Below are 230,686 nucleotides of genomic sequence, written 5' to 3'. Positions count from 1 at the left end.
CCGCTCAGCGACATGCGCGCCAGCGCCGAATACCGGATGGAAACGGCTCGCGCTCTGCTCGCCAAGGCGCTGATGGAGGCAAGCGGCACCGATCCGGCGCAGATCAGGGTTCTCAACACGCGGGAGGGATCGCATGACCGCGCCGCTTGATCCACGAACCGCAGAACCGCAAACCAGGTTTGTTCGCAAGGACTTGCCGCATGACAGCGCGGCAAAGCATGTCGCAGGCACTGCGACTTACATAGACGATGTCGTCGAGCCGGTCGGAACCCTCCATATTGCGCCCGGCTGGGCCCGCAAGTCTGTTCGCGGAAAGATTTTGCGGCTCGATCTGAATGCCGTGAAGGCCTATCCAGGCGTGGTCGAGGTTCTGACCGCAGAGAGTATCAGGGGCACGAACGACTGTTCGTCGGCCTTCGGCGATGACCCGGTGCTCGCAAGTGATGAGGTCTTGTTCTACGGCCAGGTGATTTTTGCTGTCGTGGCCGAGACACGAGATGCGGCACGCAAAGCCGCCCAACAGGCCGTCATTGAAGTTGAGCCGATCACCCCGATCATCACGGCCGAAGACGCCGTCGCCGCTGATATCACGGTGCTGCCCGACTATCAGTTCCGGAGAGGCTCTCCGGAAACCGGTATGACAGCCGCCGAACGACGGCTGTCCGGCGTGATGCACATCGGTGGCCAGGAGCATTTTTATCTCGAAGGGCAGATCGCCATGGCCGTGCCGCAGGAAGACGGCGGCATGTTTGTCTATTCATCTACCCAGCATCCAACCGAAATCCAGCATACGGTTGCGAAGGTGCTCGGTGTTCCGGACGCACTTGTCACGGCCGAAGTCCGGCGGATGGGCGGCGGCTTTGGCGGCAAGGAATCCCAGGCCAATCAGTGGGCGAGCCTGGCTGCTCTGGCCGCTCAGGTAACCTGTAAGCCTTGCAAGATGCGGCTGGACCGGGATGACGACATGATCATGACCGGCAAACGGCATGATTTCCGTGTTGAATGGGAAATCGGGCATGACAGTGCCGGCCGGATCCGGGCCGTCGAAATCAACTTCTTGGGCCGCTGTGGCTATTCGGCAGATCTTTCGCTTGGCATCAATGACCGGACCATGTTCCACGCCGATTCCAGCTATTTTTATCCGGATGCGGCAATCCGCAGCCGTCGCCTGAAGACCGACACGTGTTCGAACACTGCGTTTCGCGGATTTGGCGGCCCGCAGGGCATGCTGGCGGCTGAGCGGATGATTGACGCCATTGCGATTTCACTGGGAATGGACCCTCTGGAGGTTCGCAAGCTGAATTTCTACGACGGCGAGCGAAACCTGACGCCCTACGGCATGCCGGTCGAAGAATTCGAGACCTTGCATGAGCTGATCCAGCAACTGGAGGCAAGCTCAGACTACTGGGCGCGGCGCGATGCAGTTCGCGCGTTCAATGCGGAAAATGCGGTGCTGAAAAAAGGGCTGGCGCTGACACCGGTCAAGTTCGGCATATCATTCACTCTTAAACATCTGAACCAGGCCGGTGCCTTGGTGCATCTTTACACGGACGGTTCCATTCATCTGAACCATGGTGGAACGGAGATGGGGCAGGGGCTTTATCAGAAGGTGGCACAGGTCGTTGCCGACGAGTTTGGCGTCACCATGGACAAGGTGCGTATCACCGCGACAAACACCTCGAAAGTTCCCAATACGGCTCCGACAGCCGCGTCGTCCGGAACGGACCTTAACGCCATGGCAGCCAGGAACGCGGCATCGGAAATCAAATCACGACTGATCGCCTTCTTGTGTGAGCAGCACGGCTGCGGTGCCGAAGCCATTCACTTCGGCGATAATAAGGTTCTTGTGGGCGACAAGTCTTTCAGCCTCGGCGAAATTGCCAAACAGGCGCACATGGCGCGCATTCAGATGTCCCATGCCGGCTTCTATGCAACACCCGGCATCACTTGGGACCGGGAGTCCGCGACCGGCCGGCCGTTCTTCTACTTTGCTTATGGCGGAGCGTGCTCTGAAGTGACCATCGACACGATGACAGGCGAAATGACCGTCGACCGGGTCGATATCCTGCATGATGTCGGTCATTCTCTGAACCCGGCGATTGATCTCGGTCAGATCGAAGGCGGCTTTGTGCAAGGCATGGGCTGGCTGACAACGGAAGAACTGGTGTGGGATGAACATGGCCGCCTGCGGACCCATGCTCCATCTACCTACAAAATCCCAACGGCTTCGGATGTGCCTGAAGACTTCCGGGTAAAGCTATATGAATCAAGAGGAAATCCGGCTGAAACCATCTACCGTTCAAAAGCTGTCGGCGAGCCGCCACTGATGCTCGCAAATTCAGTGTTCTGCGCAATCAACGACGCTGTTGCCAGCCTCAAACCCGGCGTTGTACCCGAACTCAACGCACCGGCAACACCTGAGGCGATCATGTCTGCGGTGCATAAAATCAAGAGAGCACCGGCGGCACGACATGGGGAGCCGGAAACATCATGAGGGTCTGGGGGCACATCGCGAACACGCTGGAAACCGGCAGCGCCTGTGCCCTTGTCACAGTTGCCGCGGTCAAAGGCTCAACGCCGCGGGAACCCGGAGCCAGAATGATTGTCCGGGCGAATGGCGGGTTCTTCGGAACCATTGGGGGAGGAACCCTTGAGTTTGAAGCCATTCGGCTCGCCCGGTCTGCGATCAAAGAGGGGTATTCCGGGCTGAGAATCCGGACCCTGTCGCTCGGGCCGGATCTTGGCCAGTGTTGCGGAGGGCGCGCCGATATTGCCCTAGAGGTCATTCCGGTCAGCGAACTGGAAATCGCGCGGGATCTGGCGGAAGCCGAAGCCTCGGGTGGCCCGGTCGTGACTTTCGGGACTGTGGCCGACGGGCAGCCGGTCGTCCGAAAGCGATGGAATGAAACGCCTGGTGAGCCGTTTGATCTGCGAAACGATGGCGCACTGGTCGAATGCTTCGGCGATGTGAAGCGGCCCCTTTTTCTGTTCGGCGCGGGCCATGTCGGCAAGGCCGCCGTGCTGGCGCTGGCACCGCTTCCGTTCAAGGTCACGTGGATTGATCCGCGCCCGGACATATTTCCTGCGGCAGTTCCGGCCAATGTCACGAAAATCCTGTGCGGCGATCCCGCTCTCGAGTTGGAACGGGCTCCAAGCGGTGCCTTTATTCTAGTCATGACGCACAGCCATGCGCTTGATGAGCAGATCGTGGCAGCCGCGCTTAAAGCGCAGCGTTTTGACTATTGCGGTGTGATCGGAAGTCAGACCAAACGGGCCAGATTCCGCAAAAGACTGCAGGCGCGCGGGCTAAGCGAGGGCGTGATCGCGAACATGGTCTGCCCGGTAGGCCATCCTGATATCAAGTCGAAACACCCGGCGGCCATAGCTGCCGGGATTGCAGCCGACCTCTTGCACAGAAATGAGGCGGCTCATCAACAAAACCGTGCAGTCGAGGGGGTTGCACAGTTTCTAGCACTTGGTCAATAAGGCGGCATCGTTCGGGGGGAACAGAGTGGCAGACGTGTTGATGGCAGAGGCTCCGGAAGACAAAAAAGCGCCTGGCGCGCGACAAGAAACCGGAGATCTTCTCGATGCCCGGGGACTGACAAAACGTTTTGGCGACATTCTCGCCAATGACCGGGTCGATCTTGCGATCCACAAAGGCGAAATCCATGCGCTACTTGGAGAAAACGGCGCCGGAAAATCGACCCTTGTGAAGATGTTTTACGGTTCCCTTGAGCCGGATGGAGGCACGATCCTTTGGCAAGGCAAGGAAGTGCGGATTGACAATCCTGCTGCGGCCCGTGCGCTCGGTATCGGCATGGTATTTCAGCATTTTTCCTTGTTTGAAGCGCTGACAGTCGTTGAAAATATCGCCCTTGCCCTGCCCAATCCGGGCAATATGGCTGAGCTTGCGAAACGCATCGAGGCGGTGTCCAACGACTATGGTCTGCCCTTGAATCCCAAAGACTTTGTCGCAGATCTACCCGTCGGCATCCGCCAGCGGATCGAGATTGTGCGCTGCCTGCTCCAGGAACCCCAACTGATCATAATGGATGAGCCGACATCCGTGCTCACGCCACAAGAAGCAGACCGGTTGTTCTTAACGCTCCAGCGCCTGGCCTCTGAAGGATGCGCCGTGCTGTACATCAGCCACCGCCTCGAAGAAGTGCAAAGGATCTGCCATCACGCAACCATCCTGCGTCACGGACAGGTGGTGCGCGAATGCGACCCGACCAAGGAAACCGCTGGATCGCTCGCTCAGATGATGGTCGGGTCAGAAATACTTGGTGTCGGATCTCACACGAAGGCGCTGTCAGCTGGTGAACCAAGGCTTGGCTTGAAAGGCCTGAGCGCGCCAGCAGGCACGCCGTTTGCGACCGCGCTCAACGACATCAATCTGGATGTACGCGCAGGCGAGGTTGTCGCAATTGCAGGCGTTGCCGGCAATGGGCAGGGCGAGTTGTTTGACGCTCTGTCAGGTGAAATGCGGGTGCAGCCGGGCATGGTGGTTCTGGATGGCGAGGCCGCCGGGGCACGCGCAATCAATTGGCGCCGAAAGAAAAACGCCGCCTTTGTTCCCGAAGAGCGGCTCGGTCATGGCGCTGTGCCCGGGCTGAAATTGTCTCAGAACGTTGTCCTGACGCGCCATGCCACCAAAGACGGACTGATCGAGGCAGGCATGGTGTCGCTTCGCAAGGCGAACGATCTCGAAAAGCGGATCAAGAAGCACTACGACGTGCGCATGTCCCATGATGACCCGGAGGCGCGTTCACTATCCGGAGGAAACCTGCAGAAATTTGTGATGGGACGCGAGCTCGACCGCAAACCCGGGATACTGGTGGTGAATCAGCCAACCTGGGGCGTTGATGCGGGCGCGGCTGCGCTCATCAGGCAAGGCTTGATCGATCTGGCGCGCGAAGGCTCTGCCGTTCTGGTCATCAGCCAGGATCTCGACGAGATCTTCCAGATCTCTGACCGCATTGCCGTGATCTCGCGCGGTTATCTCTCAGCCGCCGAACCGGCTGCCCAGATGACCCGCGAACGTGTCGGCCTCTTGATGGCCGGCGGCGCCGAAACGCAAGGGGAGGCGCATTGATGCGGCTGGAACTCGTCAAACGCAAGGAACGCAGTGCATCCATGGCGGTGATGTCGCCCTTGGTTGCCGTGGGGCTGACGGCGCTGGCAGCGGCAATCATCTTCGCGATCTCCGGTGTGAATCCACTTGTGGGACTGTATGAGTTTTTCATAGATCCGCTCACCGAGCGCTGGTCGCTGGAGGCCACGATCGCCAAAGCAACGCCGCTGATCCTGATCGGCTGCGGATTGGCGGTCTGTTACCTGTCAAACAACTGGAACATCGGGGCAGAAGGCCAGTTTGTCGTTGGGGCCCTGTTCGGATCGGCCTTGCCCGTTCTGTTTCCAAGCTTTGAGAATGCGCTGACCTTGCCACTCATGCTGATTTTCGGTGCTGTTGGCGGTGCTCTGTGGGCGTTGATACCCGCGGTTCTGAAGACGCGGTTCAACACCAATGAAATTCTCACCAGCTTGATGCTGGTTTATGTGGCCAGCCTGCTGCTCGATTACCTCGTGCGTGGACCGTGGCGTGATCCGGACGGATTCAACTTTCCGGAATCGCGGATTTTCTCCGATGCCGCCACATTGCCGGACGTATTTGGCGGACTGATGAGCCTTGCGACGCCAATCACGATTGTCATTGCGATCGTCCTCGCAATTGTCCTGGCAAAGACCTTGAAAGGTTTTGAAATCCGGGTCATGGGCGAAAGCCCGCGTGCAGGCAGCTTTGCCGGTTTTTCCGCCAAGAAACTGACGATCTTCTCCTTTGCCCTTGCTGGTGCGCTGGCAGGTCTTGCCGGAACCATGGAGGTCTCGGCCGCGCTCAATCAGCTTCTGCCGTCGATTTCGCCTGGCTACGGCTTCACGGCAATCATTGTCGCGTTTCTGGGCCGGCTGAATCCGATCGGGATCATTATCGCGGGGTTCGTCTTGGCGCTTTCGTACATTGGTGGCGAAGGCGTCCAGTCCGGACTTGGCGTGTCCAATGAGATTGCCAGCGTGATCCAGGGGCTGTTGTTGTTCTTTGTTTTGGCCTGCGACACGCTCATACTCTATCGGGTCCGGTTGGTTACCCGCAAAGTCTCAGCAACAACCGGAGAACCGTCCCATGTTTGAAGCCATATTGTTGACGGTCATCACCGCTGCCACCCCGCTTTTGATTGCCGCCATCGGCGAGCTGGTGGTTGAACGCTCCGGCGTTTTGAACCTGGGTGTCGAGGGCATGATGATTATGGGCGCGGTCGTCGGATTTGCGGTCGCAAACCAGACCGGATCCGGGGCCTTGGGCGTGGTCGGTGCGATCCTGGCTGGCATGGCAATGTCGGCCCTGTTCGGTTTTCTGGTTCTGTTTCTGGTCGCCAACCAGGTTGCCACCGGATTGGCGCTGACGATTCTCGGAATTGGTCTGTCCGGCATGATCGGAGAAGCCTTCATTGGTGTGCCGGGATTGAAAATACCCGAGCTGTACATCCCGGTTCTGTCCGATATACCCTTCATCGGACCTGTTTTCTTTCAGCAGGATGCGCTTGTCTATCTGAGCTTTGCGCTGGTCGGCCTGGTTGCGTACGGGCTGTTCCGCACCCGGATGGGGCTGGTCCTGCGCGCGGTTGGCGACAACCACGGGTCCGCGCATGCGCTCGGTTTTTCCGTTATCAAGGTCCGGTTTCTGGCCGTCCTTTTCGGCGGCGCCTGTGCAGGGCTGGCCGGCGCCTACATGTCATTGGCATACACGCCGCAGTGGGTGGAAAACATGACAGCCGGGCGGGGCTGGATCGCGCTGGCACTCGTTGTGTTCGCGTCCTGGCTTCCATTCCGGGTGATTATTGGGGCGTATCTGTTCGGGGCGGTGGGGGTGCTGAACCTTCATGCACAGGCGATTGAACTCGATATTCCGTCTCAATTCCTGTCCAGCCTGCCTTACCTGGCGACAATTGTTGTGCTTGTTTTGATTTCTGCAAACCGCAGACTGACACTGGTGAATACGCCGGCCTGCCTTGGCAAGCCGTTTGTACCGGACAGGTGAGGGCTGCCACACATGTCCAGCCCGTCGCATCTGCGATCATGTGCCGGGTTCTTCCTCCAAACCGATCGCCAAATGATAATCCTGAGGGGTATGTCAACATGAAGAAGTTCTTGAAAGCCACGGTTGCTGCCGTTGCCTTCGCTGCTGCCGGATCTGCCGCTCAGGCTGCTGATCTGAAGGCCTGTTTTGTCTATGTCGGGCCGGTTGGCGATTTCGGCTGGACCTATCAGCACGATCAAGGCCGCCTGGCCGTAGAAGAGCATTTCGGCGACCGGGTCGAAACCGCGTATCTTGAAAGCGTGGCGGAAGGCCCGGATGCCGAGCGCGCAATTGAGAGGTTCGCCCGGGAAGGCTGCGGGATTATCTTCACCACATCCTTCGGCTACATGAACCCGACCATCAAGGTGGCAAAGAAATTCCCAGATGTGAAGTTTGAGCACGCGACCGGCTACAAGACCGCCGACAACGTGGCGACATACAATTCAAAGTTTCATCAGGGCCGCTACATCATCGGTCAGATCGCAGCCAAGCAATCCAAGACCGGGACTGCCGGCTACATTGCGTCTTTCCCGATCCCCGAGGTGGTGTCCGGTATCAACGCATTCATGCTTGGGGCTCAGTCCGTCAACCCGGATTTCAAGGTTAAGGTTGTTTGGGTGAACACGTGGTTTGATCCGGGCAAGGAAGCCGACGCCGCGAAAGCGCTGATCGACCAGGGTGCTGACGTCATTAGCCAGCACACCGACTCCACCGCACCGCTTCAGGTCGCTCAGGAACGCGGCGTTCACGGGTTCGGCCAGGCGTCCGACATGATCAACTTTGCGAAGGACGCACAATACACGGCGATCATCGACGATTGGGCGCCCTACTATATTCACCGCGTTGAAGAGGTCCTCAACGGCACCTGGGAAAGCCATTCCTCTTGGGAAGGTCTGGCGGAAGGCCACGTCGTGATGGCGCCCTACACGAACCTGCCGGAAGATGTCGTCGCGATGGCAGAAGCGACGGAACAGAAGATCATTGATGGCTGGGAGCCGTTTACCGGTCCGATCATCAAGCGGGATGGAACCGTTGTCGCGGAAGAGGGCGTGCGGTTGGATGACGGCGCGATCCTCGGGATGAACTGGTACGTTCAAGGCATCGACGACGAACTGGAGCAGTAAGCCGCAAAGGCCTTACGCTTAGCTAAAAGGCGCATCCGGGCGCAAATTCAAACGCCCGGATGCTGCCCCTCATAATCGACATGGACGCGCTGCAATGACCCTTGCATTTGCAATGGATTGGCTGAACTTGCTATTCCGTTGGGCCCACCTGATCGTCGGGATCGCGTGGATTGGCACATCGTTTTATTTTATTGCGCTCGATCTTTCCCTTCGGAAACGGGAAAAGATGAAGAAAGGCGTGTTCGGAACCGCCTGGGAAGTGCATGGCGGCGGGTTCTACCATGTCGAAAAATACACGGTCGCGCCGAAGGAACTGCCGGACGATCTGATCTGGTACAAATGGGAAGCCTATCTGACCTGGGTCACCGGTTTTGCGCTTCTGGTCGTGCAGTACTACTTCAATGCATCAGCTTATCTTATTGATCCCAGTGTGCTTGAGCTGACTGCCGGTGAAGCAATATTGATTTCGGTGGCATCGCTCGTTCTTGGCTGGCTGATCTATGACCGCCTTTGCCGTTCGCCCATCGGCAACAACACGCTGCTTCTTGCAGTCTGTGTTTTCGCTTTGATCATGGCCGCGACGTACATGTTCACCCATGTTTATTCCGGGCGCGGCGCCCTGATCCATGTGGGCGCGTTCATGGGCACCATCATGGCTGTCAATGTGTTCGGCGTGATCATCCCGAACCAGAAGAAAATCGTTGCCAGCCTGATGAAAGGTGAAGCGCCGGATCCCGCATTGGGCGCCATGGGCAAGCAGCGCTCGATCCACAACAACTATCTCACGCTCCCCGTCCTTTTGATGATGGTGTCCAACCACTATCCGATGCTGACCGGGCACCCGCAGTCCTGGCTGTTGGTGGCGCTTGTGCTGGTGATCGGCGGAATGGTGCGACACTTGCTGAACCGCCACGATGCGGGCGACAGCTTTGCCAAATTCTGGTGGACGCTGCCAGGTGCTGCGGCCGGGCTTGTGCTCGCGCTTATCATGACCGCGCCACGTGATTTCATTGGCGGCGACGTGGTCGCCGATGCGACGGCTGTTCAAATCACGCAATTGCATTGCGCTGCCTGCCATGCGCAAAACCCGACTTATGACGGGTTTGAGGAAGCTCCGAAAAACATTCATCTGGAAACGGCTGAGGACCTGCGCCGGTATGCCGATTTGGTCATGGCGCAGGCGGTCCAGTCCGATGCCATGCCGCTTGGCAATGAGTCTGGTATGTCAGACGAAGAAAGGGTGTTGTTGGGAACGTGGCTTGCCCAACAGGACTGATACAAACAGCCGATATCGAGGGAGGGGGCATGCATACGGTTGAGCAGATAAATTGCTTCAAAAAAGACACCTTTCTGCAGGCGTTTGGCGATGTAGCAGAGCATTCTCCCTGGGTGGCCGAACGTGCATTTGCCGCGCTGCCCTATCGCAATCGGGATGCTGTGATCTCGGCATTCGAGGCAGCCATGCAATTTGCGTCCAGGGATGAACAAATTGCGCTGATCCGCGCGCATCCAGACCTTGCCGGCAAGGCGGCGCGGGCCGGTGTGGTCGCCGAAGATTCCAAGAAAGAACAAGCAGGCGCCGGGCTTGATACGCTGACTGACGCCGAATATGCCCGGTTCACCGACCTCAATGACCGGTACCGTGAAAAATTCGGCTTTCCGTTTATCTTTGCGGTCAAAGGCGCGACCAAACACATGATTTTGGCGGCATTCGAGGACCGCATCGAGCATACGCCGGACGCAGAGTTTGCAATGGCCCTGTCGCAAATCTCCCGGATATTCCGGTTCCGCCTGGAAGAGCGGATCGCTTCATAGCCGGGTGCTTAGACGAAGGGCCAAAAAGGACTTCGTGAGTGGGAGGCTTGGTGATACGAAAAGCGCATCAAGCCGGGAGAGAGCATGCTTCACAGACGGACATTTCTCCAGATGGGCGCCCTGTCATCTGCGGCGTCTCTCAGTCTGGCATCTGGTGCCCAAGCACAAGGCGGTACAAGCGGAGCGGGTGCCGGAACGTCTTCAGGAACTGCTTTTTCGCCTGCCGAAAAATCGGGCCTTGCGGTGGCGCTTGGCGGGGGCGCAGCAAAGGCCTTTGCCCATATCCCGGTCTTGGAGGCTTTTGACGAACTGGGAATCAAGCCGGACGAGCTCGCCGGAACATCCATGGGGGCAATCCTGGGCAGCCTCTACGCCGGTGGCATGGCGGCTGTTGAGATCCGTGCATATGTCATCGAGTTGTTTGCCAAACGGCGCCCCCTGTTACGAAGGCTTTTTCTGGACAGTGGGCGGCCAATATCTTCCCTGTTTAACCTGACAAGGCCTGCGATCATTGACCCATTGGTGCTATTCGAAGCGGTGCTGCCGTGCAGCTTCCCGAAGTCTTTTTCCGATCTTCAAATCCCGCTTAAAATCGTTGCGACCAATTTTCACGGCCAGAGCCAGGTTGTTCTGAATGAGGGCCCGTTGCTCCCAGCGGTCGCCGCTTCTTCAGCGCTTCCGGTGCTTTTGACACCGGTAAGGATCAATGGATCCGTTCTGATCGATGGCGGCTTTGTCAATCCGACACCGTTTGATGTTCTGGATCCGGGCTTCAAAACCATCGGGGTCGATGTGACGGGAACTGATTTTGTCGATGACGGCAAGCTGCCCAGCGCACTGGAAACCTGGATCGGATCCTTCAGCATCACCCTGCATTCGCTGGTCACCGAGAAACTCAAACGAAAATCACCGGATTTGCTGATTGAACCGCCGGTCGGGACCTTCAGCACAATGGACTTCTTCAAGATTGAGAACATCCTGACCTCGGTTGACGCCAGCAAAGACCGGTTCAAGCGGCAGATTGCCGAGCTGATGGAGGATCACTAGCCGCTAGAACGCGGGGCCACGTTTCCGGAAAATTTCCTTGAGCTGGTCTGCCCTCTGCTCCGACCAGTCCTGCGGTTCCAAAATGGCGGCCCACGCGTCTATGTAGTCCGGAGCCACGTAGTAATGCCCGAAGTGTGGAACGTTTAGGGAAACCGAAGAATCGAGCGCCAATTGAAGCATGGTGACAATCGGGAACCAGCTCAGCTTGTCTGAAACGTCCGGTGCACGGGGTTGTGCCATCCAGGCAGGCGGGCGAAATGCGCTGTCGAAGGTAAAATTGACAATTGGATCGCTACCGTAGTTCAAAAACACGGCGCGGATCGGACCCCAGTCGGCGTATCCTTCATTCAGGCCGCCATATTGGTTCATGACGCGTACCACCGATCCGTTGCCGTAGGTTGGGCGCCAGGCGGGACTGCCCGGGTTGCGGTTGTCCCGGACAGCAGACCAGTACCGGGAGAAAAACGGTGAGCCAGCCCACATGGCGCCGTCAATCGGATCGCTGAGCATATCCAGAAGCGGCAATGTCGCTTGTGAATTGAACGCACCCTGGCTGAGGCCATGCACATAAAGACGGGGTCGCGTTTCAGGCGGCAACTTGGTCCAGTGATTGTATATCGTCTTAAACAGCAGCCTTGACTGTTCAATGCCGTAGTCCGGATGTGCCAGCAGCGACAAAACGCTGGTCAGGTAGGAATACTGGACTGCAACGGTTGCGACATCGCCACCCAATATGAAATCAAGCGTGTCTTGCGCGCCCGGGTCCATCCAGCCGGTTCCGACCGGCACCATAACGACCAAAGATGAGCGGTCGAAACCGCCGACCCGTATTAATTCGTCAAGCGCCAGATCAGCTCGCTCTTGAGCCGTGTCTGCGGACCTGCGTCCGACATAAACTCTCAGGGCGTCCTGGGCGGGGCCGGGGAAAAACGCTTCGATTTCCGCACATGTTGGCGCAGTGCTGACGAAAGCGCGGCCCCAGCGGCCCATTTCCTCCCACTTGACCAAAGACTGCGGACTGCCGGTTTTCTCCGGGTCGCTCGGTTGTGGGACATCGGGTTCGATGAGAATATCAGCTGCTTCAAAAGAGGCGTCTGCCGCGCGAAATGCCGTGCGGATCAATGCACCGTCGACCAAGGCCCAAAACAGATACAGGACGAGGATGGTGGAAAGAGCATAGCCGATGCGGCGCGGCACAAACCGATCAAGACGCGCACTCAACCAACGCCGTGCAAGACCGAGCAGGCGAAAGATGAGCCAGAGTGCAAGCGTAACACCAGCGCCTATGCCGAGGATTTCGAACGGATAGGAGGTTTCAACCGGGCCAAGCCCAATCGCGGCGCGGGTTGCGTTTTGCCAGTCGGCCGCTTTCGAAAGGGAATAGGCGATAATCGCAACTGCCGCCGCAATTGAACAGACATTCATGACCCGAATGGTTCGTCGCGATCCGCGCGGCAGTTCCAAAAACCGGTAAAAGGCGACGATCCAATTGCCAATTTCATACCCGAGTGCGGCAACAATACCAGCAACAACACCGGACGTTGCCGGGTCACGCGGCATCAAGGTAGGGGTGAGGGATGCCCCGAACGCACTCACTGCGATGATCAGACCGAATGCTGACAAATTGTCAGCAAAGGCTCGCAACAAACGGGAAAAAAATGTCAAGGGAACTGCTCCTAGGTGCAGCTTAAAGGATCAATCGTCTTACTGTCCAACAGAATGTACGGCTGCACAATCGCCTAGTTTCTTGACAGTTTTTCCATCGCGCGCCCGACTTGCGTCTCCTTCGGATCGGCAGACGCCGACAAGCCCGTGACAACCCCGGAATAATCAGTGCCCGCCTTGTTCTGACTGAGTTTCGCCTTGCCGAACAATTGCGCAATCGGAAGCCGGACGCCCACGATCCCGCGCAGCTGGACCTCTACGAACCGGTCTGGTGCATCGGAGACCTTCCAAGGGGAGCTGCGGCCGGTTTCTTGCAAGTCGGTCAGTTTGTTGACCACGTCACGCAGGCGGTCCTGGTCTGTGAAGAATTCTACCGGCCCTCTTGCTTGCACCGTTACATAATTCCAGGTCGGCACCACTTTACCGGTTTCCTGCTTGGTCGGATAAAAGGACGGCGATACGTAGGCATCCGGGCCCATGAAGATCGCAAGCGCGGTACCGTGCACCGCGGTCTTCCATTGGGGATTGGCGCGGGCGATATGCCCGTAAAGCACGCCATGTGGCTCTTCTTCACGGTCGAGATAGAGCGGCAGCGGCGTGGAAAACGGTCCTTGGTCGGTGATTGTGACCAGATTGGCAAAGGGAGCCGCGTCGATTGCGTTGAACACGTCTTCTTGAGGCCCCAGGTCAAAGTGGTCGGGCAAATACATCTGTGGCTCCAAAACCAAACCTAATACCGCCCGGGGAGGCGGTTTTGTGCGCGCCAATTGATCACATCACAGCAGCAAAAAACAGTGATGATGTCGAGTTAGCGCCCGCCGCCGGAACAGGTTATCGCGATATAACCGGATAGCATTTCACCAAGCGGACTGTTCTCTCTTAATTGTCACAACGAGATACGATTGTGTGACGTTGGCTTGTCCAACTTCCAGGGCTCCAGGACGAGCTGTTCTTCGCCGGTGTCTTGACATCGGGGCACTCCAGGCTGGCACCCTGCGGCCATTCCGATCGTTTGCAACTTTAATGAAGAAGGAGACACTCATGTCATCCTGGAACCCGTTTTGGAACCTTTCACAATCTTTCCTGAACCAGGGAATGGCCTCTGTCGGCTATGACGAAGCGGGTCAGCCAAAGAACTGGGATCAACCAGCTCCAAGGACAAACAAGCGGATTTCGGCTGGAAGCCCCGGAATGAAGAGCTTCAAACGCAAATCCGGACCACAACAATCCAGAGCCAGTCAGAACATCGCAAACCGTGGGTCGAGCGGTCCGCAGCGAAACCAACAGAACGTCCCGTACCAGAACGGCGCCGGTCCGTTCAATCAACGTCTTTTCCGGTGGTGCGGTATTCCGGACCAGTACGCTCAGAACATCCAGAATACATACACGGACATGATGATGAACCTTGAGTATCAGGCAAACCAGCTGTCCGAAAATGCGGGCAAGCCGTTCAATCCGAACAGCGGTGCCGATCCGTTCACGCATGCAACCCGCGCGACCTACGATCGTTTTGTCGACGATCTGGAGACCGGTTTGTCGAGCATAGAGAACAATTTGAACACCTTGCACAAAGGCATCCATGTCAGCTCAAATCTCGATACCGCGTTCCACCAGGCACGGGATCAGTTGGTTCAAATGAACCAACTGAACGTGATTTCCGAAAATGATTTTACAGACCTGCTCGATGTCCTGACCGGTGACTACAACTTCCGGAAAGCGCAGGGGAGTGATCTAAGTGCCGACGCGTACCGGTCGTTTATCGACCAAATGATTGACGATCGACTGCGATGAAGAGACCTCCCGCCCATCTTCGAAGCAGATGTGGTCTTGGCGACCTGCACTACGCGTCCTAACCGCATAAAAAAGCCCAAGCTCTTAATTGCTTGGGCTTTTTTATGTAGCAGGGCCACGTGCACAGTAACTCTTGTCTGATGACTGTCAGTTCCGGTTTGTTTTTCTATTGTACGCACACACGCTGATTTTGGATTATATGTTACAAAATTTACCCGAAATATTTTCATATATTCCACTCTGGAGTCAACGGGTCTCAGCTCCTAAGGCAGGTTAGAATTTCAGCGCTCGTAGCATCTGGAATCACACTGTTATTCTGACCGAAAGCCTCAAAGAAAATCCAATCGCCTGTACCGGTTGCAGCAAGGCACACAGTGGCAGGACGGGCGCCGGCCCAGTGATAGAAATAAAGCTCTCCGGCAAGGATTTCGGGCAGGTAGGCACTGACTCCATTGCGCATTTCATGGTCTTCCGAATTGAGCGCGGCCCGGTCGGAGATTGGAAAGAGCGGCGCGGCCGTGGATACCGGTGGCGGCGGAAAGACACGGCTTTTGTACCCAAGGTCCGTGAAACGTGCGAACCACCATTGAAAGGTCTGTGGCACGGCGACTTCGCAAAGCGCTTTGAGAGCGGCTGTCTTTTGGGCGTCCGTCAGGTGCCGGAGGCCCTCGCTCACCATGTAGGTGAACCGTGGGAGCGAAATGCCCTTGTTCAAGAGGTCTTGCTTGTCAAACTGACTGACGAGTGGTGATTGCGAAGTGGCCGTGCTGATGATGTCTGCGCTGAGCGCGAGGAGCTCGGGCCCAGGTTTCATGGGAGAGCCATCGGGATTGTTGTCAAGAACCTTGACGAGCGCTGCGGCTTGATCGCTCGCCAAGCAGGGCGGAAGCAGGTCGAGTACACCCAAAACAGCACTTGAAAAATCCCGGTTAAGCAGCTGGGAAAACAGTTTTTCGCGCGGAACGCTGGCGATGAAATCCGCAAACGCAAATCTATTCTGGGCTTTGGAATGCTGTGTGGTGCGGAATATGTCCAGAGCAAGCGACAATGCGCCAACGCGGCCGAACGCGGCATGCCTGTGAACGTGCCGCCAAAGGCGCGGATGCTGTGCGCAAAGGTCTAGTAGGAGCCATTGCGATCGTCCGAAGGGAGCGATCAGCCGCTTCAACAGAACGGGCAGGGAATTGAGATATTCTGCGAAATAGATGTCCGCCCGATGGCCAGGTTTGAGCTTGTGACCGTCGACCGGTTTAGAGTGGCCAAGGACACTCAGGCTTTCCGCTTTCAAACCGTAGGCCGGACAATCGAGGATTGGCCAATCCGGCAAAATCTCTTCCGGTTTCCGATTGACAAGCGCGGTCCAGCAACCAAAGCGGCGATCCCAGAACCCGTAGAGCACGGCGCCGCCGTCGAAGTTTTCGGTCAAGCCGCGCGCGGTCCATTGATAACTTGCGTAAATGGTCGATGGCGCACCACCGGGCCCCGTATCAAATTGAAGTGCGGTTTGTGCCGGTTCTGTGCCTGTTTGCGCCATGCGCCGCCTCCAGTCCGATGACTTGGAAACGGTATCTTGAGCAGCGTTTTGCGCAATCCGCTAGCCAAACTGAATCGCGTTTTTAAACAATCAACGGAACGGTCTTGTCAGTCTTTACAGCGCTAGATTCTGAAGACGAGCCGAAGTGTGTCGGCCAGATGACGTTGATATGCCAGGGGTGCGAATCGGCTTCAGGATAAGGGCAACACGGCAAAGACTAGTTCCGGATCGGAATTTGCACCTCGTTCCTGCGGAATGGCGGCAAAGTGAAAGGCGCATTGAAATAGGCGAAAACAGGTGATCCGATTGCCTTTAAACCCTCTGTTTTCATGTAGGCCTCCAGTGCTTTTGTATGGCGTTGGAAATTTGAATTGGTCCAGCGCCCGGAAAACGTGATTGCTGCTACTTTTTGACCCGGCACTGAGATGATCGAAATCGCGTCATTGTCGGGTACCGGTGCGGTCTTCTCGGAAAAGGATGACGGCAGATAGAAGGCGACATTCCATGTCCGGGAGCCGGCCGGGACTTGGGCAACCGGTGCGGTCATGGGAATCTTGACGGATTCCCTGGTCTGCCGAACTGGCGCAGTCATTGAGATCTTTTGTTTTTCCGTGTTTTCGCCCGAGATGTAGCCGAACAAGATATTGAACGCTTTGCGCGATGCTGCGCTGCGGCTTCCTGATACCGTTACCTGGGCGGCGGTCACTGGCTCGTATTGACGAATCTCAACGGACCCGTCCTTCTGCAAGACTTTATAGGCTGGCTCTTCCAAATCCGCTGAAGCGGGGTGCGGATAATACAACGATGCTGTTGCTAAAACCCCGCTGAATAAGACAGCTGCCACCGTTCTGCGTATCAAAACTGGTCTCCAAATCGTCTCCCGGTCCTACATAGTGCTGTTCGGAGAACACACCAGAGCGGCAGTTTGCACAGTGCAAGGTGTGGCCAAAATGGGCTGGGTGTTTTATACCCCCTCCCGAAACCTGTAGCTGAGCCAAGCTGCATTAAACAGGCGCCTTGGCAACGGCAAAAGCGCCCAGCGGACAGCGAAACGACGGGCGTTTAACAATCTGCCGGGCCACCCGTGCGAGACGGCCCGACCAATTCCCGTTTTGAAGGTTTGTGTCACAGTATGCTTCAAACACCGTACTACCTGATCGACAAGTCAAAGCTGCTGCGCAACATGGAAAAGATCGCCTATCTGCGCGAGCGGTCCGATGCCAAAGCGCTGCTGGCGCTGAAATGCTTCGCAACCTGGTGCGTTTTCGATTTCATGCGCGACTACATGGACGGGACAACGTCTTCGTCCCTGAACGAAGTCAAACTGGGCAACACCCGCTTTGGCAAAGAAACCCATGCCTACTCTGTGGCATATGCCGATCATGAGATTGATGAAGTTGTGTCCCATGCGGACAAGATCATCTTCAACTCGATCAGCCAGCTGGAGCGTTTCGGCGACAAGGCCGACGGTATTATCCGAGGGCTGCGCCTCAACCCGCAGGTCAGCTCATCGACGTTTGATCTTGCCGATCCGGCAAGACCGTTTTCCCGGCTCGGTGAATGGGATGTGGAAAAGGTTGATCGGGTAATGAACCAGGTTAGCGGGTTCATGATCCACAACAATTGCGAAAACGACGATTTCGATCTGTTTGACCGCATGTTGAACGATATCGAGCATAAGTTCGGACCGCTCTTAAAGCGTGCCGGATGGGTCAGCCTTGGCGGCGGCATTCACTTCACCGGTGAAGACTATCCGATCGATCAATTCGCTGACCGGTTAAAACGGTTTGCGGATGCGTACGGTGTACAAGTCTATCTGGAGCCGGGAGAAGCGGCGATCACCAGATCGACATCACTGGAAACGACGGTTCTGGACACCCTCTATAACGGCAAGCACCTTGCGATAGTCGATTCGTCCATCGAAGCGCACATGCTGGATCTGCTGATTTACCGCGAAACTGCGAAAGTCGAACCGAACAAGGGCCCGCATCGCTACATGATTTGCGGTAAATCTTGCCTCGCAGGGGATATTTTTGGCGAGTTTGATTTTCCAGAGGAATTGAAAATCGGCGATAGGGTCTCTTTCGAGGACGCTGCCGGTTACACCATGGTCAAAAAGAACTGGTTTAACGGCGTGGCCATGCCGGCGATAGCCGTCAAGGAAACCGACGGAACAGTGCAAACGGTGCGCGCATTTACGTATGACGATTTTGAATCCGGCTTGTCGTAAGGCGTGGCCAATCCGGTACATGCTGTCGTCCAAAGTCACTTTTCACGCTCAAAAAGGGTAAAAAGCACAGATGAAAAAAAACGTTCTGATCATCGGCGCCGGAGGTGTCGCACAGGTGGTGGCGCATAAATGCGCGCAGAACAATGATGTTCTCGGCGACATTCATATCGCCTCGCGCACCAAGTTGAAATGCGACCAGATCATTGAAACCGTGCATGCCAAAAAGGCGATGAAACAGGACGGTGTGCTGGAAGCTCATGAGTTGAATGCCCTTGATATTGAGGCCACTGCGGATTTGATCCGCAAGACGAAGTCTGAAATCGTCATCAATGTCGGGACGGCATTTTTGAACATGTCGGTCCTGAGTGCGTGCCTCAACACCGGGGCGGCCTATATCGACACGGCCATCCATGAAGAGCCGGGCAAAATCTGCGAAACGCCGCCGTGGTACGGAAACTACGAGTGGAAGCGCGCGCAAGAGTGCGAAGAAGCCGGCGTCACAGCAATCCTCGGTGCCGGTTTTGATCCGGGCGTCGTCAACGCCTATGCGCGCCTTGCCAAGGATGACTACCTCGACAAGGTGACCGACGTCGACATCGTTGACATTAATGCGGGCAGCCACAAGCAGTATTTTGCCACCAACTTTGATCCGGAGATCAACTTCCGGGAATTCACCGGCACGGTTTATTCCTGGCAGGGTGGAGAGTGGCAATCCAACAAGATGTTTGAAATCGGCAAGGAATACGACCTGCCGGTGGTCGGCAAGCGCATGGCCTATCTGTGCGGCCATGACGAGGTCCATTCGCTTGCGAAAAACATGGACGGCGCCGATGTCCGCTTTTGGATGGGCTTTGGCGAGCATTACATCAACGTATTCACGGTGCTTAAGAATATTGGCCTGTTGTCCGAGCAACCCGTCACGACAGCTGAAGGTCAGGAAGTCGTGCCGCTCAAAGTGGTCAAGGCCTGCTTGCCAGACCCCTCGTCGCTTGCGCCTGAATATGAAGGCAAGACCTGTATCGGCGATTTCGTGAAGGGCACAAAGGACGGCAAGGAAACGGAAGTCTTTATTTACAACGTGGCCGACCATGCCGAAGCCTATGCGGAAGTCGGCAGCCAGGGCATTTCCTACACAGCCGGCGTGCCGCCGGTCGCCGCCGCGATGCTGATTGCAACCGGCGAATGGGACGTCAAGAAGATGGCCAATGTTGAAGAACTGCCGCCGCATCCGTTCCTTGGCATCTTGAACAGGATTGGCCTGCCGACGCGTATCAAAGACGCCAACGGCGACCGGCCGATCGAATTCTAAGGCAGATCGATATTCAGACCCTTGTAAAAAGCGCGCAGCTATTGCGCGCTTTTTTCGTTTGCTGCCCTAGCTCTCAGTCTCACAAGCTGTTTGAGACAAGGCTATCGTGAGGATGAACAAGCAGGTGAACCGGACGCGCCACGGCGTGGCCAATGGGGCGGACAAAGCCGAACCAGTTTTGTCGGATGCCGAGATTAGCGAAATCATCAGCATGGCATGGGACGATGAGGTTGCTTTTGATCATATTGCGATTCAGACAGGTCTGTCAGAACCACAGGTCATTGCCCTTATGCGCCGGAACATGAAACCGTCGAGTTTTCGCCTGTGGCGCAAAAGGGTGTCGGGCCGCAAAGCAAAACATGCTCAAAAGGCGTGAAGACGCGGTCCTGGCGCGTATAAGGGAGGCTTCATGCGCATTCTGGTTTTTCTGGGAACGGTCCGCGATACAACTCCGCCGCGGCCGGCAAGATTGGGCTTAAGGGTGGCGCGCGCCTGCGTCCAGCGCCTTGCAGCCGCCGGGGCGGATCCCGTGCTGATTGATCCGCTTGAAATTGAGTTGCCGCTGCCGTTCAAACCCCAGTTTTCCTACTCCGAAGGCAAGGCTCCTGCGCAGCTGGACAGGCTGGCCGATCAAATAGCCACCGCCGACGGCTATGTGATGGTCAGCCCGGAATACAATCACTCCATGTCGCCGGCGCTTGCGCATCTGCTGAATCACTTCGGCAGTTCTTTGTTCTCTTACCGGCCCAGTGCGATTGCAACTTATTCGGCCGGCCAATGGGGCGGGGCGCGGGCCGCAGTGAATATGAGGACATTCCTGTCTGAACTTGGCTGCCTGCCAGTGTCTGCAATGATCCATGTGCCAAAGGCGCATGAGGTGTTTGCTGAAAGCGGGGCCTACCTTGCCGATGTGGATGCTGAGCGATGGGATGGCTATCTGGGCCGGACAATTTCACAGCTTCTGTGGTGGGCGGCCGCATCGAAGACGGCCCGTGCAACCGGAAACGGCACCCGTCCAGATGCCTTTTTGAAGGATCCGTCGCAGCGCAACGCGCCATGATCTTCCGCGCAGCTGGATGTACGACGGACCCTACGAAATATCGGAAAACGAACGGGAAAATGGCGGAGGGGGTGGGATTCGAACCCACGGAACGCTTGCACGCTCGGCGGTTTTCAAGACCGCTGCAATCGACCACTCTGCCACCCCTCCAGGCCGCAGGGCCTCCGTTTCCTTTTTTCAGAGCATAAAGTCAAGCCCCTCAAACAGGAATTCCATTAAACACATTTGGAAAACGTAGAAGGGGCGGGCCGCCGGTCCGGTGTCGTGGGCAGGGAGTAGACCGGCGGCCAATTTGCTGGAGGTGGGTTCCAGCGACTGCAAGGCGACAGGGCGGTCGCTTGCAACACCAATACGCTAGGACGTCCGGCCGCCTCAGGTTGTGACCTGGATCACAAACGTGCATTTGGTACATATCACGCACTCGTTCTTCCGATTTTAGGCCGGTTCGGTGTGGACGGTTCGCCGGCAATCGATCGCTGGAGCAAACACCTCTCGACGGGTGATTCACTTTAGAGTAAGAAAGTTGCGGTTTAACCAGCTAAGCGGGGCCGAGCGGGGGCTGGCCGTGCTTGTTGTGTTGGGAGCTTGTCTCCCGTCAGGATATGGGTGGCGCTGCCAGCCAATGGTCCATCGTCAATTTGCGCAGTGCGGGGCAGCCGGCGCATGTGAGTTAGGGTAGCGGATGCAAGACTTTGGCGATCAACGCAGGCTTGCGGAAACGTGTTTGAGGGGCAGCATGGGGCAGAACAAATCGGGTTCCGGTCACTTCAAGCAATATTGGGCGCCGTTGCGCACCGGACTTTTGGTTGCTGCTGCCGCTGGCGTCCTGGCAGCGTGTAGCGCAACACCCGAAACACCCAAGGCGAAATTCAGCCCTAAGAAATACGGCGTGAAAGGCAGCCCCAAAGTGGTTGCCGCAGGTCAGCCCGTTCCTAAAGGCGGGGGGCGGTATGTGGTCGGCAAAAAATACAAGATCGCCGGCAAATGGTACTACCCGAAGCATGATCCGAATTACAGAAACGTCGGTTTGGCGTCATGGTATGGGCCGACCTTCCATGGCCGCAAGACTGCCAACGGCGAGGTCTTTGACCGCAACGGCTTGACCGCTGCCCACACCACCATGCCGCTGCCGTCCTATGCGCGCGTGACCAATGTCTCAAACGGCCGGTCGATGATCGTGCGCGTCAATGACCGCGGCCCGTTCCACGGAAATCGGATCATCGATCTTTCCGAGCGCGTTGCGACAATGCTCGGCACGAAAGATCAAGGCATCGGTAAGGTCAAGGTCGAGTATATCGGCAAAGCCCGTCTTGATGGCCAGGACGAAAAATATCTGATGGCATCTTACAGCGGCCCTGACGCAGTCCAGCCGGGAGGAACGTTCCCCGGTACACAGCTCGCCCAGGCGGTGCCTCCACAACTCATATTCGGCGGTGCGCCTGCGCCCGCGCCCCGGCCATACAACTCTCAGCCTGCAATCGCTTATGCAGGGCAGACACAGGTCGCCCAGGCCGCTTTCGATCCCGCGATCGCGTTCGAGGCGTCTCGCGGCACCGTGCAGGTTGCGTCGCTCAACACATTCGCCGGCGGCCTCACCGGCGATGAGGTTGTGACACCGACGTCGGCAACACCTGTCCCGGTTCCGGCATTTTCCGAGCCGCGTCCGGCCCCCGCAGCTGGAACACTTGGGGTCTTGCGGGTCCCGGCCCCGGCCGAACCGCAGTCCTTTGAGGCTGGTAGTGCGGTGTCGTCTTACATGGCCAATGGCCGTGTAGCAGCCGCCCATGATGTGTTCGGAACTGTGTCTGGCGGATCCATTTCGCTGGCGGAGCTTGCAAAGCGCCGTTAGGTTTCTGACTGTAGAGATCCCGTTCGGTCCGGCGGCAACGCAAGCGCCGTGGCCATTGGGGCACTGAGACAGACAGGAAGCTGACAAACCATGGGTGTTTTGAAACGCTTGAGACAGGCCGGTTTGGCTGCGGGTATCGTGTTTCAAGCGGCCGTTTGTGCTGCCACAGCAGATACGCTGTCAACGTCGGCCGACATTGCCATCCTCACCAACCCGCAGAGCGGCACCACCCTTTATGCCAAAGAGGCCGATACGCCCTTTGCACCCGGATCCTTAGCAAAAGTCATGACCGCTGCCGTTGTGTTCGAGGCACTCAACCAAGTTGAGGTGTCCTCTGATCAGAACTGCACCGTAAGCGAACATGCATGGCGAACCGGCGGCGCGCCTTCGCGGGGGGCGACCATGTTCGCGGCGATCAAGTCAGATATCCCGGTAGAGGATCTGTTGCGCGGTTTGCTGATCCATAACGCCAACGATGCCGCAATCATTCTTGGCGAATGCCTATCCGGAACCGAAGCGGGATTCGCGGCGCGCATGACAGCTTTCGGGGAAACGATCGGCATGACTGCAACCCGGTTCATGAACCCGACCGGGTATGAAATGGAGGGTGCGCAAACAACGGCGCGGGACCTTTCAGTGCTTGCAAGCTACATATTGAAATCGCATCCAGATCGATATGCGTTGTTCTCAGAGCCCGAGTTCACCTGGAACAACATCTTTCAGCGCAACAAAAATCCATTGATCGGCGAAATTCGCAACTTGGACGGTCTGGGTGCCGGGCAGAGCGAACAGGACGGGTTTGCCGGCCTTGCCTCCGTCGAACGCAACGGTTTGCGTGTGGTCGCAGTCGTGGCAGGTCTTCCCAGTGTGAATGCCCGCCTCAAGGCGATGCGCGAAGTGATCGAAGGTGCCTGGGACTTTTTTACAATTCAAACCCTTTATCAAAAAGGGGATGTCGTTGCCGAAGCATCTGTGTTTGGTGGCGAGCACGGGACTGTCCCCTTGATCGCAGCACAGAACGTGGATGTATTGCTGCCTCGGGGCGGAACATTGGACTATCGGCTCAGAGTTGTTTACGACGGCCCACTTGAAGCTCCCGTGAGCAAAGGGATGCCGGCCGGTGAATTACGTGTTGTCGGGCAGGACGGGGTCGTTCACACCAGCGCCCTTCAAACCGGAGCCGCTGTTCAACGTGGATCACTCCAGGCACGTGCAATCGACGGTCTGGCAGAGCTTTTGTTCGGATGGTTGTAACACCGTGTGGAAGCTGAGCAGATTTGGGAAGGGAAGGCAGACGCGTGCCAGGGCGTTTCATTACATTTGAAGGCGGAGAGGGCGCCGGGAAGTCGACACAGATCGCCCAGCTGAAAAAACGTCTTGAGGCGTCAGGCCACACTATTGTGGTAACGCGTGAGCCAGGCGGATCTCCGGGGGCGGAAAAGATCCGCGAGATGCTTTTGTCCGGCGCTGTGCAGGATCTGGGACCCCGCGGTGAAGCCATGCTTTTTGCGGCCGCGCGCGCAGACCATGTGGACCATACCATCCGTCCAGCGCTGGAGCGCGGCGACTGGGTTATCTGCGACCGCTATGCCGATTCCACGCGTGTGTATCAAGGGGAGGCCGGTGTTGACCCGAACTACCTTTTAATGCTGGAGGCAGCAGCTGTTGCCGGTGTACGCCCCGAACTGACGATTTTGATAGATATCCCGGTAGAAGTCGGACTGAACAGGGTGCGCAAGCGCTCAAAAGCCGAAGGCGGTGTGCCTCCTGACCGGTTTGAGGGGGAAGCCCTCGGCATTCACCAACGGCGGCGCTCTCTGTTCCTCGATCTTGCCAAGGCGGAGCCGCACAGGGTGTCTGTCATAGATGGCCGGAAACCTCAGGACGAAGTGACCGAAGCCGTCTGGCAGACTGTAAGGACACATTTCCCCGAGGACTTTTCTGAAGTTCAAGCGGAAAACGAGGATTTGGAACAGTTGCAGCCGGAAAATTCTGGAAAGGCACACCACGATGGCGCGTAAGGGAGAGGTTGAACTGATCCCGGAGGTATACGCTCTGGATGGCATACCACTACCGAGGCAACGGGCCAATTTGATCGGCCACGGGGCAACCGAATTCGCGCTCCTCAACGCCTACCGCTCCGACCGCCTGCATCACGCCTGGATCCTGGGTGGGCCGAAAGGCATCGGCAAGGCGACGCTTGCGTTTCGGTTTGCCAAATATGTCATTGCTCATCCGGACCGGTTCGGGTCTGTGGTTGCGGAAGCTTCCGACCTGTCGCTTCCGGCGGACGATCCCGTGTTTCGGCAAGTGCAAGCTGGTGGGCACCCGAACATCCTGCATTTACGGCGTCCATGGGATGACAAGGGCAAGCGCTTTAAGGCGGATTTGCCAGTCGATGAAGTCCGCAAAACAGTCTCTTTTTTCGGGACGACAGCCTCCGCAAGGGCGTGGCGGGTATGTATCGTTGATTCTGCGGATGAGATGAATGCGAACTCGGCGAATGCGCTCCTGAAAATTCTGGAAGAACCGCCCGCTCAATGCCTGTTTCTGGTTCTGTCGCACGCGCCTGGCCGCTTGCTGCCAACCATCCGGTCGAGGTGCCGGCGTCTGGACATGGCACCTTTGCAAACTGACGAACTGGAAATCGGCCTCAATGAACTGGCACCCGGACAAATCGAGGACCGCTCGCATCTTGAAGATCTGACGCATTTTGCCGATGGCAGCCTGCGGTCCGCGCTGACGTTGCTTTCAGGTGACGGCTTGGCCATCACACGCGGGTTTGTTGGCCTGGCGGCGGCTGCGCCTAGCATTGATGTTCCCGCTCTCCATGGGCTCAGCGATTTGGTATCGGCGCGCGGCCAGGAAGATAACTGGCAGAGCTTTCAGCACATCGCGCGCACGTGGGTGCATTCGCAAATGCGCGAGGATACTCGCGTGGCGGCACGTAATCTCCTGTTCTGGACGCAGCTCTGGGACCGGATCAATGCATCCATACGGGAAACAGATGCCCTCAATCTCGACCGCAAACAGGTGGTGCTGGATTTCTTTTTCCAACTGGCAAAACGACCAAGCACGACTGCTTGAGCATGCACGGCACTTGAACTTCTTTTCGTTCATGACTACCGAGTGGACACCAAAACGCTATTTGACCTAAAAACCGACCGCAGCGGAACTCCATGCTTGTAGACAGTCATTGCCATCTTGATTTTCCAGATTTCGACGAGGACCGGGACGCGCTCATTGAGCGCGCACACGCTGCAGGCGTCGATCTCATGGTGTCGATCTGTACGCGGGTGAGGAAGTTTCAAAACGTACTGGCCATAGCAGAGAACTATCCGGAAGTTTTTTGTTCAGTTGGCACGCATCCGCACAACGCGGGTGAGGAGCGGGGTATTACGGCCGACGAAATCGTCAAACTGACAGAACACCCCAAAGTGGTTGCAGTTGGTGAAGCCGGTCTTGATTATTTTTATGACAAAGCCCCGCGCGATGCACAGGCGGAGGGGTTGCGGGTACATTGCGATGTCGCGCGCCAGACCGGCCTGCCGCTTGTAATCCACGCACGTGATGCTGACGCCGACATGGAGGCTATCCTGCGCGACGAAATGAGCAAAGGCAGTTTCCCGGCGCTTCTGCATTGCTTTTCGTCCGGACGCGATCTGGCGATGGCCGGGGTCGAGCTCGGGCTGTATGTGTCCTTTTCCGGTATTTTGACCTTCAAGAGGTCTGAAGAACTTCGAGACATTGCAAGGGAACTGCCCGCCGACCGGCTTCTGGTCGAAACCGATGCACCTTATTTGGCGCCACAGCCCAAACGCGGCAAACGCAACGAGCCGGCCTATACCGCAATGACGGCTCAGGTGCTGGCTGAAACGCGCGGTCTTCCGCTGGATGAAATCGCCACCCAAACAACAGAGAATTTTTTCCGGCTTTTCTCCAAGGTTCCAAGGCCCGCAGCCCGTCCGGCGGACGTGGCATGAGCGCTGTGCTGCGGGTGACGATTCTCGGCTGCGGGTCCTCCGGCGGTGTGCCCCGGATCGGAAATGACTGGGGCGCCTGCGATCCGCAAGAGCCGAGAAACAACAGGAAAAGGTGCTCAGTTCTGGTTGAGCGTGTCCGCGACAACGAGACGACCCGGGTGCTGATCGATACCGGACCGGACCTGAGACAGCAAATGCTGGAAGCCGGGATCGGTCATCTCGACGCCGTACTCTATACGCATGCCCATGCCGATCATTTGCACGGCATCGATGATCTCCGAGTGTTCACCATCCGCAACAGGCGACGGATTCCTGTCTATATGGACACAGCAACCCGCGGGCGGGCGGAAGCGGCGTTCGGCTATTGTTTTGAAACGCCCGCAGGATCGTCTTACCCGCCGATCCTGGAGCCGCATCCCCTTGTCGCAGGTCAGACCGTCGAGATTGACGGGCCGGGCGGGCGGATCACCTTTAAGCCGATCGAAGTCGTACACGGCGATATCATGTCATTGGCCTTCAAATTCGCAGGGATTGCCTACCTGCCCGACGTGTCTCATATCCCGCAACCGGTACTGCCGGAGTTCGAGGGGCTCGACGTGTTCATTCTCGACGCATTGCGGCGCTCTCAGCACCCCAGCCATTTTTCCTTGTCCGACGCACTCAGATGTCTGGAGCGCACGAAGCCCAGCCGTGCCATCTTGACCAATATGCACAACGATTTGGATTACCGGACCTTGTGTTCGGAACTTCATCCGGGTGTTGAACCCGCTTATGACGGCCTGATCATAGAGCGGCCTTCGGACAGCTGACAGGTTCAGACAGCCATGGCCGATTCAATTGAGCGGAAAAAGCGAAAGCTGCCGACGGAAGAGCGGCTCCAACGTGCCGCCTTGCACTATCTGGACCGCTATGTGTCGTCCAGCGCGAACCTTCGCCGCGTTCTGGAACGCAAGGTCATAAAAGCTGCGCGGGATCACGGAACGAGCCCGCAAGACTATATCGGCCTGATCGATACGGTCGTTGAAAAATGCGAGCGGACCGGTCTGATCGACGACACGCGCTATGCGGAAACCAAGCTTGCATCCATGCGCCGCAAGGGGCGCTCGGAGCGCCAAATTAAGCAATATTTATCATCAAAAGGCGTCTCGCCGGAAACTGTCAGTTCTGTGCTGGAGCAGGACGGCACATCGGAGATGGAGGCTGCCATTCGCTATGCGCAGCGCCGGCGCCTTGGCCCTTTTTCGGATCCATCGAAACGGGCGGCCCGTCAGGAAAAAGACATGGCTGCACTGTGCCGGGCAGGCTTTTCCTACGCCATTTCGCGGCGGGTGATCGCCGATCAATCTTGAACGGTCACGGGAGGGTTAGGACCTCGGACCCACAAACAACAACTAATGATTGTGAAACACAGCGATAGCGTGTAACTACCCTTTTCTATCTGTTGAGTTGACCAAGTTAACTCGTGATAACATTCTCACCCTTATAAAAATAGGTCGAGCAATCGTTTTCCCATTTGGAGGTTCTGGGATAAAGGGTGTTGGGCAAAGTTCCACGTACCTGCAAGATCAATCGGATCCTGTCACCGTTGTAGTCTTAACCTCTATGCGGAACGCCTTATGCCGGAGTTAGCGGCAAGGATGCCTGTGCGTCAATAATGCCGAAGACGTTGACTTCGGCCCGGTGAAAGGCGCGTCGGCGCCCCCATTCATCGATGAAGGCGCAGATATTTCTCATCGGCCATTACCCGCTTGGCTGAGGGCATCGGCTTGAGGTCACTTGGCCGCCATCGGCGAACTATGCGCCTAAACAGCTGTACTGCCGAACTTAACTTGCAGAACGGGGCCGCAGTTTTGCCGTGTCGTGTTGAAGGTAACCGTTCAGCCCACCTCCACGGACCAGCGATCAAAGCGGTTTTAGAGGGTGGTACCGCAGATCATAGATTTCTGATGGATCAATCCTGCCGCCGCCCGACTTAAGAACAGGGGCGACGCTACCAATCACCCGCCGTTTATCAACACGAAGCTTGCCGCAGATAGTGTTCGGATTTGGCGGCGACACGGGAAACAGCTCTTCGCTGAGCCAAAAAACTATCTGACATGGCCAAACAGCTGTCCTGGACTCTGAAAATGAATTTATCGTATTTGCATAGCCGGTTTATGGGTCTGTGGCCTTGCAATGCGCCTCCCGGGCAAGCAGTCCAGCCTGAGTGGCCGACGCTTGCCCATTTATCTGCGGTGTTCAACACTTAAGTGCGCATCTTTCCCTTCAAGTTTTAATCTGATTTGGATGATTCTTGGAGATTTTGCGATCTGTCACCGTTAACCACCCAAAAAGACTGGATTTGATGTCTTGTTACAGCCAGTTTGTTCTGGAAATAAACATACTCGGCATGATATTTAAATAATATGAGTGCATAAGCTCACTTAAGTTTTGCCGGGTCAAACCTGTTCCAGGTCGACTTTAATCTCTTCGACTTCAAGAGATGCTTCTTGTCGCCTTGCATATTCTTCGTACTTACTCGAAATGTTTTGAAGAATTTCGCGGCAGGCCTGCATGTCGACGATTCCGATTGGAATGTGGTTTTTTGGGATTTTATCAGCTCTCGAAACTCAGAATGTCGTTCTGATGATCAGTGGGGGATGTCTGCTGGCGGCATCACTCTTGGTGTTAGCTGTTCCGTATCTTTCGTCACTTGCAGGTATGACAAGCGACACTTTGGATGGCGCATATACGCGCGTCTATCCCAAACTATTTACCGTAGACTAGGTGTTTAGGGTTCAGACTCAATCATATCCAGAATGCGACGAGTGTTGCGAGGGCGACAGCGGACAGGAAGTTCCTGGCGAGTTTGTCGTATCGGGTTGCGACGCGCCGGAAGTCCTTGAGACGGTTTAGTAGTGATAGCGGCGCTATCAAATTTACTGTTAAAACATCAGAAGACTGTCTTTTTGCTGCCAGTGGTGGGTTCAACATCCGCCTTTACCCGGTTCCGCTTTCTTCTGCGGCAGGTGGGAACTGGATTGGTCAAAATATCAGCACACCACTTTCGGCTTTTACGGATTTAAATGAGCAGTATAAAGCAATCAACAAGCAGATGAAGGACATGACTGCCTGGTCCCTGAGCAGTAAATCTTGGGACAAAAACTGGAGTGGCAGGACACCATATTCTCCCCGAACAATTGAAACGCGGTATCTGGGGCTTGTGCCAGAACCGCTTGGGGTTTTCGGTACACAGGTGCGCGAAGACAACGAATAAAGCGAGCAGATCGATTTACCGTCTCTGCTTGCGATGTTTTTGCAAGATGGCGCGTTGACTTCAGCGGAAGGGTGCTGTCACGACCTGGCCGATGGTCTATCGCGCAGCCACCGGACCACTGGCATCAGCGCAGAGAAAAAGTTCCATAATATTGATTATGCGAATAATGTATATAGCGCGGCACATTCTATCCCGAACTGCAACAAAGGCGCTAATCGGCTCCAAGATGCTCAGTGAGATGTTCTGGATGGAACTTGCCTAGCGAATTGAGGAAATCACTATTTTGCAGTTCGATATGCTTCTCGACTTTGGCCACGAACTGCTATCAAAGACGGGCGCAGCTATTGGAGGTTTGAGTTGATCACCGGAAAATGCGAATGCGGCAAGGTTGCCTTTGAAGTGGAAGCTGTCCGGGAAACGGTAACGGTTTGCCATTGCAGTCAATGCAGACGGATCAGCGGTCACACCTGGGCATGCACGCATGCACCGACGGATAAATTGCACTTCTCCAATAAGGATGGCCTTGAATGGTATGAGTCTTCGGGCTTTGCCAGAAGAGGATTCTGTAAGTATTGTGGGTCCAGCCTTTTTTACCAGACGAAGGGAGATGGCAATATCGCCATTGCCGCTGGGAGTTTGAACGGGCCGACAGGTCTGACAGTCGGAAAACACATATTCGTCAAAGATAAAGCCGACTACTACGAAATCCATGAAGACGAGCCGCAAATATCTCGCTTCTAAATGCTATCGAAAATCGTACGGTCAAACTCTTTAGCTCGTCGCCATCCGCGCCCTGACAGGCTTTGCACCCCCGACCAGCACGCCTGTGACCCGGGGGCTAACCGCCCCGCTCTGCGGCGGCTTTTAAGCCCTTGTTGCATTTACACTAGAAGTCACAAGCCATTCAGTGGTGCGACACTTCCCGTCCGTCTGACGCTGGTCAATGTCAACGTTGGGATGCAGGACGGGCTTTGACTGCCTGAGCGCTTAAGAAGCCTGCAATGTCTATGATCACCAACCCACGATATCCGCTGAAGCATCGTTAGATGCCCGAAAATCGCTTTGTGATCATCATTGACGCGCACATTGCCCGGGCCCCGCGGAGCCATCATCTCGGCTATTGGACATCCAGCGTGATGGCAAAGTCACCCGGTGCAACACCGGTATGTTCCAGCTGGGATGTGCAGGTGAATTTTCGCGAAACAGGCACCGCTACCTTTCCCGGTTTCCATGGACCGGCAAGTGTTGTTTTAAGCCGGGATACAACATAGCGGCAATGCGCCGTTCCAGATGGCGAACTCACCCGGATTTGGCAGGCAACCGAATTTGGAAAGCTGCTCAAGAGCGTGTTGTCGAAGAACCTGCCGGGGTCAAGGAACGCCGGCCAAGCCTGGGCCCATCGGCCCGCACAATTGCTATGCCCGTCAATCTTAACCCTGTCGCCTGAGCCATTCATCAGCGACATGCGTGCCTGCGGATGCCGCAAGTCTTGCGCCGAAGCATCTGCCATGAAACCAGCCGAACCGATCGCGCACAGAGCCACCAGTGTTGCAGCGTTCCTGGAGCGGGAAACAGCGATTTTTTTCAAGTCAATGATCATCATGACCAGCAATCTGCCACATTTGCCAGAACATGTCCTGCAAACACCAGTCATGACACCCTTGCAAGGCAAACGGAGGCCTATCACCTTGAAATTTCGACATACCTTTTCGGTGATCCTGATCATCATGGGCACCTCGAATGTTCAGGCCGCGCCGCCGGACCTGTTTGACACCATCAACGACCGGCTGGGCTATATGCAGGCGGTGGCTGCGTGGAAGGTCGAAAACCAGCATGCCATAGAAGACCCGGCTCGCGAAAAGATCGTGCTAAAAGCCGCCTCTGAAGCAGCGTCCAAGGCCGGATTTAACACCGATACGGTGGAAGTGTTTTTTGAAGCGCAAATAGAGGCCGCAAAAGCCATTCAGCTGTGCTGGGCAAACAGATGGCATACTGGATCCCCCCGCCCTGAACACGTGCCTGATCTTGTGACAGATGTCAGGCCGGCGCTGATCTCACTCGGCGACAAGATAATTGAACAGCTTTCGTCATTGTCCGTCAGCCCAAAGGATCAGGCAGACTTCAACGCCGCGGTCCGGGTTGATTGCCTGCCTGAAGACAATCGCAATGAGCTGTTTGACGCGCTGATCAATATTTCCGAAACAACCGAGTGACCCGGGCGCATATCCGGGCCTGATACCACATGGGCCGTCAAAACGGCCTGCGCCAAGACCAAGAGCCGTTACATCTCTATTATCGGCGCCACCTCAACCGTGCCCGCATCAAGATGCGGGCAACTTCTGGCAATTGCGACCGCCGCCTCGATTGTGTCAGCCTGAACGATCGAAAAGCCGGACAGCGGGTTGGAGCCGCCATGGTCCTCAACGCCCGCGGCTGAGACGGTTTTGGACATGCCAACAGGATTGCCCGGGTTTACGAACGCGGATTTGTTGGTTTCCATCCAGTCTTGCCAACGCTGCATAACCTCTGCTCCCTCCTGCTCGGTTTCCGGTTTTTTGCCACCGTGATAGGCAAATATGAAGTCCGGCATCTGTTCTCTCCCTGAAGGCCCACCCGGATCGATGTCCCGGATGGGTTAGTGAACTAAATGGTTCAGTATTCATGAAGTCTGCCGATTGTCAACCAAAAGGTTCAGTGTTAAACTCAAGGAATGGAAAATCTGGATGATACCTTTGCGGCACTGGCCCATGGCGCACGGCGAACGATCTTGAAAGAGTTGCGTTCAGGCGAAAAAAGCCTGTCAGAGTTGGCGGGCTCTTTTGACATGTCTCAGACTGCGGTCTCCAAACATGTGCGGATCCTGAACGAGGCAGGACTTGTACGGGTTGAGCAACGCGGCCGGACACGGTTCTGCCAGCTGAATGACGATCCCATGCAGACCGCCCGGCAATGGATCACGGATTACGAAGCGTTCTGGCAAAACCAGTTCGAAAACCTCGCTCGCCATCTGGCAAAGGACGGTCTTTGACCCATGGAAGTCCTGCAAAATGCACCCGGGTCAGAACCGGTCATCGTCGAAGGCTACTTCCCCGCCTCTCCGGCGCGGGTCTTCAATGCGTGGACAGACCCCGACGCGGTCAAGCAGTGGTTTGGCCGCCAGCCCAACAGTCTGTCGGACGCAATAGTCGATTTGAAAGTTGGCGGGCGCTGGTGTTTTCTCAAAGCAGAAGATCACGGCACGAAAATCTTGTTCGAAGGCGAATACAAGGTAATCGAACCGGGGCATAGGCTGGTGTTTTCTTGGTCGCACGTCATTGCGTATGAAAGCGGCAAGCGCGAAGCAACGCCACACTCGCTTGTCGAGGTCGAGTTCCGGAAAAAAGGAAACGGCTGCGTAGTCAAGCTCGTGCACTCAAAAATACGCAGTGACGACGCGCGCAAGGGGGTCGGGTCCGGATGGCTGGCCTCATTCCATGCTTTGCATACGTTGCTTTCGGACACAGACAGATAGCCGCGGCACCGCAGGGAATTAGTCGATTGCACCCGCTTTGCCGCGCATTTTCTTGATCGAGCCGCGCTTTTTCTTGGTTTCAAGCCGCCGTTTTTTGGAAGCAAGCGTGGGCCGGGTCGGTCTGCGCGGCTTCGGACGCTCACAGGCTTTTCGGAGCAATTCCACAAGCCGTTCGAGCGCATCTTCCCGGTTTCTTTCCCGCGTGCGGTGCCTGTCCGCTTGCAACACCACCTCCCCGCCCAGTGTCAACCGGCTGCCGGCAAGCTGCGCTGCCCGGGTTTTTACGCTCTCTGGCAAGGTGGCATTGCCGCGCAGGTCAAACCGCAACTGAACCGCAGTCGATACCTTGTTGACGTTTTGCCCGCCGGGACCGGAGGCGCGGACAAAATCCTCCGTCAGATCATCGGCATCGATGAAGAGTCCATTCTTGATCTGGAGGCGCCCTTTGAGCGCTTTCTCTTCTAAAAGACTCATCCTGGATTCGGTTTCGCCGGCTCAAGCCCGATGCCGCGCAGGACCATCCGAATGATGGTGCTTGTGGCATCTGACCGGAACGCTTTTTTTCCGAGTGTCGATCCGGTCAATGCGGAAATCTGCGATTCGAAGTCCGCATAATGCTGGGTCATGGCCCAAATGGTGAAGATGAGATGTGCTGGATCAACCGGCTCGATTTTGCCGCTGTCGATCCAGTCCTGAATCACTTGCGACTTTTCATCAAAAAGCGGCTTGAGTTCATGCTCAAGAACGGACATGACACGCGGCGCGCCTTGCATGATTTCATTCGCAAATAACCGAGATGCTTCAGGAGCTTCAGCAGAAACCTTCATCTTCTGCATGATGTATTTTGACAGTTCTTCCGCAGGATCACCATTCGCATCGAGCGTGCGCAAGGGAGTCAGCCACTCATCAAGGATATGGGCCAGGACGGCCTGATAAACCGCCGGTTTTGACGAAAAATAATACAGGAGGTTCGATTTCGACATGCCGGCGGCTTTCGAAATCTTCTCAATGGTCGCGCCCTGAAAGCCATATTTTGAAAATTCACTGAGTGCAGCGTCGAGGATCAGCGCCCGGTTCTTTTCTTGAATGCGGCTGAGGTGTGCCGGTTCTTCTACCGCGTCTACTGCGCTCATTCGCTGTTTTGTCCCGTTTTGTTATCCCGGCTGTCGGCGCTCCCGTTGCCGATCGCGCCTCAAATCATAATGGCCTTGCGGATTGAATCAATGGCTGTTCCAAAGCGGTTGTATGTTGGTCAATCCAAAAATGACCAGAAATTCAGCATGCCGATTGAATTCTCATCTTGACCACGCGCCCCACCGTTTCTAACCTCTTTTGACCGTTTGGTCAGATTTTTGCGCAGCAAGTATCTGTGCCAAGCCAAAACAAGCCGGAAAGCCGGCAGGCGGGCCAAACGCCCGCCACTCCAGAGGCAAATGCATCCTCGATCGAAAAAATGGGCTGAAAACAGCCGGGCGATGATGCAACAGTGGGAACAGCGCGGGTGGATTCCTGAAAGCTGAGGCAAGTGTGTGTAAGGCCGGAACCGGCCCTATGTCACGGATCGGCTTTTCCATACCGGGCATGACAAGATCAACAAGCCGGCGCCGGGAACCGGACGCCGCGAGGAGGACGCATGTCGACATCGGCATCAACCGCTCAAGTTTCTACCAACAATCTCGACGCCTTCTGGATGCCGTTCACGGCCAACCGGCAGTTCAAGCAGTCGCCGCGCATGTTTGTTGGGGCCAAGGACATGCACTACACCACGTCGGACGGCCGCCAGGTGCTGGATGGCACGGCAGGGCTCTGGTGCTGCAATGCAGGGCACTGCCGCCCCAAAATCGTCGAAGCGGTGCAAGCCCAGGTCGCCGAAATGGACTATGCGCCTGCATTCCAGATGGGTCATCCGAAGGCGTTTGAGCTGGCGGCCCGCTTGTCGGCCCTGATGCCCTCGCCGCTCGACCATGTCTTCTTCACCGGTTCCGGGTCAGAAAGTGTCGACACGGCGCTTAAAATTGCGCTTGCCTACCAGCGGGCCATCGGTCAGGGCACCCGCACACGGCTGATCGGCCGCGAACGCGGTTATCACGGTGTCGGCTTCGGCGGGATTTCGGTCGGCGGCATCGTCAACAACCGAAAGACATTCGGCACCATGCTGACCGGTGTGGATCACATGCGTCACACCCATGACCCGGCTCGCAACGCGTTTTCGCGCGGCATGCCCGAAAACGGCGCCGAATACGCCGAGGATCTGATCCGCATCATCCAGTTGCACGACCCCTCTACGATTGCTGCAGTTATTGTCGAACCGGTGGCCGGTTCAACCGGTGTTTTGATCCCGCCGAAACACTATCTCGAGCGCTTGCGTGAGATTTGCGACCAGCACGGCATACTGTTGATTTTCGATGAGGTCATTACGGGATTTGGCCGTTTGGGGACACCATTCGCCGTCGATTATTTCGGCGTCACACCGGATCTCGTGACAACCGCCAAGGGGCTGACGAGTGGTGTTATTCCAATGGGCGCAGTGTTCTGCACCAAGGCGATCTACGACGCGTTCATGCATGGACCGGAACATCTGATCGAGTTGTTCCACGGGTATACATATTCTGCTCACCCAATCGCTTGTGCGGCCGCACTCGCCACACTGGATACCTATGAAGAGGAGGGACTGCTCACCCGTGCTGCGGACATCGCCCAGCACTGGGAAGACGGCCTTCATTCTTTGAAAGACTGCCCGAATGTCATCGACATCCGCAATCTCGGGCTGATCGGCGCGGTGGAGCTCGACCCGATTGCCGGCGAGCCGACCAAGCGGGCGTTCTCCGCCTTCCTGAAGGCCTATGACGATGGCATCCTGATCCGCACAACAGGCGACATCATCGCGCTGTCGCCACCGCTGATCATTTCCAAGGACCAGATCGACGAATTGTTCGGCAAGCTCCGCACCGTCCTGATGACCATCGATTGATTGACGGGCAGGCTCCCGTCGCAATCCGGGAGCCTGCACCCAGCGAACACCAAAGACCGCCGAACCAGAGCAAAAAGAACAAGGGGAACACGATCATGCCAGCACCGGGCGAAAACCTGCGCATCAATCCGGACCGCCTGTGGGACAGCCTGATGGAGATGGCCAAGATCGGGCCCGGTGTCGCCGGGGGCAACAACCGCCAGACGCTGACTGACGCCGATGCGGAGGGCCGCAAGCTGTTTCAAAAATGGTGCGAGGACGCAGGGCTCACAATGGCGGTCGACACCATGGGCAACATGTTCATGACCCGGCCCGGTACGGGCCCGGACGCCCTGCCCGTTTACCTTGGTTCCCACCTCGACACCCAGCCGACCGGTGGCAAGTATGATGGCGTTCTCGGGGTGCTTGGCGGGCTCGAAGTGATCCGGACATTGAACGACCTGGGGATCAAGACGAAACATCCGATCGTCGTGACCAACTGGACCAACGAGGAAGGCACGCGCTTTGCCCCCGCCATGCTGGCCTCAGGGGTTTTTGCAGGGGTTCATACGCTCGAGGAAGCCTATGGCAAACAAGACGCCGAAGGGCTGACATTCGGCGATGAACTTCGGCGGATTGGCTGGGTGGGTGACGAGGAAGTCGGCGCCCGCAAGGACAAGATGCACGCGATGTTCGAACTTCATATCGAGCAGGGCCCGATCCTGGAAGCCGAAGGCAAGGATATTGGCGTTGTGACCCATGGCCAGGGTTTGTCCTGGACGCAAGTGACGGTGACAGGCAAAGACAGCCACACAGGCTCAACGCCGATGCCAATGCGCAAGAATGCGGGCCTTGGTATGGCGCGCATTCTCAATCTGGTCGACGAGATTGCCTGGTCCCACAAACCGCACGCCGTTGGCGCCGCCGGCCATATCGACGTTTACCCGAACTCGCGGAATGTGATCCCGGGCAAGGTTGTCTTCACGGTCGATTTCCGGTCGCCCGATATCGCTGTGATCAAGGACATGGAAGACCGGTTGAAGGTCGGCGCCAAGGAGATTTGTGACGAAACGGGCCTCGAGGTTAAGTTTGAAAAGGTTGGCGGCTTTGATCCCGTCACCTTTGACGAGACCTGTGTCGCCGCCGTCCGCAACGCCGCCGAACGGCTCGGCTACTCGCATCAGAATATCATTTCCGGAGCCGGGCACGATGCCTGCTGGATCAACAAGGTCGCGCCGACCGCGATGATCATGTGCCCGTGCGTCAACGGTCTGTCGCACAACGAGGCGGAAGAAATCTCCAAGGACTGGGCGAAAGCCGGGTGTGACGTGCTGTTCCACGCGGTGGTCGAGACGGCGGAGATTGTGGAATAGGAAAATACCGGGCCCTGGACCGGGGCCGGAGCAGGACTGACGGAGATGGGTGCACTTGGACGCAAGCCTGCCCGCCGGCCTGGTCCGGAGCTAGAACCGATGAATTACACAGGCGGCAAGCCGAAACGAGAACGAGGGGATCAACAATGGCAACGACAGTGATCAAGGGCGGCACGATCGTCACCGCCGATTTGACCTACACCTCCGACCTCAAGATCGAGGGTGGCAAGATCATTGAGATCGGCGAAAACCTGTCCGGTGACACCACGCTCGATGCAAGCGGCTGCTATGTCATGCCGGGCGGCATCGACCCGCACACCCACCTCGAAATGCCGTTCATGGGCACCTACTCCTCCGACAATTTCGACAGCGGCACCCGCGCCGCCCTGTCCGGCGGCACGACGATGGTTGTCGACTTCGCCCTGCCCGCGCCTGAGCAATCCCTGCTCGAAGCGCTGCAAATGTGGGACAACAAGTCCACCATGGCGCATTGCGACTACTCCTTCCACATGGCGATCACCTGGTGGGGCGAGCAGGTGTTCAACGAAATGGAGACCGTAGTCCGCGAGCGCGGTATCAACACATTCAAGCACTTCATGGCGTACAAGGGAGCCTTGATGGTGAATGACGACGAAATGTTCGCGTCATTCCAGCGCTGTGCTGAACTCGGTGCCCTGCCCCTGGTTCATGCGGAGAACGGCGATGTTGTCGCGACCTTGCAGCAAAAGCTGCTTGCCGAAGGCAACAATGGACCGGAAGCCCACGCTTATTCCCGTCCGCCGGAAGTGGAAGGCGAAGCCACCAACCGCGCCATCATGATTGCCGATATGGCCGGGGTGCCGGTCTACATCGTCCACACCTCTTCTGAGCAGGCACATGAAGCCATCCGCCGGGCCCGTCAGAACGGTATCCGCGCCTATGGCGAGCCACTGATTCAGCACCTGACGCTTGATGACAGCGAATACTATCATCATGACTGGGATCACTCCGCGCGCCGGGTGATGTCCCCGCCCTTCCGTGACAAGAAGCATCAGGACAGCCTGTGGGCCGGCCTTGCCAGCGGCTCACTGCAAGTGGTTGCAACCGATCACTGCGCGTTTACGACAGATCAAAAGCGCACGGGAATGGGCGACTTTACCAAGATCCCGAACGGCACCGGCGGCCTGGAAGACCGGATGCCGATGCTGTGGACCTATGGCGTCAACACCGGCCGCCTGACCATGAACGAATTTGTGGCCGTGACCTCCACCAACATCGCCAAGATCCTGAATATCTATCCGAAAAAGGGCGCCGTTCTGGTCGGCGCCGATGCGGATCTTGTGGTCTGGGACCCGGCGAAGGAGAAAACGATCTCTGCGGCAAACCAGGAATCAGCCATTGATTACAATGTCTTTGAAGGCAAGCACGTGAAGGGCCTGCCACGCTTTACACTGACCCGCGGACGGGTTGCAGTTGACGATGGCAAGGTGATCCCCGCGCAAGGCCACGGCCAGTTCGTCAAGCGCGAGCCATTCCAGGCAGTCAACAAGGCCCTGTCGACCTGGAAGGAACTCACCGCCCCGCGCAAGGTGGAGCGCACCGGCATCCCGGTCAGCGGCGTTTAAGCATTCGAGAAAAACCGTGCCTGAGCCCGTCCAAAAGACCGTGCCGGAGTTACTCCGGCACCAGAGCCTCCAGTTCCGGCAGCAGGGTGACACTTTCCTGTTCGTTCGGATCCGTGCGGGCAATAACGGCTTTTGCCGGTTTGTCCGAAAGGTTCATTGGAAGGTGCGGAACATTGGCCGGAATGTAGATCAGGTCGCCCGCACGGTTTTCCATGCGATGTTCGAGATGATCACCGTAGTAGGTCACAACGGTGCCTTCCAGCATGTAAATCGCGGTTTCGTGGCTGTCATGCTTGTGGGCCTTGGCCCGGCCACCCGGCGGAATTTCCAGAAGGTGCATGCAAATCGCCTTCGAGCCGACCGTTTCGCTGGCAATGCCCGCAAGATAGTCAAACCCCTGTTTTCCTGCGTATGTGCTGTTCGGCCGGATGACGCGGCATGTGGGGGCGCCGGATCCCGCCTGCTCTTTGTCCGGTGTGAAGGTGTCTGCCATTGAGTAACATTCCTTTTCGAGGGGGCTGTTCGCAGAAACAGCATTACCCGAGACGCAAGCCGCGAAGCGAGAATTTTCATGACCAAAGCCGCCAGCGTAAAGGACGCCGCCATGGCAGATCCGGCCCCGCACTCCCGATCCGGACAAAAAAACACGGTCATCGACATTCAAAACCTGTCGCTGACCTTTGAGACCAATGACGGACCGGTGCATGCCCTGTCCGATATCGACCTAAAGATCGAACAAGGCGATTTTGTCTCCTTCATTGGACCATCCGGCTGCGGGAAAACCACTCTTTTGCGGGTGATCGCCGATCTGGAGCGGCAAACGGCAGGCACGATCACTGTCAATGGGGTAACACCCGAACAAGCTCGGCTAAACCGCGCCTATGGATATGTGTTTCAAGCGGCAGCACTTTATCCGTGGCGCACCATCGCACGTAACATTGCGTTGCCTCTGGAAATCATGGGACTGCCAAAATCCGAGCAGGACCAACGCATCGCCAAAAACATGGACCTGGTAAATCTCACCGGCTTTGAGCAGAAATACCCCTGGCAGCTCTCCGGCGGCATGCAGCAACGCGCCTCGATTGCCCGCGCTCTCGCCGTGGAACCAGACCTTCTTTTGATGGATGAACCATTTGGCGCACTGGATGAAATCGTGCGCGATCATCTCAATGAACAACTTTTGCAGCTTTGGGCAAAAACGAACAAGACTGTCGTTTTCGTCACCCACTCGATCCCGGAGGCGGTGTTCCTGTCGACCAAGATCGTGGTGCTGTGCCCCCGCCCCGGCCGGATCTATGACGTGATCGAAAGCGACCTTCCGCGCGAGCGCACACTGGACCTGCGCGAAACCCCGGAATTTCTGAAAATTGCCCATCGCGTCCGCGAAGGTCTGAAGGCGGGGCATTCCTATGAGGACTGATGCGGTTTCCCGGTACTGTGTCAGCCGTGCATCGCAGGAACAGATGACCGCAGCCGGTAACATCCTGAACGCCTGGATTGACGAGACGGCCTGGATGCCGCGCGTCCACAGCCATCAGTCCGTGATCGATTATTATCAGACCCACGTGTTCAGACACTGTGATGTTTTCGTCGGTGTAGATTCCGAACATTGTGTCATGGGGTTTCTTGCGATCGATACAGATGACTTGATCACCGCCCTTTACCTCGCCCGGGCTGCGCGCGGTCGGGAACTTGGAAGACAGCTTCTGGACCATGTGAAGACAGAGCGTGCCCGCGACCTTTCGCTTTGGACCTTTGAAGCCAACTCAGGCGCACGGGCGTTTTATCACCGTGAGGGATTTCAGGAAGTCCGCCGGACCAAAGGGGATAACGAGGAGCATCTGCCTGACATTTTGTACCGATGGACAGCGGCGGGAAAACCGGCATGACCGACACGGCCCTTTCTCCACAGCGAGCCGGCACCAACCCGTTTGCCGGCCTTATGGCCGGTACGGCAGGTCCGGTGGCCGTCGTTGTGCTGGCGATCATTGCAATCTGGTATATGGCAGCTGTCGCCCTCAACACCCCTTTTCAACGAGATGTTTATCAGCGCGGCAACCAGGCGGATGTGCCCTTTACCCAATTGATCGCCGATACACTCGCGCAAGACCGGCCTGTCCTTCCGGCGCCGCATCAGGTGCTCACTGAAATCTATGAGACGACTTTTGAAAAGAAGATCACGTCCAAACGATCTCTGATCTATCATTCGGGGATCACGCTATCTTCGACCTTGCTCGGTTTTCTCATCGGTACCAGCCTGGGCATCCTCTTGGCCATCGGCATTGTGCACTCCAGGGTCCTCGACAAATCCCTGATGCCCTGGGTGATCTCCTCGCAGACGATCCCCATACTTGCCATTGCCCCGATGATCATCGTGGTTTTGAACGCCGTCGGCATTTCCGGGCTTTTGCCCAAGGCGATGATCTCTACTTATCTGTCATTCTTCCCCGTGACCGTCGGCATGGTGAAAGGCCTGCGGTCTCCTAAAGTCATCCACATGGACCTCATGCACACCTATTCCGCCACCCGGATTCAGGCCTTCTGGAAACTGCGATTGCCCTATGCCGTGCCTTACCTGTTCACCTCCATGAAGATTGGCATGGCCGCTTCGCTGGTTGGCGCTATTGTCGGAGAATTGCCGACGGGGGCTGTGGCGGGCCTTGGAGCGCGTCTGCTGGCCGGGTCTTATTACGGGCAAACCGTTCAAATCTGGTCCGCGTTGCTGATGGCCGCCTTCCTTGCCGGCTCCCTGGTTGCGCTGATCGGCGTCTTTGAAAAAGTCACTTTGAAACGTATGGGGATGGCGCGATGAACACGGCGTTGAAGCCCCCAAATTGGATCAACTCATCCAGCCTGTTGAGCGCCGGCATCGTCATATGTGCCCTCGCCGCGCTGGTGACGCCCGCGTTTGACACCGGAGCTTCGCTTTTTGCCGATCTACCGCTCACTTTGGTGTTGCTGTTGCTGGCAGCTCTGGCTTTGGTGTTTGTCCTCAAAGCAGCACCAGGCGCTGGATTTCTCAATGGTCCGGCACGGGGGACGGCTTTGCTGGATGCGGCGCTCGGGCTTGCCATCCTGTGTGCAGCGGGACTTCTCATTCCCCTCGCTCATCAAAACGTGGGTGAAGCCACTGGCGGATTTTGGGCAGTTGTCGTGGCGTTGTGGCTTAGCGCCTGGCTTTTTGTCGAGCGCATTGCCAGCTTGCAAATGAAAGACCCTTCGCTTGCCCGCGCAGTAAATTTCGCAATTCCGGTCGCATTCGGCGCTACCTTGCTCCTGCTTTGGGAGCTTATCGTCACCGGAGCCGGGGTACCAAAAGTGTTGCTGCCGGCCCCGTCCGAAATCTGGCTGCGGATGACCAACTCGGTGCCGATCCTGTGGGCTGACTTCCAGCAAACCTTTCTCAAAGCCGTGCTGATCGGATACGCTTTGGGCTGCGGATCGGCTTTCATCACCGCTATTGCCATTGACCGGGTCCCGTTTTTGCGCCGGGGACTTCTGCCGGTCGGCAATCTGGTGTCCGCCCTGCCGATCATCGGGGTCGCGCCGATCATGGTGATGTGGTTTGGCTTCGACTGGCCTTCCAAGGCCGCGGTCGTGATTATCATGACGTTTTTTCCGATGCTGGTGAACACCGTATCGGGCCTGGCCGCCTCCGAGGCCATGCAGCGCGACTTGATGCGCACCTACGCCTCGAACTATTGGCAAACCCTCATCAAGCTGCGCTTGCCGATGGCCATGCCGTTCATCTTCAACGCGCTGAAAATCAACTCTACCCTGGCCCTGATCGGTGCCATTGTGGCGGAGTTTTTCGGCACGCCGATCGTCGGCATGGGCTTCCGGATTTCGACGGAAGTCGGGCGCATGAATGTCGACATGGTCTGGGCTGAAATTGCCGTTGCCGCTTTGGCAGGATCGCTATTCTATGGCGCGATTGCGCTGTTGGAACGCGCCGTTACCTTCTGGCACCCGTCAATCCGGGGATAATGCAAACCGACACGGCTGCGGCCCATGCTGAGGCAGCCGTGTCGGCCGATGATGACAACTAGAGCGCCGACTTGACCTTGTCTGCGACTTCGGCACTAACCCACGCGGTCCACACATCTGCGTGGTTCTCCAGGAAGTAATAGGCCCCGTCGCTCGGGTCCGCCTGGTTTTCTTCAATCCAGGCAAGCACGCTGCTGGCCGTCTTGTTGTCCCAGCCACGCTGTTTGATGTAGTCCATCGCGACACCGGCGCTTTTCGCGAATTCGCTCGTCACAAGCGTATAGGCCTCTCCGCGTTCCCAGGCGTTTTTCTGAGGGTCCGAGCAATCGGGAACCGATGTGCAGCGGGTCCATTCTGCCTGGTTGAACGGAACTCCGAAATCGACAAGCGTCATATCATATTTGCCCAAAAGAGCCGTCGGCCCCCAGTAGTATCCAAACCATCCCTCGCCGCGCTCCATCGCCCGGGCGATCGAGCCTTCAAGACCTGCCGAGGACCCGGTGGGCACGATTTCGAAGCCTTTGTCTTCCGCCTGCCAAGCACGAAGTAGATTGGCGCTGATCGGGCCGCAGTCCCATCCCGACGGACAGGTGAAAAATGCGCCCTTAGACGTGTCGTCTGCCCCTTGAAACAAGTCCGGGCGGGCAAGCACGTCGTCCAGTGTTTTGAGATTATGTCTCTCGGCAAGTTCGGCCGGGATCCAGAAACCCTGGGGGCCGCCATCTTTCAGTACTTTTCCGCCGATCACCAAGGTGCCATCGTTTACGGCCTTTTCCAGCGGTTCGCGGATCGAATTTACCCACATTTCCGGCGCAATATCCGGATCGCTTTTCTCTGTCATGGAGGTGAAGGTAGGCACGCTGTCACCGACAGTCAGATCAACATTGCAGCCGTAGCCTTCTTCAAGGATGATCTTGTCGATTTGCGCCATTGTGGCGGCCGATGCCCAGTTCATTTGAGCGATCGAGACGTCTCCGCAGGTTTCGGCAAGTGCCGGTGAGGCCAAAAGCGCAGCTGTCGAGGCCGCACATGCGCAGAACAACGTTTTCATGGGTTCCCCTTTATGACCGGACCGAAATGGGGTGCACCCTATGGATTTAAAGTGGCAAGCGAAAGACGGGTTTCAATTCTTCCACAACGGCATGTTTTCCGTGCGCCCGCAACAAACACCTTACCAGGCGATAGCGCGTCCAAAAGCTTTGAAGTAGAACTCTTGCGCGCCCCTATCCAGGCAATCTTTCGGAGCATTTTATGAAACCAAGTCGCGACGTCTCCCGTCTGATCGAAATCATGGCCGAATTGCGCACACCTGAAACGGGCTGCCCGTGGGATCTGGAACAAACATTCGAGACGATTGCGCCATACACACTGGAGGAAGCTTACGAGGTTGCCGATGCCATTCACAAGCGGGATTATCTGAACCTGCGCGAGGAACTCGGCGATTTGCTGCTTCAGGTGGTTTATCATGCCCGGATGGCGGAGGAAGCTGGCCACTTTGATTTCGGCAATGTGGTCGAGGGCGTCACGAAAAAAATGATCCGGCGCCATCCGCATGTGTTCGGAGACGAGACAGGCGAAAAAGCCGAACTCGTGAAAGGCATATGGGAACGGATCAAGGCCGAGGAGCGGGCCGAAAAGGCAGCCGAGCGCCAGGCTCTCGGAGTGGAGAACGTCCCCCCGGCCTTTCTGGATGATGTGCCAACGGCGTTTCCAGCACTTCAAGAGGCAGACAAGCTGCAGCGGCGCGCCTCGAAAGTCGGTTTCGACTGGAACGACCCGGCGCTTGTCATCTCGAAAATCCGCGAAGAAGCGGGCGAACTGGAAGAGGAGCTGGACGCAGGTGAGCCCGACAAGGATCGCGTTGCTGACGAACTTGGTGACATGATGTTTGCGCTTGCAAACCTCGCCCGCCATTTGGACATCGACCCGGAAGACGCTCTGCGCCGGACCAACCGGAAATTCCGGAACCGTTTCAAGGCCATTGAAGTGGTTGCACGCGAAACCGGCACATCGCTGGAAGACATGCCACTTGAAGATATGGAAGCCGCCTGGCAAGCCGCTAAGAAACGACACGCCTGAAATCCGCCAAAAAAGAGACCCGTGCGGGCCGACCAAACTAAGTTGGCAATGCCCCGTCAGGTACGGCACAAAGCGGATTAATGCAACAACGCCGTTCATACGGTTCCCCCTAAGGAGTCCTCAAGGGCCACGAGCTCCTGACCGCCGGCCATCATGTCCTGTAGCTCTTCAGGCGTGATCTGGCCGCGCTGTGCCGTACCAAGAGTTTTCCCGCGATTAAGAACTGTGAAGCGGTCGCCGACGGCCAAGGCATGGCGGACATTGTGGGTGATGAAGACCACGGCAATATCCTGTTTGCGCACCTTGTCGATGGTAGCAAGCACATTGGCGGTCTGCCGGACACCCAATGCCGATGTGGGCTCGTCGAGGATCAGGACCTTGGCGCCGAAATGCACGGCGCGGGCAATAGCAACCGTCTGGCGTTCCCCGCCAGAGAGCGTTCCCACAGCCTGATCCGGTCCGCGCAGATTGATGCCCATTTTGCGCATTTCTTCCATCGTAACCCGGTTGGCATAGTCATGATCGAAGAGTTTGAGCGGGCCGATCCGGCGCACCGGCTCGTTGCCCATGAAGAAGTTCCGGCTGACCGACATGAGCGGGATCATGGCCAGATCCTGATAGACGGTTGCAATGCCTGCGGAAATCGCATCACGCGGATCCGCGAAATGCATCGGCTTCCCCTCAAACAGGATCTCGCCCTTGGTGGGTTTGTGAACGCCGGACATGGTCTTGATGAAAGTGGATTTACCGGCACCATTATCGCCAAGAAGGCAATGGCATTCACCGGGATAGATGTCGACCGAGACACCGGCCAGTGCGATCACCGAGCCGAAATGCTTCTCGATGCCTTTCATCTGGATGATGGGAGCATGTGTCGAGCTCATCTTATCTCTCCCCGGTGATGATGCGGCGGATATAGGTGTTCAGGATCACCGCGAAAAGCAGGATGACCCCCAGGAACACCCGGAACAGGGAACTTTCGACACCTGCAAAGAACAGCCCCTGCTGGACCACACCGAAGATCAGCGCCCCCAGGGCCGCTCCGATCACCGATCCGTATCCACCGGTCAAAAGCGCGCCGCCGATCACAACGGCGATGATGGCCTCAAACTCCTTCAAGAGCCCCCGGTCGGCCCCGGCCGAACCGAATTCCATGACTTGACGCACGCTCAACGCGTCATCTGGCATAAATCAGGCCGCGAGCTTTCCGGCGACCCCCTGGATCATATTGGCAATCCGTTGAATACGGGCAACCGACAACCGCCCCCGGCGCGACAGGAGCCAGAGATCCAAGTATATGCGCTCATTGAGGTCGGCGATAAAGAGCCTGTCCTGCTGCGGATAAGGCAGTACACCGCTTCTTGGCAGGATTGTATAGCCAATACCGCTGGCAACAGGTTCCAGGATCTGGCTTATCTGATTGATGGTGCTGCGCACTTTCAGCCTGTCGCTTCCCCGAAACGCGCTGGGAAAATTTGCACTGAACAAGACATCTGCATACGCGAACACGTCTGGGTGAGCTATGAGCCCACAGGCATCCAGATCCTGCAGTGAAAAGCCGCGGCATCGGCCATTTTGCGGCAGGACAAGACACAGCTCTTCGCGGCCGAGATAGTGGCAATCAAGCCGTGGATGATCTGGATCATATCCGACAATTCCCAAATCAAACCGCCCGTCGACAACACCATCCAGAACTCGGTGTTGCGGCGCTGCTTCATAACTGATCTCAAGGGCCGGCGCCTCGGCCATCTCCTCAATCAAAGCCGGATAAAGCAATGTCGCAAAGCTACCGGAGCTCGCCACGGCGACACGGCCGGAATCCGCGCGGTCAAACATCAGTGTTTCCCGGAGTCTCGTCTCCTCGTGCTGCCAGGCTTGGCCCAATGCCCGTACCGCCTCACCGGCCGGTGTTAGCGAAAAGCTTTTGCCATGTTGAAATATCAGAGGTTTGCCGACCTCCGCTTCCAACTTGCGAAGGTGTTGCGAAACGCCTGGCTGGGTCATGTGAAGCCTGTTGGCGGTATTGGTGAAATGACCGGTTTCACACAGAACGAGAAAAGTTGTCAGCCAGCGGGAATCAAGCATTATCATGATGCCATGTTATGAAAAAAAGAATCTATCATAATTTTTGGTATATTCTGTAACCGTTTACAGTCCGCTCAACAACGCTTGAGAAAGGACACCCGATGACCACCACTCCCCGAACACTGTCTCATATTGGCCTGTCTGTTCCGGACCTGGAACGCGCAGTACAGTTCTATTCAGAAGTCCTCGGTTTTTATGTGATCATGGCGCCGACGGAAGTCACGGAAGACGGCAGCGCGATAGGCCAGATGTGCACTTATGTTTTCGGTTCGGGTTGGAACAGTCTCCGTATTGCTCACCTTTCAACCGCAGACCGGATCGGTTTCGAGTTGTTCGAATTTGCCGCCAATACGGAACCCGCAAACAATTTCGCTTTCCGCGAGCACGGAACGTTTCATTTCGCAATACAGGACCCGGATGTAGAAGGGCTCCTGGAGAAAATCGTGGCCGCCGGAGGCAAGCAGCGCATGCCGGTTCGTGAATACTTCCCGGGAAAAAAACCTTATCGTATGGTGTATGTCGAAGACCCGTTCGGGATCGTGTTCGAACTCTACAGCCACAGCTACGAGTTGACTTACTCGGCAGGCGCCTACAGCTGAAGACAAAAAAGGCGCCCGGAAAAACCGGGCGCCCACCAGCTATCATGTCCAGCGGCACCAATCCCGCTCAGTCATCCAGAAACCGGGCAAACGTCTCCCGGAATGGCCCGCGCTGTTTGTCCGACACCCGCACTTCGGCAACGATCACCTCATCACCGTCTTCGCGGTCCAGAACCTCGGAAACTTGATAAAGCTGCGCTAGCAGCGCCCCTTCTGTCACAGGCAGACGCACCGTGAAAACATCATCATGCTGCGCCATAAATGCATCGATCCGCGCCGAAAGCTGCTCAACGCCCTCCCCGGTCATGGCGGACAGAGCAACAGGACCTTCGCCCTCCTTCTTTTCAAGGAGTTTTTGCCGGTAGGCCGGATCGAGAGCATCAATCTTGTTCCAGATCTCGATGATCGGCGCGCCATGGCTTCCGCTGACACCAAGATCATTGAGCGTCTTCTTGACGTCCTCGGCCTGGGCATCGGTGTCCGGATGACTGATGTCACGCACATGCAGAATCAGGTCGGCTTCCAGAACCTCTTCCAGAGTTGCCCGGAATGCAGCAACAAGGTGCGTTGGCAGATCGGAGATGAAACCCACAGTATCGGAGAGGATCACCTCACGGCCATACGGCAGCTTGATCCTGCGTAAAGTCGGGTCCAATGTCGCGAACAAAAGGTCCTTGGCAAAAACGTCTGCCTCGGTGAGCCGGTTGAACAGGGTCGACTTCCCGGCATTTGTGTATCCGACAAGTGCCACAACAGGCTGCGGGATTTTCTTGCGTTTTTTCCGGTGTAATTCGCGGGTGCGGCGGACCTGTTCCAGCTGCTTTTGCAGGGCGATGATCCGCTCCTGAATTTGCCGGCGGTCCGCCTCGATTTGCGTCTCACCGGGGCCACCCATGAAGCCCGCACCGCCGCGCTGCCGTTCCAGGTGGGTCCAGGACCGCACCAGACGACTTTTCTGCCACATTAAGTGTGCCAGATCGACCTGCAGCTTGCCTTCCTTTGTCCGCGCGCGATCGCCGAAGATCTCCAGAATAAGACCCGTCCGGTCGATCACTTTGCAGGCGAACCGGCGTTCAAGGTTGCGCTGCTGCACAGGAGACAGGGGATGATCAACAACCACCAGATCAAGATGCTCGGCCGCAACAATGCCGGCGAGCTCGGCAACCTTACCTTCGCCGAACAACGTACCCGGCTTGGGAGCGTTGATTTTCACGACGCCCGAGGAGACGATTTCAAGATTTATGGCAGCGCTCAGCCCGACGGCCTCACCAAGGCGCGCCTCCGGACTTCTTGAAGTGCGCAAGTCGGTTTCGTCTTCGCGGCGGAGTTGAAGGACGGGCTCAATAATCATGGCCCGGTATGGTTGGGGCCGCCGGTCAATGCCTTGATCCACGGCCCCCTTTTGTGTCGAAAAGTCTTCCGAACGAGACTTAGGTTCCAATCAGCTTCCTGCCTTTTCGGTTGTTTCCTCTCCCGGTTCAAACAATTGAACAGGCCCGTTTGGCATGATTGTGGAAATTGCGTGCTTGTAGACCAGCTGGGAGTGTCCGTCCCGGCGCAGCAGCACACAGAAATTGTCGAACCAGGTTACTACGCCCTGAAGCTTCACTCCGTTAATGAGGAAGATCGTGAGCGGTATTTTAGATTTGCGAACATGATTTAAGAAAGTGTCTTGAAGATTTTGCGCGCGCTCAGCCATCAGTCTTTTTGTCCTGTTTTTCCGGACGCGGCCGGGCGTCCGGGTTTTCTCTTTTCACCGTCAGCGGGGCCCTAAACACAAACGCTGCCGCCCCCTCTGCAGCCTGCCCAATGAAACCTTCTCCATAGTGGCTGGCTTGACCAAATGCCCTGTCAAGCCACAACAGCTTTCAAATCAGTAGCAGTATGGAACGCATCACGTAATCTTGTCGCGACGGAACCCGGATGCCCATTCCCCACAACTGTATCATCAATTCTTACAACCGGCATGACAAGCGTTGACGCAGCGGTCACAAATGCTTCCCGTGCCTCGAGGGCCTCTTCGAGACTGAACGGCCGTTCTTCAAAAGAAATACCTTCACGTGCAACAAGATCGAGAACCACTGCGCGTGTGATACCTTTCAAGATGCCACTCTCCGCCGGGCGGGTGACCAAAACCCCATCTTTTGTGACAATCCATGCGTTCGTCGAGCCGCCTTCGGTGACGTTTCCGTCAGTATCGACATACCAGGCCTCTTTGCCGCCGTTTTCCTTGGCGTTCTGCTTTGCCAGCACATTCGGCAAAAGCGCAACGGTCTTGATGTCAACGCGCGGCCAGCGGTTTTCCGGATAGGTGACAACCGCGATGCCTTTCTCCGCTTGAGCAGCCGCGACTGCCGGGCTGGCGGAACGCGCGGTGACAACCACCGACGGCGCAACATCGCTGCCCGGGAAAAAGTGGTCCCGTTTGGCGACCCCGCGCGTGACCTGCACATAGACTATTCCGTTATGCACCATGTTGCGGCGAACCACTTCGGAAACGACAAATTCCATTGCTTGCCGCGACATCGGCCAATCGATCCGCAGCTCGCGCAAAGATCTATCAAGCCGGTCCAGATGCCTCGGCATGTCAACGATCTGTCCGTTCCAAACCTCGCATACCTCGTAAACACCATCGGCAAATTGATAGCCACGGTCTTCCACATGCACCGCGGCGTCTTTGTGGCGAATATATTGGCCGTTCACGTAGGCTACTCTGCTCATGGAACTTTCCTGTACTCGTCGGGTGCTGCGCACTATGCGCTGTTACCCGAACAATAGGACATAGTTGCTGTCCCGACTAGGCCGGGGCAACACCGAAACGTCGATAAGTGTTTGCAACAGGGGACTTAACCGGCAGCAAGCCGAAGACAGAGCTTAGAAAAACTCGAGGCTGACCCGGAACATCTGCTCGACCTGCCGGACGCGGCTCGCAATCGCGAATATTACGATACGGTCTTGCGCCTGGATCTGGATATTGCCATCCGGGGTCAGCACTTTCCCATCCCGGAAAACCGCTCCAACACGGATTCCGGACGGCAGGTCGATGTCCCTCAAGGGCCTGCCAACGAGCGGCGATGTATCCAGGGCTTCCGCTTCGACCACTTCGGCCGCCCCGTTTTGCAGCGAATGAACGCCACGGATACGGCCACGCCGGACATGCTGCAGGATACGGGAAATCGTGACTGCGCGCGGATTGATGAAAGCATCAATCCCCAGAGCATTGGCAAAGGCTGGATAACTTGGATTGTTGAGCAGCGACAGGTTGCGGCGGCAGCCGAGTTTTTTGGCCATGACAGAGGCCAGGATGTTGACCTCATCCTCGTTGGTCAGCGCCACCATTGTGTCGGCGTCGCCCACGTCCGCTTCATTCAATATGGTCTGGTCAAGCGCGCTGCCATGCAGGATGACTGAACGCTTCAGATCGTCGGCAATGGCTATAGCACGCTCACGCGAGGCCTCAATCAGTTTGATTTTGGTCTTGCTCTGGCGGCTTTCGAGCGCCCGAGCGACATAAAGACCGATGTTGCCACCGCCCGCAATCACCACCCGGCTGGCTTCGGGCTCTTCATGGCCGAAAATGCCGAGGGTCCGGCGTACCTGATCCCGCCGTGCAACCACATAGGCCAAATCGCCTTCCATGATGGTGTCGGAACTCTTGGGCACGAAAAGTTTGCCATTTCGGAAGATGCCGACGACCACAGCGCCGAGATCCGGAAACAATTCGGTCAGCTGGCGCAGCGGCGTGTCGACCACCGGACAGTCTTCCTCACACATGATCCCGACAACCACCACCTGATCATCGGCAAAGCGCACCGTTTCGACCGCTCCGGGCAAAGAAAGGCGCCTCAGGACCATTTCGCCAACCTCGATCTCCGGCGAAATGATCACATCGATGGGAAGGTTTTCGCGCGAAAACAGATTCCGGTATTGCCCGGTGAGATAGCTTTGTGCCCGGATGCGCGCGACTTTGGTCGGCACATTGAACAGGGAATGCGCAACCTGACAGGCGACCATGTTGACTTCGTCGTAAAGCGTCACCGCCACGATCATGTCCGCTTCCTTGGCGCCCGCCTGCGCAAGAATGTCCGGATGGGCGCCGTGGCCGACAAAACCGCGCACATCAAGCTGATCGCCGATGGCATTGATCAGCTTGGGTGAAGAATCGATCACCGACACGTCGTTTTGTTCGGCAGCAAGGCGCTCGGCAATCCCGTAGCCAACTTGCCCGGCCCCACATATGACGACTTTCATCGGCCCAACCTCAACTTGCTTTCGCGTTTGTCATCCGCTCGTACACCCATGGCGCGGATTAGGAAAGACCCAGCGACTTGAGCTTGCGGTGCAGGGCAGAGCGCTCCATGCCCACAAATTCCGCGGTTCGGGAGATGTTTCCGTCAAACCGCTTGATTTGAGCCTGAAGATAATCGCGTTCGAAAATCTCGCGGGCTTCGCGCAGGGGCACCGACATCAAATGTTCACCGCCGCCCGTGGTCGGCAGATTGGGCAGCATTGAGCCGATTTCCGCCGGCAAGAGATCAGCGGTGATCACGCTGTCAGGTTCACCGCGGCTGAGGATCAGGAGACGCTCAACATTGTTGCGCAGCTGCCGGACATTTCCGGGCCAGTCATGTGTCTGCAGAACAGCCATGGCATCGTCTCCGATCGGCCGGAGTGGAATACCGGACGCGGATGAAATTTGCTCCATGAAGAAACCAACCAGAGTTGGAATATCCTCGCGGCGCTCTGCAAGGCCCGGGACGTATAGTGGGACCACTCCAAGCCTGTGGTAGAGATCCTGACGGAACAGGCCGGCGGAGATGTGTTCTTCCAGGTTCTTGGCGGTGGAAGACAGGATCCGGATATCGACCTGCACCTTGCTGGCCCCGCCAACGCGGGTGAAGCTCTGATCAACCAGGACCCGTAAAATTTTGCTCTGGGTTTCGGCCGGCATATCGGCCACTTCGTCGAGATACAGCGTGCCGCCATGGGCCTCCTCGAACGCGCCGACTTTCTTCAAGTTGCCACTCTCATCCTCGACACCAAACAGCTCCTCCTCCATTCTGTCTGGCGTGATTGTGGCGGCATTGATGACCACAAACGGGCTCTTGGCGCGCGGTGACAAGGTATGGATCTGACGCGCGGCCAATTCCTTGCCGGCGCCCGAAGGCCCGGTGATCAGGATCCGGCTGTTGGTGCCGGCGATTTTCTGGATCGTGCTGCGCAAATTGTTCGCCGCGCTGGACTCGCCGATCAGCTCGCTGACATCACCGCTGCGCTGTTTCAGATCCCGGATTTCGCGCTTGAGGCTCGAAGCTTCCAGTGCCCGCTCGACGATGTGGATCAGACGGTCGGTCTTGAACGGCTTTTCAATGTAGTCATACGCGCCGCGTTTTATGGCAGAAACCGCTGTCTCAATGTTGCCGTGGCCGGAAATGATCACAACCGGCAGATCCGGATCGGTTTCCTTGATCACGTCGAGTACGGCCAGACCATCCAGCCGGCTTCCCTGGAGCCAGATATCCAAAATCACGAGGGACGGCCGCCGCTCCTTGATCGCCGCGATCGCCGTATCGGAATTGCTTGCCGTGCGTGTGCCGAAGCCCTCGTCATCCAGGATTCCCGCGATCATCTCGCGAATATCGGCTTCGTCATCTACGACCAGAATATCATGCGCCATGAAGTTCTTCTTCTTCGTTCTTGTCTGTGTCAGCTGCGTCTTCTGTTTGCGCAGCCATGGTCAGGCGCACCAAGGTTCCGGTGCCGCCCTCTGCGACCTGGGGAGCATCAAGCAATTCAATGCCGCCGCCATGGTCCTCCAAAATCTTCCGGACGATCGCAAGACCAAGGCCAGTTCCCTTCTCGCGGGTCGTCATATACGGCTCCAACAACCGGCTGCGGTTTTCGGCCGGCAGACCGACCCCGTTGTCGATCACATCAATGAAAATCCGTTCGCCATCCCTATAGAGCATGACTTTGATATGGCCGGGCGGGAAATCGCCTTCCGGACGGCCGGTAATCGCCTCGGTCGCGTTCTTGATGACATTTGTCAGGGCTTGTCCGATCAGCCGCGGATCAAAGACAATGTCCAGCCGGTCCTCCGGCAGTGTTGTTTCGATCTTGATGTTTTCATTTGCGACCGTCTGCATAAACGCCGCTTCACGCACCGAATTGCGCAAGTCTCCGAGCACCTTCTTCGGCTTGCGCATGCGGGCGAAGGATGAGAACTCATCAACCATCTGCCCGATATCCCCCACCTGACGGATGATGGTGTCGATACACTGATCAAACACGGTTCGGTCGTCCTCGACCTGACGGCCATACCGGCGCCGTATCCGCTCGGCTGAAAGCTGGATCGGGGTCAACGGGTTCTTGATCTCATGGGCGATCCGCCGGGCCACATCGGCCCAAGCCGAGTTGCGCTGTGCCGAAACGAGATCTGTGATATCGTCTATGGTAACCACATAGCCGTGCTCCCTGCGGGTCGACTGTTCTGTGGTGATCCGGACATTGACTGTTCTGATCCGGCCTCCGCGGCTGATATCAACCTGGGTCTCCTGAACCCGTTCACTGTCGCGCTCCAGCCAAATGGAAAGCGTTTCCCTGAGTTCCGGAATGACTTCGCCGAGCGGTTTGTGAAGAATTTCAACCTCGTTCACGCCAAGCAGTTCCTGAGCCGACTTGTTCGCCAGCATGATCGACGCTTCGTCGTCGATCCCTATCACACCCGTTGACACTCCGGAAAGCACCGCCTCGTTGAACCGGCGCCGCCGGTCGATCTGCTCATTGGCGGCCAGCAGAGCATCCCGCTGGCCAAGCAGCTGACCGGTCATTTTGTTAAAGGTTGACCCCAGATTGGCGAGATCACCGCCGGACTTTTCGGTCTCGACTTTGACCGCCAGGTTGCCCTTGGACACTTCGTCTGCCGCAGAAATCAGCGTCCGGATCGGCGCAACGAGCCGGTTGGCAAAGCCGAATCCCAACCAGATTGCCGACAACAGAAGAACAAGCGCGACACCGAGATAAACAAGTGCAAAGGCAACCTGGACACCGAACCGGCTGTTCTCAAGATCGGAATACTCGTCTTCGCCGGCTTCGGCCAGGCGCAGGTATTCAACAACCCGCGGGTCCATGGCCCTCGTAGCGTAAAGATAAAAATCGTCATAAGCAGAGAGCTTCATGACGCCGCCGACAAAATTGGAACGCCCGGGCGCAATCAGGATGGGCTCACCGGACACAGCCTTGCGCAAACTGTCAGGCGGCGCGGCTGGAATATTCGCATTTGGATCCAAGATGACACGCGTGACAACAGTCCCGTCACCATTCACGATATAAGCTGCCAAAAGTCCTCTCACCGAGGCTTGCGCAGAAAAGAAGCTGTCGAACCGGCTCGGTTCGAAATCGTAAACGGCGCGCGCCCGGTCAATGTCATTTGCCATGGCAATGATATCGCCCTGCAGAACGCGGGCGTGCTCTTGCAAATATGCCTGAGCGACCGTTAGTGAATTGTCGATGATTTGCCGGGTGCGGTCCTCGAACCAGCGGTCGAGACCACGGTCCAATGTAAAAGTCGCCAGCATCGCCATCAAAATCGCGGGAATGGCAGCAACAACACTGAACAGCGCAACAATTCGGACATGGAGGCGTGCAGCTGCCCTGCCCTTGCGCCGCGCGGTCCACAGTTTTCCGATTTCCCAAGCGATCGAGATCATGAGGCAAAGCGCCAGCAAGCCGTTGACGGTCATGGCTGCAAAGGCGACATCTCGCGTCGGTGCGATGGGTGTCATGCCCATAAGGATCGCAAATGTCACGCCGATCGACACAAGTGCGACGATCATGATCGCCAAACCGACGCGTCTGCCAAGTTTCCCGCTGGAGACCTGAGTAACCCCTCCGGTCTGTACGCTGCTGAGAATCATAAAACCCCGTAAGCCGCAAAATGACCCGGCTGCCGCACAGCTTTGAGCCACAAAACTGCGGCAGGTTTACCACACAATGTTGCGAAATTGCGACATAACCCGATCCAGAGGGGAGCTCTGAGTGCAATTAGATGGGGAAACAACAGCGAACCGAAACCACACGCGCCGAGTTAATGCCTTTAGGGGAGATTTCGCAGCCCACCGGATTTTGGAGGCAGGCGCCCGGTGCAAGCGGGATTTTCAGCAACGCTGTCCACCTGTACGTTTCGGGTCCGGTGGTCAGCTGAAGCAGGTGTCCGGCGCGGGCGCTGTCACAACCGGCCGGACACCACTTCTCTCAGTCGTAGCGCAACTCCGTCGCTTTGCCACGAAACACGGTATAGGCCAGGATCGTGTAGCCAATGATCACCGGCAGCACGAACAACGCGCCCAGCAGAATGATGAACAGGCTTTCGGGCGCGCTGGCGCTTTCGTACAGCGTAAGCTGTTCCGGCACGACATACGGATAGAATGAATAGGCCAAACCGGCGAAAGCCAGGCAAAACAGTATGGCCGTCGCGCTGAAAGGTACCCAGTTCCAGCGGTCTTCCTTGGCGGGCAGGTGCTTGAGCGCAGTCCACAGAATGAACACCAGCAAAGCGGACATCAGCGGCAATGGAGCAAGCAGTATGATCGATGGGAACGAGAACCATTTTTCGAAAATCCGCTCGCTGACAAACGGACTTGCGAGCGAAATCGCGCCAAGGCCAATCATGACGCCCCACAAACGGCGGCGGGCCCAGGAGACTGCTTTCAGCTGAAGTGCACCTTCCGTTTTGATGATCAGCCAGGTGGCTCCGATGAAACCGTATCCTGCGGTCAGACAAATTGCCGTCAAGATGCCAAACCCGACGGTCATGGGCGTTTGCTGCAACCCCATGATGTAAATGCCGAGCATGTATCCTTGAGCCAGCGATGCCGACAGCGAACCGCTGAAAAACGCCAAGTTCCAACGTTCCTTGTGAACGCCGGTTGTCTTGGCACGGAACTCGAATGCGACGCCACGCAAAATGAGACCGATCAGCATCACGGCCACGGGCAAGTAGAGCGCGGTCAGGATCGTGCCATGTGCCGCCGGGAAGGCGACAAGAAGCAATCCGACCGCAAGCACAAGCCAGGTCTCGTTGGCATCCCAGAACGGGCCGATGGCGGCCACCATACGGTCTTTCTCGTCCGCGCTTGCCATCGGGAACAATATCCCGACGCCAAGGTCAAACCCATCCAGGATAACATAAACGAGGATTGACACACCCATCAGCGCGGCAAAGGCAAGCGGCAGCCAGACAGTTGGATCTCCAAACAATTCCATCTCTCTACTCCGCCGGCACGAGGGCGACTTGCGCAGCACCGGAGTGCGGGCGCTCATCCGACTTGGATGATTTGTGCGCGAGGCGGAAAATCACCGTGATGTAGGCAACCAGCAAGACTGCATAGACCACCAGATAGGCGGCAAGGGTTGTGGCGACCATCGGCGCCGGTACATCCGCGACAGCGGCCTCCGTGGTCAGGACCCCTTGGACGAGCCAGGGCTGACGGCCGATCTCCGTTGTGTACCAGCCCGCAAGCGTCGCAATCCAGCCGGAGAATGTCATGGCCACAAGACCGCGCAGGATCCACGGGTTCAGGTTATCGACGCCCTTTGACCGGCGCAAAGCAATCAATGTGCCCCAGCTGGCAAGCAGCATCAAAACGCCTGTTCCGACCATCACGCGGAAGGACCAGAATACCGGGCTGACAGGTGGATGCAGCGCGGTGCCGTCTTCGGCGTAAAAGTCATTAAGACCCGGCACAATGCCATTTGGATCATGCTTCAATATCAGGGATGCCCCGCTAGGTATGCCGATCTCGAAGCGGTTCTCGCGCGCCTCTTCGTCCGGCAGGGCAAACAGCAAGAGCGGCACGTTCGGCCCTGTGTTCCAGTTGCCCTCCATCGCAGCCACCTTCTGTGGCTGGTGCTCAAGCGTGTTGAGACCATGCATGTCGCCCGCATAAATCTGGAGCGGAATGAGGATGGCAGCCATCCAAACGCCCGTCTTAAGAGTGAGGCGCACGCCTTTGGACGTGTCACCGACGAGCCGGCGGTAGGCCGAAACGCCGACGATCAGAAACGCAACCGTCAAACCACTGGCAAGCAGCATGTGGACCAGCCTGTAGGGCATGGACGGGTTGAAAATGATTGCCATCCAGTCGGTTGCATGGACGACGCCGTCGCGCAGCTCAAATCCGGCAGGTGTGTGCATCCAGGAGTTCAGCACAAGAATCCAGAACGCGCTGATGGTCGTCCCGAATGCCACGAGAAACGTTGCAAGCGTGTGGAGCCAGTTTGGAACCTTGCGCGCGCCGAAGAGCATGATGCCGAGGAAGGCCGCCTCCAAGAAAAACGCGGTCAACACTTCGTAGGCCAGCAGTGGTCCGGCCACGTTGCCGACCGTCTCCATGAAGCCCGGCCAGTTGGTGCCGAACTGGAAACTCATTGTGATGCCGCTGACCACGCCTAGTCCAAAGGACAGCGCGAAAATCTTCACCCAGAACTGATAGGCCGCCATCCAGCGGTCATCGCCGGTCGCGTTGAACCGCAGTTTGAAAAACAGCAGCACCCAGCCAAGGGCGATCGTGATGGTTGGAAACAGAATGTGGAACGATATGTTCGCCGCAAACTGGATCCGGCTCAGAAGCAGCTCTTCCATAGCTCACCTCATAAAGAAGAAGATGAACATGGATATGGGGTTTTACCTATGGCCCGCAACGCAAATCGGACAGCATGCGGCGCCATGCCCTGCGGCAGCCGGTCACAGGCGCCAACCTATGCTTTTCAATGGGTTAACAGACAGCTCACCACCGGCAAAAACATCAGAACCTCCCCGCCTCCGCCGCAGCAATCAAATGTTCACTTGGTGCCTCCGCAAGGCCTGCTTCAAACAAGCGGCGAATTTTGCCGACTGCGGCGGAAAGACCGCCTTGCTGGGCATCGTACATCAAGCCACCGCGCCAGCGCGGGTGCCCGTACCCGTGGATCTTGACCAGATCAATATCGGTCGCAGATGCGGCAATGCCCTCATCCAGAATGCGCGCGCCTTCGTTGACCATCGGAAGGAGAACAGCATCGGCCAGCGAGACGCCGTCCGGCAGCTCTGCTCGCCCTTGCTCATTTCGGATTTCTGCGACGATGCCGGCCACGATATTCGACGGCATAGGGTGCCGCGAACCGTCCTGATAGTCATACCAGCCGCCTCCGGTTTTCTGGCCGAGCCGGTTATCCGCCACCAGACGATCAGCGATCGGCGCAAACACCGTTTCACCCCGCGCACGGGCCGCTTTTCTTTGAAAGGCTGCAATATCGAGCCCGCCCAGATCCTGAGCCGCGAATGGCCCCATCGGCAAGCCGTAGTCTTTCAAGGCCGCATCAATTTCGGCAGGACTGACGCCGGTGAGAAGCAGCTTTTCTGCCTGTGCACGCGTCACCTTCAAGATACGATTGCCAATAAATCCGTCGCAGATACCCGAGCGCACAGGCACTTTGCGCAAGCTCTTGGCCAGCGCAAAGCCCGCCGCCAGAGTGTCCGGCGCCGTAGCACGGGTTGGAACGATCTCCAGGAGCTTCATGATGTTGGCAGGGCTGAAGAAGTGAAGCCCGATGCCTCTGTCCGGATTGGGCAGCTGTGCAAAAATGTCCTCGGGGTTAAGATAGGAGGTGTTGGTGGCCAAGATCGCGTCTTTTCGACAGCTCTCCGCCAATCCGGCAAAGACCGCGCGCTTGACATCCAGATCCTCAAACACCGCCTCAACGACCAGATCGGCCTCAGAAAAATCAGCGACATCCGTTGTACCGGAAACACCGGCCATGCGCACAGCAGCCTCGTCGGCGCTTAACCGGCCACGTTTCACAGAGGCCGAAAAAATACTTTCAATCCGGGCCATGCCGGCGGCAAGGGCTTGCGCGTCCCTCTCCTGCAAGACGACGTTGATTCCTGCATCGCGCATTGCAGCGGCGATCCCCGCACCCATTGTACCGCCGCCCACAACACCTGCCGTTTTGACGGGCTTCGGAAAAACACCTTGCAAATCCTCAGGCTTGAGCGCGGCGCGTTCTGCAAAAAAGACGTGCCGAAGAGCCTTTGCCTGATTGGAATTCCGAAGATCCAGAAAAGTCTCGCGTTCATAGGCCACTGCTTCATCGGCAGACGCGGTGGCGGCCTTTCTTAGACAGGCCAATGCCCGAACAGGCGCATGTGCGCCCTTCGCTGATTTTTCGACCTCTTTTTCAATTTTTGTCCAATTAGTTACAAAGCTTTCTTCAATTCTTTTATCAGACACCGCACCTGGCCTTGACGCGCTGAGTGTTCGTTTTGCGAAGGCGATCGCCTGGCTCTGAAAATCGCCGGAGAGGACTTCGTCAATCAGACCGAGCCGGACAGCTTCCGCCGCTTTCACCGGCTTTCCGCCAGTCACCAAGGCGATCGCCGCCTTGATGCCGATAAGCCGTGGCGTGCGCACCGTGCCGCCCGCACCCGGGATGACCCCGAGGGAGACTTCCGGTAGGCCGAGAGATGCCGCCTCATCCGCGACCCGCCACGCACAGCCCATCGCGACTTCAAGACCGCCACCGAGGGCGGTGCCGTGAATTGCCGCAATCCAAGGCTTTTTCGCGCGTTCAATACGGCCAACCACATCAGGTAAATGCGGTTCGACCGGCGCCTTGTCGAACTCGGTGACATCGCCACCGGCAATAAAGGTCCGGCCAGCACATCGCAGCAGAACAAGCGAAACAGCATCATCCGCATCAAGCCGCTCAACCGCTTCCCAAAGTCCCTTGCGCACTGCTTGGGACAGAGCGTTTACGGGTGGATTATCAACCGTAATAATCGCTATTTTATCATTTATTTCAATATTTATAGGCATTTTTTTAAACCAAAATCTTAATGACCGAGATACGCTTCCCGGATCCGGGGATCTGCAATCAACTCCTTGGCAGACCCGGAAATGGTTACCCGTCCCGTTTCCATGACATATCCGCGGTCGGCGATCGAGAGCGCGCCGAATGCATTTTGTTCCACCAGCAGAACGGTCACATCGAGAGCCTTCAGGCCCTTCACGACGTCGAAAATTTGTGCGACCAGGATCGGTGCAAGGCCCATGCTCGGTTCGTCGAGCAAGAGACACGCCGGCCGGCCCATGAGCGCGCGTGCGATCGCCAGCATTTGCTGCTGGCCTCCGGACAGGCCACCCGCGTTCAAATTGCGCTTTTCCTTTAACACCGGAAACATCTGGAACGCCTCCGCCATGTCCTGATCCACACGCGCGTCGGTGAATAGAAAGGCACCAAGCCGCAGATTTTCTTCAACAGACAGGTTTGTGAAAATTTGACGTCCTTCCGGAGACTGGGCGAGCCCGCGCTTGAGCCGTTTGTGCCCCGGAACGTGGGTCATGGTTTCACCGCGAAACGAAATGCTGCCACCGATCACCGGCTGGACGCCCGACAAGCATTTGAGCAAGGTGGTTTTGCCCGCGCCGTTTGCGCCAACAACCGTGACGATCTCGCCGGACGACACACTCAGGTCGATACCGTGCAGAACCTCGATGCGGCCATAGGCTGATTTGAGCGCCTTGATCTCAAGCATGCTCGCTCTCCTGCGCCGCCGCTGTTCCCAAATAGGCCGCAATCACATCCGGATTTCGGCTCACGGTTTCCGGGTCGCCCTCCGCGATTTTTTCACCATGATCCAGCACAACGATATGGTTTGAAATGCGCATCACAAGCTTCATGTCATGCTCGACCAAAAGGATCGCAACTCCGGATTTGGCGACCTCGGCAATCAGCTCATCGATCTCCTCGGTTTCCACCGCATTGCAGCCTGCCGCCGGTTCGTCCAGCAGCAGAATCTTGGGCGACAGGGCCAGCGCGCGGGCGATTTCAAGCCGTTTCAAGGCCCCGTATGAGAGGCTTCCCGCTTCCGCCCCGGCCGCACGCTCAAGCCCGACGCGTGCGAGCAGCACCTCCGCTTTGGCGCGAACAGTGCGGGCGCGTTTTCGCGAGCCCGGCAGAGCAAACAGATCGCTCAAAACGTTGCCGCTTTCTTCCAGATGAAATCCCGCAACGACGTTTTCCAAAACGCTCATGTGCTGAAATATCTGCAGATTCTGGAACGTTCGCGACAATCCCAGACGCGCGAGGAGATGCGGCTCCATGCCGGTGACATCCTGCCCGGCCAATGTCACCCGGCCGGCCTTTGGCAGGTAAATGCCGGAGATCATGTTGAACAATGTTGTTTTGCCGGCCCCATTCGGCCCGATGACCGAGACGATTTCGCCGGGTTCAACCTTGAAACCGACATTATCGACTGCCTTGAGGCCACCGAATTCGATGCCTAGGCCATCCACTTGAAGAAGGCTCATTGCTCCCTCCCCTTGATCAGCTTGGCAAGCGACGGCAACAAGCCATCCCGCAGAAAAATCATCACAAGCATCATCACCAGCCCGAGCACCGCATACTCATATTCTGCAAAAACGGTCAGCACCTGCGGCAGGGTCGTGAGAATGGCGGCTCCAAAAATCGCGCCGAGCACGGACCCGACACCGCCAAGAACCGCCATGGTGACCATCTCGACCGAATGCAGGAAGCCGGCGACCTCCGGGGTGATAAAGCGGTTCTGCAGCGCTAGCAGTGAGCCGGAGACCGAGGCAAACACCGCGGATATGACGAAGGCCTGCAGCTTCAACCGGGCAACATCGACACCGACGGTGCGCGCTGCCACCTCGGATCCGTGTAGCGCCCGCAGTGCCCGCCCGGTCGGGCTGTCATGCAGGTTAAGTGCAAGCCAGGCGCCGATCAAAAGGCATATTCCGGTCAGCACATACCAGAGCTCGGAGCCCTTTACCCGGAATCCCATTTCGCGCAGCAGGCCGCGTATGCCGAGATCTGCCACGCGAATCCCGTCAGGACCGCCCGTGATTTGCGCTTCATTGGTCAACAGCATCGCGACCAGGATGCCGAATCCTAGGCTCGCAACGCCGAGATAGTAGCCCTTCAGTCTCAGGATCGGCCTGCCTACCAAAAAGGCTATGGCGCCAGAGAGAAGCGCGCCGATGATGAGAGCCAATCCCGGATGAACACCAAGATAGACGGGTGCCAGAGCACAGGCATAAGCGCCGATACCCGCAAATCCGGCATGACCAAGGCTTACCTGTCCCGCATATCCGGTCAGGATGACAATCCCGGTCACGGCCAAACCATTGATAAAAATCAGAGACCCGACCCGGAAGTAGTAGGAGGACGGGAAAAAGAACGGCGCAACAATGATAATGACCGCCAGCACAAGCAGCGTCGTGTGTTTGGAACCCAGTTTCATGAGATCACACCCGCTCTGTCGATTTGGCGCCGAACAAGCCCTGTGGCATTGCAAACAGGACCGCAAGGATGACCACAAACGCGGCTGCGTCCTTGTATTGCGAACTGAGATAACCGGCGGTCATCGCTTCGATGACCCCAAGCAAGAGCCCGCCAACCAGGGCGCCCTTTGGGTTCCCCATCCCGCCGAGCATCGCTGCGGCAAAGCCTTTCAGCGCTAACCCGATCCCGACATCGTAGCTTGTCAGAGTGATCGGCGTGACGAGAACACCTGCAAGAGCGCCGATAGCCGCTGACAATCCGAACGACAGCGTCATCACCCACCCGGTATTGATGCCGACAAGCTGTGCGGCCAGACGATTATTCGCTGTTGCCAAGACCGCCTTGCCCGTCAGAGTTTTGGTGAAAAACAGGTAGAGACCAACAAAAACGGTCAGCGCTCCGCCGACGACCCACAGGCTTTGCGGCAAGAGCGTTGCCCCGAAGAACGGGATCGGCGCGTCCCCGGTGAAAGCCGGGAACCGATGGATCTGCTTGTCGAACACGATCTGGGTAACGCCGCGAATTAAGATCGACGCTCCGATCGTGATGATGATCAAAGACACGACCGGTGCACCGCGTGCCGGCTCGATCGCGAGCTTGTTGAGCGCAACCCCCACAAACACCGTAGTCAGTATCGCGACCGCCGCGGCCAGTGGCAGCGGAGCGCCGGCGCCATAGGCAAACACGGTGATCATGCCGCCGAGCATGACGAACTCGCCCTGCGCAAAGTTAACGACGTCCGAGGCGTTGTAGATGATGGTAAAGCCAAGCGCGACCAGCGCGTAGACAGCGCCGACGGTCAGGCCTGACAGAAGAAACTGCATGAGTTCCGGCATGCTTTAAGTGCTCCGGCAAAACGGGAGACAGGCCGGCGGGGACTTTCCCCGCCGTTTCATTTTCCATGAAAACAAGCCCGGCCGATCAGTCGACCAGGGTCCACCCGCCATTGTTGATTTCCAGCATCTTGAACGCTGAAAGATCCAGGCCAAGATGGTCGTCCGCCGAAAAGGTGTAGGTGCCGGTTGTTCCGACGAGGCCGCTGGTTTCCTCGATCGCATCCCGGATGGCTTCCGGGTCAGACGATCCGGCCTTTTCGATGGCGGCAACGAGAATACGGAAAGCATCGTGCGCATAACCGCCAAAGGTCGACACCGGCATCTCGTATTTCTGTTCGAAAGCGGTCTTGTACGCTCTAACTATTTCCGTCTGCGGGTCGTCGGCTGGCAAGATGTCGGCAACCAGAAGCGCGGTGCCCGGCAGGCGGACCCCTTCTGCCGCCTCGTTGCCCGCCAGATCGATAAAACCTTGCGATGCAACACCATGCGACTGGTAAAGCGGCAGATCAATTCCAAGCTGGCTGTAGTTTCGGGTGACAATCGCCGGCCCCTGGCCGAAACCTGGATTGAGGACGGCTTCAATGCCATCGGTGGCCTTGATGTTTGTGAGCTGCGGGGTCATGTCGGCGTCTTTCGGGCCGTAGCTTTCATCGGCAATCACATCGATCCCGTAATCGCTGGCCACTTCCAGGCACTGCTTGCGCATGGACGCTCCAAACCCGCCGGTTCCGGAAATCATGCCGATTTTTGAAATCCCGCGCTTTTGCATGTCTTCGAAGACCTTCTGGCATGCCATGCGGTCGGTATGCGGTGTCTTGAACGTGTAAGGCTCCACTGGATCAATGATCGAAATTGACCCAGCCAGAGAAATGAACGGGATGCCGGCCGCATCGACCTCCGGCATCAACGCAAGCGTTGTCCCGGTGGTCGATCCGCCGATGATGGCAACCACCTCATCATCCTCAATGAGCCGGACAGCGAATGTGCGCGCCTTGTTTGGATCGGCACCGTCGTCATATTGGATCAGCTCGATCATTTCGCCGTTGATCCCGCCTGCGGCGTTGACTTCTTCGACCAGCATTTCGAGTGTTTTTGCCTCGGGGTCGCCCAGAAACGAAGCGGGCCCGGTCATGGCAAGAGTGGACCCAATCTTGATATCGGCAAGCGCCGGGCCTGCCGGACCAGCTGCCATCAAAGCCGCCAATGCGGTGGATGCAAGTACCTTCATTTGTCTCCTCCCAACAGGCCGGCAACCGCCGGAACTGTCACACATGTTCTGTTTTCAATTGGAAGGGCTTTCAGGTTTGGCCTATCGGGTAGCGGTGCGTTACGCGGCCGCCGGACCGAAGTCTGCCTGTGTCGATTTTGCTCGACATTCCGCCCTCCCAGCGAAACCATAGTGTGGCTCTTGTCGTGAGCCATGATTTATTATTGACTGACCGTTCGGTCTATGCAACACAATTTTTACGAAAAATATCGCGGCCTCACGAAACAATCGGTCGCGAAGGGAGGACTGGAATGAGCGATACCGGTGCGGTGCTGACCCATCTTGAGGATGGCGTTCTCACCATTACCCTCAATCGTCCCGACAAACTGAATTCCTTCAACGAGGACATGCACCTCGGTTTCAGGCAGGCGCTGCAGCGCGCTCATGACGAGGCTGCCGTCCGGTGTGTTCTGCTGACCGGAGCCGGACGAGGTTTCAGCGCCGGTCAGGATCTGGGCGACCGCGACCCGCGAAAGGGTGGGCCGGCTCCGGATCTCGGCCACACGCTCGAAACATTTTACAATCCGACTCTGCGCCTGATCCGGGACCTTGCCAAACCGGTCGTTTGCGCGGTCAATGGCGTGGCCGCTGGAGCCGGTGCGAACATCGCCCTGTGCTGCGACATCGTGATCGCGGCGCGATCGGCAAAGTTCATTCAGGCCTTTTCAAAGATTGGATTGATTCCCGATGCTGGAGGCAGCTGGAACCTGACCCGCATTCTCGGAGAGCCGCGCGCCAAGGCGCTGGCCATGACTGCGGAACCGTTGCCGGCGGAAAAGGCGCGCGATTGGGGGCTGATTTGGGACGTCGTTGACGATCATCTGGTCGTGGAAGAAGCCTTCGTTCTGGCCAAGAGATTAGCTTCGGGCCCGACCCGGGGCCTCGGCCTCACCAAGCTTGCAATTCAGGCCGCCAGCGAAAATTCGTTCGACGATCAGCTCGATCTCGAGCGGGATTTTCAGCAAGAGGCTGGACGGACGGAGGACTACGCGGAAGGTGTGACTGCATTTCTCGAAAAGCGGTCCGCGGAATTTCAAGGCCGATGAGCGGCGCAGACCAAAACCAGGCCGTAAAACCCGTCTCGGAAATGAGCGGCCAGGAGCTTGCCGAAGCTTGCGCCAAGGCGATGTGGTCTACCGATCACGCCAGCCAGGCACTCGACATGACGCTCGATTATGTCACCCCGGGCGAGGCCCGCATCTCGATGACGCTCACCAAGACCATGGCAAACGGCCACGGCACCTGCCACGGCGGCTATATTTTCACACTCGCCGACAGCGCCTTTGCTTTTGCCTGCAACACCTACAACCAGATCACAGTCGCGCAGCATTGTTCCGTGACATATCTGGCGCCCGGAAAAATCGGCGACCGCCTAACAGCGACAGCCCGGGAAGTGGCGCGTCAGGGCCGGTCTGGCATCTATGACATCCGCGTCACCAATCAGAACGGCGAACATATCGCCGAGTTTCGCGGACATTCACGCACTACAAAAGGCACGCATCTGCCCGTTTGACGGGCAAGAAGACGTTTTGGGAGGAACGCCATGCTGGATCTGTCACCGCGCCCCGGAGATCTGGACCCGATTGAAACAGCGTCGCGCGATGAGATCGGCGGCCTGCAACTTGAGCGCATGCAATGGTCCCTGAATCATGCTTATAAAAATTCACCGTTCTACAAGAACCGGTTCGATGATCACGGCGTTCATCCGTCGGACCTTAAAACCTTGGCGGATCTGTCGAAATTCCCTTTCACTCACAAGCAAGATCTCCGCGACACCTATCCGTTCGGCATGTTTGCTGTGCCGCGCGAAAAACTGGCGCGCGTTCATGGCTCATCCGGCACAACCGGAAAACCGACCGTTGTCGGCTACACTTTAAAAGACATCGACATCTGGGCGGACCTTGTTGCGCGATCGATAAGGGCATCAGGCGGGCGCCCGGGAGACATGATCCACATCGCCTATGGCTATGGGTTGTTCACTGGCGGTCTCGGCGCGCATTACGGCGCCGAGCGGCTTGGCTGCACCGTGATCCCGGTGTCTGGTGGAATGACCGAACGCCAGGTGACCCTGATCAACGACTTCAAGCCGAAAATCATCATGGTCACACCATCCTACATGCTGTCGATCCTGGATGAATTCCGCCGTCAGGGTATTGACCCGCGAGAAAGCTCTCTCGCCGTCGGGATTTTCGGTGCAGAGCCATGGACCAACTCCATGCGCTCGGAAATCGAACAGGCCTTTGACATGCACGCGGTCGATATCTACGGCCTGTCCGAGGTGCTCGGCCCGGGTGTCGCCAATGAATGCGTTGAAACAAAGGACGGCCTGACGCTCTGGGAGGATCATTTTTATCCGGAGATCATCCATCCCGAAACCGGAGAGGTTTTGCCGGACGGCGAAATGGGCGAACTGGTGTTCACCACTTTGACCAAGGAAGGCTTGCCCATGGTGCGCTACCGCACCCGGGATCTGACCCGGTTGCTGCCGGGAACGGCCCGCTCGATGCGCCGGATTGAAAAAATCACCGGCCGCTCCGACGATATGATCATCCTGCGCGGGGTGAACGTGTTTCCGACCCAGATCGAGGAACAAATCCTGAAATGCGATGGATTGGCACCACATTTCCAAATCGAACTCAACCGGGATGGCCGGATGGACGGGATGATCGTTCATGTGGAGAGTACGGCGGCTGCAGCTGCGGACGGGCCCCGCCAGGCATCGGCTAAAGAACTCGGCCACCACATCAAAAGCGTTGTCGGCATATCGACGAAAATCAATGTCACCGAGCCGGGCGGCGTTGCCCGTTCAGAAGGAAAAGCAAAACGCGTGGTCGACAACCGGCCGAAAGCAGACTAATTGCGCATGAGCGCCCAATATTAATCAAATGATATTCCGTCTCGCGAAAGAGCAGTGCGAATGGCCCGAACACGCGCCGAAGACTTTGAAGACAAGCAGCGTAACATTCTGATCAGCGCTGCCGCGGTATTTGCAGAACAAGGCATGGAGAAAGCCTCCATGTCGGCTATTGCAAGTGAATCTGGTGTCTCCAAGTCTCTGCTTTATCACTATTACCCGAACAAGGACGCCTTGATCTTTGCGATCATCCGCAGCCATCTCGAAGAACTCGACATGGACATCGAGGCAGCTGATGTGACCGGCGCAGAGCCGGAAGTCCGGCTCAAAGGGCTTGTGCGCGCGGTGCTGGAAAACTACCGCGATGCCGACAACCAGCACAAAGTCCAGCTGAACGCCGGACCGATGCTGAGCGAAGAGCAAAAATCAGAAATTCACGCCCTTGAGCGCAAGATCGTGCGCCGGTTTTCCGCCATTCTCGACGAGATCAATCCGAACCTTCAAACCGGTGAAAAGCCGCTTTTAATGCCTGTAACCATGTCACTCTTCGGCATGATGAACTGGGTTTACATGTGGTTTCGGGAGGGAGGTCCTGTTACGCGTCAGGACTATGCGGACGTGGCCACGACACTGATCCTGGAGGGCGTCAAGGCGGTCAAGTCTTGAGACGCTCGCCGCCCCTCTCGCCCACCTGACACCGCCTGACACCGCCTGACACCGGGTCATGCGGCCGCCCGACGGCCGCGTCCCGTTTTTGAAAACCTGAACGGCAGCCTATTCTGCAGCCATGGCCAAAGGCCAGGTCTTCGCAACCATGGTCAAGACATCATATTGCGCAACGATTTCATCATCCTGATTGGTCACAACCGCATCCCAACGTACTTCGCCATAGTCCGCATTGATCCGTTCGTTGATCTCCTTGCAGGTTAGCTGAACCTTCAAGCTGTCTCCCGGGTTAACCGGCGTCAGAAAGCGGAGGTTATCAACGCCATAGTTGGCGAGCACAGGCCCTGGTGCCGGATCAACAAAAAGACCGGCCGCAAAGGACACAATCAGATAGCCATGGGCCACACGGCCTTCAAAAAATGGATTGGCCCGCGCCGACGCTTCGTCCATATGCGCGTAGAAGGTATCCCCGGTGAACTCGGCGAAATGCTCGATGTCTTTCAACGTTATTTCCCGCGCGTTGCTGATCAGCTGATCACCAATTTTGAGTTCGGCCAATGACTTGCGGAACGGATGGACACCGGCGTCCTGGCCCTGTGCACCCGAGATCCAGCGGCCGGTCACCGCAGATAGCAACTCAGGTGCGCCCTGTACGGCCGTGCGCTGCATGTAGTGCTTGACCCCGCGCATGCCGCCCAATTCCTCGCCGCCGCCTGCCCTGCCAGGCCCGCCATGAACCAAATTTGGCAGCGGCGACCCGTGACCGGTCGAGGTCTTTGCGCTGGTGCGGTTTCCGATCAGAACACGGCCGTGATACGGCGCCATTCCCAAGACGATCTCTTCGGCAACACGCCGGTCGTTGGTGAATAGGGAAGCAACCAGCGAGCCCTTGCCGCGCTGCGCCAGATCAACTGCATCCTCAAGCGTGTCATAGGACATGACCGTCGCAACAGGACCGAAGGCCTCGACATCGTGAACCGCCTGTGCCGATTTTGGATTGCTGCAGCTGAGCAGAACCGGATTGAGAAATGCGCCCTTTTCTGCATCGCCAAACCCCACATCGATCCGGTCCGGGTGCCCAGCGACAATCTCCGCGTCTTCACAAAGGTCCGAAATCCGCGCCAAAACCTCGTCACGCTGATCGAGCGAGGCCAGCGGTCCCATCCGGGTTTCCTCTCTGGCAGGATCGCCAAGCACCGTCTTGCCGAGCCGGCTGCGCAAAGCGTCGATCACAGCCTCATGAAAAGCCGAAGGCACGATAACCCGCCGAATAGCGGTACACTTCTGTCCGGCCTTCACCGTCATCTCACGGGCAACTTCCTTCACGAACAGGTCGAATTCCGGTGTGCCCGGGGCCGCATCCGTGCCCAGCACCGACGCGTTCAAACTGTCCGCTTCCATCGTAAACCGGACCGAGTTTTGAACGACCGTTTTGTGCTGTTTCAGCATCTGGCCGGTTGACGCGGATCCGGTGAAGGTCAGGATGTCCTGTTCGGTCAAATGATCGAGCAAGTCACCGGCAGAGCCCGCTAACAGTTGAAGTGCACCGTCGGGAAGGATCCCGGTTTCGAGAATGCGTCGCACCATGAGTTCGGTAAGGTAGGCGGTCTGGCTGGCCGGCTTCACAAGGCACGGCACGCCTGCAATCAGGCTCGGCGCAATCTTTTCCAGCATGCCCCAGCAGGGAAAATTATAGGCATTGATGTGTACCGCAACACCGTGCAAGGGAGACAGAATATGCTGCGCGGAAAAACTATTGTCCCGGGACAGTGGCTCCACATCGCCATCAGTCAGAACCCTTGTGTTGGGAAGCTCGCGCCGGGCCTTTGAGGAATAGGCGAACAGGGTTCCGATCCCACCTTCAATATCGATCCAGCTATCTTTGCGGGTGGCGCCGGTCGCAAAGCTTTCCTGATAGAACTCTTCCTTGAGGTCCATCAGAGCCTGGGCCAGGGCTTTCAACATCAATGCCCGCTCGTGAAACGAATGCTTGCGCAGGTTGGCGCCTCCGACCTGCCGCCCCCACTCAAGTGCTGTGGCAAGATCAAGACCGCTTGCATCAATGAAGGCAACCGGGTCGCCCGTCGATGCATTGAGCAGCGCCTTGCCGTCCTTTGCGCCGCGTTGCCAAACTCCGCTCAGGTAGCTCTCAAGGTGCCGGGGCGCTGAAACATGCGTGTTCATTGGGGTCGTTCCCTTCTTGTATCCTGAGGCACGTTAGGTGATGCCGATTTTCTGCAGTTCCGCGCCCGCCTGCTGTTTCCAGACACCGGCAAGATCTTCGTTGGGCATGTGGCGCAGACCGAATTTCTTCTGGATGTCAAATCGTTTGGAGGCCGCCAGTCCGAAGGTGGCTTCCACCCGTGGCATCCAATAGGCAGCCGATGCCCGGATCTTTTCCGGCTCTCCAGACTGTGTGGCGAGCAACTCCAGGCCCTCGATGCCAAGTTCGGTGTGACGTTTTTCGCGCGGGGCGATGTCGCGGAAAATTTCCGCGAGCGGTGCGAACGAGATGCGGCACAACTCATCCAGCTGGACACCTGTGGCAAGACCCATCAGGACGTTGAAAACAACCGCATCGGTCCAGCCCTCCAAAGGGTAATGGAACACCGACAGGCGCATATCGCCGCCGCGCCGGACCTGTCCGAGGTCTGCATGCCGGTCAAGACGGGCGCTCCAGGGCTGGTGGACAGCGTAGCGCGCGGTGTCGGCGCCGAATTCGCCCATGATCTCCAGGACCCGTTCAGCATGATCGGCTTTTTCGAGAACGATCCGTGCAGCGGCGATCCGCGATTTGATGCCCGGCGCTTCGTTGATCACATCCGCAAATCCGGCAGACCCTGCCAATTCACTGTCCACGAACGAGGCCATCAGCCGCATCAACTCACCCCGGTACCGCGGCGGCGCGTTCAGCGGGGTCGACAGCTTGCCGCCTGCCGCAAGATAGTCTTCCAGCTCCATCGTCTCCGACATGATTGTCCTCCCCGTTGCCGGTGTGCCCGGCCTGTTATTCGTCGTAGGTCACGACCACTTTGTCCGTGAGCGGATAACACTGGCAGCTCAACACGTATCCCTGCCGGACCTCGTAGTCTTCAAGGGCATGATTGACTTGCATGTCGACCTCACCCTCGAGCACTTTCGCCCGGCACGTTGAGCAAACACCGGCTTTGCAGGCGTATGGCGCGTCCAGATTGTTGTCGAGCGCGGCCTCCAGCAGGCTCTGGCCCTGTTTTGGCATGTTAAAACTGCGCGTTGCGCCATCCAGCGTCACGGTGGCTTCGGTGGCGGCGCCTGCCTCGACTGCGTGGCGGCTGACCGCCTTTTGCTTCGCGCGCCCCGGCTGACCGGATGCAAACAGCTCGAACTTGATCTGGCTATCGTCTAGGCCGTGTGCGCGCAGGCTCGCAGCGATCGTCAGCATCATCGGCTCGGGCCCGCAGATGAACGCCGTATCGACGGAGGCCGGGTCGATCCAGGTCTTGAACAGACCTTTCATTTTCGCCTCATCGATCCGGCCGGTGAAAAGGTCGATCTCCTGAGCCTCGGTTTCCAGCACATGCAGCACGGAAAAGCGGCCAAGATAGAGGTTTTTCAGATCCTCCAGTTCTTCGCGGAACATGATCGAGGTGATCTGCCGGTTCGCATAGATCAATGTGAACCGGGACCCGGGCTCGCGGGCCAGAACGGTCTTGATGATCGACAAGAGCGGTGTGATTCCGGAGCCGCCGGCAAAACCCAGATAGTGGCGCTCCGCAGCGGGATCGAGCGGTGTGTGGAACTTGCCCATGGGCGGCATGGCTTCGATCACCGCACCGCGTTTCAGGTCCTCATTGGCCCAGGTGGAAAATGCGCCGCCATCCACCCGCTTGATGCCGACCTTCAGCACCCCTTCGTCTTTACCGGCACAAATCGAATAGGATCGGCGCAGCTCCTCGCCGTCAAAATGCTTGCGAAATGTCAGATATTGGCCCTGCACGAAGTCGAAAGCCTGCCGGTCTTCCTCTCGCGGGCGTAAAGTCACGACGACCGCATCGCGGGTTTCCTTTTGCACATCCGTGACTTCCAAGGGATGGAAACGCGCCATCTCAACTCCTCCGCATCTGTTCGCTCGCCGCTAGATGCACTTGAAATAATCAAACGGTTCCAGGCAGTCCTTGCAGCGATAGGACGCCTTGCATGGGGTGGATCCGAACTGGCTGACACGCTCGGTGTTTGCCGAAGCGCAGCGCGGGCACTCGATCACCAGATTTCCGCCCGGTGTCCCGTTTGCGAGACGGTTTGCCAGGCCCACCGCCCGACCGTCCGCGGCTGTGCCGTCCACGGGCGGCGCGATGCCGTAGGCTTTAAGTTTTTCGCGCCCTTCCCGGCTGATCCAGTCCGTCGTCCAGGCCGGTGACAATTGCCGCTCCAAACGCAAATTCCAGACACCATGTCCGCGCAAGGCGGCCTCGATTTCGAAATTGATCACACTGGTTGCCGGGCATCCGGAGTAGGTCGGTGTCACCGTGATGACCAGGGTGTCGTCCTCCCAGGCAACATTCCGGATGATGCCCAAGTCGGTCAGTGAAATGACCGGTATTTCGGGATCGGGCACTTCACCAAGCCAGGACCAGACTGTTTCGATGGACGGCTGCATGACCTCACCAAGTCGCCCCTGGATAAGCGCGCTGCAAAAACTGCATGTCCGCCAGGATGTACCCCAAATGCTCGGTATGAATGCCGCGCTTGCCGCCCTTGTGAGAGAAACTGCTTTCCGGCGCAGTCAGGGTGGCGGCTTGCAGCACCTCGCCAACGGTATTCGACCAGCTGCCTTGCAGTGTTTCTGCCGCGGGTGCGATCCCGGCTTTTGCCACCTGTTCATCAGCCTCATCGCCAACAAACAATTCGCCGGTGTAAGACCAGTGATCATCCAGCGCAGCCTGCAGCCGCCGGTGGCTCTCCTGTGATCCATCGCCGAGCCGGATGACAAGATCGGCTGAGCGTTCCAGATGGTAGGCGACTTCCTTTTGCGCCTTTTCAGCGATGTCCGCCACCCGGCCGTCGGTCGATTGCCGAAGCGCCTTCAACATATCGAGGTGCCAGGCATCGAACAGAAACTGGCGCATCAAAGTCTGGCCGAAGTCACCGTTTGGCCGCTCGACCAGCAAGACATTTCGGAACGCGCTTGCATCACGCAGGTAAGCCAGATTGTCCGCTGAACGCCCTTTGCCTTCCACTTCCCCGGCCAATCCGAGCCAGAGCTGGGTTTGGCCAATCAGGTCCAGAGCCGTATTGGCAAGAGCGATATCCTCTTCCAGCACGGGGGCATGGCCACACCATTCCGATACCCGGTGTCCGAGGATCAGGGTGTTGTCGCCCATCCGCAGCAGCCATTCAAACAGGGCCGCATTCAAGGTCATTTCAGGAGTTTCAGGCATCACATATGCCCCACATCATCAGGAATGTCGAAGAAAGTCGGGTGGCGATAGACCTTTGAGTTTGACGGCTCGAACAGGGGACCCTTTTCGGAGGGCGCCGACGCCGCAATGTTTTTCGACTCCACCACCCAGATCGATACGCCCTCGTTCCGGCGGGTGTAGACGTCGCGCGCATTCTTGATCGCCATTTCGGCATCAGGCGCATGCAGACTGCCAACATGACGGTGGTTGAGACCGTGCTGGCCCCGGATGAACACTTCCCATAGTGGCCATTCCTTAGACATTTCATCCTCCCTCGGGCGCACGAGCCCTCTAGATTTGGCGCGGCTCTACGGGCCGGTTGCAGGCCGCCTGACGCGAGTAGGCCGCCTCGGGCAAATGGTCCCAACCGAAAGCGTGGTCGCTCGAGCCATGTTGGTTGAGATAAGCGAGGCGCGCCATCGCCTCTGCAATGGCTGGACGATGGCCAGGCTCGACCCACCACATGACGAAGCGCGCACCCTGCAGCCCGCCGAACCATTCATCCCCGCGCTCATAAATCCGTTTGTGCACAGTCTTGAAAACAAAGTGCTCCAGGTCGGTCACGGTTTCCCATACCGACAGATTGCTGATTACCATCGGATCATTCAGAACGGTGGCGCCAGTGGCGTTTCCACTGCCATCTTCGTAGCGCCAGACAAAGCCGGGCGAGCGTTCAGCGGCCGCGTTGACACGATTGAGATTGTTGACGAAATCGGCAACACGCGGATCCATTAGGTCATATTTCAATCGAGAAATGTTCAACTCGGCGAGATGATGACCGTTCATGGCCGTTACTCCGCGGCCTGACGAGCGGCAGCGCGTTTTTCGGCATGCGCCATCAACCCGTCGCGAAACCACGCGCCGTCTTCCCAGGCTTTCACCCGGGCACCAAGCCGCTCCTTGTTGCAAGGACCGTTGCCCTTCAGGACTTCGAAAAACTCGCTCCAGTCCGGCTCGGCAAAGTCATAGCCGCCCTTTTCCTCATTCCAGTTCAACGTGTCGTCGGGGATGCTAAGACCAAGATACTCGGCTTGCGGCACGGTTTGATCGACGAATTTCTGCCGCAGTTCGTCATTCGTGTTGATCTTGATTTTCCAGGCCATCGACTGAGCGGAATGGACCGACTCCTTGTCCGACGGCCCGAACATCATAAGCGAGGGATACCAGAACCGGTTCAGCGCATCCTGCGCCATCGCCTTTTGCTCCGACGTCCCCTGGGCCATCTTCATCATGATGTCGTAGCCCTGGCGCTGGTGAAAACTCTCTTCCTTGCAGATCCGGATCATGGCCCGGCTGTAGGGACCGAATGAGGTGCGCTGAAGAGGCACCTGGTTCATAATCGCAGCGCCATCAACCAGCCAGCCCACGGCCCCTATATCGGCCCAGGTCAGGGTTGGGTAGTTGAAGATGGAGGAGTATTTCATCTGGCCCGAATGGAGCTTCTCCATCAGCTCATCGCGGCTGACACCGAGCGTCTCGGCCGCGCAGTAAAGATAAAGACCGTGGCCAGCCTCGTCCTGAACCTTGGCCAGGAGAATTGCCGTGCGTTCAAGCGTCGGAGCCCGCGTTATCCAGTTTCCCTCAGGAAGCTGGCCGACAATCTCAGAGTGGGCATGCTGACCGATCTGGCGGATCAGCGTCTTGCGATAGCCCTCGGGCATCCATTCTTTCGGTTCGATCTTTTCACCGCGGTCAATGCGGTCCTGAAAGGCACGTTCTTGCGGCGACATCTCTTCGCGCGACTTCATGCCATCCGATTTTACCAATTGCGCATACATGATCCGTCCTCCTGTCGGGTGCCCGGCAGCCCCCTTCTTGTGGCGTCAGAGCCTACCGCCGAACTGACGCGCACCCAATTCTTTCATCTCTTCCTGCCCGCCCTTGCCCGTGGCCGTCATACCCGCTCCAAGACAATCGCAATTCCCTGGCCAACACCAATACACATGGTGCAAAGCGCGTACCGGCCCTTGGTGCGCAGCAGCTGGTACAGTGCCGTTGACACCAGCCGTGCCCCGCTCATGCCCAAGGGATGGCCGAGCGCGATTGCCCCACCGTTCGGATTGACATGCGGCGCATCATCGGCGAGCCCAAGTTCGCGCAAAACCGCCAGAGCCTGTGCAGCGAAGGCCTCGTTCAACTCGATGACATCCATCTGGCCGAGTGTCAGGCCGGCCTTTTCAAGCACCTTGCGCACAGCCGGAACAGGGCCAATACCCATGATCCGTGGCTCGACACCTGCTGCAGCCATGGCAACTACGCGCGCCTTCGGGATCAAAAACTGCCGCTCAGCCTCCTCTCCAGTCGCCAGGAGGAGTGCCGCCGCGCCATCGTTGACGCCGGACGCGTTGCCGGCGGTGACTGTCAGATCCGGCGCGTTGATGCTCCGCAGTTTGGCCAAGTGCTCCGGACGGGTACCCGGCCTCGGATGCTCGTCGCTCGCAACGATGACTGGATCCCCCTTGCGCTGCGGCACCACAACCGGAATGATTTCGTCTTCGAACAAGCTCTTCTCCTGAGCTGCAGCCCACCGCGCCTGACTGCGCGCCGCAAAGGCATCCTGATCTTCGCGGGTTATGTCAAAATCCGCCGCAACATTGTCCGCCGTTTCGGGCATGGAGTGCGTGCCGAAGGCAGCTTTGAGCTTCGGGTTAACGAACCGCCAGCCGATGGTCGTATCGTAAACCGCGTTCGTGCGGGAAAACGCCGTCTCCGCCTTCGGCATCACGAAGGGCGCGCGCGACATGCTCTCCACGCCGCCCGCAATCACCAATTCGCAGTCGCCGGAGCGGATTGCGCGGGCTGCCATCCCGATCGCGTCCATGCCTGAACCGCATAACCGGTTGACGGTCGTGCCGGGAACTGAAATCGGCAATCCAGCGAGCAGCGCAGCCATCCGGCCGACATTGCGGTTGTCTTCGCCCGCCTGATTGGCGCAGCCGTAGATCAGATCATCGACTTTGGACCAATCGACATCCGGATTGCGCTCCATGAGTGCTTCGAGCGGAGCCGCTGCCAGATCATCCGCTCGCACGGATGCAAGCGCGCCGCCATACCGGCCAATCGGTGTCCGCACTGCATCGCAAATGAAAGCGTCCGGCATCGGTTCGTGATCCTCCCAAACAGTCAACATCATTCGCTGACCGGTCGGTCACTTTATAGCGCGAAAAGCATCACAACAAAAGAGATTTTTTGAGTATATTTGTGATGCTTTTTGCCTCTTGCCATTTTGTGCTTCCACCGAACGGGTTTAGGAGCCGGCTAGGACGTGCAGGCTTTTGAGCCGTGCCATTGATTTTTCAGTGCATTCCGGCAAAGCGCCATCGGCTGTTTGGAAACTGGCTCCGATGTATCGATCTGCTGGCGGCGACAACCGGATATACAGTTCGGCGAACAACCGGCGCGCAGCGCGACCAGGCCAATCTGCGCCGGTGGCATCCTCTGGCAAATGAGGATCTTTCAGCAAAATTCCCCGATAGGCATGCACCAGCAGGACGCGCGCAAGGAAGCAGCCTTCGGGGCCAAGGGAGCTGGCGATGCTGTCTTGCGTCAACCAAGGATCAAACAACCGCAAAAAGCCGTCATAGCGCGCACCCAGTTCGTCCAGTGCCCAGAAAGCCCGGGCAAATGCGGCGACGGCTGTGGGATTGCCGGATTGTGCCGATTGAAAGACGGAGGTTCCGGGCAAACCAGCTATGGCAGAAGGACCGATCCACTCCGGCCCGACCCAAAGTCCGGCGGCGACGGGGGTAAATCCGGCGGTCCGAAGACGCTCTTCGTCTTCTGGCTCGGAAACAGTTCGAAAGCACCAGCGCTCCGGCCTCGGGCGCTCGAAAAACAACACATTCGCTGCGCGCAAATATTCCTGCTGCGCCTCTCCTGTTAACCGGTAGTAGCTTTTGCGCCCTTCCCGTTCGCCAATCAGCTGGCCCGCTGCCACAAGGCGCGACACGGCTGTTCTCACATGTGTTTCTGAGATGGAAAACGCGGCGCAGATGGAAATCAAATTCCCCATCCACACGATCCCGCCCCGCGGTTCTATGGCATCACCATAGATGGACACGATCAGACTGGCCGCTTTGGGCCGTATTTCGTGCAACGCGGGTTCGAACAGGTCCGCGGTACGCGCATTCAAGAAATTGGATCCGGCCAAATGCGTCCTCAAACAGCAGCGATAATGTCCGCTGCCGTTTTACGACCTAGCGATCGGCCTGCGCAAGACATGCCACAGCTTCTTTCAGGCCGAGCCCGGAGGCATTGCGAGAATTTGCCCCCCATCCGGAAACGCCTGAACTGGCTTGACCTTGCGCTGTTTGCTTCACCGGATCAGCCGACGGCACTTTCAGCATGTAGCCAATATAACGGGTCGATTCGATTGCATCAAAGCCGAGCCGCTGACGCATTTTCTTGCGCAATTTCGAGATATGGCTCTCGACAACGCACTCATCGACACCGTCATTCATGAGACCGTAAACGGCGTTGAAAATTTGCGTTTTGGTTACCCGGCGGCCCTTGTTCCGGACGAGGTATTCGAGGATGCGGCGCTCTCTACGCGGCAGCTCCATAACTTCGCCGGCGATCACAGGGTCGCGGCCATCAAAGAACACTTGGATCTGACCGATATCCGTCCCTTTTGGGTCCACTGTTTTCCGGCGCCGGTGCGCCCCAACACGGGCGAGGATCTCTTTCACGTGAACCGGCTTTTTCAGAACGTCGTCAATCTCGGCCGCGAAGAGCTCAAGAGTCGTTTCCAGTGTGGCCTTGTCCTCAAGCGCGAAGATCTGGGCATCCTGGCATTTGGTCCTGATCTGGGCCGGGAAGGTTGTGCGCTCGGCACAGGCACCAATCAAGAAGGCTTCGACAGCCTGAAGGTCGCCGTCGGGCGCAATAGAGAGCCAGTCAAGCACTTCTGCCGGATGCAACTCCAAGGACGCATACCCCTCCCGTTCAAACGCTGACGCATATCCGGAAGTTACAATTTCTCGTTCATCGACGATTACAAACACTGTGCCCACTCCGCAAGTAAACGTTACTCACTAAGTAAAAGGCCAGGCCTAATGGGTCAACGGAAGACAGAGTTAACAAAATCTAAATCAGACCTTATAGCCAAGGAATTACAAAGGCATACGGTCGAATACATCTCAAAATTGCACATTTTTAAAACGATAAATAATGAGCAAATTCAATTAAAAATCGCCGCGTTGCGAATTTCTGCGGCTAAACTGAAAGTCTGTGACATTTCCATAACGCCAAACATACCGATTGGAAAAGTTACAATGTCACCATTGACTCATAATTGGGCGAAATTTGGGCTCATCTCGAAGAATTCAGTTAAAGGGAAATTAACCGGACTGAATACCTAACGACCCGGATTGGTAAACAATTTCTTTACTGATTGATTACTAAGCGGACAGTGCGCGGGCCAACTCGGTGAACGGATCGCCCAAATCCGATGTGTCGGCCGCCTGTCGCAGGTTTTCATAGATCTTGGGAACAAGCTGACAGGCTTTATCCGTCATTTCATCGGCGCCAACCTGATACCCGCCCATCATCCGCAGGTCGCGCGTGTCTTCGAAGCGGGAGATCAGCCCCTTCAAACGCATGATCAGTTCTTTTTGATCATCGCTCCAGGCGCGGTTTGCCAGCCGTGAGGTCGATTTCAAGATGTCGACCGGAGGATACCGTCCGCTTTCTGCAATTTCCCGGTTCAGGATGATGTGGCCATCGAGCAGACCGCGCAGCGCGTCTGCCACCGGGTCATTGTGGTCATCACCATCAACGAGCACGGAAAAGATCGCGGTGATGCTGCCTTCGCCGTCCGGACCGGGGCCCGCACGCTCCAAAAGCTGCGCCAGGTCCGAAAATACGCTTGGCGTGTAGCCACGCGCCACGGGCGGCTCACCGGCGGCCATGGCGACATCGCGGGCGGCATGTGCAAACCGTGTTGCCGAATCCAGGATCAACAGGACAGATTCACCCCGGCTGCGGAAATACTCCGCCACGCTCATTGCTGTTTTCGGCGCAAGCCTGCGCATCATCGCACTCTCGTCTCCGGTTGCGGCGACTACAACCGACTTTGAGATGGACTCCCCGAGGATATCGTCAATGAACTCGCGCACTTCCCGCCCGCGTTCGCCCACAAGGCCGACCACGACGGTATCGAATTCCCCAAACCCCGCCAGCATTCCCAGCAGGGTCGACTTGCCGACGCCCGAGCCGGCAAAGATACCAAGACGCTGCCCAACACACATGGGCGTGAACAGATCCATCACACGCACACCCGTGCGGACCGGCGTGTCCACGCGGCTTCGGGCCATCGGATGCGGCGGATCATTCTCGAGCAGAAACGCTTCCGGTCCGGTATTCAGCCGGCCAGCGCTATCAATCGGCCGGCCAAGCGCAGAGATCACCCTGCCCTTCCAGCTCAGATCCGGATGAATTGCAAGTCCGCCCATCAAGTACGCTTCCGCGCCGATGCCGATATCATTCGTGCGCTCAAACGGTTTGACGATCACATCGGTCTCGTCCAGGCGAATGACTTCGCTTTTGCGAGGCTGGTTTCGGCCCTCAAGCACCACAAGGTCGCCCAGGCAAACCATCTGCGACAACCCGGAAACGTGAACCGCGTCAGCAGAGACACGGGTTACCCGGCCGCCAACCTTGATCGGCCCAATTTCCTTTTTGGCCGAACTGAGTGTTACGGCCAGCCGGTCAAGACTGTTCAGCATGTGTTCGGGATACATGGCGTTTCTGAAGGACCTTTAGGACTTCGAGCGGCAGATGATTGGCTCCATGAGCCGCAATCGCATCCAGTTTTTGCTCCGGCGACACCGCGGGCTCGTTTTGCCGGTCCTCTGATCCCGGTGGGTTCTCACCGGTTGGTTTTTCGCGTGGTGAAGGAACCGTGTCCGAAAGCAATTGCATCAAGTCCACCGGAGGTTTGACCGCACCTTCACTGGTCCGTCCGATCTCCGCGCCGAGCACTTCGTTGATTTCGCGCGCAGGCCCGGTGTCGTCCGGCTTGCTGCCCGGCACCGGTATGTCGACAGCTGCTGCGATGGTTGCTTCAGAACTCTCCGGAGCCGGCGCAGGTCCAGAGGGTGTCTCCTCAAGTCCGCCAGGCTGCGCCGCCATTTTGGCAACCGCCGTCTCGCCAACGGAATAACCGAGCATCGCGCCAAGGCCGATCGGCCCGCCGAAAGCCATTCCGTACAAGGCATGGCCCGCATACCGTGCACTATCGGATATCTGATCGTTCGTCACCGCGCGATAGACGTTTGAAACCACCGGAATGTGCTGAAGCGGGTTAATGACATCCAGAAAGTCGCCAAAACCCATGGCAGGATTGGAGCGCTGAACTTCCCGTGGCCGGTCGGCATTCGCCGGATTGCCGACGCTGGTTCGGACGTGGTCCAGGGTTTGCTGCGGCGGTTCAACGGGCGAAACAAGCGTCATGACGTTTTTCCGAGTTCCCGGATAGCCTTTTCCTGGCTTTCCCCGGTGCCATCCATCATCTTTGTAGCGCTCTCGAACGTGCGCGTGATCATGATGAGCTTAGTCATTTCACGGATCGGGTTGATATTTGCGCCTTCAAGATACCCCTGGCGGATACCGTCTGTGGCAAACACCTGCACGGGTTCGGCCGGAAGGTCCGGTACAACGGCCGAATTGTCGAACCGTGTCAGTTTCGCGTCCTGGGGAATTGTAAACAGGCCGATCTGGCCGATCTGGTTGTCATCCCCCTGGAATATCTCACCCGATTGCGTGATCAGCGCGGGGCCTCCCTCCGGATCAAGCGCGATCGGCAAGCCGCCCGCGTCAAGAACCTCATAGCCGTTTACAGTCCGCAGCACCCCGTTTTCATCGAGATCCATGCGCCCGTCACGTGTGTAAGCGATGCCTTCCGGAGCCCGGATCGCAAACCAGCCTTCGCCTTCGACCGCCATATCAAGCGGATTGTCGGTCTTTTGAAGAGCCCCGCCCTGGCGGGAAATAAACACCTCTCCCGGTGTGGCGTAAGACACCCGGTTGTCGCCGGCTTTGGAGACCAGTTCGGCAAAATTGATCTCGTCGGCCCGGTATCCGGTGGTGTTCATATTGGCGAGGTTCTTTGAAACCGTTTCCATCCGGTTTTGAAGTGCGACCTGCGCGGAAAGAGCAACATAAAGTGCGGACTGCATGCGGTTAGCCTCCCAGCTTCAGGTTTTGAATACTGGACAGGAGCCCTTCACCAAGACCGATCACCCCGGTGCCGCCGGCCGCGCCCACAATCAACGACGGCACTTGAGAGGCTCCCGGCGACCCGTTTTGCATGTCATACAAGGCGCTGAACTTTTCCAAGAAGCGCTTCAGGTAGTCCGGGTCCTTGAACTGATCGAAATCAATCCGGTCAGAGATGTACTCAGCCTGTTTGTCGATGTCGGAAAGCCCGAAGGATTGCGGCAGGTTGAGTGCCGTATACACGGTCTGCGCGAGCGCCTTGTCCGCCAGTATTTCATAGGCGTTGGTGATTTCGGAGGCCTTCCGTTCGAAATACAGCGCGAGGCGCACACCTTCATTCTGGCTGCCTTCGCGCTCTTCCAAAGACTGACGCATGAAGCTGTCGACAATACCCTGCTGCGCGCTTGAGAAACTGGTTGCGGCTTCGCCGAAGGCTGCGAAGTTAAACACTTTTACAAACTCGGCATAGCGCTTGTCGTTCAACCGGTTCGCAAAGCTGTCCGAGTTAGAAATGCCCTCTTCCAGTGCCTTGCGGACAAAGGCTTTCGCATAGGTCATTTCCTCAAGACCCATGGCCTTCATGGCATAGCTGTAAATCCGGTCATTGCTCATGAAGTCGTCAATCGACTTAATGTTCCGGATGTTGTCTTGATAATACTGACTTTGCCGCTCGATGGTCGGGTCAGACCCGACGATCTTTAAAGACCGGTCGATATTGTTGGATACCAGCTGATACTGCGACAGCGTGCTTATCATCGGTCTGCTCGCTTTCCTGCCTTCACGTCTGAACGGTACCACCCTGCCAGCGCAGCGCGTTTGTTGACGTCACAATCCATTGCGGAGCTTGCGCCGGGCTGACTGAAATTAACGCTTTCACAGAACAGCTTCGGACAAGTCTCGCGGTCTAGCGTGCCGATAATTCAGTCTCACTCAGTCCATCCAGGAGCTGCTCGGTGACAATCATTATCGGCCTTATAATCACTATCGTTTCGCTGATCGGCGGTTTCGCTGCGTTGGGCGGCAAAGTCTCTGTCCTGTGGCAACCATGGGAGCTCGTCATCATTTTGGGGATCGCGCTCGGCGCCTACATCATCGCAAACCCGATGAAATCGATCATGGATACCGTGCGCGCGCTTGGTGAAATCATGCGCAACGCGATCCCGAAAAAACGCGACTATCTGGATGTTCTGGCGCTGCTTTATGGATTAATGCGTGAGTTGCGCGCCAAGGGCCGTAACGAGGTCGAGCCGCATATTGAAGACCCGCGCAGTTCATCGATCTTTCAAAACTTTCCGAGCGTTCTGAACAACCCGCGCCTGACAACTTTCATCTGCGATTATTTCCGCTTGATCATCGTCGGCAACGCACGGGCCCATGAAATCGAGGCGCTTGTCGATGAAGAGTTGCACACCATTCACCGCGATCAAATGAAGCCATATGGGGCATTGTCGGTCATGGCGGAAGCCTTGCCCGCCATCGGCATCGTGGCCGCAGTGCTTGGGGTGATCAAGGCGATGGGCGCAATTGACCAGTCGCCGCAAATCCTCGGTTCACTGATTGGTGCCGCCCTGGTCGGGACGTTCATCGGGATCTTTAGTTCCTACGCGATCGTCGGTCCGCTGGCGCAAAAAATCAAATCGGTTCGCGAGAAACGTTTGCGGCCATACATCGCCGTCAAACAAACCCTGCTCGCCTTCATGAATGGTGCCGCACCACAAATCGCCCTTGAACATGGCCGGAAAACGATTTCCGAACATGACCGCCCAACCATTGACGAGGTCGAAAGCGAAACCATGAGCCCTGGTGGAGCTGACAACGTACAAGACATTCTTCAAAAAGGAGCGGCATAAGTGATGTTTGAAGCTGTCTCTGCAAATGCAGGCGGTTCGAGCTCCGAACGCGCAATGATCACCGACCGTTTGCTGGATGCTGCCGGCATCTCGGTCGACCGCCTGCCGATGCTGCCGGTGGTCTTCGACCGGATGGCACGTGTGATGGCGGACCAGATGCGTCAAAAGTCAGCCTCCCCGTCATATATTTCAGTCAGTAACGTTGAAAATGACCGGATCGGGGATGTTCTCGACGAATATGAAGCAAACGCTCTTGTTGCAATTCTCTATTCGCCTGAATGGGATGCACGCGTTCTGATCGGCTTTGACCGGGATTTCATTTTTACGCTTGCCGACGTTCTTCTGGGCGCCGACGGCACCGAACCGCCGATTGACGAGGAACGCACCTTTTCGAACATTGAAACCCGCATCGCACGGCTTGTGTTCGAAGTGGCGGCCAAAGCGCTTGAGGAGTCGTTTGAAGCGATAGCGGAAACGACGCTGAAGATTGAGCGTATCGAAAGCCGGATGGACTTCGCCATCGTCGGACGCAGGAACAATCCTGCGGTGGTCGGCCGGTTGCTGCTGCAGGCTATCGGGCGCGGCGGCGAGGTGTTCGTCGTTCTGCCTCATGCGACGCTCAATCCGCTGCGCCAGCGCTTGTCACAAGTTCTTTCAGGCGAAATGTCGAACCGTGACAAACAGTGGACACAGCATTTCCATCACGAAATCCAGCGCACCGAGGTGAAGCTCGAGGCGATCCTGGAAGAACGCGAACTCACACTGGAAGAAATTGCCAATCTGCAAGTGGGACAGGTTATCGAGCTGCAGGCGACAACCCGCACTCCGGTCACTCTGTCCTGCAATCAGCAGCCAATCTTCAATTGTCAGCTGGGTCAGCTCGATGGCTCATACACGCTGCAGATTGAAGACCTCATCCACGAAGAGAAGGATCTTCTCGATGATCTCCGCAATAGTTGATGGTGTCCTTTTACTCGCCCTGATCGTGACGACGATCAAGATCGTCACGATGTACCGGGAACTGAAGCGCCTTGGTGCCTACCACACAGAGTACCAGCGTATATTCGACCAGACCGCACTCGCCCTTGATGGCATTGAAGTGTCCATCCAGGAAATCAACGTGCGCAGTTCGCAGCTGCTCAATGCCCTGGGCACCCGTATGGATGATGCCCGCGAGCTGATTGCTGAAATAGACAGCATCACCCGGGAGGCCAAACGCCAGCAATCGGTTCTGAAGGCCGAATTGAAAGAGCTGTCCCGTGCGACTGCGGAATTTCAGGCGCCGCAAACCTTTCGCAAGAGCAAGGGCTCAGAAGACACGTTGGCTGCAAAAGTCCTGGGCGGCCGGAAATCACGCGCAAATTCTGCTGCAGGTGCACAGACGCAAGCTTCCGTCCAGCTAGATACGCCAGTGTCAAAAAAACCAACTCGCATACACCGCATCGACGACGCTTTTGGAAGCCCGTTCCGGTCGGTCTCTATGAATCAGAAGGATGAGCTGTGATGAATGACACCACTGATGGCATTGTCGATCACGTTGAAGTTGATGCGAACGCAAAGGTGAACCCGGCGACCAGTTCAAATTTTGCAAAGGTCGAATCCGACGGCAGTGCCTCCGGCAAGGACGGTGGGTCGGACCTTCTGGGCGACGACCGCAACCTCGACACAATCCTTGGCATTCCGGTCAATATCCAGGTCGTGCTTGGTTCGGCGACCATGCTGGTGTCCAACCTTCTGAAACTGGGACGGGGCGCGGTCATCCCTCTTAACCACCGGGTTGGCGAGCCAATTGATATCGTGGTCAATGGCCGCGTTATTGCCCGTGGGGAAGTCGTTGTTGTTGAAGACGACAATTCGCGCTTCGGTGTCTCTTTGACAGAGATCATCAGCTCCCAGAATGGTCCGCTTGAAGCGTAGTGAGTGGAACGTAAGGCAATGAGCGCAGCATCCCTCTCCTCAACCACACCAAACCTCCCGGTGAAACCGCTGAAAGGCGTTGAAAAGGTCGCGGCGTTGCTGCTTTGCCTTGGAAAAACGAGTTCCACACGGTTGCTGAAGCACTTCGACCAGGAAGAAATCCGCGCCATTACCGTGACGGCGGCACAACTCGGCACGGTTGCGGCCGAAGAGCTTGACCGGCTTGCGGAAGAGTTCATCGAACAGTTCTCAAACGGGACAAGTTTGTATGGCTCCGCCAACGAAGTCGAAAAAATGCTCGATGGCGTGCTTCCCGAGGATCAGTTGTCCGACATCATGTCTGATGTTCTGGGCAACTCGAACCGCTCCATTTGGGATCGGCTGGCAACAGTATCGGAAACGGTGTTTAGCAACTACTTGATGAATGAACACCCTCAGACCGCCGCATTGATCCTGACGAAAATCAAGCCAAGTGCCGCTGCCAAGGTTCTCGGCCAGATCAATCCGAAAATGCGCAATGCACTGGTTCGGCGCATGTTGTCGATCAAGACGGTGGTTCCGGAGATCATGCGAGAGGTCGAAAAGACCATGCACGAGGATTTCATGCTCAACCTTTCGGGGACACTGGAGGCAGACTCCTATGCACGCATGGCAGACATCTTGAACAAGATGGACCGCGATCACATGGAAGACGCCTTGGACAATCTGAACGAGGTACGTCCGAAAACCGCAGAAATGCTCAAAGGCCTTCTGTTCACGTTCGACGACATCGTCAAGCTCAACGCGCGCACACGGATGGCGATCTTCGATCAGATCCCGACCGATCAGATCGTTTTGTCGCTCAAGGGAACGGACAAGCAGTTCCGGGAAGTTATCTTGTCCTCACTCACGTCGAGAGCGCGGCGCATTGCAGAGCACGAACTCAACGCGGGAGAACCGGCCGCACAGCGCGACGTGCTCCAGGCGCGCAGCAACATTACGAATCTTGCGCTCGAAATGGCCAGCCGCGGCGAGATCGAGCTCAATGCGAAGCAGGATGACGGGGCCTATTATAACTAATGCAACGGATCCGGCCGGCACCGCGTGCCGGCCTGGTTCAGGGGGGCTAGCGCCTGAATGTCGGACGATCAGGATAAAGACTCCAAGACAGAAGAGCCGACCGAGAAAAAGATACAGGACGCCCTTGAGAAGGGAAATATCCCGACCTCCAAGGAAGCACCTGCCCTTGCCTCGTTTGTAGCCACCCTCCTTCTTGGAAGCTTCGTAATGACATCCGGTGTCATCGCGTTAAACTCCAGCTTGATGCATCTGATCGACAATGCGGGAGGGTTCAGACTTGAAAACGGCGCGGATGCACTCATGCTGGCCCATGTCCTGGGCATGGATACCGGTATTTTCCTGGCTCCACTCGTCATCACATTTGCGCTCGCCGGCCTGTCATCGGCCTTTCTGCAGAACCGGCCAAGGCTCGTTGCAGAACGCATCAAACCGGACCTGTCCAAACTCTCGCTCATCAAAGGCTGGAAACGTGTCTTCGGCGCTCAAGGCTGGGTTGAGTTTTTCAAGGCGATTTTCAAGTTTAGCGCTGTCTCGATTGTGGCTTTCATACAGTTTCAATCCAGCGAGACCGAGCTGATCAGCGCCATGTTTGTCGATCCGAGCGCCCTGCCGGAGACCATACTCCAAATCTCGATGAAGCTGGTTGGCGGCGTTTGCGTCATAACGATCCTGCTCGTCGCGGTGGACATTCTCTGGTCGCGCACGCATTGGCGAAACAACCTGCGGATGACCAAGCAAGAGATCAAGGACGAACACAAACAGATCGAAGGCGACCCCATCGTCAAGGCCCGTCAGCGCTCTCTTGCCCGGGACCGGGCCCGCAATCGGATGATGGCAGCTGTCCCTGACGCCACCTTGATCGTTGCCAACCCGACACACTTTGCCGTTGCATTGAAATACGAGTCAGAGAAAACCGCAGCCCCCGTAGTTGTGGCCAAGGGTCAGGATCTGATTGCCCTGAAAATACGGCAGATCGCAGAGGAAAATGACGTACCGGTCATTGAGGACAAGCTCTTGGCACGATCGCTTTATTCTGCGACAGAACTTGACCGCATGATTCCGCCCGAATTTTACCGCGCTGTTGCCGAGATTATCAGTTACGTTTATTCAAGGAATACGGGCAAGGTTGGATAGCGTCTGTGCGTCGAGGATAAAGCGTATGCAGGATCAACCCAAAGAGGATGATCAGTCAGCATCGGAACTGAATGTCGTTGAACAACAACGAAAGAAAGCCCTTGCGCGCGCCTTGAAGGACGTCATCCGCGAACTGAAACTTGTTGATGTCGAGGATCTGATTGCTTACATCCGCACAGATCATCACGCGAATATTTCCGATATCGTCCGCTCATCCGTGGAAATGTTCTTCAAGCAAGACACTTTACGCTACGGAATGGCGGCGAGCGCCGAAGTGGACTGGGACCGGCTTCCAACAATCGCTCTCGATCTGGAATTCTACCATCAGGGCGTCTGGATCTATTTCACGCTGGTCCTGAGCAATCCGGACAATTCGATCAATGTCTCCTATGTGGAGGTCACAAACTCCACCGGTGATCCGGAAGCCGATATGCGTAAGCTGATCGACGCGCTGGAAGATGCCCGCGCGCATCCTCGGTTCTAATACACGCTCTCAGCCGCATACATGCCGACAGACGTCCGTCCGGCCGTTGGCGCCTGCTGTTCGCAAACCCATCCAACCTGCCAGCAACAACCATAGTTTGAATGGTGCGGTGTGCTTCGCTTGATGCGACCGCTGTATCTGAAGCACGTGACCAGACTTCGGCCAGTCACTTCATGACCCTCCCCCGTTTGCTCTGAGACAATAAAAAAATACCGGCACTCCAATCAAGGGAGGCCGGCCAGGTCAGGGAGGCATTTGGAAGTCTTTTGATCGGCGAGCGCCGCTCACGCGCTAATGCGTGATGACCAAGTCTTTCGAGAAGTAATTGAATTCTTCCACCAGGACGTCATGGATGATGTCCTGGCCAAGGCGTGCGTTGACGGTCTCGCGCAACTCGGTCTTCATCGTGTCGAGGTCGTAGCGCTCAAGCCTGCGAAAATCGAGTGATTGGTCGGAATACAGCCGGCGGAACGCCTCATCGACCAAAAATGGATGCGGAGGAACCGATAGACTGCGCAGAGCATCTGCGTCGGCGGTGAAAACCATCTTCACCACCACGTATCCCTGAAGCGCGCCATCTGCAATCATCGGAACGTTGACCGGTTGAACGGTTTCATAATCGAGACCACCAATGATATCGACCTGCTCCGTCAGACTTTGTTCGTTGAGCCAGTTGACCGTTAGATAGCTGGAAGCAAACGTTGCCAGCGGCATCCAGATGCCCAGCATCGCAACCTTAATCATCGACGGGCTCCGGGATCGGCTGCTGATAGGTGCCGTCGGAATCTGCTTCCAAAATCGCCTCGGCAAGCATTTCGGCGATTTCTCCGACTGCATTCAAATGCCGGGACAGCAATGACATGTTGTCGTCTAGAGCAAGCCGGAGCTGATAAAGCAGATCTTCGATGTCAGAATCCAAGGCGTCTGCCGGGATCGCCTGCCGCGCCCGGGTCAGGTCAAGCAGGGCCTGGCTCTTGCGGTACTCGAACGACTGGAGGTTGGTGCTTGGGTTTTCACGCAAAGCAACCGTCTCCGATGTCACGACATCCAGGGCCCTCCGGATTGCGGCGGCCAGCGGCGCTGTCGAATAGCTTGTGAGCGTGTCTTCAGGCACGACCTGCAGGTTGTGTTCGCTCATCATACCTTTGCTCCCATCTGAAGTTTATCGGACAGCAGTCCGGCAATGCCCACGCCGCCGCTCGCAGCGATCTGGTTCGCGACCTGTTCCGCCATCATGGATTTCCAAATCTCACCGGTAGACCCCTCTCCGAAGACTGCCTCGGCGTTTTTCGGAAGCATGGTCTCGACAAACTGGTGCAGGATGACGGCCTCAAACTTTTGTGCCGGGGATTCCGATTGTGTCACGCGCTGGGCCATCGGGGCCCGGTCCATCGCTGCCCCTGGGCGTACACCGCTCAATAGGTCCGAAAACGGAACCTGGCTCGCACCTTCCGGCGCCATTGCAAGCTTTTGCAGTTTTTGTGCGGCCTGTTTCATGGCGGTCGGCTCGGCGGCCTTGACGACATCCATGATCAGGTCGGACGGAGGCGAAATCGCCATGAAAACAACTCCGTTTGGCAGCTTGGGGCTGCGCTTGAAAGGGCGGCCGCGCGTCCAAATGGGCGCCGGCCTCGATCTACAGTAGGAACATCAGCTTGCGGCAGGCTTACGCCTTCCGGCGCAATTGGGTTTCCAGAAGCTCTTCAAGCTGTTTGTCGCTTGACTTCCTCTGCTCTTCGCCGCGAACACGGGAAAGTCGGTTCTCCATCATCTGCAACATCTGCCGCTGACGTGAAAACTCCTCATTGATTTTGTTACGGGCTTCGCGCAATTCGCCGCGCTCATCCAGGATCCGGCGAAGGCGGCTGGCTGCACTTGCAATAAAGCGGTCATGCTGAGCCAGATCACCGTTGGACAGCGCGTCCATAATCCTGCGTTCTTTTTCGGAGAGGTTGTGAGCCTGCGCATCGAGCTTTTGCAAAAGCCAGAATGAAAATAGGTAGATCTGCTTCTGGAGTTTGAGCACACGCTCTATCTGCTGGCTGTTGCGAGCCATGGGATTATCCTTGCTGGAGCCAAACGAAATACCCGTCCAGAAACAGGGCAATTGCTTCGCTTGAAACGAGAAACAACAGATACAGACCACCGGCTATGATGAATGGAAGACCGACAAAATACGCCGGGATCTGCGGGGTTAACTTGTTCACCAGACCGATCGCCAGATTTATGATGACAGTGTAAATGACGAAGGGGCTGACAACGCGCAAAGCCAGCAGAAAGGCTTCTGCCAATTGCTGTGCAAAGCGTTCAAGAGCCGTGAGAGTGTCGATTCCCACACCTGGCGGAATGGTCTGATACGAGTCGGCCAGCCCGCGCAGAACCTCCCAATGCTGGTTGGTGATGAACACCATGGCGGTCGCCGTCAGCGTCAAGAGGTTCGCAACCGGGGGCAACGCCTCGATGTTTTCCACGGCAGCGCCGGGCATGTTCGACAGGCCGATCGCCATCGACACCAGTGTGCCGAGGGTTTCCAAAGCGGCTAGAAAACAACGGCCCAGAAGGCCGATGAGAAGTCCGACAAACGTTTCGGAGACAATCAGCTCAAACACCGTCCCAAGCCGCTGGTCCGGCAACGCCGCCTGCATACCGGGCAGCAATGCCGGCGCTAGAGCCAGTGTAACGCCCAATGCAATAAACAGCCTGATTCTTGTCGGGATACGCGATGTTCCGTAGCCGGGGATGATCATCAAACACCCGCCGATCCTGCAAAACAGCAGAAATACGGAAAGAACGATCGTTGATCCGGTTTCCGCGAGAAACAGGCTGCCAAATGTCACGACACGCTGCCCAAAGCATTGATTTCGGCGCCGCGTGCTATTTCCAGATGCGACAGGATCGGCAGGTTCGGGAACATGCGCTCCACGATCATGCGAACGTAGGGCCGAGCGTCAGGAGCCGCGACGATCGCAAACCTCTTGCCGGCCTTCATGTGCTTCTTGATCGCAGTGGAAACCTCCTGGCCAAACTCCTCGACAAGCTGCGGTTCAATATCGAATTCGATCACGTCGCCCTTGGCATCGCGTTTCAGGCTCTGGTGGAATGCAAGGTCCCAGCGGTTTCCGAGCCGCAGGACATTGAGCGGGCCACCTTCGGAAAGATCACCGCAAATCTGTTGCGCAATGCGCATCCGCACATGTTCTGCAACCTGCTCGGAGCGGCGGACATGCGGAACGATTTCGGCGACGGCCTCAAGGATCAAATGCAGATTGCGGATCGAAACGCGCTCTGACAGAAGCAGCTTGAGAACAGCCTGAAGGCCTGAATAGGAGGTGTGCGCCGGAACGATGTCCTCCAACAGTTTGCGGTATTCCGGTTCCAGGCGGTCAAACAGGTTGCGCATGTCCTTGTAGGACAGAAGCTGCGGCAGATTGTTCCGGATCACTTCGCTCAGGTGGGTGAGAATGACCGTTTCATTTTCCGCCGGAATCAGCCCCTGGCGTTTCAGATCTTCACGATACGCAATAGGCACCCAGAACGCCGGCATGCCGAACGCAGGTTCTTTGGTTTCATCCGCCGGGAAAGGCAGCTTTTCCTCCGAATTCGGAATGACCAGCAACTCACCGACCCGGATCTGATGCATTGCGACAATCGTGCCGTGGATCTTTATTTGATAGGACTTCGGATCGAGAACGAGATTATCGGTCACGCGTATATCGGGCACGACAAAACCGTATTGCTCGGCGAATTTGCGGCGCATTTTCGCAACGCGGCGTGAGAGTTCACCGTGGTTCGCCATCAGTTTTGCGGACAACTGCTTGCCAAGCACAAGCTCGATTTCGGACGTTTTGAGACTCTCTTTGACAGAGTCCTTTTGTTCCGCCTGGGCGATCGCTTTTTGCTGTTCGGCAACGGCGTCCGCCGCCTGCTGCCGCGCTGCGATCCGTTTCGGGATTATGTAGCCAACAAATCCGAGCACACCGGCAAGCAGTGCAAATGGTATAAGCGGAAGACCGGGCATCAGGGCGAAAATGCCCATAAGGATCGCCGCGACAAACAAGGCGCGCGGATAGCCGCCCAGCTGTCCGAGAACCGCCTTGTCCGCAGACCCGCGGGTGCCACCCTTTGACACCAGAAGACCGGCGGCAAGCGAGACGATCAAAGCGGGGATCTGTGACACCAACCCGTCACCGACGGAAAGCTTGGTAAAGATATCCGCAGCATCCGCCGCACTCATGTCGTGCCGCGTAACGCCGATGATGATCCCCCCCAGAATGTTGACGGCCGTAATGATGAGGCCGGCGATCGCATCGCCGCGAACGAATTTTGACGCCCCATCCATGGCGCCGAAAAACGAACTCTCCTCTTCCAGCTCCGCGCGGCGGCGCTGGGCTTCCTTGTCGTCGATCAAGCCCGCGTTCAGATCGGCATCGATTGCCATCTGCTTGCCCGGGATCGCATCGAGGGTAAAACGGGCGCCAACCTCCGCGATACGCGTCGCGCCCTTGGTGATGACGAGGAAGTTCACCGTCACCAGAATCATGAACACGATCAAACCAATCACGAAGTCGCCGCTCATGACGAATTGCGAAAAGCCGTTGATGATATAGCCGGCGGCATTCAACCCTTCATTGCCATCGGCAAGAATAACGCGGGTCGTTGCTATGTTGAGCGACAAACGCAACATCGTCGCGATCAGAAGGATCGTGGGAAACGATGAGAAATCGAGAGGTTTTTGGATCCACAAGGCCACCATCAGGATCAAGACGGACAAGGCGATGGACAAGGCCAGTCCCATGTCGATCAGAAATGGCGGAATGGGCAGAAAGAGGACAGCGAGGATCAGCACGATACCGACCGCAAATCCAATATCGCGGCGGCTTTCGGGGCTTTCTGAGCTGGAAACGGGCGCTAGAACGTCGGTCATGCCTACTCTCAATGAGGACTGCGTTGACCGTAACCTCGCCTGTGAAGCTTGTCTGAAGGTGGATCAGACATCAAAGCGGCAGGAAAACGCCGCGCCGCTTAAAATCCGCTTTCAATCCGGCCATAGATAAGAGCCGTCAACGCCTGCATTTGGCCGCCAATAAACGGACCGCCGACGATAATCATTATCAAAATCGCGACAATCTTCGGGATGAATGTCAGCGTAATTTCCTGAACCTGCGTCAGAGCCTGAAACAGAGCAATCACGATCCCGACCACCATGGCCGGGACAATTGCCGGTGCGGAGGCGATGAGGATCGTCCACATCGCCGAACGCACCAGATCAAGTGCATCAACCTCATTCATGATCAGGTGATCTTCACGCCTGGCCCAAGCAAAATGCCCTTGCCATTGTCAAGTCCGAGCAACGTCCCGTCACTGTAGACCTCCACGGAGGTAACTGTGCCACTCACACCGCTCGGATCGGTGACAGTACGGCCTATGAGATCATCGACCTGACCGAATGCCATATTCGACAGCAGGGTCTCAAGTTTTGCATTGGTTTCGATTGCCTGCTCGACCTGGGAGAAGCTCGCCAACTGGGACAACTGCTCGGACGGATCCATCGGATTAGTCGGATCCTGGTTTTGCATTTGCGCCATCATCAGCGTCAAGAACGCATCATAGTCGACCGTCAGGCTCTCTTTTGCCTTGTCAGCCTTGGAGAGCGCCTGAGGATTGTTCACATTTACTGCTGTTGCTGTAGGAATATCCATCGTTTTAGCTCCTATTGGCCAACCGCGAGGCGCGGCGCTTCCGCTTGTTCGGAAACTGGCTCTTGAGTCTTGGGGCGAAACATGAGGGCGGCCTCAATGGGATACAGACCCCGGATGATCTTCATGGCTTCAAACCACTTTTTGGATTTGGCCAGAGCATCTACCTCGTTCAGATGTTCGAGGATGTGCTGATTGGAGAAGGCGGACCGCACGGACCCCATCACCATGTCGTACATGTCGATCGCCTTGTCGGCGGCAGCCGGATCCATGATCATCGTCTGAAGGATGAAATATAGCTGTCGAAGCGGCGTGGTTGCTTCCTCCGGCTGGAGGACATGCGCCTCCAAGAGGAATATTGCATCATTCATCAGCTCGATGTTGGTTTTGCGTTCGACACGCAGCACCGCACCGTTGATAAACAGCCGCTCTCCCGCTTTCAGTGCTATCTTCATGAGGCTTTCCCGGTCAAACTGTCTCGGATGATTTCGTTGATCTGGATCATGTCATCAAAGCTCTCGATCTCCTCCTGACGAAGGCGCTCGGCTTCCTTAAGCATCCAAATCCCGATTGAAATCAGCTCTGCTCTGGTGTTTTCCGGCAAGGCATTTTCATCATCTGCCAGGTTCTCCATGAAGTACGCCCATAACCTGCGCGTGTAGAACAGCGCATCCACCGCCTCCAAAGACTTAACCCCGTGTTCGCGTGCCGACATTAATTTGGAGATGACGATGTTGAGCGCCTCTGCTTCGTTGAGGCGGTCGTCTGTGCAGATCTCATCCGCAGTTTCGGCATAAGACAGATTATACATGTGCCCTCTCGTGTGGCGTTGGGCGCTTACAGGTAGCGCATGATGCTAAGCTGCTGGATGCGCGAGCTGATCGAATAGGAAATTTCCAACTGCGTGATCGCCGTATTGAGGCGCACCGCCGTCTCTTCCTTGTCGACATTTTCCAGGCTGTTGATGCCTTCGTTCAGAATATTCGTTTGAACGTCCAGGCGTTCACTTGCGAGTTTTACCCGCTCCTGTGAAATCCCGAGACTGCCCTGAATATCAGCCAGGTCACCCACGATTGAGCCCAGTTTTTCAATTGCCTTGTCGACAACGACCTTTTGCGTTTCGTTTGGAAGATCCAGATTTCCCAGGTCGCTCAGCATGACGAAGACGGATGCAACATCACGGAACGCCTGCTCATTGGCGCTGACAGATGTCTCGACTTCTTCTCGGGCGGCAATTCGCGTTTGTGCGGTTTGATCGGTCGCCGTCGACCAATTCGTTTCCCAGTTGGGGCTTGTGAACAGCGCTTCGAAGTTGCCGTTCAGATAGGTATCCATCTGAGCGGGGGTGATCCCCGCAACACCCGGATCTGTCTGGGCAAAGCCGAACTCTGTAAAGAAAGCCCCATCTGCTGCCGTCTTGTTCGGTGAAGCCGGATTTGCATAGTAGTCATTGATCGGCGGGACATCCGAATTGATTCCGCTGAACAGGTAACTCCCACCCAGCTGGGTATTCAGCCGGGCGATCAGCTGCTGAAGACCGGCATCGGCTTCCGCGGCAACGCCCGGCGCGGAATTGCCAGTATCCCGAACCCCTATCAGCGTCGACTGAAGGTCTTCCGCGCTTGTGCGAATGTCATCCATAGCCGCCTGAGCGATATCCAGCCGTGACTTGGCCAGCTCATTGGTATCGATAATTGAGTTGAAAAAACGGAAATCACTGCGCAGCGACACTGCATCGCCGGTCCGTCCGCCAAGATCAAGCCCGACATCGGCCTTGCGGCCGGACGCCAGCTCAAGCTGCAGCTTGTTCAAGGTGCTGGTTTGCGACGTAATTTGATTGCGTGCCGTGTTGGACAGGGTGAATGTTGAAATAAAGGACGTTTTCATAACCTGTTACCTCGCTGCGGCCAGAAGATCGTCGAGCATCTTGTCGACGGCCGTGATGAGTTTTGCGGCCGCGCCATAGGCCCGTTCGATGTCGAGTAGCAGCGTCATCTCTTCATCGATGTTGACGCCGGTGTTGTTGGAAAGAGATTCCGCGGTGCGGGTCACGATGATCGACTGAACCTCCACATCGCTGGTCGTGCTCTTGCGCAAGGATTCCAGCCAGCTGACCGAAGACGCACCGAAACCGGTCAGGCTGTCGGTCGGATCGAGACCGACGGTTCCATCAAAATTCCGCTGGGCATCGATTTCGGTCAGGAACTCATTGAGCCGCCCGTTGAACCCACCCAGATTGGTCGGGTTGTAGTCATATGCCGCCCCGTTGATGCCGCCATTCCGCAAAAGGTCGAGATTGCCGCCCTGATCCGGATCGACTGCCGGATTGACGCTGATCTGAGATGCAATACCCGGAACAAGGGTGCTTGCCGCCGGAACTGCCGGCGAACCGCCATACGAAAACAGGCCGGTCTGGTCGGGACCACCGCCGCCCAGCTGATCCGCCTCGGCAAATGCAGTGATCAGACCGCGGGCAATTTCATCAAGCTGGCTTTGATAGGTCACGGCGAAATCATCCCGCACCTGAGCAAGGCCATGTATCCGGCCGGACTTGAGCGGCATGACCGCTCCGGGTCCGGCAACCGGCACCCCATCGACAAACACCGCCGCTCCGGTCGTTGACGCGTCGAAGGTAGGCGTCGGCGCAAAGCTCACTTCGCGCGCCGTCGTCTCAAACAGTGTGACACCGCCATCGGTATAGACAACAATATCGCCATCAGCGCGATTGAGCGTCTTGATACCCATTTCCTCGGACAACGACAGGAGTACCTTGTCCCGGCTGTCCAAGGCGTCCGTGACGTCCTGGCCGGACTGCGTCCCCTTCACAATGGTGTTGTTGAGCGTTTCCAGCTGGGCAAGGAGCTTGTTCACCTCCTTGACGCTGGCGTCGATATCCCGGTCGGCATCGGCGCGGGTCGACTGGACAAGCGTGCTCGCATCGTTCAGGGCAGCGGCCATATCGTTGGCGGTCCGCAGGAAGTCCGTTGCGAGGATAGTGTCGTTCGGCTTGGACGAGAATGCCTGGATCGATTGTTTCAGGTTTCCAAGTTGCGCGACCGGCGACATTTCAAGCGCTGTATCCCCCACCGTTTCGGCAAGTTTGGTCAATCCGTCGAGCACCGACTGCTGGGACATACCGGTTGCGCTGGACATGCGCAGAGAATTGTAAAGTGCGCTGTCAGTGACCCTGGCGATCCCATCCACACGGAGACCGCCGGATTGCCCGCTGTTGGTAACGATGGTGCTGAGCATCACCGATTTGCGCGAAAAACCGGGCTCCTGGGCGCCCGCAATATTGCGGGACACCGTGGAGGTTTCGGTCTGGCGGGCCGAGAGGGCCGATTGCGCGACCTGAAGGGCGACTGACAGGCTCATTTTCTCATTCTCTTCTTATCGGGCGTGAGCACCGTTAGCGGACAAGGTTCACCAGTTCCTGCAAAAGGTCGGATCCCGCCTTGAACGATTTGGAGTTGGCTGAGTAGGTTCGCTGCGATTCGATCATCGACGTCAGCTCGGACGCGAGATCGACGTTGGAGCCTTCGAGGGCGCCGACCTGGAGATCACCAAGCCCCCCCTGCCCGGGAAAGCCGACACGGACATCGCCGGAGTCCGTCGTCACCTCGAATGTATTACCGGTGGACGGCCGCAGCTTGTCGGGGCTTGCCACGTCAGCGAGCGGAATTTTGTAGATACCGCGTCGGTCGCCGTTTTCGTAAATGGCGTAAAGAGTCCCGTCAGTGTCAAATTCAACCTTTTCGACCGCACTCGGTGCGTTGCCGTTGGTGTTCACTTCCATGACGGTGAAGTCTGCAGCCAGGTATGTCGACCCACTCAGGTCGATATCGAAAGTGGAGCCGTTCGGCACAGCGACGTTGATTGTCGTGGGTGAAGCAGGTGGACCGGCATTAAAATTGCCCGTCGTCTCGTCGAATTGGATGTTGGTCGTCGACAAAGCCGCACCGGTGTATGGAAATCCGCCGCCAGGCGCCGCATTCGCAGCGTCAAAAACTGTGACCTCCCAATCCACCGGGTTGGTTCCCGCTGGTGTTGTTCGTGTGTAGTAAACGTCAAGTTTTACCTCGTTTCCGAGATTGTCGTAGACGATTAGTGAAGTCTTTGCGGAAAACTCAGCGGTAGCGGCATTCGCAGACGGAAGGTTCGCAGGAACAACATCCACAGCGTCATCCGGCAGGTTTGTCCAAAGCAAAGCTTGGTCTGTCGGGACAGCATCCAATTGGTTCTGCGAAATGTTGATGTCTTCCAGTCCACCAAGACCGTTCGCAACAACATTCGGCTGCGCGCCGTTGGCCAGCGAGTACCCCTGCAAACGATAGCCCGCGGTATTCACCAGGAAGCCCTCACCGTTTGGTACAAAGGCGCCTGCACGGGTGAGTGTCGGGGTTCCAGCGGCGTCGGCAACGATGAAGAAGCCGTTTCCGTCGACTGCCAGATCGAGACTGGATGTGGTGAAGCTCAGCGTGCCTTGGTCCGACACCGCGTAGCGCGTTTTTGCTTCGACACCGCCCGAATTGTAGGTGCCATTGCCTTGTGACAAGACCAGCGAGGAGAATTCACTTTCCGCGCGTTTGTAGCCGGTCGTCGAAGAGTTCGCGATATTGTCGGCAACTGTGCCGAGCTTGCTTGCCTGCGCGTTCATGCCGGACACGCCGGTGCGCATTACGCCGAAAAGACCCATGGACTGTCTCCAGTTGCCAGAATTAACTGACGCCATTCAACGGCGTCTATCTTGTGTGAAGCTGTTGCCGGGACTGTTTCCCGAAAGTTTTCAAAATATTGATTTTATTAAATTTTTATTCTTCAAATAAAATTTCGATAATCCGATGTATTAAACTGGTCACCCACAGAATTTCTTGGCATTTCTTGTCCACTGGCCAAATCCGGATGCAACCATGTTCTCAATGACTTTGCATACATACCGCTTTTGAGCCGGATTATTGTTTGGTCCAGCGTGGTAACGGGCCACCGCCATCGTCCAGGACCCATGGCTTGATCTGAGCTGCTTCAAGAATCGGGCCGCATACTGAACGTTGGCCCGTGGTTCGAGCATGTGATCGACGGAACGGAACTCACGGCTGTGGTAGTAGTGGTTGATCTGCATACAGCCGATATCGATCAGCTTTTTGCCCGCCTGCTGTGCGCTGGCAATGTCTTGTAGTGCCGCCCGCGCGCTGGGCGGAAAAACCGAACGGCCTTCGATGTTGAGGGCATACGGATACAATGAGTTCTTGCGTCCGGTCTCAGTCAGCCCAACAGCATAAAGCACACCGAGCGGAACCTCATACTGTTTGGCCGCGGCCATCATTTCGCGCTCACACACATTTTGTGCCGAAGCTGCGGCAGCCATCGAAACGACGACGGCGCCGATTGCGCTACAGATAAATGTTGTCGTCTTGGCGAACATCACTCACCTCTTCACCAAATTCAGAACCGTTTTCCTGTCCCGACATGATTTGACCGAAACGGTCATCACCGCGTTGTCCGCCGGCCTCACCACCACGTTGGCCATTTTGGCCGCCATATGTGCCCTGCCCGTTTCCGAATTGGCTATCACCTTGGCCAGACTGGGTGTTTTGACTGGAACTTGACGTTGGAGACTGGGCCACCGGCCGATCGTCCGCACCCTGAATGGTAATGGCATCAGGCTTGTGCCCGGTTGCGCGCAACATTTGGTCGAGCAATTGCCGATCCTGCTTCAGCAGCTCGACGGTCTGAGGGTTGCTTGCCCGCAAGGATACCTCGACCTGATCGCCAACCATTTTGAGCGAGACTTTGACGGTGCCCAGCTCAATCGGCTGCAACTGTATCTCCAAGGTCTTCAGAACAGGCCCCTCGGACTTGATGGCAAACGGTGACGCGGACGCGCGCATTTCCGTCACTTGTTGTTTCAAGAAGCTCGAGACCGCGTCACCAACCTGTTGGACCGGCGACAAGCGAAGGGTCGGTGCGAAGTGCGTTTCCTGTTTGAGGACCTTGACCGAGCCGATATCAACCTGGACCTTGCCGGACTTTTCCGACTTGGCCGCCGAGCCGTCCCGGACCGTCTCGGGATTGACCGCGAACTTGGAGAAAAGATCGGTCTTTCCATCGCCGCCAGTCTGGCCCTTGGCCGTTTGGCCAGAGGCGGCCTCGCCAGAGCCCGCTTTTGCCGCAGACATCGCTGCAGCAAGCGTTTGGGCAGCCCCGGACTGAGCCTGTGCTTGCCCCTTTGTTTTCTGACCGGCCGCAGCTTCTACCCGAACGGCGGATTGACCGGTTGCAGCCAGCGCTTGAGCGATCCGGTCGATGGCGCTTTCAGCCGAACCACCGGCTTGTTTGGCACCGTGGGCATCACCTGCTTTGACATCGTTTTTGGTGGCCCCACCGTCCAGTTGTTCTGTCAAACCTTCGGTTTTTGACTGGGCTGTTTTGCCTTTCGTCTTTTTTGCAGAGGCATTGTCTTGCTCGCCATCGGTTTTGCCCTCCGAAGCAGTAGACTTTTGCCCAACCGGCTGGTCGGTCTTCCCTTTGGCAAGACCTTTCATGAGATCCAAGAAAGCCGATTCCTGGTCTCCAAGACTCGTATTGATGTCGCCTTTGCTGCCGCCGGCGTTCGGGTTTGCGGAATTACGCAGAGTTTGCATTAAAACCGAATTGTTGATTGTCATTGATTGTTGTCTCCCATCCGGTTCATCAACTTTTCGGAGGATCTCAAGATCGACTCCGCATCTCCCATCACAGGGGTGATCCAGTTCGTGTCCTGGGGATCTTCCATCCGCAGATAGATCTCGAAATCGCCAATCACGTTCCGCGGGGGATCTGGAAAATGCCGGACGTTGTTCACGACGGAAAATATCGCTGCCATGAGCTTCTGCTCGCTCGCAGACAAAAGGTCCTTGTTGATTGACCAAAGAAGGTCCCGGGTCTTTTTAATGTCTTCGATCTCAATCAGCGCACCCGCCCGGTAAAGCTTCAAAAGCTCCGACTCGCGCGTGCCGCCCATCGCAAGCGGCATCGCTTCACGGGTAGCCTTTTCGACAATTCCCAAATTCCCGCTCAACAGGGCCGTTCTTGCAAGTCTGAGGTAGAGACTGCGCTGGGTATCATTGTCGAACTCGGCAATCAGGCTCTCCAGAAGCGCAAATTTTTCCGGGCTTTTTCCAAATCCAAGCGCATCAATTGCCAAGGCAAACCGGCGCCGGAAATCACCGGCATAAACGGAATCCCGAAACCGGCGCAGATACCGGATCGACAGGGACTGGAATTTTTCGACATCGTCCAACGTTCCGGCAACAAAAATCTCGCGCCGCAGCGCGGCTTCCTCCACCAGGGAACCGGGCATCAACAGGCGGGCAACCGCAAGCAACTCGAGAGCCTGTGCCGGGTCTGTTCGCAAAGTAACCGCAGCCTTGATCAGCGCCACGTGCCCACCGAGATTTGGAGCGAGTGTTTTGGGGTCAATATCCTTCAGGCTTTCGGCGACATCCTGCTCGCGCCCTTCAACATAAGCGAGAGCCCCATCCATTAAGCGCGGGTCAATGGCCGGCGCAGGCTCCATTTCCTGAAGCACACGAATGACCTTCGGATGCCCCCCGCTCAAGAGGTGGATAACAGCCGCGCGTGCATTGCGGGGGTCCTGCCAGGTGTCGATCGGCATCAGCAGAAAGTCGTCGTCCATCTTCAAAAGAAGCGCCCGTTGAGCGGCCAGCGCATGGCTATTGCCCTGCGCCACCTGGGACTGAAGCGACTGCAAGGTGCGGACCATTTCATAAGGTTCAGTGCCATTGACCACGCCCTGGGCTGTTACGCTGGGCGCCAGCGCAAACAGAATAAGGGCTGAAACCAGGCTTTTTAGGCCAAGGAGCATGGGCTTGAGCAAATCCATCACACCGCCTCCCGAAGCAGGATTTCGATCCGGCGATTGACGGCATCGTTGGGATCATCGGGGTTCTTGAGTTCACGATCCGCATACCCCTCAACTTTCCCGAACCGCTCCTTGTCGACCCCGCCACGCGTCAGCATGTACAAGGCCATGTGCGCCCGCGCGGTAGATAACCGCCAATTGTCATAGTTCTTGGACCGGAAGGGGCGCGCATCCGTGTGCCCTTTGACGACGATCTGGCCCGGCTTCTCTGCCAGAACGCCGCCAAGGTTTTTCAACAGCGCAACAAGTTCCGGCCGCGGCTCAGCCGATCCGATTGCAAACATTTCAAAATTCTGGTCATCGGTCAGGCTGACGAGGATTCCCTCGTCGGTTCTGGTAACCTCGACCCTGGCTGCCGTTTCCTCGAGCACAGTGCCTTCGGCGTTTTTCAGCTCATCCCGCAACTCGGCAACCGTTTGGGCATCCGTTTGTCCTGCGCCGTCTTCCGGCAAACGGTCAGCCGGCTCTGAAACGGGAGTGCGTTCCATCGGGGCAGCGCTCGGGCCCTGACCGTTTTCGACCTGCGGACGCGGGCCGTCACCGATCTTTGGCGTTTGACCGCTGACTTCAGCAGTCAGTGTCTCCGTCACACTGTCAAAAGTGTCTTGAGTTGCAGCTTCACTCGGCCCGGTCAGAGACGGGCCGGTGTTGCCTGATCCGGTATTTTGCGGACTGAAGACATCGCGGACGCTGTCATAAGGACCTTCGCCGGTTGATCCGGAGGAAGCAGCGGTGTCAATTTCAATATTCCGGGTTTGTTGCAAGGGCTCTGCACGGTCCGCTTCGGCTATGCCCCGATTGGGCACAAACTGCCAGTAAAGCGGATCGAACGGATCCCTGTAGGCTTCACCGCCTTGAGCACCGGCTTCCCGGTCCAAACCGGCGCCGATAGCGCTTTGCCCCGTGCGGTCGGCATCACGCATGACAACTTTCTGAGCAAGCGTATCGAGCACCGCATAGGGGTCGATGAAAATCTGCGTTTCCGAAAAGACTTGGCTGAATTGACCTGACTGGCTATCCGCCGCAGCGGGTGTTTGAACGGCTCCCGATTGGCTTTGCGCATCCATGTCACCTTTCGTGACGGGCTCATCGCCATCGCCAGTGGGAGGCGCCAACTCGCCAGTTTCTTCGCCGCTGCCACCTTCATTGGTCGCACCGCTGATCGCGGGGTCATTGAGCCCCTTTTGGTTGGGTGCGGTCGATGCAAGCTTGACCGGATTGAAATATTGGGCAACCCCGCGCCGGACACTGTCATCCGTGACATTGATCAGCCACATCACGAGGAAAAATGCCATCATTGCGGTCATGAAATCGGCGTAGGCGATCTTCCAGACACCATGAGGCTGGTCGTCGTCTTCCCAAGCATTCTTTCGGCGGACAACAACGATCTCGCCAGCAAGCGGTTCCTGCATGACTACTGGTCCTCCCGCATTTGGCGCAGCTGCGCCATCCATTCGGTAAAACGGGTTTCAATCTGGGTGTCGCAGACTTTGACTTTCAGCTCGGCTGCATCGTTCGGCTTGAAGACCAAACGCTCGCCGACGCCGCCCAACTTGTCTTTAAGCGGATCCAGCAGGATCTCAGGTCCTGAAACCGCAATATTGGTCGCAGTTTCGTTTTCCAGAAGTTTGCGGAGCGTCTTGTCAAAGGCCTCGAGCATTTGGGCGCGGATACCGTCTTCGACAACCTCACCCAGAACCGATGCGGCAGATCGCGACAACCGGTCTTCCAGCGTTTGAAACCCTTGCTCTATTTGCGCTGCCATCTGACCGGCAAGCTCATCCATCAAACAACTGCGCAAAGCGTCCATTTCCGCCTGGTGGGCGCTGCGGACAGTTTCCAGCTCGGCGGCGGCTTTTTCTGCCACCTGGGTGTCTGCTTCGGCAAAACCGCGTTTGTATTCCGCGGCCAGCTGCTCTTCCAGAGATGGCTCGGGTTCGGCCACTTCGCCTTCGACGATTGGAATCAGGTGCTGTTGCTGCTTGTTGAAGTTTTCAAGCTGCGGATGAGAGAGCTTGGGGAGGATGGTCTGTGCGGGGAGCGGCATCAAATGCGCTCCCCTTCATACAGCCATTGGCGCAAGATCGCGGCCGATTGCTCTTCATTGTATTCCAGCAACGATTCGAGTTTGCGGATCGGAGATTCGTTAAACTTGGAGGTCAGCTCCTGGATCATCTCTTCGTGGTTGGCCGCCGTCAGCAGGCTTGGCTGGGCGTAGACGCCTTCCTGTGGTTCTGTTCCATCAGGAAGAAGATCCATGTTGCCCAAGGCGGCATCAGCAGTTTGAACTTGCGGCACCAGAGCCGAGATCGCAGGACGCAGGCCGAACCAGACGACCAGCCCTGCAACCGCCAGAATGGCGAGTGCATTGATGATGTTGCCCGACTGGCGCAGCAGATATTCGGAGATCGTCAGCGGCGGGATCGGCTGCATGTTGCGGCCACCGTCTATAAAGTCGACCACTGACACCTTGACGATATCGCCACGCTGATTGTTCACACCTGCCGAAGATGCGGCCAGTTCGGTGATTTCATTCAGCTGCGTCTCGACCTGAAGGTCGGTCGGCTGCCCGCCAAGGGAATCGTAAAGCCGTGCCCGGTCGATCAGGATCGCAATCGACAGCCGTTCGACGCTGTATCCGTCCTGGGAGGTTTCAATCCGCTTTGACGAAATCTCGTAGTTGACGGTTTCTTCGCGGCGCTGGTTTTCCTCGCTGGACCGTTCACCGCCTTCCGCATTTACATCCTGATCCGGCAGGTTTTGCTCAACTGTCGTTGGCGCTTCCGTGCTGGCATTTTGAGCGTTTTCGCTTTCGCGAATTGTGCGCACCGACCGCTCGATCCGCGAATCCGGATCGAAGATGGTCTCCGCGATCATTTTCCGGTCCGTGTTCAGGTCTGCCGCGACACTGACCTGGAAATTGTCGAGACCGAGATAGGGTGTCAGTGTCTTGCGGATATTTTCCTGGATGCGGTTGCTGACTGCACCTTCCAGCGTCGCAAGCTGGCCCGCCGCTGCTTTCGACGGATCATCGCCTGCCGCCAGGAGCCCGCCGGACGTGTCCAGAACAGTGACCTTGTCCGACATCATACCCGGAACACCGGCCGCAACCAGGTGGCGGATCGCATCTGCGGTTCGCACGTCATCCGGATTGTCGGTCCGGATGACGACGGAGGCAGATGGAGGCTGCTGATCCCGGCGAAATGACCCCTTTTCGGGCAAAACAATGTGAACACGCGCCGCGCGCACTCCTTGCATGAGCTGGATAGTCCGGGCGAGTTCCCCCTCGAGCGCGCGCACTCGGGTCACTTCCTGCATGAACGACGTCAGGCCAAGCGACCCCAGCTCATCGAACAGCTCATATCCGGCATCAGCACCGCGCGGCAGACCGCGCTCGGCCAGCAACATGCGGGCTTTCGAGGTCGCCGCATGGTTGACCAAAACAGCTGTCCCGTCCGAACTCACGTCGAAGGTGATGCCCGCGTCCTGGAGCGCCGCACCGATGCGTGTAACATCGTCCCCGTCGAGCCCGGTGTAGAGCACCGTTTGCTCGGGACGGCTCAGGTAATAGGCTCCAAGGCCAACGGTCAAAATGGTCGCAATTCCAATAAAGGCCAGAGCGATCAGGCGTTTGACCCCAAGCTCCAGCAGATTTGCCCAAATTTTTTCAGCTTGTTCGCGGCCAGGCATAAAACACCCCTTAAAGAGAGCTCAAATCTTCTTCGGCCACTATCGGCACTTCAGCTTGTGCGAGGGTTGCGCATAAAAAAAGCCGCGCTCCCAAAGGAGCGCGGCCCATATCCTCCGAAATTCGGAGAAATTAACGGAACAGCGACAGAATGTTCTGAGAACCCTGGTTCGCGATGGACAGAGCCTGAATGCCAAGCTGCTGCTGGGTCTGAAGTGCCTGCAGGCGTGTGGATTCAGCGTTCATATCCGCATCAACCAGCTGACCGATACCGCGTGAGTAGGAGTCGGACAGTGCGCTGATGAAGTCCATCTGGCTGTCGACACGCTTCTTAGCCGAACCGATCGTGGTTGCAGCGTCGGTAAGCGCAGCGATCTGCTTGTCGATCAGGTTACCCAGACCTTCCAGAACAGCATTGTCGTTTGCCGATTCATCAAGACCCGTGATGTCCAGGTTCAAGATGGTGACAGTGGCACCGGTACCGGCGGCGAGCCGGGAAAGATCGGCTGTACCGGCACCCAGGGCCGTGTTAGCAGCCGTCTGGATTGTTGTACCAGTGCCGGCAGCGCCGTTTTCAGACGAACCTGCAACAAGAAGGTCACGTGTAAACAGGCCGTTCTGACCTGTCGCAGAACCTGCTGTGCTACGTTCGATCAAGACCACATCGGTCAGATCAACAGTGATCTTTTCGATGCGGGTGTTGCCCTGCGAATCACGGGTAAAGGAACCCACGATGTCCGGCTGGATGTCCTGAGCAAGCGTATCACGTGCCAGCCAGTTGTCGCCGGAAGACGTCACAGCCGAGTTGGCGTAAGTCTGCAGCTGAGACTGCAGCTGAGTGATGTCTTCCTGGATCTTGGCACGGTTTGCCGGTGTCTGGCCCTGAGCAGCAAGAACTTTTGTCTTGATTTCGTCAAGGATGTTGACCGACTCGTTCAGCGCGGTGAACGTTGTGTCAAGAGTTGCAGCACCAAGGCCAAGAGAATCCTGGACAGTCGACAGCGCTTTGTTGTCAGACCGCATGGTGGTTGCGATTGACCAGTAAGCAGCGTTGTCAGCCGCATCGTTGATGCGCAGGCCGGTAGAGATCCGGTTCTGAGTGGTTGCCAGGTTTTTGTTGGTCATGGTCAGCGTCTGCAGAGCAGTCATCGCTGAGCTGTTTGTAAGCAAGCTAGACATAGTATGTCCCTTTCAAATCATAGGAGATGTTGAGAGTGGGACATTCCGGAATTGCACCGGGACGGCGGGGCAGCGTCATGCCTTTGAGCTGGTTAGGTGGGGCTCAACCCGTCGTGTAATTTCAACGTAAATATCATAGCTTGTGCGACGCTGACCGCAAGCAAAAAATTTTTTACGAAAGGGACGCATGCTTCATTGAGCGATGAGATCGGGCGCAATTAAATCAGAAAAAAGGCGCAAGCACGTGACTTACGCCTCTGTTTTTTTTGAGAGTTTCGAAACTATACAAACGAGCGGATAAGGCTTCCGACGAGCAAATTCCAACCGTCGATCAGAATGAAGAACAGTGCCTTGAACGGCAGCGAGATCACGGTTGGTGGCAGCATCATCATGCCCATGGACATGACAATCGTCGCCACGATCATGTCGATTACCAGAAATGGCAGAGCAATCAGAAACCCGATTTCAAAGCCGCGCCGCAACTCCGAGATCATGAAAGCCGGGATCAGAACCCTCAACTCGACTTCCTCCGGAGCTGCTGCCGGTTCGTCAGTGACCCGCCCGATCGCCAAATCGTCGAACAGCACCAGATCCTGCTCGCGCACCTGGGACAGCATGAATTCCCGGAAAGGCTCTGTGATGCGCTCATAGGCCTCGGCTTCCGTGATCTCATTGTTGATCAACGGCTGAACACCGTCTTCCCAAGCTTTGTCGAATGTCGGCGCCATCACATAGAACGTCATGAACAGTGCCAGCGAAATCAGGATCAGGTTGCCAGGTGTGGTCTGCAGACCGATGCCGGAGCGCAAAAAGGAAAAGGCTACGGTAAACCGGATAAAGCTGGTGACCATGATCAAGATGCCCGGCGCGACCGACAAGACGGTCAGCAGCGCAATGATCTGGACAATACGCCCCGATGCACTCGCCTCGCCCGCCGGCAACAATTGGGACAGGTCCGGCACCTGGGCGTGCGCTGCCCCGGCAAACAGCACCAGGAACGCGAGACTTAAAATCAGCCGCATTATTGGATCACCAGCGATTCAAGGATAACTTCATGGACCTGACCGTTGGAGCGGACCTTTGCACGCTCGTTCAGGTCCTCGCGCAAATGCTGAAGGCCGACAGCACCTTCCAGATGCGAAATGGTCAAGGTGCGCAGATAGGCCAGCATGTCTTCCTCGATATGTCCGGTCAACACGGCAACATCGTCGGTGAATTCGTCCGAGAGCACGATTGAAGCCTTGACCCGCACCCACGCATCGGTCGGCGCCGCCAGATTTGTAACCAGCGGATCAAGCTTGCGCAGGCGGGCATTGTCCTCGTAGTTCAGCTCAATGGCTGGCTGGTTTCTTGAACGCTCATACTCTGCGGAAAGACTTTCCTTGGTCATTTCGACCGACTGGAACGCCACAAAGGCGCCGGTACCGACCGAAATCAAGGTGAGCAAGAAGAAGCTTGCCCAGAACCCGGAGTTCCCCGAGCTATCGTCCCGGCGCCGGGGTTCCTCATCCGGCGCGACTAGCAACTTGGCCATGGCTCGTCAGATCCCTTAGAACGGCGTAATGATGTCGTAGACCTGCTGACCCCAGCCAGGCTGCTGGACTTCCGTAATCCGGCCGCGTCCGCCATAGGAAATCCTGGCTTCGGCAATTTTGTCGTAGTCGATCCTGTTGTTCGACTGAATGTCACGCGGGCGCACGATGCCGGCGACCTGCAAGATCCGCATCTCGTAGTTCACGCGGACTTCCTGGGATCCGGAAATCACAAGATTTCCATTCGGCAACCGTTCGGTCACGACAGCCGCAACCGACAATTCGATTTCTTCAGACCGGTCGATGGACCCCTGCCCGATTGACGACGATCCGCTGTTGCCGGAAATATCCGCATCGCCGGATGTCGTATCGCCATCGAAACCTGCAGAAAAGTTGCCGCCCAGGCCGACGTTCGAGGATCGGCTGCGGTCGGACGAATTCTCCAGATCTGCGCGGTCATTGATCGCGATCTGAACAGTCAGAACATCGCCCACCTTGCGGGCACGGGGATCTGAAAAGAAGTCGTCGCGGTCGTTGACCCAAAGTGAATTGTAGTCCTTGCGCTCAGACGGACCGAAAGTATTCAGCGGGTAAACTGCCGGCGGCTGCGCCGCAAGGCCATACCCGACAGGTGTCATGGTTGGCGCCCGGCCAACATCCTCGAGTTGCCCGGCGCACCCGGTCAAAAGCAGCGCACACATAAGGCCAGCGGCACGAACCATTTAAAAACTCCGGTCTTTATCGTTATCGTTTGTAAATCCGACCATGGACTGGGTCAGCTGCGCGGCGCGTGCAGGGTCCATTTCGTCAAGAATGCTGCTGGCGTCCCGCGCCTTGAGTTTCAAAAGAACTCCGGTTGCCGTGTCGTCATCGCTGGTCGCAAGCTGGGCCGCAGCGGCTTCCGGCCGCATTCGCGCGATGATCTGGACGACCTGGCCTTCTACTTCTTCCAGAAGTTTCTCGCGGCGTTCGACCCAGACTTCGAATTCTTTCTGCTTGCGGTTCAGCTCTTCGATCCGCGAGCGCAGTTTGGCTTCCAGGGATACCAGCTTCCAGGTCTGCCACTGCAAACGCGCCTCGGCAGCCTTGTCCGCGGTGTTTTCGCAGTAGAGCACGGCATCTTCGCGCGGCTGCGGAATGTCCGGCTTGGGCATCGGCGCTTGCGCATAAGTCGCGCTGGAGGCGGCAACCGCAAGCGCTCCGAAGACGAGAAATCCGCGAAACAGACCGGTTCCCGTTGAAAAGCGTTTCATGGACGACAGTCCCCTTTATCGTTTCCAGCGCCATACTCGGGCACGCTCCTTGTGCGGGGCTGGAAACAAAAAAGGCGCGGTCCGAAAACCGCGCCATACTCTTCTCTACTCCGGCCCACGCCAAGCCCGTTTGCTATTGCACCACCAGCTCGGCTTGCAAAGCGCCTGCGGATTTGATCGCCTGCAAGATCGCGATGATCCCGGTTGGACGCAGTCCGATCCGATTGAGGCCACGCACCAGGGTTGGCAAGTCCGTCCCGCCGACGAAGGCCAATTGGCCGCCGGTCTCCTGCGCATCGACGAAGGTCCGCGGCACAACAACGGTCTCCCCGTTTGGCGAGAACGGCGACGGCTGCGAGACTTCGGGAGCCTCTGTGATCCGGACTGTCAGGTTTCCGTGCGTGATAGCAACGGTCGAAATCTGAACATCCCGGCCGATCACAACCGTTCCCGTGCGTTCGTCGATCACCACCTTCGCGGTTTGATCCGGACGGACACGAAGCGCTTCAACTTCCGCAATAAACCGGGGAAGGCTGACATTCGGCGGCGGCGTCAGCTTGACCGAGCGCAGATCCTGCTCTCGCGCTGTGTAAACTCCATAGCGCTCGCGTGTGTAGCGGTTTATGGCATCTGCCACCCGCACTGCTGTCCTGAAATCCGGGTTGCTCAATTCAAAAACAAGGCTTGGAATATTGGCAAACTCAGCCGGCAGATCCCGTTCGACAAGCGCGCCATTGGCCACCCGCCCCGCTGTCGGGATACCCTGCGACAAGGTCTCGGCAGCGCCCTGCTCCTGAAAACCGGACACGGCGACCGGCCCCTGACCGACCGCATAAATCTGACCGTCCGCGCCCAGCAAAGGGGTTGCAACCAGTGTTCCACCAGCAAGCGACGTGGCATCACCGAGAGAGGCAACGCTGACGTCGATCTTTGATCCCTTGCTGATATATGGCGGAAGTTCCGCAGTCACAACAACTGCGGCAACGTTCCGGGTCCGCAGGCGCGCGCCGCGCACATTGACCCCGAGACTGTCGAGCATGGATTGCAGAGACTGCTCGGTAAACGGCGAGTTGCGAAGACTGTCACCCGACCCCTTCAGACCAATGACCAGTCCATAGCCGACAAGCTGGTTGTCACGCACCCCTTGAAGGGACGCGATGTCCTTGATCCGGACCATGGACTGGGCCGGAAAGACAAGCCCGATGCAAATAAAACAAGCTAAAAGAAAACGCATGGGGTTACTTCCCTGTCCGGATGGTGCCATCCGACTGCACGATGCCGGTGACAACCAGACCGCTGTCAATGTTCCGGACCCGGACCACCTTCCCTGCAGCCCCGTTTTGCATCGCCTCAACCTGCATAACGATCGTCAGCCCCTGTTCCTGGAAGACCAGGCGGGCCGGTTCGCCCCGGCGGACAAGAACCTCGGCCTCAACTGCAGTGGTGGGGATCGGCTTGCCCGGCAGAAGCGTGCGGCGTGCAACCATGCCCTTCAACGCATAGCGGTCTGTCATGACAGCGAATTGCTGCGTGGTCTGACGCGGGAACCGGCGAATGATCACGTTGTCTGTGTTGAGTTCATCGCCCGGATGAATGGTCACCTTCGGGACCGGCAGATCGACGCCGGACTGGCTCGCACCTTGAACCGGTGCGGTAAGCGAGAGGCAGAGCCCAAATGCCAATGCAAGACTGCGAGCAACCATGTCTACCTCTCCTTTAACGCTTAGCGGATACCGTTGGTGACCGTACCGGCCATTTCGTCAGCGGCCTTGATGACTTTCGAGTTCATCTCGTAGCCGCGCTGTGCGGAAATCAGCGCAGTGATTTCCTTTACAGGATCCACATTTGAGGCTTCGGTGTAACCTTGGCGGATAATGCCGAAGCCCGGATCGCCGGCCACGCCGTTGATTGGCACACCGGAGGCTTCGCTCTCGCGGAACAAGTTGCCACCAATCGGCTCAAGCCCGACATCATTGGCGAAGTTGACCAGCGTCAGCTGACCCAGCTCACGTGGAGCAAGTTCGCCATCGACTTGGGCAAATACCTGACCGGATTCATTAATCGCGATGTCGATCGTGTCTTCAGGAAACACGATGGCCGGCTCAACGGCGTACCCGTCGATCGTGACCAAACGGCCATCGGCGTTCTTGTTGAAGGCACCTGCGCGGGTATAAAGGATCTCGTCATCCGGACCGGTGATTTCAAACCAGCCACGGCCATCAAGCGCGACATCCAGCTGGTTGCCCGTGTTGGTCAATGTGCCCTGTGTGTGCAGCTTGCGGATACCCGCCGTCTTTACCCCAAGACCCAGCTGCGCGCCTTCCGGCACCGGATCTTCACCGCCGCGGTTCGGTACTCCCTGCAGACGTTCTGCCTGATAAAGAAGATCGGAAAACTCAGCCTGTGCCCGCTTGAATGCGGTTGTGTTCATGTTGGCAATGTTGTTCGCAATCACTTCCACATTGAGCTGCTGTGCGCTCATGCCGGTTGCGGCGATAGCAAGGGCTTTCATGTTAAACTCTCCAAAAACGGGGACCGTTGAGAAACGGCCGTCAGATCGTCATCCGGCTGATTTCCTGATAGGCGGCAACCACCTTGTCGCGAATGGCAACGGCTGTGCGCACACTGGCCTCAGCGGCCATAACGGCCTCAACCACCTGCTGAACCGAGGCTTGGCCATCAACGCCGGACAAAGCGGCAGCTTCGCCCTGCTTGACCTTGTTGATTGCATCCATGGAGACGTTTGCCATGGCCTCAGAAAAACTCATTTCGCCCGCCGGGGCCGTCTCGGTGACACCAAAGGCGGACATTTCTGATCCTTGAGAAACATAACGTGTCTCGGAGGTGGATCTCATAACACTGTTGGAACTTGCGCTTAGCGCGGAGATTTCATCAATCATGGTCACTCACTCAGCAAACTGATGTGACGCATGACCATTTCGCGGGTCTGCGTCATGACTTTCAAATTGGCCTCGTAAGACCGGTTGGTTTCGCGCATATCCGCCATTTCCATGAGGACATTCACGTTCGGCATTTTGACGTAGCCATTTTCATCCGCAGCCGGGTGGCCGGGCTCGTACTCGACCGTGAACGGAGCCTTGTCGACACCAATATCTTTCACGCGCACCATCTCGGCATTGCGCGCCCGGTCCATCTCGCTTTCAAACGTTATGGTCTTGCGCGAATAGGGATCGGATCCGGCCACCTCGCCAGTCGAACGCGCGTTTGCGAGGTTTTCGGAAACAACACGCATCCGCTCCGCCTGAGCCTGGAGGCCCGACGAGGCGATATGCATGGTTGCGGTCAAGGGATCAGCCATGGATCTACCTCAGTGTTGTCAGGTACATGCGGTGGAAAGACTTTGCGATGCTGGTGTTCAGCGAATGTGTGCGGGCGACTTCGCCTGCTTTCATCAATTCCTGCTCAACACTCACGCTATTGCCCGAATGGGTGATCTGCCAGCTGTCGGCTTTTTCCATTTTGCCCGTCCTGGGCATTTCGGTCGCTGTTCCCATATGGCTGCCGTGGGTCGCGGTCATTGCCAAATGAGACTTGCTTAACACGGACACGAATGGCTCGACATCCTTAGCGGAAAAGCCGGGCGTGTTTGCATTTGCAATATTCTGCGCAATGGCCGTTTGCCTGACCGAAAGCCAGTCGTTGTTTTGGGAAATTAGTTTTGTCAGGAACACTGGTTCCATCGAACGACCTCCAAACGAGCTTGGTTCGCATAAAGGTCTAAAAGCACAACCTTGTCCGAGGCTGTTGAAGGATGACACCGGCATAGGATGCCTGGGTCAGCCCTGGACAAACTCCGGCTGATAAAGACCTCTGCAGATCCTGGTTCGCGTGATTTGGAAACACCGCATGTATATTGATCGCACACGTTATGACGCTGTTCTTTTGAGCGGCTCGCCGCCACTCAGGCCGGGACCGCGCAAACCTCGCCCCTCACAGCGCGCAGCAAGGCTGAAAGGCGTTCTGCCCACGGTCTGTGCACTGTTGCTGCTTTCCGCGGAAAGCGCTCTGGCCCAACCGGTTGATTGCGATGCCTATGCGCGCAGCTATGCCAATTCCTACATTGGAAGCGGAAATCAGGATCTGGATGCCGTGGATGGTGCAATGCGCGGCGCGGTCGCAGGCGGTGCCTGGCGGGGACCGAGCGGCGCACGGCGGGGCGCGCTGGCGGGCGGTGCGCTGGGCGTTCTGGACAGTCTAGGCTCAACACCGGAAGGCTGGAACGCGCTCTACGACATGGCCTTCCGCCTGTGTCAGAATCAGAATTCGGCCATCACGCATCACCCTCAGACGCTTGGTGACCCGACACTTCACGGAGGTCCCGGCGCCTATGGATATGATTATCCGGTGCCATCTCCAGGGCGGCCCAGTGATCTTGGCACCGAACGCGGACCGCTCGACCCGCCGCCGGGGCCGAGCCCCTTAGAGCCACCGGTGACACCGTACAACCAGTGAATTCCAGAGCGCGATCGTCCTTACGCTGCCGCGTCCCGGCCAGCGCCAATTCTTGATCGATGCGGGCCGAACAGGCAGGCAAGCCCCAGTATGACACCGGACACGGCTGCGATCATACCAGCCGCACTGACGGCATTCGCCGACCCGAACCACAGCGGCCCGTACCCGGCAAACACATATCCGAGAATGGCCGAAAGTGTTGCAAAGGCGACGCTCCAGAGGACCTGGACCTCCAGCCTGTTGGTCATCAGCCGGGCCGCCGCCGGCGGACAGATGAACATGGCGATCACAATGATCGAGCCAACCGCATCGAACGCGGCAACCGCTGCAATCGCCGCCGCAATGACCAATCCAAAACTGATCGCATTAATCGGCAAACCGAGTGCCTGCGCGAAACCTTCGTCGAAGGTCGAGATTTTGAGCGGGCGCCAAAAAACCGCGGTCAGTAAGATCATGAGAACGCACACTGCCGCCATTCGCCACAACTCGTCCGGGATTGAAGCAAGTGCGGCTGGATCAAGGAGCGAGTGCCAGCCCTTGGCCTTGAACCAGATGAGGCTTTCAAGATTGCCCATCAGCGCGTGTTCCACGTCAAGATGCACCGTCGAGGTGTCTGTTTGCTCCAAAAGAAGAACCCCGCCGGCAAATAGCGATGTAAACACCACCCCCATTGCGGCCCCTGGCTCGATCCGGCCCAACCGCTTAACCGCTTCGATCAAAACAACTGCGACCACAGCAGCTCCGGCGGCCCCGAGCAGCATCGGCACGGCGGACACGACACCGGTAAACAGGAAAGCAACGACAATGCCCGGCAGAACTACATGGCTGATCGCATCTCCAATCAGGGCCTGACGGCGAAGAACCAGAAAATTGCCCGGAAGCGCGCATGCAATCGAGGCGAAAATGCCGATCAGAAGCGGGGTCAGCGAGAACATGACAAATTCACTACCCATCATGCAGCCCCCTGCCCTTGAACCGAAACAGGGCCGCCAATGATCCTGTCGAACTCGTCAATCTCATCTTGTGTGAACACATCTTCGATCGGCGTCAAACCGTCATAACGGCCGGTCAGGCCCGCATCCTGATGCACTTCGCGTGCAATATCCCAGCGGCGCTCATCCCGTGCGATCTTAGCTGCACGGGCGCGCCCTGCTTCGGTCGCGACGCCATCGGCCCGCAAGAGCCCTTCCTTCCGCAACACGCGCAAGGTCATCGGATCGTGGATCGGTTCACCACGGGACACGGACAACAACCCCTGGCGCCAATGCACGCGTTTTTGAAACCGGTAGTGCCGGATGATCGCGGCGGCGACGCCCCGCGAGGGCGCAAAAAACAGGGAAAACAAAAACAGGCCCGCGCATACCAGCACGATAATCGGACCTGTCGGCATGGCCGGGACCGAGGCAGAAATGGCAGCCCCGACATAGCCGGAAACCGCGCCGATGATGCCCGCCGACCAGATCACCCGGTCGCTGCGTTCGGTCCAAAACCGCGCCGTAACCGCCGGAATGATCAACATGGCGACAATCAGAATGAGACCAACCAGTTTCAGGCCGATGACGGTGACCGCCATCACGAGGCCCATCATAGTCAGATCGATCCGCCGCACATTCATGCCGGACGCTGCAGCATATTCGGCGTCGAACGCCACCATGGTCATAGGCCTGCGCAGCACGTAAGTCGCCAGAACCGCAAGCGTACCGCCAATTGCAATCACAACCGCATCCTGGAACAGCATTCCGGCAGTGGAGCCGAGCAGGAAACTCTCAAGTCCGGCCTGACGGCCTTGTGACATGTTTTGGATGATGGTCAGCAAAACGATGCCCGCGCCGAAAAAGACCGACAGAACCGCTCCGATAGCCGCATCCTCGGCAAGCCGGGTCCGCCGGGCCATCCACTCAACCAGGAGAAGTCCGATCCAGGCAGTGAGCATGGACCCGGCCAGCAAGCCGACAAGATTCCGGCCATCACCACCTAGAAAAACCATGAGCATGAACGCGAGCCCGACACCTGGCAATGTGGCATGCGCCACCGCATCGGAGACAAGTGCGCGTTTGCGCAAAAACAAAAACGTACCGGCAGCGCCGGCGGCAAAGCCAAGAAGTGAAGCCCCGATGCCGACAAGGGCGGCATTGTATCCAGCACCCAAAAACAGTGCCGTAACGATGTTGCTCATACGCCGCTGTCCGCGATGTTCAGTTGATCGATATGTGCCGTTGCCAACCGGCCGCCATAGGTGGCGTGGAGGCTGTCGGCGGTAAACGCATCGGCAACTGGGCCCTCGGCGATTTTCCGAACATTGATCAAGAACACGTGGTCAAAATAGGCCTGAACCGTTGCAAGATCATGATGCACGGCGACCACGGCCTTTCTACGCTCTTTTAGACCCTTCAGAACATTGATGATGGCCCGCTCGGTCGCCGCGTCGACACCCGCAAAGGGCTCGTCCAGAAGATAAAGCTCCGCCTCCTGGGCAAGCGCCCTTGCAAGGAACACACGCTGCTGCTGACCACCAGACAATTGGCCAATCTGCCGCGAGGAAAAGTCTGCCATTCCAACGCGTTCAAGACAGTCGAGTGCGCGCGCGCGGTGCACTCCCTTGATGCGTCCAAGAAGTCCGACGGAGCGGTAAAGACCCATTAACACCACATCAATCACTGTGGTTGGAAAGTCCCAATCGACGCTTGCCCGCTGAGGTACATAGGCAATCTTTTCACGCGCCAATTCAATCGGCTGCCCAAATACCGTGACATCGCCGGACAATCGGGGAATAACACCCAGCGACGCCTTCAGAAGCGTCGATTTTCCGGCGCCGTTCGGGCCGATGATCGCGGTCATCGCCTCCGGCTCAAAGGTCGCATCAACCGAAAAGACAGCGGGTTTTTGGCCGTAAGACACCGTCAGCCCGCGCACCGCAAGCGGCGACCTTTCAATCTTTTGCGCGGTTTCAGCTGGCCTTTTCTGGTCGAAGGCCAACTCCACATTGCCGGAAGGTGTCGCTTTGGGTGTGATCAATTCAACAATCCTTGCATGCCGCGCTCGGGTGCCTGACCGCCGAGCGCCCCCGCCACTGTTGTCGCGTTGTGGTCGATCATCCCGATATACGTGCCCTCATAGGTACCAGGTTCACCCATGGCATCGGAAAACAGTTCTCCGCCGATCTTTACTGTGTGGCCTTTCGCAGCCGCACCTTCGATCACCGCCCTTATGTTCCGGTCGGATACCGAGCTTTCAACGAATACGGCCTTGATGTTGCGCTCGACGAGTTCATCCACCAGAGCAGCAATTCTTTGAAGACCAGCCTCGCTTTCTGTCGAAATCCCCTGGATTCCCATGACCTCAAAGCCGTATGCCGATCCGAAATAGTTGAACGCATCATGTGATGTGAGCAAAACGCGTTCTTCCGCTGGAACCGAGGCCAAGACTTCAGTTGTGTAAGTGGCAAGCCGCGTCAGATCTGCCAAATGCGCCTCGGCATTTTCCCGAAAGACGGATTCACTTTCGGGCTGGGTTTCGATCAGGGCGTCACGAACATTCAGAACAACACGCGACCACAAATTCGGGTTCATCCAGACATGGGGATCATATTTGTCGTCGTAGTCATCGTGGCTGATGAGAAGATTTTTGGGAAGGCTATCGGCGACGGCAACCACGTTACCATCTTCCGATAGACCATCGAAAAACTGTTCCATTTGGGCTTCAAGATAAAGGCCGTGCCACAGAACCAGATCGGCATTTGCCATGGCAACGATGTCCGAACGGGTCTGGCGATAGGCGTGCGGGTCAACGCCAGGGCCCATCAACCCCTTGACCTCTACAAGATCGCCACCCACCTGGCGCGCGGCATCCGCAATCATCCCGGTCGTGGCCACGACATCAAGTTTCTCTGCTGCCCATGCAGAAGCACCGGGAAGCAAAATGGCCAGAGCTGTTGCCATTCCCATCAAACCACGCCGTGTCAGCATTCTTACATCCCTCACCAAATACGCCGGTCATCCGGCAATCTTGCATCTTGGTTATTATTGCTAATGCAAACGACTCGCAACTGTCAACTTTATTGCGACTAATTTGCAATTGCATCAATTGGATGAGAAGCGGAAATCTTCAAGGCTTTCACGACCCGAGGCTTAAAGTTTTGCGAAGCCGAAGTCGCCTATTGCCAACCACTTGTGAAATCACGTGTGATGACCCGATCACCTGATCGGTTGCTGAAAAAAGGCAATGAAACCAAGAGCATTGGAGCCGATCGGCGAACAAAAGACCGAAATTTGTCCGGGCGAGCGACGTGTTCACCGACACCGCAAAAATAGATCCGTACCCGCCAATGAAACAGGCGCGGACAAAACAAACGCCAATGTTTACACGCATACTTTCACACTTTATAAAATTTTCGCTACGTAATTTAACATAGACACCATGAACGAGACGGATGGCGGATGGCTGATTGGTCATTCATTACAGGATTGGCATCGAACGCCGCGCTTTTGTCAGTTGGCGCCGCGATCGTCCTGCTCGTACGCAACACGTATGCTTCAATCCGTGGCGAGGTTTTCCTGGGCCTCTTGTTCGGCGCCCTGTGTATCCTCGTTGTTTATACACCGATCACCTTGTCCCTCGGGGCAACCTTTGACACGAGAGCGGGACCCGCCCTCCTCGCTGGATTTATCGGCGGCCCAATCTCTGCGGCGATTACAGCTGCCATGGGAGGCGCGGCACGGCTTGCCGTTGGAGGCCCAATGGCTGTCGGCGGCGCATTGAGCTTGGTCATCTATGCCATTGTCGGCTACGGATTGCGGCGTCTGCTGGGGCCGGCAGAGCCTAAGCTGACCACGATAACACTCAGCTTAGTGGCTGGTGTGGGCACCCTCTGTACCCTGCCCGCATTTTTTGTTGACGAGGGAATTGCCTTTGGCTTGTCAATTCTCGAGATCGCTTGGTTTATGCTCGTTCTCGGCAACTTCACCGGCGTACTTGTGCTGGGTCTGTTGATCCGTCTGTTTCAACGCCTTTATGAGCGCAACCGCAAAGCCCGCCGGGAAGCCATCATCATGAAGTTGGCGATGCGCGCCGGACAAGCGGGCGTTTGGGAGTATGATCAGGCAAAAAGTTTGGCACGCTTCGATGGGTTTACTGCGGCGATGTACGGCCTGGAAAACGCCGCCAGAAGCTTGACGCTCAGCGAGTGGCAATCATTGCTGGTCGAAGAAGACCGGGAGAAGCTTCACAGCACTCTCAAGAAGGCCTGCTGTTCGACGGCGACCTTTTCGGTTGACGTGAGCTTGAAGCGCGGGGATGGGGAAACAGCGTGGATCTGCATTCAGGGAAGCGGAACCGCGGAAGGCGATCCCTCTGAGTCAACGCTGACCGGTATCCAGCAGGATGTCAGTCAATCGAGACGGCTAGAAGACCACCTGAGGCAGGAGCGCCAGCAAGCAGAAATCCTCGCCAACGAGCTTGAAGCAACCCTTGGCTCGATGAAACACGGCCTTGCCGTGATCGACAAGGACGGCAACCTCATAATCTGGAATGATCAGGCCCGCGAGATTTTTAATCTTCCCGAGGACACGGTCGTCGCCGGAATGCCCTATTCCAATATTCTCGATTGGCATCAAAAGCGCGGTACTTTTCATATTCCGGCGGAAAAGGCCGTCAAAACCATTCGGGATAGACTTGCTTCCGGCAAGATCCTGCGTTCACGCATGCCGCTGCTTGATGGGAGAACTGTTGCCATTACCATCGGGCCGATGCCGGACGGAGGATGGGTCGAGACGCACGAAGACATTACCGACCAGGTCCGCGCCTCAGAACAGATCGAGATCGCAGCAACCACGGATGCCTTGACCGGGCTCAAAAACCGCTCGGTCTTCGAAAAAGTGTTAGCACAAAAAATTGACTCAGAGGCCACCCTTGAGCCCCCCAATGCGCTGTTGCTGGTCGATGTGGATCGGTTCAAAATGATAAATGACACGTTCGGTCATACGGTCGGCGATGAAGTTCTGAGGACGCTTGGCCGGACGCTGAAGCAATGCGCAAGAGACGGCGAAATAGCGTTGCGCCTGGGAGGCGACGAATTTGCGCTGTTGATCAATGCGGCAGATCAGGACGAGCTGAAGCGTCGCGCCAGCGAGGTCGCATTTGCATTTTCGACACCCTGCAAAGTTGGCGACCTGTTCCTCGACATATCAATCAGCATAGGTGCCGCCGTGTTTCCGAATGAATTTTCGACCACGGCCGAAGCCATTTTCCCGGCCGACGGCGCGCTTTATGCGGCCAAAGGCCTGCCGGGCAGCAGCTTCAGGGTCTTTGACGAAGAAATCGAACAGAGTTTCGCGCGGAGAAAGCGAATTGAAAACAAGCTGTTGCGGGCTGATTTGAACACATCCTTTGAACTATACTACCAGCCGATTGTCTTACTCGATACACAGGAGACAAAGGCCTATGAGGCGCTCATCAGATGGCGGTGCCCAAATGGCACCTATGTATCCCCCGCCGAATTCATTCCAATCGCTGAAGACCTGGGCTTGATCGGTGACATTGGTGAGTGGGTTCTGATGACGGCGGTCAGGGAAGCGCAAAGCTGGACCGACGGCGCGCGGATTGCGGTCAATCTGTCTCCGCGTCAAATCGGAACCGGTCATTTCGCCAAATGCGTCCAGAAAGCTCTTGAAACATATGGCTTTGCTCCAGACCGGCTGGAACTGGAATTCACCGAAAGCGTGTTCATGCAGCCGGACACTGCTTGCATTGGTGAACTGGAGGCATTGCGCGAACTCGGTGTCCGGCTGGCACTGGATGATTTCGGAACCGGGTTTTCATCCCTGTCCTATCTGCACAAGTTCAAGTTCGACAAGCTGAAGCTGGACCGGAGCTTTGTAGCCGACGTCACCACAGACCCGGATTGTGCCTCGATCGTCAGCAGTGTGGTCGATCTTGCCCGCAAACTTGACCTGGAACTGGTCGCGGAAGGCATCGAGACCCAGGTCGACCATAACTTCCTGATGGCCATCGGCGTTCCCCTGGGACAAGGCTATCATTTCGCAAAACCAATGCCCCGGGCCGAACTGCCCTATCATTGTGCTCCGTTAAAGCACGCAGCAACCGCATAGGCCGGGGAGCTCTCAGGTCAGAGAGACCAGCATCTCGCAAACCCGTTCCGGGTCGTAGAAGGGCTGCGAGTTGCGCGACACAAGATCCGTTAGAATAGGCTCAACACCCCGGCTTTGTAGGCCGGCACAAATCGCGCCCACGTCTTTGTGCGTGCCTTTGTCCAGCACAACGAAATTCAAAAGATCCTGGACACGTACCTTGTCCCCGGCATCCGCTCTAAGGGTTTTAAGCAGGATATCGGTGCGCTCAACTACCGACAGCCCGGGGGCTTCAGGGTCGGTTCCAAGGCTGGGAATAAAGACCTTTGGCACTGTCCGGTTGGCAATGGCCGAGCCGACCCCTGACGGCAAAAGATTGGCCAAAACGCTTGTATAGAAGCTGCCCGGCGGAAAGCAAATCAGATCCGCACTTCCAACCATCTTCCTGTTGCGTTTGCTGAATTTCGCAGATGCCGGCTTGAGCTCGGCACCTTTTTTGTTCAAGAACAGCCGCTTGATCCGTGACGTCAGCGGTTCATGTTCTTTGCCCGTTATCAAATGCTGACCGATGACCAAAGAGCCATCTTCAAGTTCGGCAGCAAGATGGAGATTGTCATCCACCACCGCCCGGACCGTGCCCCGCACACCGACGAGCTTGGATACCAGAAAGATGATCGGTTCCAGTTCCTGCTGCTGGTTGAGATAGCCGCCCGCAAGGATGAGGTTGCCAATGCTGGCGCCACGTAAATCGAAGCTGTCCGGTTTTGCCGCCCGGAAGACACCCAGCTGGTTCATGATCAGCGTGCGCATGGGCTGTTCGATGGCCTTAACCAGCGCATGCGATCCTTCGACCATGTCGTTCAACTCGCGCTCAAGGTTTTTTTTGCCCACGCTCTTTTTGAACCGGTGTGTGAACAGCTCAAAAATATCCGGATGCCCGAGGACGGTCTCATCCGCCAGGGCCATCAGCCGGCTCCGCAAATCCCCGATGGCCGGCATGTCAAACGCCCGCCGAAGCCCTTGCGAACTGCCGCCTGAATCAAACGGTGTCACAAGATGAACCGAGTTGTAGGTGTAGCGCTTGAGCGCCTGTGAAATCCCGTTCAGAGCTGTTCCGCCACTGAAAAAAAGCAATCTGGGGCCCAGATCCGGCTGGCTCAAACATCTTTCGATCCGCAGGGGATCGGGCAATGAAACGCTTCGGGTAACGCTGATCTCAGACAAAGTTCCATCCGGTATTGGTGTGGCCGGTCATGACCCGATAGACTTAAGAGCTTAACAAAACGGTCTCTCTAAAAAATGCAAGAGTTTGCCCCCGATATCCGCTCCACCCCCCGAGCCTTTATTCTGAAGGCAGACAAACTGCTTGTTCAGGAAAAACGGCACCCGATCAAAGGGCACTACTACACCTTGCCAGGTGGCAAGCAGGACCCCGGCGAAAGCCTCGTGGACGCGCTCCATCGCGAATGTTTGGAAGAGATTGGTGCCCATATCACGATTGACCGGCTGATCCATGTGGCCGAGGTATTCCGATTGAAAACGAATCCGGTGATCCGGGCGCATCAGCTGGATTTTGTCTTTGCCGCAAGCGTCGACGACGGATACACCCCGCAAATGGGTCATCATCCCGATCCCTCTCAAGTGGCGACGCTGTGGCTCTCTACAGACAAGGCGGACATGCTGCGCCCGTCCTATGTCACAAATCTGTTTCGAAGGAGCGTTAGCTCGTACGCTCCGCTCTATCTTGGTTGTTTCGATGAATAGCGTTCCTAAGCCCATCCGCGAGAACCTTCATTTCCTGTGCGCGGAAATCGATGGGCAGTTGTCCCAGCTGGAAACGTTTTTCAAGAACCCGTCCCTATCGGTTGCTCGGAGAATCTACGACCGAGCGGGCTACGCGCACAATCTGAAGACGCGAATCCACGCAGGTTGCCTGCGGCATCTGTCAGCCTCCAAGAAAGGGAACCGGCGCCATCTGACGTTGCGCAGCCTGGAGTTCATCGCAACGGATCTGCAGCGGATCGCAAATCTCAGCCGGCAGTGTTTGCGCCACGCGGAGAATATCGAGATTTTCGAGACGCTCTTTCCGAAGCGCTATCCGCCGATCATCAACATGGTGCGTAAGGGTGTCGCCCACATCGAGCCGGCCGTTCTGGATCACAACACGGACCAGGCGCTTGAAATCGGCCGACTGCGGCAAAACATCGAAAAGGACTACAAGAAGCTGTTTTTGGGCTACACGGCACAAATGAACGGCGCAGATGCCCCTGAAGACCTGGCGCATAGCCTTCTGGTGGCCAGCGAAATCCAGCGGATGGGCGACTCGCTCCAATCCATTAGCGAGGCGCTGATCTCTGCCAACATCGGCCAGGCGGTTAATTTTGAGCGCTATTTTGCACTCCAGGGTCTCATGTCGGACTTGGAAAGCCAGGGCGATTTCAAGGTCGAGACCATCGCGGAAACCCGGTCGGGCAGCGCGATTTCAGCCATCACGGACAAAAAGACCGATGAGGTCACGGCTGTCTTCAAAGACGGCGAGAAACGCAAGGTGAAGGAAGAACGCGAAGGCGTCGAGAGCTGGCACTCCATCTATCCCGGTCTTGCGCCCAAAATCCTTGCTTATCAAAAGCGCGATCAATCCGCGGCGCTCCTGATCGAGCATCTGCCCGGGCTCACCTTCGAGAATATTGTCCTGAACGAGACCGATGAATTGTGCGAAAAAACCCTGTCGGTTCTTGGCAAGACGCTGAAGGATATCTGGCAGCAGACCAGGACGGATCAGCCCGCTGACCTTGGAAGCATGCAGCAGCTGGCCAAGCGGATCGGTGAAGTCTACCGTGTGCACCCTGCCTTCAAGGGGTCACTGGTCGACCTCAACGGGGTGCAGCTGCCGGCGATGAAGGATCTGATCGCAGAAGCGGCTGAACGGGAGAAATCCGTGAAGGCGCCATTTTCCGTCTACATTCATGGCGACTTCAACATCGACAACATCATCTACGACCCGGACGAGAACCGCATTCACTTTATCGACCTGCACAGATCAAAATACATGGACTACGTGCAGGACGTTTCCGTGTTCATGGTGTCGAACTACCGTCTGCAGGTTTTTGAAGCTCCCGTCCGCAGACGGATCATGTCTGTGACTCGCGCATTTTACAAACTGGTGCGCGCCTTTGCGAAAAAGCAGCAGGACACGACGTTCGATTACCGCCTTTGCCTCGGCCTTGCCCGCTCCTTTGAAACATCAACACGGTTCATCCTGGACAAGTCGCACGCCCGGCGCATGCACTTGCGCGCGCGGTACCTGATCGAGCGTGCCCTTGCCTGTCCTGCCGGGGACGAGCATAAATTCAAACTGCCGATCAAGGAGATCTTCGTTGACTAACGTCAAAATCGGTGTGGTCGGGATCCCCGGCAAATGGTCGACGGAGACCTTGTGCGATGCAGTCGAGGCCCGAACCGGCTTCCGCCACGTGATCGACATGGCCGACGTCTCCCTCGATCTTGCCACTGGCGCCCTGTGGCACGGAGACACCGACCTCAGCACGTTCGACGGGCTGATCATCAAGAAAATCAGCCAGGAGTACTGCCCGCATACGCTGGACCGGCTGGAAATGCTGCGCACTGCGGAAGCCCGGGGTGTGCAGATCTTTTCTAATCCGACCGCCATTTTGAGGCTGATTGACCGGCTGAGCTGTACGGTTTCCCTGCGCAACGCCGGTATCCCGATGCCGGACACGATCGTAACCGAAAACCGCGCGGCGGCATTGGAGGCTGTCAGACGGTTTGGCAGCGCCGTTTTCAAACCGCTTTTTTCGACCAAAGCACGCGGCATGTGTGTGCTTGAAGCCTCAAGCCCTGAAGCGGACCTTCAGCGAGAAATCGCATCGTTTTCGGAAGAAAACCCGGTCATGTATATCCAGCAGAAGGCCGATCTTTCGGGCCAGGATCTGGGGATGGTGTTCCTGGGTGGCCGGTATCTTGGCACCTATGCGCGCGTTTCCCAGACAGACACCTGGAACACAACGATCGAAAGCGGCGGCAAATACGCGCCTTTTGAGCCGGACAAAGAACTCATCGCACTTGCAGAAAAGGCGCAGCGACCCTTTGGGCTTGATTTCACCACCGTCGATGTGGCGTTGACACCTGACGGGCCGATCGTGTTTGAAGTTTCTGCATTCGGTGGATTCAAAGGGGCGCTGGAGGGAGCCGGACTTGAAGCTGCCACCCTTTATGCCGACTACGTTTTAGAGAAGGTCACATCATGAGCGCGATAACCGTCCAGGATCTGGTCGATGCCCTCAACCCGGCAAGCCTTTCTGAAACCCCGAACAGATTTACCATCCGCGTCGGTGAATTGACGCTCGACTGCCTGTTCGAAAACGATAGCCTTTGCGCAGAATTGCGGCGGTATTTCGGCCATGTCATCAGTGACTGCGAGAGCGCCGATATGACTGTTCATGTTTTCGGCGAAGCCGTTCTGCCATTCCATGTCGATTACAAGGACTGGGCCCGCGAACCGGGTAAAACTGGCCGCAAGGACGCAATCGCGGATCTTGAAGACGGCCGTATGGTGTTCAAGGTTCGCACGGGCGTTACATTCCTGCAGTCGGCAACCTGGCGCCTTGCATTCGGTCCGACCAGTGCGCATCCCAACCAGGTCATCAACTTCATCAATACGCAGATCCTGAATCATTACCAACGCGTAGGCTGGGTCGGTTGTCATGCCGCCGCCGTGGCCTGCGAAACCCGTACGCTGGCCATTGCCGGGCTTTCCGGCGGCGGGAAATCGACCACAATGCTGCGCCTCATGGATCTCGACGGCGCGAGCTACGTCACCAATGACCGTTTGCTGGTTGGGGCCGATGCCCCCCTCCCGAAGGCTCTCGGCATTCCGAAACTACCGCGCATCAATCCGGGCACGATCGTCACCAATCCCAGACTGAAAGGCATGCTCAGCAGCGAACGGACCGACACTCTGCTGTCCATGCCCCAGGAAGAGCTGTGGCAGCTTGAAGAGAAATACGATCTTTTTGTCGACGAGGTCTATGGCCCGAACCGGATTGCGCATCAAACCGCACTGACAGACTTTTGGGTTTTGAATTGGTCGCGTGAAACTGACGAGCCGACGCAATTCATCGAGGTGAACATCGCGGAACGGCCAGATCTGTTGTCCGCAATCATGAAAAACCCCGGCCCTTTCTATTGCAAACCAGATGGCATTTTCTGGACGGATGACGAGCATGTCGACGCCGCTGGCTATATCGCCGCTCTAAAGGGCGTAAAAATCCAGGAGGTGTCCGGCAAAATCGATTTTGAAGCCGTTTACGCGGCCGGCGCCCGGCTATTGAAGGCGCCAGAGCCCGTATGAGCAGCCGAATCGCGATTCTTATTCGCCACGGCGACTACCATCAACGAATTGACGCACCCAGTGCACTTCAGCCATTTCCGTTGACGGAAAAAGGAGCCGGCCAGGCAAAAAAATGCGCGGAAGAGGTTTTTGCCCTCTTTCGACATCGAAAAATCACCATCAATGCGCGAATTATATGCTCAAAACAACTCAGAGCATACCAAACAGCCACGATTCTCGGCGCTGAATTGAGCAAATTACTTAGCCGGGATATGCAAATTGTGGAAAACGAAGCGCTCGCGGAACGCAGCGTTGGAGCAGTGGCAAACTTGACGACTGGAGAGATCGAGGCCGTCGTTGCAAGTGATCCGCGCTATGAAGCGCTGCCCCGGGACTGGAAGTCGAAAAGTGATTTTCGCTTGCCATTTCAAGGAGCTGAGAGCCTGAATGATGCCGGAGCCCGGGTTGCCAGCCTGATCAACACCACCCTTGATGGGCTACCGGACAGCACGCCACCCGCAGCACAGATCTTTGTCGGGCATGGCGCGAGCATCCGCCATGCGGCGACTGTCATGGGACTTTTGCGAAAGGAAGATATTACCCGGCTCAGCATGTACCACGCGCGGCCGGTTTGTGTGCAACGTGATGCTTCCGGCAGCTGGACTCATGTTTGCGGGGAATGGAAGCCCCGCAAGGTCAACGAAACCCCGGTCGATTGACCCGATCAAGGCAGTTGAAAACATGTTTCCTGATGTTGGGCACCCGCTTTTGCCCCGCCTGAAAGACCACGAGCGCGCCGAATTGGGCGTCCCCCAAAGCTGCATAGCCTGGCCCTTGACCGATCCCCATTCGGGCGGACGCGACGCGGATCAAGCCGACGAGCTGGTAAAGAGTGTTTTATCGACCAACGCGATCGGATCGTGGGACTGGCCGGACCGGCCGGTGGTGTTCGTGTCGGACCTTCATGCCGATGCAGAAGGTTTTCTGCGATCCTTGATCGCTTCAGGCGCCCTCACCCGCGACGGCAAGGGTTTGACTGGACTGGAGCTGACAGCCTTCGGCCGGTCTGCCCTGATCATTATCGGTGGCGACTGCCTGGACAAAGGCCCGAGCAACCTTGATCTCCTCCACGCAATCAAACGGGTCATGGATCTCGGTGCTGAGATCCGGCTGTTGGCGGGCAATCATGATCTTCGTCTGCTGCTGGGGGTCCGGGCCCTGGTGGGCGAACGCACACCGCTGAACGAGCATATGTTCGTGCGCATGGGCAACAAGGTGCTGCCGCTCTTAAGGGAGGTGTTCGACCTTCATGTCGATCCCGACCTTGACCTGAAAACCGCTCCAAAGATTGCAGAGTGCCGAAACCGCATCTTTCCAGGCGCCAAGTGGGAACGGCACTTCCGCGTGGCAGCCGCCGACTACCTTAATGAAGCGGCAATAGAAAAAGAATTGAAACGGCTGCGCAAGAAAGTTCGAAATTTTGAGGAAGCTGCCGAAAACGCCGGCCTGAACATGCGCCAGCTCTATGTCGCAGCGGCCAAATGCCAAAGCCTGTTTCTCGACCCCCATGGGCCCTATGGCTGGTTTTACCGCGAGATGAAGGCCTTGTATCAGGCCGGATCGTTGTTATTCATCCACGCTGGCATGGACGATGCCATGGCCCGGGAACTGGCGGAAACCGGTGCCAAGGGTATCAACCGGCGTTTCGAGCAGCAAAGCCGGGAAAACCCATTTACATTCTATTCCAGCAGCATCGGCAATCTGATGCGTACGAAATACCGTCCTGTCGACAAACCACTGACCGCCCAAGGTGTCCGGCACCTTCACGACAGCGGCGTGAAACTTCTGGTCCATGGCCATGTAAACCGGGCCGAGGGCCAGCGGCTGAAATCCATGCAGGGCCTGCTTCATCTTGAAGGAGACATCACGCTCGACCGGCATTCCCGAAAATCCGAAGGTCTGGACGGCATTGGCACCGGCTGCACAATCATTTATCCATCAGGAGATATTGTCGGGCTCAGCCGGGACTTTCCGCACGCTAAAGTGTTCAATCCGGCGGCTCATGGGGCGAAGGGCATTCTTCAGTCATGATGGAACGCAAGGACCGGTTCCGGCACGAGTCGCTGCAGGACAAAAAATCTATCCAGCAGCTTTTGAACGCAATCTCGAAGGGGATCGCCAAGGGCGAGATCTCGTTTTCCGACGAAGAGGGCGGCATCGTCCTTGAGCCCGACGGTTTGATGAATCTCAAGGTAACCGCGTCCAACGATGACAACCGTTGCCGGATCGATGTCCGCGTCACCTGGACGCCGGAGACCAATGGCAAGAAAGACACTGGAAAGCTCAAGGTGAAAGCGTGATGGCAAAATGCCGGCCAGGACCACGAACCTTCCGTTACCTTCATGTTGCGGCTTTGTTGGTGCCCCTAACGGCATTTCTTCCGGGCGGCGGCTCAGCAACAGCCTGCGAGCAAACCGGAAACTGCCTGACGCGCATGACCGCCGCAACGGTTTATGTGCCTGCATATTCGCAGGTCAATCTTCGCAGTCAGGAGCGGGTTTTGACGGCGGCAACGCTGGTGTTTCACAATGTTGACGACGCCGTTTCCGTAACTTTGACCTCTGTCGACTACTACGATCACACCGGAAAGAAACTGAAAGCGTTTGTCGATGCTCCGGTCACGCTGCAGCCGTTTGCATCCCAATCCTACCTTGTGCCAGTCAACGACCAAACCGGCGGCATCGGCGCAAATTTTGTGCTCACCTGGCAAGCTGAATCTCCCACGATTCCACCCCTTGCCGAAGCGGTGATGATGGGCGGGTCGGGAACACAGGCGTTCAGCTTTGCGTCTCGTGGTCAAATCATAAAGGCTGACATAGTGGATGAAGCGCCAGCCGGGAATTGATCAGCCGACAGCCAGGTGCCGTTTGAATTGGATGCGCAGGAGATCAAGTTTCGGATCGATGTAACGGGTGCAAAACGGCCGGTCAGGGCCTTGAGCATAGTAGTTTTGAAACCGCTCGTCGGACGCCTTGAACGAAACGAACGGCAGCACTTGAGTGATCAGAGCCCCTTCGAAGTCTGGTTGCAGCTTCGCAACGAGAGCCGATGTTTCTTCTTGTTGCCCTTCGTCAAAGGCATAGATCGCACTGCGGTATTTCCCACGCATGCTGTGGGCAGCCGTGCTTGCGTGCGTGCGCAGGTGAACTTCCGCAAGAACCTCTACTGAAATCACATGCGGATCGAAGCTGACGATCACGGCTTCGGAATGTATATCCGCCGGAGGAGCGCTTGCGATAAAGCCTTGCTCGACCGACAGAACCCCTCGCAGCTGCTGGAACACTGCCTCGGTACACCAGTGGCAGCCACCGCCAAAACCAATTCGAACTGTCATGACACTGCCCTTCAATGCCCGCAGCAGATTAAAGCTGCGGGCGGTGGCCGAGTTACGCCGCCTGGCCGTCCCGGCGCGGAAGCTTCCAGTTCGGCCGTGGGAAGTGGCAAGTGTAGCCATTAGGGTATCGTTCCAGATAGTCCTGATGTTCGGGCTCGGCTTCCCAAAAATCACCAACCGGAGATACTTTGGTGACGACTTTGCCGGGCCAGATACCCGACGCTTCCACATCCGCAATCGTATCGAGCGCTATCTGTTTCTGCGTCTCATCGACATAGAAGATCTCGGAACGGTAAGACAGGCCGACATCGTTGCCCTGCCGGTTCAAGGTGGTGGGGTCGTGGATTTGGAAAAAGAACTCCAGAAGGTCGCGATAGCTGGTCTTTTCGGGATCGAAAATGATTTCGATGCCCTCGGCATGGGTGCCATGGTTTCGGTATGTGGCGTTTGCGATGTCTCCACCAGTATACCCGACGCGTGTGCTGATCACGCCCGGCAGCTTGCGGATCAAATCCTGCATGCCCCAAAAGCATCCGCCGGCCAAAACGGCGCGTTGCTGGTTGTGTGTCATACTAAGCCCTCCAATGTTTCGGTCCGGCGAGCCAGTCCCAGGTCAGATGACCGGTTCGCTTCGAACCCCGTCGCCGACAATATAGGTAACATCAGCGCACAAAACATACTCACCGGATGGCAAGTGCGTCACAGCTTCTCACAAGCTGTTGCCCTGCGCGTGACCGGACGGTCGATGCAAACCACACTCGGTGAAGCCAATTCAAGCCGGTGCCGCGTTCAAGAGGCTTATTGCGGCACATCATCCGTCGTCAGAATTGGGGCCGCGTCTAGGTTGCGCGCATCCATCATATCGGCAATTTCAGCGATAGCGGCGATCAGCATGGCTTGTGTTTCCGGGTCGCGCGCGGCGAATTTCTTTTGGAATTCTTCATGCAGCAACCACGGCAGTGCCTGGACTGCTGATTCCCCCTCGCCGGTGAGTCTTGCATGCACAACCCGGCGATCCTCTTTGGAACGATATCGCTCAATCAAGCGTTTGTCCTCCAGCTTGTCGAGGATCGTAACCACCGTTGCGGAACTGAGGTCCGCGTGGTCGGAGAGTGCTTTTGTCGTGACTTCCCCCAAATCAGCGATGCCTTGCAGCACCACAACTTGCGGGATCGTCAATCCGGTCGCGCGCGAAACCTCTCGCGAACGCAAGTCGATAGCCCTGACAATACGGCGGATCGCCTTAAAAATGCGGGCTGCATCGTGACTGTCCATTATTTCAGCTCTGATCATTTGAACTCTAATGATAAGAGGTCTATATAGTGGGCGCAATCATTTTGGAACGAGGAAATTTTCATCTATGTGCGGCATTTGCGGCGAAGTCGTTTTCGGAACCGAACAGGCAGACACGGCACGGGTTGACCGCATGGCACAAGCCATGGCGGCACGCGGCCCGGACGCAATGGGCGTTACCATGCGCGGGCGGGTTGCTTTCGGTCACCGCCGGTTGAAAATCATTGACCTCAGCGACCAAGGCGCGCAGCCGATGCAGGACCCGCAGCTTGGTCTGTCGCTCGTCTTTAATGGCTGCATCTACAATTATCAGGATCTGCGGAAAGAGCTCATAGAAAAGGGCTATTCCTTCTTCTCCACCAGTGACACGGAAGTGATTCTGAAAGCGTGGGCGGAATGGGGCAAAGACTGCTTTTCCCGGTTCCATGGCATGTTCGCTGTCGCGATACACGAACATGACAGCGGGCGTTTGCACCTGGCGCGCGACCGGTTTGGCATCAAGCCGCTCTATTTTAGCGAAACCAACAAGCGTTTGGCGTTTGCCTCGTCCCTGCCTGCACTGCTGGCCGGCGGTCACATCGACACGTCGATCGACAAGGTTGCGCTCAATCACTACATGAGCTGGCACGCGGTCGTGCCCGCGCCGCGGACAATCCTCAACGGCGTGCGCAAGATGCCGGCAGCAACGGTCCGCAGCTTCGAGGCGGATGGAACATCTTCAGACTTCACGTACTGGGCGCCGTCGTTTGAAAAATCGTCAGACGATATCAACCGGTCTGCCGACGAGTGGCGCGATATGGTGCTCGACGGCCTGCGCACCGCTGTCCGCCGACGTATGGTCGCAGACGTCCCGGTCGGTGTTCTATTGTCGGGCGGTGTGGATTCCAGTCTGATTGTCGGTCTGCTGGCCGAGGAAGGCCAAAAGGGCCTGGCAACGTTCTCGATCGGCTTTGAAGAGGCAAACGGGGAAAAAGGCGATGAATTTCAGTATTCGGATCTGATCGCCGACCATTACAGCACCAATCACAACAAGATCTTCATCCCCTCTTCCGAACTGCAGTCGAACCTGCCCGGCGCAATCGGGGCCATGTCGGAGCCGATGGTGTCTTACGACAATATCGGCTTTTATCTACTTTCCCGCGAAGTCTCCAAACACATCAAGGTCGTCCAGTCCGGCCAGGGTGCCGATGAGGTTTTCGCAGGCTATCATTGGTATCCGAAACTGACCGGTTCAAATGCCCCGGCTGCAGACTACGCCAATGCCTTTTTCGACCGTACCGAAGAACAGATGACCGAGGCCATCGCGCCCGAACACCGGTGCGCACGGGACGAAAGCCTCGCGTTCGTTGAAGAGCACTTCAAGCAACTTGGCGCGGAAGACCCGGTCGACAAAGCCCTGCGGCTGGACACCAATGTCATGCTGGTCGACGACCCGGTCAAGCGCGTGGACAACCACTCCATGGCTTGGGGCCTGGAAGCGCGCGTGCCGTTTCTCGATCATGAGCTGGTTGAGCTGGCGGGCCGCATTCCGGCGGAACATAAGCTCGCCCATGATGGCAAGGGCGTCTTGAAAGAAGCAGCGCGTCTTGTTGTCCCAAGCGCCGTGATCGACCGGCCGAAAGGGTATTTCCCCGTGCCCGCCCTGAAATACATTCAAGGCGACTATCTCGATCTGGTCAGAGATACACTGACCAACGAAAAAGCCCGCTCAAGGGGGTTGTTCAACACCTCTTATCTTGAAAAGCTGTTTGCGGACCCGACCAAGTACATCACCAAACTGCGGGGATCGGAACTATGGCAGGTGGCGCTCCTGGAAATGTGGCTTCAGGCTCAGGAGGTCTGATCCATGTCTGACAATCAGGCGCCCAAACGCCAAAAAGCGGTGGGCCACCGGCTCAAGCGCATGCGCGAGCATGGCATGAAGCCGGAGTACCGGGGCGAGGAAAGCGAGAACCAGCGCAATCAGATCGTCAATTGCGGCTGGGGCCGGCTGATCTTCGGCAACACGTTTGCCGCGACGGACAGTCTTGTCGAAGTTCTCCGCGAAGAACAGCCGGACAGGCGCGATATCGCCATCTATGTACGCGATCCGCATGTTGTGGTCGGCATGGCGCCGCAGGAACTGTTTCTCGACCCCTCGCACACCTACCGTTTGAACCTGGCCACCTACCGGCCTGCCCGCAACCGGCGGAAGGGGTTCACAATCAGGCGCCTGTCATCGCGCAGCGACGCCGAGGCGATCAACGCGCTTTACGCAAGCCGCGGCATGGTGCCAATTCCGCTGGAGTTCTTCTGGTCGGAACTGGATCCGCGCATGATCACGGTTCTAGTGGCCGAGGAGGACGAGACAGGTACGATCGTTGGCACAGCGATGGGCATCGATCATGAACGGGCGACAAATGGTGCGGATATGGGATCTTCCCTTTGGTGCCTCTCCGTTTCGGCGCAAGCACGGTTCCCGGGCATTGGCGAAGCGCTCGTGCGCCGTCTGTCGGAAGTGTTCAAGGCAAGAGGCAATCCGCACATGGATCTGTCCGTCATGCACGACAACACCCAGGCGATCGCCCTTTACGAGAAAATCGGCTTCGAGCGGGTACCGTTTTTCACGGTCAAACGCAAAAACATGATCAACGAATCCCTGTTCGCGGGTCCGGCCGTCGAAGAGACCTTGAACCCATATGCGACAATCATCGTCAACGAAGCACGCCGGCGTGGCATCCAGGCCGAGATCATAGACGCCGAGGGTGGCTTTTTCCGCCTCTCCTATGGCGGCAGGTCAGTACGTTGCCGGGAATCCTTGAGTGAATTCACCTCGGCTGTTGCGATGTCGATTTGTGATGACAAGGCAACGACCCAGCGGATCGTCAGCGCGGCAGGCATTTCCGTTCCGGACCAGATAACGGCGGATCAGGGAGATCTGGTTGCATTCCTGGAACAACACGGTTCGGTCGTTGTCAAACCAGCCCGCGGCGAACAAGGCAAGGGAATCGCTATCGGACTGAAGACGGTCGCGGAAATCGAAAATGCGATAGAGGTCGCTAGGAACTACTCAAATGAAGTTTTGATCGAGCAATGCGTGACAGGCCAGGATCTCCGGCTGGTCGTCATCGACTACAAGGTTGTTGCAGCAGCGGTGCGCAGGCCAGCCGAGATTATGGGCAACGGCCGCAGCACCATTAAAGAACTGATCGAAACTCAGTCCCGGCGCCGGTCGTCAGCAACGGGCGGCGAATCAAAAATCCTTATTGATGCGGAGGCGCATCGGTGTCTGAATGAGGCGGGATATGGGCTTGATGCCATACTCGAGGACGGAAAACCGCTCGCCGTTCGACGCACTGCCAACCTTCACACAGGTGGCACCATTCATGACGTCACCGGCGAGACGCATCACACCTTGATAGAAGCTGCCATCCGGGCAGCCAAAGCCATTGGAATACCCGTGACAGGCATAGATTTGATGGTCAAAGACCCCCGCGAACCAGATTATGCCTTCATTGAGGCCAATGAGCGCCCAGGTCTTGCCAATCACGAGCCACAACCGACCGCAGAACGTTTCGTGGACTTCTTGTTCCCGCTGTCCCTGCCCCAGTCTGTCCGCGACACCATGAACCGAGAATACTCATGAGCCTCATGACCATTGATATTCCCTATCTAAGCAAGGTTCTCGAGCAACTGCTCGCGATCCCGAGTCCGACCGGTTATACCGATGAAATTGCGCGGCATGTCTCCAAGGAATTGGACAAGCTCGGTGTCTTTTACGAGGTGACCCGCCGCGGTGCGATCCGCGCGAAGCTCGCTGGCAAAAAGCACAAGCCGGCCCGTGCATTCGTCTCACACCTCGACACGCTTGGCGCTCAGGTCAAGTCGCTGAAAGACAATGGACGTTTGGAACTCGTCCCGATCGGTCACTGGTCCGCGCGTTTCGCTGAAGGGGCCCGCACGACGGTGTTCTCCGAAAGCGGCGCCTACAGCGGCACAATCCTGCCGAACAAGGCCTCGGGCCACACCTACAATGACGGCATCGACGAGCTGCCGGTCGGCTGGGAATATGTGGAGCTGCGCGTTGATGCCTATTCGAAGTCTGTCGAGGACATTCACCGGCTTGGCATCGATATCGGGGACATGGTGGCAATCGATCCGGCCACGGAGTTTTTGGAAAACGGCTTTATCGTTTCCCGCCATCTGGACAACAAGGCTGGTGTTGCCGTCATGCTGGCAGCGCTCAAAGCGATGGTCGAATCAGGCAAAAAGCCCACGGTCGATACGTTTTGGCTGTTCACAATTGCTGAAGAAACCGGGCATGGCGCGACCTCCATCCTAACGCCTGAGATTGCGTCTCTGGTGGCCATCGACAACGGAACATCGGCTCCCGGCCAAAACTCCGAGGAATTTGGCGTGACCATCGCCATGGCCGACCAGACCGGACCGTTTGACTATCACCTGACCCGCAAAATGGTGCAGCTGTGCAAGGACAACGACATAAAGCACCAGAAGGACGTCTTCCGGTACTACCGCTCGGACGCTGCCTCGGCGATTGAAGCCGGTGCAGATGTTCGCACGGCCTTGATTACATTCGGTGTGGATGCCAGCCACGGCTATGAGCGCATTCACATGCACGCCCTGCGCTCGCTGGCCGAACTGTGTACCAGCTACTCGATGAGCCCGGTCGAAATCCAACGCGACGCGCGCGAGTTCGCCGGCCTCAAGGGTTTCACCACACAGCCCACCGAGGACGCGGATCAAGACCTGGCGCCAGACTCCGAAGAACCGCATCCAGAACCGGTTGGCGCCCAGAACTAGCGCGCCGCCACCGCAGCACAGAAGAAGCAAAAACCACCATTACAGAATGTTAATTCAAATTATATTTTGTTTATTTAAGTATATTTTTTCTACAAATTTTATAAATACTCAAATTATCAGATTATGATTTTTTCAAGGCACGATTAAGGCTTGCGTAGCCTTGAAACTGTAATCTTTTGGTAATGTTCGCACCTATTTTTTCTGGAAACGTCTTTCGTGGGGACGGGGTAATTCTCACGGAGCTTTTAAATGAGCGGAACTTTCGACGACTTTCTGTCATCGCTATTGGCGTTTGAGACCGGTTGGGACCGGGCTCGCTATGATGACGGGATCATCGCTGATTGGCAGCTGGATCAATGGGCGGGCGGTCCGGTGGAGACCTTTTATCCGCAATATTCAAGCTGGTCGCAGCTGAGCGATGGCGAATGGGAAACCATGGCCTACCGTTCGACCAACTCACTTGGTTTTGTCGGCTTTCAGTTTGGCGAAGCCCTTCTCATCGACATGGGGTACTATGACGATGACGTTTTCTACGGCAATGGCGCGGCCACCAACACGTGGGACGGGACCTGGACCGGCAAGAACGGCATCAATTCGCTCAGCGAATTCAAGACCAAGGCGGCGCAGGATGTCGCAATTCGCGAAGCCTTTGGGTTCAATCTGAAAGTGCTTGAAGAACAGCTTGGGGCGAATGGCCAGAGCCTGTCCGACTTTATCGGCCAGACAGCAACCTATACCGAAAACGGCCAGCAGGTGTCGGTGACCTTGACCATGACGGGCATCCTTGCGGCGGCGCATCTGCGCGGCGCTTGGGGCACCGCAGATCTGTTAAAAAGCGGGGCGGTCAGCACGGACGAAAACGGCACGTCTATTTTGAAATATGTGCAGCAATTTGGTGGGTTCGAATCTCCATCCGTCGAAGAACTGATCACCTATTATGAAAGCCGGCTGACCGGCGATGAAGGCCTTGGAACGCCCGACACCGGGCCTGATACGGGCCCAGACACAGGGCCAGACACAGGGCCAGACACAGGGCCCGACACCGACCCGAACACCGGTCCTGGGAATGACATGAACGGAAACGGAACCGCAAACGTCACCAAGACAACAGCGGATGTGCCCATAACCTGGAACTGGGGTGCAAACACGGTCATAGACGGTTTCGACGCCGCGTCTGACACGATATTTGTCGACTGGTTCAGGGCGGGTGAAATCTCGGTCACCGAAGTGAACGGGAGCGTTGTCTTCTCCATACCCGGAAACAATCAGACCATAACATTGACCGGGACCTCCTTGAGTGACCTGTCGCCGGCAAACTTCACCATTCAGGACAATGGGACGGCTCAAGAAATCCTGTCACTTGTCGGCAGCGGCAACAGCACACCCGACACGCCGGATATTCCAGACACCCCGGATACTCCAGATACACCCGATACACCTGACACGCCGGATCAACCCGATACACCTGACCAGCCGGACACTCCAGATACCGGCGGAACGCCCGGCACAGACGGGCCGATCGTTGCCGCATATTTCCCCGAATGGGGCATTTATGGCCGTGACTATAACATCGCCGATGTTCCGGCCGAGCAATTGACCCATCTGATCTACGCCTTCACCAAGATCGACGAAAACGGCGAGCTTGCCCTGTTTGACAGCTATGCGGCGACAGACGCTGCCTTTACCGCACAAGAAAGCGTCGACGGTGTTGCCGACACTTGGGACCAGCCCTTGCGCGGCAATTTCAACCAGATAGCAGAGTTGAAAGACGCAAATCCGCACTTGAAAGTCATGATGGCCGTCGGCGGCTGGACCCTGTCCGGCAATTTCTCAACAACGCTTGCAACCGAAGAAGGCCGGGCAAAGCTTGTGGATTCCATGGTGGAATTTCTCAAGGAATACCCGATGTTCGACGGTTTCGATCTCGATTGGGAGTATCCGGGCTCACCGGGGGCGCCTGGCAACGCAGTTGACGTTGAAAACGACGGCAAAAACTATGAGCTCTTTCTTGCGGAACTGCGCCAGGATCTCGACACACTGGGTTCGGAGACCGGCGAGTACTACCAGATATCCGTCGCTTCACCGGCCGGTCACGACAAGATCGCGACCTACAACATATCCGGTGTCGCTGAACAGGTCGATTTCATCAACTTGATGGCCTACGACTTCTACGGAGCCTGGCAGGACACAACCGGACACCAGGCTGGGTTCTACGATGAATCCGGCTCCAACTACGACATCATGACAGCGGTCGATCAATATCTCGACCAGGGCGTACCGGCCGGCAAAATCGTGCTGGGAGCCCCGATGTACACCCGTGCCTGGTCAAACGTGGACGCAAATGGTCCGGCCGATGCACATGGCGTGGTCGCGGGCGGCAAGGCTCCGGGCAGCTTCGAGGCCGGGGTCTACGACTACAAGGATCTTTTGCAGAAACTGGAGGATCCGGCCAGCGGATGGAAGCTCTACTACGACGATGATGCGCAAGCCGCATTCGTCTGGAACCAGGACCAGAAGATATTCAGCTCCATCGAAACACCCCAAACAATCGGTGTGAAGGCGGAATGGGCCCAGGAAAAAGGCCTCGGCGGGATGATGTTCTGGGATCTTTCCAACGATGCGACGGGTGATCCGGAAAGTCTTCTGCAGGCGGCCTATGACATCCTGATATCCGGCAAATCACTTGCCGATGTCGCGAACGCCTCCCAGCTTGAGTTCGAAACAGTCTTTGGCGGTGACGGCCAAGTGTTGTCCGACTTCCAGGCACCGGATGGCTGGACATACCGTCCGCCGGAGGGAAACACCGACAACGGTGGAACCGATAACGGCGGCACCGATAATGGTGGCACCGACAACGGAGGTACCGATAACGGAGGTACCGATAACGGAGGCACCGACAACGGCGGAACCGATAACGGAGGCACCGATAACGGTGGAACCGATAACGGTGGCACCGATAACGGCGGCAGCACCGATGTCAATATCGTGCCGTGGGCGGCTTCAGCAACCTACACCGGCGGTGAATACGTCGCCGTTGACGGCATGGTCTATCTCGCCAACTGGTGGACTCAGACCGACCCGCGTCAAGAAAATGGCGAACCGGGAACCGGTAAACCTTGGACCCTTCAGGGTACGGTTGAAGACTTTGGCGGTATGAACGACGGCGGTTCCGACAATGGTGGCATGGACGGTAACGACGGCATGGACAATGGCCATGGCGGCGACGCCGATCATGACGGCGGAACGGATATGCCTTCCGAAGCCCAGATGATCATGATCACTCCGCAAAGCGCATCACGGGTCATTACCGACTTCGATGTTCAACGCGGGGATATGCTGCATCTCGAAGCCGGCGTCATCGCCGAACGCCTGGAGATCGTGGACACATCAGATGGCCTCACGGTGACCGTGTATACACCGACAGGAGCGATTGCCAGCACCACGGTTCTGACGGGCGTCGAACTGGCAGACTTGTCCATGTCCAATTTCATGGTGGCTGAGGAATCGGCACTCAACGAAGTGGCATCGCTGATCGGTCAGGTGATTGTCACACCAGGACCGGGCACAGGATTCGACGTTGTCTATGACAATGACGGATCTTCTCCGCCGCCAACCTCAGGCACAAGTGCGCTTGGGGGTGTCAACTATGATGCAAGCTTCGGATCCGATGACATTATCGGTTTCAATCCGGCCACGGATCAGATCAATTTCGGCAATGCTTCCGTCCATGGGCTCATTTTGAACATGACTCCGAACGGCGAGCCGGTGATCGACAACCCGTGGGGACCGGACATGCAGATCCTGCAAGGGGTTCAGCTGTCCGACTTGTCGATTGAGAACTTTGGCATTGTCGGAAACGAGCACCTCCGCCAAGACCTCGGCGGCGTCCTGTCCTGGGAAAAAGGCATTGGCCCTAGGGATGCAGACACGGTCTATGTCAGGTCTCACGAATACGGAGCATCGGAGGTGATCGACAACTTCGATCCGGCAACGATGAAGATCAGCTTCCTCTATTTTGGCACCCGTGAAAGACTTTCGGTCGAGGACACGGCCGAAGGTCTGGTGATTAGCTCTCTGCCAAGCGGGCAAAGCTTCACCTTCACCGGTGTGTCGAAAGCGGACTTGATCCCCGCCAACCTCGAATTCCACTTCGACCAGGTTATGGAAGACAATCTCGAAGCACCGTTCGGCATCGACCAGAATGATGTCAGCCTGGTTTCCCGGGCGGACCTTCTGACCCCGGCAGCCCCGGATGGGGCAACCACGGATGGCTGGCAGGTTCGCGAAGGTTCCGGCACTATACCCACACCGGACGAGCCAGGAACGCCTACAGATCCAGGCGACACGAGCGACCCGGTGGTGCCGCCGGTAACCCCTCCCACAGACCCAAGCGACACCATTGCCCTCTCCGATGGCACCGATACCGTCGCCATCACATGGGACTGGGGAAATGTCAGCACCATCACCGGCTTCAATGCTCAAGAGGATCGTTTCGACTTCGGCAGCCTGCCGAAGGGCGATATTCAGATCACCGAAGCTGGCGATGACCTTGTGATCAACGTCCTCAACAACGGCGGGCATGCCTATATTCTTCAAGGTTTGCAGGCCGAAGATCTGTCGCTCGACAACCTTCAGGCACCAAGCTGGAGCGATGCGATCACTGGAGAGGATGGCGTAATCGATCAGCTGATCGGACTGGGCAATACAGATTTGAGCGTGCTCTGACCCGATACTCCCCGAATGTTCGATGCCGCGGGCCCAGCCCGCGGCATTTTTTCGTCTGCAAGCTGGAAATCCGCTTTGCCAACAGGCTAAACGCACCGTTAACTCTTGTAGAACACAATAAGAACAGGTAATGTACGTTCTTGATTTGTACCACTGCCGGACCGCAACGGAGACTGGCCACCATGTTGACACGCAAGCAGTATGAACTGCTGATGTTCATCCACGAAAGGCTCAAGGAAACCGGGGTTCCGCCGTCCTTCGACGAGATGAAGGACGCTTTGGACCTCAGATCGAAGTCCGGCATCCACCGGTTGATCACCGCTCTTGAAGAGCGCGGCTTTATCCGGCGGTTGCCGAATCGGGCCAGGGCGATGGAAGTGGTCAAACTGCCTGATTCAATTGCGCCCGGTCTTGGCGCACCGCGGCCAAGGGGGAGTTTTTCGCCCGAAGTCATCGAAGGCTCCCTGGGCAAGCCCAAACCCGCGCCGGCGCCCGTCGTGGCGGAACCGGCAAGCGCGACGGAAATTCCGGTCATGGGCCGGATCGCCGCAGGCGTACCGATTGAGGCAATCCAGTCCCATTCGCATTCCATCACGGTCCCGGCCGAACTGCTTGGCAAGGGCGAACACTATGCGCTCGAGGTGCGCGGCGATTCGATGATCGAGGCCGGCATCCTCGATGGCGATACGGTGCTAATCCGCAAATCAGACAGCGCAGACAGCGGCGACATCGTGGTTGCGCTCGTCGATGACGAGGAAGCGACACTGAAGAGGCTGCGCAAAAAAGGCGCCTCAATCGCGCTGGAAGCTGCAAACCCGGCCTATGAAACCCGCATTTTCGGCCCCGGGCGGGTTCGGGTCCAGGGCAAGCTGGTGGCACTGTTCCGCCAATACTAGGGCTGTGCCGCATGATTTCTGCAGACCCGTCTTCCGGGAAACCGGTTTCTTGGGGCACCGTTTCCGGATTTCTGGCGGGTTGCGGATGTCGGTTGCGGTTTGAATTCTGCCTGCGCGCGGCCCGTTGTGTCCTGTTCTCTTGGCGGTTCAGCGATGCCAGGGCCGCGGCGGGGCTGACCGGGCTGTTTTGACACGGATGATCACCGGCTTGGGGCCGGCGGCATTTCGTGTTTCTGCACTTTCGCTTGTTTTCGTTTGGAATTGCCCAACCTTGGCTAGGCCGGCAGATGTGCCGGTCAGCCCGTCTGGTCTGGCGGCCGGTTGCCGCGGCGGTTCGAGCCAGATCGACACTGCGCCAAATAATTTGCGCTTTGGACCATCGAGCACCAGGGCCGCTTCGCAATCGGCGGGGGCAACCAGATCTGTCACGATTACATCGGCAAACCTGCAATCCGCCAGCAAGGCGCTTGGAGATGCCGGCAAGGCAATCGCGAGCGGAGCGGCACCAAGGCCAGGACCGCGTTCTGCGGCGAAAGCATGAACAACGCAGCCTTTGTCGTCACACCTGATCTGATCCGCCGCCATCTTGTGATGGGCAAATTCCCTCTCGCCTAAACCAGCTTGCTCGAGCATGGCCTGCGCCCCGAAACTGGACCGTCTCGCGTTCACCTTGAGCACACCATGCCTGTCGTAGGCCGCGAGCAATTTGCCCCGCTCGGAGATTGTGATATCGGGCGGACGGGCTGCGACAAACAGCGCTGCCGCCAAGGCTGCAGGTAACAGGGCCACGCCCTTGAGCGGCCCTTTAAGAAGCAAGCCGCTGAACAGGGCGGCGACAGCAACTCCGGTTGCCATGGCGGAAGGCGGCACCACCTGCCCCTCGCCGCCAAACCCGATTGCGGTCTCGCTCAAAGACGCGGTCCAGGCTGCGATGGCCAGCAAGAGGTCCAGCGCCCACGCCATGAGGGAAAGCGGCAGGCTGGCGAGCCCAAACGGCATGAGTACGAGCGCGAGCACGCCGGCCGGCATGACCAGCAGCGAGAACACCGGCATGCCCAGCATGTTGCCGGCAAGCCCCATGGGTGCGACACGCCCGAAATGATAGGCTCCGATAAAACCTGTCGCCGCTCCGGCCACAAGCGAGGTGATCAGCAGCCCGCCGATCCATGTTCCGGTCTTGGACGCAATGTGGAGCGGGACCCCGCGCCGGGGCTGCCGGTGCACCCGCTTGTCCGGCTTGGCAACCCATCCCTCATAGACCGCCACAAGACAGAGCACAGCGGCAAACGACATTTGAAAACCCGGATAAAACAACCGTTCGGGCCCAAGAACCAGCAACGCAAGCCCTGCCAAGGCGACACTGCGCAGTGTCAGTCCGCGGCGCCCGGTCAATATGCCCAAAAACACGAGGGCAATCATGATGAACGACCTTTGTGTAGCCACAGATGCGCCGGACAAGCCCAAATAAACGATGGCGGCAACGAGAGCAACGCATGCCGCGATACGATGGGTCGGAAGACTGAGAGCTGCCCTTTCACTGAAAGACAAGAGGAACAAGACAGCTGCGAATGCGCCGCCTGCAAACAAGGCCATATGCAGCCCGGATATCGCAAGCACGTGGGCCAGTCCCGCCGCGCGCAGCGCTTCTTCGCCCTCTTCGGAGAGCCCGCTTCTGTCACCGACAAGAAGCGCCACCACAAGCGCTGATGCGTCTCCGGCAGGCAAAAGAGCTCGGATCTGGGCAGCAATCTCCTGTCTGCCGTTATCTATCAAGCGCCTGATTGAAAGAGTGGTTTGGGCCGGATCGAGGATGTCGGGCGGGCCAAAACTGAAACCGGTCGCTCCAAGACCCTGAAAATAGGCCCGAAAGGAGAAGTCATATCCGCCTGGACGTACCGGGCCGGCCGGCGGAAACAACCGGGCACGGAACCGAATGCGGTCGCCCGGGCCCGCCTGTGACGTGTCGGGCACAGACAACCGGATCCGGCGCGGCAAATCCGACCGCCTTGTATTGTCCCAGGACAGTTTGTCGACGATCCACCTCTGCCCGCGCCGGGTGCTCTCCGCCCGGGCCACCGTGCCCGTACCAGAGCCGATCACCGGCTCCGTCAGACGCGGGGCGTCAACCAGCGCGGTCCGCACGGTCATCGCCGTTACCCCGCAGAGTATTGCGCACAAGACCAGCGCCCACGCCGCAAGCGTTCCCCTGCGGTGCTGCTTTACCGTCAGGGCAATCACGGCCCCGGAGAGCGCCACCACCGCCAGTGTATTCGGCTCTTGCGGCAACAAGACATACGCCGTGATGCCCGCAGCGAAAGCCAGGACACACCAAAGAAGCCGGTTCTGCTCCCAAAGCTGGCCCAGATCGGCCAAGATCCGGCGAGTGACACTCTTGAATAGGCCCGCTCTTGGAGCCTGGGCAGCGCCGAAACGGGAGCGCCGCGCCGTCAGAAAAAGTTGCAAAGGCGCTTCGGGCGATCGTATTCCGGATGGGGCAGCGGTCTTCTCAGGCGGCATTTCGGACCGCTGTTTTACCTGGTCTGGCGGTGCCGGGCCGGACGGCCCTTGCCTTTCCACTGCACCTCCCCGTCTTCCCGCCGGCAAGCCGCGCAAAATTCTTTGCGGTGCCATCTATTTTGCCGGGCGCGGGCCTATGGTAAGACCGCGCCGGCTTTGCGGGTTCCCCGCTTCATCATGACAGAGACTTTCAAAAAGAACCATGGCTCAACAAATCGTCACGCGTTTCGCGCCGTCCCCGACCGGCTTTCTTCACATCGGCGGCGCCCGCACCGCATTGTTCAACTGGCTGTTCGCAAAACACGGCGGCGGCAAGATGCTTTTGCGTATCGAGGACACGGACCGCGCCCGATCCACGCAAGAGGCTGTTGACGCCCTGCTGGATGGCCTGAGCTGGCTTGGCCTGGATTGGGACGGCGAACCGGTCTCGCAGTTTTCACGGGTCGGCCGGCATCAGGAAGTCGTTGAGGAGATGATCTCCCGCGGCCAGGCCTATCGCTGCTATTCCTCTCAAGAAGAGCTGGAAGCCATGCGTGAAAAGGCGCGTGCCGAAGGCAAGCCGCCTCGCTACGACGGCACATGGCGGGACCGGGATCCGTCCGAAGCACCGGCCGGGGTTGATCCGGTCATCCGCCTCAAAGCTCCGCAAGATGGCGAAACCGTTGTTGAGGATATGGTCCAGGGCCGGGTCGTGATCCCGAACAAGGATCTGGACGATCTGGTGCTGATGCGCTCTGACGGAACACCGACCTACATGCTGGCTGTTGTGGTCGACGATCACGACATGGGAATCACGCATATCATCCGCGGCGTTGACCATCTGACAAACGCTGCCCGCCAGAGCCTGATTTTCAAGGCGATGGGTTGGGATGTGCCGAACATGGCGCATATTCCGCTGATTCACGGGCCAGATGGGGCAAAACTGTCGAAGCGTCATGGCGCAACCGGGGCAGAGACCTACCGCGCAATGGGCTATCTGCCGCAGGCTATGCGCAACTATCTTGCTCGGCTCGGCTGGAGCCATGGCGACGAGGAAATCATGTCCCTTGACGACATGATCAAGTGGTTTGGCATGGACGCGGTCGGCCAAAGCGCCGCCCGGTTTGACTTCAAGAAACTGGAAAACCTCAATGGCCACTACATGCGTGCGACCGATGACGCGGAATTGATGATCCATTGGAAAACCTATCTTCAGCATGCCGAGGACGGCGACGCGGTGCTGGCCTGGCTTGCCGAAAAGAGCAATGAACAGACCGCGTTGACAGCCCTGCCCGGCTTGAAAGAGCGTGCGAAGACTTTGGTCGAACTTACTGAAAGTGCGAGCTATTTATGGCGTCAGCGCCCGCTGGACTGCGATGAAAAGGCGCAAAAAATTCTGGACAGCGATGCAAAAGCCATCCTGTCGGATGTGCACGGCATCTTGTCCGGTGTTGAAGCCTGGAACGCAGAGCCACTGGAAGAGGCCGTAAAGGCTTACGCTTTGGAAAAGGATCTGAAACTCGGCAAGGTGGCTCAGCCGCTGCGCGCCGCCCTGACCGGCCGCGGTACGTCGCCGGGCATCTATGACGTCCTGGTCGCGCTCGGGCGGACTGAATCGCTCGCGCGCATTCAGGACCAAGCAAACTAGACAAGACGCGGGGGCACGCGCGGGGAAGCCTTTTGACGGCAAACCACGCGTGCCATCACCACCTTGCGCAACGTTGCCAAGGCTTTGACCAAAGCGTTAGACCGGCCTGCTTGCGGCACTGCAATAAATGGGATAGGCAGTTCCCACCATTCCTCCAGCAGCATCTGGCGGGCATCCGGTTTGGCGTTGTTTGGCGCTCAAGCCGGCCTATTCAAGGCTGCTATGAGTGTTAGAAAAAGGGGGTTACCTGAATGGCCGAACACAACGCCAAGCTCAACGTCGACGGCGGCGAGCACGCCTTCAACGTCCTTGACGGAACCATTGGCCCGTCCGTCGTGAACATTGCGTCCCTTTACAAGGACACCGGGATGTTCACCTACGATCCAGGGTTCACATCCACCGCCTCTTGCGAATCTAAAATCACCTATATTGATGGTGACGAGGGCACGCTGCTCTACCGGGGATACCCGATCGATCAGCTGGCAAATCACGGCGACTTCCTGGAAACCTGCTATCTTCTGCTCTACGGTGACCTGCCGACGAAAACCCAGAAAGACGACTTCGTCCATCGTGTCACCTACCACACGATGATCCACGAGCAGATGAACCGCTTTTTTGCCGGCTTTCGCCGCGATGCGCACCCGATGGCCATCATGTGCGGTACAGTCGGCGCATTGTCCGCATTCTATCACGACAGCACCGACATCGCCGACCCGCACCAGCGCATGGTCGCATCTCTGCGCATGATCGCGAAAATGCCAACGATCGCCGCCATGGCCTACAAATACCACGTCGGCCAGCCGTTCGTTTATCCGCGCAACGATCTCGACTATTCCTCGAACTTCCTGCGCATGTGTTTTGCCGTGCCTTGTGAGGAATACAAGGTCAACCCGGTGCTGGCCCGCGCGATGGACCGGATCTTCATCCTGCATGCAGACCACGAACAGAACGCGTCCACATCGACTGTCCGGCTCGCCGGCTCGTCGGGCGCCAATCCGTTTGCCTGCATTGCAGCTGGTATTGCCTGCCTTTGGGGTCCCGCCCATGGCGGTGCAAACGAGGCGGCGCTCAACATGCTGTCGGAAATCGGCAGCGTTGACCGCATTCCGGAATTCATCGCCCGCGCGAAGGACAAGGACGACCCGTTCCGCCTGATGGGCTTCGGACACCGCGTCTACAAAAACTACGACCCGCGCGCCAAGATCATGCAGAAGACCACACATGAAGTTCTCGGCGAACTTGGCATCAAGGATGATCCGCTTCTGGACGTTGCCATGGAGCTGGAGCGCATTGCGCTGAGCGACGAGTATTTCATCGAGAAAAAGCTCTACCCGAACATCGACTTCTACTCCGGCATCACCCTGCGTGCGCTCGGTTTCCCAACCAACATGTTCACTGTGTTGTTTGCGCTGGCCCGCACCGTCGGCTGGATCGCCCAGTGGAAGGAAATGGTGGAAGATCCGTCTCAGCGTATCGGCCGCCCACGCCAGCTCTACACCGGCTCGCCAAAGCGGGACTATATACCAACCGAACAGCGCAGCTAAGTCTCGGATAGTCGACCTAAACAAAAACCCCGGATCTGTGGTCCGGGGTTTTTTGTTGTCCGTTTCCCGTCTTTTGCCGAGCTGGCCGTACGTGCTCGCGTCCAATTGCAAAAGCTTCTCCGGCAATTTATCTCATCGGCTGTGGAAGCTTTTCGGTCCCTACTGGCCGCTGAGTGAGTTCCCTTCTTTGGCTTTTTCTTCGGGCGCACCCGAGGGGCTTAAAAGCGTTCAGGCGTTGTACTCACGCCGTACTCCCGGGAACAATATGATGTCTGCATCACGCTGAGGTTTTCTCTTGGATGCCATGGAAACTCTTGTCCGCACCCGCGTATATTGGCGCGTGGCAGAGGTGAAATCGAGTAAGGTGCCCATAATCTCCTCCATTGGTTCGTTGCACTTATCCGATGTCATGAACATGCAACCAATCGGCAAAACCGGCTGTGATACCTGTCACGTTTCATGCGGTGACGGCCTTGCCATAACGAATGCGTCCGGCTTGACGGCATCTTGCGATTGGGCTGGACGGCCAACTGTGCCACTTGAAAACCAATGGAGCCCACGGAGCCGGCGCTCCCGGCACAGCCCGAGCGCATTGTGTGGTGGATAAAATAGCTAAGGACAATTGACGCCCGCAGTGCATGACACAACCGTCACTTCGGGGCAGTATACAAACCGGATCGGCGTTTTAGGCGATTCAGCCGGATTTTTGGTATCAATGCATATCTGAAATCCCCGGACATGTGTGTCAGTTTGAGTGTGGATAATCCGGATTGGAGACAAGGGATATGACAGCAAAACGGGCCACATGGCAGATGGCAGTTGCCGTCGCGGCGGCGCTCTTGACGGCACCGGCCTCGGCCGCGACCTGTATCACCAGCAAAGGCCAATTCAACGCCTATAAACAGCAGCTGGCGCAACAGGCGACGCGGTCAGGTGTCGGACAACGGGGATTGCAGGCCCTGCAACAGGCAAAGCTTTCCGGCATTACGTGGCGGTTTGAATCAAATCCCGCCTCGCAATCCAGTATGCGTTACCGCAGTCCGGAACAGTTTTTGAAAAGCCGGTTTTCGAGCGTGAATTCATTTGTATCCAATGCCAAACGCCGGCTGCAGCAAAACGCCCGGCTGTTCCAGTCCATTGAGCAGCGCTACGGCGTGCCGGGCTCGATCCTGGTGGCGATCTGGGGTTATGAGACAAGTTGGGGCGGCTACACCGGCAAAACGCCGATCGTCAACGGCGCTGTCACGCTGGCCTCCTATTGCCGCCGGCACCCGCGCTTTGAAGATGATGCGATCGCCGCGCTACAGCTGGTCGACCGGGGGCTGATCAATAACAACAGCCGCGGCGGCCCTTCCGGTGAATTGGGCCACATGCAGTTTCTGGCCGGAAACTGGGTCCGCTTTGCGGTGGACGGCAACGGCGATGGCCGTGCGGATCCAAACAATGCGGCTGACGCCCTTGCAACAGCTGCGAACATGCTGCGCCGCAATGGCTGGCGCGGCGGACGGTCTTTCGCTGACGGGTCTGCGAACTTCCGTGTCTTGTCCACGTGGAACGACAGCGGCAATTATCAGCGCGCCATCGCATATGCAGCCGGCTTGATTGATCAGTAAACGCTGGCCATCGGTTGGACTTCACGTGTAAGAACCAACAAAAAGGGCGCCAGCTGGCGCCCTTTTTACGTCAAACAAGCGACGCTTTAGCCAAGTCTTGCGAGCATGTGCTCGGCAACCCTTTCAGAACTTGCCGGGTTTTGGCCGGTGAAGAGGTTGCCGTCTTCAACCGCAAAAACTCCCCAGTCCTCACCATTCTCGTAAAGGCCACCTTTTTCCTTCAAAGAATCCTCGAGCAGGAACGGCACCACGTCTACAAGCCCAACGGCCGCTTCTTCGGAGTTCGTGAATCCTGCGACTTTCCGGCCCGACACCAGGGCCGCACCGTCTGGTGCCTGTGCATTCAGCAGCACAGCAGGTGCGTGGCAGACTGCGCCAACAGGTTTTCCTGCGCCGAAGAAGGTCTCGATCAAGGCAATCGAGGTTTTGTCATTCGTCAGATCCCACAGCGGGCCGTGGCCGCCCGGATAGAAAATGGCATCGAAGTCATCTGCCTTCACTTCAGACAATTTTACCGTGTTGGCGAGCTTATTCTGAGTATCCGGATCTGCGTCGAACCGGCGCGTCGCCTCGGTCGCGGCGGAGGGGTCTGCGCTTTTCGGATCGATTGGCGGCTGACCACCCTTCGGCGATGCCAGCGTGATGTCTGCCCCAGCGTCTTTGAAAACATAATAGGGCGCAGCGAACTCCTCGACCCAAAAACCGGTCTTTTGGCCGGTATCGCCGAGGTCTTCGTGGCTGGTAAGAACAATCAGGATCTTTTTGCCGGCTGCATTGGCCATTGGTAACTCCTTGGTCGAATTGTCTGCGCTTGAAACGCTGACCTTCATTTAGTTTGGAACAATCTTCCTTCCAACGCGCATATTTCTGACTATAATGTCAAAAAAATTCTGACAATAATTTTGGAACTTATGGACGTCTCCTTTGAGCAGCTCAAAAGCCTGATCGTCTTTGCGACCGTGGTGGAACGTGGCACGTTCAGTGCAGCCGGACGCCAGCTCGGCCTATCGCGTGCCGTGGTGAGCTATCACATCAACAAACTGGAAAAGCTATACGGGCTGCGTCTGTTCAACCGCTCCACCCGAGTTCTGCATCTGACCGAAGCGGGTGAAAAGCTATCCGTGCACTGCCGTGTCATCATGGCCGAAGCCCAAGCGGCCAAACATGCCGTTGAGCGGTTTAAGAGTGAACCGGAGGGTTCACTTCGGCTCTCCTGCCCGGTCAGCATTGGCTTGGAACGGATGGTTCCCATCTTGAGTGCATTTCGGCAGCTGTATCCAAAGATCAGTCTGAACGTCAGTTTCACCGACGCAGTCGCCGACATTCTGCAGGACAGCATTGACCTCGCCATACGTGGCGCGCCCCTGCCCGATTCCGGTTTGCAGGCAACCCGTCTGGCACGCATAAAGACCTGCCTGTGTGCCGCACCAGGCTATCTCAAGGCCCATGGCCGTCCACAAACGGTCGATGAGCTCTTGCAGCATGAGTGGGTGGTCTACGAGCGCGGCCAGCCGCTTGAGCTCCAACTAAAAGACGGCAAAGTCCGCCAGATCGCTCTCAAAGGCAGCGTGACGACCAACAACGCCGCAGCCCGCACCGCTTTTGTGGAAGCAGGCCACGGCCTCGGACGCATCCCGCGGTACGATGCGGATCCGCGGATTCGAGCAGGCAAACTGGAAGAGATTTTGCCGGGTCTTGCTCTGCCAGACATTCAGCTGTTCGGCGTGTTTCCCCCCGGCGCGTCCACGTCAAAAAATCTGCGTCTCTTGATCGATTTTACCAAACAGTCGTTTCAACAATCAGCGTTTCCAGCCGAAGAGGCCTAGAAATGCTGTGTGATACGGCAAGGCTGCACCCCTGGTGAGCATCATCCAGTGCAATTCGGCTTGCCCTGTTGCCTGATACGCCACAATAACAATGTGAATATTTACAATTATATAAAGGTTCGCGACCTAGGATCCCCTCCTGAAAAATGCTGGTTTCGGCTTGGGATGGGGCAATACGTATGTTTAAACTCGCCAATGACATGAAGTTTGGCAAGAAGGTCGGTGGCGGGTTTGCTGCAGTCCTTGCATTGACGGCGGTTGTTGGCGGCGTCGGTGCATTTGCTGTCAGTAATCTGTCCGACCGGATTGAAGTAACAGGGTATTCAACCTCGGCCATTGCCACCCTTCAGGATCTGTCCGAAAAGCGGGAGGACTTTCTGTCACGCGCCGATCAATCAGCAGCAACGGCAACGCTTGACGGGATTGCAGAGCTCACAAACGCCCTCGACCTGCTTGAGGAAAACCTACAGGGTGATCCTGCCGCAAACGCCTCGATCGGAGAAGCCCGGGAGGCGGTCTCCGGTTTCCGCGCTGCTTTTGAACGCATAATATCGCTGAAAGCAGAACAGGGCGAAAAACGCGCCCTGCTCGATGCTGTACTGGGTAACCTGGAACAAACCGCGCGCGCCATATCCCAGGCCGCAGCAGGCGAGCGCGGGAGTTTGAGCGCAAAGGATGCAACGGCGCGAGAAACGCTATTTTCAGCCAATAAAATTGGTCAGGCAGCCGCCGGTTTTCAGGAAGAGGCACTGACCCTGCAGAACCTTTTCAACGCCGCTGCCAACAACGCCGCACAGCTTGCCGCAGTGACGGACCGTGTCACTGCGCTGGTTCCCGCGGCACGCGAGATTGCAGCGACCGAAATGGAAGGGGTTGACCCCGCAAGCATGCGCGCACTTGCGGAACGCACCCAATCTCTCGCTGAAACACTGAACGAGCTGACCACCACCAAAGACTATATCAAGATCTTTGACCTGACCGATGCTACCAAGCTTGGCTTTGCCGAAATCGACAAGCTGACCAAGACCATACGCGCCGACGCGGACAAAGCGGTTGATCGCGTCTACAACGCGGCCGCACAAGCCAGTGCCCAGTTCAAAGAGGTCGACAGCATCTCCGACACGGCAGCCCGCCTCAACACGGAAGCCCTGACCGTCAAGGCCGCCTCCCTCGCCTTCTTGCTCAACCCGGTGGCCGATACAAAATCCGCGGTATTGGATTGTCTTAGCACCATCAAAGACACCGAAGCCGACCTCTTGGCCAAGGCTGCGAATTATCCGGGAATTGCCGAACAAGCCGAGGTAATCAACCGGTCCTTGTCGATCTTCAGCCTGTCTTTCGAAGAATTGGCGGGGGGGCGCATGCGCCTTGCTGACGAAAGCAACCAGCTTCAACGTCTTGCCGCGAATGTCCAGGCGCTGATTTCCCGGATTTCCTCAGATCAGACCCTTGCGGCGCAGACGTCGAGCAGCCAAGCGCTCGGCACCATTGGTGTTTCGGTTCTTCTGGCTATTGCGGCTGGCATCGGGTTGGCCTTTGCCCTCAACTATGTTGTTACCCGTCCAATCATACGCACAACGGAGACCATGTCCCTCCTCGCCAAGGGGGATACCAATGTCATGATCGGTGACACTGAACGCGGCGATGAGATTGGCGACATGAGCCGCACTGTCGAGGTGTTCAAGGCCAACGCAGTTGAACGTGCCCGTCTCGAACAGCAAACCGCTCAGGAAGAGGCTGTTCGCAAGGCGCGGCAGACCAAGATCGAAGACTTGATATCCAGCTTCCGGGCCCGGTCTTCGCAGGTCTTGTCGTCGGTGAGCGAAACCGCGGCGGGCCTCGACGAAACCGCACGGGCACTCACCGAGATTTCCCGAGAAAGCTCCGGATACGCCGCGCATACCGTTGAAGCAACCAACGAAGCCACACAAAATGTGCAAACTGTGGCCAGTGCGGCCGAAGAATTGGCGGCCTCTATCGGGGAGATTTCCCGGCAAGTCAGCCAGACAACACAGGTTGTCGACAAGGCAACCCTCGGAACGCGTTCAACAAACCAGAAAGTGGAAACCCTTGCAGCCTCTGCAACCAAAATTGGCGAAGTTGTGAGCCTGATCCAAGCTATTGCCGAGCAGACAAACCTGTTGGCGTTGAACGCGACAATTGAGGCCGCCCGCGCCGGAGAGGCTGGAAAAGGGTTTGCTGTGGTTGCAGCAGAAGTCAAGGAACTGGCAACCCAGACCTCCAAGGCGACAGAGGAAATCAGCACGCAGATTTCGGAGATCCAGAACGCAACCACCGACACCGCCGACGCGATTTCCGGAATCTCTAAGATCATGGAAGAGGTGAACAGCTATACGTCTGCGATCGCAGCCGCCGTGGAACAACAAGGTGCCGCTACAACCGACATTTCGCAGAACATCCAGCGTGCGGCAGAAGGCACCGGACAGGTCAAAGGCAACATGAGCCAGCTGTCCCGTGCTGTCGGCCAGACCAATCAGTCCGCAGACATGGTGTTGAGCGCCTCTGGCGAACTGACGGAGAAAACCGATCTGTTGAAACGCGAAGTCGAGGACTTTCTCACCGACGTGGCATCGGCATAAACCAAGCAGCCGGTCTGGTGTGCGCTAGGGCCCTTCGCTGACCGGCGGCGCTGTCATGCACTGAATGACGACATCTGCCGCGGCCCGGCTTTGGCTATAGCCATCGGGCAAACGCATGGCTGCATCAAGGCGTGCAAACGCTGCCTGCTGGCGCGCACGTTCCGGACTGTCCTTGAGCAAGTCCACCAGATGGCTGCTCAACGTATCCGGGTCGGCATCATCATCCAAAAACTCGGGGACAGCCTTTTCGCCGAGAACAATATTCGGCAGCACCATGGAATCAACGCTGGAGAATTTGAAGATCGCATTGAGGTCCTTCAAACGCCGGAAAAACCAATCGACCTTATAGGCAATCACCATCGGAACGCCTGCAAGCGCCAGCTCCAGCGATACTGTTCCGGAAGCTGCAAGGGCTGCATGCGCGCGCCGGAACGCTGCTCTTTTTGCCTTCACGCCAAAGACGATTTGCGGTTTGACCGGCCAGTCTGCAATCGCTTCCCGGATCCGGTCTTCCAGATGCGCAACCGCGGGCAATAGAATCTCAAGGTTTTCCTGTTGAGCTGCCGTTTTGGCAACAGCGTCCTTGAAAACAGGCAGCAACCGCGTGATCTCGTTGCCCCGGCTTCCTGGAAGAACCAGAAGGACCGGGCTGCCGTCCCGCAACCTGGACCGTTCTCCAGCCGCCGGGCGCAGTGCATGAACATTTTCGCTCAAAGGATGGCCGACATAGTGGGTACGAGGTCCGCCGAGACGTTCATGGGCCTGCGGCTCAAACGGCAAGAGCGCCAAAAGTTCATCGACATAGGCGCGCATCTTGCGCGCTCGGCCGGGACGCCAGGCCCAGACCGATGGCGAGACGTAACCAACAATCGGAATGTGTGGAGCCCGTTTGCGCACCCGCTTGGCCACATTATGTGTGAAATCGGGGCTGTCGATAATCACAAGGACATCTGGATCGGCAGCGATCACGCCGTCGACTGTTTGGTAAACCCGTTTGACGATCAGCGGCAGTCTGGCAAGAACGGCCGACAAACCCATCACCGATACGTCGGACATGTCGAAAAAGCTCTTGAGCCCGAGAGCCTGGGTCCGCTCGCCGCCAAGTCCGGTAAAGACGGTGTCCGCGCCAAGACGCTCTTTCAGAGACTTCATGAGCTCGGCGCCAAGCTGGTCGCCCGATTCCTCGCCCATCACGAGACACACGCGCGCCGGTCTGCCGCTCGCCACATTCATGGTGTGCTTTTGCCGTGTTGCGCACGCTCGATTCCGAAGAGGAAAATCCCGTTTCGGTCGGCGGCTTCGACGGTTGCCTGATGCTCTGAGATCAACGCACCGCCCGCATCGACCGCAATACCGGCAAGGCCAGCTTCAACGACAAGCTCGACGGTTTTCGGGCCGATCGTCGGCAGATCCACGCGCAGATCCTGGCCAGGCTTTGCCGACTTGACCAAGACCCCGATCTTGCCTTTTTGGCGGATACGGCCGGTCTTGCGCATGTCTGCACAGCGTTGCAGCATCAAGTCGGTGCCTTCCGCGCCTTCCAAGGCGATCACGCGCCCGCCCATGGCAACCGCAGCCTGCCCAATATCGAGCTCACCCAGCCGGTCAGTCGCCTGGAGTGCCAGGTCGAGATCTGCCATCGCAATCTCGTCCGGCTTGATTTTGCCGAGCACGCCCCCTTTGGCCAACAGCTCCGGCGCCACATCGTGAATGCCAACCACTTGAAAGCCCTCCACTTCGAACAGGCCGATCACCTTGGTTAATAGGCTGTCGTCGCCGCCCCTGAGCGCTTTGATGATCCGAGGCAGTCGCTTCAGCGTCCCAATGTCGCCAAGAACGGATGTATAGTCTGGCCGGCCTCTGACACCGCCGATCAAAAGCACTTTTCGGCACCGGCGTTTGGTCAGCAGATTGAATAGGCGGCCGATCTCTCCCCACCCAAGGACCGCATCGGCTTTTTCCGCCATCTCGGCGTCGATTTCACCTTTGATCCCGACAATCAGCGGGGTGTCGCCCCGGCCCGTCAGGACTTCGGCGACCTGCCGAGGCAAGGCACCATTTCCTGCAATCAGGGCGACCTGGTTCTCAGGCTCGGAGCCGCCAAACATGTTCTAATGCCCCGCGTTAATCACTCGCCGCTTCGCGGTGTACAAAAGCGTCGGTCATCTTTCTCCAAGATGAAATCCGTAACCATTTTCACGAGCGGCTGGTCCGCGGCGGTTTCGGCCACCGCTTCGGCGCGAGCCCGCAGTGTTCCGTCCTCCGTGTCGAACAGGTCCCGGTACGCTGCGCGAAGCGCATGGATTTGCTCGCGCGGAAATTCCTTGCGCTTCAGGCCAATGAGGTTGAGACCGGCAAGCCGCGCCCGGTCACCGATTACCGAGCCGAACGGGATCACATCGAATTCGACCCCGGTCATGCCGCCGACAATCGCGCCGGTTCCGATGCGTGTCCACTGGCGCACGGCGCTGAGGCCGCCAAGGATCACATGGTCCGCCAATTCAACGTGGCCGGCCAGCGTCGCGTTGTTGGCGAGGATGGCAAAATTCCCGACTTTGCAGTCATGTCCCACATGGCTGCCCATCATGAACAAGCCGTTATCGCCCACTCGGGTAAGACCGCCGCCACCTGACGTGCCGGGGTTCATGGTAACATGTTCGCGGATCTGGTTGTTCTTGCCGATCAACAGCCGGGTTTCCTCACCGGCATATTTCAGGTCCTGCGGCTTGTGCCCGATGCTTGCGAACGGAAAAATATGTGTCCCGGCACCGACTTCCGTATGCCCGGCCACGACGACGTGCGATTCAAGCACCACATTGTCCGCCAGGCGGACATTCGGACCAACTGTGCTATAAGGTCCGACCCGCACATTTTCGCCGATAGCCGCGCCCGTTTCGACAATTGCTGTCGGATGAATGTCAGTCATATACCCTCACGCGTCGACAAGCATGGCGCTGATTTCAGCTTCGGCAACCTTGGCTCCATCGACCTTGGCAATCGCATCAAACTTCCAGATGTTCGAGCGTTGCTTGATTTTGTTGACGTGGAAATGAACCTGATCGCCCGGTTCCACGGGTTTGCGGAATTTCGCCTTGTCGATGGTCATGAAGTAGACCAGCTGCGGCGGACCATCCGTTTCGCGCGCATCCACGCACAAGGCTCCTGCGGTTTGTGCCATGGCTTCGATCAGCAGAACCCCGGGCATAACCGGGCGGCCGGGAAAGTGACCGGTGAAATGCGGCTCGTTCATCGTCACGTTCTTGATGCCGATACAGCTGTTGTCACCGTCCATTTCTATAATGCGATCAATCAGCAAAAAAGGATAACGATGCGGCAGCAATTCCATAATCCGCATGATGTCCGCGCTCTTCAGCGTCTTTTTTTCTGTCTCTTCCATTCACATGCCCCTTGGCGCAGAACACACGCCGAAAAGTCTTCTTGCTTGCTAGTTCCGTTTACGTGCCGCCGCCGCGTTCTGCAAGCTTTCGTACCGCAGCAACTTCCCGAAACCATTGTTTCACAGGTTTTGCAGGTGTGCCCCCGTAGCGTCCGCCGGCATCCAGATCCGTATTGACCACGCTGACAGCGGCCACTTGCGCCCCCATTCCGATGGTGACATGGCCGCGGACGCCCGTCTGGCCGCCTATGGCGACATAATCTTCCAGTGTGCAACTGCCGGACAGGCCAACCTGTGAGACGATGACACAATGGCGGCCAATGACCACGTTGTGGCCGATTTGAACCTGGTTGTCGATTTTGGTGCCTTCACCGATAATCGTGTCACGGTTCGCGCCGCGGTCCACAGTCGTGTTGGCACCGATTTCAACATCATCTTGAACCACGACCCGACCAATTTGCGGGACCTTGAGGTGCCCGCCCGGCCCCATTGCATAGCCGAAGCCATCCTGGCCAATGCATACACCTGGATGCAGGTATACGCAGTTGCCGAGCAGCGCGAACTGAACCGTTGAATTTGCTCCGATCACACAATCCCGGCCGATCCGGACCCCGGCACCGATAACCGCATTGGCCCGGACAACCGTCCCGGAGCCGATCTCGGCCCCTTTCGAAACAAACGCCCCGGCTTCCACCACGACGCCGTCTTCAAGAAGCGCCCCGTCTTCAACAACCGCCCGCTCCGAGACGCCGGAGCCTGCGCCATAGGCTGGCACAACAGCGTCGGGAAACAGCTGCGCGAGCACCTTCGCCCATGCGCGATACGGCTCTCTGCACACCAGGACAGCGACCCCTTCGGGCACTTTCGCAGCATGCTTTTCAGCGACAAGGCATGCGGCCGCGGCAGTGCCGGACAATTTGTCGAGATAGGCGGTATTGTCAAAGAAGACGAGGCTGCCCGCATCTGCATCTTCCACCGGCGCGACACCCAAAATTTCAATATCCGCACTGCCGCGAACAATGTCCGCCTCTGCCCAGTCTGCAATCTTGGACAGCGAAACGGTATCAGGTGTTTTGAAGAAAATTGGTTCGGACATAAGGAAGGCCATTTGTTGTAGTTTGCGCCCTACCCCTTTGGAGGCATGGCCTCACCGGTTTAACCCATTCGAGGTCAAAACAAAACGGCCGCCGTTATGACGGCGGCCGGTCTGAAAAAGTTTCGAGGAACGGCTTAGAACCGCGTCCCCCCACTCAGGCGGAAGACTTGAGTCTGATCTTCGTCTTCCTTGAGGAGCGGCCACGCGAAATCGGCCCGGATCGGACCGAATGGCGACTGCCAGCGGATGCCTGCGCCAACCGAAGCACGAAGAGCAAAGTCATTGGACTGCACTGTGCTGGTACCGCTGTTGTTCACGAGGTTGACAAGATCGCTGTCCGCATCCCAGACCGAGCCGGCGTCAACAAAAGCGGCACCACTCAGGCCGATTTCATCTGGGATGACTGGGAACGGGAATGTGGTTTCAGCTGTTCCGGCGAAATAGAACGTCCCGCCAAGGGCGTCGCCTGTACGGCTGTCGCGCGGTCCGATGCCTTGGTTCTCAAAGCCGCGAACAAGGTTGCCGCCGACCATGAATTGCTCGGATACCCGAAGACGCTCGTCACCGATCGCAGTGATGTGGCCGCCCTGAAGCGACAGAGACCCGACGATGCCAAGATCCGGAAGGATTTCCTTGTAACCGCGCGCTTGGGCTTCGGTCTTGATGTAGTAGGAGTCCCCGCCAAGCCCTGCGAAATCCTGACCGAAGGATGCGTACACGCCGTCCGTCGGGTTCAGGTTGAAGTTGAGCGTGTTGTAAACAAGCTCGTAGCCGACAAGCGATGTCAGGAAGGTGCCAAGCGAGTCACACACAGCAAGCGAGAGCTCAGCGGTGTTACAGTTCGTCACGCTCGTTGAATTGTTGTTCGGGTCGTCGTTCTCTTCCTGGAAGATGCTGTAGAACAGACGCAGTGTCAGCTCTTCTTCCCGAAGCGGAAGGGTGAACCCGAAACCGCCACCAATTGTATCCTGGTCGAACGAACGGTAGTCGTTCGCATCGCGGACACGGCGATAAGCATCAACATCAAGTGCGACACGGCGGCCGAGGAAAAACGGCTCAACGAAACGGAATTCGTAATTCTGGGTGTCCGTACCACCGCCAACACCCACGCGCACGAACTGGCCGCGGCCGAGGAAGTTGCGCTCGGTGATGGAGATATCACCAATAATACCGTCCGCTGTCGAGTAACCGATACCGAAGGACACTTCACCGGTGGCTTTTTCTTCCACCTGCACGTTCACGACAACACGGTCCGGCGCACTGCCCTGTTGTGTTGTGATCGTGACGCGCTCGAAGAACCCGAGATTGTTCAAGCGGCGCTCCGCTTTATCAACCAGCGTTCTGTTGAAGGCATCGCCTTCCGCCAGATCAAATTCGCGGCGGATAACATATTCGCGGGTCCGGTCATTACCGATCACATTGATCCGCTCGACATAGGCGCGCGGGCCTTCCTCGATGTAGTAGATCAACGAGATGGTGTTGTCGTCGTAGTTGCGGGAGGCACGCGGGCGGATCCTCGCAAATGCATAACCGTCTTCCGCAACGCGCACGGTCAAATCTTCGATTGTCTGCTCAACACGCAGGGAATTGAAGGTCCGGCCAGTCCGTGTACGGACCTGTGATTGCAGCTCGTCCGGATCGATTTCGGCAATCGACGACACCACTTCGACATCACCGAATTCGTACTTCTCACCTTCTTCAACCGTGAAGGTGACGTAGAAGATGTTGTTTTCACGGTCCAAATCAGCGGTTGCCGAGACAATCCGGAAATCAGCATAGCCCTTGCGGTTGTAATACTGGCGCAAAAGTTCCTGGTCAGCCGCAAGCCTGTCCGGGTCGTATGTATCGGTCGACCGGATCCAGCTCAACAACCCGCTTTCACGCGTCCGGATAACGTCACGCAGACGCCGGTCGCTGAAAGAGTTGTTGCCGATGAACGAAATACGCTCAACGCCGGTCTTATCGCCTTCGTTGATTTCAAAGACCAGATCGACACGGTTGTTCGAGCGCTCAATGATCTTCGGCTCGACGGACGCACCAAAGCGTCCGGAGCGGCGATAGGCTTCAAGAATATTTTGAACGTCGGTCTGCACCTTGGCGCGGGTAAGCATCGTCCGCTCTTGCGAACGCACGGCTGTTCCAAGGGCTTCGTCGTTGATCTTTCGATTACCTTCGAAAGACACCCGGTTGATGATCGGATTCTCAGTCACATTGACGATGACCGTGCTGCCTTGCGGCTGAATGCTGACATCAGCGAACAGGCCGGTGGCAAAAAGAGCCTTGACCGATTCATCCACATCGAAGGCGCTGTAATTGCGGCCGCGAGTGATCGTCAGATAGCTGAGAACAGTCTCTTCCTCGATCCGCGTGTTTCCGCGCACCACGATATTCCGGGCGACAGCAGCTTCAGCGAACGTTGAGGAAAAAGGACCGAGGGCCTCTGGCAGGATAGCGCCTGATGAATAGACGGCAGCCGCGAGAAGAGCGGCACGGTTAAGTTTCTGCAATCGCTGCATAAGTGCGCTATGCCTTTTATTGTAAACGTCTCGCCCGAGGGCGCGCTCTCAACGCGAGATTCTCAGGAACCGCCATCGTTTTACAGGCTTTTCCCAAATGCGCAACCGTCTGGAGAACCCAAAACAGATTTAAGTTGAAGGCGTTGCGGGGATGCCACGCCTCCGGTTTATCCACGTCAGATCACAGCCTCGTCAAATGCATGACATCATTCCAAGTCGCAAAAACCATCAAGAGCAGAACAATCGCAATCCCGATCCGGAAACCGATATCCTGTATGTTCTCACTCAGCGGCTTACCGCGCACCGCCTCGGCAAAATAGTAAACCAGATGCCCGCCATCGAGCATGGGAATCGGCATGAGATTCAAGAGCCCGATGCTGACCGACAACACCGCTGCGAGTGACAGCAACGGCAAAATACCCTGGGTCGCAACCTGACCGGACACTTGTGCCACACGGATCGGTCCGCCGATCTGATCGGCGGCTTCCCGCCCGGAAATCACCCCCCAAAGATAGTCAACGGTGCGCTCAGCGATGTAGACGGTCTCTTTTGCCCCCTCACTGATCGCCTCCAGCGGGCCAAAGGTTTGCTGAATGAGGTCGTCGTCCTGGGGGCTGCGGGATATCCCCAGCAATCCGAGACGCTGAACATTGCCGAACCGGTCTGTCAGCTCCCGATATTCCGGGGTCACGGTGATGGTCTGGACCGTGTTGCCCCGCTCAATTTCCAAATCTAGCGGGATTTCCGCGCTCACAGAGACAATACGCTGCATATCGGCAAAGGTTTCGATCGGTTTCCCATCGATTGCCAGAATAAGATCGCCCGATTGAAGACCGGCCTTTTCCGCAGCGCTTCCTGCCTGGATAGTCTCGACAACCGGTGCAATGACTGTGCGCCCGAAAAATCCGAAAATGGCGGCGAAAATGGCGACGGCGAGAATAAAGTTGGCAATTGGGCCAGCCGCAACCACAGCGGCGCGCTGCCATACCGGTTTGGCGACGAAGGCCGTCGCACGCTCTTCTTCAGACATGGCGGCAATGCGATCCCGGTCAGGGACGCTGGCCGCGTTCTCGTCTCCAGCAAATTTAACATAGCCGCCAAGCGGGATAGCCGACAGTTTCCAGCGCGTGCCCTGCCTGTCCGTGAACCCAAAGAGCTCCTTGCCGAACCCAACCGAAAACGCATCGACCTTCACACGGCACCACCGCGCAACTGCAAAATGGCCCAGCTCGTGAAAGAAAACCACGATCGTCAAAACGAAAAGAAACGGCACGATATAGCCGATCAGGAGGTCATAGGCGGAGGAAAGAATTTCCATCAGGTTTCCATTCGGTTTTGCTTTGTTGAGCGGCAACAACAGCCGTGCTCGTATACATCACTGATGATTACGGCAGGTTAATGCCGCAAGGCCAGTCAAGAGTAATCCTGCCGGAGTTATATTGCCCGCAGCAAGCCGTGCAATCCCTCATTTACGACGCGCGCCGCTCCGTCCACTCGACTGCGAGCGCCCGCGCATGTGCATCCACTGCCAGAACATCATCGACGCCCGCGAACCGGACCCCGCCATGCTGCTGAAGAACAGCGTCAACGGTCTCGCCCACCAGCCTTGCAATATCGAGAAACGCAATCCTGCCGGTCAGAAAAGCCTCCACAGCAATTTCGTCGGCCGCGTTCAAAGCCGCCGTTGCAACGCTGCCGTGATCCAGCGCATCCATTGCCAGTTTCAAGGCCGGGAACCGGCCAAGATCCGGCGTTTCGAATGTTAAATTCGCGATTTTTCCAAGATCAAGCCGCTCGACTGGCGCGGACATACGCTCCGGCCATGCCAGACACCGGGCGATAGGCGTCCGCATGTCGGGCGCACCAAGCTGGGCAAGCAGGGATCCATCGGTGTACTGAACCAGCCCATGAACAATCGACTGCGGATGTACAAGTACGCCGAGCTGGTCCCGCCTAATCGGGAATAGATGAAAGGCTTCAATAACTTCAAAGCCTTTGTTCATTAGGGTTGCACTGTCGATCGTAATCCGGCGCCCCATCTCCCAATTCGGATGCTTGAGGGCCTGTGCCGGCGTGACCTGCTCCATCTCGGCAAGACTGAGAGTGCGAAACGGGCCGCCCGACGCGGTCAGAATCACCTTCTCGACTTCGCTGGCATTGTCGGCTTCGAAGACCTGAAAGATGGCATTGTGTTCGCTGTCGACCGGCAGGATGCGTACACCCATGTCTTCCGCAGTCCGCATGAACAGATCGCCGGCTGAAACCAGGCATTCCTTGTTGGCAAGAGCAAGAATCCGGCCGGGTTTTAAGGCGGCCAGTGTCGGCTTTAGTCCGGCCGAGCCGACGATACCGCCGACCACCATATCGACAGGCCTGTCGACGGCTTCGAGGACAGCTGTCTCTCCTGCACCGGTTGCTATCCCTGACCCGCTGAGCGCACTGGACAAGGCCAGCCCACTTGCTTCGTCCGCGCAAACGGCACAGTCCGCATCAACGGCACGCGCCAAGTCGGCCAGCTCAACGGCTTTTGAATGGGCGACAACGGCAACAATAGAGAACCGGTCCGGGTTGCGCCTGATGAGATCAAGAGTGCTTTTCCCGATCGACCCGGTAGCACCAAGGACCGTAATCCGCATCGGCTGATCCGTGCTTCCAGCAGACTTTCCAGGACGGCGTGCAGCCTGGTTTTCTTGATGTGCCGCGTCCATTCTCCCCCCTAATCAGCGCAGCGCCAGTCCGGACATCGGCTCCGCGAAAGTCCCACCAAAGGCCAGGCCAAGTGCTGAGGCGACAATTGCGGCGGCAACGAGCCCGTCCAGCCGGTCCATGACACCGCCGTGCCCTGGAATCAGACCGCTGCTGTCTTTTACATCGAACCGGCGCTTGATCGCAGATTCCATCAGATCGCCGAGCTGGCTGACAATTGACAAGATAGCTGCAAGGCTGGCCCATAGCCACAGCTCTTCCCGTCCGAAAAAAGCGACCAGCGCGACGCCCAACACGATCGAGGCGAGCAATCCGCCAATCGCCCCGGACCACGTCTTGTTGGGCGATACCCTGCGCCATAATTTGGGCCCGCCAAACTTGCGGCCGACGAAATAGGCGCCGATGTCGGTCGCCCAGACCACGATCAGCAAGTAGAACAGGAACATCTGCCCACCGGGCCCGGCACGGGCTCCGAGCAACGCATAGAGCGCGAGACCGCTGTAAAGAATCCCCTCGGCCGCCCACCGGGCGGTCTTGCTGCCCTGGCCCAATACAAATGCGCCGATGGCGCCCATCGGGACCAAAAGCAGCGCTAAACCGGCAAAATCCAGGGAAAAGGCGCCTGCGACCGCAACAAGAACAGCATAACCGGCGAACGCCCGCCTGGACGTATCCTGGGTGCCGGTCACCGCAAACCATTCCTTTAAGAACACCAACATGCCGATCAGCGCGATGACGGAAAAAAGCAGCCCCCCAAACCAGGCAATTGCCAGGATTGCAGGACCCAGGGCGATCGCCGACAGCAACCGGGCTTTCAGATCGGACATTTTGGAAGCGCCAGCCCCTTTCGGTTGGTCTGACGTCATTACAGGGCCTTCGCTGTCAATCCGCCAAACCGCCGGTCACGGCTGTAAAACGCATCGAGAGCCGCGTCGAAATCGGCGGCATCAAAATCCGGCCAATAGGTCGGACAAAAGTAAAACTCTGCATACGCAGCCTGCCACATCAGGAAATTTGACAGGCGCTGTTCCCCGCTCGTGCGGATGATGAGATCTGGATCGGGAATACCGGCGGTATCAAGCCGGTCTTCGATGGCCCGCTCATTCACCTCGTCCGGCGAAATCCGGCCTTCGGCAACCTCTTTTGCCAACCTGCCAACTGCGCGCGTAATCTCGTCGCGCGCACCGTAGTTGAACGCGACGACAAGAGTGAGACCCGTGTTGTTGCGGGTCAGATGTTCCGCATCCACGAGCAGCTTGAGAATGCTGGGCTCGAGATCGTCCCGCTCCCCAATCACCTTAATGCGCACATTGGCATTATGGATCTCGGTCAGATCACGCTGAAGGAAACGGCGCAGCAATCCCATCAAGAACGACACTTCCCCCTCCGGCCGGCGCCAGTTTTCGGAGGAGAAGCTGTAGATGGTCATGTATTTCAAGCCGATCCGAACGGCGTGACGCACCGTCCGACGCAATGCTTCCAGCCCGTGCCGATGGCCTTCAGTCCTCGGAAGGCCCCGAGCCTTGGCCCACCGGCCGTTGCCATCCATGATAAACGCGACGTGCTCCGGCAAGTCGCCACTAACACGGCTGACCTGCGGAGCTTCAACGCTTCGATCTGGAGTGGCGGTCATGAAACGGCCTCACGCACGGGGCAAAACAGGTCCTGAAAATCAGACCTGCGAAATTTCCTGCTCTTTTCTCTCCAGCATGCTGTCAACTTCGGAGATCATCGAATCTGTGAGCTTTTGCACCTCGTCAGAAGCAACCCGGTTGTCGTCTTGGCTGATGTCGCCATCTTTTTCAGCCTTTTTCGCAGAGTCCATTCCGTCGCGGCGCACATGCCGGATCGCGACCTTGGCCTGTTCGGCGTATTTATGCGCTACCTTGATCAGTTCCTGGCGGCGCTCCTGGTTGAGCTCAGGGATCGGCAAGCGAAGCAGCTGGCCGTCAACAACCGGGTTGAGACCGAGGTTAGACTCGCGAATTGCCTTTTCGACAGCCGCCACCATGCCCTTGTCCCATACTTGGATGGCCACCATACGCGGCTCGGGAACGGAAACCGTTCCAACCTGGTTGAGAGGCATTTGCTGGCCGTAGGCATCAACGGAAATTGGATCCAGCATGCTTGCCGAAGCGCGGCCGGTGCGCAGACCGGAAAAATCGGTTTTAAGAACCGACAAAGCCCCTTCCATGCGGCGCTTCAAATCATCCAGATCGACACCTTCTACCGGCATGTTGTCCTCACTTCATTTTTGTTTCTTGATCAATCATCAAAAGCCGGGCGCCAAGATGGCACAGCTGCGCCGAAACACAAGAGGCGCCCGATGCTTATTGGCAAAAGAATCAGCCTTCGACAACGGTATAAGTGCCAGTCTCGTTTAACACGCTGACAAGTGACCCGGGGGTGTGAATGGAAAACACCACGACCGGAATCTGGTTGTCGCGTGCCAACGCAATCGCCGTTGTGTCCATGACCTTGAGATTGCGTTTGATGATGTCTTCATAGGTCAAGGTGTCGTAGCGTTCCGCATCCGGGTTGACCTTCGGGTCCTCGGAGTAAACGCCGTCCACCTGGGTGCCTTTGAGAAAAGCATCGCATTTCATTTCCGCAGCCCGCAGTGCCGCACCGCTGTCAGTGGTGAAAAACGGGTTGCCCGTCCCGCCTGCAAACACGATGACATCGCCATCTTCCATATAACGGTCGGCAACACGTTGCGAGAAGGTCTCACAGATGGATGGCACAGAGACCGCAGACAGAACGCGGGCATTCACCTTCAACCGGCGCAGCGAGTCGGCCAGCGTCAGGGAATTCATAATCGTGGCGAGCATTCCCATGTGGTCGCCGGTTACGCGATTGCCGCCTTTTGCCGCCACCGCAACGCCGCGGAAGATATTGCCGCCGCCAACCACGACACCCACCTGAGCCCCCAAGGCCACCGCATCCGCGATCTCGTTTGCGATCCGCTGCACGATCATCGGATCGATGCCGAAGGACTGGGACCCCATCAGGGCCTCACCGGACAGCTTCAGGAGAATACGTTTCCAGCGGAGTGGCTTGGACATGGCAGCATCCTTTTTCTTATAAATTGTCTTCTAAAAAAAAAGCGCCGGTCAATGCCGGCGCTTTCGAAGCTTACTGCCCGGTGGCGGCGGCCACCTCTGCGGCGAAGTCTTGCTCTTCCTTCTCAATCCCTTCGCCAAGGGCGAAGCGGACAAAGCCGGAAAGTTTGACATCGGTGCCGAGCTCTTTCGCGAGAGCTTCAACAGCCTGTTCGACTGTCTTGTCCGGATCAATGACGAATGCCTGCTTTTCGAGGGTCACTTCCTCGTAAAACTTGCGCAAACGGCCTTCAACCATCTTTTCGATGATGTTTTCAGGCTTGCCGGATTCGCGGGCCTGTTCGACGAAGACGGTCTTCTCACGCTCAACAACAGCCGGATCAAGTTCCGCTGTGTTCAGGGCGAGCGGGCTGGTTGCCGCAACGTGCATGGCGATCTGACGGCCAAGTGCGTTCAGCTTGTCCGCGTCTCCGGAAGATTCCAGCGCAACGAGCACGCCGATCTTGCCGAGACCATCGGAAACTGCACCGTGAATGTAGGTCGCAACAACGCCGGAATTCACAGACAGAACCGCCGTGCGGCGAAGCGTCATGTTTTCGCCGATGGTCGCGATCGCGTCGGTAACCGCGTCGGTCACGCTCTTGCCGTCGATCGTTGCCGCAGACACGGCTTCAATCGAGCCGTCCGTGGTTGCAGCAACTTGTGCGACCTTGGAAACCAGCTCCTGGAAACCTTCGTTGCGGGCAACGAAGTCTGTTTCGGAGTTGAGTTCGATGACCGCCGCCTTCGTGCCTTCAGCAGCGACGCCAACAAGGCCCTCAGCCGCAACGCGGCCAGCCTTTTTAGCTGCCTTTGCCAGGCCTTTGGTACGCAGCCAATCAACAGCCGCTTCCATATCACCGTCTGTTTCTTTCAGAGCGGTTTTGCAGTCCATCATGCCAGCGCCGGATTTCTCGCGGAGCTCTTTTACCATCGCAGCGGTAATGCTCATCGATTGCCTCGTGGATGGGGGGTTTAAGATATGACCCGGTTTAGCCGACAGCTTCCGGTGTCTTTATGACGGGTCTGCAACAAAATGCAGCCCCTGGGGTAAATTCAACAAGTTCCTGACGCAGAACGGGCCTACGCCAGGAACACTATCAAATTAGGCCTGTGCCGCAGCCGCATCGGCTTCGGCAGGTGCCTCAGCAGGTGCGTCCACGAGGACCTCTTCAACCGGAGCTTCTTCAGAAGCACCGACATCCATGCCGGAAGCACCTTGTGCACGGGAAATACCGTCGATCGCAGCGCGCTGGATCAGATCGCAATAAAGCGTCAGAGCGCGGCCGGCGTCGTCGTTGCCCGGGACCGGGTAAGTGATTCCATCCGGGTTGCAGTTCGAATCAAGGATCGCTGCAACCGGGATACCCAGACGGCGGGCTTCCTGAATGGCGATTGCTTCGCGGTTGGTATCGATCACGAACAGAAGGTCCGGGATACCGCCCATGTCCTTGATGCCGCCCAGGTTCCGCTCAAGCTTTTCGCGCTCACGGTCCATGAACAGACGCTCTTTCTTGGTCAGCGCGTTGGCCGCGTCGGAACCAAGAGTTTCTTCGAGCTTGCGCAAACGCTGGATCGACTGGGAGATGGTCTTCCAGTTGGTCAGCATTCCGCCCAGCCAACGGGCGTTAACGAAGTACTGAGCAGAGTTGCGCGCAGCATCGGCGACCGGCTCCTGAGCCTGGCGCTTGGTGCCGACGATCAGAACGCGGCCACCGGCAGCAACTGTGTCGGACACGGCCTTCAGCGCCTGGTGCAGCAGCGGCACGGTCTGCGCGAGATCGATGATGTGAACGTCGTTGCGGACACCGAAGATGTACTGGCCCATGCGCGGGTTCCAGCGGTGCTTCTGGTGGCCGAAGTGCACGCCAGCTTCGAGCAGCTGACGCATGTTAAAGTCGGGCAAAGCCATGGCCCTGTACCTCCTGATTTTCCGGTTTTACCTCCGCAAGGAGTTTTGGACCAAAGGTTGGCGCATGTACCGCCGCACTCCGGTCACCGGATGGACATCCGATAAGCTCGGTATCCGCTCCTTGCGTGTGGAATGCGCGCCTTATAGTTGGGAAGAAATATTATTTCAAGGTCCGGCCTGCGCTTTTCTGCAGCAAAAAACGCGCGGGCGCAGCCGTGAAGGACCCGATACCACAGCCCGCTCCGTGGCCTTGGAAGATCACCCCAAGGCGGAGGGTGAACCTCATTCGCCTTCGATCAAGGCCTTTGCCTTTGCATAGCAAGGCTTGCTGATGCTTGAGGAGCGGGAGTAGAGACAAGCCAAAACCTTGTCCGTGCCAGCTCCGACCCCGCCGCATTGGGCCTTGATGTCATTGCCGCAGGTTTGCTGGAGCGCTGCGGCCTGATCGCTGCCGTGAAGACTGTTCAGGCTGGCGGGAAGCATCTTCTTGAAGGTGCTGCTGCCGGTCACCTTCGCAAGCTCGGGCTTGCAGGTGCCCGAAACCTTGGTGTCATGGGCGAACAGGCACGCCGATACGCGGCCCCGCCCTTCCTTAACACCCTTGCAGAGGGTGTCGATATCGACCTTGCATGCCGTCATGAGCGAGCTGGCCTGCGCATCCTGCCGGGCGTCAAAAGCAAGGCTTGCCGCGAGAACGCTGACACTGACAACAATTCCTGACAAACGGGACATGGTCTGATCTCCCGGGTTCGCGCGACACCAACATTCCACAGGATACGGCACCACCGTTTGAAACGGAAGCGGCAAACGGCTGTCCGGTTCTGAACTCTTCGCGAGCTGTTCGGTCAGGCCATCTGCACGTCAGTTACACCGGGCACAGCCTTGAGAGCACTCGCGATTTCGGGCGACAAGCGGAACCGCCCGGGCAGTTTCACCTCAACCTCGCGCGCACCTTCGTCCAGCAAAACCACAATGGTAACATCACCTTCACCGCGTATCTTCAAGTGGCGTGACAAGCTGGCAATCGGCCGCTCATCACGCAGGAACACACGCATGCTTTTTTGAACCCGGGACAGAACCGTTTCGAGCGGGTCCACCTGTTCGATGCGAATCGAAGGCTCGTCATCGCGCATGTCGGCTCCCACGAGCAGCATGACCGAGCGGCCGGGCTCCAGCACATCGCGGAATTGTTCTAGTTTTTCCTTGAAGAGCAGTCCTTCGAACTGCCCGGTCGCATCGGACAGGCGCACGATGCCCATCCTGTTCCCGGTCTTCGTCTTGCGCTCCTGTTTGGAAATGACAGTCCCTGCCAGCCGTCCGGCGGAGGCTCCCTTTTTCACCGCCTCGGCAAATTTGGACCAGGGCTGAACGCGCATTTTCTCCAAAACACCGTTGTATTGGTCCAGCGGATGGGCCGACAGATAAAAACCGATGGCGGCATGTTCCCGGTTGAGCTTTTCCTCAGCGCTCCAGGGCTGGACGTCAGGAAGCTGCAGGGGCTCCTCGCCGCCGCCACTAAACATGTCATTCTGGCCGATGGCGGCGTTTTCCTGGGTCCGCTGTGCCAGGCCCATAATCCGGTCGAGGCCTTCCAGAACCCGGGCCCGATTGGGCTCCAGCTCGTCAAAAGCCCCTGCCGCAACCAGGTTTTCCAGCGTTCGCTTGTTCAGGAATTTCGGCGAGATCCGGCGGGCAAAATCCCCCAAATCCTTAAACGGCCGATCACCGCGCACTTCAACGATGTGCTCGACCGCCTGCTCCCCGACGCCCTTGATCGCGCCCATGGCATAGAGGATCTTGCCGTCGGCAACATCGAAATGAACCTGACCGTTGTTGATGGACGGCGGCACGATCTCAATGCCCATGCGACGTGCTTCCTGGCGGAAGTCGCCGAGCTTGTCGGTGTTGCCCAGATCAAGCGTCATGGATGCCGCCATGAACTCGACCGGATGGTTCGCCTTCAGCCAGGCCGTGTGATAGGACACCAGAGCGTAGGCGGCGGCGTGGGACTTGTTGAAGCCGTAATTGGCGAATTTGGCCACAAGGTCGAAGATCGTGCCCGCCTGCCCCTTGTTGACGCCCTGCTCGACCGCGCCATCGACAAAACGCGCGCGCTGAACTTCCATTTCGGCGGCGATCTTTTTGCCCATCGCACGGCGCAACAGATCCGCTTCGCCAAGCGAATAGCCGGACAGGACCTGCGCGATCTGCATCACCTGCTCCTGATAGACAATGATGCCATTCGTCTCTTTCAGGATCGGCTCAAGCAACGGATGCAGGAAATTGGGTTCCTGTTCACCATGCTTGACCGCGTTATAGACCGGGATGTTTTCCATCGGCCCGGGCCGGTAGAGTGCAACCAGTGCGATGATGTCCTCAAACCGGTCCGGCTTCATGCCCGCGATCGCCCGGCGCATGCCCTGACTTTCCAGCTGGAACACGCCAAACGTCTCGCCCTTGGCCAGAAGCTTGTAAGTCACTTCATCGTCGATCGGCAGGTTCTCGACATCCACTTCAACGCCGCGCCGGGCGATGAGCGCCACTGCTGTGTCGATGACGGTCAGGGTTTTCAGGCCGAGGAAGTCGAACTTCACCAGACCCGCATCCTCCACCATCTTCATGTTGAACTGCGCAACCGGCATGTCCGACCGCGGGTCGCGGTACAGCGGCACCAGCTGTTCCAGCGGCCGGTCACCAATCACGACGCCCGCCGCATGGGTGGACGCATGCCGGTAAAGCCCTTCCAGCTTTTGCGCCATATTCAGCAGCTTTTCGACGATCTCCTCTTCGCGCGCGGCTTCGCGCAGCCGCGGCTCGTCCTCAATCGCCTGGCCGAGCGTAACCGGATTGGCCGGGTTGGCCGGCACCAATTTGCACAGCCGGTCGACCTGGCCATAGGGCATTTGCAGAACACGGCCGACATCACGCAGCACCGCGCGCGCCTGAAGCGACCCGAATGTGATAATCTGCGCGACCTGCTGACGGCCGTATTTTTCCTGAACATAGCGGATGACCTCCTCGCGCCGTGTCTGGCAGAAATCGATGTCGAAATCAGGCATTGAGACACGTTCGGGGTTCAAGAACCGCTCAAACAGCAATGAGAACCGCATCGGGTCCAGATCGGTGATCGTCAGCGACCAGGCAACCAGTGACCCTGCACCGGATCCGCGGCCGGGGCCGACCGGAATGTCCTGTGCCTTTGCCCATTTGATGAAGTCAGCAACGATCAAAAAGTAACCGGGGAACTTCATCCGTTCGATGATGCCGGTTTCATAGTCCAGCCGGTCCCAATAGTCCTTTTCTTCCAGACCAGGCGCCAGGCCATGTTTGTCGAGCCGGGCCTGCAAGCCTTCTCGCGCCTGGCGCTTGAGTTCGCCTGCCTCGGCCCGCTCGGCTTCCTCCGGATCCGCATCTGCACCGGCAAAACGCGGCAGGATCGGCGCCCGCTTCAGTGGGCGGAACGAGCAGCGCTGCGCAATCTCGAGGGTAGACTCCAGCGCCTCGGGAAGATCGGAGAAAAGCTCGACCATTTCCGCGCGGGACTTGAAATGGTGTTCCGCCGTCAAGCGCCGGCGGTCGTCCTCGATGATCACGCGGCCCTCGGCGATGCAGATCAGCGCATCATGAGCCTCATAGTCTTCGCGTTTGGGGAAAAATGCCTCATTGGTGGCAACAATGGGCAAGCCGAGATCATAGGCAAGGTCGAGCATCGCCGCCTCCGTGCGGCGTTCCTCTTCCATCCCATGGCGCTGAATTTCGACGTAACACCGGCCGGGAAACGCCCTGGCCAGGCGCTCCAGTCTTTCGCGCGCCTTGTGTTTTTGTTGCGACAACAGGGCAAGGCCGACCGGCCCCAGACTGCCGCCGGTCAGGAGAATTATGCCGCCGGCTTTCTCACATAAATAGTCAATGCTGACATGCGGCCGCAAGCCGGTTTCGGTGTCCAGAAACGCCCGGGACGACAATTCCATCAGGTTCTCGTAGCCGGTCTCGTTCATGGCAAGCAGCACCACGTCAGACAGCCCATCTCCCGATCGGCGGCTGTCGACACCGTCATCAAAAGCAATCGAAAGCTGGCAGCCTGTGATCGGCTGAATCCCTGCCGCCCATGCCTTGGCGGAAAACTCCTGCGCGCCGAACAGGTTACCCGTGTCGGCGATGGCAAGGGCCGGCTGATCGTCCTCCTTGGCCAGATCAAGAAGCTTTTTGATCGGCAAAGCGCCTTCCAGGAGCGATAGCGCAGAATGCACACGCAGGTGAACAAAGCCGGGCGCTGTTGTGAAGGCAACGCTGCCTTCGCCCGCATTGAGACTTATCGCTGCCCGGTCGATCGCTGGCGCGTCCATTTGTTGCCCGTCATCGCTGTTTGAGTCGCGGACAAGTCAACCGGTTCAATCCAAGCATGTCGAGAGGAGACGGACGTTTCCCCCAGCTTCAACAGGGTCAAAACGCCCCCGTGATCAAAGCTTGGCTCCAAACACTCTGCCCAGACTGCGGCACGAACCCGGCCGCAGCTCAACAGGCGGCGTCAATTCTATTGAATGTGAAGCAGAACATCGCCCCAAACGGCGATGGTCGCACCAAAGCACACCAGGGAGCCAAGGGCCGCAAAATCCCGTGCAAAATGAAGCATTATCCCCTCCGACGTAGCGTTATCAACATCATGGGAAAATTATGTTTTCTTTTTGTTCTCTTTGCAAGCACTTTTTGTTCCTATCGAAGCGGGATCGCTTCAAACAGTAATCAAGTGCTTGTTTTTATTTTGTTCTCATGAGATCGACAATCGGCAACGGCTGGCCCGGATCCTCGCTGGCGACCTGTTCAAAGGGTCTCACGCGTGGCAACGGCTGTGTGTGCAGCGTCAGCCCTGTGGTTTGAAAGGTGCGATCTTGCCGTCCTGAAGGGTGATGGCCCGGTCCATCCGCGCCGCGAGTTCAAGATTGTGCGTGGCAAAAAGCGTGGCAACGCGGGATGCCCGTACCAGAGCGGAAAGAGCATCAAAGACATAATTCGCGGTCACGGGGTCCAGGTTCCCCGTCGGCTCGTCCAGCAGAAGCACCCGGGGTGCATTGGCAACGGCCCGGGCAACCGCGACCCGCTGCTGCTCACCGCCGGAGAGTTCGGACGGCCGGTGCTTGGCCCTTGCGCCCATGCGCATGTAGTCGAGCAGCTCTTGCGCGCGCTCGGCGGCAACCTTGCGCGCCAGGCCGGCAATCATCTGCGGCATCATGATGTTTTCCAGCGCAGTGAATTCCGGCAAGAGATGGTGAAACTGATAGACAAAGCCTATGTCGTTGCGCCGGATTTCCGTGCGCGCTTCATCGTTCAAATCCGAACAATTGCGCCCGCCGATAAACACATCCCCGCTGTCTGGCTTTTCCAGAAGTCCGGCAATGTGCAAAAGGGTTGATTTCCCGGTGCCGGACGGGGCGACCAACGCGACCATTTCGCCTGCGGCCAGTGTAAAATCGGCACCGTTCAGGATATGGAGCGGTTGATCGCCTTCGCTGAACGTGCGGGTGATCCCGCTTAAAGCAAGGGCGGGCGCCTGGGTAACATCGGCCATTGATTGCTGGTTCATGGCAGAGCCTATTCGTATCTCAAGGCTTCGACGGGATCGAGCCGGGCGGCCCGCCAGGCCGGATAAAGCGTCGCCAGAAGGGACAGCACCAGCGCCATGACAAGCACCATCACGGTTTCGCCGCTGTCGATGTCGGCCGGCAGCTTGGACAGAAAGTACAGCGTGGGGTCAAACAGCTGGGTCGACGTCAGCCACGAAATGAACTGGCGGATGCTTTCAATGTTCAAACACACAACAAGCCCGAGCAAAAAGCCTGCGATGGTGCCGACACAGCCGATGCTCGCACCGGTGATCAGGAAGATACGCATGACCGCTCCGCGGGTTGCGCCCATGGTGCGCAGGATCGCGATATCGCGGCCTTTGTCCTTCACCAGCATGATCAGCCCGGAAATGATGTTGAGTGCGGCCACCAGGACGATCAGCGTCAAGATGATGAACATCACGTTCCGCTCCACTTCAAGGGCGGAAAAGAAGGTTGTGTTGCGCTGCCGCCAATCGGTGATGAAGGCCGGGCGGCCAGCTCCCTCTTCGATGGCTGATTTCATAAGGCCAACCTTGTCCGGATCGACGACATATATCTCGATCCCGGTCGCGCGGCCGTCCATGTTGAAGTAGCCCTGAGCCTCCGTCAGCGGCATGAAGACGAACGTGCTGTCATATTCGCTCATCCCGATCTCGAATATCGCCGAGATCGGATAGGCCTTGACCCGGGGCGTCACCCCCATGGGCGTCACATTGCCGTTCGGGGACACGATGGTGATGCTGTCGCCCACCGTCACGCCGAGTTGCTGCGCCATTCGCGAACCTACGGCAATCCCCTCCCCCTCGTCAAAACCGTCGAGCGTGCCGTTGCGCACATTGCCGGAAATAAGTGGAACGCGGCGCAAATCGCTTTCGTGCACACCGCGCACCAGCGCGCCAAGGCTTCCGGCCGGCCCGGAAACGAGGGCCTGCCCTTCCACAAAGGGAATTGCACTGACCACATCCGGCACCCCCTCCAGCCGGACCGCAACGGCGTCATAATCCGTCAATGCGGTATCGACCGGCTGCACAAGCATGTGACCGTTGATGCCAAGGATCTTTCCCAGCAGCTCTGACCGGAAACCATTCATTACCGCCATAACGATGATCAAGGTGGCCACACCCAGCATGATCCCGGCGAAAGAGAACCCGGCAATCACCGAGATGAAGGTCTCGCGTCGCCGGGAGCGCAGGTAACGTCCCGCGATCATCCATTCAAAAGGGGCAAACGGGCGCGTTGGCGGCCCCCCGGCCTGTTGGTCGTCAGCTTCGACTGTGTTCGACACGTTGATGTCCCATCCGCTTCAAAGCGCCGCCCCCGGAGCGCGAATCCCTCTTGAGAGGATCGGCGAGCCAGCTTACGCCGTCAATGCCGCCACCAGCTTGTTCAAGGTCGCTTCTGGGGACAGCATTTCCTTTTCCCCCGTTGCCCGGTCCTTAACCTCGAACAAACCGTCCTTGAGCCCGCGCGGCCCGCCAACAACCTGGAACGGAAGCCCGATCAGATCCATTGTGGCAAATTTCGCGCCGGCCCGGCCGTCGGTATCATCGTAAAGCACTTCGATACCAGCGGCCTCGAGCTTGGCATAAAGATCCTCACACGCACCATCGGTCAGCGCATCGCCCGCCTTCAGGTTGACCAACCCGACATGGAACGGAGCAACGGATGCCGGCCAGATAATGCCATCGTCGTCATGATGGGCCTCAATCAGGGCACCGAGAAGGCGGGACACGCCAATGCCATAAGATCCCATGTGGACCGGCACTTCGGTGCCTTCGGAGGTTGCCACCTTGGCATTCATTGCATCGGAATATTTCGTACCAAAATAGAAGATGTGGCCAACTTCGATGCCGCGTGCCGAAACCCGGCGGTCTTCGGCAATCGCACCGAACGCGGTCTCATCGTGCATTTCATCGGTTGCCGCATAAGGTGTTGTCCAAGCCTCCACGATCGGAGACAGATCCGCGAAAAAGTCGGTGTCGGCCGCCGGGGTGTCGAGATCGAGCAGTGCCTTGTCCAAAAACACCTCGCTTTCGCCGGTAGAAGCCAGAATGATGAATTCGTGGCTCATGTCGCCGCCAATCGGTCCGGTATCGGCTTTCATCGGGATTGCCTGCAGCCCCATCCGCTCGAACGTGCGCAGATAAGACACAAACATCCGGTTATAGGCATGACGTGCGCTTTCCTTGTCGATATCAAAGGAATAAGCGTCCTTCATCAGGAATTCGCGTCCTCGCATGACACCGAAACGCGGGCGGACTTCATCCCGGAATTTCCATTGGATGTGGTAGAGGTTCAGCGGAAGGTCTTTGTAGGAGCGCACCGACGAGCGGAAGATATCGGTGATCATTTCCTCGTTGGTCGGACCGAAAAGCATGTCGCGCTCATGCCGGTCGGTGATGCGCAGCATTTCTTTGCCGTACGCGTCGTAACGCCCGCTTTCACGCCACAGATCAGCCGGCTGGATCGTCGGCATCAAAAGCTGAACCGCACCGGCACGCGCCTGCTCTTCCTCGACAATGCGCTCGATCTTGCGCAGAACCCGGAGCCCGAGCGGCAACCAGGAATATATGCCAGCCGATTGCTGGCGAACCATTCCGGCGCGCAACATCAACCGGTGGGAAACGATTTCGGCTTCCTTTGGCGTTTCCTTGAGGATCGGCAGAAAATATCGGGACAGGCGCATAAACGGGTCTCTTGTATTCTATCAAGAAAAGGATGGTGCGCAGTCAAAGCGCAAGCCGTTGGGAAACACAAGCCCCTGCCCGGAATGCAGCCGATTTTTCCGGTGTTTTCATAAGGCAGGAAATGCCGGGGTCACATCCGCGAAGGTTAATTCAGCGAGAACCAGCACCGCCAGATAAAGAGGCAAGCACAAAAATTATGCTTAATACGACAAAAAGGTGACAAGCATAGTTTCGTCATATATGTTCCAGCCTCATAAGAACAAGGGGCGGTCGATAACTGATGATTTGACCCCTACAGGCATCGCGGTCTGAGTCTTGGGAGGAAGAACCTGCTTGGCGCACCTTCGGGTCCGCAGCCGACGCTGAAAAGCAAAAACAGCTTAATGCGTAGTGCGGGTGATTAGTCGCGGAACTTTTAAGGCAGAGCTTGGCTCTGCCTTTTTCTTTGTCCCGGCGATGGTTTTCGCAAGAGCAATGCACATCCAACAATCGCACGCATCCGGGTTACCGGCTACGCGCTCATTGGCCGGGCGTCAGCCTTCGGTGCGGTAGGTCTTTGGCCCCGGAATCGGCAGGTCATCAAGAGTCAAACCGGAATTGCGCACACCCAGGTAGCTGGCAAACACAATGCTGGCGACGATCGTCGTGATCACGAAAATCTTCTTGAAATGAGGCTTTTCCGGTGCGCCCGGTTCAGAACCGGGAAGCACCTCCCCAGCCTCCACCTGAGAGCGCTTGAACCCGAATGGCAGGACCGCGAACAACACGATCCACCAAATCATGAAATAGACTGCAATTCCGAATACGACCGACATAGGTGCCTTACGCTTGTTCCAGTTCCGTGAGAGTGCCGAGAAAATCCTTGGGATGCAGAAACAACACCGGCTTGCCATGGGCACCGATCTTAGGCTCTCCGCTGCCCAGCACACGCGCGCCATCGGCCACCAGCTTGTCCCGGGCGGCGAGAATGTCATCGACTTCGTAGCAAACGTGATGGATGCCGCCGGACGGGTTCTTTTCCAGGAATTTCGCGATCGGAGAATCGTCGCCAAGCGGCTCCAGAAGCTCGATCTTTGTGTTTGGCAAATTGATGAAAACCGTGCTTACGCCATGGTCCGGCTGAGCTTCCTTTGCCGATACGTCTGCGCCGAGCGTGTCCCGATACACGGCGGTCGCGGCCTCAATGTCAGAGACTGCGATGGCGACATGGTTCAAACGTCCGATCATTCCTCAAACTCCTCCCGGGTTTTCGGGCAAGCCGTTCATACACGGCTTACCAGCACCTTGCAGAGCGTCTTTTTGCCCCAGACCTCCAGGATCGCTGACCGGCCCGCCCGGCGGGCGGCCTCGGCCATCAGGTCCTTGTCCTTCCGGCGCGCTTTGGGCACGCTGGTCAGCGCACCCTCCACCGCCTCGCGGACAATGTCCTCCATCGGCTCGCCGTCATCGTCGGTGTCGGGCACGCCCATCAGGGCGACTTGCGGCACATCGACCATGTTTCCGGCGCTGTCCAGCGCCAGCGAGATCACCGCGCAGCCCGCAAAGGACAACTTGCGCCGCTCCTTGACCCCGGTGACTTCCGGATCATCCAGGATATTGCCATCCTTGACCCATATCCCGAACGGCGCCTCGTCAATGACACCGGCGGACCCCGCCACCAGGCGGATGACATCGCCGTCGCCGGCGACGACGACTTCCCGCACACCTTGCGCCTTGGCAAACTCTGCATGAGCGGCAAGATGCATGGGTTCGCCGTGAACGGGAACCACGACTTTCGGCTTGATCAGATTGTACAATTGTTCCAGTTCCCCGCGGCGCGGGTGGCCGGACACATGCACCAGCGCATCCCGGTCTGTAACAATATCGACGCCGATCTTCGCCAGATTGTTCATGACATTGATCACGGCCTTTTCGTTGCCCGGAATGGTCCGTGAGGAAAAGATCACCGTGTCGCCCTTGGACAAGCCGATATTGCGGTGATCGCCCGCCGCGATCCGGGCAAGGGCCGCCCGGTCCTCGCCTTGGGAGCCGGTGCACAGCAAAACGGTCTTTTCCCGTGGCAAGTAGCCGTAAGCTTCCTCGTCATGAAACGCGGGAAGACCGTCGAGATAGCCGAGTTCGCTGGCCACCTCGATCACGCGGTGCATGGACCGGCCAACGACAACGACATCCCTCTCGGCAGCCGCTGCGGCAAGCGCTATTGCCCGGATGCGCGCAACGTTCGACGCAAAGGTGGTCACCGCTATCCGGTGCTTGCAAGCCTTCATGACCTTGGTGAGTTCCACGCCGACATCCGACTCGCTCGGGCTGACACCGTCGCGCACCGCATTGGTGCTGTCACACACCAGTGCCATGACACCTTCTTCTCCCAGCTCGCCAAGCCGCTTCATATCGATCGGCAACCCCACGCCCGGGGTCGGGTCGATTTTCCAGTCGCCGGTATGCAGCACCATGCCGGCCCGGGTGCGGATCGCCAAAGCGCAAGGCTCGGGGATCGAGTGCGCCATGGCAACGACTTCTACATCGAACGGGCCAATATCAAGCCTTTGACCTTGCTTGATAATCCTCACCGGCACCTCTTCAACACCCGGCTCGTTTTCAATTTTCGTTTCCAGCATACCGGCGGTGAAGGCGGTCGCATAAACCGGAACCTTCAGGAAAGGCCACAAGTGCATGATCGCGCCATAATGGTCTTCGTGGGCATGCGTTATCACCATGCCGACGATCCGGTCGCGCTCTTCCTCCAAAAACTTGATATCCGGCACCACAAGATCGATTCCAGGAAGGTCCGGGCCGGCAAAAGTCACACCGCAATCCACCATCAGCCACGAGCGGTCGTCTTCCGGTCCGATGCCGTAAAGCGCCAGGTTCATTCCAATTTCACCCACCCCGCCAAGCGGGAGGAATACCAAATCGTTGGCAACTGCCATTAAAACTGCTCCAAAATGTCCAGGAGTCTCGGGCGAGCCCTAGTGCTCAAAGCCCGGAAGGAAGACATCGCCTGCATAGATGGTCTCCTTCCCTCCATTCTCAAGTTCAAGAACGAGATAGCCCCGTTCATCCAAGTCCAAAAAACGGCCAGTCAGCTCCCGCGGCCCCTTGACCGTGATGTGCTGGCCCTTGTGTGCCGCCCGTGCGATCCAATCCCTGCGGATAACCGAAAAGCCGCCCGGTTCCCTCCAGCTGGCAAGACGCTCCTTCAAGGCCTCACACAGGCGGTCAAACAAAAGATCTGCAGAGACGCGATAACCGAGCGCGGCAAGATCCGTGCAGGGATACAGCCCGTCCTGCGGATGAGCAACGCAATTCACGCCGATCCCGAGCACAACCGCAGTCTTGCCGTTGCTCAAATGCTCAGCCTCCAAGAGGATGCCGGACAGCTTTGCCCCATCCACCAGCAGATCATTCGGCCATTTGAGTTTTGCCAGCCCGAACGTTCCGGCAGCCTTGTCGAGCGCGTCCGCAAGTGCGACAGCGGCAACCAGCGGCAGCTCGCCAATTCGCTCACGCGGTTGCGGATCAATCAGAAGCAGACTCGCCGACAGATTGCCTTTGGGCGAAGACCAGCTCCGCCCAAGCCGGCCCCGGCCGGTGGTTTGCCGATCGGCCCGGATCCACAAATTGCCGGGATCCCCTGCCCGCGCCCGCTCGAAAGCAAGCGTGTTTGTTGACCCGGCGCTTTCATGCCTTTCAATGCGAAGACCCGGCGCCTGAGACGCCGGGTTTGTCATGTTTCGATGTGTCATGTCGAAAGAACTGTAAAGTCCGGTCAGAACAACGACCCCGCAGCGGCATTTGCTGCCTGGACGATCGGCCCTGGCATGAATGCAAACAGGATTACGAATGCACCGGACAGACCTAGCACAACCCGAAGCTCCATCGGCATCGGCTCGAACGGCTCGGCGGGTTCATCGAAGAACATGATCTTGATGATCCGCAGGTAATAGTACGCCCCGACAACCGACATCAGGACACCGATGATTGCAAGCGGATAAAGACCTGCTTCAACCGCGGCCGAGAACACGAACCATTTGCCAAAGAACCCAATGAACGGTGGGATACCCGCCAGGGACCACAGCAGCACAGCCAGAAGAATAGCCATCGGAAGGTTGGTCCTGGACAAACCTGCCAGTTCGCTGGTGTCTTCCACCATGCCCTCTGCGCGGCGCATCGACAGAATACACGCGAACACACCCAAGGTCATGGCAAGGTAAGCGGCCATGTAGAAGACGACACCTTCAACACCGGTCTGGGTCCCGGCCGCCAAGCCGACCAAGGCGTATCCCATGTGCCCGATGGAAGAGTAGGCCATCAGGCGTTTGATATTGGTCTGACCAATTGCAGCAAAAGCCCCCAGCGCCATTGATGCGATCGCAACGAAGACCAGCACCTGCTGCCAGTCGCTGGTGACCGGCTGGAAACCATCGATCACAATACGGACCGTCATGCCCATGGCAGCCACTTTCGGCGCGGCGGCAAAAAACGCCGTTACTGGTGTCGGGGCACCTTCATAAACGTCCGGCGTCCACATGTGGAAAGGAACCGCCGAGATCTTGAAGGCAAGGCCAGCCAGGATGAAGACGAGGCCGATCACGAGCCCGAGCGATGCTCCCTCCTGCGCCAGAACGCTGGAAATGCCCTCAAAGCTGATCTGACCGGTAAAGCCGTATGTCAGCGACATGCCGTAGAGAAGCATGCCGGACGACAAAGCACCGAGAACGAAGTATTTCAGGCCCGCCTCGGTGGAACGCACGCTGTCCCGGTTGATTGCCGCAACGACGTAGAGCGACAGGCTCTGCAGCTCAAGGCCCAGATAAAGCGCGATCATGTCATTGGCGGACAGCATGAGCATCATGCCGAGCGTCGCGAGCACGATCAGGACCGGATATTCGAACTTGTCGAAATTCTGCGACTTGGCGTAGGCCCATGACATGGCGATCGCGAAGAACGAACCGATCAGCACCAGCTGCTTCATGAAATAGGCGAACTGATCCAGCACGAAGGCGCCGTCGAACGTCTCGCCCATTTCGGCACCAAACGGCAGCACGAACAGGGCCGTTGCCGCGATCAGGCCCATCGACATGCCGTTCACCAGGAAGCTGATCCGCTGTCCGCCGAACGCTCCGATCATCAAAAGGACCAGCGCACCGGCTGCCAGAAACAATTCTGGCAACACCGGCATGAGATCTGGCAATTGGGTCATTTCTGACATAGCTCTTGTCTCGTCCTTCAGATCGTTAGTTCGCGCCGACAGCAGCTTGCTGGACGGCGCCAGCAGCTTCGATCGCCGCGTGATAATTGTTCAAGAGATTATCGACCGCGCCTTGTGTCACATCCAGGATCGCCATCGGATAGAACCCGAAAAAGATCGTCAGGAATATCATGGGGATCAGGATAACCTTTTCCCGCAGATTGAGATCGAGGATCGACTTCAGGTTTTCCTTGGTGATTTCGCCAAACACCACACGCCGGTAAAGATACAGCGCATAAGCTGCCGACAGGATCACACCGAAGGTCGCAAAGAACGCCACCCATGTGTTGACCTGGAATGCACCCATGAGGGTCAGGATTTCACCGACAAAACCGGACGTTCCCGGCAGGCCAACGTTCGCCATCGTAAAGATCATAAACGCGACCGCGTATTTTGGCATCCTGTTGACCAGTCCGCCATAGGCTGAAATCTCACGGGTATGCATCCGGTCATAGATCACACCGACACACAGGAAGAGCGCGCCGGAGACGATGCCATGCGACAGCATCTGGAAGATACCGCCCTGCACGCCCTGCTCGGTCATCGTGAAGATGCCCATGGTCACATACCCCATATGAGCGACCGATGAGTAGGCGATCAGCTTTTTGATGTCTTCCTGCGCCAATGCGACCAGCGAGGTGTAGATGATTGCCACTACCGACAAAGTGAAGACGAATGGCGCAAACATCTCTGATGCCAGCGGGAACATCGGCAATGAGAACCGCAGGAAACCATAGCCGCCAAGTTTCAGCAGGATACCGGCCAGGATAACCGACCCTGCCGTCGGAGCTTCGACGTGCGCGTCAGGCAGCCAGGTATGCACCGGCCACATCGGCATTTTGACCGCAAAGCTTGCAAAAAACGCCAGCCAGAGCCAGGTCTGCATCGTTGCCGGGAAAGGATGGTCCAACAGAACCGTGATATCGGTCGTGCCTGCTTCCCAATACATCGCCATGATTGCGATCAGCATCAAAACCGACCCGAGCAGCGTGTAAAGGAAAAACTTGTAGGACGCATAAACACGCCGTGCTCCGCCCCAGACACCGATGATCAGGAACATCGGAATAAGGCCGGCCTCGAAGAAGATGTAAAACACCACCAAGTCCAGCGCACAGAATACGCCGATCATCAGCGTTTCCAGCACCAGGAACGCAATCATGTATTCGCGCACGCGGTTCTGGATCGCGTTCCACGACGCCAGAATACAGAACGGCATCAGGAAGGTCGTCAGAATGACGAACAGGATCGAGATGCCATCAACACCCATCTTGTAGGTGATGGTGCCACCGAGCCACTCGCGGTTTTCAACGAACTGAAAACCCGGATTGGAGTAGTCGAATGCAATCCAGATGAACAGTGACAGGAAGAAGGTGAACCCGGTGGTGACAAGAGCCAGCCAGCGGATCTGATTTTTCGCCTTCTCGTCATCCCCGTTTGCAATCAGGATGAACAGCACCCCGACCAGCGGCAGGAAGGTCGTCAGGCTGAGGATTGGCCAATCAATCATCAGTTTGCTCCCCCTGCACCGGTAAACATTGACCAGGTGATCAAGGCAGCGACCCCGACCAGCATGGCGAATGCATAGTGGTAAAGATAACCGGTCTGAAGCTTCACAACCCAGGTGGTCACATTCTGAACCCGTGCAGCAACACCGTTCGGACCAAAGCCGTCAATCACCGTGCCGTCTCCCTTCTTCCAGAGAACGCGGCCGATCCACATGGCCGGGCGAACGAAGAGGAAGTTGTAGAGCTCATCGAAATACCACTTGTTGAGCAGGAACTGATAAAGTCCGGAATGCTGCTCTGCCAGACGCTTCGGCGTCTCGGGAGAGCGGATGTAAAAATACCAGGCGACCACAAGACCGAGGACCATCGCGATAAACGGCGAAACCTTCACCCACTTTGGCACTTCGTGCATCGCATGAAGCACGTGGTTGGTCTCACTGGTGAACAGTGCCCCTTTCCAGAAGGCTTCGTAGGCCGCTTCGTCGTAGAAGAACGAACCGTAGAATACGACACCGGCCAGAACCGCACCGATCGACAGGATGAACAAGGGAACGGTCATCACCAGAGGCGATTCATGAACGTGTTTCATGACATCAACCGGTGCACGCGGTTTGCCATGGAAGGTCATGAACGTCAGGCGCCAGGAATAGAACGACGTCAGCGCCGCAGCGACAACCGTCAGCCAGAAGCCGTAAAGCGCCATCGAATTCGGATGATCACCACCGGCGGCGGCATAGGCCGCTTCAATGACAGCGTCCTTGGACACAAACCCGGCAAACCCGATATGCGTCAGCGGAATGCCCACACCGGTCAGGGCCAGTGTTCCGATCATCATTGTCCAGTAGGTGATCGGAATGTGTTTGCGTAGACCGCCCATTTTGCGCATGTCCTGCTCGTCCGAAACCGCGTGGATGACCGACCCCGCGCAAAGGAACAACAGTGCCTTGAAGAAGGCGTGCGTAAACAGGTGGAACACACCGATCGAATAAGCACCAACGCCGAGCGCTACGAACATGTACCCGAGCTGAGAACAGGTAGAATAGGCAATGACGCGCTTGATGTCGTTTTGAACCAAACCGATAGTCGCGGCGAAAAACGCGGTTGTTGCTCCAAAGAACGTCACCACCACCAGCGCAGTGTGGGAATATTCGAAAATCGGCGACAGGCGCGCGACCATGAACACACCGGCCGTCACCATGGTCGCAGCGTGAATGAGCGCGGAGACCGGGGTCGGGCCTTCCATAGCGTCCGGCAGCCAGGTGTGCAGCAGGAACTGCGCCGACTTACCCATCGCACCCATGAACAGCAAAAGGCAGACCACGGTGATCGCGGTATCGGCCGACAAATGGTAGCCCAGGAAGGTCATGACCTCCCCTTCTTCACCTGCTACAGCGCCGACATTTGCAAAAATCGTCGATAGGTCGATGCTGTTGAACAGGAAGAAAACGCCGAAGATACCGAGCGCAAATCCGAAGTCTCCGACCCGGTTGACGACGAAAGCTTTCATCGCAGCCGCATTCGCGGCCGGCTTCTTGTACCAGAAGCCGATCAGCAGGTAGGACGCCAGGCCAACGCCTTCCCAGCCGAAGAACATCTGCAGCAGGTTGTCGGCGGTCACCAGCGACAGCATCGCGAAGGTAAACAGCGACAGATACGCAAAAAACCGGGGACGGTGCGGATCGTGGTGCATGTAGCCAATCGAATAGACATGCACCAGCGCTGAAACGCTGTTGACCACCACCAGCATGACAACGGTCAATGTGTCGACCCGGATAGACCAGGACACATCAAGCGCGCCCGCCGTGATCCAGCGCATGATTTCGATCTGATACAGCGCGGTTTCGCCATATCCAACAGAGAAGAACGCCACCCAAGACAGAAGCGCTGCGACAATCACCAACCCGCTGGTGATGTATTCCGATGCTTTCGCACCGAGCTGGTTTCCAAACAGACCGACAATCAGAAAGCCGATCAGGGGAAGGAACAGGATAGCCTGATACATGGTGTGTCCCTAGCCCTTCATCATATTCACGTCTTCCACAGCGATGGAACCGCGGTTCCGGTGGAAGACAACGAGGATCGCAAGGCCGATCGCAGCTTCCGCAGCGGCGACAGTCAGCACCAGCATGGTGAAGATCTGTCCCATCAGATCACCGAGGAAGTGTGAGAAGGCGACAAAATTGATGTTGACGGCCAGGAGCAAAAGCTCAACCGACATCAAAATGACAATCACGTTTTTCCTGTTCAGGAAGATCCCGAAGATCCCGATCGTGAACAGGATCGCCGCGACCGACAAATAGTGCGACAGACCGATTTCCATGGGCGCCTCGCCGTGCTCCCCTCGCTTTACCCCAACCGGCAGGCAGCGCGGAGGTTTCGCTGCAAGCCAGATTTTCGAATTGCGCCGCTTCGGACGCTTTTTTAAAGGCCTTTGCCCGTCTCGACTTTGCGGACTTCGATGGCCGTCTCCCGGGTCCGGGCAACCTGAACATTGATGTCCTGGCGTTTGACATTTTCCTTATGGCGCAGTGTCAGGACAATCGCCCCGATCATCGCAACCAGCAGGATCAAGCCCGCGACCTGGAAGAAGAAGATGTATTTCGTGTAGAGAACCTGACCGATCGCCTCGATGTTGGAGACCTGGTCAAGCGGCGGCATTGGCTGCGCCCCCTGTGCGACGATCTCCGGTGCAATCACCCAGGCGCCGAGCGCAAGAAGCAGTTCGACCAGTAGGATCAAACCGACCAGCGCGCCAACCGGCAAATATTGCAAGAACCCCTGGCGAAGCTCGACGAAATCAACGTCGAGCATCATGACAACAAACAGGAACAAAACCGCGACCGCGCCGACATAAACGACGATCAGCAGCATTGCCAGGTATTCCGCTCCCAAAAGAATGAACAATCCGGCCGAGTTCACGAACGCGAGGATCAAAAACAAAACGGAATGAACTGGGTTGCGCGACGCAATGACCATGAAGGCCGATGCGACGGTTATCCCTGCAAAGAGATAGAAGAAGAGCCCGCTCAGGATCATAGGATAAACCTGCCTGTCGTCTGGCCGGAACCGGCCTTTGGAAAGGGCCGCCTCAGCCTGATCGTGAGACGGTCCAAAGTGAAGTTGCGTCCAGCTCCTAACGGTAAGGAGCGTCCATTTCAATGTTGCGCGCGATTTCACGCTCCCACCGGTCGCCATTCGCCAGCAGTTTGTGCTTGTCGTAATACAGCTCTTCGCGCGTCTCGGTGGCGAATTCGAAATTCGGTCCTTCGACGATGGCATCTACTGGGCAAGCTTCCTGACAGAAACCGCAGTATATGCATTTCACCATGTCGATATCGTAGCGGGTCGTCCGGCGCGTGCCGTCATTCCGCCGGGGACCGGCTTCGATGGTGATGGCCTGAGCCGGGCAGATCGCTTCGCATAGTTTGCAGGCAATACACCGCTCTTCGCCGTTTGGATAACGCCGCAGAGCGTGTTCACCGCGGAAGCGCGGACCGACAGGTCCCTTTTCGAACGGGTAATTCACCGTTGGCTTTGGCTTGAAGAAATACCGCATGGCGAGGAAAAACGCCGACACGAACTCCTTCAAAAACAGCGATTTGGCGGCTTGATCAAGTCCCATCGCCCTGTTGCCTTCCTTCTCCGCTCAACCGGTCAGCGTGCTGCCGGCCCAATATCCGATGACCGGAAACCCGACCATCCCCACTGCATAAATCAGCCCCTTCAAGAGGCGTGCATGCCGGGCGGCAAATCCGCCGTCCCCGCCTGCCTGTCTGTTTTTCATCTCCGTCGCCTGCAGCATCCCTTTCAGGATCTTCGCGTCAAGCCAACCGAGATAAAGCCCGACCGCCGCTCCAATCAGACCGACAATCGATATACTCACCCTTTCGGCGCCCAGTCCATGAACTGCAGGACACCGGCAACGATCACGACCATGGCCAGTGACAGCGGCAGGAAGACTTTCCATCCAAGGCGCATCAACTGGTCATAGCGGTACCGCGGCACCATTGCCTTCACCATGGCGAACATGAAGAACACCAGGAAGGACTTCAAAAGGAACCACACCACGCCCGGAACCCAGGTGAACGGTGCGAAATCGAACGGAGGCAGCCACCCGCCCATGAACATGATTGCCATCAGGCCGCACATCAGCGAGATGGCAACATATTCACCGAGCATGAACATCATGTACGGGGTGGAGCCGTATTCCACCATGAAGCCGGCCACAAGCTCAGATTCAGCTTCCGCCAGATCAAACGGTGGACGGTTTGTCTCCGCCAATGCCGAAATGAAGAAGACCACGAACATCGGGAACAGCGGCAGCCAGTACCAATTCAGGATCGACAGCCAAGGCAAACCGATCGCCGTTGCCAGACCCGTTTGCTGGGAATTGACGATTTCCGTAAGGTTCAAAGAGCCGGCACACAGCAGGACCGTGACGATCACAAAGCCGATGGAGACTTCATAGGACACCATCTGCGCCGCTGACCGGAGCGCCGACAGGAACGGGTATTTCGAGTTCGAGGCCCACCCGCCCATGATAATGCCGTAAACCCCCAGAGAAGAGATCGCGAAGATGTAGAGAATTCCGACATTGATATCCGCGATCACCCAGCCATCGGCAACGGGCATCACCGCCCAGGCCGCCAAAGACAAAAGCACTGTGACCAGCGGCGCCAGGAGGAACAGCGTCTTGTTCGACCCGTCTGGAATGACCGGCTCTTTCAAGACGAATTTCAAAAGATCGGCAAAACTTTGCAAAAGTCCCCAGGGACCAACCACGTTCGGGCCGCGGCGGATTTGAACGGCCGCCCAGATCTTGCGGTCCGCGTAAAGGATGTAGGCGACAATCACCAACAGGCAGACCAGCATCAGCACACTCTGGAAAGTGATCCAGAGAAATGGCCAGCCATAGGTTGTCATGAAGTCTGACATTACGGTCCCCTGCCCCTTATTCGGCTGCTTCTGCGGCGCGCGCCTTGGCGAGCGCCGAACACTCGGCCATCGTCGCTGATGCGCGCGCGACCGGATTGGTCATATAAAAATCACGTATCGGATTCGCGAACCCTGCACTTTCCATCTTGCCTGCGCCTTTTGCCAAGGCGGTGACATCGCCGGCGGATCCCGGCTCGATCATGTCGATGGACAGCATATGCGGATGCGCCTCGGCAAGCTCGCTACGCAATTGCGCCAAGGAATCGAACGACAAGGTCTTGCCAAGAACGGCCGACAGGGCCCGCAGGATCGCCCAGTCCTCGCGGGCATCGCCAGGAGGAAATCCCGCACGTTCGCCCAGCTGAACACGGCCTTCGGTATTGACATAAAGGCCTGACTTCTCGGTGTAGGTCGCCCCTGGCAAGATCACATCCGCCCGGTGTGCGGCCCGATCGCCATGGGTACCGATGTAAACCACGAAGGCCGCTCCAAAAGCGTCCATATCCAGTTCATCAGCGCCGAGCAGGAAAACAGCTTCCAGATCGCCCTTTTGCGCCGCATCCTGAATGCCGGCGACACCGAGACCATCCTCGCCGGGCACAAATCCGATGTCGAGACCGCCAACGCGGCTGGCAGCTGTGTGCAGCACCGCAAATCCGTTCCAATCGCCGGAAACCGCGCCAACCTTGTCGGCAAGCTTCGCGGCATTCGCCAGAACCGAAGTCCCGTCGACACGCGCCAAAGCGCCCTGACCAACGATGATCATCGGCCGCTCGGCGGTTTTAAGAACATCAGCGAAGGCATGTTTACCGGCCACGACATCGGCGAGCGTGTCCGGACCTGCGCCCAAGTACTGGGCATCGTAGGTCAGCTCTGCGTTTTCGCCGATCAGGCCCACTTTCACTTTGCCAGTCCGCCACGCCTTGCGAATACGGGCGTTCAGGATTGCAGCCTCGTGGCGTGGATTGGATCCGATGATTAGAACGGCATCCGCATCTTCAATGCCCTCAATTGTCGGATTGAAAATGTAGCTGGCACGCCCTTTGGCAGGATCAAGCGCTGCGCCGTCCTGGCGGCAATCGATGTTGGCAGACCCCAAGCCTTCCATAAGTCGCTTCAGCGCAAACATTTCCTCAACAGTTGCCAGATCTCCGGCAATCGCGCCCATTTTGGCGCCGTCCAGCTTGCTCGTCTTATCAGCGATCATCTGAAACGCTTCAGACCATGATACCGCCTGCAGCTTGCCGTCTTTCTTGGCGTAAGGGCGATCAAGCCGCTGGGTTTTCAATCCATCCCAAATGTAACGGGACTTGTCGGAGAGCCACTCTTCATTAACAGCTTCATTGAGCCGCGGCATGATACGCATCACTTCCTTGCCGCGCGTATCAACCCGGATGGCCGACCCGACCGCATCCATCACGTCGATGCTCTCGGTCTTGGTCAATTCCCAGGGACGCGCATGGAATGCGTATGGCTTGTGCGTCAATGCACCGACCGGGCAAAGGTCAACGGCATTACCTTGCAGTTCAGAAGAAAGAGCCGCTTCCAGATATGTGGTGATTTCAGCGTCTTCACCGCGACCGATCAGGCCCATGTCGGAGACGCCCGCGACTTCGGTGGTGAAGCGCACACACCGGGTGCAGTGGATGCAGCGGGTCATGATTGTCTTGACCAACGGACCGATCTGTTTGTTCTCAACCGCACGCTTGTTTTCGTGGAACCGTGAGCCATCAACGCCATAGGCCATCGCTTGGTCCTGAAGGTCGCACTCGCCGCCCTGATCACAGATCGGGCAATCCAGCGGATGATTGATGAGCAGGAACTCCATCACCCCTTCGCGCGCCTTTTTGACCATCGGGCTTTTGGTTTCGACAACCGGCGGCTCACCATTCGGACCCGGACGCAGGTCTTTGACCGACATGGCGCAAGACGCTGTCGGCTTGGGCGGGCCGCCCTTCACCTCGACCAGACACATGCGGCAATTGCCGGCAATCGACAGACGGTCGTGGTAGCAGAACCGCGGGACTTCCGCGCCAGCCTCTTCACAGGCCTGTAGCAGCGTGTAGTCCGAAGGAACTTCCACTTCTTTGCCGTCAATGATGAGCTTCGTCATCGCGTGCTCTCCAAATTCCCCGCCGCCTTATTCCGCAGCAACCAGCGTTTCAGCCGGTTTACGCGGTTTGGCAATGTAATCGTCGATCCGCTCTTCGATCACAGGGCGGAAGTTTTTGATCAGTCCCTGGATCGGCCAAGCTGCAGCATCGCCGAGCGCACAAATCGTGTGGCCCTCAACCTGCTTGGTCACCTTGAACAGCATGTCGATTTCTTCGCGCGAAGACTGGCCCTTGACCATGCGCTCCATCACACGCCACATCCAACCGGTACCTTCACGGCACGGCGTGCACTGGCCACAGCTTTCGTGCTTGTAGAAGTAGCTGATCCGCGAGATCGCCTTGATGATGTCGGTCGACTTGTCCATGACAATGACAGCGGCCGTCCCAAGAGCGGAGCCCTTTTCCTTCAGCCCGTCAAAGTCCATCGGTGCGTCCTTGATGTTTTCTGCGGTGACGCACGGAACCGAGGACCCGCCAGGGATCACCGCCAGAAGATTGTCCCAGCCACCGCGGATCCCGCCGCAGTGTTTGTCGATCAGCTCCTGGAACGGAACACCGAGCTCTTCTTCGAAAGTTGCCGGCTGGTTCACATGCCCTGACACGCAAAACAGCTTCGAACCGGTGTTGTTCGGGCGCCCAAGCGCAGAGAACCACGCGCCGCCGCGGCGCAGAATCGTTGGCGCCACCGCGATCGATTCAACGTTGTTCACCGTGGTCGGGCAACCATAAAGGCCAACATTCGCCGGAAATGGCGGCTTCAGGCGTGGCTGGCCTTTTTTGCCTTCCAGGCTTTCAAGCAGCGCGGTTTCTTCGCCGCAGATATAAGCGCCCGCGCCATGGTGAACGTAGATGTCGAAATCGTAGCCGTTCTTGTTGTTCTTGCCGATCAGACCCGCGTCATAAGCCTGGTCGATCGCCGCCTGGAGACGTTCGCGCTCGCGGATGAACTCACCGCGTACGTAAATGTAGGCCGCTACCGCATTCATCGCGAAACCGGCAACTAGGCAGCCTTCCACCAAGGTGTGTGGGTCATGGCGCATGATTTCGCGGTCTTTACAGGTGCCCGGTTCGGATTCGTCCGCATTGACGACCAGATATGCCGGACGCCCGTCGGATTCCTTTGGCATGAAGGACCACTTGAGGCCGGTTGGGAAGCCGGCGCCGCCGCGTCCGCGCAGACCCGACGCCTTCATCTCATCGATGATCCAGTCGCGCCCTTTTTCCAGAAGCGCCTTGGTTCCGTCCCAATGGCCGCGGTTTTTAGCGCCTTCAAGACCCCAGTCGTGAAGACCGTAGATATTCGTAAAGATCCGATCCTGATCTTTGAGCATGTCTTCTCCTAACTTTCGTCTTTGCTGGATGCCACATCACCGGCGTCCACGCGTTTGGAGAATTCGGTCTCGCCGCCACCGGCGAGCAACTTTGCCTGGTCAACCCAGCCATCACGTTCAATACGACCCTTGAATTTAAGCCGCTCGTCCACCCAGGCGATCTCCTTTGCGCCCCAGGAAGCAATCTGATCGAAATGGAAGACACCGAGTTCATGCAGGATGCCTTCGAGCTTCGGTCCTACGCCCTTCAGCTTTTTCAGATCGTCCGGTTTTCCACCGCGAGCTTCCTTGAGCAGTTCAGGCTCTTTCTCCTCAACCGCCGACGCTTCGCTTACCTCATCCGGTTTTGCTTTCGAGACCGGAGCCGGTTCGGGCGTTTTTTCAGCCTTTTCGACCTTCTTTTCGATCTTCGGTGACGCAGGCGTTTCGGCAGCCGGTTTCGCTGCAGGCGCGGCTTCGGCTTTCGCCGCCCCACTCTTGGCTGCGAAAGCGCCTTTCACCTTATCGACCGCCTCGTCGGCCGGAGTCGGCACGCCATCAAAATCCTTGCCGCCAGCGTTGATCGCCTTGCCTGCAAAGACATGAGAGGCCTTTTCCGCACCGTCAACAACATGCGGCTCCGGGTCGCCGCCCTTGGTGTTGTCGTTGATTTCGGTCAGGCTTGTCTGACCACCTTCGGCCATTGCAAACCGGCGGCCGTTTTGCGGGCCTGGTGTCACTTCACGGCCCGCTTCGATGTTGTCGAGCAGCGTGTTGAAGCTCTCTTCCGTCAGATCCTCATAAGTGTCTTTGAAGATCTGAACCATCGGGGCGTTCACACAAGCGCCGAGGCATTCAACCTCTTCCCACGAAAACAGTCCGTCTTCGGACAGTTCGTGCATGTGCTTGGCAATCCGGCTTTTGCACACGTTGATCAGGTCGCCAGCGCCGCGCAGCATGCACGGTGTCGTTCCGCACACTTGAATGTGGGCTTTCTTGCCGACCGGCTGCAGTTGGAACATGGTGTAGAAGGTCGCAACTTCCAGAACGCGTATGTGCGGCATATCCAACAGGTCTGCCACGCGCCGGATGGCCGGTTCGCTGACCCAGCCCTCGTTCTGCTCCTGCGCCCGCCACAACAGCGGAATCACGGCAGAGGCCTGCCGCCCGGATGGATACCGGTCGATCAGCTTTTTGGCCCACGCCAGGTTCTCTGGCGTGAACTCGAAGCTTTCAGGTTGTTCCGCGGCAAGTCTGCGAACCGCCATGGTGCATTCCCCGTTTCTCTACCTGACCAGACCGCATCGGTACGGCTGGTCAAAAAGAAGCCTTGGCCGGATTACCGGTCGACTTCACCAAACACAATATCCATCGACCCCAGCACTGCGGAAACGTCCGCGAGCAAATGGCCGTTGCACAAAAAGTCCATAGCCTGGAGGTGCGAATAACCCGGCGCCTTGATTTTGCACCGGTAAGGCTTGTTGGTCCCGTCCGCGACCAGATACACCCCAAACTCACCCTTCGGCGCCTCGACAGCCGCGTAAACTTCGCCGGCAGGCACATGATAGCCTTCCGTATAAAGCTTAAAGTGATGGATCAGCGCCTCCATCGAGCGCTTCATCTCACCGCGTTTCGGCGGAACGATTTTGCCGTCCCTAGACGAAACAGGACCGGTTTCTACCGTCAGCTTTTCCAGGCACTGCTTCATGATGCGGACCGACTGGCGCATCTCTTCCATGCGAATGAGATAGCGGTCATAGCAATCGCCGTTTTTGCCGACCGGGATGTCAAAATCGAGGCCCGCATAACACTCATAGGGCTGGGACTTGCGAAGGTCCCATGCCGCACCGGAGCCACGCACCATGACGCCGGAAAAACCCCAAGCCCACGCATCTTCCAGTTTCACGACACCGATATCGACGTTCCGCTGTTTGAAAATGCGGTTGTCGGTCAAAAGGCCTTCCAGATCATCGCACAGCTTCAAGAACGGATCGCAAAAGTCCCAGATATCGTCCAGAAGATCCCGTGGAAGGTCCTGATGAACGCCGCCCGGCCGGAAATACGCCGCGTGCAATCGCGCACCGCAGGCCCGCTCATAGAAGACCATGAGCTCTTCGCGCGCCTCAAATCCCCAAAGCGGAGGCGTCAGGGCACCCACGTCAAGCGCCTGGGTGGTGATGTTCAATATGTGCGACAGGATCCGGCCGATCTCCGAATAAAGCACCCGGATCAGCTGACCGCGCATGGGCACTTCAATGTCGAGCATCCGCTCGACAGCAAGCGCAAACGCATGCTCCTGGTTCATTGGCGCAACGTAGTCGAGCCGGTCGAAATACGGCACCGCCTGAAGATAGGTCTTGTGCTCGATCAGTTTTTCAGTGCCGCGGTGCAACAGGCCGATATGCGGGTCGACCCGGGTTACCACTTCGCCGTCCAGCTCGAGCACCAGGCGCAAAACGCCGTGGGCAGCCGGGTGCTGCGGACCAAAGTTGATGTTGAAATTGCGAACTTGAGCTTCTGCCATGTCCGGCCGCCTTAATTCGTGTTGGCTTTTTCATCGCCCGGCAGCACGTAATCCGTGCCTTCCCAGGGCGAGAGAAAGTCGAAATTGCGGAATTCCTGATTGAGCTGAACCGGCTCGTAGACAACGCGCTTCTTCTCGTCGTCGTAGCGGACCTCGACGAACCCGGTGAGCGGGAAATCCTTGCGCAGCGGATGCCCATCAAAACCGTAGTCGGTCAGGAGCCGGCGCAGATCCGGATGGCCCGAGAACAAGATGCCGTACATGTCGTAGGCTTCGCGTTCAAACCATTCGGCACCTGGAAAGAGCGGTGTCAGGGAGGCAACCGGTGTGTTCTCATCGGTTGCAAGTTTCACGCGGATGCGCTGATTCTGCATGGGCGACAGGAAATGGTAGACGACATCGAACCGCTTTTCGCGCCCTGGCCAGTCAACACCGCAGATATCGGTCAGGTTGACGAATTTGCAGGAGCTGTTGTCGCGCAAATACCGCACCACATCCAAACCATCGGAGGCGGCCACCGATAAGGTCAGCTCGCCATATTCGATGGTCCAGGACAAAAGGGACTCGCCAAGCCCGAGTTCGATATGCTCAGCCAGTTCCTTGAGTGTCTCGTCCATAGTCTTTTGACCTCACCCCTTTGGGAGCCTCTCAAAGGCCGGCGGGACCGCCGCCGGAACCTCAATTCAGTGTTCAGCGCGAAATCAGCGCTCGATCGTACCCGTCCGGCGGATCTTTTTCTGCAGCATGAGCACGCCGTAAAGCAACGCTTCCGCCGTTGGCGGGCAGCCTGGAACGTAGATGTCTACCGGGACAACACGGTCACAGCCGCGAACGACCGAATAGGAATAGTGATAGTAGCCACCGCCATTGGCGCAGGACCCCATGGAGATGACGTAACGCGGCTCGGGCATCTGGTCATAGACCTTGCGCAAGGCCGGTGCCATCTTGTTGGTCAAGGTACCGGCAACGATCATCACGTCGGACTGGCGCGGGGACGCACGCGGCGCAAAACCGAACCGTTCGGCGTCATAGCGCGGCATCGACATTTGCATCATTTCGACGGCGCAGCAGGCGAGCCCAAAAGTCATCCACATCAAGGAGCCTGTCCGCGCCCACTGGATCAGGTTGTCCGTAGACGTGACGAGAAATCCCTTGTCGGCAAGCTCTTCATTGACATCCAGAAAGAACGGATCGTCGGAGCCGACCGGGTTTCTGGTATTCGGGTCGATCAGGCCTTTCGGCTTGTCGGTGATCAGAGTGCCCGGGGTGTTGGTCAATCCCATTCCAAAGCTCCCTTTTTCCACTCATAGATGAAGCCAATGGTCAGGACGCCCAGGAAGACCATCATTGACCAGAAACCAAACCACCCGAGCTCGCCGAATGTAACCGCCCAGGGAAACAGGAAGGCGACCTCAAGATCGAAAATGATGAACAGGATCGCCACCAGATAAAACCGGACGTCGAACTTCATGCGCGCATCGTCAAACGCGTTGAACCCGCACTCATAGGCGGACAGCTTTTCCGGGTCTGGATTTTTGTAGGCGATGATGAACGGTGAGATGAGCAGGGCCAGGCCGATCACCAGCGAAATGCCGATGAAAACGACGATCGGGGCGTATTCCCGAAGAAGCTCTTCCATGTCTTTCGCGTCCTTGCATATCGTTGGGACCGGGAGGTGGTCCGGGGCCTGAGGAACACAACCATCGTGCGTCGCGCTTGCCTCAGCCCTGCCGGCTGAAAAACCAACATGCGAGCGCACGCTTAGCCCACGTCCACATGCAACGCAAGACCCTTTGCCGGTCAAACCTTTGCCAGAATTGCCCGGAGCAGATCTGTGCCAACGGGTTAGTCCGGCTTTCCCTCTTGTTTTAGCGTGTTCGCGCATTTGTGCACAGGCAGCGGGCCAATTCGCCGCAGCGCAATAGCCATACCAGTATAAAGAGAATCAAACGCTTAACAATCAAATCCGGGAAAAACCGGGCGCATGCCTAGTCCGCAGACGACAAAGCCCGGTCGCCGCCGCCTGATGCAGCCGCGCCGTTTGTCATGTTTCAAATTTGGGGGAGATGTTTCCGTGAGTGGCGCGAGTGACGGGGCTCGAACCCGCGACCTCCGGCGTGACAGGCCGGCACTCTAACCAACTGAGCTACACCCGCACACTTCACGGATAATACGCCGCCTTCACTTTAAGCGTTTTGCTTTCAGGAAGGTGGCGCGAGTGACGGGGCTCGAACCCGCGACCTCCGGCGTGACAGGCCGGCACTCTAACCAACTGAGCTACACCCGCTTCGCGCGGCAACGTTATGTCGTCGCGAAGTGGCGCTGATGTACGGCGGCTGAGACATGAAGTCAAGCGCCCTCGCCTCACTAATATGTCGATTTTGTAAAACACCCGGACAAGCCACCAGTTCCGCTTGGGCAGGAAGTGTCTCCCATGTGGATAAGTCTTTCAAAATCATGCTGAAAATAGCTTACCGTACTACCGGCCCATGCGGAACGGTATGCAGGCACACCCTCCGTGAAATCAATCAGGAGCCGGACCGCCTGAGCGCGGCGGTACAATGGATCTGATGGTGTATTTGAGGGATTTTGGTGGGCGATGAGAGACTCGAACTCCCGACATCTTCGGTGTAAACGAAGCGCTCTACCAACTGAGCTAATCGCCCGCACGCGGTGCGTTGCCGCGTTGAGAGCCGCCTTTTAGGCATAATCGGATCGCTTTGCAAGCCTAATTATGAGAAGTTTTCAACAGCCTGGAAAACAGCCGCAGCTTCACCCTTTGCCGCAGCGAACACTAAGACGGCGCAAGAGCAGTGAAGCCGGAACCGGCAGCTTTCCGGGCTCTGGGTAGTCCGCCGAAATTGGCGGATTTTCATGGGGAGATACCGCAAGTGCGCTCAAGAGACACTTTATTAGCCGTCATCATGCTGATCGCTTTGGTGGGCCTGTTTGTTTTGCTGTTCAATGTCGATATTGGGCTCGACACAAAAACGCTTGGCACCTACGCCTTTGGTACGATCCTGGTATTCGGTATTGTCAATGTGGTGATCGGATTGACGACGAAAAATCGCGATTGACCTCTTCCCGTCGTCAGGTGACGCTCGCGCCGGGCCTGTAAAAAATCCCGCGAACGAAGGTCCACGGGATTTCTTTAGAACCGAATAGAACGGAATTACGCGTTCACAGCGTCTTTCAGGCCTTTACCTGCCTTGAACTTCGGCGTCTTGGAAGCCGGAATCTGGATGGTTTCACCGGTGCGCGGGTTACGGCCCTCAGTGGCAGCGCGCTCTGAAACAGTGAAGTTACCGAAGCCGATGATGCGGACTTCGTCGCCGGATTTGAGGGTTTCCGTCACAGCGTCAAAAGTTGCGTCAACAGCCTCACCAGCCTGCGCCTTGGTCAGGCCGGTCTTTTCTGCAACAGCTGCGATCAGATCGTTCTTATTCATAGCAGATACCTTTCTAAGAAACGGCAGATAGCTGACGATTCTCGTCAGCGCCGTTGCCGGAAAGTCGGGCGAAAAGCGCTTCAACGCAAGCGAAATCTGGCGGAAAACCGCCATTTCTGGCGATTTTCAAAAGAAAAGCCCCGGAAAATCCGGGGCTTTTCGATTCATTTGTGGATGACGGGGATCTTAATGGGCCAAAAGCCCGGTTGATTCGTCTTCCGAAGGGGCCGGTTTTGCCTGAGCATCAGCGGCTTCCTGATCCCACTCAATGGGTTCCGGCAACTTGGTCAAGGCGATTTTGAGGACCTCTTCCATGCTGGAAACCGGGATGATGTCGAGCGAGTTTTTCACCGAATCCGGAATGTCAGCGAGATCCTTCGCATTCTCTTCCGGGATCATCACGGTTTTGATCCCGCCGCGCAGAGCCGCAAGTAGTTTTTCCTTCAAACCACCGATGGGCAGGATCCGGCCACGCAGGGTAATCTCACCCGTCATGGCCACATCCCGGCGCACCGGAATGCCGGTCAGCGTCGAAATCACCGCCGTCGCCATGCCGATGCCCGCAGACGGGCCGTCTTTAGGCGTCGCACCTTCGGGAACGTGGACGTGGATATCCTTCTTGTCGAACAGCGGCGGTTCGATGCCAAAGTCGACGGCCCGCGACCGGACGTAGGACGCCGCCGCGGAGATGGATTCCTTCATCACATCCTTCAGGTTGCCGGTGACGGTCATTTTGCCTTTGCCAGGCATCATGACGCCCTCAATGGTCAACAGCTCCCCACCGACTTCCGTCCACGCAAGACCTGTGACCACGCCGACCTGATCTTCCAGTTCGGCTTCTCCGTACCGGTACCGCGGAACACCAAGATACTCTTCGACGACCTCTTGGGTAACCGTGATGCTTTCCTTGTCGCTCATCAAGATGTCTTTGACAGCCTTCCGGGCAAGGGTTGCCATTTCACGCTCGAGATTCCGGACGCCGGCTTCGCGTGTATAACGTCGCACCACGAACCGGAGCGCGTCATCCTCAATGAAAAACTCGCCCTCGCGCAGACCGTGATCTTTTTCCGCCTTTTTGATCAGATGGCGGCGGCAGATCTCGACCTTTTCTTCCTCGGTATAGCCGGCAATGCGGATGATCTCCATCCGGTCCATGAGCGGCCCAGGAATGTTCAAGGTGTTTGCCGTTGTCACGAACATCACGTCCGAAAGGTCGTATTCAACCTCCAGGTAGTGGTCCATGAAAGACGAGTTCTGCTCCGGATCCAGCACCTCAAGAAGCGCAGAGGACGGGTCGCCACGGAAATCCATGCCCATCTTGTCGATCTCGTCGAGCAGGAACAGCGGATTGGATTTCTTCGCCTTCTTCATCGACTGAATGACCTTGCCGGGCATTGAGCCGATATAGGTGCGCCGGTGGCCGCGGATCTCGGCTTCGTCACGGACGCCGCCGAGCGACATGCGCACGAATTCACGGCCTGTCGCCTTGGCGATAGACTTGCCAAGCGAGGTCTTGCCGACACCCGGGGGGCCAACGAGGCAAAGGATCGGGCCGCGCAACTTGTTGGCCCGACTTTGAACCGCCAGATATTCGACGATCCGTTCCTTGACCTTTTCGAGCCCGTAATGGTCTGTATCCAAAGTCTTTTCAGCGAGGGCGAGGTCGTGTTTAACCTTGCTCTTCTTGTTCCACGGAATGCCGATCAGCCAGTCGAGATAGTTGCGCACAACCGTGGCCTCGGCCGACATCGGGCTCATCTGCTTAAGCTTTTTGATCTCCGCAGCCGCGCGCTCCTTGCCCTCTTTCGACAGCTTGGTTTTCTTGATCTTTTCCTCAAGTTCCGCGATTTCGTCGCGGCCGTCTTCGCTGTCGCCGAGTTCCTTTTGAATGGCCTTCATTTGCTCATTCAAATAGTACTCGCGCTGGGTCTTCTCCATCTGGCGCTTCACACGCGACCGGATGCGCTTTTCCACCTGGAGCACGGAAATCTCGCTCTCCATCATGCCAAGCACGCGCTCGAGGCGCTCGGCGACAGAGACAACACCAAGAATTTCCTGTTTCTCGGGGATCTTGATCGCGAGATGCGAGGCAATCGTATCGGCCAGTTTGGAATAATCGTCGATCTGATTGACCGCGCCCAGGACCTCCGGCGAAACTTTCTTGTTGAGCTTCACATAGTTCTCGAACTCGGCAATCACCGACCGGGCCAGTGCTTCGACCTCGATGTTCTCACCGTCTTTTTCAGGCAGAACCGTTGCGGTCGCTTCGTAGTAGTCGGTGCGGTCCGAATATTCGCCAATCTCCGCGCGCGCGCCACCCTCGACGAGCACCTTCACGGTGTTGTCCGGCAGCTTCAACAATTGCAGCACGGTGGCAAGCGTTCCGACTTTGTAAATCTGATCGGAATCGGGGTCATCATCCGCAGCATTCACCTGGGTTGCCAGGAGGATATGCTTGTCGGTTGTCATGACTTCTTCGAGTGCCCGGATGGACTTCTCCCGGCCGACAAACAGCGGCACGATCATGTGCGGGAAAACGACGATGTCCCGAAGCGGCAATACGGGGTAAACGCCTGAGGTTGCATCCTCAATCGAGCGGTTTTCTGTTTCGCTCATTTTTTTTCCTTTTCTCTGCGTATCTGCGCCCCTGTCAATCGAATGGCGGCGACAAACACTGGAAGAACGGCTGCAAGGTGGGAGGGACTTGCGTCTTAGGCCAAACCGAACCGCCCCGTATCGGGCACGATCAGGAATGCTCAGCCGTCTCGTTCTCTCATTAGGTGGACACCGGCACCCATGGTGTCAAGGCACCGAATGCCGCATTGGTTCATTCATTGTTGACGAATCTAGACAATGTCGACCCAAACCGAACTGTCCCGTGATGCAGGTTGTCAAAAACGCAAAATGCCGCCATTTCTGGCGGCATCTGATCTGCTATTTTTGTCAGGCTCACGCGCTGGTCGCTGAGCTTTCCTCGCGGTCCTCGTAGATGTACAGCGGACGCGCCTCACCTTTCACGACTTCCGGCGAAATCACGACTTCCTTGACACCCTTCAAACCCGGCAGCTCATACATCGTGTCGAGCAGGATCGACTCCAGGATCGACCTCAGGCCACGAGCACCCGTCTTGCGGTCGATTGCTTTTTGGGCGATCGCGCGCAGAGCATCCTCATGGAACGACAGTTCGACCTGCTCCATTTCGAACAACCGCTGATACTGCTTGACCAAAGCGTTTTTCGGCTCGGTCAAGATTGTGATCAATGCGTCTTCGTCGAGATCTTCCAGTGTTGCAATCACCGGCAAACGGCCAACGAATTCCGGAATGAGACCGAATTTCAACAGATCTTCAGGTTCAAGTTCGGAGAAAAGCTCACCGATCCGGCGATCTTCGGGTGCATGCACCTGCGCCTTGAACCCGATCGAGGTCTGCGTTCCACGATCCGAGATGATCTTGTCGAGACCCGCAAACGCGCCGCCACAGATGAACAGCATGTTCGTGGTGTCCACCTGCAGAAACTCTTGCTGCGGGTGTTTGCGACCGCCCTGCGGCGGCACCGAGGCCACGGTGCCTTCCATGATCTTCAAGAGTGCCTGCTGCACACCCTCACCCGATACATCCCGGGTAATCGATGGATTGTCGGCCTTGCGGCTGATCTTGTCGATCTCGTCGATATAGACGATGCCGCGCTGTGCACGCTCGACATTGTAGTCCGCAGACTGCAGCAGCTTCAGAATGATGTTCTCGACATCCTCGCCAACATATCCGGCTTCCGTTAGCGTCGTGGCATCCGCCATTGTAAACGGAACATCCAAAATACGGGCCAGGGTCTGCGCGAGCAGTGTTTTGCCGCAACCGGTCGGCCCGACCAGAAGAATGTTGGATTTCGCAAGTTCCACGTCGTTGTTTTTCGAAGCGTGGTTCAAGCGTTTGTAGTGGTTGTGGACTGCAACCGAAAGCACCTTTTTCGCACTGCCCTGCCCAATGACATAGTCATCGAGCACATCGCGAATTTCCTGAGGTGTCGGGATCCCGTCCCGAGATTTTACCAACGAGGATTTGTTCTCCTCGCGGATGATGTCCATGCACAGCTCGACACATTCATCGCAAATGAAAACAGTCGGGCCGGCGATCAGCTTGCGCACCTCGTGCTGGCTTTTGCCGCAGAAGGAGCAGTAGAGCGTATTCTTAGAATCGCTGCCGCTGGCCTTAGTCATTTATTCAACCCCGCGTTCCTTGGGAGGACATCTCCCCCCTTAACTGTTCAGATCGAGCCAAATTATGGCGGACTGGCCCGATATCGACGCCCGGGAGCGTGTTCAACCTATTCTTACCTGATGTCACCATGCTTCGCCCTTAAAAATCAATATAGGCTTAAGGCAAAGGTGAAAAACAGGCTCTTCCCTGACCGCGAAAGCGCGGTTTGGCAGCTCATTTTTCAAGCCGGCAAACCGCTTTTACCATTATTCCTTGCTTTCGCCACCGAGACTTGCGCGATCTGTGATCACACTGTCGATGATACCGAATTCCTTGGCGGTTTCGGCAGTCATGAAATTGTCGCGCTCAAGCGCTGCCTCAACATCGTCAAGGCTCTGCCCCGTGTGCTTGACATAAATATCGTTCAACCGGCGCTTCATTTTCAAGATTTCTTGAGCATGGAGCATGATGTCTGCTGCCTGGCCACGGAACCCGCCGGACGGCTGGTGGACCATCACCCGCGCATTTGGCAGGGAAAAACGCATGTCTTTCTCACCAGCGGCCAGAAGCAGCGACCCCATGGACGCCGCCTGCCCGATGCAGAGCGTAGATATCGACGGACGGATGAACTGCATCGTATCGTAAATCGCAAGACCCGATGTGACCAGGCCACCCGGTGAATTGATGTAAAGCGCGATTTCCTTGGTCGGGTTGTCGGCTTCCAGGTAGAGAAGCTGCGCGCTGACCAGCGCCGCCATATGGTCTTCGACCGGGCCGGTCAGGAAAATAATACGCTCCTTCAAAAGGCGCGAATAGATATCGAAGGCCCGCTCGCCCCGGTTGGTCTGTTCCACGACCATCGGAACGAGAGTGTTCATGTAGATATCGACAGGATCCTTCATACCTCATCCATGTTCTTTGAGATGATCCCCGGGCCGAAGAGCCCGGAGCAAATACAAGCTGCGCTACCGTTTCAGCGGGTGCTGTCGCGATACCGTAGCCTGACTCGAAAAAAGCGACACCCCTTACATAGGGGATGTCGCCTTGTTCTGGAAGTCATTGCACGCGCGCAATCGTTGCAGGGTTAAACCCGGACTGCGCGCGCGTTTGAATGTGACGGTTCAAAGCCAATCAGGCGTCGTCCTCATCCTCGGCGACCAGCTTCTCAAGCTCTTCTTTGGAAACGGACTTGTCCGTAACCTTTGCAAGCTCCAGCATGTAGTCGACGACTTTTTCCTCGTAGATCGGAGCCCGCAGGGAGGCCAGCGCCTGCTGGTTGTTGCGGTAGAAATCAAAGACCTGCTGCTCCTGGCCCGGGAACTGGCGGATCCGGTCGTGCAGTGCCCGCTGGATCTCTTCATCCGTTACCTGGATGTTGTTCTTCTCGCCGATTTCGGACAGAACCAGACCCAAGCGGACGCGGCGTTCCGCAATCTTGCGGTACTCCTCGCGGGCAGCCTCTTCCGTTGTGTCTTCATCTTCGAAGGTCTTGCCGTTACGCTGCATGTCTTCCTCGACCTGACGCCAAACAACGTCAAACTCGGAATTCAATAGCGCCTCTGGCAGATCAAAGGTGTAATGCTCGTCAAGGGCGTCCAGAAGCTGGCGCTTCACGCGCTGACGGGTCATCGCACCAAACTGGTTCTCGATCTGGCCGCGGATGATTTCCTTCAGCTTGTCTAGGGACTCAAGGCCGAGCGATTTGGCGAACTCGTCATCCACCTGAACGTCTCCAGGCGCTGCGATTTCTTTGACCGTAACGTCAAACTGGGCGGTTTTGCCGGCCAGATGCGCTGCCGGATAGTCTTCCGGGAACGTGACGTCGATGGTCTTTTCATCTCCGGCGTTGACGCCGACCAGCTGCTCCTCGAAGCCCGGAATGAACTGGCCGGACCCAAGAACAAGCTGGCCGTTCTCGTCTGCACCGCCTTCAAACGGCTCACCATCGAGTTTGCCGACATATGCCATTGTGACCCGGTCGCCATCTTCAGCGGCGCCTTCCTTGGTCTCAAATGGCTTGTTGTTTTGCGCGATGTCGTTGACGCGTTCATCAACTTCGTCTTCGGCAATCTCGACAACCGGGCGTTCGATTTCGATTGTGGAGAAATCCGCGATCTCAAATTCCGGCAGGATGTCATAAGCCATCTTGAAGGACAGGTCCGCATCACCTGCGAGGATCTTTTCCGCCTCTTCGTCCGGCAAATCGATGGACGGGGTCAAAGCCGGGCGCTCTGAACGCTCTTCGATGGCTTTTTGTGTCGACTCCTGAATGGTGTTCGACAGAATTTCCGCCATCGCCTGACGGCCATACATCTTTTTCAGGTGTGCGACCGGCACCTTGCCTGGACGAAAGCCCTTGATCTGTGCCTTGGACTTCATGTCGTCCATGTAGGCGTCGAGTTTAGCGGCCAGGTCGCCAGCCGGAATGTCGATTTTCAGCTCTCGCTTGAGGCCCTCGGAAAGGGTTTCGGTAACCTGCATGGTGCTCTTGCTTCGTCCTTAGATGAGGCGCTGACGCTTCATCGTGTTTCGAGTTAAAAGATCTACGCACCTCCTGTCGTACGGCCTGACGGCCAAACGCCGAAGGAGGCGTGCGCGGCTTGTTTTTGCCGGTTCGGAGAATGAAAACCACCAGGCGCTTTCGAGGAACGCCTGCATTTGCCATTGATCCTTGAAGTGATCGCTGCAAGCGCGGGCAAAACCCGCCATATCGCATTCTCCGCCCGCGGCCTAAATCCACCTGCGCGTGAGGATGCGCGATACCGGGTACACCATGGACTGTCAAGTCTTCTGCGGCTTCCAGATCGGTTTGCCGGGAATTCCTGTGCAGGAAGCCTCGCACATCAGACGGTCGTGAATTGGAGCGCCGCACGCAGGTTGTTTCCTTGCAACGGCCGGCAAACTCTGGATACCTCAGGCAAGTTTCATCAAGACGACACCCCCGAGGATCATAAGTGCAGCTGCGACCCGCAGCGGGGTCAACACTTCACCAAACACAAGCGCTCCGACGCAAAAGGCACCGATTGCACCGATCCCCACCCAGACCGGATAGGCCGTGCCGAGCGGCAAGCTGCGCATTGAAACCGCCAATAGGCCAAATGACCCGGCCATTGTGACCAGCATCACCACAGTCGGCACCAACCGGCTAAAGCCGTGCGATTCCTTCATTGCGGTCGCCCATGCGACCTCCAGAATGCCGGCCGCAAGCAAAAAGATCCAAGCCATGACTTGCTCCTTTTGCGGGCCGTCCCGCATCGATTTGATGAGAAGCGCGCAGGCCGTCCTGCGCGCCATTGAGATGGTCGCTCTGACCCGGAATGCAAGGGCCCATGTCTTTTTCAAGCTCAAGGTGCGCGCCCGACTGCCACGCAGGCCATTGGAGCCCGTCCAGGCATTCACGCCCTCCTTTTACTTGAGATTCTCGAAGCCGTTTATGTTCGCGTCCCCGTCACCCTTGAACACGAGCTGATGGTTCTCATCAAATCCGACCGTTGACCCGTAGGCATCTTTTCCCTGGACTGCGATCTCATGAAGTCTATCGCTGTCACCGAACATCTCTGTCTTAAATTTAGAGTAGACGTCCTCATGAAAAGCACTTTGATGCGTGTTTCCATTGTTTTCAGACGCGGGGCTTTTGTAGTCCTTATTGTACCAGAGAAAGTATTCCGGGTTGCCGCCTACATTTTTTTCGGCTGCATCCTTGATTTGTTTAAGTGAAATTCCCTTGGTTTCCTTGACATCATGACCATTCAGAACCGCAAGCTTAGTTGCATCTATGTGCGAGAGCACCACTTTTCCATTTCCGCGCGCCCCGAAGACGAGACAAGTTGAGAAATCGCTTGTTGTCGCGCCCTTCCCTTTGTCAGCAATGATGTAGTCGCCGGTCGGCACGTAGTTTTCTTTCTGTGTTGCTTTTTTATATTCGTGATTAAACGCGCTGTCGTGTCCAAAGCTCAACGCGAACGCATCATCAATTTCCGCTCCGAACAAGTCGGCCATTAAGTCTTCGTCGGTCTTCTTAGTGCTTGTTTTTGCTATAGCATTGTCTTGAGTCGATTGAAGCGAAAGAGCATCATTTTTCGTCGATGGGCTTTTAAAGGAATGGAGCTTTGGCGACGTCTTGATTTTTTTATTTGCCGGTTTTGCGTCGGCCAGCGTCTGTTCCATCGCCATTTGTTCTTTTTTCTTGTCGGTTTTCTCGGCCTTTTGGGATGAGCCGCCACAACAACTGGAAAAGATGGATAAAAATGACATTACCTTTTTCTCCTCGCGAAATATATCGCTAGGGAATTTAGCAACTATACGCTGCGGAAGGTCATGTTATCGCTTTATCACTTGATAAGCAGACCAGTAAACAGATGCCACAAAGCGGGAACATCAAACTCGAGAGCCGGCAGAGTTAAAACGACGCGTAGGAAACAAATAAGCGGGCATGCGCCTGCAACGACGTAACAGCGCCTGGAGGCAGGAGTACAGCCCACTGGATGCAACAGGGAAAACCATGCACCTTCTCGCGCAGCCTTGACGGCCTTTCCAAGGCGCTCCTTGCGGGCCGACAGAGCCGACCTACGTTCTAGCTAAGCAAGCCACGGAAAATACGATGAGATCTACCCGGCAGAGCGATATCAAACTCTATTCACAGCGGCTGACCCATTTCGGGGTCTTTGCCGGTGCAACCGTCTTCCTGATCCCAAGCCTTTTGCCGGAACAGTTCGGCGTACCGATCATGCTGGTCGGCCTGGCGCTGTCGATCCCGGTGGCGGGCGTGCTGATATACAAGCTCATCAGGGCGTATACACGCAGCACCAATGAATGAGCGCAGGTCTATTTATGGCGCAAAATCCTTATCGTCGGATTGTTCAAGTGCACTAAAAGAACGAAGTAAACAGCGTAGCGAAACGTAGCACTTGTTTAAAATGGTGCGGATGGAGGGACTTGAACCCCCACGCCTTGCGGCACCAGAACCTAAATCTGGCGTGTCTACCAATTTCACCACATCCGCGTCCGGGCGGCGGTGCCGCCAGAGCGCGGCCTCTATACCACCCGAATTTTTCCGGTCAAAGGGAAAATGACAACTTTGTTTCGGATTATCCCGCCCGTTCTGCAACCAGGCCTGCAATGACCGGCTGAACAGCAGCAGGCAGATCCTCGGCAATCAACCCTGCCCCGGCTATGGAACCGGCTTCACCATGGCACCATACCCCCATAGCCGCCGCCTCGAATGCCGGAACGGATTGGGCCAAGAAACCTGTGATCAAACCAGCAAGCACATCGCCTGACCCAGCGGTGGCCAGCCACGGCGGGGCATTGCCATTGATGGCCGCACGACCATCGGGGGCTGCAATTACGGTATCCGGTCCTTTCAAAACCACGACGGCACCGCTCGCTTGCGCCGCTTGGCGTGCAGCTGTGAGGCGGTTGTTCACGTTCAAATCGGGAAACAGCCGTTTGAACTCGCCTTCATGCGGTGTCAAAACCACCTTTGCGGGTTTTGGGGTCGCGCCTGCATTTTCGGCCCAGCCTGCGGTATTGCAAGCAGAAATCGCTTGAAAAAGCCGCTGCGTATCCGCCTCAAAGCATGTCAGCGCATCTGCATCCAAAACCGTGGCACGTCCCTGCGCCAAAACCGAGACAACATCCACTGACGTTTTGCTGCCGGTGCCATAGCCCGGCCCGATCAGGCAACCGGACAGCCGGTCATCCGACAAGGCGCGCGCAAGTGCATCCTCGCCCTTGAGAGGCCGAACCATAATGGCCGTTAAATGCGCCGCATAGGTCGACAAGGCACCGGGAGGAACCGCCATGGTCACCAGTCCGCTGCCGGCCCGCAGCGCTGCCATGGCCGACAGCCTGGATGCGCCGGTTGTCTGCAACTGTCCGCCGAAAACCAGCGCATGGCCCCGGCTGTATTTATGCGCCCGCCGCCCCGGAACCGGAAAAACAGCTGCCCACAAGAACGGTTCATTGGCAAATGTCTTGGGATTTATGTCCTTCAGCACGTCATCACGAATGCCAATGTCGACGACCTCCACGATGCCGCAATAGGACCTGCCCGGCTCGAGAAGATGACCAGGTTTGCGCCGGTAAAAGGTCACAGTGCGGACCGCCTCGAACACAGCCCCAAGCGCCGCTCCGGTGGCGCCGTTGAGGCCTGAAGGCAAATCAACGGCCAGAACCGGTGTCTTGCTGGCCCGCAGCATTTTCACCGCTTTCAAAGCCATCCCCTCAAGCGCTCTGTCGAGGCCCGCGCCGAAAAGGGCATCGATGACAAGACCGGCCTTGCCGAGTCCAAGGCTGAGCGATTCTTCGGTCAATTGAGACCAAGGCAACTGCATGTTTTGGAATGCCTGTGCCGCGTCGCCTTTGAGCCGCGCCGGGTCGCAGAGCAGAAGCACGGAGACGTCGAAACCCGCCCCATCAAGCTGCCGCGCAGCAACAAAACCATCGCCGCCATTGTTGCCGGGTCCGCACAGGATGAGAATATGGCCACCATCCGGCACCATTTGTTGCGCAGCAGCGGCAACCTTCCCGCCTGCCCGCTCCATAAGAACAGACCCGGGGGTACCGGCGTAAATCGTCAGTTCGTCTGCCCGGCCCATTTCCTCCGGTGTCAAGAGATACGGGATCCGGTCCATATTGGCTTGCATAACAGTCCTTCACAACAGGGCCAGCTATCTGTGCTGATTGGCAGCCTGCCTGACAAGAGACCACCGCCAGCTAGCGTGTCCAGCCAGGGCTTTTGCATATAATTTCATCAATATGCCTGTTTATTGATCACTTCCGTGGTTTCGCAAAACACTATTTTCGAATTGGAACGGCCCATCTGCCGCTTTTTACGGCGAAAACCGCCTGTTCCTGAAAATTCTCGCCGCCCTGATAAATCTGGCACGGCTCGTGCTTTGCCAACGCGGGCGAGCAGGCGCCAGCTCCGGCGGGCTCGTTCTGGACACTGCGGGTCCAGCCATTGCTACCGACCACCAATTGCGGGAGAGAGACAAAAGGTGATGAAAAAGATCGAAGCGATCATCAAGCCTTTCAAACTGGACGAAGTGAAGGAAGCTCTCCAAGAGGTCGGCCTCCAGGGGATCACTGTAACCGAGGCGAAAGGGTTTGGCCGTCAGAAAGGCCACACCGAACTTTATCGGGGCGCAGAATATGTTGTCGACTTTCTGCCCAAGGTGAAGGTTGAAATCGTGCTGAGCGCCGACCTTGTAGACAAGGCCGTGGAGGCAATCCGCTCCGCTGCCCAAACGGGCCGCATCGGCGACGGCAAAATCTTCGTCTCCAACATTGAAGAAGCAGTGCGCATCCGGACCGGCGAAACCGGAACCGACGCAATCTGATCCTTACCAACGGCCCTTGCCGGCCAATCCATTCAAACCAGCGCTCAGCTCAAAACCACCAGACCGGGCCGGTTCGAACACAACCCAACCTGATCACACGCAATACAAGGGATGATCATCATGACGACAGCTTCAGAGATCCTGAAGGAAATCAAGGAAAAGGACGTCAAGTTCGTAGACCTGCGTTTCACCGATCCGCGCGGTAAAATGCAGCACGTCACGATGGACGTTGCTCTGGTCGATGAAGACATGTTCGCTGAAGGCGTCGCATTTGACGGCTCGTCGATTGCCGGCTGGAAGGCGATCAACGAGTCCGACATGATGCTGATCCTTGACCCGGAATCAGCGCATATCGACCCGTTCTTCGCGCAATCCACCATGGCGGTTTTCTGCGACATTGTGGATCCGATCACCGGCGAAGGCTACAACCGCGACCCGCGCATGACTGCAAAGAAGGCGGAAGCCTACGTCAAGTCCGGCGGCTTCGGCGACACCATCTACTTCGGCCCGGAAGCCGAGTTCTTCATGTTTGACGATGTCCGCTTTTCTGCCGACCCGTACAACACCGGTTTCATTCTTGACAGCACGGAACTGCCGTCGAACATGGGCTCGGAATACGAGACCGGCAACATGGGCCACCGCCCGCGCACCAAAGGCGGCTACTTCCCGGTCCCGCCGATCGACAGCGCGCAGGACATCCGCTCCGAAATGCTGTCCGTCATGGCAGAAATGGGCGTACCGACCGAAAAGCACCACCACGAAGTGGCAGCGGCACAGCATGAGCTTGGCATGAAATTCGACACACTGACCAAGTGTGCCGACAACATGCAGGTTTACAAATATGTCGTGCATCAGGTCGCACATGCCTATGGCAAGTCGGCGACCTTCATGCCGAAGCCAGTTTTCGGCGACAACGGCACCGGCATGCACTGCCACCAGTCCATCTGGAAAGACGGTGAGCCAACCTTTGCCGGCAACCAGTATGCGGACCTCTCCGAAACCTGCCTTTACTACATCGGCGGCATCTTGAAGCACGCAAAAGCTCTGAACGCCTTCACCAACCCGTCGACCAACTCCTACAAGCGCTTGGTCCCGGGCTATGAAGCTCCTGTTCTGCTGGCTTATTCATCGCGGAACCGGTCTGCGTCCTGCCGGATCCCGTTCACGGCATCCCCGAAGGCGAAACGCATCGAAGTCCGTTTCCCGGATCCGACGGCAAACCCGTACCTTTGCTTCTCCGCCCTTCTGATGGCTGGTCTTGACGGCATCAAGAACAAGATCCATCCGGGTGATGCGATGGACAAGAACCTTTACGATCTGCCGGCTGAAGAACTGGCCGAGATCCCGACCGTTTGCGGCAACCTTCGCGAAGCGCTCGAAGCCCTCGATGCAGACCGTGAGTTCCTGAAAGCCGGTGGCGTGTTCGACGACGACCAGATCGACGCTTACATCGAACTTAAAATGGAAGAGGTCGAGCGTTACGAAATGACGCCGCACCCGGTTGAGTTCGACCTGTATTACTCCGTCTGATCCTTCCCAAGGAATTGAGAAATGGAAAACCCCGGTCATTTGGCCGGGGTTTTTTAACGGGTCATAACGCAAAGCGTCTCTCGAAGTGTTGCACCAATTGGCGCAAGGCCGATGAGTCTTTCAGTTTTTTGCAAGCACTCCCCTGACCTGCATGGCCGGTGTTGGAACTGCACTCGCTGTCGAAGTCCCCAAATGCGATGGTGGCAACATGGTCGCGAGCGTCGCCGCGCTATGGCAAGAAGCGGACACTAACCCCTATGAGACCCTATGGGTGCCCCCGGATTGACACCGCAAAGCCCTCAAATCTCTTGTCGGACGCCGTGCGATTTAGAAGCCGGGGCAAGTACCACCCAAGGCATTTTTCCCTGTTTTGAGCCGGACAGACTTCTCAAATATTGGCCCCGTCAGGTGCTGGTTTTTGCACGCTACCAATACAGCCGAAAACACTGTTTACTCCGGAAATCCGCGATCTGTCGTTGAGTTTAGTCAGGTTTTTCATGGTTATTTCATACCCTAACTCCTAAGAGTGTCAGTGCACTCTAGGGAAACCAATCATGCGGCTTCTGGCCACGCTTGCTGTCCTCTTTGTTGGTGTCGCATCAGCCACAGCAAACCCGGTGACGGTCGAAGTCCGCAACCGCCCGCCGGACCTTGTCGTGTCGGACGGCAAAGTCTCCGGGCCAGTCTACCAGCTTATCGAAGCCGTCATGCTCAGAGCCGGCTACCACGCGGAATATGTGGTCGTTCCCTGGAAACGGAGCCTATTGCTCGCCCGAAAAGGCAAGGCAGGTGTTCTGGTCCGGCATTCAATGAATGAAAAGCGCGCTGCGTTTTTGCATTCCATGCCCTACGGCTATGAACGCCGCAAAGTCATGTTTATCCGGAAGAAGGACAGCGCCGCGAATCCTGCATCATTTGAGGAGCTAAAACCTTACCTTATCGGGCAACGGGCAAGCGCCTACTACTATCCCGAATTTAACAACAGCACGAACTTGCAAAAGCTGGAAGCCACCGGTGAACAAACCCTCATTCGGATGCTCCATGCCGGCCGGCTTGATCTCGTGGTCAGCGATGACCAAGCGCTGTTCAGGGAAAACGCAGAAGCCGTGGGACTGCCGTATGATGAACATTTTGAGCCAGCGGCCTACCAAGTGGTGTTCTTGAACGGACGGTTCTTTTCTGTTCCCAAGTCCGGTCACCATGCCAGGTATTTTGCAGATCTTAACTGCGCACTCTATGAGCTAAGAACAAGCGGAAAAGTCGACGAGATCTTTAAAGCGGCCGGCGTGACAGCTCCAATCCAGTCATTTGACGAACCTTCCAGCATCACGCAACAAAACGCCTGCGCCGGGTAGACTTTAGAACACCACGCGGCAGACCTTCACGCGGCAAATGCCCCAGACTTCCGGGGCATTTTTTGCTCGGGCCAGGTTAGTAGCACGTCGGCTTGTATCCAACGATGTTGTAAAGACGCGTGTCGGCATCGAATTTATAGATTGCCCGGGCTGCGCAAGTCTGGTGCGTATTTGATGCGACACCAGGGGCATACACAACAGTTTGCGGGCTGATTGCGCTCGACGCATGCGCCGGTCGCTCAGCCGTCAAAATTGGTGTCACCAGCACCATTGAGACGACAAAACTTGCCACTACTGCGCTCAGAAAAAAACCAGTCTTCCACATGCCAGTCCATCCCCTCACTGATGGTTCCATCCCACCGACGCTTTCGGGTATAGACCGGGAAGGAGCTGCGGATTGTGATCGCGATCACTTGGATGACAATTTGATGACACCTCCCTGGCATTGGAGTTTGAGTTGGCGGACCATGATGCGTCTTGATCGGTCCTGACCTGTGATTTACATCGCCCGCCAGCCGGTATACAGCCACAGCAAAAGACTTTGCCGCATGACCGGCATCAAAACGGACGAGGCTTATGAGCGATTACAAATCCGAGTTTTTGAAGGTTCTTTCGGAACGCGGTTTCATCCATCAGATCTCTGATCCGCAAGGGCTTGATGAGCTTTGCGCAAAAGAAACCGTCACCGCCTATATCGGTTTTGACTGTACCGCTCCGAGCCTGCATGCCGGATCCCTGGTTCCGATCATGATGCTGTACTGGTTCCAGCAAACCGGTCACCGGCCCATCGCACTCATGGGCGGCGGGACAACCCGCGTGGGCGATCCGTCCGGAAAAGACGAAAGCCGGAAGATGCTGACGCCGGAGCTGATTGAAGACAACAAGGCCGGCATCCGCAAGGTGTTTGAAAAACTGCTGACCTTTGGCGACGGGCCTTCCGATGCCATGATGCTCGACAATGCCGAATGGCTGTTGAAACTGAACTATGTCGAGTTTTTGCGCGATATCGGGCGTCATTTTTCAGTGAACCAGATGATACAGCGCGACAGCGTGCGTCTGCGTCTTGAACGCGAACAAAACCTGTCGTTCCTGGAATTCAATTACATGCTGCTCCAGGGTTACGACTATCTGGAACTCTACCGCCGCACCGGCTGCCGGCTGCAAATGGGCGGCTCGGATCAGTGGGGCAATATTCTTTCCGGCACCGACTTGGTCCGCCGGCTCGAAGAGACAACGGCCTTTGCTCTCACCTCGCCGCTTTTGACGACCGCCTCCGGCGCCAAGATGGGGAAGACGGCTGCAGGGGCCGTCTGGCTCAACGAGGAACAACTCTCGGCCTATGACTACTGGCAATACTGGCGCAACACCGAAGACGCCGATGTTGAGCGGTTCTTGAAGCTGTTCACGGTCTTGCCAATGGCAGAGGTCACGCGGCTTGCGGCCCTTGAGTACTCGGAAATCAATGATGCCAAGAAAATTCTGGCCACCGAAGCAACGGCACTGATCCACGGCCGGGAGAAGGCCGAAGCGGCCGCCGAGACGGCTCGTCAGGCTTTTGAGGACGGCCAGTCTGCTGAAGGCCTGCCGACGGTGGAAGTTTCCCGGTCTGACCTCGAAGCCGGGCTCGGCGTGCTCACCGCTTTTGTGACAGCCGGACTATGCGCGTCGAACGGTGACGTCCGCCGCAATATCAAGGGCGGTGCGGTGAAGATCAACGACAGTGGAGAGCAGGACCCATACCGCCAGCTTTCCCCGGCAGACCTTACGGATGACGGCATCATCAAGCTGTCGCTTGGCAAGAAAAAGCATGTCCTGCTCAAGCCGGTGTGAGCAGCATCACCTGTGTTGCATGACAAAACCGGGCGGCATGCCCGGTTTTTTATTGAAACTCGAACATCTTCCGGAAAATGCCGGGTGCAATGGCGGAGATCGGATTGACGGTCAGAACAGGATCCACAAGCGGTCCGGACAGTTTGTAAGTGACCCCCAAAAGCCCCTCCCCGCTGCCTCCGCCGAGCGCAAAGCCAAGCAGTGGGATGTTCGCGAAAAAGTTGTTGAGCGCATAGATCGGCACAAAGGTCCCGGTCAGGTCCATGCGCTGTGTCTTGAGATTCACGGTACCACTCACTGTGCCACCGATGACCGCACCCTGAAGTGCGCCTCGGGTCAGCGTGAGCGTATCGCCGTCGCGCCGGAATTGCATGTCCATCGTGTCGAACGACGCCTGGCCGGACCCGGCCGCCGCTGCATTCGCCACAATACGGCTTCCGTCCCGGCGGTCCGTCAGCCGGACACCGCGGCCGAGTTGACGAATGGCAGGATCTTCGACAATCGACAAGTCGGTGATGTGAAAACTGCCATCCCAAACCTCATCGTCAGACATGGTGACCGCCAACTGGCCGTTGCCACCGCGCATCCGCGCATAAAGGTCAAGGAAACGCAGCAAAGCGCCCGTATCTTCGAATTTCCCATCGACATACCGTCCGCTTCCAGCAGGCTGAACACTGAACGTCAACGGCGCGCGGCCATCGACCGAGGCCGACAATTCCGCCCGCGTCAGGCTTGAACCGCTCAGGCTCAGTGTGCCGGCGAAATCGTCCAGCCTTCCGCCATTAAAACCGGTTACCTTGGAAATGTTGGCAGCGATGGACAGGCCACCGGCAAACCCGCTCGAAGACGAGCCACCTCCCGGCTGGCGCAGCTGGCGGATCAGTCCTCTGGCGTCAAATGTATCTCCGTCCAAGGCAACCTTGTAGCGCCCGTTGGCCGACCGCTGGATACTGAGCGACACGGCATCGCCCTCACGCAGCTGGAACCTTGAAAAAGAGGCGGTCTTGACCTCGCCGTCCAGCGTCAGTGTGATCCCGCCTTCCAGGTTGACACTGTCTGATGTCAGCTGGAAATTCTCGACGCGGCGCTCTTCTTCGTTTTCAACCAGCAAAAAGGCTGCTTCTGCCGGGACGCCTTTCGCCTTTTTCCACCCCAGGGCGTCCAGTTTGAGCGCGGCCGAGGCAAGATTGATCGAGAAGTTTTGCCCAGCCTCCGTCTCGTCGATGGTCATTTTCAGATCGCCCGACACGAAATCCGTCAGATCAATTCCACGTTCTTTCAGTTGGGCAGCAGTCGCATCAACAACCACGCCCTGACGCGCGGCCACGTTGGAATCATTCAGCGGAATGACGAGGTCGATGTCCGCGTTCAAGCCGTTCAAAACGCCATTGCCCGCGATCGACACCTGGCTTGGATCGGCCGTCAGCGTAACGTCAGCGTTCCGGATGGTCTGACCTTTGATCGGCTTTTCGGCAGAGAAATTGTCGGAGACCGCCGTCGCCTTCCAGGAAACATCCTCGACCTGAATGTCTTCCTCAATCGGAAAGCGGGCCGCGATGTTCAGATCAGCCGTGCCGCTGACACCTTCATCTCCAAGCCCGGCCCGGTCCAGCACCCGAAACGGCGCGCTGTTGACCACATCGCCAAGCTGCCGGACCCCACCTTGCAGATCGACATCCAAAACACCGATCTTTCCGGTCCTGAGCGGCAGGTTCAGTATTTCGAAACTGCCGGTCGGGATCCGGATATTGTCGCGCCCGGCCACCTTGATCTCTGCATCTGCTGCCTCGACACGCAAAACCTCATTGGCTACCCGTAAGGTTCCGCTCAAGCTCGAGACATCCGGCACATCGCCGACTGGCGCAATCCGCCCATTTGAAAAGCTCAAGTCCACTGTGACGTCGTCGCCAGACCAGCCCGGGTCCGGATCCGACTGATCGAATGCCGGTGGGCGCACTGCCGCCGTCAGCGAGACTGTGTCGATCCTGCCGTCTTTTATCCGCTCAATAATCCATTTGCGTGCAGGCGGAACCAGCGTGATCGGCCAAACCTGCTTTGCCAGGGCAACCGGGATATCCGTGCCACTGAGCACAAACGCCAAATAGGGACCGTCCCTGGCAATATCGACAGACCCTGCTCCAAACGCTTTGGACTTGCCATTGCTGACCGCCAACCGGTCAATCAGGACACTTCGCGCGCCCGGATCGACCCGCGCAACCAGTTCGGCTTCTTCCAGCAGCATAGGCGGCAGAGGAATGTCAGATGAGCCGAACTGAGCAAAATCCGTCGCAAGCTTCAAATCCCAAAAGCGTTCACCGTTTTCCGGCGGAATGATTTGCCCGCGGAAATAGATTTGCGTGTTGCCGTTAACCGCGTGGGACCGCGTAACCTCGATCGCCCTGGTATCCGCGTTCCATACCAACGACAGCGCAACATCATCGAAAGAGACCGTTGTTCGTCCGAGCTGTACCCAGCCGCTGACAGTGCGTGCGACAATATTGGTGGCTTTGAATTCTCCGTCAGGGGAAAGCCGCGTATCGACCTTGACTTCGAAAGGCTGGCCGAAGCCTTTTCCGGCCCCAGGTGTCACGTCAAGATCCAGCAGCTCTGCAAGGGTGACGGAACTGGCAAGCACGGCTATCCGCCGGTCTGCGTTGGCATCGGGTGCCGTGCGCAAGAGCTCGATTTCCCATGGCCCAACCTTGCCGGCAACACGGGCCGCGGCCCGTAATTCTCCGGTCGGCGCGCGGCGGATTTCCGCATCAATGCCTTCCACTTTCCGGGCGAGCTGACCGGTGAACGAAACACTCCCGTTCTCGATTGTGACATGTTCGAGCTGCCGGCGGGCAAAGCTCTCATCAACAATGTCGCTGACGCGGTTCACCGCCTCCGAAAGTTCGTCCATTTCCGGAATGGTGCCACCACCTTTCAGCCCGATCTGAACTTCCGGACGATCCAGCAGGAGCGAGTTGAAGGACACTTCGCCCGAAAGCAGCGCCGCCACGCTGACAGGAGCTTCAACACGCGGTAAAATGATCTCGACCGGAACGTCTCCGTCCACCTTCAGATGCGCGTCCCGAACAACGACCCGCATACCTTCCGGATCGGTGAAATCAACAGACGCATCAAAGATGGACAGTGTTGCAGGACCCTGGCTGGCCTGCGATGCCATAAAGTGCGCGACAAAGGGCACTTGAACCGGGCCTGTCAGGCAGCGGTAGGTAATGTAGCCGGCGGACAGAAACACACATGACAGAAGCCCGGCAGCGACCCACCTGCGCCAATTGGATTTCGGCTTTCCGGCAGGTCTGTCATTCGCGGGCGCAGATGTCATTTGCGGGCGTTGGCTCTCAAGTCTTGCAGATGCGGCCTGCGGTCCACACATTCCAGCACGCGATAGATCGGATCTCGGCAATGCGCGATTGAACGAGTCGCATCATGACCTATGATACTCACAATCTCAGGCGAAAAGCGATGCCGACCCGGCAGGCCAAGCGCCGCATTAACAACATCAGTGTGACAGAAGGAAGGCACGTATGAGCGATTTGGACGTGGGCAGCCCGGCACCGGATTTCGATCTCGATGGCGACGGTGGAAACCGGATTGCGCTCAGCTCTCTTAAGGGGCAGCCGGTGGTTGTTTACTTCTACCCCAAGGACGACACACCCGGGTGCACAAAGGAAGCGATCGCATTTTCCGGACTTGAAAAAGAGTTTTCCGATCTGGGCGCCACAATCATCGGCATTTCACCAGACACCGCTGAAAAGCACGACAAGTTCAAAGCCAAGCATGATCTGACCGTGCTCCTGGCCGCGGATACGAACACCGAGACGGCACAGGCCTATGGGGTGTGGGTCGAAAAGAACATGTACGGCAAGAAGTATATGGGTGTCGAACGCTCCACGTTCCTTGTCGGCAAGGACGGAAATCTTGCAAAAATTTGGCGCAAGGTGAAAGTGCCGGGCCATGCGGAGGCCGTGCTGGACGCGGTAAAAGCCCTTTAACCGCCAAACACCCGGGACTTATGCCTCAAACTCACACCAAACCTGTTCCGGCAACACTTGTTGCCGGGGCACGCGCGATCGTCTCCGCCAGTCAGACCGATGAGAAAGTCCGGCTGGCATATGCCGTTTCAAAAGCATGGTTCCAAAGGGATCTGGCGCTTGGAACGCCGACACGGGACGGCGCGATGCCGGATCGTCCCGGCCGGCCGGACCAGCCCGTTCTGCTGGCACCGCGTGATATGCCGAAACGCAAGCTCGGCGGCGACGGAAGCAAGATCGCCCTCATCCATTCGCTGGCTCATATTGAGCTGAATGCTGTCGATCTCACCTGGGACCTGATTGGCCGGTTTGCGCACATCAAGCTGCCCCGCTCCTACTATGATGACTGGGTCCGTGTCGGGTTGGAGGAGGCAAAGCATTTTGCCATGCTGGAGGACAGGCTGGCAAAGCTTGGGGCCGCCTATGGCGACATGCCTGCCCATGACGGGTTGTGGCAGGCGGCTCAGGACACCGGACATGATCTCGCGGCTCGGCTTGCCATCATTCCGCTCGTTCTAGAAGCCCGCGGCCTCGACATCACCCCGCCGATGATCGAAAAAGCACGTGCCATCGGCGATGAGGACACCGCCAAGGTACTTGATGTGATCTACCGCGATGAAAAAAACCATGTCGCCTTCGGTGCCAAATGGTTCCGCTACTGGTGCGACAGAATCGGACAGCGGCCGGAATCCTCGTTTCACACGTATGTGCGCAAACACTTCCGTGGCAATTTAAAACCGCCATTCAACGACCGGGCACGGTCCGAAGCCGGATTAACCCCCGGTTTTTACAAGCCTCTTGCGCCCTTGATCGGCTAATCGATTCAATTCAAATAGGATTTATTAACCTTAACCGTTTCTAATCACGGTCAGAGTTTGACCTTGCAGTAAGCGAGTGACGTTCGCGACCATGATGAAGAAACACACCACCCAAGGCCAGTTGGCCGGACAGGCGCCGAAGAATCGGCGCCCCGAGGGTCGCACCGAAACATGGACACTGCCGCGCCATGTGCCGCTCAAACATGCATTCGCTGCGTTAGGGATTGCCGGCGTGTTGGCAGCCGGCGTTATCGCCTCCACCGCCTATTGGGTGTTGCGGGATGACATGCTTGCCTCCGCAGCCAATGACCGCACGCAAATCGAAACGCTCTACCAGGACCGGATTGACCGGCTGCGCGCAGAAATAGAGCGGCTCAACAGCCGGCGGATGGTGGACCGGGAGAGCGTCGAGCAGCAGGTCGCAAACCTGATGCAGCGTCAAAACGATCTCAGCACACGCCATGGCATTGTCGCCGATTTGATGTCGCGGGCAGAACGCAGCGGTATCCGTCTTGCGATCAAAAATCCGGTGCCCACCCAAAAGCCGGCCCTCGCTGCCAATGCGTTTGCCGGCACCAGCGAAGCGGATGCACTTCTTGCAATCGGCGGCGAAAGCGAACCCCTGGACGATCCCTTTGCGGCCCTTGGCCTACGCGGTTCGGCAGGCTCCGCACCCGAGGCTACTGCCAGCACCCCAGCGGCTCAAAAAAAAACTCTGACCGCCAGGCAGCCCTGAAGAGCGTTGAAGACCAGCTCTATACCATGAACCGCGAAAGCACCGCGGTTCTCGATGCACTGGCGGTTGCGGCGGAAAGCAAGATCGAAACCGTTCTCAACGCGACAAAACCGCTGGGCATTTCTCTCGACAAGACCATCGATGCCCCGTTGGTCACCGGTGCGGGTGGTCCGTTTGTATCTATCACGGGCCAGTCCTTTGAAGCACGCGTGTTCCGCGCGGATCGCGCCCTGTCCGCACTTGAAGACCTGAAATATGCAGCGCGCCGCCTGCCAATTACCCGCCCGATGAAAGAGGCTTCCATTTCCAGCCATTTCGGACCGCGGGTTGATCCGTTCTTGAAAAGCCTTGCCATGCACACCGGCATGGATTTCCGGGCGACCTACGGCAGCCGTATTTATTCGGCCGGTCCCGGGACAGTCATCCATGCTGGCTGGAAAGGCGGATATGGAAAGATGGTCGAGATCCGGCACACAAACGGATTCGTCACCCGTTATGCGCATCTAAGCAGGCTTCAGGTGGCGGAAGGCACACACGTACTGTCCGGCGACGTGATCGGCAATGTCGGCTCAACCGGACGGTCAACCGGGCCGCATCTTCATTTTGAGGTCCGTCACCACGGTAAGCCACTTGATCCGGCCGCATTCGTAAAAGCTGGCGCCGAGCTCACACCCATCCTGTCATTTTAGGAAAAGCATGGTTTATCCGGCACAAAAACGGCGCCAAACGGCGCCGTTTTTTTCCTCCAGGCCCTGGCCGGACTATTCGACGTCTTCGACCTCAACCGGGCCGCCACCGAACACGCGCTGGGCCAGAGAGGCTTCCATGAACTTGTCGAGATCACCGTCGAGCACGTCGCCCGGTGATGTGCTCTCAACCCCGGTGCGCAGGTCTTTGACCAGCTGATAAGGCTGCAGAACGTAGGACCGGATCTGATGGCCCCAGCCAATATCGGTCTTGGACGCCGCTTCAGCGTTTGCCGCCTCTTCCCGTTTCTTCAGCTCGGCCTCATAAAGCCGCGCCTTCAGCATCGACCAGGCGGTTGCCCGGTTCTTGTGCTGTGAGCGCTCGGACTGGCACTGCACGACAATGCCGGTCGGCTGGTGGGTAATCCGAACTGCCGAATCGGTGGTGTTCACGTGCTGCCCGCCCGCGCCGGACGCACGGTAGGTGTCGATCCGGCAATCGCTTTCGTTGATGTCGATCTCGATCGAATCATCGATAACGGGATAAACCCAGGCGCTGGAAAAGCTGGTATGACGGCGCGCATTGCTGTCATAGGGTGAAATGCGCACCAGCCGGTGCACGCCGGACTCGGTTTTCAGCCATCCATAGGCATTTTCGCCCTTGATCAACAAGGTCGCCGACTTGATACCGGCCTCTTCACCATCATTGTATTCCAGGACTTCCACCTTGAACCCGCGCTTTTCAGCCCAGCGGCGGTACATCCGCAGCAGCATCGACGCCCAGTCCTGGCTTTCCGTGCCGCCGGCTCCGGAATTAATCTCCAGATAGGTGTCATTTGCATCGGCCTCTCCGGACAGAAGCGACTGCAGCTGAAGCTGGTTGACCCGGTCCTGGAGCCCGCGCAAGGCGTCTTCGGCGTCTTTTACAACACCGTCATCACCTTCCATCTCGCCAAGCTCAATGAGCTCGATATTATCGGCAAGATCCTGCTGCAGGGACTTGAGACCGTTGATTCCGTCGTCAAGCTGCTGACGTTCGCGCATGAGCTTTTGGGCTTGTGCGGGGTCGTTCCACAGCTCTGGATCTTCCGAAGCCGCGTTTAGTTCATCCAGACGGACCAGAGCCTGATCCCAGTCAAAGATGCCTCCTCAGCAGGCTTATGGCCTGCTTGATTTCATCGACGATGGCTTCCATTTCGGCGCGCATCGGATACCTCGCTTGTTTTGGAAAAAGCGCCCGGCACCTGTCACAGGTACCGGGCCCGTTTAATCGGGGGCGGACATTAGTGGCAGAGCCGGAAAAGCTCAAGTCATGCCGTACGCAATCCGGTTGATCAATAAAGACCGCCGGTTCCGGACAGCACCGCCTGGCCCGCTTCAGGCGACACGGTGCGCGGAACGCCCATCTCATCCTGGAACCCGATCACAGAGTAGCTGTCAGGCGGAGCCATGCCCGGCTTGAAGGCCTCCAGAATCGTTCCCGGTGAGCCAGCGGCGGTGCGCAGGCCGGTGTTCTTGTTGATCGGGATCAGCTGAAGACCTTTTGGAACACGGAATTCCACCGGCGGCCGCTCGGCCAGCGCCTTTTTCATGAAGTCGGTGAAGATCGGCGCAGCAACCTGCCCGCCGGTCGCTCCCCGGCCCATGGGACGCGGGTTGTCGTAACCGACAAACACCCCGACCGCGAGGTCCGGCGAGAAACCGACAAACCAGGCGTCCTTTTCATCATTTGTCGTGCCGGTCTTGCCGGCAACCGGACGGCCGACCGCGCGCACGGATGTCGCGGTGCCGCGCTGGACAACACCTTCCATCATCGAAGTGATCTGGTAAGCGGTCATCGGATCGAGCACTTGCTCGCGGTCATCGATCAAGGTCGGTTCTTCCTGCCCCTGCCACGCGTCTTGGGTACAGCCGTCGCAGATCCGGCTGTCATGCTTAAAGATCGTGCGGCCATACCGATCCTGAATCCGGTCGATCAGGGTCGGGCGGATTTTCCGGCCGCCATTTGCAATTGTCGCGAAGGCGGCAGTCATGCGCATCACAGTCGTCTCCCCTGCGCCGAGCGACATGGAGAGAACCGGCAACATATTGTCGTAGATACCGAAACGTTTCGCGTACTCGGCCACCAGCGGCATGCCCATGTCCTGCGCAAGGCGCACGGTCATTACGTTTCGCGAGCGCTCAATCCCGGTGCGCAGCGTCGACGGACCATAAAACTTGCCGCCGTAGTTTTGCGGCCGCCATGTGGCAAGGCCCGGCCCCTGACTGATCTCGACCGGCGCATCCATGATCACCGACGATGGTGTGTAGCCGTTGTCGAGCGCAGCGGCATACAGGAAAGGCTTAAACGAAGACCCGGGCTGACGGTAGGCCTGTGTTGCCCGGTTGAACTCGCTCTGATCAAAACTGAAGCCACCGACCAGGGCCAGAACACGTCCCGTGTAGGGATCCATGGCGACCAGCGCACCAGAGACCTCAGGGATCTGGCGAAGCTCATAGGCACCTGGAGCAACATTGCTCTCCTGCACATAAACGACATCGCCGGGCTTGAGCACATCGGTCACCGCACTCGGCGCACGGCCATTCACCCGTGCCCATTTCATCGTATCGAGGAACAGCGGTCCGGACTTGCGCTCGTCTGACAGCCTGCCATTGACCAGCTTGCCGGGCTGGATGCCAACGGTTGCCTGGTTCTGACCGGCCTCGAGAACAACAGCCAGTTGCCATTCGGGGATATCGCCAAGCGCTTCAATCTTGCCGAGAGGCACGCCCCAATCGGCGCCGGCCTCAATGGTGCCCACCGGCCCGCGCCACTTGCCGCGCTTGCGATCGAAATCGATCAGGCCTTTCATCAAAGATTCGCGCGCAAGTTCCTGCATTTCAGGATCAAGGGTGGAACGCACAGACAAGCCACCCTCGTAAAGGCGCTTTTCGCCAAAGATGTCCGCCACTTCGCGGCGGACTTCCTCGGTGAAGTACTCAGCCGAGTAGATCTTGGTTCCCCGGTCCCGCGGTGTAACTTTCAAAGGTTTGGCCTTGGCTTCCTCACCCTCTTCAAAGCTGACATACCCATTTTCGACCATGCGGTCGATGACCCAGTTCCGGCGGCCCACGGCCCGCTCGGTCTGGCGGAACGGATGATAGTTGTTTGGCGCTTTCGGCAGCGCGGCCAGGTAAGCGGCTTCTTCCAGTGTCAGCTCGTGAACCGACTTATCGAAATACACCAGCGAAGCCGCGGCCACTCCGTAGGCGCCGAGACCCAGGTAAATTTCGTTCAGATAGAGCTCGAGGATCTCGTCCTTGGAATAGGCTTGCTCAATGCGCAGCGACAGGATCGCTTCCTTGATCTTGCGCTCGATGGACACTTCGTTTGTCAGGAGGAAGTTCTTCGCGACCTGCTGTGTGATGGTCGACGCTCCCTCCGGACGGCGCCCTGAGCCGAGATTTTGCACGTAGCGGACCACAGCGCGGGCGATGCCCTCGGGATCGATTCCGATATGGCTGAAGAAATTCTTGTCCTCTGCGGAGATGTAAGCTTCCTTCAGACTGTCAGGTATCGCCTGGATCGGCAGGAACATGCGGCGCTGCGTGGCATATTCGGCCATCAGCTTGCCATCCGCAGCATGGACCCGTGTCATGACCGGGGGTTCGTAGTTTTTCAGCGCGGTGTAATCGGGAAGATCTTCACTCACATGGTCAAGATACATCCACACACCGGCGGCCACCAGGAGCCCGAGCGCCGCCCCAATGCCGAACAGGTAGCCAAAAAACTTCACAAGAAACTTCATAATCCGGGCTCGTCTTTCCCCGACGTTTGACCGCGCCGACTCCTACCACATTCGCAGCGGAAGAGCACTCATCACTGTTTAAAATCCATGCCTGCAACGGGTTGAGGCAATTTCGCGTAGTACCATCACCAATATGGCGATGCTGAGGCAAACTCCAAACCCGCAACTCATTGCCAAGAATGGATCAAAATTCTTGCCGTGCCCCTAATTTCGGACCGGTGCATCGCCCCGTTCCGTCTGATCCTGCGCCAAGCGCGGACGGAAGAAGTTATCGATCGCGTCCACCATGGCGTTGGCCATGCGCTCGCGCCATTCCTCCGAAATCAGCAGTTTCTCGTCATGTTCGTTCGACAGATATCCAAGTTCCACCAGGACGGAAGGCACATCCGCTGCCTTGAGGACCCGGAAGCCGGCAGACCGGTGCGGATTGTTGATCAACCGCACGGCGCTTTTCAACTCGGTGACCAGAGTGCGCGCGAAATAAACCGAGAAATTGCGCGTTTCACGCCGCGCGAGATCAAGCAGGATGTCAGTGACGTCAGTGGGCTCAGCTTCAAGCTCAACACCGGCGATCACGTCCGACATATTCTCGCGTTCCGCCAATTCCTCAGCCAAATCGTCCGATGCCCGGTCCGAGAGCGTGTAGACGGTCGCGCCGCGCACTTGTTTGCGGAAACGGCGGACCGAATCCGCATGAATCGAGATGAACAGATCAGCGGCCAGCCGGTGCCCAATATCCACCCGCTCACTCAGCGAAATGAACGTGTCGGTTTCGCGGGTGAGATGGACCTCGTACCGGCCGGTAGCCTCCAGCTTGCGCTTCAACATGCTGGAAAAATCCAGAACAACGGCCTTTTCAAGCGTTCCACCAATACCGCGCGCACCCGAATCAATACCGCCATGCCCCGGATCGAGTACAATCAAGGGCCTGTCCCCGTCATTGCCCAGCCGGTCTCCCTTCGCGCTCGACACGGTTTGGCCGGACCGGAGCTTTTCCCGCGAGGACGCGGCGAAGGCGACAAATGTCTCACGCGTGCTTTTAACAAGATCAATCACAAACCTTGCCGGCTGATCATCTACGGCGGGAAGAACAAAGGTCTTGTCGATTGCAACGGGTTCCGAAATATCCAGCACGATGCGTGATTTTCCGGTTGCAAACAGGCCATAGCGCCAATCGGTCACGAGCCCCCGACCGTCCCGGCCAGCATCTTCGGGCAAACGGAAATCAACCTCCGGCAAATCGATGATCAACCGGTAGGGATCAGCCAGTGCGGAAATGACCGGTGTAATCTGCCGATCAAGGTCGAGCACGAACCGGGTTCGCACCTCGTCGCCAGCGACCCGTGCGCCGCTCACGACCGGGTTCGGCTGCTGCGCTTGTGCTTGGCCCGCAAGACCGGTCTGCAAAATGGGCGCCACGGCCAAAAACGTGAAAACGACCGAAAACCAGCGCGCCAGGCTGGATGGCTGGCTCTTCAAAAATCCGCTGAAAAAATCGTATGTTTTGCCGAATCCGTCCGCCATACCGCCCTTCGAGGCCCCGAATTTAACCGCCACATGTCCCCGCATAGCAGAAAGTGCGGAAAGGTTAAATTGAATTGGGTGTTTCACATAGCTTGCCAACAGCCTGATAGAAACGTAATAGTACCTTACGGATTTCGGTCTGCTATCGATACCTGTCGCGATGACGCAGTTGGGAAGGTTTCCACATGTCATCGAGGGACTTGGGGCGCGTTCGGGCCAACAATTGAGGCCACGCCCGCGGCGCACTCTTGGCACCCTTCATAAACGGCTACAGAACTCGGCAGCAGGCAGAGCCCGGTCCCGCCGGTCTGATTCGCGTTTTTTGAACGCGCTTTATCGGTCCTCAGACGACATGTTCCGGGATTGGGCACATCCGCAAGACAGTGCGGGCGTTCAAAGTTTTTGTTGCTTCCCGTCCTGAACAGACAACGGCTTAAGAATTTCGAGCCCGACGGGCTCACCAAAGGAACCGCGTGATGCAAATGACGAACAACATATTGGCAGGCCCCGTTTCGGCGGCCGCATATGGTGTTCGCAGGGCTCCGCAAACAACAGGTTCCAATCCACTCTTCTTTGAAACCAGAACGGCAGCAGGAGACGCCTCGGGCGGACGGCGCGACTTAAGCGCGACCGGGTCCACTGCCGTGGAGAACTATACCAATGGCAAACAAAATGCTGATCGACGCGGCCCACCCGGAAGAGACCCGGGTCGTCGTCGTACGTGGAAATCGGGTTGAGGAATTCGATTTTGAAGCAGCAAACCGGAAGCAGTTACGCGGAAACATCTATCTAGCTAAAGTTACCCGGGTTGAACCGTCGCTGCAGGCGGCTTTTGTGGAATACGGCGGAAACCGCCACGGATTCCTCGCGTTCAGCGAGATCCACCCTGATTATTATCAAATCCCGATGGCGGATCGTCAGGCGCTTTTGGAAGCTGAAGCTTCGCAGGCTGCGCAGGACAGCGAACCTGAAGCCGAGGAAAAGCCGAAAAGGCGCCGGCGCACACGTGCTGCGAAAAATGAAACTCCGGAAGATGTTGTAAGCGAAGAGGCACCCGACGCCGAAAACGACGACACGGCTGCCGTCAGTGACAGCGCCGGTGATTCCGATGACGCTTCTGTTGGTGGTCCAGACGAAGACGGTGCGGAAGCGACTGAAAATAGCGCGGAAGAGCAAAATCTGGAGAGCAGTGAGGCGGACGATGCTGTAGACGCGAAACCGCGCCGCAGCCGCAGCCGCCGCAAAAAGGACGAGGCGGACGCTGAAGCCGATTCCGATGAGGAGGCCGATAGCGACGATCAGGTCGAATCCGTCGGTGCAGAAGATGCGCTTGAGGAATTGCCCGAACGGCGCCAGCCCCCGCGCAAACAATACAAGATCCAGGAAGTCATCAAGCGGCGCCAGGTGATTCTGGTCCAGGTCGTCAAGGAAGAGCGCGGCAACAAAGGCGCCGCTTTGACAACCTATCTGTCTTTGGCCGGCCGGTATTCGGTCTTGATGCCGAACACCGCGCGGGGCGGCGGTATTTCCCGCAAGATCACTCAGCCGACAGACCGCAAGCGCTTAAAGAAAATCGCCTCCGAGCTGGATGTGCCGGAAGGCATGGGCGTAATCCTGCGCACAGCGGGCGCAAGCCGGACCAAAGCGGAAATCAAGCGCGATTTTGAGTATCTGATGCGCCTTTGGGAGAATGTGCGCGAGCTGACATTGAAATCGAGCGCGCCAAGCCTTGTTTACGAGGAAGGCAGCTTGATCAAGAGATCGATCCGCGATCTCTACAACAAGGATATTGACGAGGTTTCGGTCGCCGGTGACGAGGGCTACCGCGAGGCCAAGGACTTTATGCGCATGCTCATGCCGAGCCATGCCAAGAACGTGCAACCGTACCGCGACCCCTCACCTTTGTTCATCCGCTATGGCGTGGAGCCTCAGCTGGATGCCATGTTCTCGCCTCAGGTCACGTTGAAGTCGGGTGGCTATATCGTCATCAACCAGACCGAGGCCCTTGTTTCGATTGACGTGAACTCGGGCAAGTCGACGCGCGAACACAATATCGAAGACACAGCTCTTCAAACAAACCTTGAGGCGGCTGAGGAAGTCACCCGCCAGCTGCGCTTGCGCGACCTTGCCGGCCTAGTCGTGATCGATTTCATCGACATGGAGGAAAACAAGAACAACCGGCTGGTTGAGCGCAAACTCAAAGACTGTCTCAAGAACGACCGGGCTCGCATTCAAGTCGGACGGATTTCGCATTTCGGCCTATTGGAAATGTCACGTCAGCGGCTGCGCACGGGAGTTTTGGAGAGTTCGACAACCCCCTGCCCGCATTGCAGCGGAACTGGCATGATCCGCTCGGTGGAATCAGTCGCTTTGCATGTGCTGCGGTCTCTGGAAGACAACCTTCTCAAAGGCGCCTCGCACAATCTGCTAATTAGGACCACCACGACGGTCGCGCTTTACATTCTCAACCAGAAGCGGTCGAACCTGTTCGATCTTGAAACCCGGTTCGCGGTTGAGGTCGAGGTCCAGGCCGACGATATGGTCAACGGGCAGCTCTATGTGCTTGAGCGGACCTCGCCAATCGACCGGGAGGAAAACCCGCAGCCGCAGGCTCCGATCATTCAACCGCACACGATCGAGATTGAAGACGAGCCTGAACCGGATGTGGAGGCCGAAGGCGAACAGGAAGCGTCCGACGATCAGTCCGAAGATCGGGATCGCAAGCGCCGGCGCCGCAGGAAACGGCGGCGGGGTGGCAATCAGGACGACCGTCCGGAGGCCAGCGCCCGTTCCGATAACGCAACCGCAGACGATGACGGCGACAGCGGCGATGACGATAGCGACGATGCGACCGAAAAGCGTGAGACCGCCGATGGCGACGATGACCGCCGCCGCAAGCGCCGCCGCGGCCGGCGTGGCGGCAGACGTGGCCGGCGCAACGAAAACGGCGACTTCGATCACGAGGAAAATGGCGGCCAGACCGCATCAGGCGAAACCGATGCGCAGGACGGCGGGCAACAAAAGCCGGCTGAGGATAGCAAAGAAGTTGCGGCCGAGACCGGCGCAGATGCACCGTCCGAAGCTGCCGCAGCCTCGAACGGATCTGATCACAGCGACAGCCTTTTAGACACCCCCGCAGAGCCACCTGCAGAAGCTTCCGCAGACACCGGAGCGGTGATTGGTTCGGAAGAAGCTGGCGCATCTCAGGTAGACACCAGCCCGGCGCCGCAGCTGAACGGGGCGGCCGATCACGCCGGGCCCGCTGACGATGACACAAAAGCCGGACCGGAGCCCGATTCGGCTCCTTCAGACAACAGCGACGCAGAGCCTGAAGAGGTCAAACCGTCAGCTCCGAAGGAACCAACGGTCACCAGTGAGACAAGCTCGGAAACGGAAGACGAGAAGAAACCGAAGCGCGGAGGATGGTGGCAACGCCGGTCATTCTTCTGAAAGGCGCTCGGCAAACTGACAGGAAACGGCGGCCCATGAGCCGCCGTTTCTTTATATCCGGCTGAACCGATCTAGGGGCAATCGACACCATTTGCCTGTCCGCATTGGAAGAAATTCGTCCCGCCTGTGTTCCATTGAATGAGAAGCCCGTAGTTGTGGCTTTCACCTTCAGGATAGATCGATGCGTTCAAAAACTTGTCCTGGACAGCGAGACGGAACGTATTGAGTGAGGCCATATCCGGCTGAGCGGTGTAGGTTTCGCACGCTGCTTGCCATGTCATGCCGCTATCGACGTACTCTGCTTCTTCCCAGATCTTCATGATGTTACCGATTACAGCTGCCGACTGGTTCCCCGGAAGAAGCTGCACGTCATACCGGTTCTCTGCGCTGGCAACATCGGGATTGTTGTTTCCGACGAGCTGGCAATCTCCTCTTGGGCCATAAAGCGCCTTCACCTCTCCGCCATACTGTCCATTTGTTAGTTTAAGGACCGTGTTGTTTCCCACGGCTGCGCTGCAGCTGTCGAAATAAACAGTCGCGGGTGTTGATGGATGGGCGGCATGAAGAAACCCTGCAAAATCCGCTTTTGCGATATCTCCGATCTCATCCGCGTTGCCATGCGACACCACATATAGGTTTTCAAAGCCATCGAGTGCTTGGGCACTGTCCATTGCCAGGACATTGCCAAAATCTGTCATGAAGTAGACGTCGTTTGCGCCATAACGCCGCGACACCCAAAGCGTGTCGATTGCATCCCGCGGGTCCTGGCAGATCGCAGACGTCATGATGACGGCACCATTTGCCAGAACGTTCGTCGAGCCGATTGCCCCTGCGAACGCCAATGCGCATAAGCAACTGTGTTTGATTAGTGGCGGCATGTATCTCCCTCCAAAACAGATAGATCTGCCAGAAGGGACGTTTGTGCTGCCCGACCCGTGAAAAGACCGGGATAGGCCCGGACGGACCGCGTGGCCGCGATGGCCCGGCCAGAAAGTCTGGTGAGGCTAACCTAACCAGGCCTTCAGGCGCTCAACAGCCTCTTGCATGTCCGCCAAACTGCCGGCGAAAGAAAACCGGGTGTATTCAGCGCCATGCACCGGATCAAAATCGGCGCCTGGCGTTGCCGCAACACCGGCTTCTTCAAGCATCCGCTGGGTAAAATCAAGGCTTACGGGCGCAAACCGGCTGGTGTTTGCGTAGATGTAGAAAGCGCCATCA

The 230,686-nt window shown here is 57.3% G+C and carries 213 protein-coding genes, 5 tRNA genes and 2 pseudogenes (2 of these 220 only partly in view); 79 read left to right on the top strand and 141 right to left on the bottom strand.

What is annotated here, in order from left to right; translation table 11 throughout:
* The 10 genes from xdhA to JM93_RS02695 form a co-directional block, all read left to right on the top strand.
* Positions 1-150, top strand: the end of a protein-coding gene (xdhA, locus tag JM93_RS02740; protein ID WP_145340516.1) for a xanthine dehydrogenase small subunit. Its footprint begins 1,332 nt before the window's first position; only the last 150 of its 1,482 coding nucleotides appear in the window; the start codon falls outside the window, past its left edge; the stop codon is at positions 148-150.
* Positions 134-2,494 carry a xanthine dehydrogenase molybdopterin binding subunit gene (xdhB, locus tag JM93_RS02735; RefSeq protein ID WP_145340515.1) on the top strand — a complete coding sequence of 787 codons (2,361 nt, stop codon included), beginning with the start codon at positions 134-136 and terminating at the stop codon, positions 2,492-2,494. Before xdhA ends, xdhB begins: the two co-directional genes overlap by 17 nt.
* Positions 2,491-3,486 (top strand): xanthine dehydrogenase accessory protein XdhC, encoded by a 996-nt coding sequence (gene xdhC, locus JM93_RS02730; protein WP_145340514.1) that lies wholly within the window; start codon positions 2,491-2,493, stop codon positions 3,484-3,486. The genes xdhB and xdhC overlap by 4 nt, the downstream gene beginning before the upstream one ends.
* A gap of 40 nt (positions 3,487-3,526) precedes the next feature.
* On the top strand, positions 3,527-5,098 hold the full coding sequence (locus JM93_RS02725) for an ABC transporter ATP-binding protein (protein ID WP_145341019.1): 1,572 nt from the start codon (positions 3,527-3,529) through the stop codon (positions 5,096-5,098).
* Entirely contained in the window at positions 5,098-6,192 is a 1,095-nt protein-coding gene (locus tag JM93_RS02720; RefSeq protein ID WP_196220758.1) for an ABC transporter permease, read from the top strand. Before JM93_RS02725 ends, JM93_RS02720 begins: the two co-directional genes overlap by 1 nt.
* Entirely contained in the window at positions 6,185-7,099 is a 915-nt protein-coding gene (locus JM93_RS02715) for an ABC transporter permease (protein ID WP_145340512.1), read from the top strand. The genes JM93_RS02720 and JM93_RS02715 overlap by 8 nt, the downstream gene beginning before the upstream one ends.
* A 98-nt stretch (positions 7,100-7,197) precedes the next feature.
* Positions 7,198-8,262 carry a BMP family ABC transporter substrate-binding protein gene (locus JM93_RS02710; protein WP_145340511.1) on the top strand — a complete coding sequence of 355 codons (1,065 nt, stop codon included), beginning with the start codon at positions 7,198-7,200 and terminating at the stop codon, positions 8,260-8,262.
* Positions 8,263-8,356: 94 nt separating this feature from the next.
* Positions 8,357-9,538, top strand: coding sequence for a urate hydroxylase PuuD (locus JM93_RS02705; protein WP_145340510.1), 1,182 nt, complete (start codon positions 8,357-8,359; stop codon positions 9,536-9,538).
* Positions 9,539-9,567: 29 nt separating this feature from the next.
* The gene (gene uraD, locus JM93_RS02700) at positions 9,568-10,077 is read left to right on the top strand and encodes a 2-oxo-4-hydroxy-4-carboxy-5-ureidoimidazoline decarboxylase (protein WP_145340509.1); all 510 of its coding nucleotides are present in this window, start codon (positions 9,568-9,570) and stop codon (positions 10,075-10,077) included.
* Positions 10,078-10,161: 84 nt separating this feature from the next.
* The gene (locus JM93_RS02695; protein WP_145340508.1) at positions 10,162-11,124 is read left to right on the top strand and encodes a patatin-like phospholipase family protein; all 963 of its coding nucleotides are present in this window, start codon (positions 10,162-10,164) and stop codon (positions 11,122-11,124) included.
* 3 nt (positions 11,125-11,127) lie between these two features.
* Here the strand turns inward: JM93_RS02695 and JM93_RS02690 are convergent, their stop codons facing one another.
* Together JM93_RS02690 and JM93_RS02685 are read right to left on the bottom strand one after the other, a co-directional pair.
* On the bottom strand, positions 11,128-12,789 hold the full coding sequence (locus JM93_RS02690; RefSeq protein WP_208994882.1) for an alpha/beta hydrolase: 1,662 nt from the start codon (positions 12,787-12,789) through the stop codon (positions 11,128-11,130).
* A 74-nt stretch (positions 12,790-12,863) separates the two neighbouring features.
* The gene (locus tag JM93_RS02685; protein WP_145340507.1) at positions 12,864-13,499 is read right to left on the bottom strand and encodes an FMN-binding negative transcriptional regulator; all 636 of its coding nucleotides are present in this window, start codon (positions 13,497-13,499) and stop codon (positions 12,864-12,866) included.
* Between the two features lie 331 nt (positions 13,500-13,830).
* Here JM93_RS02685 and JM93_RS02680 point away from each other — a divergent pair, with 331 nt between their 5' ends.
* Positions 13,831-14,580 (top strand): hypothetical protein, encoded by a 750-nt coding sequence (locus JM93_RS02680; RefSeq protein ID WP_145340506.1) that lies wholly within the window; start codon positions 13,831-13,833, stop codon positions 14,578-14,580.
* Between the two features lie 256 nt (positions 14,581-14,836).
* Here JM93_RS02680 and JM93_RS02675 read toward each other — a convergent pair whose 3' ends face one another.
* Both JM93_RS02675 and JM93_RS02670 read right to left on the bottom strand, forming a co-directional pair.
* Positions 14,837-16,114: a hypothetical protein gene (locus JM93_RS02675; protein ID WP_145340505.1), complete on the bottom strand. Its 1,278-nt coding sequence runs from the start codon at positions 16,112-16,114 to the stop codon at positions 14,837-14,839.
* Between the two features lie 217 nt (positions 16,115-16,331).
* A complete protein-coding gene (locus JM93_RS02670) occupies positions 16,332-16,973 on the bottom strand; it encodes an SOUL family heme-binding protein (RefSeq protein WP_155197712.1) in 642 nt (213 codons plus the stop codon).
* A 273-nt stretch (positions 16,974-17,246) separates the two neighbouring features.
* Between JM93_RS02670 and JM93_RS02665 the strand changes: the two genes are divergently transcribed.
* From JM93_RS02665 to JM93_RS02650, 4 genes are all read left to right on the top strand, one after another.
* A complete protein-coding gene (locus JM93_RS02665) occupies positions 17,247-18,344 on the top strand; it encodes a carboxynorspermidine decarboxylase (protein ID WP_145340503.1) in 1,098 nt (365 codons plus the stop codon).
* Positions 18,345-18,414: 70 nt separating this feature from the next.
* Positions 18,415-19,653, top strand: a complete 1,239-nt coding sequence (locus JM93_RS02660; RefSeq protein ID WP_145340502.1) for a saccharopine dehydrogenase family protein — start codon at positions 18,415-18,417, stop codon at positions 19,651-19,653.
* Positions 19,654-19,765: 112 nt separating this feature from the next.
* Entirely contained in the window at positions 19,766-20,029 is a 264-nt protein-coding gene (locus JM93_RS02655) for a TIGR03643 family protein (RefSeq protein ID WP_196220759.1), read from the top strand.
* A gap of 33 nt (positions 20,030-20,062) precedes the next feature.
* Positions 20,063-20,713 (top strand): NADPH-dependent FMN reductase, encoded by a 651-nt coding sequence (locus JM93_RS02650; protein ID WP_145340501.1) that lies wholly within the window; start codon positions 20,063-20,065, stop codon positions 20,711-20,713.
* A gap of 60 nt (positions 20,714-20,773) precedes the next feature.
* On the opposite strand, the gene JM93_RS02645 is transcribed toward JM93_RS02650, so the two are convergent.
* A tRNA-Ser gene (locus JM93_RS02645) sits at positions 20,774-20,863 on the bottom strand.
* Between the two features lie 586 nt (positions 20,864-21,449).
* Between JM93_RS02645 and JM93_RS02640 the strand changes: the two genes are divergently transcribed.
* The 8 genes from JM93_RS02640 (at position 21,450) to JM93_RS02605 (ending at position 29,311) form a co-directional block, all read left to right on the top strand.
* Entirely contained in the window at positions 21,450-22,562 is a 1,113-nt protein-coding gene (locus tag JM93_RS02640) for a septal ring lytic transglycosylase RlpA family protein (protein ID WP_145340500.1), read from the top strand.
* Positions 22,563-22,652: 90 nt separating this feature from the next.
* Positions 22,653-23,816, top strand: a complete 1,164-nt coding sequence (locus tag JM93_RS02635) for a D-alanyl-D-alanine carboxypeptidase family protein (protein ID WP_145340499.1) — start codon at positions 22,653-22,655, stop codon at positions 23,814-23,816.
* Between the two features lie 44 nt (positions 23,817-23,860).
* Positions 23,861-24,583: a dTMP kinase gene (gene tmk, locus JM93_RS02630; RefSeq protein WP_145340498.1), complete on the top strand. Its 723-nt coding sequence runs from the start codon at positions 23,861-23,863 to the stop codon at positions 24,581-24,583.
* Positions 24,573-25,649, top strand: coding sequence for a DNA polymerase III subunit delta' (locus JM93_RS02625; RefSeq protein WP_145340497.1), 1,077 nt, complete (start codon positions 24,573-24,575; stop codon positions 25,647-25,649). Before tmk ends, JM93_RS02625 begins: the two co-directional genes overlap by 11 nt.
* Before the next feature lie 92 nt (positions 25,650-25,741).
* The gene (locus JM93_RS02620; protein ID WP_145340496.1) at positions 25,742-26,545 is read left to right on the top strand and encodes a TatD family hydrolase; all 804 of its coding nucleotides are present in this window, start codon (positions 25,742-25,744) and stop codon (positions 26,543-26,545) included.
* A complete protein-coding gene (locus tag JM93_RS02615) occupies positions 26,542-27,354 on the top strand; it encodes an MBL fold metallo-hydrolase (RefSeq protein ID WP_145340495.1) in 813 nt (270 codons plus the stop codon). The genes JM93_RS02620 and JM93_RS02615 overlap by 4 nt, the downstream gene beginning before the upstream one ends.
* A 15-nt stretch (positions 27,355-27,369) precedes the next feature.
* Positions 27,370-27,894: a regulatory protein RecX gene (locus tag JM93_RS02610; protein ID WP_145340494.1), complete on the top strand. Its 525-nt coding sequence runs from the start codon at positions 27,370-27,372 to the stop codon at positions 27,892-27,894.
* 1,204 nt (positions 27,895-29,098) lie between these two features.
* On the top strand, positions 29,099-29,311 hold the full coding sequence (locus tag JM93_RS02605; protein WP_145340493.1) for a hypothetical protein: 213 nt from the start codon (positions 29,099-29,101) through the stop codon (positions 29,309-29,311).
* Positions 29,312-29,332: 21 nt separating this feature from the next.
* Here the strand turns inward: JM93_RS02605 and JM93_RS02600 are convergent.
* A pseudogene (locus JM93_RS02600) lies at positions 29,333-29,437 on the bottom strand (IS5/IS1182 family transposase); the annotation flags it as partial.
* Between JM93_RS02600 and JM93_RS21660 the strand changes: the two are divergent.
* Positions 29,427-29,801 (top strand): hypothetical protein, encoded by a 375-nt coding sequence (locus JM93_RS21660; protein ID WP_170230451.1) that lies wholly within the window; start codon positions 29,427-29,429, stop codon positions 29,799-29,801. The pseudogene JM93_RS02600 and the gene JM93_RS21660 sit on opposite strands and share 11 nt — an antisense overlap.
* 357 nt (positions 29,802-30,158) lie before the next feature.
* Positions 30,159-30,542 carry a GFA family protein gene (locus tag JM93_RS02595; RefSeq protein ID WP_145340492.1) on the top strand — a complete coding sequence of 128 codons (384 nt, stop codon included), beginning with the start codon at positions 30,159-30,161 and terminating at the stop codon, positions 30,540-30,542.
* Positions 30,543-30,918: 376 nt separating this feature from the next.
* Here JM93_RS02595 and JM93_RS02590 read toward each other — a convergent pair whose 3' ends face one another.
* Positions 30,919-31,311, bottom strand: coding sequence for a hypothetical protein (locus JM93_RS02590; RefSeq protein WP_170230489.1), 393 nt, complete (start codon positions 31,309-31,311; stop codon positions 30,919-30,921).
* On the opposite strand from JM93_RS02590, the gene aroQ reads away from it, so the two are divergent.
* A complete protein-coding gene (aroQ, locus tag JM93_RS02585) occupies positions 31,310-32,014 on the top strand; it encodes a gamma subclass chorismate mutase AroQ (RefSeq protein WP_170230487.1) in 705 nt (234 codons plus the stop codon). The genes JM93_RS02590 and aroQ overlap by 2 nt on opposite strands.
* Before the next feature lie 68 nt (positions 32,015-32,082).
* Here aroQ and JM93_RS02580 read toward each other — a convergent pair whose 3' ends face one another.
* Positions 32,083-32,391 carry a YciI family protein gene (locus JM93_RS02580; protein WP_145340489.1) on the bottom strand — a complete coding sequence of 103 codons (309 nt, stop codon included), beginning with the start codon at positions 32,389-32,391 and terminating at the stop codon, positions 32,083-32,085.
* Positions 32,392-32,511: 120 nt separating this feature from the next.
* On the opposite strand from JM93_RS02580, the gene JM93_RS02575 reads away from it, so the two are divergent.
* Positions 32,512-32,829 carry an ArsR/SmtB family transcription factor gene (locus tag JM93_RS02575; RefSeq protein ID WP_145340488.1) on the top strand — a complete coding sequence of 106 codons (318 nt, stop codon included), beginning with the start codon at positions 32,512-32,514 and terminating at the stop codon, positions 32,827-32,829.
* Positions 32,830-32,832: 3 nt separating this feature from the next.
* Positions 32,833-33,312: an SRPBCC family protein gene (locus tag JM93_RS02570; protein ID WP_145340487.1), complete on the top strand. Its 480-nt coding sequence runs from the start codon at positions 32,833-32,835 to the stop codon at positions 33,310-33,312.
* A gap of 18 nt (positions 33,313-33,330) precedes the next feature.
* On the opposite strand, the gene arfB is transcribed toward JM93_RS02570, so the two are convergent.
* Positions 33,331-33,786, bottom strand: coding sequence for an alternative ribosome rescue aminoacyl-tRNA hydrolase ArfB (arfB, locus tag JM93_RS02565; RefSeq protein WP_145340486.1), 456 nt, complete (start codon positions 33,784-33,786; stop codon positions 33,331-33,333).
* Positions 33,783-34,445, bottom strand: coding sequence for a TetR family transcriptional regulator C-terminal domain-containing protein (locus JM93_RS02560; protein ID WP_145340485.1), 663 nt, complete (start codon positions 34,443-34,445; stop codon positions 33,783-33,785). Before JM93_RS02560 ends, arfB begins: the two co-directional genes overlap by 4 nt.
* A 500-nt stretch (positions 34,446-34,945) precedes the next feature.
* Here JM93_RS02560 and aptA point away from each other — a divergent pair, with 500 nt between their 5' ends.
* The 3 genes from aptA (at position 34,946) to hydA (ending at position 39,239) form a co-directional block, all read left to right on the top strand.
* A complete protein-coding gene (aptA, locus tag JM93_RS02555) occupies positions 34,946-36,283 on the top strand; it encodes an omega-aminotransferase AptA (protein WP_145340484.1) in 1,338 nt (445 codons plus the stop codon).
* A 95-nt stretch (positions 36,284-36,378) separates the two neighbouring features.
* The gene (locus JM93_RS02550; protein ID WP_145340483.1) at positions 36,379-37,635 is read left to right on the top strand and encodes a Zn-dependent hydrolase; all 1,257 of its coding nucleotides are present in this window, start codon (positions 36,379-36,381) and stop codon (positions 37,633-37,635) included.
* A 146-nt stretch (positions 37,636-37,781) separates the two neighbouring features.
* Positions 37,782-39,239 carry a dihydropyrimidinase gene (gene hydA, locus JM93_RS02545; RefSeq protein WP_145340482.1) on the top strand — a complete coding sequence of 486 codons (1,458 nt, stop codon included), beginning with the start codon at positions 37,782-37,784 and terminating at the stop codon, positions 39,237-39,239.
* A gap of 49 nt (positions 39,240-39,288) precedes the next feature.
* Here the strand turns inward: hydA and JM93_RS02540 are convergent, their stop codons facing one another.
* Positions 39,289-39,732, bottom strand: coding sequence for a cupin domain-containing protein (locus JM93_RS02540; protein ID WP_145340481.1), 444 nt, complete (start codon positions 39,730-39,732; stop codon positions 39,289-39,291).
* Positions 39,733-39,843: 111 nt separating this feature from the next.
* Between JM93_RS02540 and JM93_RS02535 the strand changes: the two genes are divergently transcribed.
* Genes JM93_RS02535 through JM93_RS02520 form a run of 4 tightly spaced genes read left to right on the top strand, consistent with a single transcriptional unit; the run spans position 39,844 to position 43,226 of the window.
* On the top strand, positions 39,844-40,659 hold the full coding sequence (locus JM93_RS02535; protein ID WP_145341013.1) for an ABC transporter ATP-binding protein: 816 nt from the start codon (positions 39,844-39,846) through the stop codon (positions 40,657-40,659).
* Positions 40,660-40,702: 43 nt separating this feature from the next.
* A complete protein-coding gene (locus JM93_RS02530) occupies positions 40,703-41,128 on the top strand; it encodes a GNAT family N-acetyltransferase (protein WP_170230486.1) in 426 nt (141 codons plus the stop codon).
* Between the two features lie 53 nt (positions 41,129-41,181).
* Positions 41,182-42,051 (top strand): ABC transporter permease, encoded by an 870-nt coding sequence (locus JM93_RS02525; protein WP_244300753.1) that lies wholly within the window; start codon positions 41,182-41,184, stop codon positions 42,049-42,051.
* Positions 42,048-43,226, top strand: coding sequence for an ABC transporter permease (locus JM93_RS02520; RefSeq protein ID WP_145340478.1), 1,179 nt, complete (start codon positions 42,048-42,050; stop codon positions 43,224-43,226). The genes JM93_RS02525 and JM93_RS02520 overlap by 4 nt, the downstream gene beginning before the upstream one ends.
* 58 nt (positions 43,227-43,284) lie before the next feature.
* Here JM93_RS02520 and JM93_RS02515 read toward each other — a convergent pair whose 3' ends face one another.
* Positions 43,285-44,277 carry a glycine betaine ABC transporter substrate-binding protein gene (locus JM93_RS02515; RefSeq protein WP_145340477.1) on the bottom strand — a complete coding sequence of 331 codons (993 nt, stop codon included), beginning with the start codon at positions 44,275-44,277 and terminating at the stop codon, positions 43,285-43,287.
* Between the two features lie 200 nt (positions 44,278-44,477).
* Here JM93_RS02515 and mazG point away from each other — a divergent pair, with 200 nt between their 5' ends.
* Positions 44,478-45,305 (top strand): nucleoside triphosphate pyrophosphohydrolase, encoded by an 828-nt coding sequence (gene mazG, locus JM93_RS02510; RefSeq protein ID WP_145340476.1) that lies wholly within the window; start codon positions 44,478-44,480, stop codon positions 45,303-45,305.
* A 95-nt stretch (positions 45,306-45,400) separates the two neighbouring features.
* Here the strand turns inward: mazG and JM93_RS02505 are convergent, their stop codons facing one another.
* The 3 genes and pseudogenes from JM93_RS02505 to JM93_RS02495 all read right to left on the bottom strand — a co-directional run bounded on the left by JM93_RS02505 (position 45,401) and on the right by JM93_RS02495 (position 47,390).
* Complete coding sequence (locus tag JM93_RS02505) at positions 45,401-46,159, bottom strand: ATP-binding cassette domain-containing protein (protein WP_425280809.1); 759 nt, start codon at positions 46,157-46,159, stop codon at positions 45,401-45,403.
* Positions 46,160-46,190: 31 nt separating this feature from the next.
* Positions 46,191-46,466: pseudogene (locus JM93_RS02500) on the bottom strand (ABC transporter permease subunit); the annotation flags it as partial.
* Between the two features lie 30 nt (positions 46,467-46,496).
* Positions 46,497-47,390 (bottom strand): LysR family transcriptional regulator, encoded by an 894-nt coding sequence (locus tag JM93_RS02495; RefSeq protein WP_145340474.1) that lies wholly within the window; start codon positions 47,388-47,390, stop codon positions 46,497-46,499.
* 101 nt (positions 47,391-47,491) lie between these two features.
* Between JM93_RS02495 and JM93_RS02490 the strand changes: the two genes are divergently transcribed.
* The gene (locus JM93_RS02490; RefSeq protein WP_145340473.1) at positions 47,492-47,989 is read left to right on the top strand and encodes a lactoylglutathione lyase family protein; all 498 of its coding nucleotides are present in this window, start codon (positions 47,492-47,494) and stop codon (positions 47,987-47,989) included.
* 67 nt (positions 47,990-48,056) lie between these two features.
* Here JM93_RS02490 and hflX read toward each other — a convergent pair whose 3' ends face one another.
* The 14 genes from hflX to JM93_RS02420 all read right to left on the bottom strand — a co-directional run bounded on the left by hflX (position 48,057) and on the right by JM93_RS02420 (position 65,395).
* Positions 48,057-49,430 carry a GTPase HflX gene (hflX, locus tag JM93_RS02485; protein ID WP_244318663.1) on the bottom strand — a complete coding sequence of 458 codons (1,374 nt, stop codon included), beginning with the start codon at positions 49,428-49,430 and terminating at the stop codon, positions 48,057-48,059.
* Positions 49,431-49,691, bottom strand: a complete 261-nt coding sequence (gene hfq, locus JM93_RS02480; RefSeq protein ID WP_145340472.1) for an RNA chaperone Hfq — start codon at positions 49,689-49,691, stop codon at positions 49,431-49,433.
* A gap of 149 nt (positions 49,692-49,840) precedes the next feature.
* Positions 49,841-50,710: a D-amino-acid transaminase gene (locus JM93_RS02475; RefSeq protein ID WP_145340471.1), complete on the bottom strand. Its 870-nt coding sequence runs from the start codon at positions 50,708-50,710 to the stop codon at positions 49,841-49,843.
* A 153-nt stretch (positions 50,711-50,863) separates the two neighbouring features.
* Positions 50,864-52,240: a Trk system potassium transporter TrkA gene (trkA, locus tag JM93_RS02470; RefSeq protein WP_145340470.1), complete on the bottom strand. Its 1,377-nt coding sequence runs from the start codon at positions 52,238-52,240 to the stop codon at positions 50,864-50,866.
* Between the two features lie 58 nt (positions 52,241-52,298).
* Positions 52,299-53,666 (bottom strand): nitrogen assimilation response regulator NtrX, encoded by a 1,368-nt coding sequence (ntrX, locus tag JM93_RS02465; protein ID WP_145340469.1) that lies wholly within the window; start codon positions 53,664-53,666, stop codon positions 52,299-52,301.
* Complete coding sequence (locus JM93_RS02460) at positions 53,656-55,905, bottom strand: sensor histidine kinase NtrY-like (protein WP_145340468.1); 2,250 nt, start codon at positions 55,903-55,905, stop codon at positions 53,656-53,658. Before JM93_RS02460 ends, ntrX begins: the two co-directional genes overlap by 11 nt.
* A 337-nt stretch (positions 55,906-56,242) precedes the next feature.
* A complete protein-coding gene (locus tag JM93_RS02455; RefSeq protein ID WP_145340467.1) occupies positions 56,243-57,253 on the bottom strand; it encodes a cytochrome d ubiquinol oxidase subunit II in 1,011 nt (336 codons plus the stop codon).
* 4 nt (positions 57,254-57,257) lie between these two features.
* Complete coding sequence (locus JM93_RS02450; protein ID WP_145340466.1) at positions 57,258-58,631, bottom strand: cytochrome ubiquinol oxidase subunit I; 1,374 nt, start codon at positions 58,629-58,631, stop codon at positions 57,258-57,260.
* 163 nt (positions 58,632-58,794) lie between these two features.
* Positions 58,795-60,843 (bottom strand): 3-hydroxyacyl-CoA dehydrogenase NAD-binding domain-containing protein, encoded by a 2,049-nt coding sequence (locus JM93_RS02445; protein ID WP_145340465.1) that lies wholly within the window; start codon positions 60,841-60,843, stop codon positions 58,795-58,797.
* 17 nt (positions 60,844-60,860) lie between these two features.
* Positions 60,861-61,562: an ABC transporter ATP-binding protein gene (locus JM93_RS02440; protein WP_145340464.1), complete on the bottom strand. Its 702-nt coding sequence runs from the start codon at positions 61,560-61,562 to the stop codon at positions 60,861-60,863.
* Entirely contained in the window at positions 61,555-62,337 is a 783-nt protein-coding gene (locus tag JM93_RS02435) for an ABC transporter ATP-binding protein (RefSeq protein WP_145340463.1), read from the bottom strand. The genes JM93_RS02440 and JM93_RS02435 overlap by 8 nt, the downstream gene beginning before the upstream one ends.
* The gene (locus JM93_RS02430; RefSeq protein ID WP_145340462.1) at positions 62,334-63,290 is read right to left on the bottom strand and encodes a branched-chain amino acid ABC transporter permease; all 957 of its coding nucleotides are present in this window, start codon (positions 63,288-63,290) and stop codon (positions 62,334-62,336) included. Before JM93_RS02430 ends, JM93_RS02435 begins: the two co-directional genes overlap by 4 nt.
* 4 nt (positions 63,291-63,294) lie before the next feature.
* Positions 63,295-64,167, bottom strand: coding sequence for a branched-chain amino acid ABC transporter permease (locus tag JM93_RS02425; RefSeq protein WP_145340461.1), 873 nt, complete (start codon positions 64,165-64,167; stop codon positions 63,295-63,297).
* Between the two features lie 85 nt (positions 64,168-64,252).
* Positions 64,253-65,395 carry an ABC transporter substrate-binding protein gene (locus JM93_RS02420; protein WP_145340460.1) on the bottom strand — a complete coding sequence of 381 codons (1,143 nt, stop codon included), beginning with the start codon at positions 65,393-65,395 and terminating at the stop codon, positions 64,253-64,255.
* A gap of 290 nt (positions 65,396-65,685) precedes the next feature.
* Between JM93_RS02420 and paaG the strand changes: the two genes are divergently transcribed.
* From paaG to JM93_RS02400, 4 genes are read left to right on the top strand one after another with little or no spacing between them, the layout of a single operon-like run.
* The gene (gene paaG / locus JM93_RS02415) at positions 65,686-66,480 is read left to right on the top strand and encodes a 2-(1,2-epoxy-1,2-dihydrophenyl)acetyl-CoA isomerase PaaG (RefSeq protein ID WP_145340459.1); all 795 of its coding nucleotides are present in this window, start codon (positions 65,686-65,688) and stop codon (positions 66,478-66,480) included.
* Entirely contained in the window at positions 66,477-66,947 is a 471-nt protein-coding gene (gene paaI, locus JM93_RS02410; RefSeq protein WP_208994881.1) for a hydroxyphenylacetyl-CoA thioesterase PaaI, read from the top strand. The genes paaG and paaI overlap by 4 nt, the downstream gene beginning before the upstream one ends.
* A gap of 30 nt (positions 66,948-66,977) precedes the next feature.
* Positions 66,978-68,291 carry a phenylacetate--CoA ligase PaaK gene (gene paaK / locus JM93_RS02405; protein WP_145340458.1) on the top strand — a complete coding sequence of 438 codons (1,314 nt, stop codon included), beginning with the start codon at positions 66,978-66,980 and terminating at the stop codon, positions 68,289-68,291.
* 60 nt (positions 68,292-68,351) lie between these two features.
* Positions 68,352-68,954 (top strand): TetR/AcrR family transcriptional regulator, encoded by a 603-nt coding sequence (locus JM93_RS02400; RefSeq protein WP_145340457.1) that lies wholly within the window; start codon positions 68,352-68,354, stop codon positions 68,952-68,954.
* Between the two features lie 108 nt (positions 68,955-69,062).
* Here JM93_RS02400 and paaZ read toward each other — a convergent pair whose 3' ends face one another.
* The 15 genes from paaZ to JM93_RS02325 all read right to left on the bottom strand — a co-directional run bounded on the left by paaZ (position 69,063) and on the right by JM93_RS02325 (position 83,365).
* Positions 69,063-71,138 (bottom strand): phenylacetic acid degradation bifunctional protein PaaZ, encoded by a 2,076-nt coding sequence (paaZ, locus tag JM93_RS02395; RefSeq protein ID WP_145340456.1) that lies wholly within the window; start codon positions 71,136-71,138, stop codon positions 69,063-69,065.
* Positions 71,139-71,171: 33 nt separating this feature from the next.
* The gene (locus tag JM93_RS02390; protein WP_145340455.1) at positions 71,172-71,927 is read right to left on the bottom strand and encodes a Phenylacetic acid catabolic protein; all 756 of its coding nucleotides are present in this window, start codon (positions 71,925-71,927) and stop codon (positions 71,172-71,174) included.
* 34 nt (positions 71,928-71,961) lie between these two features.
* Positions 71,962-73,038 (bottom strand): 1,2-phenylacetyl-CoA epoxidase subunit PaaE, encoded by a 1,077-nt coding sequence (gene paaE / locus JM93_RS02385; RefSeq protein WP_145340454.1) that lies wholly within the window; start codon positions 73,036-73,038, stop codon positions 71,962-71,964.
* A gap of 30 nt (positions 73,039-73,068) precedes the next feature.
* Positions 73,069-73,590: a 1,2-phenylacetyl-CoA epoxidase subunit PaaD gene (paaD, locus tag JM93_RS02380; RefSeq protein ID WP_145340453.1), complete on the bottom strand. Its 522-nt coding sequence runs from the start codon at positions 73,588-73,590 to the stop codon at positions 73,069-73,071.
* Positions 73,591-73,594: 4 nt separating this feature from the next.
* On the bottom strand, positions 73,595-74,371 hold the full coding sequence (gene paaC, locus JM93_RS02375) for a 1,2-phenylacetyl-CoA epoxidase subunit PaaC (protein ID WP_145340452.1): 777 nt from the start codon (positions 74,369-74,371) through the stop codon (positions 73,595-73,597).
* Positions 74,371-74,655 carry a 1,2-phenylacetyl-CoA epoxidase subunit PaaB gene (gene paaB / locus JM93_RS02370; protein WP_145340451.1) on the bottom strand — a complete coding sequence of 95 codons (285 nt, stop codon included), beginning with the start codon at positions 74,653-74,655 and terminating at the stop codon, positions 74,371-74,373. The genes paaC and paaB overlap by 1 nt, the downstream gene beginning before the upstream one ends.
* Positions 74,656-74,683: 28 nt before the next feature.
* Positions 74,684-75,178 (bottom strand): DUF3291 domain-containing protein, encoded by a 495-nt coding sequence (locus tag JM93_RS02365; protein WP_145340450.1) that lies wholly within the window; start codon positions 75,176-75,178, stop codon positions 74,684-74,686.
* A 5-nt stretch (positions 75,179-75,183) separates the two neighbouring features.
* On the bottom strand, positions 75,184-76,170 hold the full coding sequence (gene paaA / locus JM93_RS02360; RefSeq protein ID WP_145340449.1) for a 1,2-phenylacetyl-CoA epoxidase subunit PaaA: 987 nt from the start codon (positions 76,168-76,170) through the stop codon (positions 75,184-75,186).
* Positions 76,171-76,286: 116 nt separating this feature from the next.
* Positions 76,287-77,492 (bottom strand): 3-oxoadipyl-CoA thiolase, encoded by a 1,206-nt coding sequence (gene pcaF / locus JM93_RS02355; RefSeq protein WP_145341007.1) that lies wholly within the window; start codon positions 77,490-77,492, stop codon positions 76,287-76,289.
* A 147-nt stretch (positions 77,493-77,639) separates the two neighbouring features.
* Positions 77,640-78,524: a PaaX family transcriptional regulator C-terminal domain-containing protein gene (locus JM93_RS02350; protein ID WP_170230483.1), complete on the bottom strand. Its 885-nt coding sequence runs from the start codon at positions 78,522-78,524 to the stop codon at positions 77,640-77,642.
* A gap of 64 nt (positions 78,525-78,588) precedes the next feature.
* Positions 78,589-79,395 (bottom strand): response regulator transcription factor, encoded by an 807-nt coding sequence (locus JM93_RS02345; RefSeq protein WP_145340447.1) that lies wholly within the window; start codon positions 79,393-79,395, stop codon positions 78,589-78,591.
* Positions 79,396-79,791: 396 nt separating this feature from the next.
* Positions 79,792-81,132: a flagellar protein export ATPase FliI gene (fliI, locus tag JM93_RS02340; protein WP_244300741.1), complete on the bottom strand. Its 1,341-nt coding sequence runs from the start codon at positions 81,130-81,132 to the stop codon at positions 79,792-79,794.
* On the bottom strand, positions 81,101-81,844 hold the full coding sequence (locus tag JM93_RS02335; RefSeq protein WP_145340446.1) for a hypothetical protein: 744 nt from the start codon (positions 81,842-81,844) through the stop codon (positions 81,101-81,103). Before JM93_RS02335 ends, fliI begins: the two co-directional genes overlap by 32 nt.
* A complete protein-coding gene (flgF, locus tag JM93_RS02330; RefSeq protein ID WP_145340445.1) occupies positions 81,841-82,569 on the bottom strand; it encodes a flagellar basal-body rod protein FlgF in 729 nt (242 codons plus the stop codon). Before flgF ends, JM93_RS02335 begins: the two co-directional genes overlap by 4 nt.
* A gap of 4 nt (positions 82,570-82,573) precedes the next feature.
* Positions 82,574-83,365: a DUF1217 domain-containing protein gene (locus JM93_RS02325; protein WP_145340444.1), complete on the bottom strand. Its 792-nt coding sequence runs from the start codon at positions 83,363-83,365 to the stop codon at positions 82,574-82,576.
* A gap of 197 nt (positions 83,366-83,562) precedes the next feature.
* On the opposite strand from JM93_RS02325, the gene motA reads away from it, so the two are divergent.
* From motA to JM93_RS02290, 7 genes are read left to right on the top strand one after another with little or no spacing between them, the layout of a single operon-like run.
* Positions 83,563-84,459 carry a flagellar motor stator protein MotA gene (gene motA, locus JM93_RS02320; protein ID WP_145340443.1) on the top strand — a complete coding sequence of 299 codons (897 nt, stop codon included), beginning with the start codon at positions 83,563-83,565 and terminating at the stop codon, positions 84,457-84,459.
* A gap of 3 nt (positions 84,460-84,462) precedes the next feature.
* Positions 84,463-85,419 (top strand): flagellar motor switch protein FliM, encoded by a 957-nt coding sequence (locus JM93_RS02315; protein WP_145340442.1) that lies wholly within the window; start codon positions 84,463-84,465, stop codon positions 85,417-85,419.
* Positions 85,400-85,963, top strand: coding sequence for a hypothetical protein (locus tag JM93_RS02310; RefSeq protein ID WP_145340441.1), 564 nt, complete (start codon positions 85,400-85,402; stop codon positions 85,961-85,963). Before JM93_RS02315 ends, JM93_RS02310 begins: the two co-directional genes overlap by 20 nt.
* A complete protein-coding gene (gene fliN, locus JM93_RS02305) occupies positions 85,963-86,376 on the top strand; it encodes a flagellar motor switch protein FliN (protein WP_145340440.1) in 414 nt (137 codons plus the stop codon). The genes JM93_RS02310 and fliN overlap by 1 nt, the downstream gene beginning before the upstream one ends.
* An 18-nt stretch (positions 86,377-86,394) precedes the next feature.
* Complete coding sequence (locus JM93_RS02300; protein WP_145340439.1) at positions 86,395-87,435, top strand: flagellar motor switch protein FliG; 1,041 nt, start codon at positions 86,395-86,397, stop codon at positions 87,433-87,435.
* 57 nt (positions 87,436-87,492) lie between these two features.
* Positions 87,493-88,569, top strand: a complete 1,077-nt coding sequence (flhB, locus tag JM93_RS02295) for a flagellar biosynthesis protein FlhB (protein WP_145340438.1) — start codon at positions 87,493-87,495, stop codon at positions 88,567-88,569.
* 25 nt (positions 88,570-88,594) lie between these two features.
* A complete protein-coding gene (locus tag JM93_RS02290; RefSeq protein ID WP_145340437.1) occupies positions 88,595-89,053 on the top strand; it encodes a hypothetical protein in 459 nt (152 codons plus the stop codon).
* A gap of 291 nt (positions 89,054-89,344) precedes the next feature.
* Here JM93_RS02290 and JM93_RS02285 read toward each other — a convergent pair whose 3' ends face one another.
* The 30 genes from JM93_RS02285 to flgB all read right to left on the bottom strand — a co-directional run bounded on the left by JM93_RS02285 (position 89,345) and on the right by flgB (position 114,023).
* Positions 89,345-89,797, bottom strand: coding sequence for a hypothetical protein (locus JM93_RS02285; protein WP_145340436.1), 453 nt, complete (start codon positions 89,795-89,797; stop codon positions 89,345-89,347).
* Positions 89,790-90,194, bottom strand: coding sequence for a hypothetical protein (locus tag JM93_RS02280; protein ID WP_208994880.1), 405 nt, complete (start codon positions 90,192-90,194; stop codon positions 89,790-89,792). Before JM93_RS02280 ends, JM93_RS02285 begins: the two co-directional genes overlap by 8 nt.
* Positions 90,191-90,613, bottom strand: coding sequence for a rod-binding protein (locus tag JM93_RS02275; protein ID WP_145340435.1), 423 nt, complete (start codon positions 90,611-90,613; stop codon positions 90,191-90,193). The genes JM93_RS02280 and JM93_RS02275 overlap by 4 nt, the downstream gene beginning before the upstream one ends.
* 106 nt (positions 90,614-90,719) lie before the next feature.
* On the bottom strand, positions 90,720-91,109 hold the full coding sequence (locus JM93_RS02270) for a flagellar biosynthesis protein R (RefSeq protein WP_145340434.1): 390 nt from the start codon (positions 91,107-91,109) through the stop codon (positions 90,720-90,722).
* Positions 91,110-91,113: 4 nt separating this feature from the next.
* Positions 91,114-91,890 (bottom strand): flagellar biosynthesis protein FliR, encoded by a 777-nt coding sequence (gene fliR, locus JM93_RS02265; RefSeq protein WP_244300740.1) that lies wholly within the window; start codon positions 91,888-91,890, stop codon positions 91,114-91,116.
* Positions 91,887-93,977, bottom strand: a complete 2,091-nt coding sequence (gene flhA / locus JM93_RS02260) for a flagellar biosynthesis protein FlhA (protein WP_145340433.1) — start codon at positions 93,975-93,977, stop codon at positions 91,887-91,889. The genes fliR and flhA overlap by 4 nt, the downstream gene beginning before the upstream one ends.
* A 98-nt stretch (positions 93,978-94,075) precedes the next feature.
* Entirely contained in the window at positions 94,076-94,342 is a 267-nt protein-coding gene (fliQ, locus tag JM93_RS02255) for a flagellar biosynthesis protein FliQ (protein ID WP_145340432.1), read from the bottom strand.
* A gap of 2 nt (positions 94,343-94,344) precedes the next feature.
* Positions 94,345-94,752, bottom strand: a complete 408-nt coding sequence (flgD, locus tag JM93_RS02250; RefSeq protein ID WP_145340431.1) for a flagellar hook assembly protein FlgD — start codon at positions 94,750-94,752, stop codon at positions 94,345-94,347.
* Positions 94,753-94,763: 11 nt separating this feature from the next.
* Entirely contained in the window at positions 94,764-95,204 is a 441-nt protein-coding gene (gene flbT, locus JM93_RS02245) for a flagellar biosynthesis repressor FlbT (protein ID WP_145340430.1), read from the bottom strand.
* Positions 95,201-95,560, bottom strand: coding sequence for a flagellar biosynthesis regulator FlaF (gene flaF, locus JM93_RS02240; RefSeq protein WP_145340429.1), 360 nt, complete (start codon positions 95,558-95,560; stop codon positions 95,201-95,203). The genes flbT and flaF overlap by 4 nt, the downstream gene beginning before the upstream one ends.
* Positions 95,561-95,586: 26 nt before the next feature.
* Positions 95,587-96,636, bottom strand: coding sequence for a flagellar hook-associated family protein (locus JM93_RS02235; protein ID WP_145340428.1), 1,050 nt, complete (start codon positions 96,634-96,636; stop codon positions 95,587-95,589).
* A gap of 6 nt (positions 96,637-96,642) precedes the next feature.
* A complete protein-coding gene (gene flgK / locus JM93_RS02230; protein WP_145340427.1) occupies positions 96,643-98,124 on the bottom strand; it encodes a flagellar hook-associated protein FlgK in 1,482 nt (493 codons plus the stop codon).
* 34 nt (positions 98,125-98,158) lie between these two features.
* Positions 98,159-99,445 carry a flagellar hook protein FlgE gene (locus JM93_RS02225; protein WP_145340426.1) on the bottom strand — a complete coding sequence of 429 codons (1,287 nt, stop codon included), beginning with the start codon at positions 99,443-99,445 and terminating at the stop codon, positions 98,159-98,161.
* Positions 99,446-99,604: 159 nt separating this feature from the next.
* A complete protein-coding gene (locus JM93_RS02220; RefSeq protein WP_208994878.1) occupies positions 99,605-100,171 on the bottom strand; it encodes a transglycosylase SLT domain-containing protein in 567 nt (188 codons plus the stop codon).
* Positions 100,140-101,414 carry a flagellar hook-length control protein FliK gene (gene fliK, locus JM93_RS02215; RefSeq protein WP_145340425.1) on the bottom strand — a complete coding sequence of 425 codons (1,275 nt, stop codon included), beginning with the start codon at positions 101,412-101,414 and terminating at the stop codon, positions 100,140-100,142. The genes JM93_RS02220 and fliK overlap by 32 nt, the downstream gene beginning before the upstream one ends.
* Positions 101,411-102,631 carry a chemotaxis protein gene (locus JM93_RS02210; RefSeq protein ID WP_145340424.1) on the bottom strand — a complete coding sequence of 407 codons (1,221 nt, stop codon included), beginning with the start codon at positions 102,629-102,631 and terminating at the stop codon, positions 101,411-101,413. The genes fliK and JM93_RS02210 overlap by 4 nt, the downstream gene beginning before the upstream one ends.
* On the bottom strand, positions 102,631-104,082 hold the full coding sequence (locus tag JM93_RS02205) for a MotB family protein (RefSeq protein WP_145340423.1): 1,452 nt from the start codon (positions 104,080-104,082) through the stop codon (positions 102,631-102,633). The genes JM93_RS02210 and JM93_RS02205 overlap by 1 nt, the downstream gene beginning before the upstream one ends.
* A gap of 2 nt (positions 104,083-104,084) precedes the next feature.
* On the bottom strand, positions 104,085-104,717 hold the full coding sequence (locus JM93_RS02200; protein ID WP_145340422.1) for a hypothetical protein: 633 nt from the start codon (positions 104,715-104,717) through the stop codon (positions 104,085-104,087).
* On the bottom strand, positions 104,717-106,360 hold the full coding sequence (fliF, locus tag JM93_RS02195; protein ID WP_145340421.1) for a flagellar basal-body MS-ring/collar protein FliF: 1,644 nt from the start codon (positions 106,358-106,360) through the stop codon (positions 104,717-104,719). The genes JM93_RS02200 and fliF overlap by 1 nt, the downstream gene beginning before the upstream one ends.
* A gap of 130 nt (positions 106,361-106,490) precedes the next feature.
* Positions 106,491-107,537 (bottom strand): flagellin N-terminal helical domain-containing protein, encoded by a 1,047-nt coding sequence (locus tag JM93_RS02190; RefSeq protein ID WP_170230482.1) that lies wholly within the window; start codon positions 107,535-107,537, stop codon positions 106,491-106,493.
* 281 nt (positions 107,538-107,818) lie between these two features.
* The gene (fliP, locus tag JM93_RS02185; RefSeq protein WP_145340420.1) at positions 107,819-108,559 is read right to left on the bottom strand and encodes a flagellar type III secretion system pore protein FliP; all 741 of its coding nucleotides are present in this window, start codon (positions 108,557-108,559) and stop codon (positions 107,819-107,821) included.
* Complete coding sequence (locus JM93_RS02180) at positions 108,559-109,071, bottom strand: flagellar basal body-associated FliL family protein (RefSeq protein ID WP_208994876.1); 513 nt, start codon at positions 109,069-109,071, stop codon at positions 108,559-108,561. The genes fliP and JM93_RS02180 overlap by 1 nt, the downstream gene beginning before the upstream one ends.
* A 15-nt stretch (positions 109,072-109,086) precedes the next feature.
* Positions 109,087-109,791: a flagellar basal body L-ring protein FlgH gene (gene flgH, locus JM93_RS02175; protein WP_145340419.1), complete on the bottom strand. Its 705-nt coding sequence runs from the start codon at positions 109,789-109,791 to the stop codon at positions 109,087-109,089.
* A complete protein-coding gene (locus JM93_RS02170; RefSeq protein ID WP_208994875.1) occupies positions 109,792-110,322 on the bottom strand; it encodes a MotE family protein in 531 nt (176 codons plus the stop codon).
* 133 nt (positions 110,323-110,455) lie between these two features.
* Complete coding sequence (gene flgI / locus JM93_RS02165; protein ID WP_145340418.1) at positions 110,456-111,556, bottom strand: flagellar basal body P-ring protein FlgI; 1,101 nt, start codon at positions 111,554-111,556, stop codon at positions 110,456-110,458.
* A 4-nt stretch (positions 111,557-111,560) separates the two neighbouring features.
* The gene (flgA, locus tag JM93_RS02160) at positions 111,561-112,025 is read right to left on the bottom strand and encodes a flagellar basal body P-ring formation chaperone FlgA (RefSeq protein ID WP_145340417.1); all 465 of its coding nucleotides are present in this window, start codon (positions 112,023-112,025) and stop codon (positions 111,561-111,563) included.
* Between the two features lie 20 nt (positions 112,026-112,045).
* On the bottom strand, positions 112,046-112,834 hold the full coding sequence (gene flgG, locus JM93_RS02155; RefSeq protein ID WP_145340416.1) for a flagellar basal-body rod protein FlgG: 789 nt from the start codon (positions 112,832-112,834) through the stop codon (positions 112,046-112,048).
* 40 nt (positions 112,835-112,874) lie between these two features.
* Positions 112,875-113,132: a flagellar hook-basal body complex protein FliE gene (gene fliE / locus JM93_RS02150; RefSeq protein WP_341873615.1), complete on the bottom strand. Its 258-nt coding sequence runs from the start codon at positions 113,130-113,132 to the stop codon at positions 112,875-112,877.
* A 92-nt stretch (positions 113,133-113,224) separates the two neighbouring features.
* On the bottom strand, positions 113,225-113,641 hold the full coding sequence (gene flgC / locus JM93_RS02145; protein WP_145340414.1) for a flagellar basal body rod protein FlgC: 417 nt from the start codon (positions 113,639-113,641) through the stop codon (positions 113,225-113,227).
* A gap of 4 nt (positions 113,642-113,645) precedes the next feature.
* Positions 113,646-114,023, bottom strand: coding sequence for a flagellar basal body rod protein FlgB (gene flgB / locus JM93_RS02140; protein ID WP_145340413.1), 378 nt, complete (start codon positions 114,021-114,023; stop codon positions 113,646-113,648).
* Between the two features lie 166 nt (positions 114,024-114,189).
* On the opposite strand from flgB, the gene JM93_RS02135 reads away from it, so the two are divergent.
* Positions 114,190-114,795: a hypothetical protein gene (locus tag JM93_RS02135; protein ID WP_145340412.1), complete on the top strand. Its 606-nt coding sequence runs from the start codon at positions 114,190-114,192 to the stop codon at positions 114,793-114,795.
* Positions 114,796-114,815: 20 nt separating this feature from the next.
* On the opposite strand, the gene JM93_RS02130 is transcribed toward JM93_RS02135, so the two are convergent.
* The 4 genes from JM93_RS02130 to JM93_RS02115 are packed head-to-tail and all read right to left on the bottom strand — an operon-like array spanning position 114,816 to position 118,760.
* Positions 114,816-115,748, bottom strand: coding sequence for a metal ABC transporter permease (locus JM93_RS02130; protein ID WP_145340992.1), 933 nt, complete (start codon positions 115,746-115,748; stop codon positions 114,816-114,818).
* Positions 115,748-116,971, bottom strand: coding sequence for a metal ABC transporter permease (locus tag JM93_RS02125; RefSeq protein ID WP_145340411.1), 1,224 nt, complete (start codon positions 116,969-116,971; stop codon positions 115,748-115,750). The genes JM93_RS02130 and JM93_RS02125 overlap by 1 nt, the downstream gene beginning before the upstream one ends.
* Positions 116,968-117,810: a metal ABC transporter ATP-binding protein gene (locus tag JM93_RS02120; protein WP_244300739.1), complete on the bottom strand. Its 843-nt coding sequence runs from the start codon at positions 117,808-117,810 to the stop codon at positions 116,968-116,970. The genes JM93_RS02125 and JM93_RS02120 overlap by 4 nt, the downstream gene beginning before the upstream one ends.
* Positions 117,807-118,760 carry a metal ABC transporter solute-binding protein, Zn/Mn family gene (locus JM93_RS02115; protein WP_196220760.1) on the bottom strand — a complete coding sequence of 318 codons (954 nt, stop codon included), beginning with the start codon at positions 118,758-118,760 and terminating at the stop codon, positions 117,807-117,809. The genes JM93_RS02120 and JM93_RS02115 overlap by 4 nt, the downstream gene beginning before the upstream one ends.
* 471 nt (positions 118,761-119,231) lie before the next feature.
* On the opposite strand from JM93_RS02115, the gene JM93_RS02110 reads away from it, so the two are divergent.
* Entirely contained in the window at positions 119,232-121,901 is a 2,670-nt protein-coding gene (locus JM93_RS02110; RefSeq protein WP_145340410.1) for an EAL domain-containing protein, read from the top strand.
* 12 nt (positions 121,902-121,913) lie between these two features.
* On the opposite strand, the gene JM93_RS02105 is transcribed toward JM93_RS02110, so the two are convergent.
* Positions 121,914-123,104, bottom strand: coding sequence for a GAK system CofD-like protein (locus JM93_RS02105; RefSeq protein WP_145340409.1), 1,191 nt, complete (start codon positions 123,102-123,104; stop codon positions 121,914-121,916).
* A 75-nt stretch (positions 123,105-123,179) separates the two neighbouring features.
* Here JM93_RS02105 and JM93_RS02100 point away from each other — a divergent pair, with 75 nt between their 5' ends.
* The 8 genes from JM93_RS02100 (at position 123,180) to JM93_RS02065 (ending at position 130,135) form a co-directional block, all read left to right on the top strand.
* Positions 123,180-123,644, top strand: coding sequence for an NUDIX domain-containing protein (locus JM93_RS02100; RefSeq protein WP_145340408.1), 465 nt, complete (start codon positions 123,180-123,182; stop codon positions 123,642-123,644).
* Entirely contained in the window at positions 123,637-125,265 is a 1,629-nt protein-coding gene (locus JM93_RS02095) for a phosphotransferase (protein ID WP_145340407.1), read from the top strand. Before JM93_RS02100 ends, JM93_RS02095 begins: the two co-directional genes overlap by 8 nt.
* Complete coding sequence (locus tag JM93_RS02090; RefSeq protein WP_145340406.1) at positions 125,258-126,148, top strand: GAK system ATP-grasp enzyme; 891 nt, start codon at positions 125,258-125,260, stop codon at positions 126,146-126,148. The genes JM93_RS02095 and JM93_RS02090 overlap by 8 nt, the downstream gene beginning before the upstream one ends.
* Complete coding sequence (locus JM93_RS02085) at positions 126,145-127,251, top strand: HprK-related kinase B (RefSeq protein WP_145340405.1); 1,107 nt, start codon at positions 126,145-126,147, stop codon at positions 127,249-127,251. The genes JM93_RS02090 and JM93_RS02085 overlap by 4 nt, the downstream gene beginning before the upstream one ends.
* Positions 127,248-127,949 carry a histidine phosphatase family protein gene (locus JM93_RS02080; RefSeq protein WP_145340404.1) on the top strand — a complete coding sequence of 234 codons (702 nt, stop codon included), beginning with the start codon at positions 127,248-127,250 and terminating at the stop codon, positions 127,947-127,949. Before JM93_RS02085 ends, JM93_RS02080 begins: the two co-directional genes overlap by 4 nt.
* Positions 127,950-127,971: 22 nt before the next feature.
* The gene (locus JM93_RS02075) at positions 127,972-129,321 is read left to right on the top strand and encodes a metallophosphoesterase (protein ID WP_145340403.1); all 1,350 of its coding nucleotides are present in this window, start codon (positions 127,972-127,974) and stop codon (positions 129,319-129,321) included.
* On the top strand, positions 129,318-129,590 hold the full coding sequence (locus JM93_RS02070; RefSeq protein WP_145340402.1) for an amphi-Trp domain-containing protein: 273 nt from the start codon (positions 129,318-129,320) through the stop codon (positions 129,588-129,590). The genes JM93_RS02075 and JM93_RS02070 overlap by 4 nt, the downstream gene beginning before the upstream one ends.
* Positions 129,591-129,724: 134 nt before the next feature.
* Positions 129,725-130,135 carry a DUF3124 domain-containing protein gene (locus JM93_RS02065; protein WP_170230478.1) on the top strand — a complete coding sequence of 137 codons (411 nt, stop codon included), beginning with the start codon at positions 129,725-129,727 and terminating at the stop codon, positions 130,133-130,135.
* Here the strand turns inward: JM93_RS02065 and JM93_RS02060 are convergent, their stop codons facing one another.
* The 3 genes from JM93_RS02060 to JM93_RS02050 all read right to left on the bottom strand — a co-directional run bounded on the left by JM93_RS02060 (position 130,136) and on the right by JM93_RS02050 (position 131,899).
* Positions 130,136-130,624 carry a peptide-methionine (S)-S-oxide reductase gene (locus JM93_RS02060; RefSeq protein ID WP_145340400.1) on the bottom strand — a complete coding sequence of 163 codons (489 nt, stop codon included), beginning with the start codon at positions 130,622-130,624 and terminating at the stop codon, positions 130,136-130,138.
* Positions 130,625-130,676: 52 nt separating this feature from the next.
* A complete protein-coding gene (gene msrA / locus JM93_RS02055; protein WP_145340399.1) occupies positions 130,677-131,195 on the bottom strand; it encodes a peptide-methionine (S)-S-oxide reductase MsrA in 519 nt (172 codons plus the stop codon).
* 227 nt (positions 131,196-131,422) lie between these two features.
* On the bottom strand, positions 131,423-131,899 hold the full coding sequence (locus JM93_RS02050) for a MarR family winged helix-turn-helix transcriptional regulator (RefSeq protein ID WP_145340398.1): 477 nt from the start codon (positions 131,897-131,899) through the stop codon (positions 131,423-131,425).
* Between the two features lie 85 nt (positions 131,900-131,984).
* Between JM93_RS02050 and JM93_RS02045 the strand changes: the two genes are divergently transcribed.
* From JM93_RS02045 to lexA, 5 genes are all read left to right on the top strand, one after another.
* Positions 131,985-133,760 (top strand): N-acetylglutaminylglutamine amidotransferase, encoded by a 1,776-nt coding sequence (locus JM93_RS02045; protein ID WP_145340397.1) that lies wholly within the window; start codon positions 131,985-131,987, stop codon positions 133,758-133,760.
* A 3-nt stretch (positions 133,761-133,763) separates the two neighbouring features.
* Positions 133,764-135,542 carry an N-acetylglutaminylglutamine synthetase gene (ngg, locus tag JM93_RS02040; protein WP_145340396.1) on the top strand — a complete coding sequence of 593 codons (1,779 nt, stop codon included), beginning with the start codon at positions 133,764-133,766 and terminating at the stop codon, positions 135,540-135,542.
* Positions 135,539-136,717: an osmoprotectant NAGGN system M42 family peptidase gene (locus tag JM93_RS02035; protein WP_145340395.1), complete on the top strand. Its 1,179-nt coding sequence runs from the start codon at positions 135,539-135,541 to the stop codon at positions 136,715-136,717. The genes ngg and JM93_RS02035 overlap by 4 nt, the downstream gene beginning before the upstream one ends.
* A 249-nt stretch (positions 136,718-136,966) precedes the next feature.
* Positions 136,967-141,442 carry a glycosyl hydrolase family 18 protein gene (locus JM93_RS21655; protein WP_155197716.1) on the top strand — a complete coding sequence of 1,492 codons (4,476 nt, stop codon included), beginning with the start codon at positions 136,967-136,969 and terminating at the stop codon, positions 141,440-141,442.
* A gap of 182 nt (positions 141,443-141,624) precedes the next feature.
* Entirely contained in the window at positions 141,625-142,338 is a 714-nt protein-coding gene (gene lexA / locus JM93_RS02020; protein ID WP_145340394.1) for a transcriptional repressor LexA, read from the top strand.
* Positions 142,339-142,485: 147 nt separating this feature from the next.
* On the opposite strand, the gene JM93_RS02015 is transcribed toward lexA, so the two are convergent.
* Positions 142,486-144,801 (bottom strand): ComEC/Rec2 family competence protein, encoded by a 2,316-nt coding sequence (locus JM93_RS02015; RefSeq protein WP_196220761.1) that lies wholly within the window; start codon positions 144,799-144,801, stop codon positions 142,486-142,488.
* A gap of 256 nt (positions 144,802-145,057) precedes the next feature.
* Between JM93_RS02015 and gltX the strand changes: the two genes are divergently transcribed.
* The 3 genes from gltX (at position 145,058) to JM93_RS02000 (ending at position 149,639) form a co-directional block, all read left to right on the top strand.
* Positions 145,058-146,482: a glutamate--tRNA ligase gene (gene gltX / locus JM93_RS02010; protein ID WP_145340392.1), complete on the top strand. Its 1,425-nt coding sequence runs from the start codon at positions 145,058-145,060 to the stop codon at positions 146,480-146,482.
* 251 nt (positions 146,483-146,733) lie between these two features.
* Positions 146,734-148,026: a citrate synthase gene (gltA, locus tag JM93_RS02005; protein WP_145340391.1), complete on the top strand. Its 1,293-nt coding sequence runs from the start codon at positions 146,734-146,736 to the stop codon at positions 148,024-148,026.
* A 785-nt stretch (positions 148,027-148,811) separates the two neighbouring features.
* Positions 148,812-149,639, top strand: a complete 828-nt coding sequence (locus JM93_RS02000) for a lytic murein transglycosylase (RefSeq protein WP_208994873.1) — start codon at positions 148,812-148,814, stop codon at positions 149,637-149,639.
* 86 nt (positions 149,640-149,725) lie between these two features.
* On the opposite strand, the gene JM93_RS01995 is transcribed toward JM93_RS02000, so the two are convergent.
* Positions 149,726-150,421 (bottom strand): type 1 glutamine amidotransferase domain-containing protein, encoded by a 696-nt coding sequence (locus JM93_RS01995; RefSeq protein WP_145340389.1) that lies wholly within the window; start codon positions 150,419-150,421, stop codon positions 149,726-149,728.
* Positions 150,422-150,550: 129 nt separating this feature from the next.
* Between JM93_RS01995 and JM93_RS01990 the strand changes: the two genes are divergently transcribed.
* On the top strand, positions 150,551-151,465 hold the full coding sequence (locus JM93_RS01990) for a LysR family transcriptional regulator (RefSeq protein WP_145340388.1): 915 nt from the start codon (positions 150,551-150,553) through the stop codon (positions 151,463-151,465).
* A 179-nt stretch (positions 151,466-151,644) separates the two neighbouring features.
* A complete protein-coding gene (locus JM93_RS01985; protein ID WP_208994869.1) occupies positions 151,645-154,065 on the top strand; it encodes a methyl-accepting chemotaxis protein in 2,421 nt (806 codons plus the stop codon).
* A 24-nt stretch (positions 154,066-154,089) separates the two neighbouring features.
* Here the strand turns inward: JM93_RS01985 and lpxB are convergent, their stop codons facing one another.
* The 41 genes from lpxB to JM93_RS01780 form a co-directional block, all read right to left on the bottom strand.
* Positions 154,090-155,298, bottom strand: a complete 1,209-nt coding sequence (gene lpxB, locus JM93_RS01980; protein WP_145340386.1) for a lipid-A-disaccharide synthase — start codon at positions 155,296-155,298, stop codon at positions 154,090-154,092.
* Entirely contained in the window at positions 155,295-156,173 is an 879-nt protein-coding gene (locus JM93_RS01975) for an LpxI family protein (RefSeq protein WP_145340385.1), read from the bottom strand. Before JM93_RS01975 ends, lpxB begins: the two co-directional genes overlap by 4 nt.
* 20 nt (positions 156,174-156,193) lie before the next feature.
* Positions 156,194-156,991: an acyl-ACP--UDP-N-acetylglucosamine O-acyltransferase gene (gene lpxA, locus JM93_RS01970; RefSeq protein ID WP_145340384.1), complete on the bottom strand. Its 798-nt coding sequence runs from the start codon at positions 156,989-156,991 to the stop codon at positions 156,194-156,196.
* A 6-nt stretch (positions 156,992-156,997) separates the two neighbouring features.
* Entirely contained in the window at positions 156,998-157,462 is a 465-nt protein-coding gene (gene fabZ / locus JM93_RS01965; RefSeq protein ID WP_145340383.1) for a 3-hydroxyacyl-ACP dehydratase FabZ, read from the bottom strand.
* Positions 157,463-157,520: 58 nt separating this feature from the next.
* Positions 157,521-158,558, bottom strand: a complete 1,038-nt coding sequence (lpxD, locus tag JM93_RS01960; RefSeq protein ID WP_145340382.1) for a UDP-3-O-(3-hydroxymyristoyl)glucosamine N-acyltransferase — start codon at positions 158,556-158,558, stop codon at positions 157,521-157,523.
* 134 nt (positions 158,559-158,692) lie between these two features.
* Complete coding sequence (bamA, locus tag JM93_RS01955) at positions 158,693-161,074, bottom strand: outer membrane protein assembly factor BamA (RefSeq protein ID WP_145340381.1); 2,382 nt, start codon at positions 161,072-161,074, stop codon at positions 158,693-158,695.
* A gap of 181 nt (positions 161,075-161,255) precedes the next feature.
* Positions 161,256-162,392 carry an RIP metalloprotease RseP gene (gene rseP, locus JM93_RS01950; protein ID WP_145340380.1) on the bottom strand — a complete coding sequence of 379 codons (1,137 nt, stop codon included), beginning with the start codon at positions 162,390-162,392 and terminating at the stop codon, positions 161,256-161,258.
* Between the two features lie 151 nt (positions 162,393-162,543).
* Entirely contained in the window at positions 162,544-163,782 is a 1,239-nt protein-coding gene (gene dxr, locus JM93_RS01945; protein WP_208994867.1) for a 1-deoxy-D-xylulose-5-phosphate reductoisomerase, read from the bottom strand.
* A 12-nt stretch (positions 163,783-163,794) separates the two neighbouring features.
* A complete protein-coding gene (locus tag JM93_RS01940; RefSeq protein ID WP_208994865.1) occupies positions 163,795-164,646 on the bottom strand; it encodes a phosphatidate cytidylyltransferase in 852 nt (283 codons plus the stop codon).
* Complete coding sequence (locus JM93_RS01935) at positions 164,646-165,413, bottom strand: isoprenyl transferase (protein WP_145340378.1); 768 nt, start codon at positions 165,411-165,413, stop codon at positions 164,646-164,648. Before JM93_RS01935 ends, JM93_RS01940 begins: the two co-directional genes overlap by 1 nt.
* A 39-nt stretch (positions 165,414-165,452) precedes the next feature.
* Positions 165,453-166,016 carry a ribosome recycling factor gene (gene frr, locus JM93_RS01930; RefSeq protein ID WP_145340377.1) on the bottom strand — a complete coding sequence of 188 codons (564 nt, stop codon included), beginning with the start codon at positions 166,014-166,016 and terminating at the stop codon, positions 165,453-165,455.
* A gap of 109 nt (positions 166,017-166,125) precedes the next feature.
* Entirely contained in the window at positions 166,126-166,845 is a 720-nt protein-coding gene (gene pyrH / locus JM93_RS01925; protein ID WP_145340376.1) for a UMP kinase, read from the bottom strand.
* A gap of 70 nt (positions 166,846-166,915) precedes the next feature.
* Positions 166,916-167,833: a translation elongation factor Ts gene (gene tsf, locus JM93_RS01920; protein WP_145340375.1), complete on the bottom strand. Its 918-nt coding sequence runs from the start codon at positions 167,831-167,833 to the stop codon at positions 166,916-166,918.
* 153 nt (positions 167,834-167,986) lie between these two features.
* Positions 167,987-168,793 (bottom strand): 30S ribosomal protein S2, encoded by an 807-nt coding sequence (rpsB, locus tag JM93_RS01915; protein WP_145340374.1) that lies wholly within the window; start codon positions 168,791-168,793, stop codon positions 167,987-167,989.
* Positions 168,794-169,075: 282 nt separating this feature from the next.
* Positions 169,076-169,525: a cysteine rich repeat-containing protein gene (locus JM93_RS01910; RefSeq protein WP_145340373.1), complete on the bottom strand. Its 450-nt coding sequence runs from the start codon at positions 169,523-169,525 to the stop codon at positions 169,076-169,078.
* Between the two features lie 113 nt (positions 169,526-169,638).
* The gene (gene dnaE, locus JM93_RS01905) at positions 169,639-173,139 is read right to left on the bottom strand and encodes a DNA polymerase III subunit alpha (protein WP_145340372.1); all 3,501 of its coding nucleotides are present in this window, start codon (positions 173,137-173,139) and stop codon (positions 169,639-169,641) included.
* 515 nt (positions 173,140-173,654) lie between these two features.
* Entirely contained in the window at positions 173,655-174,359 is a 705-nt protein-coding gene (locus JM93_RS01900; protein ID WP_145340985.1) for an ABC transporter ATP-binding protein, read from the bottom strand.
* A gap of 23 nt (positions 174,360-174,382) precedes the next feature.
* On the bottom strand, positions 174,383-175,606 hold the full coding sequence (locus JM93_RS01895) for a lipoprotein-releasing ABC transporter permease subunit (protein WP_145340983.1): 1,224 nt from the start codon (positions 175,604-175,606) through the stop codon (positions 174,383-174,385).
* A 147-nt stretch (positions 175,607-175,753) separates the two neighbouring features.
* A complete protein-coding gene (gene proS / locus JM93_RS01890) occupies positions 175,754-177,082 on the bottom strand; it encodes a proline--tRNA ligase (protein WP_145340371.1) in 1,329 nt (442 codons plus the stop codon).
* 534 nt (positions 177,083-177,616) lie between these two features.
* Positions 177,617-177,898, bottom strand: a complete 282-nt coding sequence (locus JM93_RS01885; RefSeq protein ID WP_145340370.1) for a DUF1467 family protein — start codon at positions 177,896-177,898, stop codon at positions 177,617-177,619.
* Positions 177,899-177,905: 7 nt separating this feature from the next.
* The gene (gene mce / locus JM93_RS01880) at positions 177,906-178,310 is read right to left on the bottom strand and encodes a methylmalonyl-CoA epimerase (RefSeq protein ID WP_145340369.1); all 405 of its coding nucleotides are present in this window, start codon (positions 178,308-178,310) and stop codon (positions 177,906-177,908) included.
* Positions 178,311-178,345: 35 nt separating this feature from the next.
* Positions 178,346-180,013, bottom strand: coding sequence for a ribonuclease J (locus JM93_RS01875; RefSeq protein ID WP_145340368.1), 1,668 nt, complete (start codon positions 180,011-180,013; stop codon positions 178,346-178,348).
* Between the two features lie 39 nt (positions 180,014-180,052).
* Entirely contained in the window at positions 180,053-180,814 is a 762-nt protein-coding gene (locus tag JM93_RS01870; protein ID WP_145340367.1) for a biotin--[acetyl-CoA-carboxylase] ligase, read from the bottom strand.
* A gap of 38 nt (positions 180,815-180,852) precedes the next feature.
* Positions 180,853-182,295, bottom strand: coding sequence for an NADH-quinone oxidoreductase subunit NuoN (nuoN, locus tag JM93_RS01865; protein WP_145340366.1), 1,443 nt, complete (start codon positions 182,293-182,295; stop codon positions 180,853-180,855).
* A gap of 25 nt (positions 182,296-182,320) precedes the next feature.
* The gene (locus tag JM93_RS01860) at positions 182,321-183,841 is read right to left on the bottom strand and encodes an NADH-quinone oxidoreductase subunit M (RefSeq protein ID WP_145340365.1); all 1,521 of its coding nucleotides are present in this window, start codon (positions 183,839-183,841) and stop codon (positions 182,321-182,323) included.
* Positions 183,841-185,841, bottom strand: coding sequence for an NADH-quinone oxidoreductase subunit L (gene nuoL, locus JM93_RS01855; RefSeq protein ID WP_145340364.1), 2,001 nt, complete (start codon positions 185,839-185,841; stop codon positions 183,841-183,843). Before nuoL ends, JM93_RS01860 begins: the two co-directional genes overlap by 1 nt.
* Positions 185,842-185,850: 9 nt before the next feature.
* Positions 185,851-186,159, bottom strand: a complete 309-nt coding sequence (gene nuoK / locus JM93_RS01850; RefSeq protein WP_145340363.1) for an NADH-quinone oxidoreductase subunit NuoK — start codon at positions 186,157-186,159, stop codon at positions 185,851-185,853.
* Between the two features lie 101 nt (positions 186,160-186,260).
* Entirely contained in the window at positions 186,261-186,875 is a 615-nt protein-coding gene (locus JM93_RS01845; protein WP_145340362.1) for an NADH-quinone oxidoreductase subunit J, read from the bottom strand.
* Positions 186,876-186,972: 97 nt separating this feature from the next.
* Positions 186,973-187,461 (bottom strand): NADH-quinone oxidoreductase subunit NuoI, encoded by a 489-nt coding sequence (nuoI, locus tag JM93_RS01840; protein WP_145340361.1) that lies wholly within the window; start codon positions 187,459-187,461, stop codon positions 186,973-186,975.
* Positions 187,462-187,485: 24 nt separating this feature from the next.
* Positions 187,486-187,722, bottom strand: coding sequence for a hypothetical protein (locus tag JM93_RS01835; RefSeq protein WP_145340360.1), 237 nt, complete (start codon positions 187,720-187,722; stop codon positions 187,486-187,488).
* Positions 187,719-188,774 carry an NADH-quinone oxidoreductase subunit NuoH gene (gene nuoH, locus JM93_RS01830; protein ID WP_145340359.1) on the bottom strand — a complete coding sequence of 352 codons (1,056 nt, stop codon included), beginning with the start codon at positions 188,772-188,774 and terminating at the stop codon, positions 187,719-187,721. Before nuoH ends, JM93_RS01835 begins: the two co-directional genes overlap by 4 nt.
* Positions 188,775-188,790: 16 nt before the next feature.
* Positions 188,791-190,887, bottom strand: a complete 2,097-nt coding sequence (gene nuoG / locus JM93_RS01825) for an NADH-quinone oxidoreductase subunit NuoG (protein ID WP_145340358.1) — start codon at positions 190,885-190,887, stop codon at positions 188,791-188,793.
* A 27-nt stretch (positions 190,888-190,914) separates the two neighbouring features.
* The gene (gene nuoF, locus JM93_RS01820) at positions 190,915-192,219 is read right to left on the bottom strand and encodes an NADH-quinone oxidoreductase subunit NuoF (protein ID WP_145340357.1); all 1,305 of its coding nucleotides are present in this window, start codon (positions 192,217-192,219) and stop codon (positions 190,915-190,917) included.
* An 8-nt stretch (positions 192,220-192,227) separates the two neighbouring features.
* Positions 192,228-193,466, bottom strand: a complete 1,239-nt coding sequence (locus tag JM93_RS01815; protein WP_145340356.1) for an NADH-quinone oxidoreductase subunit E — start codon at positions 193,464-193,466, stop codon at positions 192,228-192,230.
* Between the two features lie 71 nt (positions 193,467-193,537).
* Positions 193,538-194,722, bottom strand: a complete 1,185-nt coding sequence (locus JM93_RS01810) for an NADH-quinone oxidoreductase subunit D (RefSeq protein ID WP_145340355.1) — start codon at positions 194,720-194,722, stop codon at positions 193,538-193,540.
* Positions 194,723-194,733: 11 nt separating this feature from the next.
* Positions 194,734-195,339, bottom strand: a complete 606-nt coding sequence (locus JM93_RS01805; RefSeq protein ID WP_145340354.1) for an NADH-quinone oxidoreductase subunit C — start codon at positions 195,337-195,339, stop codon at positions 194,734-194,736.
* An 84-nt stretch (positions 195,340-195,423) separates the two neighbouring features.
* Positions 195,424-196,005, bottom strand: coding sequence for a NuoB/complex I 20 kDa subunit family protein (locus tag JM93_RS01800; protein WP_145340353.1), 582 nt, complete (start codon positions 196,003-196,005; stop codon positions 195,424-195,426).
* The gene (locus JM93_RS01795; protein WP_145340352.1) at positions 195,996-196,361 is read right to left on the bottom strand and encodes an NADH-quinone oxidoreductase subunit A; all 366 of its coding nucleotides are present in this window, start codon (positions 196,359-196,361) and stop codon (positions 195,996-195,998) included. The genes JM93_RS01800 and JM93_RS01795 overlap by 10 nt, the downstream gene beginning before the upstream one ends.
* Before the next feature lie 440 nt (positions 196,362-196,801).
* Positions 196,802-196,878 (bottom strand) — tRNA-Asp (locus tag JM93_RS01790).
* A 54-nt stretch (positions 196,879-196,932) separates the two neighbouring features.
* Positions 196,933-197,009, bottom strand: a tRNA-Asp gene (locus tag JM93_RS01785).
* Positions 197,010-197,312: 303 nt separating this feature from the next.
* Positions 197,313-197,388 (bottom strand) — tRNA-Val (locus JM93_RS01780).
* Positions 197,389-197,646: 258 nt separating this feature from the next.
* Here JM93_RS01780 and JM93_RS21650 point away from each other — a divergent pair.
* A complete protein-coding gene (locus tag JM93_RS21650; RefSeq protein WP_155197717.1) occupies positions 197,647-197,799 on the top strand; it encodes a hypothetical protein in 153 nt (50 codons plus the stop codon).
* Between the two features lie 95 nt (positions 197,800-197,894).
* On the opposite strand, the gene JM93_RS01775 is transcribed toward JM93_RS21650, so the two are convergent.
* The 7 genes from JM93_RS01775 to JM93_RS01745 form a co-directional block, all read right to left on the bottom strand.
* Positions 197,895-198,170, bottom strand: coding sequence for an HU family DNA-binding protein (locus JM93_RS01775; RefSeq protein ID WP_145340351.1), 276 nt, complete (start codon positions 198,168-198,170; stop codon positions 197,895-197,897).
* A gap of 186 nt (positions 198,171-198,356) precedes the next feature.
* Positions 198,357-200,786, bottom strand: a complete 2,430-nt coding sequence (gene lon / locus JM93_RS01770) for an endopeptidase La (RefSeq protein ID WP_145340350.1) — start codon at positions 200,784-200,786, stop codon at positions 198,357-198,359.
* A 333-nt stretch (positions 200,787-201,119) separates the two neighbouring features.
* On the bottom strand, positions 201,120-202,385 hold the full coding sequence (gene clpX / locus JM93_RS01765; protein WP_145340349.1) for an ATP-dependent Clp protease ATP-binding subunit ClpX: 1,266 nt from the start codon (positions 202,383-202,385) through the stop codon (positions 201,120-201,122).
* A gap of 246 nt (positions 202,386-202,631) precedes the next feature.
* On the bottom strand, positions 202,632-203,267 hold the full coding sequence (locus JM93_RS01760; protein WP_145340348.1) for an ATP-dependent Clp protease proteolytic subunit: 636 nt from the start codon (positions 203,265-203,267) through the stop codon (positions 202,632-202,634).
* Positions 203,268-203,496: 229 nt separating this feature from the next.
* Positions 203,497-204,846, bottom strand: a complete 1,350-nt coding sequence (gene tig, locus JM93_RS01755; RefSeq protein ID WP_145340347.1) for a trigger factor — start codon at positions 204,844-204,846, stop codon at positions 203,497-203,499.
* Between the two features lie 432 nt (positions 204,847-205,278).
* A complete protein-coding gene (locus tag JM93_RS01750) occupies positions 205,279-205,590 on the bottom strand; it encodes a DMT family transporter (RefSeq protein ID WP_145340346.1) in 312 nt (103 codons plus the stop codon).
* 183 nt (positions 205,591-205,773) lie between these two features.
* The gene (locus JM93_RS01745; RefSeq protein ID WP_145340345.1) at positions 205,774-206,619 is read right to left on the bottom strand and encodes a hypothetical protein; all 846 of its coding nucleotides are present in this window, start codon (positions 206,617-206,619) and stop codon (positions 205,774-205,776) included.
* 346 nt (positions 206,620-206,965) lie between these two features.
* Here JM93_RS01745 and JM93_RS01740 point away from each other — a divergent pair, with 346 nt between their 5' ends.
* Positions 206,966-207,181: a hypothetical protein gene (locus tag JM93_RS01740; protein WP_145340344.1), complete on the top strand. Its 216-nt coding sequence runs from the start codon at positions 206,966-206,968 to the stop codon at positions 207,179-207,181.
* Positions 207,182-207,282: 101 nt separating this feature from the next.
* Here the strand turns inward: JM93_RS01740 and JM93_RS01735 are convergent.
* Both JM93_RS01735 and JM93_RS01730 read right to left on the bottom strand, forming a co-directional pair.
* Positions 207,283-207,367 (bottom strand) — tRNA-Leu (locus JM93_RS01735).
* A gap of 85 nt (positions 207,368-207,452) precedes the next feature.
* Positions 207,453-209,012, bottom strand: a complete 1,560-nt coding sequence (locus tag JM93_RS01730) for an NAD(P)H-hydrate dehydratase (protein WP_244300738.1) — start codon at positions 209,010-209,012, stop codon at positions 207,453-207,455.
* A gap of 357 nt (positions 209,013-209,369) precedes the next feature.
* Here JM93_RS01730 and JM93_RS01725 point away from each other — a divergent pair, with 357 nt between their 5' ends.
* The 3 genes from JM93_RS01725 to JM93_RS01715 all read left to right on the top strand — a co-directional run bounded on the left by JM93_RS01725 (position 209,370) and on the right by JM93_RS01715 (position 212,593).
* Entirely contained in the window at positions 209,370-209,708 is a 339-nt protein-coding gene (locus JM93_RS01725; protein ID WP_145340343.1) for a P-II family nitrogen regulator, read from the top strand.
* Positions 209,709-209,828: 120 nt separating this feature from the next.
* A complete protein-coding gene (gene glnA, locus JM93_RS01720) occupies positions 209,829-211,238 on the top strand; it encodes a type I glutamate--ammonia ligase (protein WP_145340342.1) in 1,410 nt (469 codons plus the stop codon).
* A 554-nt stretch (positions 211,239-211,792) separates the two neighbouring features.
* Entirely contained in the window at positions 211,793-212,593 is an 801-nt protein-coding gene (locus JM93_RS01715) for a substrate-binding periplasmic protein (protein WP_145340341.1), read from the top strand.
* A gap of 76 nt (positions 212,594-212,669) precedes the next feature.
* Here JM93_RS01715 and JM93_RS01710 read toward each other — a convergent pair whose 3' ends face one another.
* A complete protein-coding gene (locus JM93_RS01710; protein ID WP_145340340.1) occupies positions 212,670-212,918 on the bottom strand; it encodes a hypothetical protein in 249 nt (82 codons plus the stop codon).
* A 251-nt stretch (positions 212,919-213,169) separates the two neighbouring features.
* On the opposite strand from JM93_RS01710, the gene tyrS reads away from it, so the two are divergent.
* On the top strand, positions 213,170-214,423 hold the full coding sequence (gene tyrS / locus JM93_RS01705; RefSeq protein ID WP_145340339.1) for a tyrosine--tRNA ligase: 1,254 nt from the start codon (positions 213,170-213,172) through the stop codon (positions 214,421-214,423).
* A 49-nt stretch (positions 214,424-214,472) separates the two neighbouring features.
* Here the strand turns inward: tyrS and JM93_RS01700 are convergent, their stop codons facing one another.
* On the bottom strand, positions 214,473-217,757 hold the full coding sequence (locus JM93_RS01700; protein ID WP_170230474.1) for an AsmA-like C-terminal domain-containing protein: 3,285 nt from the start codon (positions 217,755-217,757) through the stop codon (positions 214,473-214,475).
* Positions 217,758-217,959: 202 nt separating this feature from the next.
* On the opposite strand from JM93_RS01700, the gene JM93_RS01695 reads away from it, so the two are divergent.
* The 4 genes from JM93_RS01695 (at position 217,960) to JM93_RS01680 (ending at position 220,709) form a co-directional block, all read left to right on the top strand.
* Positions 217,960-218,427: a peroxiredoxin gene (locus JM93_RS01695; RefSeq protein WP_145340337.1), complete on the top strand. Its 468-nt coding sequence runs from the start codon at positions 217,960-217,962 to the stop codon at positions 218,425-218,427.
* A 20-nt stretch (positions 218,428-218,447) separates the two neighbouring features.
* A complete protein-coding gene (locus tag JM93_RS01690; protein ID WP_145340336.1) occupies positions 218,448-219,284 on the top strand; it encodes a ferritin-like domain-containing protein in 837 nt (278 codons plus the stop codon).
* Between the two features lie 76 nt (positions 219,285-219,360).
* Complete coding sequence (locus JM93_RS01685) at positions 219,361-220,020, top strand: hypothetical protein (RefSeq protein WP_145340335.1); 660 nt, start codon at positions 219,361-219,363, stop codon at positions 220,018-220,020.
* A gap of 26 nt (positions 220,021-220,046) precedes the next feature.
* A complete protein-coding gene (locus JM93_RS01680; RefSeq protein ID WP_145340334.1) occupies positions 220,047-220,709 on the top strand; it encodes a M23 family metallopeptidase in 663 nt (220 codons plus the stop codon).
* A 72-nt stretch (positions 220,710-220,781) separates the two neighbouring features.
* On the opposite strand, the gene prfB is transcribed toward JM93_RS01680, so the two are convergent.
* The 3 genes from prfB to JM93_RS01665 all read right to left on the bottom strand — a co-directional run bounded on the left by prfB (position 220,782) and on the right by JM93_RS01665 (position 226,018).
* Positions 220,782-221,913 (bottom strand): peptide chain release factor 2 gene (prfB, locus tag JM93_RS01675; RefSeq protein ID WP_145340333.1). Its coding sequence is split into 2 segments (ribosomal slippage): positions 220,782-221,843 and positions 221,845-221,913, totalling 1,131 coding nucleotides; the frame shifts between segments, so codons are not numbered across the junction.
* A gap of 127 nt (positions 221,914-222,040) precedes the next feature.
* Positions 222,041-224,494: a penicillin-binding protein 1A gene (locus JM93_RS01670; protein WP_145340332.1), complete on the bottom strand. Its 2,454-nt coding sequence runs from the start codon at positions 224,492-224,494 to the stop codon at positions 222,041-222,043.
* Between the two features lie 204 nt (positions 224,495-224,698).
* Positions 224,699-226,018 (bottom strand): N-acetylmuramoyl-L-alanine amidase, encoded by a 1,320-nt coding sequence (locus JM93_RS01665; RefSeq protein WP_145340331.1) that lies wholly within the window; start codon positions 226,016-226,018, stop codon positions 224,699-224,701.
* A gap of 660 nt (positions 226,019-226,678) precedes the next feature.
* On the opposite strand from JM93_RS01665, the gene JM93_RS01660 reads away from it, so the two are divergent.
* Positions 226,679-229,468: a ribonuclease E/G gene (locus JM93_RS01660; protein WP_145340330.1), complete on the top strand. Its 2,790-nt coding sequence runs from the start codon at positions 226,679-226,681 to the stop codon at positions 229,466-229,468.
* 71 nt (positions 229,469-229,539) lie between these two features.
* Here the strand turns inward: JM93_RS01660 and JM93_RS01655 are convergent, their stop codons facing one another.
* Together JM93_RS01655 and JM93_RS01650 are read right to left on the bottom strand one after the other, a co-directional pair.
* Positions 229,540-230,346: a hypothetical protein gene (locus JM93_RS01655; protein ID WP_145340329.1), complete on the bottom strand. Its 807-nt coding sequence runs from the start codon at positions 230,344-230,346 to the stop codon at positions 229,540-229,542.
* A 126-nt stretch (positions 230,347-230,472) separates the two neighbouring features.
* Positions 230,473-230,686: the 3' portion of a pyridoxal phosphate-dependent aminotransferase gene (locus tag JM93_RS01650; protein WP_145340328.1), read on the bottom strand. 950 nt of this gene lie beyond the right edge of the window; 214 of the gene's 1,164 nt are visible here — the last part of the coding sequence; the start codon falls outside the window, past its right edge; its stop codon occupies positions 230,473-230,475.

The sequence above is a fragment of the Roseibium hamelinense genome (genome assembly GCF_007830545.1).
GTDB lineage: Bacteria > Pseudomonadota > Alphaproteobacteria > Rhizobiales > Stappiaceae > Roseibium > Roseibium hamelinense.
The sequence above is the reverse complement of the archived record's forward strand: the minus strand, read 5'-3'. Positions and strand labels throughout refer to the sequence as shown.

What these genes read in the sequence shown, in the direction of transcription:
- hydA (WP_145340482.1), top strand. Translation starts at nt 37,782, where the DNA reads ATGGCAACGACAGTGATCAAGGGCGGCACGATCGTCACCGCCGATTTG.
- dxr (WP_208994867.1), bottom strand. Translation starts at nt 163,782, where the DNA reads ATGGACGCGGCACATCAAGAAAACCAGGCTGCACGCCGTCCTGGAAAG.
- JM93_RS01845 (WP_145340362.1), bottom strand. Translation starts at nt 186,875, where the DNA reads ATGATCCTGAGCGGGCTCTTCTTCTATCTCTTTGCAGGGATAACCGTC.
- paaZ (WP_145340456.1), bottom strand. Translation starts at nt 71,138, where the DNA reads ATGAACACGCATGTTTCAGCGCCCCGGCACCTTGAGAGCTACCTGAGC.
- JM93_RS01665 (WP_145340331.1), bottom strand. Translation starts at nt 226,018, where the DNA reads ATGGCGGACGGATTCGGCAAAACATACGATTTTTTCAGCGGATTTTTG.
- fliI (WP_244300741.1), bottom strand. Translation starts at nt 81,132, where the DNA reads ATGTATCCCGAACACATGCTGAACAGTCTTGACCGGCTGGCCGTAACA.
- lexA (WP_145340394.1), top strand. Translation starts at nt 141,625, where the DNA reads ATGTTGACACGCAAGCAGTATGAACTGCTGATGTTCATCCACGAAAGG.
- flgF (WP_145340445.1), bottom strand. Translation starts at nt 82,569, where the DNA reads ATGCAGTCCGCACTTTATGTTGCTCTTTCCGCGCAGGTCGCACTTCAA.
- xdhB (WP_145340515.1), top strand. Translation starts at nt 134, where the DNA reads ATGACCGCGCCGCTTGATCCACGAACCGCAGAACCGCAAACCAGGTTT.
- bamA (WP_145340381.1), bottom strand. Translation starts at nt 161,074, where the DNA reads ATGCAGCGATTGCAGAAACTTAACCGTGCCGCTCTTCTCGCGGCTGCC.
- lpxA (WP_145340384.1), bottom strand. Translation starts at nt 156,991, where the DNA reads ATGACTGACATTCATCCGACAGCAATTGTCGAAACGGGCGCGGCTATC.
- JM93_RS02060 (WP_145340400.1), bottom strand. Translation starts at nt 130,624, where the DNA reads ATGACAGTTCGAATTGGTTTTGGCGGTGGCTGCCACTGGTGTACCGAG.
- JM93_RS02580 (WP_145340489.1), bottom strand. Translation starts at nt 32,391, where the DNA reads ATGCCGGACTTCATATTTGCCTATCACGGTGGCAAAAAACCGGAAACC.
- JM93_RS01680 (WP_145340334.1), top strand. Translation starts at nt 220,047, where the DNA reads ATGAACCGCGAAAGCACCGCGGTTCTCGATGCACTGGCGGTTGCGGCG.
- JM93_RS02560 (WP_145340485.1), bottom strand. Translation starts at nt 34,445, where the DNA reads ATGAGCGCAGTAGACGCGGTAGAAGAACCGGCACACCTCAGCCGCATT.
- flgA (WP_145340417.1), bottom strand. Translation starts at nt 112,025, where the DNA reads ATGGTTGCTCGCAGTCTTGCATTGGCATTTGGGCTCTGCCTCTCGCTT.
- JM93_RS02100 (WP_145340408.1), top strand. Translation starts at nt 123,180, where the DNA reads ATGCAAGAGTTTGCCCCCGATATCCGCTCCACCCCCCGAGCCTTTATT.
- glnA (WP_145340342.1), top strand. Translation starts at nt 209,829, where the DNA reads ATGACGACAGCTTCAGAGATCCTGAAGGAAATCAAGGAAAAGGACGTC.
- arfB (WP_145340486.1), bottom strand. Translation starts at nt 33,786, where the DNA reads ATGAGTCTTTTAGAAGAGAAAGCGCTCAAAGGGCGCCTCCAGATCAAG.
- JM93_RS01745 (WP_145340345.1), bottom strand. Translation starts at nt 206,619, where the DNA reads ATGTCATTTTTATCCATCTTTTCCAGTTGTTGTGGCGGCTCATCCCAA.
- JM93_RS02725 (WP_145341019.1), top strand. Translation starts at nt 3,527, where the DNA reads ATGGCAGAGGCTCCGGAAGACAAAAAAGCGCCTGGCGCGCGACAAGAA.
- fabZ (WP_145340383.1), bottom strand. Translation starts at nt 157,462, where the DNA reads ATGGAAGAGACAGAAAAAAAGACGCTGAAGAGCGCGGACATCATGCGG.
- JM93_RS02675 (WP_145340505.1), bottom strand. Translation starts at nt 16,114, where the DNA reads ATGGCGCAAACAGGCACAGAACCGGCACAAACCGCACTTCAATTTGAT.
- JM93_RS01715 (WP_145340341.1), top strand. Translation starts at nt 211,793, where the DNA reads ATGCGGCTTCTGGCCACGCTTGCTGTCCTCTTTGTTGGTGTCGCATCA.
- JM93_RS02095 (WP_145340407.1), top strand. Translation starts at nt 123,637, where the DNA reads ATGAATAGCGTTCCTAAGCCCATCCGCGAGAACCTTCATTTCCTGTGC.
- JM93_RS01725 (WP_145340343.1), top strand. Translation starts at nt 209,370, where the DNA reads ATGAAAAAGATCGAAGCGATCATCAAGCCTTTCAAACTGGACGAAGTG.
- JM93_RS21650 (WP_155197717.1), top strand. Translation starts at nt 197,647, where the DNA reads ATGCTGATCGCTTTGGTGGGCCTGTTTGTTTTGCTGTTCAATGTCGAT.
- JM93_RS02435 (WP_145340463.1), bottom strand. Translation starts at nt 62,337, where the DNA reads ATGAGCCTTCTTCAAGTGGATGGCCTAGGCATCGAATTCGGTGGCCTC.
- JM93_RS02680 (WP_145340506.1), top strand. Translation starts at nt 13,831, where the DNA reads ATGTCATCCTGGAACCCGTTTTGGAACCTTTCACAATCTTTCCTGAAC.
- JM93_RS01875 (WP_145340368.1), bottom strand. Translation starts at nt 180,013, where the DNA reads ATGGCAGTTGCCAACGATTTGGTATTCCTCCCGCTTGGCGGGGTGGGT.
- JM93_RS02430 (WP_145340462.1), bottom strand. Translation starts at nt 63,290, where the DNA reads ATGAAACTGGGTTCCAAACACACGACGCTGCTTGTGCTGGCGGTCATT.
- fliP (WP_145340420.1), bottom strand. Translation starts at nt 108,559, where the DNA reads ATGCGGCTGATTTTAAGTCTCGCGTTCCTGGTGCTGTTTGCCGGGGCA.
- JM93_RS01805 (WP_145340354.1), bottom strand. Translation starts at nt 195,339, where the DNA reads ATGGACGAGACACTCAAGGAACTGGCTGAGCATATCGAACTCGGGCTT.
- pyrH (WP_145340376.1), bottom strand. Translation starts at nt 166,845, where the DNA reads ATGTCCAAGCCACTCCGCTGGAAACGTATTCTCCTGAAGCTGTCCGGT.
- flgG (WP_145340416.1), bottom strand. Translation starts at nt 112,834, where the DNA reads ATGAAAGCCCTTGCTATCGCCGCAACCGGCATGAGCGCACAGCAGCTC.
- JM93_RS01690 (WP_145340336.1), top strand. Translation starts at nt 218,448, where the DNA reads ATGCCTCAAACTCACACCAAACCTGTTCCGGCAACACTTGTTGCCGGG.
- uraD (WP_145340509.1), top strand. Translation starts at nt 9,568, where the DNA reads ATGCATACGGTTGAGCAGATAAATTGCTTCAAAAAAGACACCTTTCTG.
- JM93_RS02525 (WP_244300753.1), top strand. Translation starts at nt 41,182, where the DNA reads ATGGCCGGTACGGCAGGTCCGGTGGCCGTCGTTGTGCTGGCGATCATT.
- JM93_RS01935 (WP_145340378.1), bottom strand. Translation starts at nt 165,413, where the DNA reads ATGACCGCCACTCCAGATCGAAGCGTTGAAGCTCCGCAGGTCAGCCGT.
- JM93_RS02135 (WP_145340412.1), top strand. Translation starts at nt 114,190, where the DNA reads ATGTATATTGATCGCACACGTTATGACGCTGTTCTTTTGAGCGGCTCG.
- msrA (WP_145340399.1), bottom strand. Translation starts at nt 131,195, where the DNA reads ATGACACACAACCAGCAACGCGCCGTTTTGGCCGGCGGATGCTTTTGG.
- mazG (WP_145340476.1), top strand. Translation starts at nt 44,478, where the DNA reads ATGAAACCAAGTCGCGACGTCTCCCGTCTGATCGAAATCATGGCCGAA.
- JM93_RS02075 (WP_145340403.1), top strand. Translation starts at nt 127,972, where the DNA reads ATGTTTCCTGATGTTGGGCACCCGCTTTTGCCCCGCCTGAAAGACCAC.
- JM93_RS01695 (WP_145340337.1), top strand. Translation starts at nt 217,960, where the DNA reads ATGAGCGATTTGGACGTGGGCAGCCCGGCACCGGATTTCGATCTCGAT.
- gltX (WP_145340392.1), top strand. Translation starts at nt 145,058, where the DNA reads ATGGCTCAACAAATCGTCACGCGTTTCGCGCCGTCCCCGACCGGCTTT.
- trkA (WP_145340470.1), bottom strand. Translation starts at nt 52,240, where the DNA reads ATGAAAGTCGTCATATGTGGGGCCGGGCAAGTTGGCTACGGGATTGCC.
- JM93_RS02050 (WP_145340398.1), bottom strand. Translation starts at nt 131,899, where the DNA reads ATGGACAGTCACGATGCAGCCCGCATTTTTAAGGCGATCCGCCGTATT.
- flgI (WP_145340418.1), bottom strand. Translation starts at nt 111,556, where the DNA reads ATGCGTTTTCTTTTAGCTTGTTTTATTTGCATCGGGCTTGTCTTTCCG.
- JM93_RS02460 (WP_145340468.1), bottom strand. Translation starts at nt 55,905, where the DNA reads ATGATTCTCAGCAGCGTACAGACCGGAGGGGTTACTCAGGTCTCCAGC.
- JM93_RS02640 (WP_145340500.1), top strand. Translation starts at nt 21,450, where the DNA reads ATGGGGCAGAACAAATCGGGTTCCGGTCACTTCAAGCAATATTGGGCG.
- flgC (WP_145340414.1), bottom strand. Translation starts at nt 113,641, where the DNA reads ATGGCTGATCCCTTGACCGCAACCATGCATATCGCCTCGTCGGGCCTC.
- JM93_RS01985 (WP_208994869.1), top strand. Translation starts at nt 151,645, where the DNA reads ATGTTTAAACTCGCCAATGACATGAAGTTTGGCAAGAAGGTCGGTGGC.
- JM93_RS01655 (WP_145340329.1), bottom strand. Translation starts at nt 230,346, where the DNA reads ATGCCGCCACTAATCAAACACAGTTGCTTATGCGCATTGGCGTTCGCA.
- tig (WP_145340347.1), bottom strand. Translation starts at nt 204,846, where the DNA reads ATGCAGGTTACCGAAACCCTTTCCGAGGGCCTCAAGCGAGAGCTGAAA.
- JM93_RS02325 (WP_145340444.1), bottom strand. Translation starts at nt 83,365, where the DNA reads ATGATAAGCACGCTGTCGCAGTATCAGCTGGTATCCAACAATATCGAC.
- JM93_RS02045 (WP_145340397.1), top strand. Translation starts at nt 131,985, where the DNA reads ATGTGCGGCATTTGCGGCGAAGTCGTTTTCGGAACCGAACAGGCAGAC.
- paaG (WP_145340459.1), top strand. Translation starts at nt 65,686, where the DNA reads ATGAGCGATACCGGTGCGGTGCTGACCCATCTTGAGGATGGCGTTCTC.
- paaA (WP_145340449.1), bottom strand. Translation starts at nt 76,170, where the DNA reads ATGTATGCGCAATTGGTAAAATCGGATGGCATGAAGTCGCGCGAAGAG.
- JM93_RS02515 (WP_145340477.1), bottom strand. Translation starts at nt 44,277, where the DNA reads ATGAAAACGTTGTTCTGCGCATGTGCGGCCTCGACAGCTGCGCTTTTG.
- flgD (WP_145340431.1), bottom strand. Translation starts at nt 94,752, where the DNA reads ATGGATATTCCTACAGCAACAGCAGTAAATGTGAACAATCCTCAGGCG.
- flgK (WP_145340427.1), bottom strand. Translation starts at nt 98,124, where the DNA reads ATGAGCCTGTCAGTCGCCCTTCAGGTCGCGCAATCGGCCCTCTCGGCC.
- JM93_RS02400 (WP_145340457.1), top strand. Translation starts at nt 68,352, where the DNA reads ATGGCCCGAACACGCGCCGAAGACTTTGAAGACAAGCAGCGTAACATT.
- JM93_RS02605 (WP_145340493.1), top strand. Translation starts at nt 29,099, where the DNA reads ATGTCGACGATTCCGATTGGAATGTGGTTTTTTGGGATTTTATCAGCT.
- nuoL (WP_145340364.1), bottom strand. Translation starts at nt 185,841, where the DNA reads ATGTATCAGGCTATCCTGTTCCTTCCCCTGATCGGCTTTCTGATTGTC.
- JM93_RS02620 (WP_145340496.1), top strand. Translation starts at nt 25,742, where the DNA reads ATGCTTGTAGACAGTCATTGCCATCTTGATTTTCCAGATTTCGACGAG.
- nuoI (WP_145340361.1), bottom strand. Translation starts at nt 187,461, where the DNA reads ATGGGACTTGATCAAGCCGCCAAATCGCTGTTTTTGAAGGAGTTCGTG.
- lon (WP_145340350.1), bottom strand. Translation starts at nt 200,786, where the DNA reads ATGAGCGAAACAGAAAACCGCTCGATTGAGGATGCAACCTCAGGCGTT.
- JM93_RS02000 (WP_208994873.1), top strand. Translation starts at nt 148,812, where the DNA reads ATGACAGCAAAACGGGCCACATGGCAGATGGCAGTTGCCGTCGCGGCG.
- JM93_RS01995 (WP_145340389.1), bottom strand. Translation starts at nt 150,421, where the DNA reads ATGGCCAATGCAGCCGGCAAAAAGATCCTGATTGTTCTTACCAGCCAC.
- JM93_RS02200 (WP_145340422.1), bottom strand. Translation starts at nt 104,717, where the DNA reads ATGCCGCTCCCCGCACAGACCATCCTCCCCAAGCTCTCTCATCCGCAG.
- JM93_RS02285 (WP_145340436.1), bottom strand. Translation starts at nt 89,797, where the DNA reads ATGATTAAGGTTGCGATGCTGGGCATCTGGATGCCGCTGGCAACGTTT.
- JM93_RS01775 (WP_145340351.1), bottom strand. Translation starts at nt 198,170, where the DNA reads ATGAATAAGAACGATCTGATCGCAGCTGTTGCAGAAAAGACCGGCCTG.
- JM93_RS01810 (WP_145340355.1), bottom strand. Translation starts at nt 194,722, where the DNA reads ATGGCAGAAGCTCAAGTTCGCAATTTCAACATCAACTTTGGTCCGCAG.
- JM93_RS02505 (WP_425280809.1), bottom strand. Translation starts at nt 46,159, where the DNA reads ATGAAAGGCATCGAGAAGCATTTCGGCTCGGTGATCGCACTGGCCGGT.
- paaB (WP_145340451.1), bottom strand. Translation starts at nt 74,655, where the DNA reads ATGTCTAAGGAATGGCCACTATGGGAAGTGTTCATCCGGGGCCAGCAC.
- JM93_RS02625 (WP_145340497.1), top strand. Translation starts at nt 24,573, where the DNA reads ATGGCGCGTAAGGGAGAGGTTGAACTGATCCCGGAGGTATACGCTCTG.
- JM93_RS01975 (WP_145340385.1), bottom strand. Translation starts at nt 156,173, where the DNA reads ATGTTTGGCGGCTCCGAGCCTGAGAACCAGGTCGCCCTGATTGCAGGA.
- proS (WP_145340371.1), bottom strand. Translation starts at nt 177,082, where the DNA reads ATGCGCCTGTCCCGATATTTTCTGCCGATCCTCAAGGAAACGCCAAAG.
- JM93_RS02180 (WP_208994876.1), bottom strand. Translation starts at nt 109,071, where the DNA reads ATGGCCAAGTTGCTAGTCGCGCCGGATGAGGAACCCCGGCGCCGGGAC.
- lpxD (WP_145340382.1), bottom strand. Translation starts at nt 158,558, where the DNA reads ATGTCCGAACCAATTTTCTTCAAAACACCTGATACCGTTTCGCTGTCC.
- JM93_RS01700 (WP_170230474.1), bottom strand. Translation starts at nt 217,757, where the DNA reads ATGACATCTGCGCCCGCGAATGACAGACCTGCCGGAAAGCCGAAATCC.
- JM93_RS02290 (WP_145340437.1), top strand. Translation starts at nt 88,595, where the DNA reads ATGCAGGATCAACCCAAAGAGGATGATCAGTCAGCATCGGAACTGAAT.
- JM93_RS02170 (WP_208994875.1), bottom strand. Translation starts at nt 110,322, where the DNA reads ATGAAACGCTTTTCAACGGGAACCGGTCTGTTTCGCGGATTTCTCGTC.
- JM93_RS02660 (WP_145340502.1), top strand. Translation starts at nt 18,415, where the DNA reads ATGAAAAAAAACGTTCTGATCATCGGCGCCGGAGGTGTCGCACAGGTG.
- JM93_RS02425 (WP_145340461.1), bottom strand. Translation starts at nt 64,167, where the DNA reads ATGCCGGAACTCATGCAGTTTCTTCTGTCAGGCCTGACCGTCGGCGCT.
- JM93_RS01910 (WP_145340373.1), bottom strand. Translation starts at nt 169,525, where the DNA reads ATGTCCCGTTTGTCAGGAATTGTTGTCAGTGTCAGCGTTCTCGCGGCA.
- tyrS (WP_145340339.1), top strand. Translation starts at nt 213,170, where the DNA reads ATGAGCGATTACAAATCCGAGTTTTTGAAGGTTCTTTCGGAACGCGGT.
- JM93_RS01990 (WP_145340388.1), top strand. Translation starts at nt 150,551, where the DNA reads ATGGACGTCTCCTTTGAGCAGCTCAAAAGCCTGATCGTCTTTGCGACC.
- JM93_RS02115 (WP_196220760.1), bottom strand. Translation starts at nt 118,760, where the DNA reads ATGCTGACACGGCGTGGTTTGATGGGAATGGCAACAGCTCTGGCCATT.
- JM93_RS02225 (WP_145340426.1), bottom strand. Translation starts at nt 99,445, where the DNA reads ATGGGTCTTTTCGGCGTAATGCGCACCGGCGTGTCCGGCATGAACGCG.
- JM93_RS02190 (WP_170230482.1), bottom strand. Translation starts at nt 107,537, where the DNA reads ATGTCTAGCTTGCTTACAAACAGCTCAGCGATGACTGCTCTGCAGACG.
- JM93_RS02125 (WP_145340411.1), bottom strand. Translation starts at nt 116,971, where the DNA reads ATGAGCAACATCGTTACGGCACTGTTTTTGGGTGCTGGATACAATGCC.
- JM93_RS02445 (WP_145340465.1), bottom strand. Translation starts at nt 60,843, where the DNA reads ATGCCTATAAATATTGAAATAAATGATAAAATAGCGATTATTACGGTT.
- JM93_RS01670 (WP_145340332.1), bottom strand. Translation starts at nt 224,494, where the DNA reads ATGAAGTTTCTTGTGAAGTTTTTTGGCTACCTGTTCGGCATTGGGGCG.
- JM93_RS02570 (WP_145340487.1), top strand. Translation starts at nt 32,833, where the DNA reads ATGGAAGTCCTGCAAAATGCACCCGGGTCAGAACCGGTCATCGTCGAA.
- JM93_RS02365 (WP_145340450.1), bottom strand. Translation starts at nt 75,178, where the DNA reads ATGAACGGTCATCATCTCGCCGAGTTGAACATTTCTCGATTGAAATAT.
- JM93_RS01895 (WP_145340983.1), bottom strand. Translation starts at nt 175,606, where the DNA reads ATGATCGCGGGACGTTACCTGCGCTCCCGGCGACGCGAGACCTTCATC.
- JM93_RS02705 (WP_145340510.1), top strand. Translation starts at nt 8,357, where the DNA reads ATGACCCTTGCATTTGCAATGGATTGGCTGAACTTGCTATTCCGTTGG.
- paaK (WP_145340458.1), top strand. Translation starts at nt 66,978, where the DNA reads ATGCTGGATCTGTCACCGCGCCCCGGAGATCTGGACCCGATTGAAACA.
- JM93_RS02520 (WP_145340478.1), top strand. Translation starts at nt 42,048, where the DNA reads ATGAACACGGCGTTGAAGCCCCCAAATTGGATCAACTCATCCAGCCTG.
- JM93_RS01940 (WP_208994865.1), bottom strand. Translation starts at nt 164,646, where the DNA reads ATGACGTCAGACCAACCGAAAGGGGCTGGCGCTTCCAAAATGTCCGAT.
- JM93_RS01800 (WP_145340353.1), bottom strand. Translation starts at nt 196,005, where the DNA reads ATGGGATTGACCAACACCCCGGGCACTCTGATCACCGACAAGCCGAAA.
- JM93_RS01885 (WP_145340370.1), bottom strand. Translation starts at nt 177,898, where the DNA reads ATGTCGGTCGTATTCGGAATTGCAGTCTATTTCATGATTTGGTGGATC.
- nuoN (WP_145340366.1), bottom strand. Translation starts at nt 182,295, where the DNA reads ATGTCAGAAATGACCCAATTGCCAGATCTCATGCCGGTGTTGCCAGAA.
- JM93_RS02390 (WP_145340455.1), bottom strand. Translation starts at nt 71,927, where the DNA reads ATGTCGGAGACGATGGAGCTGGAAGACTATCTTGCGGCAGGCGGCAAG.
- rpsB (WP_145340374.1), bottom strand. Translation starts at nt 168,793, where the DNA reads ATGGCTTTGCCCGACTTTAACATGCGTCAGCTGCTCGAAGCTGGCGTG.
- JM93_RS01740 (WP_145340344.1), top strand. Translation starts at nt 206,966, where the DNA reads ATGAGATCTACCCGGCAGAGCGATATCAAACTCTATTCACAGCGGCTG.
- JM93_RS02335 (WP_145340446.1), bottom strand. Translation starts at nt 81,844, where the DNA reads ATGACGCTTGTTTCGCCCGTTGAACCGCCGCAGCAAACCCTGGACCAC.
- flhA (WP_145340433.1), bottom strand. Translation starts at nt 93,977, where the DNA reads ATGACCGACGTTCTAGCGCCCGTTTCCAGCTCAGAAAGCCCCGAAAGC.
- flbT (WP_145340430.1), bottom strand. Translation starts at nt 95,204, where the DNA reads ATGAAGATAGCACTGAAAGCGGGAGAGCGGCTGTTTATCAACGGTGCG.
- JM93_RS02535 (WP_145341013.1), top strand. Translation starts at nt 39,844, where the DNA reads ATGGCAGATCCGGCCCCGCACTCCCGATCCGGACAAAAAAACACGGTC.
- JM93_RS02035 (WP_145340395.1), top strand. Translation starts at nt 135,539, where the DNA reads ATGAGCCTCATGACCATTGATATTCCCTATCTAAGCAAGGTTCTCGAG.
- fliF (WP_145340421.1), bottom strand. Translation starts at nt 106,360, where the DNA reads ATGCCTGGCCGCGAACAAGCTGAAAAAATTTGGGCAAATCTGCTGGAG.
- JM93_RS02065 (WP_170230478.1), top strand. Translation starts at nt 129,725, where the DNA reads ATGACCGCCGCAACGGTTTATGTGCCTGCATATTCGCAGGTCAATCTT.
- flhB (WP_145340438.1), top strand. Translation starts at nt 87,493, where the DNA reads ATGTCGGACGATCAGGATAAAGACTCCAAGACAGAAGAGCCGACCGAG.
- JM93_RS02270 (WP_145340434.1), bottom strand. Translation starts at nt 91,109, where the DNA reads ATGGCTCGCAACAGCCAGCAGATAGAGCGTGTGCTCAAACTCCAGAAG.
- JM93_RS02070 (WP_145340402.1), top strand. Translation starts at nt 129,318, where the DNA reads ATGATGGAACGCAAGGACCGGTTCCGGCACGAGTCGCTGCAGGACAAA.
- JM93_RS01815 (WP_145340356.1), bottom strand. Translation starts at nt 193,466, where the DNA reads ATGGCGGTTCGCAGACTTGCCGCGGAACAACCTGAAAGCTTCGAGTTC.
- JM93_RS02210 (WP_145340424.1), bottom strand. Translation starts at nt 102,631, where the DNA reads ATGGATTTGCTCAAGCCCATGCTCCTTGGCCTAAAAAGCCTGGTTTCA.
- nuoH (WP_145340359.1), bottom strand. Translation starts at nt 188,774, where the DNA reads ATGTCAGACTTCATGACAACCTATGGCTGGCCATTTCTCTGGATCACT.
- flgH (WP_145340419.1), bottom strand. Translation starts at nt 109,791, where the DNA reads ATGGTTCGTGCCGCTGGCCTTATGTGTGCGCTGCTTTTGACCGGGTGC.
- flaF (WP_145340429.1), bottom strand. Translation starts at nt 95,560, where the DNA reads ATGTATAATCTGTCTTATGCCGAAACTGCGGATGAGATCTGCACAGAC.
- JM93_RS02635 (WP_145340499.1), top strand. Translation starts at nt 22,653, where the DNA reads ATGGGTGTTTTGAAACGCTTGAGACAGGCCGGTTTGGCTGCGGGTATC.
- fliN (WP_145340440.1), top strand. Translation starts at nt 85,963, where the DNA reads ATGAATGACACCACTGATGGCATTGTCGATCACGTTGAAGTTGATGCG.
- JM93_RS02130 (WP_145340992.1), bottom strand. Translation starts at nt 115,748, where the DNA reads ATGGGTAGTGAATTTGTCATGTTCTCGCTGACCCCGCTTCTGATCGGC.
- JM93_RS02440 (WP_145340464.1), bottom strand. Translation starts at nt 61,562, where the DNA reads ATGCTTGAGATCAAGGCGCTCAAATCAGCCTATGGCCGCATCGAGGTT.
- JM93_RS02720 (WP_196220758.1), top strand. Translation starts at nt 5,098, where the DNA reads ATGCGGCTGGAACTCGTCAAACGCAAGGAACGCAGTGCATCCATGGCG.
- JM93_RS01750 (WP_145340346.1), bottom strand. Translation starts at nt 205,590, where the DNA reads ATGGCTTGGATCTTTTTGCTTGCGGCCGGCATTCTGGAGGTCGCATGG.
- JM93_RS01860 (WP_145340365.1), bottom strand. Translation starts at nt 183,841, where the DNA reads ATGATTGATTGGCCAATCCTCAGCCTGACGACCTTCCTGCCGCTGGTC.
- JM93_RS02110 (WP_145340410.1), top strand. Translation starts at nt 119,232, where the DNA reads ATGGCTGATTGGTCATTCATTACAGGATTGGCATCGAACGCCGCGCTT.
- paaI (WP_208994881.1), top strand. Translation starts at nt 66,477, where the DNA reads ATGAGCGGCGCAGACCAAAACCAGGCCGTAAAACCCGTCTCGGAAATG.
- JM93_RS02710 (WP_145340511.1), top strand. Translation starts at nt 7,198, where the DNA reads ATGAAGAAGTTCTTGAAAGCCACGGTTGCTGCCGTTGCCTTCGCTGCT.
- paaD (WP_145340453.1), bottom strand. Translation starts at nt 73,590, where the DNA reads ATGCAGCCGTCCATCGAAACAGTCTGGTCCTGGCTTGGTGAAGTGCCC.
- xdhC (WP_145340514.1), top strand. Translation starts at nt 2,491, where the DNA reads ATGAGGGTCTGGGGGCACATCGCGAACACGCTGGAAACCGGCAGCGCC.
- fliE (WP_341873615.1), bottom strand. Translation starts at nt 113,132, where the DNA reads ATGTCCGCCTTTGGTGTCACCGAGACGGCCCCGGCGGGCGAAATGAGT.
- JM93_RS02550 (WP_145340483.1), top strand. Translation starts at nt 36,379, where the DNA reads ATGCCAGCACCGGGCGAAAACCTGCGCATCAATCCGGACCGCCTGTGG.
- JM93_RS01795 (WP_145340352.1), bottom strand. Translation starts at nt 196,361, where the DNA reads ATGGAAGAGCTTCTTCGGGAATACGCCCCGATCGTCGTTTTCATCGGC.
- JM93_RS01660 (WP_145340330.1), top strand. Translation starts at nt 226,679, where the DNA reads ATGGCAAACAAAATGCTGATCGACGCGGCCCACCCGGAAGAGACCCGG.
- ngg (WP_145340396.1), top strand. Translation starts at nt 133,764, where the DNA reads ATGTCTGACAATCAGGCGCCCAAACGCCAAAAAGCGGTGGGCCACCGG.
- lpxB (WP_145340386.1), bottom strand. Translation starts at nt 155,298, where the DNA reads ATGAATGTGGCGAGCGGCAGACCGGCGCGCGTGTGTCTCGTGATGGGC.
- nuoG (WP_145340358.1), bottom strand. Translation starts at nt 190,887, where the DNA reads ATGACGAAGCTCATCATTGACGGCAAAGAAGTGGAAGTTCCTTCGGAC.
- JM93_RS02220 (WP_208994878.1), bottom strand. Translation starts at nt 100,171, where the DNA reads ATGTTCGCCAAGACGACAACATTTATCTGTAGCGCAATCGGCGCCGTC.
- clpX (WP_145340349.1), bottom strand. Translation starts at nt 202,385, where the DNA reads ATGACTAAGGCCAGCGGCAGCGATTCTAAGAATACGCTCTACTGCTCC.
- fliQ (WP_145340432.1), bottom strand. Translation starts at nt 94,342, where the DNA reads ATGAATGAGGTTGATGCACTTGATCTGGTGCGTTCGGCGATGTGGACG.
- JM93_RS02495 (WP_145340474.1), bottom strand. Translation starts at nt 47,390, where the DNA reads ATGCTTGATTCCCGCTGGCTGACAACTTTTCTCGTTCTGTGTGAAACC.
- frr (WP_145340377.1), bottom strand. Translation starts at nt 166,016, where the DNA reads ATGCCGGTAGAAGGTGTCGATCTGGATGATTTGAAGCGCCGCATGGAA.
- JM93_RS02315 (WP_145340442.1), top strand. Translation starts at nt 84,463, where the DNA reads ATGTTTGAAGCTGTCTCTGCAAATGCAGGCGGTTCGAGCTCCGAACGC.
- JM93_RS02575 (WP_145340488.1), top strand. Translation starts at nt 32,512, where the DNA reads ATGGAAAATCTGGATGATACCTTTGCGGCACTGGCCCATGGCGCACGG.
- JM93_RS02540 (WP_145340481.1), bottom strand. Translation starts at nt 39,732, where the DNA reads ATGGCAGACACCTTCACACCGGACAAAGAGCAGGCGGGATCCGGCGCC.
- JM93_RS02085 (WP_145340405.1), top strand. Translation starts at nt 126,145, where the DNA reads ATGAGCGCGATAACCGTCCAGGATCTGGTCGATGCCCTCAACCCGGCA.
- mce (WP_145340369.1), bottom strand. Translation starts at nt 178,310, where the DNA reads ATGATCGGACGTTTGAACCATGTCGCCATCGCAGTCTCTGACATTGAG.
- aptA (WP_145340484.1), top strand. Translation starts at nt 34,946, where the DNA reads ATGTCGACATCGGCATCAACCGCTCAAGTTTCTACCAACAATCTCGAC.
- tsf (WP_145340375.1), bottom strand. Translation starts at nt 167,833, where the DNA reads ATGAGCATTACCGCTGCGATGGTAAAAGAGCTCCGCGAGAAATCCGGC.
- pcaF (WP_145341007.1), bottom strand. Translation starts at nt 77,492, where the DNA reads ATGCCGGACGCTTTCATTTGCGATGCAGTGCGGACACCGATTGGCCGG.
- aroQ (WP_170230487.1), top strand. Translation starts at nt 31,310, where the DNA reads ATGAAACCAGCCGAACCGATCGCGCACAGAGCCACCAGTGTTGCAGCG.
- JM93_RS02610 (WP_145340494.1), top strand. Translation starts at nt 27,370, where the DNA reads ATGGCCGATTCAATTGAGCGGAAAAAGCGAAAGCTGCCGACGGAAGAG.
- JM93_RS02205 (WP_145340423.1), bottom strand. Translation starts at nt 104,082, where the DNA reads ATGCAGGAACCGCTTGCTGGCGAGATCGTTGTTGTCCGCCGAAAGAAT.
- JM93_RS02685 (WP_145340507.1), bottom strand. Translation starts at nt 13,499, where the DNA reads ATGTATTTGCCCGACCACTTTGACCTGGGGCCTCAAGAAGACGTGTTC.
- paaE (WP_145340454.1), bottom strand. Translation starts at nt 73,038, where the DNA reads ATGGCGCGTTTCCATCCCTTGGAAGTCACGGATGTGCAAAAGGAAACC.
- JM93_RS02715 (WP_145340512.1), top strand. Translation starts at nt 6,185, where the DNA reads ATGTTTGAAGCCATATTGTTGACGGTCATCACCGCTGCCACCCCGCTT.
- rseP (WP_145340380.1), bottom strand. Translation starts at nt 162,392, where the DNA reads ATGGAAATTCTTTCCTCCGCCTATGACCTCCTGATCGGCTATATCGTG.
- JM93_RS02235 (WP_145340428.1), bottom strand. Translation starts at nt 96,636, where the DNA reads ATGAAAACGTCCTTTATTTCAACATTCACCCTGTCCAACACGGCACGC.
- JM93_RS02280 (WP_208994880.1), bottom strand. Translation starts at nt 90,194, where the DNA reads ATGATGAGCGAACACAACCTGCAGGTCGTGCCTGAAGACACGCTCACA.
- JM93_RS02455 (WP_145340467.1), bottom strand. Translation starts at nt 57,253, where the DNA reads ATGGAATTGTTTGGAGATCCAACTGTCTGGCTGCCGCTTGCCTTTGCC.
- JM93_RS02300 (WP_145340439.1), top strand. Translation starts at nt 86,395, where the DNA reads ATGAGCGCAGCATCCCTCTCCTCAACCACACCAAACCTCCCGGTGAAA.
- JM93_RS02615 (WP_145340495.1), top strand. Translation starts at nt 26,542, where the DNA reads ATGAGCGCTGTGCTGCGGGTGACGATTCTCGGCTGCGGGTCCTCCGGC.
- JM93_RS02275 (WP_145340435.1), bottom strand. Translation starts at nt 90,613, where the DNA reads ATGGCGATTTCGCCTCCGTCCGACCTGATCATGGATGTCGTCAAGGCC.
- JM93_RS02080 (WP_145340404.1), top strand. Translation starts at nt 127,248, where the DNA reads ATGAGCAGCCGAATCGCGATTCTTATTCGCCACGGCGACTACCATCAA.
- JM93_RS01710 (WP_145340340.1), bottom strand. Translation starts at nt 212,918, where the DNA reads ATGTGGAAGACTGGTTTTTTTCTGAGCGCAGTAGTGGCAAGTTTTGTC.
- nuoK (WP_145340363.1), bottom strand. Translation starts at nt 186,159, where the DNA reads ATGGAAATCGGTCTGTCGCACTATTTGTCGGTCGCGGCGATCCTGTTC.
- JM93_RS02695 (WP_145340508.1), top strand. Translation starts at nt 10,162, where the DNA reads ATGCTTCACAGACGGACATTTCTCCAGATGGGCGCCCTGTCATCTGCG.
- fliK (WP_145340425.1), bottom strand. Translation starts at nt 101,414, where the DNA reads ATGACAATCAACAATTCGGTTTTAATGCAAACTCTGCGTAATTCCGCA.
- JM93_RS02530 (WP_170230486.1), top strand. Translation starts at nt 40,703, where the DNA reads ATGACCGCAGCCGGTAACATCCTGAACGCCTGGATTGACGAGACGGCC.
- JM93_RS01760 (WP_145340348.1), bottom strand. Translation starts at nt 203,267, where the DNA reads ATGAAGGATCCTGTCGATATCTACATGAACACTCTCGTTCCGATGGTC.
- JM93_RS02450 (WP_145340466.1), bottom strand. Translation starts at nt 58,631, where the DNA reads ATGGAAGAGCTGCTTCTGAGCCGGATCCAGTTTGCGGCGAACATATCG.
- JM93_RS01870 (WP_145340367.1), bottom strand. Translation starts at nt 180,814, where the DNA reads ATGACAAACCCGGCGTCTCAGGCGCCGGGTCTTCGCATTGAAAGGCAT.
- nuoF (WP_145340357.1), bottom strand. Translation starts at nt 192,219, where the DNA reads ATGCTCAAAGATCAGGATCGGATCTTTACGAATATCTACGGTCTTCAC.
- JM93_RS02650 (WP_145340501.1), top strand. Translation starts at nt 20,063, where the DNA reads ATGCGCATTCTGGTTTTTCTGGGAACGGTCCGCGATACAACTCCGCCG.
- JM93_RS02665 (WP_145340503.1), top strand. Translation starts at nt 17,247, where the DNA reads ATGCTTCAAACACCGTACTACCTGATCGACAAGTCAAAGCTGCTGCGC.
- JM93_RS02420 (WP_145340460.1), bottom strand. Translation starts at nt 65,395, where the DNA reads ATGAAGGTACTTGCATCCACCGCATTGGCGGCTTTGATGGCAGCTGGT.
- JM93_RS01900 (WP_145340985.1), bottom strand. Translation starts at nt 174,359, where the DNA reads ATGGCCGATGTTACCCAGGCGCCCGCCCTTGCTTTAAGCGGGATCACC.
- JM93_RS01730 (WP_244300738.1), bottom strand. Translation starts at nt 209,012, where the DNA reads ATGCAAGCCAATATGGACCGGATCCCGTATCTCTTGACACCGGAGGAA.
- JM93_RS02475 (WP_145340471.1), bottom strand. Translation starts at nt 50,710, where the DNA reads ATGAGCAGAGTAGCCTACGTGAACGGCCAATATATTCGCCACAAAGAC.
- JM93_RS02310 (WP_145340441.1), top strand. Translation starts at nt 85,400, where the DNA reads ATGATCTCCGCAATAGTTGATGGTGTCCTTTTACTCGCCCTGATCGTG.
- paaC (WP_145340452.1), bottom strand. Translation starts at nt 74,371, where the DNA reads ATGCCTGAAACTCCTGAAATGACCTTGAATGCGGCCCTGTTTGAATGG.
- JM93_RS02590 (WP_170230489.1), bottom strand. Translation starts at nt 31,311, where the DNA reads ATGGCAGATGCTTCGGCGCAAGACTTGCGGCATCCGCAGGCACGCATG.
- gltA (WP_145340391.1), top strand. Translation starts at nt 146,734, where the DNA reads ATGGCCGAACACAACGCCAAGCTCAACGTCGACGGCGGCGAGCACGCC.
- flgB (WP_145340413.1), bottom strand. Translation starts at nt 114,023, where the DNA reads ATGGAACCAGTGTTCCTGACAAAACTAATTTCCCAAAACAACGACTGG.
- dnaE (WP_145340372.1), bottom strand. Translation starts at nt 173,139, where the DNA reads ATGGACGCGCCAGCGATCGACCGGGCAGCGATAAGTCTCAATGCGGGC.
- JM93_RS02490 (WP_145340473.1), top strand. Translation starts at nt 47,492, where the DNA reads ATGACCACCACTCCCCGAACACTGTCTCATATTGGCCTGTCTGTTCCG.
- JM93_RS02655 (WP_196220759.1), top strand. Translation starts at nt 19,766, where the DNA reads ATGAACAAGCAGGTGAACCGGACGCGCCACGGCGTGGCCAATGGGGCG.
- JM93_RS21655 (WP_155197716.1), top strand. Translation starts at nt 136,967, where the DNA reads ATGAGCGGAACTTTCGACGACTTTCTGTCATCGCTATTGGCGTTTGAG.
- ntrX (WP_145340469.1), bottom strand. Translation starts at nt 53,666, where the DNA reads ATGGCGCATGATATTCTGGTCGTAGATGACGAAGCCGATATTCGCGAG.